Source organism: Rickettsia monacensis (genome assembly GCF_000499665.2).
Taxonomy (GTDB): Bacteria; Pseudomonadota; Alphaproteobacteria; order Rickettsiales; family Rickettsiaceae; genus Rickettsia; species Rickettsia tamurae.
The window spans coordinates 346,029-576,714 of record NZ_LN794217.1 but is presented as its reverse complement, the minus strand read 5'-3'; the positions used below and the strand labels follow the sequence as shown (position 1 = coordinate 576,714).

Genomic DNA, 230,686 nt, shown 5'->3' with positions numbered 1-230,686 from the left:
CCTTATCATTTAAGTGGTCTGCAGCTGTAATAGCCGTCTTTTCGGTATAGAGTTTACAAATAGCTACTCCTCAATAGGTATCGACAAAAGTTTGCTGATAAATACGGCCTATGCCTTTAATATTACCAACATAGTAAGTATCTTGTGAACCAAGGTAGCCAGGGTGCATAGTTTCTATTTCACCACTAGCTTCACGTTGGTTTTTAACTTTTTCAAGAACAGCAAGTTGATTATCACTTAAAACAATACCATCATTTGCTACTTTAGTCTCTAGAGCTTTTAGACGTTTTTTGAAACTTTCTAAATCATGACGTAACCACACAGATCTAACTCCGCCACCAGAAATGATTATCCCACTCTTGCGTAATTCATTAGCAGCACGTTCCTGACCAAATGCTGGAAATTCAACAGCTATATTAACTACAGCATCCTCTATATTTGCGGGCACACGATTCTTAATGCAAGCTTTACGTCTAGTCATCTCATATAGAGCTTCCCCCCTCCCCACCTTGATCATGGAGCTCTTTGTAACGATAAAATGTATCCCTGCTATAACCCATTACTTTGCAAGCTTGTGATACATTCCCTAATTGTTCAGCGAGTTTTAATAAACCGATTCTTGGCTTTATGATTTTTTCTTGATATGTTGTCATCTGACAGTCTCCTTTTTAGTAGGTTGTTAAAACTTGCCAGGTACTATCTTATCTTTTTTCTTCGTACCCAACAATCCTTAACTGTCAGATCAATTCTTTACTTTTACAATTAAACCTTGCTTATAAAGTTTTGTAAACATTTTTTCTGAAATAAACTCCTTATCATCATAACACTTACCTTTTAGACCTTTTTTGATAACCATTGCTTCAAATGCAATTCTGTCATCAACATTACCTTTGGTAATTTTAACAGCAATAATTTCTCCCTTATCATTGATTATCATATGAAGCTTGAATCCAAAAAACCAATCGACAGAACTACGTCCCATTTTTGCAAGATTATTAAAAGTTCTGTTAGAATTAATTCTGATATTTTTACATACTGCAAAATGTGTGGAATCTGCATAATAAATTCCCGTTCTTTTCCCACTTAAGTAATGTAACATCACAATCAATGGCAGAAATAATGAAGGAATAAGCTGAACAAATCTCTCATAACAAGGTGGATTCCTGAACAAATTACCATTAATAATAAAGTTTTGGTAATAAGCTTTTAAATGTTTATATGCACTAAAATGGTAAAAATCATTATTGAGAGTTCTTCACTTAAGGAAAGCTTACCTTCTCTAAATCTTTGCTTATTACTTTTCAGCAATTGATGTTTTACCCATTTCTCATAAATTTTACAAAATTTATCTACTATACAAAATATTGTAGTATATTTACACATGTTATTAAACCTTTATTTTACTCCTTCAGTGCCCTATTTATATAAGGTTTAATAACTCTTGCAACCTTCCTTCCTCTCTATTCCTTATCCATAATCGGGGTTATATTATAAATGTAGCTCATTATGAAAATTATGATGATGCGATGAATTGTATTATCAAAAATTTAAATAATCCTGAAGAATTAATACAAGCTGCGGCACTTCAAGCTTTAGGAATCTTAGCTTATAGGTTTAGCAATATTAAAAAAATTAATATTACCTATTTTGTTTAACAACTTAAATAGTAAAAGTGAGAGAATATTATATGAAACTAAAGATACCTTAGAGCAAATTACTTACCATGTAATAAGATTAAGAAGAAAGATTTATTTGGAATATTTTAAAAATGGAATTGATTTTTTTTACTGGAAAAACTTTAAAAAGATATACAGATAAAACACTAATGTTCTCCTTAAATAATGAAGAAGAAAAAGTAGAGTTTATTTTAAGTTTCTGTCAAAATTCTTTAAATTACAAAGAAGCATTAGAGGTCTGCCTGTATTTTCTTGAAAAAAAAAGAAAATGAACAAATATATAAAACTGCTTTTCAAGGACTTAGTTATATAGTAATCAGATTTAAAAAAATAGATTTTGATATTATATTACCGTTTATTAAAAAATTTATAAATCTAGATAAAAGTTGTGTTCATATTTATACAGACTCTTTTTTAGTTAATATAGCAATTATGATACCTGAACTAAGAGAAAAAGTAATACCTTTTTTGAAAAAAACAAAATCACCTTACTTAAAAGAGATACAAGCCTTAAATCATTGAACATGGCTATATTGCATGGTATCGGTTAAAGGTTTGATATTACTAAAGAATATGGTCATAAGACTGGTCATCACCCAGATGCTCACATTGATTTAGAGGAATGGACAAAATGGGAAGAATTTTTTAAATCTAAAAAATAAAAAAATATTATGAAACATAGAATGATGTGGCTTTTATCTCCTGCACTTAGATGGGAGATATTTGCTACTTTTAAAGAGTTAGCCAATAAAGAATTACAGTTAACAAAATGGGTAGATTCTAAATATAAGCATTCTTTTTGGGATGAATTATGCTTTTGTATTGATAGGCTTTTTAATGATGTTAGACAAAACATCACAAATTAAAATTGGTCTTACTATGTATAATCAAGAAGAAGTAGAAAAAGTAAATAAATTCAGTCATTTCTTTTATGATTTAACAGAAGAAATAGAAGGCGAAAAGCCAGATATAGAATATTACGGTCACCCACAGTGGCAAAAGATTATCGATGACGCAACAGAACTAGTAGAGATAATGAAGCAAAATAACAAAGCTAATGAGTTCAGTGAATGTTTAGCTCAATTCAATCAATTTAATATAGATGAATATGAGGATTATGACGATTTTGCTATAGCAGAAAATACTAAAAATGGTTATAAACTAAGATAAGTAATTCAAGTTAGTGAAAATATATCCCTGTTCTAAATTCTTATAACTGTATACTCTTAAGCAGTTACAGCCGTTTAGAGCAGGAATTGTTATTAAAAGCGATGCAGCAAACATGCTTTAATATCACCAAAACCTCGAAGCATACTAGGGTACTTAACGAACTATCTAGCGGAGTATTTTGTGCAGCATGTAGTCATTAACCCTATTGGTACAGCACTTTACAGTGTGCAGCGAGCAGTTACAACTATTGATGCGATCTCGAAGATAGACCCAATCATTAGTGATATTAAAGAGCAGGCAATTAATATTATCACCAAGCTAGCTGAGCGAGCTAATGTTAGGCTGAACGGCAAAACAATAACCAGCCAACATGCAGCAACTCGTAATTCTTTAAGCCATAATATCGGCAAGATTGCGGCAACTACTTTGATGAACTGTATTAACTGTAAGGTCACCTTTAGTATTTTAAACTGGATCCCAATACAAATGAGCTAGGATGACAGGGTGGAATTGATCCATGCAACAACACCAATGCTACACGGGAATGACAATAAGGTCTTTTTAAGAGTGGTGTAAAACAAAACTACCTTTTTTAGGCAATTCCATTATACTTTGTAAAGAATTATAAGTTTTTGCTAAAAAATAATACATACTTAGCTTTATATAAAAAGTGAAAGCAAATTTTCACCTTTTATATTCAACATTCTTAAGCCGAATAGCAGATTATGTAATAATTCGCTATTCGTGTTAATTAACTATTATCTTTTTTCTTGGAGGAATATAGATTGTTTCATCTTCAACATGCGAAATCTTTTCTAAAAGTCCGATAAAACGGTCTTTATTAGGTACTAGCTTTACTATTGCCCACCCCTCTTCTATTGATTTCTTTATACGTTCTATATCAGATTTATGCTCTGAAAAAGATATAATTTTTTGTGCTGGGTTTTGCATATTAATAAATTAATTATAGTAAATATTTTTTAATAAATCAATTACATATTTATTATTTGCTAAACTAAATATAAATAAAATGATTACCATATATTATGTCTTGTCTACAGTTTAATTAAAAATTAAAAGTTGTACAACAATTTTTTATTTTAAACATATATTTTTATGTCACTTATTAACTTTATTTAATTTAAACTGTATAATGTATAATTTATTATGTCAAATGATAATTTGCAACCGCCTGCTCTTTCTAAAAAGCAATTATTTGCTTTTTTTGGTATGGTTGTCGGAATGTTTATGTCGGTACTTGATATTCAGATTGTCGCTAGCTCATTATCCGTAATAGCTGCCGGTCTTGCTGCATCAAGCGATGAGCTTTCTTGGGTTCAAACATCGTACTTAATAGCTGAAGTTATCATTATTCCTATTACCGGCTTTTTAGCAAGGTTGTTTTCTACTAGAATTTCTTATTTTATTGCAGCTTACGGTTATGAGCGTATTATGTTCGCTTGCAACTAATATTGAATCCATGATTATCTTTAGAGCATTACAAGGATTTTTTGGCGGTGCTATGATACCAACGGTCTTTAGTACCGTTTTTATAATTTTTCCTGCATCGCAACGTCCTACCGTTACTATCTTAATTGGACTTGTCGTAACTGTTGCCCCTACTTTAGGACCTACACTCGGTGGATATATTACGGAGATTTTATCATGGCATTTTATGTTTTTATTAAACGTCATACCCGGTATTTTCGTATGCACGGTAGTTTTTTTATATGGGGATTTTGATAAACCAAATTATAAATTACTGAAAAATTTTGATTTTCTTGGTATATTATTAATTGCTTTAACGCTCGGCTTATTACAGTATGTTTTAGAAGAAGGAAACAAAAAAGGTTGGCTTGAGGATAATTTAATATTATTCTTAAGTATTGCAGTAGCTTTATGTTTTATTTTATTAATCATTAGAGAACTAACCTTTATTAATCCAATTTTAGACTTAAAAACATTTCTTTATAAAGACTTTATTTTTGGTTGCCTTTATTCGTTCGTTATGGGTATCGGATTATACGGGGCAATATATATATTACCGCTATTTCTCTTTACTATTGCCGGATATGATACATTACAAATCGGGGCTACTATGATGGTGACGGGCGGAGCACAATTTTTATCTGCACCACTCGCCGGTAGAATGTTAGGGCTAGGAGTAGATTTACACCTGATGCTTATTATAGGGCTTGGAGGGTTTGCTCTTGGATGTCATTTGAATAGTTTTCTAACGCCTGACTCTAAATTTGCTGCATTTGTGCTTCCTCAATTTGTTAGAGGGCTTTCATTAATGTTTTGTTTTATACCGACTAATAATATAGCTCTTGGCAATATGCCAAAAGAAAGAGTAGGAACGCTAGCGGGCTTTATAAGCTTACTCGTAATTTAGGAGGAGCGGTAGGGCTTGCAATAATCAGTACTATACTTACTAATGATACTAAAACCTTTATGCAATATTTATCGAAAAATATCTCGTCTACTTCTATAATGGCATTAGAACAACTAGATTCTTACACTGAATTATTAAGCGGAAAAGTTTTGAATCCCGAAAAAGCATCATATTTGTTATTAGCAAACAAATTAAATAATGATGCTTTTGTAATTGCAATAAATAATATATTTAATATGATAGGGCTGTTATTTGTATTTATAATGCTACTAATACCTTTTACTTCAAATATCAAATTAACCGAAAATGTTAATGCTCACTAAAATTAAATTTATATTATATTTTCCTTGGTTATTATTAGAAATATGGAAATCAGCTTTCTCGGTTATTAAAATAATTTGGCAAAGAAAGATAGGGATAGAACCGATTTTTGAATGGGTTGACGCAGAAGGGCTAGAAGAAATAGGCGAAATAATGTATGGTAATTCGATTACTCTAACTCCAGGTACAGTAACACTTGATATAAATAATAATATGTTATTAGTGCATGCACTTAATAAATCATCGATTACCGACCTACAAAGAGGTATAATGATTAAAAAAATTAAGCAGATATTAAAAACAACTTGAAGTAGAAAATGATATCAGATATAAACGCTCTAAAGTATAAAAAAGTTTTACTTAAAGTTTCAGGGGAAGCTTTAATGGGAGACAAGCAATTTGGGCATGAATATGACGTAATAAAAAAGATTGCCGGCGATATTAAAGAAGTTATCGATTTAGGAGTAGAAGTCGCTATTGTAGTCGGCGGTGGAAATATTTACCGCGGGATTAATGCAGCACTCGTCGGTATGGATCGAGCTTCAGCGGATTATATAGGTATGCTCGCAACGGTAATTAATGCTTTAACACTGCAAAACGTTATGGAAAGCCTCAATATCTATACAAGGGTTCTATCGGCTATTCCTATGATGAGCGTGTGCGAGCCTTATATTCGCCGCAAAGCTAAAAGACATATGGAAAAAAAGCGTGTAGTAATTTTTGCCGGCGGCACGGGTAACCCATTTTGTACAACCGATAGTGCTGCAGTACTTCGTGCAATCGAAATGAATTGCGATATTTTATTAAAAGCAACTCAGGTTGACGGTGTATATGATTCCGACCCTAAAAAAAATCCGGATGCTAAAAAATATTTCACTATCAGCTATAAAGATGTTATAACTAACAACCTGCAAGTCATGGATACGGCAGCTATTGCAGTTGCAAGAGAAAATAAATTACCTATAAGGGTATTTTCGATAAAAGAACAGGGAAATTTTGCTAGAGTAATACAAGATAAAGGGGAATATACGACAATTGAGGAAATGTAGTATAGTGTCATACCGTGGCTTGACCGCGGTATCCATAAAAAAGTAAAAAACTGGATGCCGTGATCAAGGAACTAGCATGACATAGAACTACACCGGTAATGCTTATACCAAATAAAAATATAATTATTAGTATGGAAAGATGGGTAAAGAGAATTTAAAGAAAAACTTACAAGAAAAGATGGAGAAAGCTCTCAAAGTTTTAGATCATGAGCTTAAAGGGCTACGTACGGGTAGAGCTTCGGTTAATTTGCTTGATAGTGTAACCGTAGAAGCTTACGGAAGTAAAATGCCGCTTTCACAAGTTGCTTCTCTATCCACCCCTGATGCACGAACAATTAACGTACAGGTTTGGGATAAATCTATGGTATCATCGGTAGAGAAAGGAATTACGATAGCAAATCTTGGCTTAACTCCAGCAACAGACGGTCAATTAATCAGACTACCTATACCGGCTTTAACCGAAGAAAGGCGTAAAGAATTGGTAAAGCTTGCTCATAAATACGGTGAAGATACTAAAATTTCATTACGTAATATTAGAAGAGACGGCAATGAAGAACTTAAAAAGCTAGAAAAGGATAACGTTATCGCAAAAGATGAGCATCATAGCTTATCTGAACAAGTACAAAAGTTAACCGATGATTATAGTAGTAAAGTTGACTCGGTAATAAAACAAAAAGAACAAGAAATAATGACTGTTTGACTTTCTATGTCATTCCTGCTTTAGATTTGTTGCGTGGATACTGAATCGTCATTGCGAGGAGCGAAGCGACGTGGCAATCCAGAAAAATAATTAAAAAATTCTGATTTACAGAATTTTTTACTGGATTGCTTCGTCGGAACTTACAGTTTCTTCTCGCAATGACGGAAAAATCGATCCACGCAAGCAAGCTTTCACTGGAATAACATCATACTATTACCACTCAAAATAATAAAACTATGATAACAAAAGAAGAAACACAAAAAATAGCAAAATTAGCTAGATTAAAATTTGAAGAAGATACTGTAGAAAAATTTTCTGCTCAGCTTAGTACTATTATGAATATGATTGATATTTTAAATGAAATAGATTGCAAAGATATAGAGCCTTTAACTTCAGTTTCTAATATGAATACTAAAATGCGAGAGGATGAAGTTACGAGTTCTGATTTATCAAACAAATTATTTGATAATGTAAGCGGAAATAGTGCTCAGCTTGCTAAAGAAGTAAAATATTTTATCACTCCAAAGGTTGTTGAATAATTATGACGGAACTAAACAAATTAACAGTAGCAGAAAATGTAAAAGGTCTAAAAAATAAAGATTTTACAAGTAAGGAATTAGTTAATGCACATATTAAACAAATAGAAAAGCATAAAAACCTAAATGCTTATGTTACCGAAACTTTTGATTTAGCTTTAAAACAGGCTGAAGCCGCCGATCAAAATTATGCTCAAAATAAAGCAAGAACACTTGAAGGTATCCCGTTTGCCGCTAAAGATCTTTTCTGCACGAAAGGAATTAGAACTACGGCATGTTCTAATATACTGAAAAATTTTATACCTAATTATGAATCAAGTGTTACACAAAATATTTTTGATAAGGGCGGTGTGATGCTCGGCAAAACCAATATGGATGAGTTTGCTATGGGTTCAGCAAATATCACTAGTTGTTTTGGAAATGTAATTAGCCCTTGGAAAGCAAATGATGATAATGCTGATTTAGTTCCAGGCGGTTCTTCAGGCGGTTCAGTTGCGGCAGTTAGCGGATTTATGGCATCTGCTGCTCTTGGTAGCGATACGGGCGGTTCGGTACGTCAACCTGCAAGTTTTACGGGTTTAGTCGGGTTTAAACCGACATATGGTCGTTGCTCAAGATACGGAATGGTATCGTTTGCTAGCTCACTTGATCAAGCAGGGATATTTACTAGAAGCGTTTTAGATAGTAGCATCATGCTTGAAGCGATGATGGGGTTTGACGAAAAAGATTCTACTTCGATTAAAGCAGAAATTCCAGAGCTACAATCCGCTATCGGAAGTTCTATGAAAAATATGAAGATAGGCGTACCTCTTAGCCTTGGTGAAGGTGGTATTATTGAACCTGATATTATGAAAATGTGGCAGGATACCATAGAGCTACTTAAAAATGCCGGTGCTGAAATAGTTGATATTACTTTGCCGCATGCTAAATATGGTGTTGCCGTTTATTACGTAATAGCACCGGCTGAAGCTTCTTCAAATTTATCTAGATATGACGGTGTTAGATACGGTCTTCGGGTAGAACATGAAAATATGACGCTTGACGAAATGTATGAAATGACTAGATCAGCCGGATTTGGGGAGGAAGTAAAACGCCGTATTATGATTGGAACATATGTGCTTTCATCTAGTTGTATGGATGCATATTATCTAAAAGCTCAAAAAGTACGTCGTTTAGTTGCAAACGATTTTAATAATGCTTTTGCAAAAGTTGACGCCATTTTGTTACCTGCAGCACCGACCGAAGCTTTTAAGATCGGTGAAAAACAAAATGATCCGACTATTATGTATTTAAACGATTTATTTACTATTCCTGCAAGTTTAGCTGGTTTACCTTGTGCATCGGTTCCTGCCGGATTATCGGCACGAGGTTTACCTCTTGGGATGCAGATTATAGGTAAACAATTAGACGAATATAATGTTTTGAAAGTAGCATCGACAATTGAGTCAGGTGTAAAACATATTAAATTTGAGCCAAAGGGTTTTTAATTATGGCATATATTGAAGGTAATACGGGGAAATGGGAATATGTAATAGGGCTTGAAATCCATGCTCAAATTTCCTCAAAATCTAAGCTTTTTTCAGGAAGTAGTACTATTTTTGCAGCAAGTCCAAATTCGCAGGTTTCCTATGTTGATGCAGCAATGCCCGGGATGTTACCGGTATTAAATAAGCATTGTGTACACCAAGCAATTAAAACAGGGCTTGGGCTTAAAGCTAAAATAAATAAATATTCGGTATTTGATCGTAAAAATTATTTTTATGCCGATCTGCCGCAAGGTTACCAAATTTCGCAATTTTACTATCCTATAGTACAAAACGGCACTATGGAAATAGCGACTAGTACCGGCGATCTTAAAACTATTCGTATTAACCGTTTGCATTTAGAGCAAGATGCGGGTAAATCTATGCATGATCAATCACCACATTACAGCTTTATCGATTTAAATCGTGCCGGTATTGGGCTTATGGAAATTGTGACAGAACCTGATATATCATCACCGGAAGAAGCGGCTGAATTTGTAAAAAAGCTGAGAAATTTGTTACGTTATATCGGCAGCTGTGACGGTGATATGGAAAAAGGCTCGATGCGTTGCGATGCTAATATTTCAGTAAGACGTAGCGGCGAACCACTAGGCACAAGATGCGAAATTAAAAATATTAATTCAATTCGTAATATCATTAAAGCAATAGAATTTGAAGCTAAAAGACAAGTAGACTTGCTTGAAAGCGGTGAAGCAATAATGCAAGAAACACGTTTATTTAATGCCGATAGCGGCGAAACAAGAACTATGCGTTTAAAAGAAGAAGCACTTGATTATAGATATTTTCCTGATCCCGATTTATTACCGCTTGTTATTTCTGATGAGTTAATAAACAAGCTAAAAGCAAATTTACCTGAGCTACCTGATCAAAAGATTGAAAAATATACGAAGGAATTTGGCTTAAGTAAATATGATGCCGAAGTAATAGTAGCCGATGAATCGGTTGCTGAGTATTTTGAGAAAGCAGCAAATGAATGTAACCCTAAAATGCTTACTAATTGGCTAACTAGTGAGTTGTTCGGCCAATTAAATAAAGCATCGATAGGAATAAATGAATGCAAAATTACTCCTAGTAACTTTGCAAAACTGGTAAAATTAATAGAAAATGATACTATTTCCGGTAAAATTGCAAAAACCGTTTTTGAAATTATGTTTGAAACCGGTAAAGCACCTGATAAAATAGTAGAGGAAAAAGGACTTGTACAAGTTTCGGATAATAACGTGCTAAACACGGTAATTGACGAGGTAATAGCTGAAAATCCTGAATCAGTAGAGGGTTATAGAAGTGGTAAGGATAAATTATTCGGTTTCTTTGTAGGGCAGGTAATGAAAAAAACCGGCGGTAAGGCTAATCCGACGCTTGTGAATCAGCTTTTAAAGGAGAAATTGAGTTCTTGATGCTATTCCTTTGAAGGTATTGCCCGCGTGGGGATAGATTCTCCCGTCATTGCGAGCAGCCGTAGGTTTTGTTGCATGGTTCACTTCCCTCTCTGTCATCCCGCGACTCGATCGCGGGATCCAGTTAAAAATACTAATAATATTAGTATTTTCAGTTGTTTTCTGGATACCGTGGCCAAGCCACGGTATGACACCGAACGGGTTTTTCAAGCCATATAACAAGCTCAATGCCTTGCGGGATGACACAGGACATACTCAAACTTAAAACATTATTTTTATGAAATTTCTGAAAATATTTTTACTATCTTTCTTACTAGTTTCTTGTGAACAAAAAGAAACGGAAAAAACTTTAATAGTTGGTACTGCCGCAGATAATCCTCCTTATGAATTCATCCAAGACGGAGAGATTGTTGGGATTGATATTGATATTATCAAAGCAATAAGTGAACGTCTAAATAAAAAAGTTATCATAAAAAACTTCGACTTTAACGGTTTACTTGCAGCTTTGGTTAGTGAAAATATTGATGTTGCGGTGGCGGAGCTTTCCGTAACACCGGAGCGTTCCGAATATATCAGCTTTTCCGATAATTACGCTACTGCAAGATTTGCTATAATATATAGAACAGGCGACAATATACAAAATAGCAAAGATCTAGAGAATAAAATAGTAGGAGTACAGCTCGGTAGTGTTTTAGAAAAAAAAGCACAAGATCTATCACAGACGATGAATATTAAAGTTCATTCTTTAGCAAATCATTTAATGTTAGTTGAAGAATTAAAAGCCAGAGTCATAGATGCTATTATTTCTGAGGAATTTCAAGGCAAAAAATTAAAAGAAAATAATTCAAATTTAGAAAGCAGTACTTTAGAAGAATTTTCATCCGATTTTGCTATAGGTATGTCTAAAAACTCAGGACTAATTAATGAAATTAATGAGGCAATCGATTCATTAAAAAAAGACGGGACCATTAACAAAATTATGAAAAAATGGCTGGGACAATAACAGAAAGTCAATTTAAAGATGCTATGAGCCGATTCCCTCAGGGAGTGACTATTATAACAACAAATTGCAATAACGAGCTTTTTGGCTTTACTGCTAGTTCTCTTACTTCCATATCTTTAAAACCGCCGTTAATATTATTTTGCCTTAATAAAAACTCTTTTAGTATAAACAGTTTTCGAAAAAGTGATAAGTTTGCAATTAGTATTTTAGCAGAGAATCAAATTGATATTTCAAAACATTTTGCTAAATCACAACCTAATAAATTTACAAAAATTGATTATGTGCTTGGTAATAAAACTGACTGCCCTTTAATAAACGGTGCAACTTGTCATATAGAATGTAATAAATATGTTTCTTACGATGCCGGTGATCATGTTATATTTATCGGTGAAGTAATAAATACCGCTATTAAAAATGATTTAAAGCCTCTATTATATTTTCATAAATCTTATACTAGGCTCTGTGAATATTTCTAAAAAGATTTAATTTTGGTTATTTTTTGCTGCAAATTATAAGATTTTTTGAAATATAAGTAACTATTCCAGTAAAAATCTTATTAATTTTCGCTAAAAAATACCTCAAAATAGCAAATCAATTAGAAATATTCACAGAGCCTAGTATAATTTGAAAATTTGGCGTCGTCGTCTAATAAGATCTGCGGTTCGAACTATATTTAACGCTGTGATCCGAGGGCTTTAGACTCTTTGCTCTTTTCCAAATTAAACTTCGTCTACTTACTGTTCATTTATTAGGAGTACATTGCCAATATGTTAAATATCGGTCTTAGCGGTTCTACCGGTAAAATGGGAAAGGTTATTGCTGAAAGAATAGATAAATTTAAAGATTGCAAAATTTCAGCAAAATTTAATTATACTAATAATTTAGATGATTTAGATAATTTTTGTAAAAATTCTGATGTAATCATCGATTTTTCTACTCCTGAAATATTAGAAAAATTAATTAATTATGCATTAAAACATAATACAAAATTAGTAATCGGAACCACAGGCCTCCAACCTCAACATTTTAAGCTTTTAGAAAAAGCAGCTCAAACTTTACCTGTTTTATATTCTGCAAATATGAGTATAGGAGCTAGTTTGCTTAGCTATCTAGCTAAAGAAGTAACAAAAATACTAGATGATTACGATGTTGAAATTCTAGAAACACATCACCGTAATAAAAAAGATTCACCCTCAGGAACTGCTATTATGCTTGCTGAAACAATTGCAAGCGAAAAAGGATTAAATATAACATTTAATCGTGGTAGTAGACTAAGAAGCGAAAAAGAAATAGGTATTTCCTCGCTTCGTGGTGGGAATGTTCACGGTATACATGAAATATCTTTCCTAGGTGACGATGAAATAATCACTTTAAAACACGAAGCTCTGAATAAAAATTCTTTTGCTATTGGTGCAATTAAAGCCGCTATTTGGCTACAAGATAAACCTTCTGCTTTATATTCAATGCAAGATATTTATAAAATATAATTAATATAGCTTGAAAAAATACCTTTAAGAGGCTATTATAAAGATATTATAACTGATAATTAAAGACTTGTATAGCGAAAATTAATAAGATTTTTGAAGAAATAGCTACTCCTATTTTAAAAAAATCTTATAATTTGCAGCAAAAAAGAATTTAATTAGCTTTAAAATATCTTTACAAATAGCCTTTAAACGACTATATTTTATTATGTAAATAACATAATCCTAAGGTTACTTATGATCGATTATACAAAAACTTTAACTGCCACCTCAAAAAATAAAACTTTTGATGAAGGCTTAAGAAAATACATGCTTAAAGTATATAATTATATGGCTTTAGCACTTTTACTAACCGGTATAGCAGCCGTAACGACTATATCAGTTGAGCCTATTTATAATTTAATGTTTCAAACAGGTTTCGGCACTATTATAATGTTTGCTCCGCTCGGTATTGCTTTATATTTCTTTATGGGCTTCGGACGCATGAACCTGCAAACGGCACAAATATTATTTTGGGTTTATGCCGGTTTAACCGGTATGTCGCTTGCATATTTAGCTCTTATTTATACCGGGGCATCAATAGCTCGTACTTTCTTTATTTGCTCTTCCGTTTTTGGAGCAATGAGTTTATACGGTTATAGTACAAGTAGAGATTTAACATCTATGGGTTCATTTTTTGCAATGGGTCTTATAGGTCTTATCATTGCTTCATTAGTCAACTTGTTTCTAAAAAGCTCGGCTCTTTCTTTTGCTACTTCTCTTATTGGAATAGTAGTATTTATGGGATTAATTGCTTGGGATACTCAAAAGATTAAGTCTATGTATTACATGGCAGGAAACGATGAAGTAGGACAAAAGCTTTCTATTATGGCAGCCTTTACTTTATATTTAGATTTTATAAATCTTTTCCTATATTTAATGAGATTTTTAGGCAATAGAAGGGATTAATTAGTATCATTCCTGCAAAGTCATGATTTTATTTCATGACTTTGGTTTTTTCATTGTCATATCACGATCAAATCTATAGGGAAGTCATTCCGGTTTTAGAATTTTGAACATTAGGATTAACACCTAACTTAAGCAAAAGTTTTATTAAATCAGGATTATTTCTTTCTGCGGCTAGCATCATTCCGGTAATACCGCCTTCATACCTTAAATTAGGACTCATTCCCTGATTAATTAAAAAATCGGCAATTTTTATATTATTATTCGATATAGCATAATCTAGAGGAGTTCAGCCCAAGCATGGTTGATTTACTCCATATCCCTCGTCTAATATTTTTTTACTTCATCAATATTATCTGTCTTAATAGCATCCGCTATAGGTGTAAGTGTAATTGGATTTCCGACTTTTTGATCATATTCAACACCATCCACATATACTTTTTCAGTCTTAAACTCAAGTTTACATTCCATCGCATGAATAGAAGGAATAATAAAAATAATTATAAACTTTAAAATTACTTGAATAATTTTCATATAATCAATCTAGGTACTATGTAACTATGCAGCATCAAACCTTTATCGGTAAGATAGATATTTTTATCTAACTTAATTAAGTCTTGACTTTGATAATGCTTAAGATTATTCATGTCCAAAATATTCTCTAATTTCGTGTTCAATTTCTGCTCTAATGTAGAAATATTTATACCCTTGCTAAGACGTAACCCCATCATTAGCATTTCTTCAATAATCTCTTGATGTGTTAACTTAGTATTAGTTTGAATACCGACATTTTTTGTGTTAACCGAATCTAACCATTTTTCAGGTTTATGCCACATCATAATTGCCGATACCGAACTTGAAACATCAATTATTCTACTATGAGCTCCGGGACCTATACCTAAATAATTATTATAATTCCAGTAAGCTAAGTTATGCAAACATTCATGCTCTACTTGAGCATAATTAGATATCTCATATCTAAAATATTTTTTAGATTCTAGATAATGGTTTGTCCACTCATACATCTCAGCCGCTTCATCCGAATGCGGCAAAATCAGATTACCCTCCTTAAATAATTTATAAAAAGGCGTACCTTTTTCGATAGTCAATTGATAAAGAGAAATATGGCCATTTGCGAGCTGCATAGCTTGCTTTAATTCTTCTTGCCAGTCTTTTAATTTCTGACCGCTACGTGCATATATTAAATCAAATGATACTCGTGGAAAAATCGTATTTGCCGCCTCAACTGTTTTGATTGCTTGCAAAGCATCATGAGTTCTACCTAATTTTTTTAAATCGTCTTCTTTTAAGGATTGCACTCCAATTGAAACACGATTAATTCCAGCGGATTTGAATGCTTTAAATTTTTCAGTTTCAAAGGATGTGGGATTAGTTTCTATAGTTATCTCGGTTTGATTATCAATAATTGCTAGATTACTGATTTTATTTATTATCCCTTCAACTATTACAGGATTCATTAAAGAGGGAGTACCACCACCAAAAAAAATAGATTTTATATATTTATTTTGAATAATAGCCTTAAAATACTCAATTTCTGTTTCATAGGATTTAAGCCACTGATTATGATCTATATTGCCCGCCACATGAGAATTAAAATCACAATATGGACATTTTGACAAACAAAACGGCCAATGAATATAAATACTTAAATCATTAGCCATAACTCTCATATTTTGTATTTTTGCTAGTGCTAGCTTAGGTTTTGTGGACATTTCTAAAAAGATTTAATTTTGGTTATTTTTTGCTGCCAATTATAAGATTTTTTTGAAATATGAATACTATTCCTACAAAAATCTTATTAATTTTTGCTAAATAAAGACCTCAAAATAGCAAATCAATTAGAAATGTCCACAAAACCTAGCATTTTCTTTGATTTTATTCAAGGTGTATGATAAAACACTATTCTAATTCAAAGAAAACTTTAAATAAAGCTTTTAATTTAAGAGATATTATTAAAATAATGAAAAAAAATTACCCACTATTTTATAATTGTTTTATTAACTTTTTGTGTTCAAGCTATGGGAAATAATAATGAACAAATATATAACCCAAAAGACACTAAATTTCTAGAAGAAGCTGAAGGAGCTGAAGCTCTAAAATGGGCAAAAGAGCGTACTGATAAAACAGAAAAGGCTTTCCAATCTATGCCTGCTTATAAGGTAGTTAAGAAAGAAATAGAATCTATATTTTATGATCAAAGAAAAACTCTATATGGTATTATCCGTAAAGGGTATGTATATAATTTTTGGATGGATGATAAAAATCCGCAAGGATTATGGCGTAGGACGTTAATTAAAAACTACTCTAAAGATAAGCCAAATTGGGAAGTTCTAATCGATTTTGATAAATTATCCAAAAAATTCGGTAAAAAAGTAATGTATCGAGATGGGACTGATTGTTTTCAAAACCCTAATCGTTTCTTAATTACCATGTCATTTGGCGGTAAAGATGAAACCTTTTTTGCAGAATGGGATTTAGAGAAAAAAGATTTTGTAAAAAATGGTTTTGAGCCAAAAACAAGTAGCGGAAAATTACTAGAAGGTAAATTTACTTATCCTACTTGGATCGACCAAGATACTATTATATTTAATCCAGTTTTGCATAAAGAAGAAGTTACTGACTCTTTATATCCTAGCTCGCTCTACATATGGAAGCGAGGAGAACCTATAGAGAAAGCCAAAAAACTATTTGAAATACCAAAGAATTATATACGTGTATCAGCCGGTAAGCTTTTATCCGATAATATTTCTTCATCTTTAATATTTATATCTGCAGATAAGGATTTTTATAATTACGATAATTATATTTTAAATACTAAAGATGAGAGCTTAAAATTACAAAAAATAAATATGCCATCAGATGCAACACCTCAAGGTTCTTTTAAAGAATATGTATTTTGGCTGCTGCGTTCCGATTGGCAATTTAAAGGTAGTAATATAAAAGCAGGTTCACTTGTTGCCATACACTACGCTGATCTTCTAAAAGAAGATAGCGATAAAGCTAGCTTAAAAATATTATTTACCCCAACAGAGAGGGAAGTATTTTATTTTGTAGGAATGACTAAAGATACAGCATTTTTAACTAGCTATGAGAATGTTATTTCAAAAGTAGTAACATTTACATTAGAAAATAATGAATGGACAAAACCGATAAACTTAAAGCTGCCTTATGAAAATGCAATTTTTGGTATGTCTTCTGATGATGATGAGGAAGATGCATTAATTACTATAGAAAATTCTATAGTTCCTCCAACTATCTATTTATGGGATAAAACTCATGAATTAAAAGTTATTAGAAAGCCTTTATATCCGTTTGATAGCAAAAATTATGTTGTAGATCAAAAGGAAGCAACAAACTCGGATGGAGTTAAAATACCATATTTTATTGTCTATAAAAAAGGTACAAAATTTGATGGTAAGAATCCAACATTACTTGAAGCATATGGTGGTTTTCAAGTAATCAACTCTCCATATTTCTCTCGCATGGAAAATGAAGTATGGGTTAAACATGGCGGGGTTAGTGTTCTTGCTAATATCAGAGGCGGCGGAGAGTTTGGTCCTGAGTGGCATAAAGCAGCTCAAGGGATAAAGCGTCAAACCGGCTTTAATGATTTTATTGCAGTAGCAGAGGATTTAATAAAGCAAAACATTACTAGCCCTGAGTATTTAGGAATCAAAGGAGGAAGTAACGGCGGATTGCTAGTAAGTGTTGCAATGACGCAGCGTCCCGATTTATTTGGAGCTATAGCATGCGAAGTACCGATACTTGATATGATACGCTATAAAGAATTCGGAGCAGGACATTCATGGGTAACTGAATATGGCGATCCGGAAAATCCAAATGATTTAGTACATATTAAAAAATATGCACCTTTAGAAAATTCATCTTTAACTCAAAAATATCCTATTATTTTAATTACCGGTTCAGTACTTGATCAGCGTGTACATCCATGGCATGCACGCATTTTTGAGTATGTACTTGAGCAAAATCCAAACACTACAACTTATTTCCTAGAAAGTAGTGATAGCGGACACGGTAGCGGTAGTGACTTAAAAGACAGTGCTAATTATTTTAGCAATATTTATACATTTTTTGCAAATGCTTTGAAATTAAAAATTAATTAAATTTAATACTACGCCAATAGGTGTTGCTTACTATAGTATCGGATGTTTTTTAAAAAACCCTCGAAGTCATCCCTACGAAGGCACATGGGTGTCAACTTAAGGAAACTGTCATCCCGTGGCTTGACCACGGGATGACAGAGGTGAAATTGATCCACGCAACAATGCCCGCTTGCAATGACGATAAAACCATTCATGCAATAATGCCGTTTTACGAAAACAATTTTCCAATTCCGCTACGTAATAGATTCTTAGGATTCATTTTACTGGCTTTTTTCATCATCTCGCTTATTTGCTTATATTGCTTTAGCAAAATATTTACCTTTTGTACCGTAGTCCCTGCTCCAGCAGCTATACGTTTTCTACGAGAAGCATTAATTATATCGGGATTCTTACGTTCTTTCAGCGTCATGGATAAAATAATTGCTTCTTGATGTTCAATTATTTTACTATTTAATTTTGATTGATCTATTTGATCCATAATTTTACCGCTACCCGGTAACATGCTAAGTATACTTCCAAAACCTCCCATTTTTTTTATACTTCTCATTTGCTGAAGATAATCATTTAAATCAAACTTACCTTTTTTTAATTTAGCTGCCGTTTTTTCGGCTTCTTCTCTATTAACAATACTAGCTGCTTTTTCAACAAAAGAGATAATATCACCCATATCAAGTATTCGAGAAGCTAAACGTTCAGCATCGAATTCTTCTAAATCGGTTAGTTTTTCACTGCTACTTAAAAATTTAATCGGCTTTTTAGTAATATATTTTACGCTAAGTGCTGCACCGCCTTTAGAATCGCCGTCAATTCTAGATAAAATTAATCCTGAAATCTCTAACTTTTCATTAAAGCTACTTGCCGTGACTACTGCATCCTGCCCTGTCATACTATCGATTACTAACAAAGTTTCCGTAGGCTTTACTATCTTTTTTATTGCAAGAGCCTCCTCCATCATCTCTTTATCAATTTGTGTACGACCTGCCGTATCATAAATTACGACATCATAAGCAGAAATTTTAGCCTCAGCAATAGCTCTTTTGACAATATCGAGGGGTTTCTCACCTTGCACAATAGGTAATGAATTAATCTGTACTGAGTTTGCAAGTATAGCAAGTTGCTCTTGTGCTGCCGGTCTGTAAGTATCCAGAGAAACAAGTAAAACTTTTTTATTTTGATTTTTAAGTCGTAAAGCAAGCTTACTACTTGCCGTAGTTTTACCGCTCCCTTGCAACCCTACCATTAGGAAATTTACGGGCGGCTTTGAATTTAAATTTAGCTTTGTCTCACTTCCACTTGAAGCTAAGAGATTTATCATCTCTTCATGGATAATTTTAATTATCATCTGCCCAGGTGAAACAGACTTAATAACCTTCTGCCCTAAAGCTTTTTGTTTAACTTCCGCTATAAAATCTTTTATCACCGGTAATGCAACATCCGACTCTAAAAGAGCCACTCTTATATCCCGCATAGCAGCATCTATTTGGGCTTCCGTCAAAATTCCTGAGCTAACTAGCTTATCAAAAATCTTCGTTAAATTTTGTGTTAAAGTTTTAAACATGTAAGTAATTTAATTTATAAAGTTCCTAGAACCTAATATATACTACGAGTAAATGAATAATAGTCAAAATAAAACATAAATTAAATTTATATTCGAGAGGGAAGCTGCTTCCCATCTTGAATATTTATTAACTATTTTTAAAAAAAAAGGAGTGTATTTCTCCAATATATTTTGTTGTTTTATGGATAACGTAGAAAGGAACGGAGGGATATCGTGTTAATTACTAGAAAACTCATTCACCACTAATATATAACTTGTTTTTAAGTCCAAATCATAATCAATGGTATTATATATTAGCTTTTTTATGTCGGTAAATTTTTGTAGTAAATAGGAAGGATGCTTATTTGGCAGTTTATTAAAAATCTTGTTTTCTAAATCTAGAAGTTCAATATTAATGTTAGCAGATTTTTTAAGAATTCTATTCATTAATAATAATAAATTATTAATAAAATCTAGCCATAATTCTCGGTCTTTAGTAGTAAAACGATTAATAAAATCTAACGTTTCGTTATCTGCTATCGGCTGAATAAACTGAAGATATAAATCATTTCGAGCATTAGGTAGAGGAGATCTAACATTAACTTTAAAACATCTTGATCTAATTGTAGATATAATACTTGCAGCTCTTGAGGTAATTAAAAAAATGTAACTATTCTTTGGTGCATCTTCAAGAATTTTTAAGCATGAATTTGCCGCATTCAAATTCATAAGATCCGCCGAATAAATTACTGCAACTTTATAACCTGAGATTGCAGAAGTTTTACTTAAGAAGTCTTGTAATTTTCTTATTTGTTCAATAGAAATATTTTTAGCATTAGATGTAGCTGAAGTTTCCCTAGCGATGAAATGATAATCAGGATTGTTTTCAAGAGGAATGCTATTCTTAAAAAGCTTAATATATATAAAATCTTCTAAATCTTTTAAAACCTGCTCTATATTTTCGGCTTCAATAAGCCAACTATTGTATAGCTTATTATGTTTTAAGTTAAACTCTAGGCGTTCGATTATCAATGGTTATAATATCGTTATGAATTGTACTTAAGAAGTGTTCTATATCATTCCGGCTTTTGCAGAGCATTGTTGCATGAGCCGGTTTTTCTAGTATCACCCCGCAAGCTTGTAACGGGGTTCGGAAATTATCAGTACTATAAGTTACTTCTTTTAATTACAAGCTTCTTTCATTTTTCTTCCGGCTCTAAAAGTAGGTTGATTGTAAGCATCTATTTTCATTTTTGCTCCGGTTTTTGGGTTACGACCCTCACGTGCTTTTCTATGATGTATTTCAAATGAACCGAAACCTGTTATATTAATATTATGGTGGCTCTTTATAGCACTAATCACACTATCAAGAACTAAATTAAGTGCTTTCTCGGCATTAGCTTTTGTTAATGTTTTATGTGAAGCATGTTTATGATTATGACCATGGTCGGTCATAAATGCTATAAATTCGGTTTTATTCATTTTTTTTGGTTCTTTTTTGTTATGTGTACTCATAATAAAATCAACTCTCCTTTAATGGGTTAATATGTATTGATGTTTTTTTATAAAACAAGATATACAACTGGCAATAATATACATCAATATATTTTTATGTGAGTTAATTATAACAAACTACCTACATACTGCAAATGCCAGTTATTTACAAAGTTTAAAATATATACGTTATTATATTAATTTATAGAAAAATGTAGCCATTTTACATCAGTAATACTGTTAAAACTATCTTAATCAAGTAATTAAAGTGAAAATTTATCATTAAAACCCTAATTTATTGTCAATAGTAAATTACAAAAACTAATTTTCTACCCTGTAAAAAATTATAAGTTTTTTAATAAAAAACAATATATACTTAATTTATATAAAAAGTGAAACCGTCTTTCACCTTTTATATAGAATATTTCTAACCGAATAGCAGATTATGTAATAATTCGCTATTCATATTAATTTAGACTAAAATTTTTAAAGAAAAATATATTAAATCCAATTTTATTGTCTGAAATTTGTATTAAGCGTCCTGTCTTTGCTACGGTTTTGAGTTTGGTTATCGTAGCTCTTGGAGCAATCTTTTTACCAAACTACAAATTAGAGGAACTCCAGATATTTCAGTTCCCATTATAAATGTCGAAGCTCATTATGCAGGTGCCGATGCTTTATATATGGAAAAAGAAATAACGACGCGTATAGAAAAAGCTTTAAAGACGGTTAAAAATTTAGACTATATAACTTCTCAAAGTTCCACCGAAATATCGGATATCACTTATATGTTCCCGCAAGATATGAAAGCCCCGTCAGTTGCAAAACTTGATGCCGATAGTTTCCCAAGCCTCTTCATAAGTGTTGAAAGTGATCAATATAGCGATTTAGAATTAACAAAGATCGTCGAAGATAATCTACAAACACCGTTAGATAAACTTGAAAGCGTAGGACAGTCATAAATTTACGGCGGTCGGGAATATATAATGAGAATAGAACCCTACTCCAAAAAATTATATCAACATAAAATTTCTTTATTGGAGATTGAATCCGCAATAAAAGAGCAAAATAAAGATTATCCGGCAGGAACGATTAAAACAAAAAGTAATAATTTTATAGTAACTCTTGAAGGTTCTTTATCTACACCGGAAGAATTCAGCAATATTATTCTAAAAGTACAAAACAGAGTTATAGCTAGACCATAGTAAGTAGGTACATACTATGCTAATATATATGTTATAAATAATAAAATAAATTATGGCAAGCAGTTACAGTTACGATTTAAGAATGAAACTATTCAAAGCTCTAGATGATGGGCTCTCAATTGTTAAAGCATGTAAAATATTCAATATAGGTCGTAACACTATATATAGATGGAAAACTCTTAAATGGGAAACAGGAAAAAGCAAAACCTTATGGTCCAGCAAAGGGTTATAATGCAAAAATAAATCTCAAAGAATTTGAAGAATTAATTATCTAATAATCATGATAAAACAGCTAAAGAATTAAGTATTATACTAGGTAATAGATTACAAAGAACTAGAATAAATTACTATAGAAAACTACTAGGCTACACTTATAAAAAAAAGTCATCTTCATCCCAAAAGGGATATTGGTTTAAGGAATGAATTTATAGAAAAGATACAGCAAATTTCTAAAGAAACTCTAGTATTCATTGATGAGTCAGGAATAGAAGATAATGTTTGTAGAGAATATGGATGGAGTATAAAAGGTACTAGATGTTATGGAAACAAAGTGTATCAACATAAATCCAGGATCAGTATGATAGCGGGGCTTCGTAATAATCAAATTATAGCGCCAGTAATATTTGAAGGAAATTGTAATAAAGAAATATTTACAACCTATGTAGAGACTATATTAACTAAAGAATTACATCCTGGACAAACAGTAATTATGGATAATATCAACTTCCATAAGAATAATATAATAAGAGAATTAATCGAGTCGGTTGGGTGCAGAATTTTATTCTTACCTACATATAGCCCAGACTTAAATCCTATAGAACATTATTGGTTTAAGATTAAGAACGAAATAAGAAAAGTTACGGGGCAATTCAAAGATATCAGTATGGCTGTAGAACACGTACTAAAGTTTATTTAACTATACCTATTTCCTATGGTCTAGCTATATCATAAAATTACGAGATATAGCGGAAATATCTTTAACTTCTCCCGATGAGGACATAATTTTTAGATATAACGGCAAAAGCTCCATTGCTCTTGGTCTTATAAAAGAATCAAAAGCTAACATCATAGATTTATCAAATGAAGTAACTAAAGAACTAGAAAGAATTAAAGAATCCATGCCTAAAGGAATAAGTATGGGTATCGCATATGATGGAGCAACGCCTGTAAAAGCATCAATTTATGCAGTATTTCAAACAATTTTTGAAGCTTTAATATGTACAAGTTACGACTTAATCTGACAGAGTTGAGTAATCAGGCAGCTTGATGGGCAATCATCAAATTGTCTGATATTCTCTCTATATTACCAATATTTTTATCTATATTACCAATATTACCAATATTTTTATCTTTAGCAATATAAAGTGAATCTGTAAAAGATTGCATTGGTGTTTTACCAAAGCAATGTTTACCGGAATGAGGTCTTGCATTATTGTAACTCACAAGCCAGTTATCTATATCTGTTTGCAATTCATCAAGTGAATTATAAAATTTTTTGCGGAATAGAATGTGATAGCACTCTTCCTGCATAGTTTTATGGAAACGCTCACAGATACCGTTGGTTTGAGGACTATATGCTTTAGTTTTGGAATGATCGATATTCTCAATGCCAAGATATAGTTGGTAAGCATGGTTTTCTGGTTTTCCACAATATTCCGTACCTCTATCAGTTAATATTCTAAGCAGAGGGATATCATGGTTTGCAAAGAATGGAATAACCTTATCATTTAAGTGGTCTGCAGCTGTAATAGCCGTCTTTTCGGTATAGAGTTTACAAATAGCTACTCCTCAATAGGTATCGACAAAAGTTTGCTGATAAATACGGCCTATGCCTTTAATATTACCAACATAGTAAGTATCTTGTGAACCAAGGTAGCCAGGGTGCATAGTTTCTATTTCACCACTAGCTTCACGTTGGTTTTTAACTTTTTCAAGAACAGCAAGTTGATTATCACTTAAAACAATACCATCATTTGCTACTTTAGTCTCTAGAGCTTTTAGACGTTTTTTGAAACTTTCTAAATCATGACGTAACCACACAGATCTAACTCCGCCACCAGAAGTGATTATCCCACTCTTGCGTAATTCATTAGCAGCACGTTCCTGACCAAATGCTGGAAATTCAACAGCTATATTAACTACAGCATCCTCTATATTTGCGGGCACACGATTCTTAATGCAAGCTTTACAGTCATCTCATATAGAGCTTCCCCCCTCCCCACCTTGATCATGGAGCTCTTTGTAACGATAAAATGTATCCCTGCTATAACCCATTGCTTTGCAAGCTTGTGATACATTCCCTAATTGTTCAGCGAGTTTTAATAAACCGATTCTTGGCTTTATGATTTTTTCTTGATATGTTGTCATCTGACAGTCTCCTTTTTAGTAGGTTGTTAAAACTTGCCAGGTACTATCTTATCTTTTTTCTTCGTACCCAACAATCCTTAACTGTCAGATCAATTCTTTACTTTTACACCGTTCAATAAACTACAAGAATTGGCTCACTGTCCAGATTGGCGGAGAGAGAGGGATTCGAACCCTCGATACGGTATGACCCGTATAACGGTTTAGCAAACCGCCGCCTTCGGCCACTCGGCCATCTCTCCGGTTATGGCTTAACTTTATATCATCTAAATTATAAAATTTCTAGAATTATTTTAGAATCTTTATTATTGATTTAAATATTATTCATAATCATGGCTAGGTAGTTTTGAAGAAATTTCGCCTATAGGAAGCATATCATTATAACACCAAAAAATAGGTAATCCTTTCCAAGGTTCTAAATAATCAATAAAATATTTTATAACTTCAGGCTTTGTCGTATTTTTACAAATATTAAAAAGTTGGGTGGTTACAAATAAAATCCGTGTTATCTTCAAATTTATCTGTCACATATTTTAAAATTTCAATTCGTTTTTCTAAATCGAGAGAGATAGAATTTAAGATTAATAATTTTACTATTTTAAGCTTTGTTGCATTATTGCAAATATTAAAAAGCCGAGTTATATGACAAGAATCAGTATCGCCTTTATATTTATCCATCACATAGGTTATGGTTTTAGTTTGCTTTTCTAAATCAAGAGAGATGGAGTCTGAAAGCAATGATTTTACAAAATCCTCATTATCGCTACAAATGCTAAATAGTATTTCTGAATGTTCTTCGCTAAGATTATCAAATAATTTCTGATATTTAACTAAAAATCTATTCCAAGTTATTGCTTCAATATTGACAAAACTCTTATAGTCTTTTGGTTGGCATTTTGGATTATATTTTTGTAATGGTATTATAAAGTTGATTTTATCTAAATTCTGATGAAAATTTTGTAGATCTTCAAAGTGTGTAGCCATAAAAATAATTGTACACTGAGTAATAAAAGAATCTATAAAATAAAATTGATGAATAAATTTGTAATCTTTGATAGTTCTGCTACTAGCTCACTATCTAGTTTTCTAATATCATTTACTATATCACCTATATATTTTAACTCTTCATTCGTGTGTTCTTCATATTTAATATTTAAATCCTCAAATGTAATAATTTTACCTTTAGCTATTTTATCTGTTATTGTATAGTTTTTAATTATAGGTTCTTCATAATTAGCAATAATATAAATTTCCGGATTATATATATCTTTGAAGTTATTTTGCAGCATATTTTTTACTGCTTTTACCGTATTTTGATTTAGATAATCAAGCTCTAATATATGAATATTGGTAAGTAGTAAACTTGTATGATCTATTTTATTAAAAGGAGCAACATACCATGGATATTCACCTCCTTTAATGCATCTTTCAATAAGAGCATTTTTCTATAACATTCTTCTCTTAAAATGTATTATTACCGTCTAATAAAGCTAAATTTTCAGCTCTGTTATTCTGTCATTTAAATAGCTTCGCCAATCACGAGTTAATAATTCTAGCAATTGCTTAAAAAAACTAAAACTAATTTTCATATAATAATATTAGGTTAATTTAAAAACTTTATAAGTCAGAAGCTATTAGAGACAGTTATTTGCTAACGTTATCTAAAAAATTCTGTAGTTCTTCTAAATTACTTATATTACTTAACTTATATGGATAATTAATTTTTCGGAGCATATTTGTTAGTACGCTTCCAGCACCTATTTCTACTATATGAGTTATATCTAAGGTATTAAATAGTTCTAAAGTTTCACGCCATCTAACTCGCCCGCATATCTGAAGAATTAAATTTTGTTTGATTTTTGTAGGATCTAGAGTAGGTTTTGCGGTATAATTTTGGATTACCGGTATCAGAGGCTTATTAATTACAGTTTTATCAAGAGCTACTCGCATTTTTTCTTCTGCCGGCTTCATTAAGCTACAATGAAATGGAGCACTGACTTTCAGCTTTATCGCTTTATAACCTAAATCTTTAATTATACTAATAGCATGATCTATAGCTTTAGTCTTGCCGCTAATAACTATTTGTCCTTCGATGTTATCGTTGGCAATTTGGCATAAATTTATTTTGTTGATGTCTTCTAATATTTCTTCAAGTTTTTGAAGCGGAATATTGATACAAGCTGCCATGCTTCCCTCACCTTCAGGACATGCTTCCTGCGTAGATGTACTACGTATATGAAGTAGTTTTGCTGCTGTCTCAATACTAATACTTTCGGTGCTACATAAAGCACTATATTCGCCTAGAGAATGACCGGCAGCATAATCGCAAAGACTATCCAAACTTTTATCGGTTTCAGTTTTGATAATATTTATTATTGCCATAGATACCGCCATTAATGCCGGTTGTGCGTTAGTGGTTAAGGTAAGTTCTTCAGAAGGTCCATTAAAAATTATATCAGTGAGTTTCCGGTTTAGTACTTCATCAACGATTTGAAAGGTTTCTTTGGCGGGTTTAAAATTATCGTAAAAATCCTTTCCCATGCCGGTCAATTGCGCCCCCTGACCGGGGAAGATAAAAGCTGTTTTCATATTTTGTATTATCGATTGAGTTTATTAATAGATTTTATTAAAATTTTCTAAAATAGTCAAATTATTTTAAGTATTTTAAAACTGTTTTTCAATTATTACGCTACATATAATTTTTACAAAAGTATTAATTTTTCTTAGCTTTATAACTTGATTACTTTCAACTAGTACTATAAATTAAACTAAGAAAATATAAACAAGGAAATTAGTTATGAAGTTAAAAGAATATTTTAAAAAGTTAGAAAGTACAATTTTTGATCCATGGCTTGCTGCATTTAAAAAATTATTTACAGAAAAGGAATTAGAAGAGGAAATACTGAATATAAAACTAAAGGAGTCTGAAAAGCAAGAGGTTAATAAAAAAGATTTAGTTATTTTATCTAATAATGTTATTGAAATTGAACAAAAAGATACAATAGAGCATGAAATTTCAAGATTTAACCAATATAAAGAAAATATAGGTTTGGTATTTACTCTAATTACCAATATTCAATTAGAAAAATTTGCAGAATTTATCTCTAATTTACCGAAAAAACATAGTGAATTTAAGGATTACTTTCATAGTGAAGAACAAAAAGACGGGTTTTTTAAAGAAGATGCTTATAAAAAAGTTGTTAATAAAGGTAAATTAGTTAAAAAATTCCAAAACTCATATAAATATAATTATGAAAAAATAGAACAAAATGTTCATGGATTACAAGCTTATTTAGGTTCATATGAATATAATTGTGGTATTCCTAAATCTGATTTATTAGGGCATGATTATTATCATAATCATAATGCATAAATTATTATGCTATCTATTTTAGAAGTAGCGGTTTCAATAAAAATCTTATTAATTTTCTTATGACAATATCTAAATATTAATGATTTAAATTTAAGATATAGGAGTTAAATTGAAATAAAAAATATTTAAGTTGAAATTTAAATAAATGTTACTACTATTATGTAGTATCAACTAAATTCTGTGAAATTAATAATGTTTGATCAGTTAAATATCTTATATCCTCTGTTAATAAGTATTTTTATTTTTCTTGTTGTAGTCGTTATTTCTAAAATAACAAGGTATAAAAAAACCTAGAACTGAGAATTATGCTAATTCTTTTTTAGAAAATATCAAATCTTATTTTAAATTAGATGATATAAGAGTAATTTCGCAGGAAGAGCTAGAAAGTGATCAAGAGTTAAGTAGTTTATTTAAAGACAAGTTAGAAGAAGTTGCTACATCTTTTTTAGATGAAACAAAAAAAGATATAACAGCTTTGTATGAGATGCTGCATGCTAATAAGGAGTCTCAGGATCCAGAAGAACATAGATTATATATATTTACCGCCTGACCAAATAAAGAAGCAAGACGCCAAAAAACTTATTTATGTAAAATCCCCTTATAAATTTACTAAGGAGGAAATTGAAACACTGGATATTTATATACATTTAGTGCAGTTATTTAATACTAGTTCGGAGTAAGCGGTTTTGTTGCATGGAACAAAAAAACTACTCGATATCATTCCCGCGAGGCATTGTTGCGTGGATTGGAAAACGCATTCGGTGTCATACCGTGGCTTGACCACGGTATCCAAAAAACAATCTAAAGTATTAATAATTTTAGTATTTTAAACTGGATCCCGCGATCAAGTCGCGGGATGACAGCGTTAAAATTGATCCATGCAGCCGTCCTCTGACAATAGTTAATTGACTTTTTTAAAAAATTTATTAAAATCTTCCGTAAGAATAGCGATAACGTTATTCCGGGGTGTGTAGAAGTCCTTTATCACAGATGGTTAGCATTATCCATTTAAAAATGCTCCTCAACTTTGTCATGGTTGGAGTGATTTTAGCTATGTTCAGGGTTAAGTGCAAACTTTAAACCTAAAAGCTATTATAACTGTTCTGTGACGGTTCTTCTAACGCCCTAACCACCCGAGGTTAAAATCTTCGGTGGTTGAAACTTGAACAATTTAAGTTTAATCAATCGGGAGCAACTACATGTTCAACAAAAATAATAAATTATTATCTAAAATATTACCGATTTCTAAGAAAAATAAAGATTTAGAAAAACTAAGATCTAAGTTTAAACAAAGGCTAGAAGCACAAGTAACGGTAGATGAGATAAAAAGAATAGAGCAGAGTTCATTATATTTAGAAAGTATAAAATAATTCTAGGTTTTGTGAAGGAAAATTAATAAGTTTTTTTGAAAAAGGATTAACTATCCTTTCAAAAATCTTATTAATTTTTGCTAAAAATTTATTTTTCTTCTCCTTTTTTAACAATTTTAGATAAATTGGTTATTTGTTAAGCTACTCTTAATTCTATGACTTCTCCGAGCTTATCTAACCCCGATTATGGATAAGGAATAGAGAGGAAGGAAGGTTGCAAGAGTTATTAAACCTTATATAAATAGGGCACTGAAGGAGTAAAATAAAGGTTTAATAACATGTGTAAATATACTACAATATTTTGTATAGTAGATAAATTTTGTAAAATTTATGAGAAATGGGTAAAACATCAATTGCTGAAAAGTAATAAGCAAAGATTTAGAGAAGGTAAGCTTTCCTTAAGTGAAGAACTCTCAATAATGATTTTTACCATTTTAGTGCATATAAACATTTAAAAGCTTATTACCAAAACTTTATTATTAATGGTAATTTGTTCAGGAATCCACCTTGTTATGAGAGATTTGTTCAGCTTATTCCTTCATTATTTCTGCCATTGATTGTGATGTTACATTACTTAAGTGGGAAAAGAACGGGAATTTATTATGCAGATTCCACACATTTTGCAGTATGTAAAAATATCAGAATTAATTCTAACAGAACTTTTAATAATCTTGCAAAAATGGGACGTAGTTCTGTCGATTGGTTTTTTGGATTCAAGCTTCATATGATAATCAATGATAAGGGAGAAATTATTGCTGTTAAAATTACCAAAGGTAATGTTGATGACAGAATTGCATTTGAAGCAATGGTTATCAAAAAAGGTCTAAAAGGTAAGTGTTATGATGATAAGGGGTTTATTTCAGAAAAAATGTTTACAAAACTTTATAAGCAAGGTTTAATAAAAATTACCGGAATAAGAAAGGATATGAAAAACTATTTATTACCTCTTTTGGATAAAATCCTTTTAAGGAAGAGATTCATTATCGAAACCATTTTTGGCTACATAAAAGAGAATTTTAATATTACTCCTTCCAGACATCGATCACCTATTAATTTCTTTACTTCTCTATTCTCTGCTCTTATTGCTTACCAACTTAAACCTAATAAACCATGTATTTCTTATCCATAATCGGGGTTATCTACTTTATTTTCAAATTCAGCACTATAATCTGCAGGGATATAATTTTTATTATCTTGAATATTCTTATCAATGCCATGAGATTGAAGCAGTATTTGTATTACTTCCTTATTAACTTTTTCATAAGTATGATGCAGAGGGGTTTTACCGTTAATATCTTGCTTGTTTACGTCACATTTTCTATGTAAATATATTCTTACATCAGAAATATTACCTTCTGCAGTAGCTGCATGTAAAGGCGGTAATTGCTTAAATCTTTCTATTTTAATTCTTGCTTTATTTTCAAAAAAATTTTCTAAAATCTTCAACATAAGACGCTATTTTAAATTATAAGTGCGTCTTAATAGCATATTATATTTAATTAAGCAATTATTAATTGAAAGTTTTCTTGGTTATTTCATACCAACAATTTTCAGGAATAGCAGCTTTATTACTAAAACCGCATATAATTAGCTGGTCTTTAGCTCTAGTCATTGCAACATAGAGTAGTCTTATATATTCTTGCAAATCTTTTAATTTTTCAGCTTCTTTCAGCTCTTGTAAAAACCTAGGAGTGTCAGCAGCATTAGCAGAAAAAAACATTTCACCTTTATCGTCCCAAATAAATTTATTGCTACTTACCGGCAAAGTAGTAGAATCGCATAATATAACGATAGGAGCTTCAAGTCCTTTAGAGCCGTGTACGGTCATTACTCTTATTTTGTCTGAATGCTCCATATCATGTTTGATATAGATATCGTTATTCTCAAACCAAGCAACAAATCCTTGCAAAGAATTATCTATATCATTCACATAGTTTTTGCTTAACGTTAATAGCTCATTTATTATATTATTGCTATCATCACCGTTATAAGCATTAAGATTCTCTCGTAAATTTAAATTATTCACCGCTAAATCAAAGAAATTCTCAACAGTCGATATTTTATAAATTTCAATTAGGGAATTTAACTTAGCATATATTTCTTCATAAGCAGATAGATTATCCCATAAACTATTATCGTTTTTATTTACAAGAAGTTCGTATAATTGTTGCTCGTTCATGTCGATAATCGGCGATTTTAGTAAACCGGCAAGGTTTAAATCATCGTCAGGTAATAAAACAAATTTAGCCACGGACATTAAATCCATTATAGTTAGATTTTCTTTAAGATTAATTCTATCGCTTATTTCAACTTTAAGCTTAGCTTTGCTAAGTTCTTTAATCAGATTATTACTAAACTCATCTCTCTTTCTTACTAATATCATAAAATCTTTTTCAGATATTCTGTTTGCGGTAGACGGTAAAATTTCTTCGCTTTCTATTTGTTCTTTTATAAAATTTACGATTTTTTCTATGAGTAAATCGGCAGCAGATTTAGAATTTTCATAATCTTCGGGTAATACCCAAAAAAGCTCTTCTTGTTTTTCACTTGTTACTAAGGGCCAAACCGTTACGATGCCTTGATGTGTACGGAATGAGGATATTAAAGGATTATCCGAAGGGAATAAATTAGGGTAATCGGATTTTATATTTTTTAAAACATTATGAGTAAACTGTAAAATTTCTGCACATGATCTATATGAATATTCAAGGGTGATATTTTTGAATTTCTTATTAGCATTTGTGAGATTTGCTTTTAATTTTTCATTTACTAAGCTGAAATTATGAAGATCAGCTCCTTGAAAGCTAAAGATCGATTGCTTATCATCGCCTACTATGAAAATTGTCATACCGCGAGCTTGTAGCGGGATCCAGTCTTTTTTTATTTTTTCCTGGATACCGTGGTCAAGCCACGGTATGACATTTTGTGGTTTATATGCTGCATTAAATTCTGTTATTAAAGTAGTAATAATATTCCATTGCAGGGGGCTTGTATCTTGTGCTTCATCGACAAGAATATGATTTATCTCGCTTTCAAGCTTATGCAGTAACCACTCATGAGTAGTTTTATTATTTAGTAATTTCTCGGTGTAGTAAATTAAATCGTCGTAATCGAGTAAATTATTTTCTTCCTTATATGAATCGTATTTTGTTAAAATAATATGAGCAAGTTTAGTAAGTAAGTTCGTATGATATTCTAGCTCTTCTATGCGACGCAGCTCATCTAATTGGTAAATTTCAGAGGTAATTTTTTCTAGCTCTAGTAATAATTTAGGATATTTCCTTATTAATTCTTTCGATAAAAGGCTTTTTCGTTTTTTCCCGTCTTTGGTAAAAAAAATTTCTTTCGGTTCTATCTCCAAATCATATTCTGCAAATAAGTTTTTTACCTTGTCGTAAATATTATTTAATTCCTCTAACGCTAATCTTTTATTATAAATCTCTTTTGGAATTTGAGTATTTATAAATAACTTTTTGAATTTAATTTTCTGCTCAATTATTTCAGTAAAAATATCTTGTAGTGTTATTTCATGGAAGCGGTTAAGTAAAATTTTAATTAAGTCATTATGCTCGTCGCTTAAGTAAATTTCATTTCTGATATTTAGGAAGATATCTTGTAATTTAGTTTCTTCAAGAATCTTAAACTCCGGTGTTATGTCTGCTTCTACAGGAAAAGTTTTAAGAATTTTTTGACAAAAAGCATGAATTGTATAGATATTTAAAGGCTCATTACTATTTAGTATTTTATCATATAAAGTTTTTGCGTTTTCTGTTTCTTGCGGCGACGGCTTATTGCCGCTCATTAAGAAAAGTTCTTCTTCTAGTTTCTCGGCGTTGCAAAGAGAAAGATATTTAAGTCTGCTATTAATCCTTGCTTGCATCTCTATAGCTGCAGCATTAGTAAAAGTAAGGCATAAAATATTTGAAGGTTCTACGCCCGTTATTAACAGACGTAAAAATCGATCGGTTAGGATTTTGGTTTTACCGGTACCGGCAGATGCCGATACCCAAACAGAGTAATTAGGATCAGATGCTTGTTGTTGTAGATCGCTCATTTATGTATCGATTTTCTACTGTCACCCCGCGACTTGATCGCGGGGGCCAGTCTTTTTAATTATTTTTCTGGATCCCGCGATCAAGTCGCGGGATGACATCCACAGCCATATAACGACGCCGATAAATCACATATATTACGATTAAGGAAATAGCAAGTCCAAACCAAGTTAGGGCGTATTCTAAATGGTCATTTCTGATTGTTGCTAAATGATTTATTGAAAGCAGTAATAAAATATCTAGATTGCTAATATCTTTTCCTTCCGCAATAATATAAAAATTCTCAAGATCTAAGCCTAACACTTTGGATGCTTCTTTTAAATCTAGCGTTAGCCACACATTATTTTTTATATCGTTAGCAGGTAAGTAGCTACGAGTTTTTTCTGATGGCATGGTAACACCGATAATCTCGTGCTGCTGGTCGTTTGTAGCTTGCGTGATAATATTTTTATTGCGATTACTGAACCAACCTCGTACTACTAAAATAACTTTATCTTCTATGGTTTTAAAAGGAGTAACTAAATAATATCCATCTTTTTTACTCGACCTTGACCTTCTACCATATAAATGTATGTCTTTATTAGGCAAAAATTGACCGGTAATTTTTACTTTGTGATAAGGTAAACCGTCTTGAATTTCTGCTAAATTAATTGCAGATGAGGTTAGGTTAGCTTGCATTGAAGCTAAAAATAATTTCTTTTCTTTTAAACGACTAAGCTGCCAAAAGCCTAAAGAGATAAGTATTGTAAAGGTTATAAGTACAAGAAAATTTGTTTTCATAGATAAGTTTTAAGGGGATTGTTAAAAAAGCCTGTGGTGTCATGCCGTGGTCAAGCCACGGGATGACACCAGTATCATAATTAAGCCGGTATTAAAATCTTATTTATGAACTCTTTATGTTTTTGCAGCTCTTCTTTTGTAGGTTTAATAACAATAGTAGCTTGCTCTGTTTTGTTATTTACTTGATTAGTTGCTAAATTATTTATTCCGGCAGATTTATCAACCATTTTAAAAGCGGATTGTCTACCGCCCATTAGCTCTACATATACTTCTGCAAGTAATGCTGCATCTTTCAAAGCTCCGTGAAGCTGCCTACTTGAATTATCAACTTTAAATCTTTTACATAATGCATCAAGATTATATTTTGAGCCTGGAAACATACTTCTAGCCATTACTAAAGTATCAATAGTATTTGCTAGTTCCAAGAGTTTAATTTCGGCTCTCTTTAATAATGATAATTCGTGATTTAGAAATTTAATATCGAAAGGAGCATTATGAATAATAAGTTTGCTATCTACAATAAACTCTAAAAAATCATCGGCTATTGTATGAAATAGAGGCTTATCCTTTAAAAACTCACCGGATATGCCATGAATTCTATAAGCTTCAAACGGCATATCTCGCTCAGGATTAATATAAAAATGAAAAGTCCTTCCTGTTAATACCTTATTTACCATCTCAATAGCACCGATCTCAACGATTCGATGACCTTGTCGTGGGTCAAGCCCCGTAGTTTCGGTATCTAAAATTATTTCTCTTAAACTCGACATTCCAAATCCTTTATTAGTCTTTAAAATCGTCATTGCGAGCGGGTGTTGTTGCGTAGACCGATTTCACTGCTGTCACCCCGTGTTGTCTTGACCACGGGGTCCAGTTACTAATAATAAAATTATTAAGTATTATAAAGTTATTTTTCTGGATACCGTGGTCAAGCCACGGGGTGACATCGGATGCGTTTTTCGTTTCATGCAACAAGGCCACATTTCCTCGCAATGACGAGAATTATCTTACTTCCAAATCCTTTATTAGCTTCGCTATTTGTTTTTCCAAGTCTAACATATCAACGCCGCTATTTATAGCAAAATCTGCTTTTGCTATTTTACTTTCTTGTGATAGCTGAATTTCTTTGATTTTATTATAAATTTCTATATCAAACGAAGATCTCGTTATTGCTCTTTGCATTCTTATTTCTTCAGAGCAGTATATTGTTACGACAAAATCAAAATATTTATCAAATTTAGCTTCATAAAGCAGCGGTATTCCGGCAAAGCCAAATTTGGAATTAGCGTTTTCTTTTTTAAATAAAATGAGTTTATCTATTAGTAAGGGGTAAATAAAATTTTGTATTTTTTCTCTAGCTAGGTCGTTATTATAAATTAAATTACTGATTTTCCCAATATTGAAATACTCAAGTTCAGGTAATAACTTTAGAATCCGAGTTTGCACGTTCAAATCTTGATATAATTCTTTTATGCATCTATCGGCACAAAAAGTTTTATATCATTTTTCTGCTAAATAATCCAAAATAAAAGTTTTGCCCGATGCATAGCTACCGGTAATACCTATTGCTAACATTTTGTTATAAAAATTTTATGTTTATTAGCGAGTTTTATAGTTAATTCTTCTTCGACTATAATTACGTTATTTTTCTGAATCGCTACTCCTTTGTAATTATATTTAGCAAGATTCTTTATAGTATTAGGACCGATCGTCGGCATATCTAGTCTATTATCTTGACCTAATTTCGGTATTTTTACTAATACTCCTCCATAAGGATTTTTACGTAAATCTGCACATCTCGCTATTAAATTATCCGTACCTTCGGCAGCCTCTATACCAAGTATGTAGCTACTTTCAACTATAACCGATTGTGCGATGTCGAATGAACTTAGATGATTCAATAATTTTATTCCAAGCTCAATATTATTTTTATCTGAACTTGTAGGGTTAGTATCGGTTATAATATTGGAGTTACCTTGTTGATTTTTATATATTTCATTACTTGAGATTACCTTGAAACCGTAACTTTCAAAAAAATCCGCTACTGTTTTTAGCAAACAATCATCTCCTCGAATTTTTTGCCCAACTATTTTGAAAAGCAATAAACCGCCTATTTTATCTACGGCTAAATTTTTAAAATTCGGTCTATTAACTCCGCCGATAAAAATAATATTTTTTACCTCATGCTCCTTAAAATATTTTATAGCTTCCCCGACCATACCGATTTTTAAAATCTTATATTCAAAATCTTTAATTTGATCTATATCAGCTTCGTCTTTAATTGCCGCTATATAGCAATTACCGCCTTGCTTTGTATAATTACCTGCTATTAAGTAAGGTAATGAACCTCTGCCGGCGATAATTCCAAGATTTGGTAGCATAATTAAGTTTTTAATTTAGAATTCTAAACATTTATTATAAGTCCATTTTTAATATAAATCTAGAATTCTTATTTGACCTTTACATTTTAATCAAATTAAGGCATAATATTTGGTGCTAATATAGCTATAGTAATAAACGTAATTTAGAATAGAGGTTGCGGACTCGGGGGCAGTACCCGACGCCTCCACCAATACATAAGAATGTTATTCCCGCATAGGGCGGATTATTGTTGCATGGCTTGCTTATGTCATTCCCGCGTAGGCGGGGATCCATAAAAATAACTTAAATATGGATACAGAAGTTACATATTTGATAAAATAAACATATAAAAAACAAGTTTTTTATATGTTTTACTGGATCCCCGCCTACACGCGGGAATGACATAAGCAAGCCATGCAGCAACGCTCCCATATAAGAATAACATCAAAATCTTGGGGGCGAAATAGGATCGACGTGCCTAATAAAAAGATTGCTTTTACTCGGGATGATTCCGCCGATGGCTTTTGCCATATGGGTCAAAACAAAGAAACGCAAACGATAATAATCGTTCTGGAGGTCGTTTAGCTTTAGCAGCTTAACCCTTAGCGGCTGGAGGGTTTGCCGGGCAACAGAAAAACCCTCACGTATATACTCAAATGATTTCAAGAATTGAATTTTATTTTGAGAGGTGAGCACCCCGCAGCCTATAACTTAATAAGTGAGGATGCGAATCCTTGATAAAATGAAAGAGCAATTCTTGAAATCATTTGAGTATATACGTTTAATTTGAAAAATTGGTATTGCCTAAAAACGGTTGATATTGTCATTGCGAGCGAACGTAGAGAGCGTGGCAATCTCATAAAGTAGGACTCCTGAGATTGCTTCGTCAAAACCGACAGTTTTTCCTCGCAATGACGTAAACTGTTCAAATTAAACTTCGTCGACCTATTTTTATTTATTTTTCTCGTATGAATATTGAATATAAAAAATGTGTGAATGAATATATGCTAGAATTTGTGAAAAAAATTCTAACAAAAATTCAGCATGAAAATTTATATTGGGATCAGTTAATATACATATCGTACAGAACCGATAACCCTGCGGTAATTTTACCTTCAAAAGTTAAACAGGCATATCCAAAACAGATAACAATAGTACTGCAATATCAGTTTGAAAATTTAATAGTAAATGATACGGGCTTTTCTTTAACGGTAAGTTTTGACGGTGTTAAAGAAATAATTTACGTACCTTTTGATGCACTTATTAGCTTTGTTGATTCCAATAATAATTACAGTCTAATTTTTAATCAGTCGTTAAATATACAAGAAAATCCTCAACATGAAGAGGAAATAAGTAATAATAAAAGTTATCAGACTTCATCATCTTCAAATCCAAATGTTATAATGTTAGATAAGTTTCGTAATTCTTCTAAATCTAAACCTAGTTAATGCATATTATGGATTCAAAAGTAGTGATATATACTGATGGTGCATGTGCGGGTAATCCAGGCCCCGGAGGATGGGGAGCTTTGCTTCAATTTAATGATATTAGCAAAGAAATATTTGGGCATGAGTTAGATACGACTAATAATCGTATGGAAATTACGGCAGCACTTGAAGCATTAAGGATTTTGAAAAAATCTTGTAATGTTGAGATTTATACTGATAGTAAATATTTGCAACAAGGAATTACCGCTTGGATTCATAATTGGATAAAAAATAATTGGTGTAAAAGCAACAATGAACCCGTTAAAAATGCCGATTTATGGCAAAAATTATACGCAGAATTGAGTAAACATACTATTATTTGGAAATGGGTAAAAGGTCATGCAAATAATAGCGGTAATATTGCTGCCGATAAACTTGCAGTGCAAGGAAGAGAAACTGCTATAGAAATTTTAAAATGTCGTGGATAGATAAGTTTTTTATTACTTTTTTTCACAAAAAAGTAGGAGAAGATGAGTTTTTGAATCAATATTATGAAAGCCGTAATATTGATTATTTAGGGCGTCCAAGGAGGTTTGTTATTTATAAAAATGTAAATGAACCTACAAAAATTCCGCCGAGTTGGCACGCTTGGTTACATCATTTAGTAAATGAGATACCGAAAAATATCCAGCTTTTTCCATTGCAAAAGAATAATATAATAACTAAAAAATCATCTAAGATATCAAATCTTAAATATAATAGATGGCAGCCGTAATTAACTAGTATACTCGATCAACTTCAAAAAGAGCAAGGAGTTTATAAGTCAAGGAACGGAGCGTATACTAATACGTGAGTACCGCAGATCTTATAAAACGACGACGCCAATTTTTGAAGTTGATCGAGTATACCAATTCTTCATTTATCAGGAGTATAATATAAAAAACAATGAAACAGAATATTATTGAAACAATTATCGGCTTTGTAGTATTAATTATTGCTTTGCTGTTTTTGATTTTTGCCTACAAAACAGGTAGTTCTATAACTAGCTCAAAAGGTTATCAGGTAACTGCTAATTTTCAGAGTGCAGAGGGTATAGCAGTCGGAAGCGACGTAATGATCTCAGGTATAAAAATCGGTAGTGTAAAGAAAATTACTTTAGATCCAAATAGCTTTTATGCAAGTGTATATCTAAATATTAATGATGATGTTAAAATACCTAAAGATTCTAAAGCCCAAGTAGTCACCAGCGGGTTACTTGGAGGTAAATATATTTCAATTGTACCGGGTAATGACGATGAAAATTTAGCGGCTAATGAAGAGATAAGATATACTCAATCAGCAATTAATATTGAATCATTAATTAATAAAATTGTTTCTTCATTCGGTAGTAAGTAAAAACTCTCTAAAATTCAACCGAATCTATTCTGGATTCGGTTTTCTTTATTTTAAAATCTCTAATATATGAATTATTAAAAAGTAGCATTAAGCAAGAAGAGAAATCTTATGGCAAACCATTTGTCTATTTTTTAATATTCTAGGTTTAGTTTTAATAATTATTGCTAATTATTGTTATTGTTCGGATAGTACGGAATTTTATTTTCTTATGCAAAGCGGAATAATTTCTATTATATCTTCTATGGTTATTGAAGCTGTTAGATGTTATTTAAAATACAAAAATAGATATCGTACTTTAGATTGTTTAAGATCAAAAAGTAGAGAGTTAGTAGAGAGCATAAGTACGCCGTTTACTGACTTAACTCCGATTATGGATAAGAAATACATGGTTTATTAGGTTTAAGTTGGTAAGCAATAAGAGCAGAGAATAGAGAAGTAAAGAAATTAATAGGTGATCGATGTCTGGAAGGAGTAATATTAAAATTCTCTTTTATGTAGCCAAAAATGGTTTCGATAATGAATCTCTTCCTTAAAAGGATTTTATCCAAAAGAGGTAATAAATAGTTTTTCATATCCTTTCTTATTCCGGTAATTTTTATTAAACCTTGCTTATAAAGTTTTGTAAACATTTTTTCTGAAATAAACTCCTTATCATCATAACACTTACCTTTTAGACCTTTTTGATAACCATTGCTTCAAATGCAATTCTGTCATCAACATTACCTTTGGTAATTTTAACAGCAATAATTTCTCCCTTATCATTGATTATCATATGAAGCTTGAATCCAAAAAACCAATCGACAGAACTACGTCCCATTTTTGCAAGATTATTAAAAGTTCTGTTAGAATTAATTCTGATATTTTTACATACTGCAAAATGTGTGGAATCTGCATAATAAATTCCCGTTCTTTTCCCACTTAAGTAATGTAACATCACAATCAATGGCAGAAATAATGAAGGAATAAGCTGAACAAATCTCTCATAACAAGGTGGATTCCTGAACAAATTACCATTAATAATAAAGTTTTGGTAATAAGCTTTTAAATGTTTATATGCACTAAAATGGTAAAAATCATTATTGAGAGTTCTTCACTTAAGGAAAGCTTACCTTCTCTAAATCTTTGCTTATTACTTTTCAGCAATTGATGTTTTACCCATTTCTCATAAATTTTACAAAATTTATCTACTATACAAAATATTGTAGTATATTTACACATGTTATTAAACCTTTATTTTACTCCTTCAGTGCCCTATTTATATAAGGTTTAATAACTCTTGCAACCTTCCTTCCTCTCTATTCCTTATCCATAATCGGGGTTATGTAGCATTGAGAGTATCTAATCTTATATTAGTAATTCTTGACAAAAGGCTAAATATATTGTATAAGTTCAGCACCTTCAGAATGTAATAACAGTATATAGGCTCTAAAGTTTTAGGGGAAATATCTTTTCATAAAATCTTGAAGTGCTTAAGTTTTTTTTTTTGTCCTTAGGGATTTATAATGCTAAGTACCTCATCACGATCGTTTAAAAACAAATTCAGAGTGGCATTTTGGCCTGTGCATAATTACGAACTCGGAAAGTTTATTCCGACGAGTGCCTTAATGTTTTGTATTTTATTTAATCAAAATGTTTTACGAATCTTAAAAGATAGTATTTTAATCTCCGAGATTAGTGCAGAAATAGCAGGTTTTGCTAAAGTTTATTGTGTTACGCCTACCGCTGCTTTATTCGTGATTATTTATGCTAAAATGATTAATCATCTTACCTTTGAAAAGATCTTTTATTATTTAAGTGCATTTTTCATCAGCTTTTTTGTTTTATTTGCCTTTGTAATCTATCCTAATATTCATATTTTTCATGTACATCCTGATAATCTAGCTGACTGGATGGAACGCTATCCTCATTTTAAGTGGTATATCTCATTAGTAGGTAATTGGGGTTATATAGTATATTATAGTCTTGCCGAGCTTTGGCCTAATATTTTTTACGTATTATTATTTTGGCAGTTTGCTAATGAACTTACTACTACCGAAGAAGCAAAAAGATTTTATACTCTCTTTTCGCTATTCGGCAACTCTTCTTTAATATTAGTCGGCTTTTTAATGATGAATCTATCATCGGAAGATACTATTATTAAGAAGTTTATGAGTATTTCGGATAGTAAAATCACTTTAGTTCAAGTATCCACGACAATTGTGGCGATTATTGCTATTGTTTGTTGTTTGTTAGTTAGGTTTATTAGTAAGAACGTTTTCACTAACCCGTTATTTTACGCTAAAGCAAAAAGCGGCAGATCAACTTCAGAACGGATGGGACTGATTAAAAGCTTTAAATATATTGCAAAATCAAAATATTTATGGTTACTTTTAATTTGTTCGGCAACTTTCGGATTTGCTATTAACTTAGTCGAAGCCGTATGGAAAGCAAAAATTAAGGAATTATATCCGACTGTAAATACCTATGCTGAATTTAACAGTCTGTATATACTTTGGACAGGCGTTGCAATAATGGTTATGACCATCATCGGTAATAACGTTATGCGTATGCATAATTGGTTTGTTGCTGCGGTAATTTCACCGGTTATAATAATGGTGACCGGCATTTTGTTTTTTGTACTTATCGTATTTGATCAACAAATTTTATCATTATTTGATGGAGCGATTTTAATGTCACCTCTTGCTCTTGCCGTTTCGATCGGCGGTATTCAAAATATTTTAGCTAAAGGTACTAAATATTCTATATGGGATACTTCAAGAGAAATGTTATATATCCCTCTTGATGAGGAGCTTAAAACCAAAGGCAAAGCTGCAGTTGACGTGATAAGTACGAAAGTTGGCAAATCCTCTAGCGGTCTTGTGCAATCTATTATTTTTACTTTAGTTCCAACTGCTACTTTTACCTCAATCTCACCGATTCTAATGGTGGTATTTACTTTTGTATGCTTAGCGTGGATTTATGCAGTAAGAAAAATATATTTTGAATATCAAAAAATAGCATAATGATATCGACATTGCCCACGTAGTTCAGTTTTCTTGTCATTGCGAGCGACTGTAGGCATTGTTGGATGGATCGATTTTCTATTGTCATCCCGCGACTTGATCGCGGGATCCAGTTTAAAATACTAAACTTATTAGTGCTTTAAGTTGTATTTATGGATACCGTGGTCAAGCCACGGTATGACACCGAATGCGTTTTTTGATCCACGCGGGCAATGCCCTTTTTAGCTAGGAATATTGTAGCATCAACCTATTGATCTACTATGAATCAACTCTCCTAAAGCTTTAGTCTCTATATTATCTAACCCCGATTATGGATAAGAAATACATGGTTTATTAGGTTTAAGTTGGTAAGCAATAAGAGCAGAGAATAGAGAAGTAAAAAAATTAATAGGTGATCGATGTCTGGAAGGAGTAATATTAAAATTCTCTTTTATGTAGCCAAAAATGGTTTCGATAATGAATCTCTTCCTTAAAAGGATTTTATCCAAAAGAGGTAATAAATAGTTTTTCATATCCTTTCTTATTCCGGTAATTTTTATTAAACCTTGCTTATAAAGTTTTGTAAACATTTTTTCTGAAATAAACTCCTTATCATCATAACACTTACCTTTTAGACCTTTTTTGATAACCATTGCTTCAAATGCAATTCTGTCATCAACATTACCTTTGGTAATTTTAACAGCAATAATTTCTCCCTTATCATTGATTATCATATGAAGCTTGAATCCAAAAAACCAATCGACAGAACTACGTCCCATTTTTGCAAGATTATTAAAAGTTCTGTTAGAATTAATTCTGATATTTTTACATACTGCAAAATGTGTGGAATCTGCATAATAAATTCCCGTTCTTTTCCCACTTAAGTAATGTAACATCACAATCAATGGCAGAAATAATGAAGGAATAAGCTGAACAAATCTCTCATAACAAGGTGGATTCCTGAACAAATTACCATTAATAATAAAGTTTTGGTAATAAGCTTTTAAATGTTTATATGCACTAAAATGGTAAAAATCATTATTGAGAGTTCTTCACTTAAGGAAAGCTTACCTTCTCTAAATCTTTGCTTATTACTTTTCAGCAATTGATGTTTTACCCATTTCTCATAAATTTTACAAAATTTATCTACTATACAAAATATTGTAGTATATTTACACATGTTATTAAACCTTTATTTTATTCCTTCAGTGCCCTATTTATATAAGGTTTAATAACTCTTGCAACCTTCCTTCCTCTCTATTCCTTATCCATAATCGGGGTTATATAAGAAAATCTCAAAATCCTTTAAGATATTTTCAACATCTTTTAAGATAGGATCAAATTCGTCTTTACTTTGAGAAGAAGGCGAGTTAAATGAAGTTAGGGTAACTTTTTCACTCTTTATAAAATTATGAGGCTGATCCTTAAGTTTAATAGTAACAACTTCGCCTGCTAGAGAGTTCGTATGTCTGTTCTCATTAATTGGGTTTGGATGCGTAATTTCTAGGTTTTTTGGAGTATTATCTTCCTTGTTCTTACTACGGAATGAAAAAATTCTAGATAATGGCATTTGATTTACATTTTATTTAAAAAACGCCATTATAGGGAAATAATTTATATTTAACAAGCAGGATGGTTAATTTTTATAAACTTTTCTATCATTCTAGTAACGGAACATTCTAGCTCAATATCTAATTTTGAATAATCAGAAAAGTTAAACCATTTAAGTTCATTCGATTCGTTATTTTTTATAAAATAATCATTATTTACTGTTTTTAGTAAAAATCGTACATCATAGTGATAATGAGCAGGCTCCTTATGAGTTTGCGGAATATAATGGGTGTCTATATCAAAAATCTCCTTATTTATCGGTTTGATCTCATTAATTCCAGATTCTTCCATAGCTTCTTTAACTGCTACATTTAATATATTACTATCTCCATCACAATGACCGCCTGGTTGAAGGCACTTATCAAGCTTTTTATGGTGCATCAATAAAAATTTAGTTTTATCATTATTAAGTAAAAAAGCCGAAGCTGTGAAATGTCCTATTTGTAAATCTCGGCTAAAAGGGTTTTCATACTCATTTAAAAATTCAAGCATTTTTGTTTTTGTAACAATTTCTTCAGGATATGTGCTACTGTAATTTTGTAGTTTAATATGTAATTCATTCATAATGATAATTTTTTATGTATCGAGCTTCGATATTTAACTCAAATTTCTCTGCTAAGTCAAATGAAAATAATGTCATAAAATTATATTTTCCATGTTTTATGGTAATTATTATTGACAATTAGTTAATACTTAGTTATATATCATACTTCTAAAATTTAATATTAACTAATTAGGTTTATTTTTATTCTTAACAAAATAGTCGATTTATTTAGAAGTGATGATACAAACCCTTGGTATGGGTAAGCTTGCGGTAGTAGGAGCATGTGCTGTTGGAATTTATGTAGTAGTAATTGATCCACCTTTAAAAATTGCTATGGCATGTGCTGCCGGCATAATGGGAACATTGGCTGCAATTAAAGTAGGAGAAGCCTGTTATAATTATTGTATAGAAACAAATACCCAAGAAGGACTTGAATTAGTAGGAGATGGCATACACCTCCATCAAGACTAAACATTTTTAACGAATTTAGAGGACAAACAGACTCTAAATTCGTATTCATTTACCATTCAAACCGTTTTTTAGTCTAATTTTGACTTGTTTTAAAGAACGAAGAGTTGCGTCCGTAACTTCAATTTCAATATTTTCTGAAATATCTATTCTAGTACCGATAGCCGGGACACTACCGACTCTAGTCAATACTAATCCACCTATCGTATCAAACTCATCATCATCACTTTTTAGCTTTTCTCCTATTATTTCTTCAAGCACTTCTACTTCAACACGTGCATTTGAAATAATTGTTGAGTTATTAATAACCTTGAAATTATCGCTATCTAATTGCTGATCATGCTCGTCATCAATTCGTCCTACTATTTCTTCTATAAGATCTTCAATAGTAACTAAACCGTCAGTACCGCCATACTCATCAACAACTATTGCAATATGTGTTCTCTCACGACGCATTTTTGCTAGCAAATCTAATAATTTCATAGAAGGGGCTGCAATTATATGCTTACGTATAAGCTTTTTTAAACGACCGTTTTGCTTTGTAGCCAATGCTTTAAATAAATCCTTGATATGAATGAACCCTACTACATTGTCCAAAGTACCGTCATATATAAGAGTTCGTGTATGTGGGACTTCTAACTTAATAGACTCACTTAATTCTTCTAGATTCGTAGTTAATTTTATTGCCGCAATATCGGAACGCGGTACCATTATATCTTCAATAGTTTTATCTTCTAGCTTCAATAAATTAGCTAAAATATTACGCTCGTCTAAAGTCATTTTTTGGCTATTAATTTTAAGGCGTTTTATGACACCAAAAAAATTATCAGGCGTTTTTGTTTTTCTAAAAAAATTTTTTATCGGAGAGAATAATTTTCGTACAGTAAAAATTAACTTATTATTTTGATTTTTTTTACTAGAATCTTCTTTTTTTGAAGATTTTAACATAAATTTTTTTATTTAGTTAATAAGGGGAAGAAATACCGAAATATGATAATATTTCAATTTCTAGATTTTCCATAATATTTGCTTCTGTGTCATTTTGATGATCAAACCCAATTAAGTGTAAAATACTATGTATTAAAAGATGAATAAAATGATTCTCAAAAGTTTTTTGTTGCTCACACGATTCATTATATATTACCTCATAACAAAATGCTATATCACCTAAATGCATATAATCAGAGTCACCTAAAAATTCAAGTTTAGAATATAAATCCTGCCAATTTAATTCGTTGCTTGGAAAAGAAAGAACGTTAGTAGCTTTTTCTAAATTACGAAATTGTTTGTTTAAGGTCAATATTTCTGCAGTATTTGTTAGTAAAATTGATAATTCAAATTGTTTTATTTTACTAAAATTATCAAATCGCAATAAAACATTTTGAGTTATTTTTTTGATTAAACTCTTATTTATCTGCTTATGCTCACACCATTTATTGTAGTTTCTTACAATTTCTACGTTTATCATTTTTTATTTTTTAAGCTTTGTTTCATGACTTGTTTTTTCGTCATTGCGAGCGACTAAAGGCATTATTGCGTGGACCGATAAAATCCGCTGTGTCAAGCCACGGGATGACAGAGGTGAAATTGATCCACGCAACAAAGCCTCCTCGCAATGACGCTGCTGATAATTCTCTTTTAATTTTTGAAAATCCTCATCGGCATGGTATGAAGAACGGGTTAGCGGGCTTGCCGAAACCATCAAGAATCCTTTTGTTTTTGCTACTCGCTCTAGATATTTAAACTCTTCCGGAGTAACATATTTTGCGACCTCAGCATGATTTTTGGTAGGCTGCAGATACTGCCCGATAGTTAGGAAATCAACCTTTGCTTCCCTTAAATCATCCATAACCTGTACTACTTCATTTATTTCTTCCCCAAACCCTACCATCATACCGGATTTTGTAAAAATTTCAGGAGATAATTTTTTGATATTATGAAGTAAGCTTAAAGAATTATAATATCTAGCCCCCGGTCTAATCGTTTTATATAAAGACGGGACTGTTTCGACATTATGGTTAAAGACGTCAGGTTTTGCGTTTGCTATTATTTCAGCTGCTCCTTCTTTTCTTAAAAAATCGGGTGTTAGAATCTCGATAGTAGTATTTGGCGATGATTTTCGTATTTCGCTAATACACTCCGCAAAATGTGAAGCTCCGCCGTCCTCAAGATCATCACGATCGACGGAAGTAATTACTACATGCTTAAGATTTAACTTTTGTACCGCCTCCGCTAACCTTTGCGGTTCGTGCGGGTCAAGTAAATCCGGTCTACCCGTTTTGACATTACAAAACCTACAAGCTCTAGTACAAACCGAACCTAAAATCATCACGGTTGCATGTCTTTTTGACCAGCATTCACCGATATTAGGACAAGTAGCTTCCTCGCACACAGTATTTAATCTCAGATTTTTTATTAAATCTTTTGTATTATAGTACTCTGTAGAATTAGGAGCTTTTACTTTTATCCAATCAGGTCGTTTATTTAAATTAGCCATAAAACGGAAATAATTTAATTAATTTTGTCACTTCATTTAATACTTTCTGCTCAAGCTCACTATTATCTTCATTATTTTTTAAGCCGTCTAAAATATCTACTACCATATGACCGACTAATACAAAATCCTTTTCTTTAAAGCCTCTAGTAGTACATGCGGGAGTACCAAGGCGAATACCTGAAGTGATAAAAGGCGAAGCTTCATCAAACGGAATAGCATTCTTATTACACGTAATCCCTGCTCTATCCAAAGAATTTGCGGCAAGCTTACCCGTGATTCCGTCTTTACGTAAATCCACTAAAACAATATGATTATCGGTACCACCTGTTAATATATCATATCCCCTTTCTTGCAAGCTACTTGCTAAAGCTTTAGCGTTACTTATTACCTGCTGAATATAACTTTTATATTCAGGCTGCAAATTTTCTAAAAAAGCTACGGCTTTTGCAGCGATTATATGCATTAACGGACCACCTTGTAGTCCTGGAAATAATGCAAAATTTATCTTTTTGCCTATTTCTTCATCGTTAGATAAAATTAAACCACCTCGCGGTCCTCTAAGTGTTTTGTGAGTGGTAGAGGTAACAATATGAGCGTAAGGAATAGGGCTTTGATGCTCGCCTGTGGCAACAAGTCCTGCAATATGAGCAATATCTGCCATACAATATGCTCCAACTTTATCCGCTATTTCTCTAAATCTTGCAAAATCAATATTACGAGGATAGGCAGAGAAACCAGCTATAAGTAATTTTGGTTTATGTAAATCCACTAAACGTTCAATCTCATCATAATCGATTAAATAAGTCTCTTTATTTACGCTATAAGAAACGGCGTTAAACCATTTACTGGACATATTAGGGGCTGCACCGTGTGTTAGATGTCCGCCGCTATCTAAGGACATACCAAGAATTGTATCGCCCGGCTGTAATAAAGCAAGATATACAGCCTGATTTGCTTGTGAGCCTGAATGAGGTTGCACATTTGCATATTTACAGTTAAAGAGTTTTTTTACTCGCTCTATAGCTAAATTTTCAGCTTTATCTACTTCCTCGCAACCGTTATAGAAACGCTTACCTGAATACCCTTCCGCATATTTATTAGTCAGAATAGACCCCTGAGCTTCAAGCACAGCAGGACTTACAAAATTTTCTGATGCAATAAGCTCGATTACGCTACTTTGACGTAGCTTTTCATGCCTTATTATTTCATCAATCTCTTTATCCGTTTCATGTAAATTATTATTAAAAATATTCATTCATCCTCATATGGTTTGGTTTTGTTGCATGCCTCAACGCTCTCATTGTCATACCGTGGTCAAGCCACGGTATGACATGTGTTTATAAAATAAATCGCAATCTCAAGCCCCCGTCCATCTATTGAATGAGCAAGAGACGTTAATTTATGTCCGCTATGCTCTATATGAAGCTTAGATAAATAGTTTGAAGCATTATACATCTCACTAACACCGACCACTTCATCTAATTCCCCATGAATCAAGCATATAGGAGTAAGCTTATTATTAACTTCCATAGGCGGAATTAATGCTCCCGAAAAACCTATAGTACAAAAAAACGGTTCTCGCTGAATCAGAGTTAAATATAGACCAATCATAGTACCTTGAGAAAAACCGATAATGATAGTATCTTTGTTAGTTAGATTTAGCTCTTCTTGTTTTTGTTTTATTATATCCTCAAGTTTAGAAACATTATTTGCAATTAGCTTTGCTATAATATGCGGGCTACGATCTTGTAAACTAAACCATTGTCTACCGTAAGGCATCATATCATAAGCCTCGATGCCGTGCGGGGAAATAAAATGACAGTCAGGTAAATCGTTTTTAATATAAGGCACAAGTCCTATAAGATCGTGTCCATCCGAACCGACACCGTGCAGTAATACTACTAGCTTCTTTGCCGGCTGCTCTTTACTTTCTACTTCTGGATATTCTAAATATTTGTTCATGGTTTTTTATAAAGCTTGTCATCCCGTGGCTTGTCCACGGGATGATATCTCAACCTTTCAACATCTTCTCAAGTTCGCCGCTTTGATATAACTCTCTAGCAATATCACACCCACCGACTAATTCTCCGTTAATGTATAATTGGGGGAATGTCGGCCAGTCGCTAAATTTTTTTAAATCTTCACGTAATTCAGCATCAAAAAGTACATTAATATCACGAAATTCTACACCTAATTTATTCAAAATAGCTACTACGGTTTCTGAAAATCCGCATGCAGGCGACTCTTTAGTACCTTTCATGAACAATACTACTTTATTGTTTTTTATTTCATTTTTTATAAATTCAAAATTTTTATTTTCTAGCATTTTAAGACTCAATAATTTATCTTCTAGGTTCTGTAAGCATTTCTAAAAAGATTTAATTTTAGTTATTTTTTGCTGCAAATTATAAGATTTTTTGGAAATAGGTATACTATACCTACAAAAATCTTATTAATTTTCGCTAAAAAATATCTTAAAATAGTAAATTAATTAGAAATGCTTACAGAACCTAGAATACACTTTCTATAGCAATATATGCAAGCACAAATAGTTAATAAAATTTTTGAGATTTTTAGCAAGAATAATCCAAATCCGAAAACCGAATTAATATATAAGAATGATTTTACCTTATTAGTAGCGGTAATATTATCTGCTCAAGCCACCGATATATCGGTAAATTTAGCGACTAAAACTTTATTTGAAACTTACGATACACCGGAAAAAATTCTAGAACTCGGTGAAGAAGGGCTTAAAAAATATATAAAATCTATCGGACTATTTAACAGCAAAGCAAAAAATATTATCGCATTATGTAAAATATTGATAAGCAATTATCAAGCTTCAGTACCAAATGATTTTAAGGAATTAGTTAAACTACCGGGCGTTGGCAGAAAAACTGCTAATGTTGTACTAAACTGCTTATTCGGTATGCCGACAATGGCAGTTGATACGCATGTGTTTAGAGTAGCCAAAAGGATTGGGCTTGCTAAAGGTAATAGTCCTGAAATATTAGAAAAAGAGCTACTGCAGATTATCGATGAGAAATGGCTAACGCATGCCCATCACTGGTTAATTCTGCACGGCAGATATATTTGTAAAGCCCGAAAACCCGATTGCGATATCTGCCCTATTAAAGAGTATTGTGAGTATTATATTAATGCATTTTCAAGTTGACAATTTCTTGCTTACTTCATAATATCTAAGCTCAATTTGATAAAGGTAAAATTTATGCGTTCAGCACTTATACTTATAACTTCTATATTAGTAGCTGTAGCTTTCTTAACAAGTGCTTGTAATACAATGCAAGGTGCAGGTCAAGATATGCATGCATCCGGTAAAAAACTTGAAGATTCGGTAGAAAAAAATAAGCCTAAAAAAGGTTGCGGCTGTCATTAGTACGCTTGCTGTGTGTTGTTAATTGTCACCCCGTGGCTTGACCACGGGGTCTAGCTTAAAATACTAACTAATAATTATTAGTATTTTAATATTGTCTTTCTGGATACCGTGGTTAAGCCACAGGGTGACAGTGGTGGAATTGATTCACACAATAACGTAAGCAAGTTACTCTACTTACTTTCATTCACCAATCTATATATTTCTTTTTTACTATAAACATCTTTGAATTTGTCATAAGCAAGTTCGGTAGTGGTTTTGCTACTTAAGTTTTTACTTAAGCAAAGTTCTATAAATTTTTCTAAATTTTTTTGTTGGTTTTGTTCTTGTATATTTCCTGAAATCAATAATACTATTTCACCTTTTAAAATATTATTTTGATAGAACTCTATTATTTCATCTATATTTCCTGTTTTTGTTTCTTGATATAGCTTAGTTAACTCACGAACTACACATATTTCTCGATTCCCCAGTATTTCTTTAGCTACCGATAAGGTATTTATCAAGCGAGGGGCTATTTCAAAAAAAATCAAAGTAGCCTTAAGATTTACTAGTTCAGAAAAAATCTTTTTTTTACTTTCTATAGTTTTAGGTAAAAACCCGTGAAATAAAAATCGATCAGTAGGAAGAGCTGATAAAGTTAGAGCAGTAACCGGTGCAGATACCCCTGGTACTACGTCTACATGACAATTAAGATTGCGTATATCTCTAACTAACTTATAGCCAGGATCGGAAATTAAAGGAGTCCCTGCATCAGAAATTAAACTTACTATATTACCCGATTTTATTAAACTTATAATATTTTCTCTATCTTTCTCGTCACTATGATCATTATAAATTTGTAATTTTGTATGAATGTCATGTTTTGCTAGCAATTTTTGTGATATTCTAGTATCTTCACATAAAATAATATCTGAGTTTTTTAGAGTCGATATAGCACGAAGCGTTATATCTTCAAAATTACCGATTGGTGTTGAAACAATATATAATCCCGGTTTTAAAGACATCTTTCCAAACTTCACTTTTAGAGGTAATTTAAACGTCGATCCGGTACTCGCATCCTCACGTATGTCTTCCGTGTCTCCTTTAAATTCCTCTCTATAAGCTGGTCTAGAAAGATGTCTAATCATAATTTTAAAATTTTAAGTAATATTATGGCTAGTATAAAACATAAACTACGAATCGTTCTATCATTTTTTTGTTTGATATATTTAACATCCTGTCAAACTCCTAAAGAAGAACCTATAATTTTTCCTAAAAAAGAACAAAAAGAAATTGAGATTGCAATTTTAATGCCAAATCAGGGTCCTGATAGTATTGTCGGGAAACAATATAAAGATTTAATTAAAATGGGACTTAACGACGGAATCAAATCTTACATACATGTTACTTCTTACGACGGTTCAGACGAAAAAAACGTTTTAGCCGCTATGGATAAAATAGTAGCACGTAAAACTAAGATTATTTTAGGTCCTCTATATTCTAACTTTACCTCTCTAATAGCCGAAAAAGCAAAGGCAAATGATATTATTATAATAACTATGTCAAATAATCCGGCTCTTGCAGAAGATAAATTATTTGTATTCGGTCATGCACCTTTAAAACAACTGATACGCATCATCAATTATTACGCAAGTAACGAACATAAAGATTTTATGGCATTATTACCTAAAGGGAAGCATTCGCAAACTATTAGTCAAGTAATGCAAAATATATTGATTCAGAAAAATGCATCATTATCACGCACTGAATTTTATGAGGATAATCCTGAATCTATAGCAAAAGCCGCAAGAAATATTTCAGACAATACCGATATTATAAATGAACGTATCGACACGACAAAACCGGTTATTTATCTATCAGATGATCCAAAAAATTTAAACCTACTCGCTGATAGTATTCGTAAATATAATTTAGATAAAAAAGCTATTTTAATCGGTGATAATCGTATTGATATCGATTACCCTGAAAATATCGATATTAGCTTTACCGGCTCTTTAAATTTACTCAATAGCAACGTTCCAGATAGGGCAAAAGACTTAGGTATTAACCATATGGGTTTCATGCATCTCCTTTCTTATGATTTAGGACGTATGACTGCAAACTATATAGGCAATGAATTTGCATCCGAAAGGTTTCTAAATAGAATAAACAGTAGACAACCTTATATAGGTTTATCCAGTAATATTCATTTCATCGATGGAGTAGCTCAGAGACGATATGATATTATTAGGAAAGAGAATGGTGTATATTCTACTGTTTCAGGGGATTAGGGCGTTGCCTGCGTAGATACCTGAGTCGTCATTGCGAGCAGCCGTAGGCTGCGTGGCAATCTCATAAAATAATAACACACTCCTGAGATTGCTTCGTCAATTGCTATGCAATTTCCTCGCAATGACGGATTTGGTATCCACGCAGGCGATGACATCGAGTTAATTATTTGTTTTTATCATTATCACTACCGTCGCCTTTCATGCCGTCTTTAAAAGCTTTAAGACCTTTGGCAAGATCGGACATGACTTGCGGTAATTTGCCGGCACCGAATAATACAAAAATAATTAATAAAACTATTAATAAATGGCTAAAGCTCATTCCCATGATATTTTTGCTGTATAAGTTAAAATTTTATTATATAAGATATTATAGCTCTAATCTAGGATAAAATAATTAAAGAAATGTTTACTAAAAAACAATTTTCAGAATTTTTTGCTACTTTTTTTTATATCGGAAAAATAAAATACTGCCCAGGCACTTTTGGGTCGATTGCTGCTTTTCCTTTAAGTTACTTCTTAATATATTTTATTGTTAATAACAAAATAATAATTCCTTTCTCAAGTCTTACTCTCGGTGAAGCTCAACTTATCAGTATATTTATTATAAGCTTTAGCATATGTTTGATACTCTTAATACTCGGCACTTATTTTATTAAAATATATTTAAATTATACAAATTCAGAAGACCCTAAAGAAGTGGTAATTGATGAAGTAGTAGGGCAAATGCTAACTATCGTTTTAGTATTTTTTTCCGCTTTATTTGCTAATGAATCACATTTAATTAAATATTTTAGTCCGCTAACAATAAATATTATATTACTTTTCATATTACCTTTTTGTCTATTCCGATTTTTTGATATAGTAAAGCCCTGGCCTATTAATTGGTTTGACAAAAATATTAAGGGCAGTATCGGCATTATGCTTGATGATTTGTTAGCCGCAATATTTGCTGCGGTAACTCAATACGCAATTATATTTGTGTTAATAGATATTCGACAATAGATTTGCTATTAAAAAAGATCATTGACTAATTTCTAATATAATAATATGATACGATAAATATTTATAAATTTTTAAAGAGATAGTTTTCATGTTCGCAGTTATAAAAGCAGGTGGAAAACAATATAAAGTAGACAGAAATAGTATTATTAAAGTCGAAAAAATTGATGGAGAACTTGGCTCTAAAATTCAGTTTGATCAAATTTTAATGATTGGCGAATACTCAAAGCCTTCTTTTATTGGTACTCCAATAGTTAAAGGGGCTGTCGTTACGGCTGAAATTACTAACCAACTTAAAGATAATAAAATTATAGTCTTTAAGAAAAAGCGTAGAAAAAATTATCGTCGTAAAGCCGGTCATCGTCAAGAATTGACGGAATTAAAAATATTAGATATTACCAAACAATAATAATAACTTAAAAGGAATTATAAAATGGCAACCAAAAAAGCCGGTGGTAGTTCTAGGAACGGAAGAGACTCGGCCGGTCGAAGGCTGGGAGTTAAAAAAGCCGATGGACAATATGTAATACCCGGTAATATTATAGTTAGACAACGCGGTACAAAAATTCATCCTGGAACGAATGTAGGGCTTGGCAAAGATCATACAATATTTGCTTTGATAGAAGGTAAAGTAGAATTTTTAACTAAGCGAAATCATAAAATCGTGAATGTTAAAGAAATTGCAAGTGCTTAAGTATTGCGGTTTGATCTACTAGTGTTACGTGGAACGAAAAATGCTTTTTATGGCATTGTTGCGTGGATTGGTAAAATCCACTGTGTCACTCCGTGGCTTGACCACGGGGTCCATAAAAACAATTTAAAATACTAATATTATTAGTGTTTTAAATTGAATACCATGGTCAAGCCACGGTATGACACCGAGTGTGTTTTTCAATCCACGCAACAATGCCAAGCGAGACGACAGGCGGAAATTAATTATATAACATAATATTCAGGCTTCCTTTACTTATGGCCTTAATAATTCAAAAGTTCGGTGGCACTTCCGTTGCAAATATTGATAGAATAAAAAAAATCGTTCCTATCATAAAAGCCGAAATAGCTAAAAATAACCAAGTAATTGTAGTAGTTTCGGCTATGGCAGGTGTTACTAATCAACTTGTCACATTGTGTAATGAAGTATCAAGCCTTAACAACATTTCTCAACTTGCAGAATATGATGTAGCACTTTCTAGCGGCGAAATAGTCACTGCTTCATTACTTGCATTAGCTCTTCAAGAAGAAGACATAAAGGCACGATCATTTCTAGCTTGGCAATTACCGATTCTCACCGATAATAATCATAGTAAAGCTTTAGTAGAATCAATTACTACAGATTTACTAGAAAAATATTTACAGTTAAATACCGTCCCTATAATAGCCGGTTTTCAAGGAACTAACAAATCCAATAGGTTAACCACTTTGGGCAGAGGAGGATCCGATACTACTGCCGCCTTAATCGCTGCAGCTATGAAAGCCGATAGATGTGATATTTATACCGATGTAGAGGGAATATTTACTGCTGATCCAAGAATTATCCCAAATGCCAAGAAGATAAAAGAAATAGATTTTTTAGAAATGTTAGAACTAGCATCAAGTGGAGCAAAAGTACTACACTCTAGAGCCGTAGAGTTAGTAATGCGGTATAAAATAGATATGCTTGTTCTTTCAACATTTTCACCGAATACAGAAGGTACGTTAATTACTTCAAAGGATAAAAATATGGAGAATGGAATTATTAACAGCATTACTTCTAATAAAAATTTATTAAAAATATCTGTAAAGAGCATTTCTTTAAGTTTTTTGCAAGTTGCAAATATGATTACACAAAATAATAATCATATTGAGTTTATGCAAGAGATAAAAAATAATGAAGAATATAGTTTTATTACAAATTTAACCGATAAAAATAATTTACAAGCTTTACTTACTAATTTAAAAGATGATAAGCAGATACAAGATTTTACTTTTGATACCGAAATTGCTACAATCTCTCTTATTGGTTATGGGATTAAAAATGATTGTAAATTACTTGAAACGATATTATCAAAGTTAACGAAAGATAATATAAATGTTAACATGATACAATTATCAGAAGTTAAAATTACCTTATTAATAAATGATCAAGATGCAGAAAAAACAATTTTTAATTTATATAATCTTTTTAAAATATCTTAGATTCTGCATCTGAAATTTAATTTATAGTAAAAGAAGTTGAATTATGTTCAATTTATAGGAAATATTTTATATTAAAATTATAAGATTTTAAAAAGACATGGCTCCTATTACAGAAAAATTTTATAATTTGTGACAAAAAAAGTTAAAATAGATTAATTTAAATTTCATATATAAAACCTAAATACTTAATTAACTAACCCCGATTATGGATAAGGAATAGAGAGGAAGGAAGGTTGCAAGAGTTATTAAACCTTATATAAATAGGGCACTGAAGGAATAAAATAAAGGTTTAATAACATGTGTAAATATACTACAATATTTTGTATAGTAGATAAATTTTGTAAAATTTATGAGAAATGGGTAAAACATCAATTGCTGAAAAGTAATAAGCAAAGATTTAGAGAAGGTAAGCTTTCCTTAAGTGAAGAACTCTCAATAATGATTTTTACCATTTTAGTGCATATAAACATTTAAAAGCTTATTACCAAAACTTTATTATTAATGGTAATTTGTTCAGGAATCCACCTTGTTATGAGAGATTTGTTCAGCTTATTCCTTCATTATTTCTGCCATTGATTGTGATGTTACATTACTTAAGTGGGAAAAGAACGGGAATTTATTATGCAGATTCCACACATTTTGCAGTATGTAAAAATATCAGAATTAATTCTAACAGAACTTTTAATAATCTTGCAAAAATGGGACGTAGTTCTGTCGATTGGTTTTTTGGATTCAAGCTTCATATGATAATCAATGATAAGGGAGAAATTATTGCTGTTAAAATTACCAAAGGTAATGTTGATGACAGAATTGCATTTGAAGCAATGGTTATCAAAAAGGTCTAAAAGGTAAGTGTTATGATGATAAGGGGTTTATTTCAGAAAAAATGTTTACAAAACTTTATAAGCAAGGTTTAATAAAAATTACCGGAATAAGAAAGGATATGAAAAACTATTTATTACCTCTTTTGGATAAAATCCTTTTAAGGAAGAGATTCATTATCGAAACCATTTTTGGCTACATAAAAGAGAATTTTAATATTACTCCTTCCAGACATCGATCACCTATTAATTTCTTTACTTCTCTATTCTCTGCTCTTATTGCTTACCAACTTAAACCTAATAAACCATGTATTTCTTATCCATAATCGGGGTTAGATAGTAATAAACTGCAGGAATATTTTGACCTTTATAATAATTATACAAAAACACATAATTTAGGTAATAAATATTTAAAATCCGGTAAAATAGTAATGCAAACAGAGTATTATAGGGTGTTGTATTACTCGGCGTCATCCCGTGGACAAGCCACGGGATGACACGCATATTTTCCTAATCATCCCTTCTATCTTCAACTCACCGGAAATATTTTTTTTAGCTCGTGACAAAAGTTTTATTGAAAATTTGAGAAGTTACGGTGAAGTTTATTTAATAGATTGGCTAGAGATTGAGGAACCTAAATATTTACTAGACGACTATGTGTATAAAATAATCGAAGTAATAGATAGTTTGAAAATTAAAGACATTAATTTAATAGGTCATTGTATCGGCGGTAACCTTGCGATAGCTACAAACGTACTTATGCCTAAATTTATAAAAACTCTAACTTTACTTACCTGCCCGTGGGATTTTTCTCATTTTTTCTATATAAGAATGTTGCATCGATATTTAAAACTAGATAGTGGCATAGAAAATTTACCGATAATTCCTAAAGTTCATATTCAAATTTTATTTTTTCTTTTATTCCCTGATTATTTTAATGCTAAATTAAAAAAATTTTTCTCTATAACTTCCGATAAGGAGCAAGAATTAGCATTTAGAATAGAGAATTGGCTTATGTCAGGGAATAATATATCTAAAGGTGTTTATAATCAAATCATACAAAATATATTAGATGAAAATATGTTTATAAATCTTAAATGGAAAATCGATAATTTTATTATTGATCCGAGTTTAATTCATTGTCCTGTATATATAGTAGCAGCAGAAGATGATCAAATAGTACCTAAATCTTCCATTTTACCTTTGCAAAAATTATTAAAAAACTCTAAGCTTATAAATGTAACAGGCGGACATATTAGTTATTTAATAAATGATAAACTAGATAAATTATTTAAGGAGTACACATTATGACAAAACCGGTTTATATAACTTATGCGAAAAGGACTGCTTTCGGCTCGTTTATGGGTAGCCTTAGTACAACAGCTGCACCTATGCTTGCTGCTCATTTAATAAAGGATATAATGCAAAACAGCAAAATCGATCCAGCTTTAGTAGGTGAGGTAATCCTTGGACAGGTAATAACAGGCGGTAGTGGACAGAATCCGGCAAGGCAAACTCTGATTCATGCGGGAATACCGAAAGAAGTGCCAGGCTATACGATTAATAAAGTATGCGGCTCAGGTCTTAAAAGCGTAGCACTTGCATCAAATTCAATTATGACGGGTGATAATGAAATAGTTATAGCAGGTGGGCAGGAGAATATGTCGCTCGGTATGCACGGTAGCTATATCAGAGCAGGAGCTAAATTCGGCGATATTAAAATGGTTGATCTAATGCAGTATGACGGATTAACCGATGTATTTTCAGGAGTATTTATGGGTATTACTGCCGAAAATATCTCGAAACAGTTTAATATTAGCAGACAAGAGCAGGACGAGTTTGCCTTAAGCTCTCACAAGAAAGTGGCTAAAGCACAGCTAGTAGGAATTTTTAAAGATGAAATCTTACCTATCGAAGTAACGATTAAAAAAACTACTAGTTTGTTTGATCATGATGAAACAGTAAGACCTGATACCAGCCTTGAAATTCTGAGTAAATTACGTCCTGCTTTTGATAAAAACGGTGTAGTTACGGCGGGTAATGCTTCCTCTATTAGTGACGGTGCGGCATGTCTTATGGTAGTTTCCGAAGAAGCTTTGAAAAAGCATAATTTAACGCCGCTAGCTCGTATTGTTTCTTATGCTTCAGCCGGTGTTGACCCAAGCATTATGGGTACTGCCCCTGTTCCTGCATCCAAAAAAGCTTTAAGTAAAGCAGGTTGGAGCGTTAATGATCTGGAAGTTATCGAGGTTAATGAGGCGTTTGCTGCCCAAAGTATTTATGTAAACCGTGAAATGAAATGGGATATGGATAAGGTTAATGTTAACGGCGGAGCAATAGCAATCGGTCATCCGATCGGTGCAAGCGGTGGGCGTGTACTTATTACTTTAATACACAGTTTACGAAGAGCTAAAGCTAAAAAAGGCTTAGTTACTTTATGTATCGGTGGCGGTATGGGTATGGCTATGTGTGTTGAAGCGGTTTAAATGTGCATTTGATTATATAGGCATTAATTGCTTTATTTGCTAAAGAAGAAGGTTGTATTTATCTGAATTAACTACAGTTCATTGTAATATATATCTGATCTAATATCTCTACAACCTAATAATGCATCATTACAATGTGTTATTGTATTTATAAACTCATGAAAGGTAGAAAAATTAGAGAATGCCTCCGGTTCATAACACTCCCAATAATTTTCTGCTTCTTATATTATTACAAACACGCTTTAGCGTTTGACCAAAATATTTAGGAATATTCCCTAAATTTTTTGCCCAACTCCATACCATAACCGATTGTTTTATAGCCTGCAGGGCAGTAATAGGAAGTTAGACGTAAACCCTCAAATTGTTTAACTAAATCAGTCATAATTTAATCCTTTAAATAATATCTCAACTTACAATAATTATTATCTAACCCCGATTATGGATAAGGAATAGAGAGGAAGGAAGGTTGCAAGAGTTATTAAACCTTATATAAATAGGGCACTGAAGGAGTAAAATAAAGGTTTAATAACATGTGTAAATATACTACAATATTTTGTATAGTAGATAAATTTTGTAAAATTTATGAGAAATGGGTAAAACATCAATTGCTGAAAAGTAATAAGCAAAGATTTAGAGAAGGTAAGCTTTCCTTAAGTGAAGAACTCTCAATAATGATTTTTACCATTTTAGTGCATATAAACATTTAAAAGCTTATTACCAAAACTTTATTATTAATGGTAATTTGTTCAGGAATCCACCTTGTTATGAGAGATTTGTTCAGCTTATTCCTTCATTATTTCTGCCATTGATTGTGATGTTACATTACTTAAGTGGGAAAAGAACGGGAATTTATTATGCAGATTCCACACATTTTGCAGTATGTAAAAATATCAGAATTAATTCTAACAGAACTTTTAATAATCTTGCAAAAATGGGACGTAGTTCTGTCGATTGGTTTTTTGGATTCAAGCTTCATATGATAATCAATGATAAGGGAGAAATTATTGCTGTTAAAATTACCAAAGGTAATGTTGATGACAGAATTGCATTTGAAGCAATGGTTATCAAAAAGGTCTAAAAGGTAAGTGTTATGATGATAAGGGGTTTATTTCAGAAAAAATGTTTACAAAACTTTATAAGCAAGGTTTAATAAAAATTACCGGAATAAGAAAGGATATGAAAAACTATTTATTACCTCTTTTGGATAAAATCCTTTTAAGGAAGAGATTCATTATCGAAACCATTTTTGGCTACATAAAAGAGAATTTTAATTGTACAAGTTACGACTTAATCTGACAGAGTTGAGTAATCAGGCAGCTTGATGGGCAATCATCAAATTGTCTGATATTCTCTCTATATTACCAATATTTTTATCTATATTACCAATATTACCAATATTTTTATCTTTAGCAATATAAAGTGAATCTGTAAAAGATTGCATTGGTGTTTTACCAAAGCAATGTTTACCGGAATGAGGTCTTGCATTATTGTAACTCACAAGCCAGTTATCTATATCTGTTTGCAATTCATCAAGTGAATTATAAAATTTTTTGCGGAATAGAATGTGATAGCACTCTTCCTGCATAGTTTTATGGAAACGCTCACAGATACCGTTGGTTTGAGGACTATATGCTTTAGTTTTGGAATGATCGATATTCTCAATGCCAAGATATAGTTGGTAAGCATGGTTTTCTGGTTTTCCACAATATTCCGTACCTCTATCAGTTAATATTCTAAGCAGAGGGATATCATGGTTTGCAAAGAATGGAATAACCTTATCATTTAAGTGGTCTGCAGCTGTAATAGCCGTCTTTTCGGTATAGAGTTTACAAATAGCTACTCCTCAATAGGTATCGACAAAAGTTTGCTGATAAATACGGCCTATGCCTTTAATATTACCAACATAGTAAGTATCTTGTGAACCAAGGTAGCCAGGGTGCATAGTTTCTATTTCACCACTAGCTTCACGTTGGTTTTTAACTTTTTCAAGAACAGCAAGTTGATTATCACTTAAAACAATACCATCATTTGCTACTTTAGTCTCTAGAGCTTTTAGACGTTTTTTGAAACTTTCTAAATCATGACGTAACCACACAGATCTAACTCCGCCACCAGAAATGATTATCCCACTCTTGCGTAATTCATTAGCAGCACGTTCCTGACCAAATGCTGGAAATTCAACAGCTATATTAACTACAGCATCCTCTATATTTGCGGGCACACGATTCTTAATGCAAGCTTTACGTCTAGTCATCTCATATAGAGCTTCCCCCCTCCCCACCTTGATCATGGAGCTCTTTGTAACGATAAAATGTATCCCTGCTATAACCCATTACTTTGCAAGCTTGTGATACATTCCCTAATTGTTCAGCGAGTTTTAATAAACCGATTCTTGGCTTTATGATTTTTTCTTGATATGTTGTCATCTGACAGTCTCCTTTTTAGTAGGTTGTTAAAACTTGCCAGGTACTATCTTATCTTTTTTCTTCGTACCCAACAATCCTTAACTGTCAGATCAATTCTTTACTTTTACAAATAATAACATACAACAACTATAAATCCTTACCACCTTCCGCATTTTTTCTAGCTGACGGTGAGAGCATAATGCTTAGCTCTTTTAGAGCTTTATCCTCTACATAGCTTGGGGCGTTCATTAGTAAATCTTCAGCCTGTTGGTTTAAAGGAAACGCAATTATTTCCCTTATATTTGTTGCTTCCGCAAGCAGCATAACGATTCGGTCAATACCGGGGGCTATTCCACCATGTGGTGGAGCTCCAAACTTAAACGCTCTAATCATCCCTCCAAATCTCTTATCAACTTCCTCTTCACTATAACCTGCTATAGAAAATGCTTTATACATAATTTCCGGCTTATGATTTCTAATAGCACCGCTGGAAAGTTCAATACCGTTACAAACAATATCATATTGGTATGCGGTAAGTTCTAATAACTCTTCAGTGGTCTTAGCTTGCTCTAAAGCATCTATTCCGCCCTGCGGCATAGAAAACGGATTATGGCTAAAATCAATTTTTCCTGTTTCTTTATTTAGCTCATAGAATGGAAAATCGGTAATCCAGCAGAATTTAAAACAATCTTTTTCAAGTAAATCAAGCTCTTCACCAAGTCTTATTCTAACCTTACCGACAAGTTTAGCAGCTTTCTCTTTCTTATCGCTAGCGAAAAATACAGCATCACCGTTACTAATGCTAGCTGTAGCTTTTAGACTCTCTAATTGCTGCGGGCTTAAGAATTTTGCTACCGGTCCTTTTGCTTCACCGGTTTCACTAAACTGAATATAGCCGAGTCCACCTGCTCCTTCTGATATCGCAAACTCTATCATTTTATCGAAGAAACTACGAGGTAATGAAGCAGCTTTAGGGGCAGGAATTGCACGAACTATGCTACCTTTTTTAATATTCTCTCTAAAGATTGTAAAATCGGAATCTCTAAATATCTCAGTTACATCGGCAATTATAATAGGATTACGCAAATCAGGCTTATCAGAGCCGTATTTTAGCATAGATTCATTATATGGAATACGAACGAAAGGAGTCTCTGATACTTTCTTATCTGTAAATTTAGTAAATAAATCATACATCACAGGCTCAATAGTACTAAATATGTCTTCCTGTGTAACAAACGACATTTCTACATCTAGCTGATAAAACTCGCCGGGTGATCTATCGGCTCTTGCATCTTCATCCCGAAAACAAGGAGCAATTTGGAAATAACGATCAAAGCCTGAAACCATTAATAACTGCTTGAATTGCTGAGGTGCTTGCGGTAATGCATAGAACTTACCCGGATGCATTCTACTCGGCACTAAGAAATCCCTAGCACCTTCAGGAGAGCTAGCAGTTAAAATCGGTGTCTGAAATTCGGTAAATCCTCTTGCCGTCATCAAATGACGAATATGAGAAATAATTTGTGAGCGGAGTATTATATTATTATGTAATTTCTCACGTCTAAGATCTAAAAAGCGATGTTTAAGCCTCAACTCTTCGGGAGCGTCTTTTTCGTTATTAATAACAAAAGGTAGAGTGTCCGCAGCTGATTCAATAATAAATTCCACAGCTAGCACTTCAACATGACCTGTCGGAAGCGTATTATTAATCGTGTCCTCTGATCTTGCTACAACTGTACCCCTTACCGTAATTACCGACTCATAACGCAAACGACTTGCATCCTCCATAAGCTGAGGGTTTTGATCGGTAAACACGATTTGAGTTATACCGTAATGATCACGTAAATCTATAAAAACTAGATTCCCATGATCTCTTCTTCTATGTACCCAACCGGATAACTTAACTTCTTTTTCTACATCGGATATTTGTAATTCGTTACAATTATGAGTTCTGTATTTATGCATTTTTATTTTTTTATTATACGATTTTCCCTATATTATATAAATAAAATCGCAAATTTTCGCAAATAAAAACTAAAAATTTATCTTGCCAAAGTTTTATCTTGATATTGCAGCAGCTTTTGGCTTTGATGGGAGTTGCTGATAATTTTGTTGTTGAGGTTTTACTTGATTTAACTCACCTTTAATCCATTCATATATTGCTTTCTTAGGATTTTTAATTATCTCTGCAATATTTTCTACTAGATTTATTATTCCTTTAACTAACGATAATACATCTTTTGCTATTTCACCTATAGAATTATTACATGCTTGTAGTTTTTCTTGGTCTTTATTGGACAAATTACTACGTATGTTATTCATTCTTGATTTAAGCTCATCTTGTTCTAGCTCTTCTTTTGTAAAATGTGACTTAAGTTTTCTATCAACAATTTTTTGTTCTTCCGAGGTTAAATTTTTATATTGATCAACAAACTTATTAACTTTTTCTTGTTCTTCCGGTAGTTTTGAAATATTTTCAGCAATATTTGGCATTTGTTTCTCTTATAAAGTTAAAACATTATATATATTTTTTAACTTTATACAAGAAAAACTTTAATAGAAATTAACCTTTGAACGCAACCTTAATACCTAGAAAGTCTAAAAAATTTCGTAATTCTTGACGTGCAAGTACGTGTGAGCTATTAAATGCTCTATCATATTTTGCAGTTTTTAGATCAAGTAATGTTAGACCTTGCAAAAATAATTCCCTATATATTACACGTTCGCTAAATCCTTCTACGAGTTTAAAGTTAATTCTTTTAGTAAGTTTAGCTAATACATTTCCTACGCGTCTTTTATTTAATGCATCAAGATTACTTAAACGATTACGAAGTATTACCCAATCTATACTAATTCTATCACGACTAGCACGCTCCATTTTCTGCTCCCAAATCATTTGACTATATATTGATGGGCTAATAATTTCATCCTTGCTATCGACTTTTGCTATTACGTCTAAATCTAGAAAGCTATCATTAATCGGTGTAATAATTGTATCGGCGTAAGAATGAGCAACTCTTGATAAAGGAGTATGACTGCCTGGGGTATCAATCACTATATAATCGGCATCCTGATTATTTTTGAGTACCTGCTCAAAACTCTTTGCTTGCTCTTCTACTTCGCTTTCCGATATATGAAAATGTTTCGGTACTAATACAGTTTTATCAGGATTTTGTTTATTATATAAATCTCGATTTTTTAAATAATTCGTTAACGAACTTTGACGTGAATCGGTATCTATACTTACTACCGAATAATTTTGATAAAGCAGAGCGATTATTAGATGCATAGAACAGGTAGTTTTACCTGCTCCGCCTTTTTCATTACCTATAACAAATATATAAGGTTTATTTATTGTGTTCATAATTATATTCAGAATAAACAAATAGTAGGTATACTACGAGTAATATGTAATATACGAAGATCAACTTCAAAAAGAGTAATCGGTTCACAAGACGAGGAAGGAGCGTATACTTAATACGTACTGCAGTACTTGTAAAACGACTTAGCCAATTTTTGAAGTTCATCGAGTATATTTTTTGATAAATTTTTCAAGTAATCTAACACCATACCCAACTGCCCCTTTCGGACCAAGTGCTGAAGCTTCATTACTATTTGCAACGCCTGCTATATCTAAATGAGCCCAATCTACTCCATCTTTAATGAAACGTTTAATAAAATGTGCAGCCGTGCAGCTTCCGGCAACTCCCGGTACGTTCCCGATATTTGCCATATCGGCTATGTCGGAGTTAATCATTGCATCGTACTCATCATGAAGCGGCATTCTCCAAAGTTTTTCATTAACTTCTTCCCCTACTTTTATTAACTTATCAGCTAACTCATCATTATTGGAAAAACAACCGGCATATGTATTACCAAGTGCTACGGTTATTGCTCCTGTTAAAGTTGCAATGTCAATCACGCATTTAGGCTTAAATTTTTCTTGTGCATACCAAACAGCATCAGCAAGTACTAAACGCCCTTCTGCATCGGTATTTAAAACTTCGGCAGTTTGCCCTGACATAGTAGTTACTACATCCCCTGGACGCTGTGCATTACCGGACGGCATATTTTCGACAAGCCCTACAACACCGACTATATTTACAGGTAATTTTTGACCGGCAACCGCAATCATGGCACCCACAACTGCTGCAGAACCTCCCATATCGTATCTCATTAAATGCATATTACTTGACGGTTTTAATGAAATACCGCCTGTATCAAAAATCACTCCTTTACCAACCAAAGCAATAGTCGGAGCATCTTTACTGCCACCTTTATATTCCATAACTACTAACTTTGACTCGTTTTGTGAACCTTGCCCCACACCAAGCAATGCTCCCATACCAAGATTTTTCATCTCACGTTCACCGATAACATCAACATCTACTCCTAGCGGTTCAAGTATATCAACTATTCTTTCGGCATAGACTTGCGGAGTTTTAATATTTGACGGTTCATTACTTATATCCCTTGTAAAAAATACTGCCTCAGCAATTAATTTTTTGACTTCAAATAATTTTGCCGCTTCAGTGCTATTATCGGTAAAAATTTCAATTGACTCTACTACGAACTTCTCTGCTTCTTTTAAGGTAGTTCTATATTTATTAAATCTGTAAGAAGCAAGAAACGCACCACTAGCAACTAAAGATGCAAATGTTTGAGATGTAAACCTGCTAATTCTATTTGTAAGTTTTAAGCCGATAGTAGAAATTTTACAACCGGTTGCATGCTGTAAAATTTTGCCGCCTAACTCTTCAATTTTTGCTTCAGTTAATTTTTCTTCATTCCCAAGACTTGTTATTATCAAATATCTAACCTCGCCTGATTTAATGACAGACGGAATAACCTTGATCTGTCCATATTTACCGGTAAATTGCAGTTTATTCTGAATAGTTTTAGAAATTAATCCGTGATGTTGTTGATCAAGTCCTATTAAATTACTATCAAGCTTTAACCGCTCATCAATAAAAACTACTAGACCTTGATTAGTAGATGATTCTTCATTCACAAAGTTTATGTTAAGCATACTTATTCCTTATATTACTTTTGACTTTGGATAATTCTATTTATCTTGATAAAACTTTGCAAGTATTATAATTGATTTAAAACAAAATCTCATTAAATAGCATTTGACAAATGTTAACGTTTTTTATATTTTGTTGACGAATTAGTTAAATTTAAGTAATAATATGCCAGTACATGACATCACTTCTCATTTAATTAAGCAGAAGTATACAATGATTAAAACAGCATGTGAGTTAAACCAAGATATGGGTGAGATTTATAGTCTTACGCCTCATCCAATACGATATACTTGCCTTAACTATTTAAAGTTATTATCTCTACCTATATCGCTAGCATTTTATGTAACAAAGCTTTGTTTTATGGCTAATCCAGTATGGACATGGATCGAGTTTAATATTTTGTGTAAGAAGATGGATCAAGCAATAGCCAAAAAAATATTACACGGCTTACCTGACGAAATAGAAACAGATCAAAATATACCTAAAATTGTCGAGTATGTATTAAAAAAATATGAAAAAAATCCTACATTAACCCCTCTTACTGAACCTACATTTACACAAAAATTTTTAGCAAAGATCGGTAAATATATTCCTGCTTTTTCTAAAATAGTAAAGTTTTGGAATGAAGGAGGAATTAACTATTCTGATGAAATACAAACAAAACGAGAATTAATTGACGTTATTTATAAACAAATTGTTTCTAAAGCTTATGAAGTAGGTAAAAAAGGAGGGAAACTTGAAATAACGGATGTGAAAGCACTTTTCCCAGAGATAAATTTTGAAGAAAAAATCAATGCTGAATCAGAAAATCTTGAAATAGAGAAAGTAGAAGTAAGTAATGAAGAGCCTTTAATTTGTAAATTATCTATTGATCAAAAACACGAAGAAGCTACGATTACTACTAATGCAAATAATGGTATTAACCCATTAGTAAACTTACTCATGTTAAAAGCTTTATATGATGGACTTCATCAAGAAGCACTAAAAACTTATGTTGAACATTGTTTAGCAGAAATTCAGATATCTAAAAATCAAGAAATACTTAAAAACTTCCAATATGAAGATTCTTTAGCAAGATTACAATTATACGGTAATTATAATTATGATAACAATGATACGTATATCTCTGAACAACCAGTATCTTATTTAGGTCAAAACTACGAGCATTTAACAGCACCGATCGCTTGTTATTAAAGCGTCATTCCTGCAAGCGGGAAGTAAGAAAAAGCCTATAAAAAACTTGGTTTTTATAGGCTTTTTTTGTCAATAATGCATAGTAAGGTTATTTTTTGGATTCCTGCTTTCGCAGGAATGACATCGGTATCCACACAACAATACCTTACAAAGATCAAGTTCTATCTAACCCCGATTATAGATAAGAAATACATGGTTTATTAGGTTTAAGTTGGTAAGCAATAAGAGCAGAGAATAGAGAAGTAAAGAAATTAATAGGTGATCGATGTATGAAAGGAGTAATATTAAAATGTACAAGTTACGACTTAATCTGACAGAGTTGAGTAATCAGGCAGCTTGATGGGCAATCATCAAATTGTCTGATATTCTCTCTATATTACCAATATTTTTATCTATATTACCAATATTACCAATATTTTTATCTTTAGCAATATAAAGTGAATCTGTAAAAGATTGCATTGGTGTTTTACCAAAGCAATGTTTACCGGAATGAGGTCTTGCATTATTGTAACTCACAAGCCAGTTATCTATATCTGTTTGCAATTCATCAAGTGAATTATAAAATTTTTTGCGGAATAGAATGTGATAGCACTCTTCCTGCATAGTTTTATGGAAACGCTCACAGATACCGTTGGTTTGAGGACTATATGCTTTAGTTTTGGAATGATCGATATTCTCAATGCCAAGATATAGTTGGTAAGCATGGTTTTCTGGTTTTCCACAATATTCCGTACCTCTATCAGTTAATATTCTAAGCAGAGGGATATCATGGTTTGCAAAGAATGGAATAACCTTATCATTTAAGTGGTCTGCAGCTGTAATAGCCGTCTTTTCGGTATAGAGTTTACAAATAGCTACTCCTCAATAGGTATCGACAAAAGTTTGCTGATAAATACGGCCTATGCCTTTAATATTACCAACATAGTAAGTATCTTGTGAACCAAGGTAGCCAGGGTGCATAGTTTCTATTTCACCACTAGCTTCACGTTGGTTTTTAACTTTTTCAAGAACAGCAAGTTGATTATCACTTAAAACAATACCATCATTTGCTACTTTAGTCTCTAGAGCTTTTAGACGTTTTTTGAAACTTTCTAAATCATGACGTAACCACACAGATCTAACTCCGCCACCAGAAATGATTATCCCACTCTTGCGTAATTCATTAGCAGCACGTTCCTGACCAAATGCTGGAAATTCAACAGCTATATTAACTACAGCATCCTCTATATTTGCGGGCACACGATTCTTAATGCAAGCTTTACGTCTAGTCATCTCATATAGAGCTTCCCCCCTCCCCACCTTGATCATGGAGCTCTTTGTAACGATAAAATGTATCCCTGCTATAACCCATTACTTTGCAAGCTTGTGATACATTCCCTAATTGTTCAGCGAGTTTTAATAAACCGATTCTTGGCTTTATGATTTTTTCTTGATATGTTGTCATCTGACAGTCTCCTTTTTAGTAGGTTGTTAAAACTTGCCAGGTACTATCTTATCTTTTTTCTTCGTACCCAACAATCCTTAACTGTCAGATCAATTCTTTACTTTTACAATTAAACCTTGCTTATAAAGTTTTGTAAACATTTTTTCTGAAATAAACTCCTTATCATCATAACACTTACCTTTTAGACCTTTTTTGATAACCATTGCTTCAAATGCAATTCTGTCATCAACATTACCTTTGGTAATTTTAACAGCAATAATTTCTCCCTTATCATTGATTATCATATGAAGCTTGAATCCAAAAAACCAATCGACAGAACTACGTCCCATTTTTGCAAGATTATTAAAAGTTCTGTTAGAATTAATTCTGATATTTTTACATACTGCAAAATGTGTGGAATCTGCATAATAAATTCCCGTTCTTTTCCCACTTAAGTAATGTAACATCACAATCAATGGCAGAAATAATGAAGGAATAAGCTGAACAAATCTCTCATAACAAGGTGGATTCCTGAACAAATTACCATTAATAATAAAGTTTTGGTAATAAGCTTTTAAATGTTTATATGCACTAAAATGGTAAAAATCATTATTGAGAGTTCTTCACTTAAGGAAAGCTTACCTTCTCTAAATCTTTGCTTATTACTTTTCAGCAATTGATGTTTTACCCATTTCTCATAAATTTTACAAAATTTATCTACTATACAAAATATTGTAGTATATTTACACATGTTATTAAACCTTTATTTTACTCCTTCAGTGCCCTATTTATATAAGGTTTAATAACTCTTGCAACCTTCCTTCCTCTCTATTCCTTATCCATAATCGGGGTTAGATAAGTTATTTATGCATTCTCTTCGTCAAGCTTTACAGCTGCTTTACGCATTTTATCCATAAAGTAACCGGTTCCGGCAGGTACTAATCGTCCAACTATCACGTTTTCTTTTAATCCTCGTAACTTATCTACTTTACCGGCAATAGCTGCTTCAGTTAAAACTCTAGTAGTCTCTTGGAATGATGCCGCAGAGATAAACGATCTAGTTTGCAGAGAAGCTTTAGTAATACCTTGTAATATTAATTGTGCTTCAGCAGGTTTTAAACCGTTTTTAATAGCTTTTTCATTTATCTCATCGAATTCATGTCTATCTATTTTTTCACCTGCTAATAACGTAGTTCCGCCTGAATCCGTAACCTCTACTTTTTGTAACATCTGACGGATAATAACTTCTATGTGCTTATCATCAATCTTTACACCTTGTAGACGATAAACGGCTTGAACCTCCTTAACAATATAATTTGCAAGAACCTCTACGCCCATTACTTTTAAAATATCTTGAAGTACTGGATTACCGTCAATCAATAAATCGCCTTTTTTAACAAAGTCACCTTCGTTAACTACAACATGCTTGCCTTTTGGTACCATATACTCAATAGACATTGTTTCATCAATCGGATGTATAATAATACGTCTCTTAGATTTATAGTCTTTACCGAATTCTACTCTACCGTCAACCTCGGCAATAACTGCGTGATCTTTAGGACGTCTTGCTTCTACAAGCTCGGCAACTCTCGGTAAACCACCGGTAATATCTTTAGTAGTGGTTGATTCTTTCGGTATACGTGCAATGATATCACCTACCGATATTTGTACTCCGTCTTCTACGCTTAAAACTGCTCCAACCGGCAAGTAATATCTAGCTTCTAAACCGTTTGATAAGGTTATAACTTCACCTTTAGCATCTAAAAGCTGTATACGCGGACGTAATTCTGCACCGCGTGAATATTGCTTTGATTCAATAATAACTTTACTCGGTATTCCGGTAGCTTCGTCAGTTACGTCACGAATAGAAATACCCTCAACCATATCTTTGAATAAAACTTTACCTGACTTCTCTGTGATAATCGGTATAGTATAAGGATCCCACTCCGCTAGTTTTTGCGTTTTAATAACCATATCACCGTCATCAACAAGTAATCTAGCACCGTATGAAATTTTATGACGAGCCTTTTCATTACCGTTATTATCAAGCAATAATAATTCACAATTTCGGCTCATAACAATTTTGCGTTCTTCGGAATTAATAACAACGTTACGGCTTATAATTTTCACTTTTGCGTCATAGGAAGCTTCTACGGAAGAAACCTCAGCACCTTTTGTTGCCGCTCCTCCGATATGGAAAGTTCTCATTGTAAGCTGCGTACCCGGTTCACCGATAGACTGAGCAGCAATAACCCCGATTGCTTCACCCTCCGATACTAATGTACCGGTAGCAAGGTCCCTACCGTAACATATGCTACATATACCGGTAGTACTTTCACAGGTTAATACGGATTTTATCATAATTCTGTCGAGTCCAGCCGACTCAATCTGCTCTAACTTTACTTCATTAATAAGCTCGCCTTTATTGAGAATTAGATCATTAGTTACCGGATGAAATATATCGATAGCAGCAGTACGACCTAAAATCTTTTCAGCTAAAGGTACTATAACTTCCCCGCCTTCAATAACACTCTTAACTTCAATTCCTTTATCAGTTCCACAATCTTTTTCAGTAATAATACAATCTTGTGCAACATCTACTAATTTTCTTGTTAAGTAACCTGAGCTTGCCGTTTTTAAAGCCGTATCTATTTGCCCTTTACGCATTCCGTTAGCAGAATTAAAACACTCAAATTCAGTTAATCCTTCCTTAAAGTTAGAGATAATAGGAGTTTGTATAATTTGACCGTTTGATTTGGTCATTAAACCTCGCATACCGCCTAGCTGCTTAATTTGCTGGAAAGAACCTCTTGCTCCGGAAATAGCCATCATATATATAGCATTTATTTTCTGATGATTTGGATCATCATTAATCGGCGGCGTAGCAATATCTTTCATCATGTCGTTTGCTACTCTATCGGTACATCTTGACCACGCATCAACTACTTTGTTATATTTCTCTCCGTAAGTAATTAAACCGTTTGAATATTGTTGTTCAAATTCTTTTATTTCAAGCTGAGTTTCATTGATATGAGTACTCTTAGATTCCGGTACTACCATATCGTCCATTCCAAAAGAAATACCTGAAGAACAAGCATATTTAAAACCTAGTTTCATTAGCTGATCGGCAAAAATTACCGTAGCTTTTTGACCACAGTGACGATAAACTAAATCTATAACTAATGATATGTCTTTTTTAGTTAGTTGTTTATTAATAAACTTGAATTCTATATTAGGATTAGAAGGCAATAACTCACCGACCATTAACCTACCGTAAGTAGTATCAATGATAACATGGACCATTTTACCTTCGGCATTTAACTGATTTCTGCGATATTTTATCTTTGTATGAATAGTTATAAATTTATTATATAAAGCATGTTCCATCTCAGCTAAATCTGAGAACATCATCCCTTCGCCTACTTCATTATCAAATGCAAGGGTTAGATAATATAAACCAAGCACTATATCTTTATCCGGTACAATAATAGGACGACCGTTTGCAGGGCTTAAGATATTATTTGTAGACATCATAAATACCCTAGCTTCAAGCTGTGCTTCAATCGATAATGGGATATGTACCGCCATCTGATCACCGTCAAAATCTGCATTGAACGCAGCACAAACAAGCGGATGAAGCTGGATCGCTTTACCTTCAATTAATAGCGGTTCAAATGCTTGAATACCAAGCCTATGTAACGTCGGAGCCCTATTAAGTAAAACCGGATGCTCTCTAATTACCTCTTCAAGCACGTCCCAAACTTCAGGTTTTTCAGCTTCCACCATTCTTTTAGCAGCTTTAATAGTTGTAGCGATGCCGTACAACTCAAGCTTAGAATAAATAAACGGCTTAAATAACTCCAGAGCCATTTTTTTAGGTAAACCGCACTGGTGAAGTTTAAGCTCAGGTCCTACCACGATAACCGAACGTCCTGAATAGTCAACCCTCTTACCGAGCAAGTTCTGACGGAAACGCCCCTGCTTACCTTTAAGCATATCACTTAATGACTTAAATGGACGCTTATTAGCATTTTTCGCTGCTCTACCGCGACGACCGTTATCAAATAACGCATCCACCGCTTCTTGTAACATTCTTTTTTCGTTTCTGACTATTATATCAGGAGCTTTTGACTTTATTAATTTCTTTAAACGATTATTTCTATTAATTACTCTTCTATAAAGTTCATTTAAGTCTGAAGTAGCAAATCTTCCGCCGTCAAGCATAACAAGCGGTCTAATTTCAGGAGGAATAACCGGCAAAACATCCATAATCATCCATTCCGGCTTGTTTTCCGACTCTAAAAAATCCTCTACTAATTTTAAACGCTTTACTAATTTTTTCTTTTTGATTTCTGAGAAAGTGGTTTGTAATTCCTCGTATAATTCTTGCTTTAACTTTGAAAAATCAAGCTCTTTAAGCATTTGTTGTATTACTTCTGCACCTATAGAGGCAGTAAATGCATCTTCACCGTACTTATCTTTTGCTTTCTGTAATTCTTCCTCTGTTAAGAGTTCGCCTTTTTGTAAAATCGATAACCCTGGATCAACTACTATATAATTTTCAAAATAAAGAATCTTCTCTACATCTCGCATTGTCATATCAAGAAGCGTACTAATTCTTGAAGGCAATGACTTTAAAAACCAAATATGAGCAACGGGAGCCGCAAGCTCTATATGTCCCATTCTTTCACGTCTTACTCTAGAAACCGTAACTTCAACGCCGCATTTCTCACATGTAATACCACGGTTTTTCATCCGCTTATATTTACCGCAGAGACATTCGTAATCTTTTACCGGACCAAAAATTCTTGCACAAAATAAACCGTCTTTCTCAGGTTTAAAAGTTCGATAGTTAATTGTTTCAGGCTTTGTTACTTCACCGAAAGACCACGAACGTACTTGATCGGGACTTGCTATATTAATCCTTATCTGATCAAATTGTTGAGTATTACTTAATTGTCCGTAAAAATTTACTACGCTCATAAATACTTTTCCTTAAAAATTACTCATATACTTCTTTATTAAAGTTCTTATTGCATGGCTCATATTTTTCGTCATTGCCATACTCCTCTTAGTCGCAGCGTTGTTGCATGGATTGTTTAATGTCATTCCCACGAAAGCAAGAATTCAGTAAAACCTATAAAAAACTTGTTTTTACAGGCTTATTTTTTAAATAAATAACTTCTATACCAATATTTGAAGTTATTTTTCTGGATCCCCGCTTTCGCGGGGATGACATCGAATAGGTTTTTTGATCCATGCAACAAAGCTAATACTATGCAAGACAATATAACTCGAGCAAATGAAGAGTAGGTATACGAAGGTCAATTTCAAAAAGAGCAAGGAGTCTGCAAGGCTAGGAGCGGAGCGTATACTTAATACGTTGCTACCTGCGAACTTGCTAGACGACGTAGCCAATTTTTGAAATTGACCGAGTATACACTTAACTCTAAGTTACTTCAAGCTTTACGTTAAGACATAAAGATCTAAATTCTTTTATCATAACATTAAATGATTCAGGAATGCCTGATTCAAAATTATTTTCACCGCGTACTATAGAATCATAAGTTTTGATCCTACCGTTTACGTCATCCGACTTAACCGTTAACATTTCCTGTAACGTATAAGCTGCACCGTAAGCTTGTAATGCCCAACATTCCATTTCCCCGAAACGCTGTCCACCGAAATGAGACTTACCTCCAAGCGGTTGCTGCGTTACTAAGCTATAAGGTCCTATAGAACGGGAGTGAATTTTATTATCGACTAAATGATGCAATTTCAGCAAATATTTCTGTCCGACGGTTACTAGACGGTCAAAATATTCACCGGTTCTACCGTCAATTAATTTCACTTGTCCTGAAGGATCTTGACCGGCAAGTTTTAGCATATCTTTAACGTCCTGAACTTTTGCTCCGTCAAATACAGGAGTTGCAAAATGTACGCCTTTACTTACTTTATTACAGAAAGAGATAATCTCTTCTTCCGATCTTTCAAGTATATAATTAATATTCTCTCCGTATAGCTCAAGTAAGAATTTCTTAATCTGCTCAATACCTATATGCTTATTTTTATATTCCTTGACTAATTCGGATATTTTTTTTGCTAAATTTATTGATGCCCACCCAAGATGCGTTTCTAAAATCTGTCCTATATTCATACGTGACGGAAGACCTAGAGGGTTAAGAACGATATCTATTACAGTTCCATTTTCTAAAAATGGCATATCTTCTTCAGGTACGATACGTGAAATAACACCTTTATTTCCGTGTCTTCCTGCCATCTTATCCCCGGGCTGTAATTTATGCTTAGTTGCAATAAATACTTTTACTACTTTTAAAGCTCCCTGAGGTAAATCATCACCGCTTTGCAATTTCTCTACTTTAGTAGCGAGTCTTTTATCGAGGGCATCTTTTTTCTCATCATAATGAGTCTTTATCTGCTCTATTTCATTCATTACATTTGCATCTTCCACGGTAAGCTGCCAAAATTGCCCTTTAGATAAACCTTTTAGCATTTCACTAGTAATTGTTTGTCCTGCTTTTACTTGCTTAGGACCATTAATAATCACCTGCCCTACTAAAAGCTTTTCAAGCCAACTAAACACAAAATGCTCAATAATTTCTAATTCGTCGTCTCTGTCTTTTGCTAATTTTTCAATTTGTTGTTTTTCAATAGCAATAGCTCGCTGGTCTTTTTCTACACCTCTACGAGAAAATACCCTTACTTCTACTACAGTTCCGCTAACTCCGGAAGGTACATACAGCGATGAATCTTTTACGTCAAAAGCTTTTTCCCCAAAAATAGCACGTAGTAGCTTCTCTTCAGGAGTAATAGGCGATTCACTTTTCGGTGTTACTTTTCCGACTAAAATATCACCGGCTTTTACTTCTGCACCTACATAAATTATTCCGACCTCATCAAGATGACGTAATGCTTCTTCACTTACATTCGGTATATCACGGGTAATTTCTTCAGGACCAAGGCGTGTATCTCTAGCTATTACTTCAAACTCTTCAATATGAATTGATGTAAATACATCCTCTTTTACTATACGTTCGGATATTAAAATTGAATCTTCAAAATTATAACCGTTCCAAGGTAAGAAAGCCACAAGCACGTTTCTACCTAAAGCAATTTCACCGTTATCCGTACTAGGACCGTCAGCTATAATATCGTTTTTCTTAACGTAATGACCGACCTTAACTAAAGGCTTTTGATTTATACAAGTATTATGATTGGATTTTTGGAATTTTAATAAATTATAAATATCAACCGAAGGAGAACCGTCAACTTTTTGTTCTAGAGTTCTAATCACGATTCTATTTGAATCTACCTGCTCAACAATACCGTCATGTAATGCAAGCACTGACGCTCCGGAATCTTTAGCTACTACCCCTTCAACTCCGGTACCTACAAAAGGTGCATCCGTTTTAATTAAAGGAACGGCTTGTCTTTGCATGTTTGAACCCATCAAAGCACGGTTAGCATCATCGTTTTCTAAGAAAGGTATAAGAGAAGCCGCAACCGATACTACCTGCATAGGAGTCACATCAATGAAATCTACCTCATGCGGTTCTACCATTACAAAATTACCGCCTTCAACTCGGCAATTAATAAACTCTCCTTGCAGCTTTCCGTCTTTATCAACTTTAGAATTTGCTTGTCCGATTTTGTATTTACCTTCTTCAATAGCAGAAAGATATACCACTTCATCGGTTACATGCCCATTTTTAACTCTTCTATACGGACTCTCTATAAAACCGTGTTTATTTATTCTAGCATAAGTAGCCATAGAGTTAATTAACCCGATATTCTGACCTTCAGGTGTTTCAATAGGACAAATACGACCGTAATGAGTTGGATGTACGTCACGCACCTCAAAACCTGCTCGATCTCGACTAAGACCTCCAGGTCCGAGTGCCGACAGCCTTCTTTTATGAGTTATTTCCGATAATGGATTTGTTTGATCCATAAATTGGGATAATTGGGAGGTACTAAAAAATTCTTTTACTACTGAAACTAAAATTTTAGAATTTACTAAATCATGAGGCATTACGGTATCAACATCACCTGCCGACATCCTTTCAATTACAGATTTTTCCATTCGGACTAAACCTATTCTAAATTGATTTTCTATCAATTCACCTACCGATCTAACCCTTCTATTACCTAAATGATCAATATCGTCTATGATACCTTTACCGTCTTTAAGCTCTACTAAAACTCTTACGATATTTTTAATATCATCAATTGTTAAAACCGTAACTTCTTCAGAAATATTCAGCTCTAACCTAGAATTCATTTTTATTCGCCCGACTTCTGAAAGATCATATCTTTCCGCATCAAAGAATAAATTATAAAACAGGCTTTCAGCCGCTTCGATATTAGCAGGTTCGCCCGGTCTTAAAACTCTGAAAATGTCACATAATGCTGCCTCGCGATCCTGATTTTTATCAGCAAATAAGGTGTTCCTTATATATGGACCGGATTGAGGATTGATTACTAATACGTTAACATTTTTAATTTTAAGATCATTAATAACATTTAACATATCAGCAGTAATCATTTCACCGATTTTTGCTAATACTTCATCGCTTGCAGGATCTCTTAAATCTTCGGATAGATATTTGCCGATTAAAGTTTCATGAGCTACTAAAATATTATTAAGCCCTTCCCCAAAATATTTTTTAGCCAAACGTGGGGTAATTTTTTGTCCTGCTTTCAGTAGAACATTTCCGGTATCTGCATCTACTAAATCACTTGTTAAACGATGAGTAGTAATATGCTGAGGTATAAATTTAACCGCCCAACCTTTATTTTTAACAAGCTTATAAGTTACTGAATTATAATAAAATTTTATAATTTCTTCAGTACTCATACCTATAGCTCTAAGCAAAGTAGTAGCATAAAGCTTTCTTTTTCTATCAATCCTGAAATAAATAACATCCTTAGCGTCAAATTCTAAATCAAGCCAAGACCCTCTATATGGAATAACACGAGCAGAATATAAAAGCTTGCCGGAAGAGTGAACTTTTCCTTCATCATGATAAAAGAACACGCCAGGTGAGCGATGCATTTGTGATACAACTACTCTTTCCGTACCGTTGATAATAAAAGTACCGTTTTTAGTCATTAATGGGATATCACCCATATATACTTCTTGCTCTTTAATCCCTTTAATTTCTCTAGCACCGGTATCCTCATCTATATCCCAAATACTTAATCTTAAAGTAACTTTAAGAGGAGCAGCATAACTTAAACTTCTTTGACTACACTCTTCTACATCATATTTTGGAGTATCGAATTCATATTTTACAAATTCTAAATTAGCAATATTGGAGGAATCTGAAATAGGAAAAATTGAGTTTAATATAGATTGTAAACCTTTGTTTTTTCTTTCAGAATCTTTAATATTTAACTGTAGAAAGTTTTTTTCATATGAATTTTTTTGAATTTCAATCAAATTCGGTATATCTGCTACTAAATTTATGTGACCGAAATTTTTTCTTATTCTTCTATTATGTGACAAGGGTTGTGCTTCTATATTATCCCTTAATGAAACCATATAATCTCCTGACTGATAAAATTACTGCCCGTATTGAAGTGATTGTTCTATGCATTTTATAATAAAATAATCATAATTATAGCTCTTTGTAGCTATAAATTATAAGATTTCTTTGAAAGAGAAACAACTATACTCCCAAAAATCTTATTAATTTTCACTAAAAATCAATTATAAATGTTCACAGAACCTAGAAAATTTCAATAATTTAAATTTCTAGACGTATGGTACGTTAACAAAATTATTTTAATTAATAAGATTTTTAATGTAATAGCTTTATCCTATTTCAAAAAAATAACTTAAATTAGCTTTAAAATAATTTTTAAACAAAAAAGCCTTATTCAAATTTAATTACTAAAATAAGGCTTTTTAGATTTTAAGAATTAAATTTAAAGCTATAAAATATTTCATCTGTAATGCAAAAAACATTAGGTCCTGTAAAGAAAAATTAATCTATATTTAGTTGTTTTTTATTAAAAATTATAAGATTTTTTTGGAATAGAAATAACTGTTCCAGCAAGAATCTTATTAATTTTTACTTAAAAATATCTAAAAATACGAATAATTTTTCTTTACAGGACCTAGTGCAGAAATAATTATTTTAATTCAACTTTTGCTCCAGCAGCTTCTAACTTACCTTTGATTTCTTCAGCTTCTGCTTTTTTCACATTGCTTTTAATCGGCTTTGGAGCTTCATCAACTAATTTCTTAGCTTCAATTAAACCAAGACCCGTGATATCTTTCACAACTTTAATTACTTCAACTTTCTTGTCACCGGCAGCTGTTAAAACTACTTCAAACTCAGTTTTTTCAGCAACTGCTTCAGCCGCAGGAGCTGCAGTGCCAGCAGCTGCTACAGCTACAGGTGCTGCTGCAGATACACCCCATTTTTCTTCTAGCATTTTCACAAGCTCAGCTGCTTGCATTAATGTTAATGATGATAATTGTTCTTCAATTTTAGCTAAATCTGCCATAATTTTTTCCTTTTTACTTTTTTTTTTATATTGAGAGATTACTGCATCAGATATTTTAAAGTTAATTAAATTCTTTTTTGCTACAAATTATAAGATTTTTTTAAAATAAGAACAATTATTTCGACAAAAATCTTATTAATTTTCACTATAAAAGCTCTTTAATTATCAATTAAAATATCTGATGCAGTAACCTTTAAGTTAATTTTTACTAGCATGTGCTTGTATTACTCTCGCCATACTCGAAGACGGAGCTTGTAAAACACCTACAAACTTAGTAGCCGGTGCTTGTAATAACCCAACAATTTTACCTCTAAGCTCATTAAGTGAAGATAGCTTAGAAAGTTCTTTTATTGAATTTTCATCTAACACGTGATTATCGACTATTCCACCAATAATCTTAAGATTATCATTAGCCTTAGCAAAATTAACTACTAATTTTGCCATCTCAACCGGTTCTTTAGAATAAACAATAGCAGTAGGACCCGCAAATAAATTAGCAATACTATCGAGCGCTGTTTGATTTGCAGCTATTTTTGCTAAAGTATTTTTAACTACTTTAAAACCTGCTTCTTTAGATTTAAGTGATTCTCTAAGCGAACTCACTTGACTAACGGTTAACCCGTGATAATGAGTAATAATTACAGAGGACGATTCTTTATAAATATTTACAATATCCTCTACTGCTACCGGTTTTTCTGATCTTAACACCTTTTAATTCTCCTTTTATAATACTTATAATTACAGTTTAATATATTTAAACTGATACAAATGCTTAAAAAAAATTTTTTTATTATTACTATACTACCTAAACGGCTAAAAAATTATGCTATACTAGTTAAATCTATTTGTACCGATGCTCCCATAGTAGAAGATAAATACATTGCTTTTAAATAACTTCCTTTTAATCCGGCAGGTTTTGCTTTAATTACTGCCTCAATAAACGCATTTAAATTTTTTAATAAATCTTGGTCTGAGAAAGATAATTTTCCAAGCCCTGCATGAATTATACCTGCTTTCTCTGCTCTATATTCTACCTGACCGCTTTTAGCATTTTTAATAGCATTTTTAATATCTAAAGTTACGGTACCAAGTTTAGGGTTAGGCATTAAACCTTTTGGTCCTAAAATTCTTGCAACTGAACCTATAGCTGCCATCATATCGGGAGTAGCTATACATACATCGAAATTAATTTTCCCTGATTTAATTTCATCAATGATATTTGTTGAACCTACTAAATCTGCTCCAGCACTTTTAGCTTCTTCTTCTCTTTCTTCTTTACAAATAACGGCAACGCTTACAGTTTTGCCTGTACCGGCAGGTAAATTAACTACACCGCGTACCATTTGATCGGAATGCCTAGGATCAATTCCAAGCTTCATAACTATTTCTAAGGTTGGGTCAAATTTAACATATGATGCTGATTTTAATCGTTCAACTGCATTTGTTAAATTATATAAAGTATCTGATTTTACTTTTTCTCTAGCTTCTCTTATTTTTTTACCGCCGCTAATTTTTACGGCAACATCTTGCTTATTTGACATAATAATTAATTCCCTACCACTTCAAGTCCCATAGATGCAGCACTACCACAAATAATTTTTGTTGCTGCTTCAATATTTTTTGTATTTAAATCAGGTATTTTTAACTTTGCAATTTCACGACAATCATCCATAGTAACTTTACCTACTACGGCTTCTTTCTTAGTAGCACTAGAACCTTTAGTAATTTTAGCATACTTCTTTAAAAAGTAAGAAGCAGGAGGAGTTTTTATTTTAAAAGAAAAACTACTATCTTCATAAACAGTAATTACAGTCGGCAAAGGCACTCCTTTTTCCATACCTTGCGTAGCATCATTAAAATCTTTACAAAATGCTGCAATATTAACTTTTCTTTGTCCTAAGGCCGGTCCTATAGGAGGAGCAGGGGTGGCTCCGGCAACCGGAATTATCAAGTTAATATAACCTTTTATTGCTTTCTGAGACATTTATAAATATCCTTATTTTTCTCTTAAATTAATATTACTTTGTAACATTGCATGGATCGTTTTTCCCATCATTGCGAGGAAAAGCTGTAAGTTTTGACAAAGCAAGGAAGAAAAAAATTCTGTAAATCAGAATTTTTTTATTATTTCTTCTAGATTGCCACGCAGCCTACGTCTGCTTGCAATGACGACTCATTATCCCGCAACAATGACATCCTGAACATTCGTACAATACAGCTTAAGTAATTTATAAACCGTATTTAGTCCAACTTTTAATCATTTTTCTTTACTTGATTAAAATTTAGTTCTATTGGAGTTGCTTTACCAAATATTGAAACTGAAACTTTTAACCTATTTTTTTCTTGATCTATTTCTTCTACTGTACCCATGAAAGTTTCAAAAGGACCATCTGTCACAGCTACTATTTCACCAACTTCATACAATTTAGAATTCTTTGCTTCTTTAGCTTCTGCTTCCAAATTATTAAAAATATTTTGTATTTCACTTTCTGTAAGAGCTTTTGGCTTGGTTTTGCTTCCTAAAAAGCCGGTTACTCCAGATATATTTTTCACTAAATGCCAAGATTTATCAGTCATATTCATCTTTATCAAGATATAACTCGGCATTAGTTTTTTTTCTACCTTGACATTTTTACCACGTTTAACTTCAGAAACTCCAAAAACAGGTATTAATATATCTTCAAAAAAATCTGTCATTTTCTGTTTAGCGATTTTTCTAAGCATATCTTCTTTAATGCGTTTCTCTGCTCCTGATGCCGTATGTACCACATACCACTGCTTTACATTTTTTTCAGAAGAAGGCAATATATTATCTATACTCTGTTCTATCACAAATTTATTCCTTATACTACTATTTGCCAATATTAAGCAAAAGCTGCATTATGTTATGTATACTATAATCAAGTACCAAACAAATTAGGCTAAAAATAAAAACTGCTACTACCACTACTAATGTTGAAGCAACAAGCTCTTTTCTAGTTGGCCAAACTACCTTATAAGTTTCTTGTTTAACTTGTTCAAAAAACTTATAAATTTTATATTCTTTAAACATATTTTTGTTAGGTAATTTATTAGACTTCTTATAGAATTCTACTTCTAGATAGAGGCAATTGAGACGATGATCCAGCACTGGAATTCTCACGTACTAGTATGTACGCTGCGATTTGAGGTGAAGTATATCTTTCAAATTTCTCTCTATAAGCGAATTTTGTAAAAATTCTATATTTTATAGCAAAAAAGCTCTAAATCTATAATGGCAGGAGCGACAGGCATCGAACCCGCAACCTCCGGTTTTGGAGACCGGCGCTCTACCAATTGAGCTACACTCCTATCATATTTTTAATAAAAAATCAATAAATTTATTTAAAATATTTGTTATTATTAAAAAATTACTATAATAATCGGTACTTCTAATTTATAAGCTGTCACAGTAAAACAACATCTACTTTTGCAAGACATGACATTAATTATATCTAATTAGATCCATCAATTATTTTTTAGCTTTAATAATATCAGCTACCTGACTCGGCACTTGATCATAATGAGAAAATATCATACTAAACTGAGCTCTACCTTGAGATAAAGACCTAAGCGTATTAACATACCCAAACATTTCCGCTAAAGGAACATTCGCAGTAACTACTTGAGCATTCCCTCTTGGATCCATGCTTTGAATTTGCCCTCTACGACTATTTAAATCGCCTATAATATCACCCATATATTCATCAGGAGTGATAACTTCAACTTTCATAATCGGCTCAAGTAATTTAGGATTACCTTTCGGCATTCCTTCTCTAAAGGCTGCCTTTGCAGCAATTTCAAACGCAAGTACACTAGAATCTACATCATGAAACGCACCGTCAACTAAAGTCGCTTTAAAATCAATCATAGGATAACCGGCAATAACACCGGTTTCTCTAATATTATTTAAACCTTTTTCAACACCTGGTATATATTCTTTAGGCACGGCACCGCCGACGATTTTACTTTCAAAGACAAAAGTTTTATTTTTATCTTCATCTTTTAGATCTTTTACCTCTTTTAGAGGCTCAAAAATAATTTTTACACGAGCAAATTGTCCTGCACCGCCGGATTGTTTCTTATGGGTATAATCAATTTCGCAAGCTTTTGTTATAGTTTCACGATATGCTACTTGAGGAGCTCCGATATTTGCTTCAACCTTAAACTCTCTTCTCATACGATCAATGATAATTTCTAAATGGAGTTCTCCCATTCCTTTTATCACTGTTTGTCCTGTTTCATGATCAGTTGAAACTCTAAATGATGGATCTTCTGCTGCTAAACGAGAAAGTGCTAAGCCCATTTTTTCTTGATCGGCTGTTGATTTAGGTTCTACCGCAAGCTCAATTACCGGCTCCGGAAATTCCATTCTTTCTAAGATTACTTGCTTATCAATATCGGATAATGTATCACCGGTGGTAGTATCTTTAAGACCTGCTAAAGCTACTATATCACCTGCTGATGCTTCTTTTACGTCTTCACGATTATTAGCATGCATTAATAGCATTCTACCGATTTTTTCTCTTTTATTCTTTACGGTATTAATAACAGTTGTTCCTGAAGTAATTTTACCTGAATATATTCTAATAAAAGTTAATGAACCAACAAACGGATCATTCATAATTTTAAATGCTAAAGCTGCAAAAGGCTCAGTTACCGAAATAGGGTAATCTTTTTCTTCACCGGTACTTACTTCCATACCTTTTACTATACCTATATCAATAGGCGAAGGTAGGAAATCTACTACGGCATCAAGTAAAGGCTGTACTCCCTTATTTTTAAAAGCACTACCGCATAAAACCGGATAAAATGCTGCTGAAATAGTACCTTTTCTGATTAATCTTTTAATCTCTTCTTCTGTTACTTCTTCACCTGATAAATATTTTTCCATAACATGGTCATCTAACTCAACAACCATATCAAGTAATTTAGCACGATATTCTTCAGCTTTATCTTTCATATCGGCAGGTATATCTTCTTCAAAATACTCAGCTCCAAGTGATTCATCTTTCCAAATCACTGCTTTCATTTTAACAAGATCAATTATACCTTTAAAATTTTCTTCAATCCCTACAGGCGACTGAATAACAAGCGGTTTTGCTCCTAAACGATCTTTGATCATTTCAACGCATCTATAAAAATCTGCTCCCATTCTGTCCATTTTATTGACAAAACACATTCTAGGAACATTATATTTATCTGCTTGCCTCCAAACCGTTTCTGACTGCGGTTCAACACCTGCTACACCGTCAAATACTGCAACCGCACCGTCAAGAACACGAAGCGAACGCTCTACTTCGATAGTAAAGTCAACGTGCCCAGGAGTATCAATAATATTAATTATTTTATCTTGCCATCTACAAGTAGTAGCAGCTGAGGTAATGGTTATACCGCGTTCTTGCTCTTGTTCCATCCAGTCCATGGTAGCACCGCCCTCATGAACTTCACCTATTTTATGCGATTTACCAGTATAATATAAAATACGTTCGGTAGTTGTGGTTTTACCGGCATCAATGTGAGCACATATACCGATATTACGAATATGCTCAAGTTTATTTATTTTACTCATTATACCCTACCTTATTTCATTTTTTTAGGGCTAAAATGAGAGAAAGCTTTATTAGCTTCAGCCATTTTATGAGTATCTTCTTTCTTCTTAATGGCGACGCCTCTATTATTAGAAGCTTCAAACAGCTCTTCGGCAAGTTTATCAATCATCATTTTTTCAGAACGTTTTGACGCAGCATTAATAATCCAACGGCTAGCAAGAGCATATCCTCTTCTTTCATCAACATGCGTCGGAACTTGATAATTAGCTCCTCCAACCCTAACCGAAGTTACTTCTAAATGCGGCTTCACGTTATGCATAGCATTATTAAAGGTTTGATACGGATCAACTCTATGCTTCTTTTCAATTTTATTAAAGGCTGAATAAACAATTTTCTCTGCAAGGGCTTTCTTCCCTTCTTTCATAATATTATTGATAAATCTTGACAGTAAAATACTGTTATATTTCATATCAGGTAAAATTACTCGCTTTTCCGCGGCGTGACGACGTGACATTTTATTTTTTCTCTCTAACTAATAATTTATTTTTTTGTAACTGCAACTTGTTTACGAGGAGCACCGTAACGTGAACGACCTTGCTTACGTCCTTTAACTCCGGCAATATCATAAGCACCGAGTACGATATGATATTTCACCCCCGGAAGATCAGGAACCTGACCGCCTCTTACTAATACCTTATCATGCTCCTTTACACTATGCTTTTCACCAGGAATATATGCATTTACGGTTCTTTTATTACTTAAACGTACCGTTGCGATCTTACGAAGTGCAGAGTTAGGCTTTTTAGGGGTAACGGTTTTTACAACTAGGCAAACACCGCTTTTAAAAGGATTAGATTCTAAGGCAGGAGATTTGGTCTTACGAGTTTTTGACTTTCTCCCAAAACGTACTAATTGATTATATGTCGGCATTAAAAAAAAATACTCCAAAAAAAACTTATATATACGATAATTAAAGGGTGGAAAAATACTTCCACCCTTTATTTTAAATCATTTCTAAATACAAATTATAAGAATTTGTAAATTACACTAAATTTAAATTATAATTACTTTTTCCATAAAAGCAAGTATGTTTTAATTAATAATCATTTTTTTCTCAATTATTTTTGCTATAAAGCTGATTAACATCACTAAAATATAATAACAACACGCAGCAATAAGCATTGGAAAAAAATAATTATATGTTTCAATTGATACAATTTGTGCTCTACGCATTAAATCCATTTCTCCAAGCATAGAAATAATGGCTGATTCTTTAATCAAATTTACAAGCTCATTTACTAATGACGGAAAAATATTTTTAACTGCTTGCGGCAGGATTATATCTTTCATTATTAAAAACTTTGGAATAGCAAGAGCTTCAGCCGCTTCAAACTGCCCTTTATCAACCGCATTAATCCCCGCCCTGATTACTTCGGAAACATACGCTCCCGAATTAAGAGAAAAAGAAATAGCACCTGCCGTAAACACACTAAATTTAACCACTATTACATACGGCGATGCAAAATAAATAATACTTAATTGAATTAATAAAGGAGTACCTCTGAAAATAGAAGTATAGAAATTTGCAAAAAACCTTAAAGCACGATTTTTATTTACCTTACAAATAGCGAGCAGCATCCCTATTACTAAACCGAATATAACGGCAATAACGCTATATTTTAAAGTTACCAAAGTTCCCTCTACAATAAAAAGGATTTTTGGATAGAATTTTGTTAAATACTCAAACATTTTTAATATATATTTTTTTCTTGTCATACCGCGGCTTGACCGCGGTATCTAGAAAAATAAGGATTTTTGGATCCCGCGATTAAATCGCGGGATGACATTAAAGGTTTCTAGATTCCTGCTTTCGCAGGAATGAATAAGAAAATTAATTAATACACTCTTTTTGCCGGTGGAATTGCACTGATTTCATCGGTTAAAGTGTTTAATGTTACAGGTTTATAATCAAGAACTACTTTACCCGCTTCATCGATAGAGCTAAGAGTATGTTTCATCCAATCTCCATCATTACGATCAGGATAATCTTCACGTGCATGAGCTCCTCTGCTTTCTTTTCTTGCAGCAGCTGAATATACCGTAACCAAAGCTTGATCAAGTAGATTATCTAGTTCTAATGCTTCGACTAAATCACTATTCCAAATCAAAGATTTATCGTTAATTTTTATATCTTTATAGCCGCTTCTTATTTCGCTAATCATTCCTGCTCCTTCATCTAGTACCTCTTGAGTTCTAAATACCGAAGCATGGCTTTGCATAGTTCTTTGCATTTTAAGCCTTAAATCTGCAACTAAAATATTACCGTTAGCGTGACGTATTTTATCGAATCTATTAATAACCTTTTCAAGGCTTTCTTCTTTTAAAGGCCTATGAGGACTCGCAGGCTTAATAAGCTCTACCGCTTTTAATGCAGAGCTTCTACCGAACACTACTAAATCAAGCAAAGAATTTGACCCTAACCTATTAGCACCGTGTACCGATACGCAAGCCGCTTCACCGATTGCCATGAGTCCCTTTACTACGCTATTATGATTCGTACCGTCTTTGATTATGACTTGACCGTGGTAATTAGTCGGTATCCCGCCCATATTATAATGTACCGTAGGAAGTACCGGTATCGGCTCCTTAGTGACATCCACACCGGCAAAAATTTTAGCCGTCTCAGAGATACCGGGCAAACGGCTATGTAAAATTTCAGGCGATAAATGATTTAAATGCAAAAATACATGATCTTTATGCTCGCCGACTCCTCGCCCTTCACGAATCTCGATGGTCATTGCTCTTGAAACTACGTCTCTTGAAGCTAAATCCTTTGCAGCAGGAGCGTAACGCTCCATAAAACGCTCTCCGTTTGCATTAACGAGATATCCCCCTTCACCTCTTGCTCCCTCGGTAATAAGGCAGCCCGCCGAATATATACCGGTCGGATGGAACTGTACAAACTCCATATCTTGCAGTGGAAGACCGGCTCTAATCGCCATACCGCCCCCGTCACCCGTACAAGTGTGAGCAGACGTCGCCGAAAAATAAGCACGCCCGTATCCGCCCGTTGCAAGCACTACATTATGAGCTCTAAAACAATGCAGACTACCATCATCTAAATTCCACGCAACTACACCTCTACATTCACCATCTTCCATAAATAAATCAATAGCAAAATACTCAACAAAAAACTGCACTTTATGTTTTAGTGACTGTTGATATAAAGTATGAAGTATGGCATGCCCCGTACGATCTGCCGCAGCACATGTACGCTGAGCTGCTTTTCCTTTACCATACTCCGTAGTCATACCGCCAAAAGGACGCTGATAAATTTTTCCTTCTTCGGTTCTTGAAAAAGGTACACCGCAATGCTCAAGCTCTAAAATCGCATCGGGAGCGTTTTTGCACATATACTCGATGGCATCCTGATCGCCTAACCAATCAGAACCTTTTACCGTATCATACATATGCCAACGCCAATCATCTTCGCCCATATTCCCAAGAGCCGCACTAATTCCGCCCTGAGCAGCCACAGTATGACTACGGGTTGGAAATAACTTAGTTATACAGGCGGTATTTAGCCCTTCTTTAGCCATACCGAATGCAGAACGAAGACCTGCTCCGCCCGCACCTACAACTACTACGTCAAATTTATGATGAATGATATTATATGCTTTGGTCATTAAATTAATTTTTTACTATTTTGATACGTGAATTGTCTACCCCTGTCACCCCGTGGCTTGACCACGGAGTCCAGTAATTCAATACACAATAATGCTATAAATTGTTTTCTGGATACCGCGGTCAAGCCGCGGTATGACAATTTTTATCCCCTATAAAACATCGCTACTACAAAAGCTGCAATAGTCACAATGCAAAATAATTGCACTATTATAATCAATGTATTACGTAATTTGTGACAACTTACATAATCCTCAATCACTACACGCATACCAAGCATTGCATGATATAACGAAATAGCCACCGTAATTAACAATGCTATTACGTTAAAAGGCTTTTTAAGCTCCCACATAATAATATTTATATCATTATTTTTGTTGGTTAACGTAAAATATATTAACCATATAGAACATAAAGCTAATATAATCCCCGTTGCTCTTTGCAATAACCAATGATGAGAACCAATTTTAGCAGAACCGCTATTTTTTGCTTTTACAATTTCTGCTTTAAAAGCATATACCATTAATTTTCTCTAAACATATTTTTTTCGTTAAGTTGTCATACCGCGACTTGATCGCGGTATCCAAAAAAACTTATTACTACTAAAGTATAATTTATTTTAAAAAATCTTCATATAAATCATGCCAACTTGGATTACTAGAGTTAATTAAATCTAGCTTCCATTTCCTCTTGTATTCCTTTAGACGTTTTTCACGTCCAATTGCAAGATTAACATCATTAAATTGTTCAAAATAAACTACTTTATCTATATCGTATTTTGTAGTAAAACCTTTTCTTATCTTCTGCTTATGTTGCCAAATACGTTTTATAATATCTGAAGTAACGCCTATATAGAGTACCGTTACATTTATTAGAAAGTATATAATATTCTTTCATTTTATTAAGTTATTTTTTGGATACCGCGATCAAGTCGCGGTATGACACCGAAGACTATTTATATTTTTATACCCATAGCAACATAGTTAATAATATAGAACATACAACTACACACCAACCGGTGATATTAACTGCTTTTATAGAAAAACCGTAACCAATATCCCAAAATAAATGCCTAATGCCGTTACATAAATGATAAAACCAAGCGTAACTAGTAGCTACTAAGCATATTTTTATAATGCAGCAATTAGCAAGTTGTAAATAATTATTGTCATATTTACTAAGGATCAACCACCATGCCAAAATCGATACTGCAAAAAATAGAGCTACACCGGTCATACGATGCAAAATCGACAAAGTAGAACTTATTTGCGGCTTATATATAGTTAAATACGGCGAAGTTGGACGCTTATTATAAATTTCTTGTTTGGTTTTAGTCATAGCTATTTAATATAATAAAAAATTAAACTTCGTCTGCAACCAATGTCTGCGGGTGATAAATCATCTGCTACTGCTCTCCTATCATCAAAGACGAAACATTCACCTTGCCATAAATTATTCTTGTTTTGTGTATCTTCTAAATACTGCAATATACCGCCTTTTAGATGATATACTTCATCATAACCTATGCTTTTAAGTAAGCTGGTGGATTTTTCACACCTAATACCACCTGTACAAACCATAGCAATTTTCTTACCTTTGAGCAATTCTTGATTCTGCTGAACCCAAGCAGGAAATTGTTTAAATGTTTTGGTATTAGGATTAATTGCTGATTTAAATGTACCGACCTCTACTTCATAATCATTACGAGTATCTATTACTATAACATCTTGTTTTGTGATAAATTCATCCCAATCTTTCGGCTCTATATATTCGCCTTTAAACAAATCAACATTCAAATCTTCAACATTCATCGCTACAATCTCTTTCTTAAGCCTTACTTTCAGCTTCTGAAAAGGATGAACATCACTATAATTTATTTTAACGTTAACATCTTTGGGGCCGGTTAGCTTTATTAGTTCTTCAAGTACAAGATTTACATTTTCATATGAACCTGAAAAAGAACCGTTAAAACCTTCATTAGCTAATAAAATAGTACCTCTAACATATTTTTTACCGATAAGCAAAAGCTTTGGTATTAAATTCGCCGGCTCTTCTATATTAACAAAACTATATGCACTTAAAATTGCTATTTTTTCATTCATAATTATTTAGGTGTCATACCGTGGTCAAGCCATGGTATGACATTTAATCACAGCACCGATAACGGCACGAACACACTTGTATCGCCCCTTTCAATCAAGAGCAAAATATTTTGCTTATCTGATTTTTAGCATTTTCATATAATTCTTCTAGCTTACTTATATCGTCTATGCTTTCCTGATTAATATTGGTTATAACTATTCCCATTTTATCTTGAGGAATAGTATATTTTTGTCTTAGTTCTTCAGTCAAATTACTAAAAGTAATATTATTTTCTTCTTTGTTTGTTATTTCTTCCTTATTGGTCTCCTCTTTTGGTAACCTCTTCATTATCCGAAGTAATTTTAATAGGTAATTCAAGCTCTTTTTTATCGCGAAGTATTTTTACTTTTACTTCCTGATCAATAGGAGCATCTGCAATAATTACACGTAATTTTTTAGTATTTTTAACCGGTATATCTGCAAAGTCTATTATTATATCACCTGTTTTAATTCCTGCTTTATCACCTGGACCGTCTTCTTGTACTTTAGCTACTAACACTCCCCTAGTATCTTTAAGTCCTAGCCATTCAGAAATTTCCTCGGTTAAATCTTGTATTGTTACTCCAAGGCGTCCTCTACTTACTTTTCCATCTTTCTTAAGACGTTCGATTATAGGCTTTGCAGTATTTGACGGTATTGCAAAACCGATACCTATATTAGTACCGAGCGGTGAAAAAATTGCCGTATTTACGCCAATTACTTTCTGATCCAAATTAAACATAGGACCACCGGAATTACCGTTATTAATTGCAGCATCCGTTTGAATAAAATTATCGACTATATTGTCCGTATCTATATCGATATCCCGCCCTTTAGAGGATATAATACCGCTTGTCACCGTACCTCCTAGATTACCGAATGGATTACCGATTGCAATAACCCAATCTCCTACTCTTGCATCATTTGAATCTCCAAACTCAACAAAAGGTAGAGGTTCCTCGCTATCTATTTTTAAGAGAGCTAAATCGGTTTTAGTATCGCTACCTATTAATTTAGCCGATAATTCGGTATTATCTGCAAGTTTTATATTAATTTTCTCAACATTTGCAATTACATGATAGTTTGTCACTATTAAGCCGTTAGGTTCAATAATAAATCCTGAACCAAGCGGAACGCTTTTAGGAGTTTGATCAACCTCTTCTAAATTCAGCGGTATATTAAGCTTTTCTAAAAAATCATTAATAAAATCTAAAGGTTTTTTTTCTTGCAGAGGATCTTTCTCGGCATTTTCCGATTTACTATTAACATATTCTATTGTTGAAATATTAACGACTGCAGGAATTAACGGTTCAACTATATCGGCAAAGCTATAACGGGCGGCTTCACTTACTTTTAAAGGAGCAGAATTTATTTCCGTAAACTCATTCTCTTCTTGATCTGCTACTTTTAAATACTTATTATTTTCTTTTGCTAGAACAACGTTACTTGATATTAAAACTATTATAACAAGAACTATTTTCAGATTAACCATATACTCCAAGTAAATAAAAAGTAGTATACTCGTTTAATTTGGAAAAGAGCAAGGCGTTTTATACTTTTTGACCGCAGCGTAGTTAATCCTACGTAAGGATCAAAAAATATAAAACAACGTAGCCAATTTTTCAAATTAAACGAGTATACTACTTAGTTAGATTTAGATATTTTAAAACTTCAGCATCCGGTGAAATTACAAAATTAGTATCCTCTTTCTTTAAAGAATTTTTATATACTAAAAGTGATCTATAAAATTTATAAAATTCCGGGTCGACTGAATAAGCAGAATTATATATTTTTGCCGCTTTCTCATCGCCGTCACCTTTAATAATTTGTGCATCTCGATAAGCTTTAGCAAGTATTATTTTACTTTCTTTATCTGCTTTTGAACGAATACGCACGCTTTCTTCTTGCCCTTCCGCTCTAATTTGGGTTGCTTCCTTTTCACGTGCCGTTTGCATACGACGATAAATAGCCGCACTATTTTCTTTCGGTAAGTCTGCTCTTAAAATTCTAACATCTACAACGTCAATACCAAAGCTTTTAGCTTCTCCGTCCACTTGATTTAAGATATTTAACATTACGTTACTACGTTCCTGACTTAAAAGGCTACTTAGCGAGATTTTACCTATCACCTTACGCATTGACGATTCAAGATTACGAGTTAACCTAATTTTCACGCCTTGATAATCATGTACCGTTTTATAAAACATTACGGGATTATTAATTTGAAATTTGGCGTAAGCATCAACAATAACTCGCTTACCGTCAGCAGCCGTTAATTCTTTTGCCTCAACCTCAACATCTAAAAGACGCTTATCAAAAAATTCAACATTTTGAATAAACGGGATTTTAATATTTAGCCCTGGATTTTCTATAGTTCTAACTGCCTCACCAAACTGGAATACTACAGCAGATTGGCGTTGGTCAACTGAAAATAAGGAGCTAGAAATCAGTATCAGCCCAAAAACAATTGTAAAAATTATATAATAAATCTTTTGTTGCATTTAATATTCCTTGTTGTTTTTTTTGTATTCTATGCTGTTATAATGTCATCCCACGACTTGATCGCGGGATCCAGCCTTTTTTAATTTTTTCTGGATACCGTGGTCAAGCCACGGTATGACAAAGTGGATTCCCGCTTTCGCGGGAATGACATAGTACCCTACGGTTTTATGGCCATGTGCGGCAGTAGTGCATTATTAATAATCGTTTTATTTGAACCGCCTAATATCTCTTCGACTACTTCTAAATATAATCTATCTCTAGTTACTTGCCTACCTGTAGCATATTGTTTATAAATAGCATTAAATCTTTGGCTATAACCTTCTGCTTTTGATATAACTTCTTCTCTATAACCTTCTGCTTCTTGTATAATCTTTGCAGCTGCTCCTCTAGCTTCCGGTAAAATCTTATTATTATAGGCTTGAGCTTGATTTATTTCTTTCTCTTTATCTGCTTTTGAAGTTTGCACGTCTCTATAAGCGTCTATTACTTCGGCAGGCGGCTCGGCTTTTAATAATTGTACTTTCTCAATCATCACACCAGCATTGTAACTATCCAGTATCTTCTGGGCTAATTTTTCTATTTTATAAGTAATTTCTTGCTTTCGATCGGATAATACCCAAGAAATAGGAGTATTGCCTATTACTTCCCTAACGGCACTTTCTACTGTTGCTTTTACTGTTTCTTCAGGTCTTTGTACATTAAAAATAAAATCTTCAAGATTATTAATATGCCACATTACGTCACAATTTAAAGCAACGATATTTTCATCACCGGTAAGCATTATACTTTCACCGGCAATATTTTTAGTATTATCGCCACCGCTACGCAGAGAGCTATTTGTACGATAACCAATCTCAATCCGGCGTGATTTCTTCACTTTCTCAACTATTATCTTTTCAAAAGGAGTCGGTAAATGATAATTAAGCCCGGGGTAACCCTTACGCACAAAACGCCCAAACCTTATTACTGCTGCTTCTTCACCTTCTTTTATTTCATAAATACCCGAAGCAAACCATAAAGCAACCATCGCAACAACAGCTAAAATTATTGTTTTAGCATTGAAATTAAACTGGAATTGAAATTTATCAAAATTAAATTGATTTTTACGCGGTCTTGTGAATATGTTATCTTCTTTATTAGAATCAAAATCTTTCCATGGGGATTTTTTTAAAATCGAGATATATTTTTTATTAAGCATTTGCTTTGTTGTTTTATATTATTTTAAAATACTTCTTGTAAAATTCGCTTATAGAGAGGAATTTGAAGGAAACACGAAACGCAGCACCGCAGCGTACAAAAGTACGTGAGGATGTGAGTACCGGATTGACGTACAAATTACCTCTAGAAGTAGAATTTTACAAAAAGTATGAGGATATTTAAGTGATTATATATATTATAGTATATAACGTCAAGTTACGAACTTAAACAGCTTTAAAAAGGAAATTTAATTATGGCGAATTTACACCAACGACAAATTATAGATAAAATTCAGAATATTACCTTTAAAGACGGTACTTTTTTAAATGAAGTTATATCGGATATTATAATTAAGGGGAATAATATCGGTTTCTCCATAGATATATCAGGTAAAAACAAGTTAGAAGCCGAGGAAATTAGACTTAAGGCAATTAATAAACTTAACGAGATTTCGGAAGTAAATAAAATAACAATTGTTTTCACCGAAAGTAAACCGATGGAGAAAAAAGTTCAAAAACCAAAACATTTTATAGAAAACGTAAAAAAAATTATCTTAGTAGCGTCAGGCAAAGGCGGAGTCGGAAAATCTACAATATCAGCTCTTATTGCTCAGCAGTTAAGTCTAGAAAATTACCGAGTCGGAATAGTAGATGCGGATATTTACGGTCCGTCAATTCCGCATATATTCGGCATTAACGAAGTACCGAAAACGAAAGATGGACGAATAATACCGGTACTTGCTCAAAGCATCGAAATTATGTCTATAGGCTTCTTCGTTAAAGACCACTCGGCAATTATTTGGCGTGGTCCTATGGCGAGCAAAACTATCTATCAATTATTATCGGTAACAAAATGGGATAATTTAGATTATCTAATTATCGATATGCCGCCGGGGATAGGTGATATTCATTTAAGTATGCTAGAAAATTATCATTTAGACGGCGTAATAATCGTAACTACGCCGCAAAAAATATCAGAAATAGACGTAATACGTTCTATAGATTTATATCAAAAACTAAATTTACCTATTTTGGGAATAATTGAGAATATGAGCTATATGCTTAAAAATAATAGCGGCGGGTATTTATCGCAAAAATATAATATACCACTAATCGCTCAAATCCCGATCACACCGCAAATAGCCGATGCTTGCGATAAATCACTGCCTCTAACAAACTTATTAACATTACCTTTAGAGAAGTATTTACGATGAAAATACACGTATTGGCAGATGATAGAACAGGCAACATCCATCAGGCTATTGCACTTGCTGAAAAATTAACAGAAGAATATACCACAATTAAGCTTGAATATAATTGCTTAACTAAGCTACCGAACTTTTTACTAAAATATTATCCTATTCATATAAAAAGTGAGCTATTGCAAGATATTATGGCAAAGCCTTTACCTGATATGATAATTACCGCCGGAAGAAGAACGGCAGTACTAGCATTTTATTTAAAAAAGAAATTTAAAGATATCAAGTTAATACAAATAATGCAGCCCTCTTTACCTTATGATGCATTTGATGCCGTTATTCTGCCTTATCATGATTTAAGTAATAGCCAAAATGGCATACCGTGGCTTGACCACGGTATCCAAAAAAAAATTAAAGAAGACTGGATTCCGCGATCAAGTCGCGAAATGACAATCATCCCCATCAATGGAGCCATCAACAACATAACCGATAAGTTTACTGCTGCGAATCTAGAACTGCAAAAACATTATCCTAATCTTAAACAGTTTATTACAGTGATAATCGGCGGGAATAATAAAAAATTTAATTTCAATGAAGATGAAGCAGTTTTATTTTCTTCATTATTAAATAAAATATATACTAATCAACAAATACCTTTTCTCATTAGTTTTAGTAGACGTACACCACAAACTGTAAAATCAATTATTAAAAATAATATGCCGTCTTCCACAATTATTTATGACCCGAACGAAGACGCAGGCTATAATCCTTATATAGCTATGCTCGCCAAAGCAAAATATATAATCTCTACGGCCGACTCAATCTCAATGTGCAGTGAAGCAGCTTCAAGCGGTAAACCTCTTTATATATTCTGCCCACCAAACTTTAATTCTTCAAAGCATAAGATTTTTATAAAGCAGTTAGTAGAACAGAAGATAGCAAGAATTTTTGATAAGTCGGTTATTGCTCTAGAAGAATATAGCTACAAACCCTTAAATGAAGCAGAAAGAGTAGCTGAAATTATTAAATCTTTAGGTTTAACGATTTTATGATACCTTGCAGCGTTTGGACTTCAGGGGAAGAGAGACTATTTATACGTGTAAATATATTAGTGATATTTTGTTGCATAGCAGGTTTTTTGTCGGGAGCCTTGAAGAATCCGGCTTTATCGAGTTTGCCGAATAAATTTACTAAAAAATGCTCTATTTCTTCTTTAGTAGCTAATTTTTGAATGTTATGTACATCCTCTCTGGGCGTAGAATTACGAAATAACTCATAGCATATTATAATCACCGCTTGAGCAATATTTAATGAGCTAAATTCAGTTGTGTTAATAGTGATAATCTTATTGGCAAGTGAAATCTCTTCATTGCTAAGCCCATTATTTTCCCGCCCGAACATTATCCCGACTTTTGCAGAATTTGGATAATCTAAAGGCAAATTTTGTGAAAATACATAATCTTTATTCATAGCCCTTTTAATGCAAGTAGTAGCATATAAATATTCGAGGTCTTTAATGCTATCCTCAAGGCTATCATAAACTTTTGCATTATCTATAATATTAACCGCTCCGACTGCATTACTACGTGCTTGCTCATTAGGCCAGCCGTCTCTTGGAGCTACGATTCTAAGCTCATTTAAACCAAAATTCTTTATTGCTCTTGCAGTAGCACCGATATTCTCACCCATTTGCGGGGCAACTAATATTATTATTGGATTCATTTTAATAATTTTTTGTAACTAAACAGGTATAGGCAATCGCTACGGCGTCAGCTTCATCGGAATTGGTAATTAAGGAAGTGCCAGGCAGCAAAAGCTTTATCATATGCAAAATTTGGTCTTTCTCTGCATGCCCATATCCTGTTACGGTTTTTTTTACCGTATTCGGCTTAAATTCTCGTAAGCCCAAATTATATCTACCGATCAGCGACATCATCGCCCCTCTAGCATATCCAAGTTTTAAAGAAGTCACGCTATTAGTATTAACAAATGTTTCTTCAATCGCTGCCATATTTGGTTGATATTCTAATATTACTTTTTCTAATGTACTATTAATAAAAGCAAGTCTATGATGAATTTCATCCTTACTATTTGTTTTAATAATACCGCTAGCTAAATATTTCAACTTTGCGGTCTCTTTTGCAACTACTGCCCATCCAAGACTACCAAGTGCCGGATCAATCCCAAGTACTATCACGATTACATATACCGTGTCACCCTGTGGCTTGACCACGGGGGCCATAAAATAATTTTAAAAATACTGGACCCCGTGGTCAAGCCACGGGGTGACAGCTTTATATCTTCATATATTGATAAAATTCTTGATTATTTTCCCACAGCTCACGCACCTTAACGAACAAAAATAAATGAACAGGAGATCCAAAAAACCTCTCCATTTGCATTCGGGATTTTGCTCCTATCTCTTTAATTTTAGAACCGTTTTTACCGAGTATTATAGTTTTGTAACTCTCTCTTGAGACTACTATAACTTGATTAATCTTTACGGATTTGTCTTTAAGCTCTTCCCACTTTTCGGTTTGTACGGTTAATTTATAAGGGAGTTCTTGCTGCAAATTTAAAAATAACTGCTCTCTTGTAATTTCTGCTGCAATAAAACGCATAGGTAAATCCGTTATGTCGTCTTCCGCATAAAGCCAAGGAGAAATTTTTGCCTTACTTGTTATATATTCAAGTAATCCATCAATATTTTTGCCCGATAAAGCAGATATAGGAAAAAGCAAGCTATCAGGATGATTTCCCGTTAAAAAAGCTTTAATGTCATTTAGATATTTTGATTCGATGTCTATTTTGTTCAATAAAAATATCGGAACAATATTAAGTGAGCAAAGCTTATCTAAAATATTATGCGTTACATCATCAAACGGTTTTAAACTATCAATAATTAACAAAACTAAATCCGCACTATGCAAACTAGACCACGCACATCTGACCATCGCCTTCTCAAGCGTTCCTTTCGGCTCAAATATACCGGGCGTATCGTATAAAATTACCTGCGTATCTTTTAAGGTAATAATACCGGTAATAATTGACCTAGTCGTTTGAACTTTTGGGGTAACGATTGAAAGCTTCTCACCGATTATTCTGTTTAACAAAGTCGACTTCCCGCTATTTGGTCGTCCGATTATACAAACCGATACCGTTTTCTGATTAGACATCTTCCCAAACTTCGCTTCTAGAGGTAATTTAGACGTCGATCCAGTACTCGCATCCTCACGTACTAGTGTGTACGCTGCGGTGCTGCATTCCGTGTCTCCTTTAAATTCCTCTCTATAAGCTGGTTTGGGAAGATGTCTATTAGTCATTTTAAGTCTATGCAATAAGCTTCGTGCTGCGTTTTTCTCTGCTTCTTTTATCGAGTGACCAGTGCCTGTTTGTTCATAATCTTTTACTTTTACAAGAACCGTAAAAGTCGATGAATGGGCGGCTCCTTCTCTTTTTATCAGACGGTATATAGGTAGGTGATGATCACTAGCTTGAGCCCATTCTTGTAAAGCAGTTTTTGGGTCATAATCCGTTAAATTCTGAACTTTTATAAATTCTTCCCATAATTTCCCGATAATATTATGGGTTGTTTCAATATTACTATCAAGATATATAGCTGCAATCAAAGCTTCCGTAGCATTTTCTATATTATTAGGATTATCACGCCCGCCTACTACTTCTTCCCCATGAGTCATAATTATATAATCTTTTAAAGCAAGCTTAGCCCCAACCATACATATTGTTTCTTTGCAAACTAAATATGATCTAATTTTAGCTAAATTTCCCTCATTATAATTTGCAAAATTCTTAAATAAAATTTCCGTGATTACTAAATTTAATACGGCATCACCTAGAAACTCTAATCGTTCATAATCTTTATCATCCTTGTACTCGTGATGCTGCCTTAAAGACGGGTGACTCAACGCCTCTATTAAAAGCTCTTTATTTTTGAAACTATAGCTAAGTAGCTTTTCTAACTTCTCAAATGATTCCATTACTCATCCGTGTTATAAAGATTTCTGAAAATTTGATTTAACCTAACAGATTCAATCCATGGCTTTAACTTTAGTACTAGATTAATAACTCCTATATCATTATCCCACCAAGTTATTTTTGTTGAGAACCAAATAAATTGTGCTTTAGCAATAAAATTTTCAAACGGTACAAATCCAAGATTTACTCTACTATCATTTGACTGATCTCTATTATCCCCTAAAAAGAAATATTTCCCTTCAGGTACATAAAAAACATCCGTATTACCGTATCTATCATTATATATAACACCAAAAATAGGAGCAAGCTTATAAGAAAAATATGTTCTACCGTTTGGCAGTGTTTCTTTAAACTTCAAATATTTTATTCCCTCTTCGCTTATATAAGTTCCAACTTCCGTGCGTTCTATTTTTTTATCGTTAATATATATTACATCATCAATCAATTGAATTTTATCGCCGGGTAGCCCTATTAAACGCTTTATATATCTAACACTCATATCGTTAGGTGGACGAAAAACTACAATATCGCCACGCTCCGGTTCACGAGCAAATATTCGCCCTTTAAAAAGAGGAATAAAATCAAAAAAAGATAAAGAATAATTACTATAACCATAACTATATTTCGTAGAAAATATATAGTCATTCTCAAGTATGGTTGCCTTCATAGAACCGGTCGGAACGGTAAACGGCTCCATAATAAGTATTCTAATAAGTAAAGCGATGCATATTACAAAAGCAAAAGACCCCCACTCTTGCTTAGCTGTTTTATTAGTGTTTGATTTTGTATTATCTGTTTGCATAATCTCTTAATTATTTATAAATAATATTTGTTACATGGCTCTTACCTATGTCGTTCTCGTGGAAGACTATTACTGCAAAGTTGCCGATGTCATTCCTGCGTGGATCGAAAAACGCATTCAGTGTCATGCCGTGGCTTGACCACGGTATCCAGAAAAACAATAAAAAATACTAATAATTTTAGTATTTTTAACTGGATCCCGCGATCAAGTCGCGGGATGACAGAGGTGAAATTGATCCACGCAACAAAGCCTACGCGGGAATGACATCGGCAACTCTGCAACAACGCCTACGCTACGGGCTGCGTAGCTCATGACGGTTTGGGTATCCTATCCACGCAACAAGACCCACTCGCAATGACGATAAAGTCAAGCCACGCTAACTCTTAGCCTCTCCTCAATCTCGCTTCTAAAATGGCGTATCAGCCCTTGAATCGGCCAAGCTGCCGCATCACCTAAAGCACAGATAGTATGCCCCTCTATTTCTTTCGTAACGTTAAGGAGTTCGTCTATCTCAGATTTTTTGGCATTACCTTTAACTAGCCGCATCATAACTCGCCACATCCAGCCCGTACCCTCACGGCAAGGAGTACATTGCCCGCATGATTCATGCATGTAAAATTTACTAAGCCTTGCTATTGCATAAATAATATCGGTAGATTTATCCATAACTATAATACCGCCTGTACCAAGTCCGGAACCTGCGGTTCTTAAACTATCAAAATCCATATCTACTTCACATAATGACTTAGGAAGTAAAGGCACAGAAGAACCACCCGGGATTATGGCTTTAAGGTTATCCCAACCGCCTCGAACACCGCCGGCATATTTCTCAATCAATTCTTTTAACGAGATTCCCATTGCTTCTTCAACATTACAAGGCTTGTTAACATGCCCTGATATGCAGAAAATCTTAGTTCCCGTATTGTTAGGTTTACCTATACCGGCAAACCAGCTAGCTCCTCGTCTTAAAATGGTTGGCACTACTGCAATAGACTCAACATTATTTATAGTAGTCGGGCAGCCATATAACCCAAAGCCGGCAGGAAAAGGCGGCTTAAGCCGTGGCATGCCTTTTTTGCCTTCTAAACTTTCAAGTAATGCAGTTTCTTCACCACAAATATAAGCCCCTGCCCCACGATGTAAATAAATATTACAATCGAAGCCCGAACCGCAAGCATTCTTTCCTATTAACCCTTCTTTATAAGCTTCATCTAAGGCACGCTGAATATTAGAGGCTTCATTATAAAACTCACCTCTAATATAGATATAACAATCGTTCGCTCCTATAGCAAAGCTTGCAAGCAAACAACCTTCTATTAATTTATGCGGCTCAAACCTTAATATATCACGGTCCTTACACGTACCAGGCTCAGACTCGTCAGCATTTACTACTAAATAGCAAGGCTTCTCTGAATTTTTGGGCATAAACGACCATTTTATACCGGTAGAAAATCCGGCACCGCCTCGCCCTCTAAGTCCTGATTTCTTAACCTCTTCAATGATGAAATCTCTACCTTTATCAAGCAAAGCTTTAGTATTCTCCCAATCGCCTCGCTTCTTGCTAGATTTCAAATCATGGCTTTGCTGCCCATGTAGGTTAGTAAAAATTTTGTCTTCTTCTTTTAGCATAAACTATTCTCGTTATGGCTTAAAAACATCATTGCGAGGAAAAATTGAAAATTTTGACGAAGCAATCTCGTGCCAAAATCCTGAGATTGCCATGCAGCCTACGGCTGCTCGCAATGATGATTCATTACCTTTCTATTACTTTTTTATTAAACTTCCTATTAACAAACATTGTAAGTATCGGAGCAGAGATAAAAATCGAGGAATAAGTACCGGCTATTATCCCAAAAAATACAAGTACGCTAAAACTACGGATTGCCTCACCGCCAAAAAGAATAAGAGCTAAATTGGCAAGTAACGTGGTAATTACCGTTAAAATAGTTCTTGATAAAGTCTCATTAATACTTAAATTTATAATTTCCGTGATATTTTTTTTATGATATTTACGTAAATTTTCTCTAATCCTATCATATATTACTACCGAATCATTAACGGAATAACCTATAATAGTTAACACTGCAGCAATAGTACTTAAGTTAAAATCAAGCTTTATCATACTCATAAACCCAAGAGCAAGTATTACGTCATGCACTAAGGCGATAAGTATACCAAGACCGAAATACCACTCAAAACGCACCCAAATATAAACCATAATCGCTAAGAAAGAGAACAGCATCGCCATAGCCCCTGCTTCTATTAGCTGTCTACCCACCTGCGGACCAACAAAATCTACCTTACGATATTCAAACTTATACGGAAAATTACTTTGCAAAGATGCTTTAATTAACTCAATATTTTTCATGAGATTTTCTTCGCTACTACTACCGAATCTAATCGATAAATCACGCTCACTACCGAAATTCTGTAAGACCACCTCACCTATTCCAAGCTCGCCTAGAACCCCACGCATTTTTGGCAAATCAGGAGCTTGATCAAGCCTTACTTCAATAAGTATACCGCCGGCAAAATCAATACCGAAATTAAATTTATATATACCGATCCAAATAAAGCTAATGAGTGATAAAATAATTGAGAAAGTGTAGCTGACTTTTTTAAAATTCATAAAATCAAAATCGATTTTATTAGGTAAAAGTCTTAAAGGATAAATTTGCATTATTATATATTTTATTGAATAAAAGTTATATTTGTATTATATAGTAAATTCAAAAAGGTTAAATGATTTTTTATGTCAGAAGTAGTAGTAAAAGAACAATTAGAACAATATATAAGCAAAATAGAAAGATTAGAACAAGAAAAAGCTGATTTATCTCAAGAAGTAAAAGATATTTTCCAAGATGCTTCTTCACATGGATTTGATGTTAAAGCTATGAAATCTATATTGAAACTAAAGAAATTGGATAAAGATAAACTTGCCGAGCAGGATGCTATGCTTGAACTTTATAGAGATACTTTAGGGATTTGAGTTGTATACTCTATGAACTTCAAAAATTGGCTACGCATCCTACAAGAGCTGCAGTTCTCACGTATTAAGTGTACAAGTTACGACTTAATCTGACAGAGTTGAGTAATCAGGCAGCTTGATGGGCAATCATCAAATTGTCTGATATTCTCTCTATATTACCAATATTTTTATCTTTAGCAATATAAAGTGAATCTGTAAAAGATTGCATTGGTGTTTTACCAAAGCAATGTTTACCGGAATGAGGTCTTGCATTATTGTAACTCACAAGCCAGTTATCTATATCTACCCCGATTATGGATAAGAAATACATGGTTTATTAGGTTTAAGTTGGTAAGCAATAAGAGCAGAGAATAGAGAAGTAAAGAAATTAATAGGTGATCGATGTCTGGAAGGAGTAATATTAAAATTCTCTTTTATGTAGCCAAAAATGGTTTCGATAATGAATCTCTTCCTTAAAAGGATTTTATCCAAAAGAGGTAATAAATAGTTTTTCATATCCTTTCTTATTCCGGTAATTTTTATTAAACCTTGCTTATAAAGTTTTGTAAACATTTTTTCTGAAATAAACCCCTTATCATCATAACACTTACCTTTTAGACCTTTTTGATAACCATTGCTTCAAATGCAATTCTGTCATCAACATTACCTTTGGTAATTTTAACAGCAATAATTTCTCCCTTATCATTGATTATCATATGAAGCTTGAATCCAAAAAACCAATCGACAGAACTACGTCCCCTTTTTGCAAGATTATTAAAAGTTCTGTTAGAATTAATTCTGATATTTTTACATACTGCAAAATGTGTGGAATCTGCATAATAAATTCCCGTTCTTTTCCCACTTAAGTAATGTAACATCACAATCAATGGCAGAAATAATGAAGGAATAAGCTGAACAAATCTCTCATAACAAGGTGGATTCCTGAACAAATTACCATTAATAATAAAGTTTTGGTAATAAGCTTTTAAATGTTTATATGCACTAAAATGGTAAAAATCATTATTGAGAGTTCTTCACTTAAGGAAAGCTTACCTTCTCTAAATCTTTGCTTATTACTTTTCAGCAATTGATGTTTTACCCATTTCTCATAAATTTTACAAAATTTATCTACTATACAAAATATTGTAGTATATTTACACATGTTATTAAACCTTTATTTTATTCCTTCAGTGCCCTATTTATATAAGGTTTAATAACTCTTGCAACCTTCCTTCCTCTCTATTCCTTATCCATAATCGGGGTTATGTTAACTATATTTTTATTGCCCAAACTACAAGCTATACGTAGAGGAGTATAGCCTATATCATCCATACAATTAGGATTAGCTCTTACCTTAAGTAGCATTTTAACTATATTTTCCTTACCTAGAATAGAAGCCATATGCAGAGGTGTATCATCGTGTTCATTTAGTGGTATTGCTGCAAACTCATTAGAAACAGCCATCTTATTATTGACAAGTTCTTTGACTTTCTTAATGTCTTCATTGTAAATAGCATTAAACAAATTGATTTTGAAATCGTTTTCGTCATATTTAGATTTATACATAAACCCCTTTTATTTAAAAAAGGCATGTTAGCACTTTTTGATATAAAGGTCAAGAAATAGTTAATAATTTAACTATTTCTTAATAAAGAGAAATTTGTAAAAAATAGACATCTTCCCAAAGCAGTTTATAGAGAGGAATTTAAAGGATACACGGAAGCACTTGCCGCCATAGACATACGTGATGGATGAGGGATTAGGATCGACGTACAAATTGCCCTTAGAAGCAAGTTATGCAGGAAGTCTAATAATTCAAGATCAATAAATCCTTATCAATCCTGAAACCTTTGAAACGCTCAAGTAACGACATACCAAGCAGTGAAATATCAAGGTCACCAAGACCTACATGTCCTTTGATGTTCTTAAATTCCGTACCGATTACTACACTATTTAAGGTTATAGGGGCAGCTTTATTTTCGCCGTTAGCTGTTAGATAAGTTCTAGTATATTTTAATTTAGTTAAGTCAAAGCCTAATTTTTGGGCATCTTCTTTAGTCAAAGCTATATCACTTGCACCGGTATCTACCATAAATTTTATTTTAACGTTATTTACAAAAGCATTGATATAAAAATGTCCGTCTCCGCTACGGGCTATAATAATTTCTCCGACTTCAGTAGACCATTTATATGATGGAATTAAAGCAGACATTACTCTATGATAAGCGTAGCTCAGCTCAAACCTAAAAGCATAACCGGTTATTATAACCAAGAAAATTGCTGCCCACATTGCTAATTGCAAACAAAATCTGCGTATTTCATTTTGGCTAATAGTACTGTAAATTATACTAAATAATATTAATAACGACGCACAAAAACTCCCTATATTTTGCGGTTCTTTAAAAAATTTTGGATAATGTTGATTGATATATTTGTATAATAAACCGCTTACAATTACGGTACTGCAAATTATAAAAATAAGTTTTATAAGTTTTTTATTCATATAATATACTACAAGTAAATAAAGAATAGGTATACGAAGTTCTATCTGAGTATATAATTTAATCTATATAATCAAACCAAAATCCCAGCCCATTTTTAAGTGGAAAACTACCTTCTTGGTTCACTAGAATAATAATTCCAAGTTCTTCTGACGTTATAAAACCAATAAAAGAATTAATACCGTTAATATAGCCTGAGTGAAAAATTAAATCCTTATTTGAGCGTCCTTTTACTTTAAGAATACGCCATCCAAGAGCATAATATGACTCGATCATTTTTGATCAATAGGCCAAACCAGTTGCCATTTAAATCCAAAAACATCTTTGTTTGATTTTACTGTTTTATACATACGATCTAAAGTACTTTTAGAAATAAGATTCGGTTTATAACCAAAACTAAGTTTCAATAATTCCATCTATTGATGCAAAAATACCGGCAGATGCAGGTACCGTCTTTGGATAGTAAGGCGGAAACGGCGGCAGCAATCTTGTCCGTCTATTATGCTTTAGAATGCGGATAAGCAAGTTGTACATTCGGCTCTAGCGGTAATATTTGTATATCTTACGTTTTAAGTGTTGTACACAAATTATCTATGCAGCATTTAAACTTGATTTTTTACAATTTAAAGCTTCTTCAAGCAAACTGAAAACAGTGTTACTATATTTATAACATTGTCCGGGTTTACAACTAGCTTGTTGTTTTTTAGCAGCGTTAAAAGCTTTGAGCGACTCATTCCTTGCTCAATTTCAATGTTTCCTGAGAATTGATAACCTGTTGTATGGCTTAAAATATTATTAAGACTAATAGCATTTTTTAAGTATGGTAATTTGAATTTTTCGTCAAAATCTAAACTTCCTTGATCTACCATTAATGCAATTGCCGTTGCTGAAACAGCTTTTGAAACCGATGCTAACGGAAATAAAGTTTTATCCGTAATAACTCCGCTATTACCTTTCTGATTTCCAAACGTTGTTTTATAAATAATCTCACCTTTGTATAAAATTGCAATTGCTCCTCCTTGTAATTCGTCTTTTTGCAATTCAAGCTTTTTAATAAAACTTTTTAGTTTTTGCGTTAATTCTACTCGTGTCTGTGCCAAAACTGTACGATGTGATAATAGTAACATTATACTAAAAAATAGGATAAGTTTTTTATTCATATGGTGATATTATTTTCATTTACAAGTATGATACTAAGAAGTTAAATACGAGAGAATAATTTGCTATATACTTCATTCCGATTTCTTTTTCCAATAGCAAGTACAAGTACTATTATACGCTTATCATCTACTTCATATACTAGTCGATAACCGACTGATCTCAACTTTATTTTATATAAGTTATTTCCACCGTTTATTGCATCTTTGGATACATGAGGTGTTTTAAGTTTCTCTAATAACTTTTTTTAAACTGTTCTTTTATTGTAGAGCCTAATTTATCCCATTCTTTTTTAGCAACCGGAATAAATTCTAACTTATAAATCATTTAAATTAACCGCTATTGCTTTTTCTTTATCTTTTAATCTAATAGTAACAAGCTCTAATAAATATTTGTCATCTAAAGCTTCAATAATTTGCTCATATAATTCAGCCGGAATTAGATAAGCAGTCGGTTTATTATGATTTAATAAGGCAACAGGCTCACCGCTTGCCTTATCCAATAATGCAGTAGGGCTTTTTTTAAATTCTGATATACTAACTGTTAGATTTGCATAAATATGTTCCATTATTAGACTCCAAGTAAACGAAGAAAGTTATACGAAAGATCAACTTGGAAAAGAGTAATCGGTCTGTAAGCCGAGGAGCGGAGCATATACTTAATACGTAAGCACTGCAGAACTTATTAGACGACATAGCCAATTTTTCAAGTTCATCGAGTATAACTATAATTAATACTAAATTAAATACTAATTATAGGCTATAATTTTATATCAAGAAAATCACATTAAATCGCCTATATTCTCTAAAAACAACCTAGCTCGATGCGATGCCGGTTTACTAAAAAAATCCTCGGCAGGCTGGTTTGCTAAAATCTGCCCTTGATCCATAAAAATAACACGATCCGCTATTAATTTTGCAAACTTCAAATGGTGCGTGACTACTACCATACTCATTTGATCTTTTAATAAATTTATATTCTCTATAACATCTTTAATATTTTCAGGATCGAGTGCCGAAGTCGGTTCGTCGAATAACAAAATTTCCGGCTTCATCATTAAAGCCCTTGCTATTGCTATACGTTGTTTTTGCCCTCCTGATAGGCTTGCCGGATATGAGTCAAATTTTTGCGTTAGCTTAAATTTTGCAAGTAATTCCTTTGCCATAGAAATTGCTTGTTCTTTTGGCAAATTTAAAACATTTACCGGCGTATAGATTAGGTTTTCTCCTACCGTTAAATGCGGAAAGAGATTAAAATTTTGAAAAACCATACCGACTTTTAAGCGAAGCTTTCTCCTATCTTTAGGTAATAGCTTCTTCCCGTCTACCAAAAAAGTACCGCTACTTGGTTCTTCTAAATTATTTAAAATTCTAAGCAGAGTAGTTTTACCGCTTCCCGAAGGACCGATTATTACAGTAGTTTCCTTAGTAGTAAAACTTAAATCAATATTCTTAATTGCGTAATTCTTGCCGTAACGCTTACAGACTTTTTCTAAAATAATCATAAACTAGACCGTAAATTTATAACCGTCATAAAGCGGCTTAACGTTATTTGGAAGCATTTTCGTAATCTCATGATAATCTATCGTGTGTCTCATATTGGTTAATAATATCTGCTCAGGTTTATATTTTTCACGCCATTCTAGAACTTTATCAAGCCCTGCATGATTCGGATTTGATTTATAATCCATACAATCTAATATCCATATTTTTATATCTTTTAAAAATTTTTCTGATTCAGGCAGAAAATCGATTACATCGGACGAATAAACAAAATCACCTATACGTAAGCCCAAGCTATCTATAGGGCCGTGATTCTGTCTAAAAAATTGTATTTCGATAGTATTAATCTTAATTTTATCAAAAAAACTGACAGATTGAGTTGTGAATAGTCGCCCAAGCTTAAATAATTTATTATTAAATAGATAATCAAATTTTGTATGGAGCTTTGCCGCACTATCGTGATCTGTATAGATTTCGAATGGCTTATCTTGCATAAAAGTAAATACCCGTAAATCATCGATGCCGTTAACGTGATCGGAATGATAATGTGTTAATATAGCACAATCGAGCTTATTTATCTTTTCTCGTAATAGTTGATTTCTAATATCAAAACCGAAATCAACTAATATTTGACTATTTTCATCTTTAATATATATTGCTGATCTAGTCCTTTTATTGTACTTTGAAGAAGATGTGCATATACTGCAATCGCACCCGATCACCGGTACGCCTATAGATGCTCCACACCCAAGTATTGTTACTTGTAACATAAATATTCAAAATGATGTTTGAAGTTTTTTATAATTTTTGTGGCTTAAATCAAGGAATATTCTTATTTTTGAATAACATTACTAACATTGGTCTAATACCTTATTTTTTAAAAATAATTTCGTTTTGTTTTAATATCGCTAATTTCGCCTTAATATATATTTTATACTGTATATATTTTTATATTCAATTAAAGAAAATTAAAAATGATAATGAACGGCAAAATAAATTTTGGCACGGTTATAATAAATTAGTTGAAATCGGTATAATATACGGGGTATTCGGTTTAATTTTTACCGCTCTTAAATTTTCAGTTAATTTCCCTCGCCCTTATTGCAGTCTTCCTGTGGATAGTTTCATGACCGTAATAAATACTGCAAACGAAAGATGCTTTTCAAGCTTTCCAAGCAGCCACGCAGCTCTTAGCGTTTTAGTAACGTATTTTATTTGGGATTATATTAAATTACCATTAAAAATCTTAATGATTTGTGTTATTATACTCGTGTCATTATCTCGCATAAGCCTTGCCATGCATTACCCAAGTGATATAATCTACGGCATTATTATTGCATTTATAACAATATTGATAGGTAAATTAATTTATCGAGTCTTTGCAAATAATATAATAAGAAAGATCGGGGATTTTCATTAATGAGGCAGTAATTAAGAAAAAATATATAAAAAACTTGGTTTTTAATCTTGAAAGTTTTTAATATGCGTGCTACAATGTAGCCACATTATTGAAAGAAGATTTTTATGTCTGCTGATTCTATTGTGCGAGCCCGTATTAATGAAGACGTGAAAGAAGAAGCAGCTTTAGTGCTTGCTGCTATGGGACTTACTTTATCTGATGCTGTTCGTATGCTGTTATTTCGTGTTGCTCGTGAAAAAGCATTGCCGTTTGAGCCGCTTATCCCAAATGATAAAACAATTAAAGCTATGAAAGCTGCAAGAAGCGACAAATTAGTTCATGTTGGTAATATCAATAATTTGTTATCTGATTTAAATGAGAACGATTAAACGTACTGCAAAGTTTAAACGTGACTATAAACGTGAAAAACGTAGAAAACATGGAATAAATTTGGATGATATTTTACTGAAAGCAGTTAGGTAACTTGGTTACTGATATAACATTACCTATACACATGAGAGATCATGCCCTTATAGGTAATTGAAAAGATTGTAGAGATTGTCATATTAAACCGGATTTAGTATTAATTTATAGAAAACCCAATGCTGACACATTGGAGTTAATACGATTAGGTTCACACAGTGAACTTGGTTTTTAATTATTTTGAAATGAACCGGGAACGAGTTCCCACAAAACCCATCTAACCATCCATAGTACTGAACAGTTTTTGAAAAGCGTTTGATGTCGCTCCTAGCTAAAAACGAGAAGGCATTGTTGCGTGGATCAATTTCACCTCTGTGTCATCCCGTGGCTTGACCACGGGATCCAGTTAAAAATACTAAAATTATTAGTATTTTTTATTGTTTTTATGGACCCCGTGGTCAAGCGAACTAGGTGACACAGTGGATTTTACCGGTCTACGCAACAATGCCAAACGAGAATGACATCAAAAAATCAAATAAACATTATGCTACTATACCGAAAATACTTTATAAAAAATATCTTACCGCTGCTTATAGTCGTTACTTTTTCAGTGACTAGTATAGTATGGATAACGCAAATATTAAAACTTTTATATTTATTTGATAAAGGTATAAAAGTTATGGACTTCTTCAGTTTAATAGTTTTAGTACTTCCTACTTTATTATTTATTCTGTTACCGGTAATAACGGTTATTGCCGTGATCTATATCTATAATAATTTAAAAGTCGAGCGACAATTAATTATATTACAAGCTTCAGGAGTTAATAATGTACAGCTAGCATTGCCTGCTTTATATGTCGCATTAATAGTTATGCTACTTGCTTATTATATATCTTCTATCATCCTGCCGTTATCTCATATAAACTTAAAATCACGTTTAAGCTTTATAAAGAATAATTATATATCAAGTATGATTGAAGAGAAAACTTTTAATAAAGTAACGAAAGATATCACTGTTTTTATAGATAAAAAATCAGCAGGGAATATTATGAACGGCGTAATAATATTTGATAATCGCAACGCTGATAACCCATCAGTAGTATTTGCGGGTTCAGGTACTCTTAATATATATGATAATAGCCCGATTTTTGAACTTAATAAAGGCATAAGACAAGAATATGACGTAAACGGTAATTTAACTCAGTTAACTTTCGATTCTTTAATGATAAAACTACAAAATGATAATCCTTTAGTATCACAAAGAACTAAACATAATAAAGAAGCAAACGAATATTATATAAGCGAATTACTTGCCCCTCCTCATGATTTAGCTATTACTAAAAAAATTAAATTAATTGCTGAAGCACATCAAAGAATAATTTGGCCTTTATATAATTTTGTATTACCTTTTTTAGCTCTTGCAGTTTTTTTGAGATATCCTTATAGCAAAAAGACAACTTTTATGCCGGTATTATTTTCTGCCTTAACAGTATTGCTAGTTACTTCAATTCATTTTATATTGCAAAATTTTGCCTCAAAAAATCTAGATTTTATTTTTGCTTGTTATTCCAATTTGGTTATTGCCTTAATGATCGGATTATATTTATATGTACGTAAAAGAATATAAATTTATTAGACTACTTTATTCCAAGTTCCACGAGGATTTTGAGTAAAACAATCAATTTTGTTTTCCTGTCCGGTAAATTTATTTATTTTAACTGTTAATTCTTTTAAATCTTCCGGTAAATCGGTTATTATAATTATCCTTTTGAAAACTCTTATATACTCTTTTGCTTGTAAAATTTTTCCTACATCCGTAGGCGAAATAATAACAAGCACACTAGCATTATTAGGATTTTGTAACTCATCGGTAATATAAATCGGCTGTTTTTCAGGCTGTGGATCAAGCTTACTACCGTGAGGTATAAATTGCTTACGTGAATAAGTCCAAAGATTTTTATTGAGCATTTCTTGGTGATCTGCATCTGCAGTTAATATCACGCTTTTAAGATCAGAGTGATAGCATTTTTCTATCAGAAGCAATATCGATTTTAGAAGTAATTCATCGCTTGTTTGATAAATACTAAATTGCTGCATAAAAATTTTATGTTATTTTTTATGAGAAAATTTAAGTGGTACGGATGAAGGGACTTGAACCCCCACGCCTCGCGGCACAAGAACCTAAATCTTGCATGTCTACCAGTTTCATCACATCCGCATATAGTAATGTCGTTACCGTAAGGCATTGTTGCATGGATTCGATGTCATTCCTGCCTCTGCGGGAATGACATCAAAGTATTTCCATCAAAAAATTATAATACACATCATATAATTTTTGTAAATCGCTAATTTTTGTGTATTCGTTTATTTTATGCGCCGTTTCGGATAATAAACCGAACTCTACTAACGGACAATAATTTTTGACGAATCTTGCATCCGACGTACCGCCGCTTGTAGAGAATTCAGGCTTTATTTTAAGCGTATGCTCTACTACTTTAGCAAATTCTTTTATTTTATCTCTAGGATTCTGAATAAAACTTTCAGCAGAACTACTATATTCTAACTTATAATCTACTTTATATTCTTTACAATTCTGTTTAATAATTTCTTCTATCTGTTTTGCTAAAGTTTCTGCACTATGTAAATTATTAAAACGTATATTGAAAAATGCTTCTGTACTTGCCGGAATTACATTTAAAGTATTATTACCGACATCGATATTCGTTACTTCAAGGTTAGAGCTTTGAAAAAATTCATTAGACCTCTTGGGAAACTCTACTTCTAGGGGTAATTTGTACGTCGATTCGGTACTCGCATCCTCACGTACGCTTGTGTACGCTGCGGTTCTGCGTTCCGTGTCTCCTTCAAATTCCTCCCTATAAGCGAGTTTCCCAAGAGGTCTAGTCCCTTGATCAAGTTTTATATTTGTTAACTCGTTCAATATTCTTATTAAGCAATGCAACGGATTATTTGCTTTATGAGGATAAGCTACATGCCCTGCTAAACCTTCTATATTTAATTTAAAGTTAACACTTCCTCTTCTGCCGATCTTAATTGTATCGCCTATTTCTTTTTCACAAGTGGGTTCACCGACAACGGCAAAATCAATTTTATGCCCTTGATTACGAATATATTGCAGCATTTCTTTAGTACCATGTTTTGCTTTTCCCTCTTCATCACTAGTAAGTAAGAAACTAACGGAACCTTTAAAATCGGTATTATTTTTTATAAAATCTAAACCGGCAGCTAGAAAGCACGCTATAGCCCCTTTCATATCCACCGCACCTCTGCCGTATATCTTTCCATCTTGCTCATGAGACTTAAATGGACTCGCATTATGCCAAAGCTTATGATTGCCTGCCGGCACTACATCTACATGCCCAACAAAGCAAATATTAGGCTCATTGCTACCGAAAACAGCATAAAGGTTAGTGACTTGCTCGCTTTTAGAATCGCCGAATATTTTTATTTCGGTCTTAAAGCCGTGTTTTTTAAGCAAATCATCAACATACTCAATAGCCCCATCGCTCTCAGGAGTTACAGACTTAAAACCAATCAAATCTTTTAAGTAGTTAATGTACATCAATTATTGCCAAAGAGAATTTAATTTGGTTTTTAGTTTGTTTTCAAAAAGCTTTATGGTTTCTTTATTTGCTTCAATTATATTTCTTTCATGTTCTAACTCTGCAATAATCTCTTCTTGAATTAAAAGAGAAGGAAGAGGGATTTTTTGTGCTAAAAGTATCTGAGCATTTATGTTTGCTTGATTATTAGATTGTTTAGCATAATTTTTAAGATTTTTTTGAAATAAATCAGTATTCATATATAAATTTAAAAATTTAGACAGTATTTTTTCTTGGTTGACAACTATTCTTATCAAATAAGAGGCAAAGCAATATTCTGACTCTGCTTCAAATATAGAATTCAAAACTATTGGTTCTGTTGAATAAAATATCCCCTTTATTAGGTTTAAATTGTCTAAAAGTTTCTTTATCAATTTTAACATATTTTATATCTGTAAACTCTAATAATCCCTTTTGTAAGTTTCCCATTCTAAGTATTTTTACCCTTCACCCTCTATATTCATGTCTTGTGAAAGACCATACTGCACTTTGTTATTACAAATGTCACCAATTTTATTTTCCATTGTTTATTTATTTCAAAACTGGGTTTCCAATTATCTATTATCTGTTTTGCCCCATCTATTATTTTTTGATAACTATCCAACTCCTCAACAATTTTTTGCTGTTCTTCAATAGGTGGAAGAAAAATTGCAATTTCGTCTAATTTAGTAATGGATATATATTTAGTTGTTTGGGTTGTACAAATATCTAATAACTTTTGTTCTAATGACTTACAGGTGTAAAATAAGAATTTTGGTAAAATTTGATCTGCATATTCCTCTTTAATAACTAACCAATTTATTTGTTGATTAGTAGTAAGCGGTATTTTAGAAAAAGCAACTTTGCCTATTGTTGCTGTACAAGATAGTAATATAGTGTTAGTAGGTAATAATTTTACACTAGTTTCTTCTAAGGCTTTTTCTGTAATTAAATTGTTTAGTTTTAAACGTTTTCCCCATTTTCCAAATCTTCTAAGGTAAACCAAGGTATATTATACCAATATTTTTGTTCTTTTCTTGAAGGGGTTGAACCATTATATATATGACATATTTTCGATAACTTTACCAAAGTAAACTTTTCCTTTTTTATCGCTTCTCTATAATGATTACCTACTAAGTTATACCCATTATTCTTTATTTTCTTTAAATCTATAATTTCAAATCCAAGTTCAAACATATTAGTTTTTAAATCAGGATTTTTATCTACCTTACTAATGTCTGAGGAATCAATTTTATTTAAATCATTTATACCAACCATTTTTCTTTTTTTATTGTCTAGAGTAACGTCAATATTCTTTTTGATTATTTGGCTTATGTGCATCGGTAAAATAAAGTATTGACGTTTTTACTCCCGTATAAGGTAAAAAAGTACCTTGCGGTAAAGAGATAACGAGTTGCAACTTTGCTTTTGATAGTAAAAATTGACGAACAGCAGCGGTGTTTTTCTGAATAAGAACCCTTCAGGTACTACCAATGCCATTCTACCACCCTCTTTTAAATTTTGCAGGCAATGCAAAACACAAGCAGCATCACCGTTATTTTTTGCAATGCCGTTATAATATGTATTAAATCTTAATTTTTCTAAATCTTCATCGGTATTAATTATATTATTTTCTTTGATATAATTAAAAGCTTCAGTTAAGAACCCACCGGTACTGCAAAAAGGATCATAAATTGTTTCTTTAAATTTAGGATCAACCAAATTAATAATGGTTTTAACGATAAAATATTCACCTAAATCATTTTCTGTTGATGTGGTTTTTTCTAGGAAATACTCAAATGCATCACCTTTTATATCCGTATCGATTGTAGATAAAATGAGAGGATCGATTGCATCAATAATATGACGAAGAGTATTGGAATTACTTAGAGAAATAGGCGTAAAAACATCACCACCGTATTTATTCTTAATTTGTTCTATAACATAGCTATTAATGTAACCAATAATATCATCGTTTGATTGTGCTTTGATATTATTCCACCAAGATTTTTCGTTGTTTTTGCTTAATAATTTTAAGAATAATATATTTGCAAACTCACTAAATCTTTCTATTCCTGCTCGGAGCCCTTCACTTCTTAAAAGATTATTCAAGTTTTTAAATATTGATATTAATTCTTCACGGGATACTTTAACTTCTTTCGGTATAGTCCAAGCTTCATTACTGTTTGCTTCTAAAAAAGCTAATAATTCTTTTTCACGCAGTAATTCCCTTACTTCATCATCGTTTAATATAAGCTCTTTATTATTTGAAACAAAACGAGCTTCGCAGTAAGCTCCGTTCATTGCGAACACTATAGGTACATCAAGCAATTTTGCATATTCCGCAGCTTGATCCAAAGCTTGCCTTAAATCCACTCCTGTTTTTTTTGCTTCTATTATTGCAATAGGTTTATCAATATTACTTTCCATATAAGATATAATCCGGTCTTTTTCCGTTTAATCTTGTCTGTTCTATTTTTGATTTTGGTTTTTGGAAATAAACATTCTTTTTAGTATCATTATCTATATACCATCCCTTATTTACAAGGTTATTGCTGATAATCCATTCGGTTTGCTGTTCTACTAACATAAGAATTGCTTAGATATTTTTATTTTGTAATTAATAATTATATCTTCTTACACTTATTATACAAGCTTATAAAAGTACAAAAAACAACTTTTTATCTCACTAAAAAATAAATTATTGCTGTGGATTTATATAGATTTTTGACTTTCTTAATGAATTTAAATAACTTATTATTATGAGCCTAATATTAAAATCATGAGTATAAATAACCAGTTAAGAGAATTAATTAAATCAGGCACTTTTGCCGGTATATTATTAATTATTGCTTTTACTTTAGCAATAATTGTCAGCAATAATATTTTCCTAGCAAAATATTATTCTTCTTTTATTTACAGTAAATTTTCTTTAACAATAGGAAATGTAAGTTTACAAACAACTTTTATAGAGTTAGTTAATGACGGTCTCATGACTTTCTTCTTTTTATTAATAGGTTTAGAGATGAAATTTCACCTAGTAGAAGGTGAATATAAAAATAAAAAAACTAATATTACCTGCGGCGGCAGCCCTTGGTTGGAGGTGTGGTAGTTCCTGCCCTAATGTATATGTTTTTTAATTATGATAAACTGGGATTAATAAAAGGATGGGCTATTCCTATAGCAACTGATACTGCTTTTGTCCTTGGTATTTTATCCTTTTTCAGCCGACATATATCTTTAGAATTACGAGCTTTTATTATAGGTTTCTCATTAATTGACGATGCTATACTAGCCTTGTTTTATATTAAAACAATCAATACTCCGGCATTACTAATTTCCTCTGTAATTATATTCATCTTGTTTATATTGAATTATCGACAAGTTAAACAATTATTTTATTATATAATTGTAGGTTTATTATTATGGATTAGTATGGTGGAGTCAGGTATTCACGGTACTTTATGCGGAACCATTATAGCACTTTTTATACCTGTTAATGGATAATATTTGGTTTATTTGTAGGTAAGCAATTAGGTATTATGCTATTTTCATATCCATTTGTAAAATTTAAACTCTGTAATTTGCCAAGTGATACTTCATGGTTAAAATTTTATTCTATAGCTATACTTGGAGGAATTGGATTTACCCTAAGTTTATTTATAGGTAGTATTACGTTTGAGAGTAGTTGTCCTTCAAACTCTATGAGAGCTGCAGTAATAATAGGCTCTTTAATCTCTGCATTATTTGGCGTAGCCGTTCTAAAATATTGTACTAGAAAAGAGTAAAGCGTCTTGAAGATGATAACCGCAGCGTACATACTAGTACGTGAGGATTATCAGCAAGAAACAACGTAGCTAATTTTCAAATTAAACGAGTATACTCATTAAATAACGATGATAGGATTTTAATATATTTTTGTTTGGAAAAACAGGATATGGTACTATATAGATAGTATTAGAAGAAGGAATCGCTTTTTCAAGCTTATTTAGCATAAAAGGCATATTATAATTATGCTCTACTAAAATTATTGAAGTAAGATTGTAAGTTACAATAAAATCAACCGCTTTCTTAATATTATCTTCTTCAGACATTATTTTATTCGGAGCAAGTATTACTTGCTGTTCTATTACGCTATGTTCTTTTAGCAAATTTTTTAATTGCCCTGTAGATTCTATACCGGTAATAAATAATATAGGGGCATAGCCTGCCTTAAGCATTGCAATACCGGTTTCAATTTTATGTCCCCCTCCTGCAAATACTATTATTGCATTAGTGGTATTACTATTAAACTTATAAGAATTTATTAAATATAAATAATAACCAAAACCAACAATCCAAAGAGCAAAAATTGCTAAAATTGTGAGTAAAAATTTTCTGATCATTTAAATATTTTATTAAATTCAGTTTGAATAATTTTATCAAATTCAGACATTTCAATATGAATTCCTAACTGATTTAAAGATGTTACTAAAGAATTTTCAAGTCCACAAGGAATAATCCCACTAAACTTACTTAAATCTGTTGAAATATTTATAGCTACACCGTGATATGTAACCCATTTTCTTACTCTAACACCTATTGCAGCAATTTTAGCAAATTCATCTTTCCTTACTTTTACCCAAATTCCTACTTTATCTTTAATAATATATGCTTTAATTCCAAAATAATTTAAGCTATTTATAATCCATTTTTCAAGCATTTTTATATATAGCTTTAAATCTTTGTGGCGATTTGGTAAGGCTAAATTAAGAATTGGATAAATAACACGCTGACCCGGTCCATGAAAAGTAAATTTACCGCCACGTCCTGTGTAAATTACCGGAATGTCACCAAAATCTAATACTTCTTCTGAGTTGTAATTAGTACCGGCTGTATATACTTCCGAATGCTCAACTAAATAAACAATTTCCGGCTCATTAGTATCAATTACCTTATTAACATGGTCTTCCATTAACTTCAAAGTAACCGAGTAATCAGTGAGACACGGTATTATTATGAATTGTACCATATTAATTGCCTAACTCGGATTTATATTTCAATATTAATGCATCTAAAATTGCTATTGTTTCAACATCTAAATCACCGGAAAAGTTACTAGGACGAAAATGCATTTGAAACGAAATTATAACATCTTTCATTTTAGAATCTAAAATTCTGGTAGCTTCAAGTTTATAACCGTATGTAATAAATTTTTGCTGAATTGCTTTAATATCGGTTATATCAACTTGTGACAATAGATCGTTAAACACCTGTTCATCATACCAAGCTCCAATATCGTTATCATATAATAGTTTCCAAGGAAATAGTGGACCTGGGTCCTGTTTTCTACCTGAAGCAATATCAGAATGCCCAACTACTCTAGTAGGTTTAATATCATATCTAGCAATAATCTGTTTACACAAACTTATAACACTATTAATTTGTTGCTTTGAATAAGGCAGCCAGGTTATATTATTGTTTTTTGCATTTACTTCAAAAGCAGGATTTACGATTTCAATACCGATTGATGTATCATTAATACGCTCATGACCTTGCCAGTAACTTACTCCGGCATGCCATGCTCTATCATGCTCTTCTACTAATTGAAATATATATTCAGGGTTTTCATTGTTTATTAAATAATGGCTACTTAACCTTTCACCAGTTAAAAAATCTAAAGATTGCTTAAAATCACACTGTGTATAATGTAGCACTAGGAATTTAATACGTTTATCAAATCCCACAGCTCTATAAGATGTTTTATCGATTACTATCATAGATAAAAATTTTAAAGGATGTCACTATTGTATGTTTTTTTCTATGTCATTCTTGTAAAAGCTTGCTCGCAATGATGATTTGGTATCTATACAAAGATAGCGTCAAGTATAACAAGAAAAATTTTGATGGTGCCGGATATCGGATTTGAACTGATGACCTACCGCTTACAAGGCGGTTGCTCTACCACTGAGCTAATCCGGCATATTAATATGATTATAGAGAAAAGATATGGTCTGGACCACGGTATCTAGAAAAATAGCTTGTAATAGTCAAATTTACTAGATCCCGTGATCAAGCCGCGGGATGACACAGGTGTGAAATTGATCCACACAGTCATGCCTGCTCGCAATGACGAAAACACACTATAAACTAAGCTTCGTTAGATTCCTTTTTACTTGGTCTAGCTTTGCGGTTTTTTGCTTTAACTTCCATTTCCTTTTTAACTTTCTCAGGAAGAGTAACACCCGCTTGTTCAATAAATTTTGCGACTCGCTCAGTTGGTTTAGCACCGGTGCCAAGCCAATATTCTATACGATCTTTTTTTAAAACCACACGCTCACTATTATCTGAAGCAAGCATTGGATTATAAGTTCCGACTTTTTCTAAAAAGTCACCGTCACGAGGTGCTGTTGCATTAGCTACTACTACACGGTAAAAAGGACGCTTTTTAGCACCGCCTCTAGCTAAACGAATTTTTACTGCCATATATTACTTACAATTATTTTATTTTTTCTTCTTTAAAAAGAACATGTTTTCTAACTACTTTATCATACTTACGAAAAGAAAGTTTCTCGGTTTGGGTCTTCGGATTACGTTTTTTTACCCAAAAAACACCTGTGCCGGCAGTACTTACTAGCCTTACCAAAACATTTTTATTTTTCTTTGCCATTAGCTGACACCTTAAATCAAGATATTATTTTATTATTCTAAGAAAAGCAGAATAAAACGAAATTGAAAAATAGTCAAGTAAAATACTCTACATACTTAATTATATGGATCGATTTTACTTATGGCATCCCGCGACTTGATCGCGGGATCCAATAATAAATACTAAATAATTTTAGTATTTATTATTGTTTTTCTAGATACCGTGGTCAAGCCACGGTATGACACCAAATGCTTAAACGAGTTACCGTCCAAATAAGCGTTCGATATCCTTAAGCTTCAACTCAATATACGTAGGTCTACCGTGATTACATTGACCTGAAAACGGCGTATTTTCCATTTGACGCAGTAAAGCATTCATCTCGTCCGCTGATAATTTTCGTCCTGCTCTAATAGAGTAATGACAGGCATAAGTTTCCGTCACATGCTCTATTAACTCCGTCAAAGCTATATTCTCACCAAAATCCGATAAATGATCAGCGAGATCCTGAATTAACTTTTGTACGTTTACGTCTCCAAGGATATTTGGAATTTCAGTTACTATAATAGATTTTTCGCCGAATTTTTCTAGAGTTAAACCGAGTTTATATAGTTTTTCTCTATGTTCATATAAACAATCTGCTTTTTTTTCATTTGGCAGTTCTACTATCTCAGGGATAAGCAAACGCTGTTTGATTAACTCTTCCGTTTTAAGGTAATCTTTTATTTTTTCATACCCTAAACGTTCATGTGCTGCATGCTGGTCGGTAATCACTATACTATCTTCGGTTTGTGAAATAATATAAGTCGTATGAAGTTGTGTTTTAGCTGCCCCAAGTTTATATTGTTTACGGGTTTGCTGTTCATGTTCTATACGGTTTTCTATTTCTTGTTCTATTTTAGCATGTGGTAATGTATCGATTAATTTTTGACAAACATGATTTTGAGGAACTTTATTAAGTGTAGAATGATTAGTAGGTCTATAATCTGCCGATTTACTATTAACATTTATAGCTTTGCTTATCTGTGGTTGTTTGTTGACTAAAGGATTTTTAAATAGTTCAAGAGTATCAGTTGCAATAGTAGTAGAAGTAACATGGCTTTTATTTGTTAAAGCATTTTTAATTGCTTCTATTAATAAGTTTCGCACATAATTCGGGTCATGAAATCTTACCTCTACTTTTGCCGGATGTACGTTAACGTCAACAAGTTGCGGATCAACTTGTAAGAATATAGCACATAGCGGATAACGATCACGAGCTAAATAATCTTGATATGCTACCCTTAAAGCTACCTGTAATAATTTATCTTTTACCGGTCTATTATTAATAAATAAAAACTGATCTTCACTTGAAGCTCTATTATATGTCGGGATACTAGTATAGCCGCAAATAGAGAAATCAGGTGTTTTGAAATCTATATAAGCGGCATTTTTTATAAAATCATCGCCTATAACATCAATTATACGCTGTTTTAGGTTAGTTTCTGCATCTTTATTTTGTCCCTTTAGTTTTAATAAATTCTTGCCGTCATGTGTTAAACTAAAAGAAATTTCAGGATGTGCTAGAGTGATTTTCTTAACCACATCTACAGTTGCTGCAAGCTCTGTTTTATCAGCTCTAAGAAATTTTAAACGTGCAGGTGTTGCGAAAAATAAATCACGTATCTCTATTTTAGTACCTTCATTATGAACAGAAATAGTAACTTGTTTTTCATTGCCACCGATTAATTTAATCTGAAATGCTTTGTCAGCCCCTTGTTTCTTGGAAGTAATTAGCATTTTGCTAATGGCAGCAATAGACGGCAGTGCTTCGCCCCTAAAACCGAAAGTATGAATATTTAGAAAATCACTTTCATCAAGCTTAGAAGTTGTATGACGTTCAACGGCAATTTCTAACTCCTTATCAGTCATACCGATACCGTCATCGGAAATAATGATTAGATTTTTACCGGCACGTTCTAAGATAATATCTATTTTAGTACTACCTGCATCAACAGCATTTTCAACTAATTCCTTTACTACCGATGCGGGTCTTTCTATAACCTCACCGGCAGCAATTCGGTTAATAGTACTTTCCGAAAGAAACTTGATAGTCATTTTGTTACTAATTTAAATTTCTTACTACAATATGGGCAGATAACTTCCTTTTTTTCTTTATCTATCTCTAAATAAACTTTTGGATGGTCATATGGAGGTTCTTTGCCCTGGCAAGATACAGATGCATCAACGCTATTAACAATTTCCATAGATTTATACATTATTTCTTTAAGTGAAATCTAATATAAGTTACTTTTAAATAAAAGACAAATATTACTTGATTAACTTATGGAATCCATCTCTGTCATACCGTGGTCAAGCCACGGTATGACACCGAATGCGTTTTTCGATCTATACAACAACACTGGTATATTTATAAGGAGGTAAAAATGAAAGACAAAGTAGCAGTTATTACCGGTTCTACTAGCGGTATTGGGTTTGAGATAGCAAAACATTTTGCAAAACTTGAGTCTAAAATAGTTATTAACGGTTTTGCAAAAGAAGATGAAATAGCCAAAATTTCAGCAGAATTGAAAGAACTTGGTGCAAGTAGTTTATTTTATCAAGGAATAAATTTGGCAGAACCTGATGAAATTCGTTCTATGTTTGAGAGAATAATAAAAGAATTCGGTAAAATAGACATATTAGTAAATAATGCAGGTATTCAGCATGTTGCTCCTATCGATGAACTTCCTGAAGATAAATGGGAGCAAATTTTGTGTATAGATTTAATAGCCTCTATACTATAAAATATGCAATACCGATTATGAAAAAAACGGCTTCGGGCGAATTGTTAACATCGCTTCCGCTCATGCATATGTCGCATCACCTTTTAAGTCGGCATATGTAGCAGCAAAGTACAGTATCCTTGGGCTTACCAAAACCGTTGCTTTAGAAGTAGCTGAGAATAATATTACAGTTAATGCTATCTGTCCCGGTTACGTCAACACACCATTAGTAAGGAATCAAATAGCAGATACTGCTAAAGCTAGACATATCAGTGAAGAATCAGCGTTAAGGGATGTAATCCTTAAATCTCAAGCTACGAAAAAATTTGTAGAAGCTGATGAAATAGCAAACTTAGTAATATTCTTATGTGACGAAAAAGCATCATCAATAACAGGTAGTGGACTCTTGATAGATGGCGGCTGGACGGCACAGTAGTTTTTAATTCTTAATATTTGTTAGTTATTGAGAAATAACTAACAATAAAAACTTCTTGCAAAAATTTAATTTACTCCTTTACACTTGAAATAAACCAAAAATTTTATTCAAGGAGGAATTTATGCCAGAAAAAAAAACATCTACATTTTCAAACTGAAGAAACTGAATTAAATAGAGTAAAAAATGCCAAATTAATTCATTTTAAAGATGAACTGGGCAGACCCATAGATGGGCAATTAGTTATAGGAGAAGTTGAGGTAAAGCGTAATTTGGGTAAGTTTAAAAAAGCTCTAGCCTATCTTGGAATTATTAAAAATACCAAAAAAGTTATTAAAGAAGAAAAATATACGGAAAAAGTAGTAAGCAAAGAAGAGAAAATTATAGGCACCTATGAATTAGGCAATTTTACTAATAATAAGAATTCCATAGAGAACTTTTTAAACAACTTAGATTTCCATGAAGAAAAACTTTACGCATATGATCTTAGTGGTACAAAAGTTGGAGAAGTAGGTGATTTTGGAAAAGTAGTATTAGATGAGAATATTAAGCTTGATGAAACTATTCTTCAAAAAAATGGAAAATTCTTAGATTTAGAAGGTAAAGCTTTACAAAATCAAAATCAGTTTATACAAAACAAGTAGTGGAGTTTATCATTTAAACACTTCTACAGACATAAAATATTTTGATGAATATATTAAGACTTCAAAAGGTGTTACGAATCTTAACACAAAGCCCGTAAAAAGTGCTCTTAAAGGTAGCAGAGACGCTGCAAAAATAGGAGAAAAACTACGAAAACAACAAGAAGAACAGAAATTTGCAGGAATTAAAAAGCCAAAAGGTGCTAAACTTACAAAAGTAGGAATTCCGGTAGTTCCCACTAGATAGATAACTAGGTTATAAGTACTTGACCATTATAACGTGTATATTATAATAGTTATGACCAAATTAATATGTACGTTATAATAGTCATAATAAATATATGAAAAGGATTTAAAAATCACTTGCAAGAAAATAGGCAAATGATTTTTATAGAAGGAGCCCGTCAAGTCGGTAAAACTACTTTAGCTAAAAAAGTAATAGATAAAAACTACTACTTAAATTGGGATGAAGAAAAAGCACGTTTGCTAATTTTAAAAGGAACAACAGCAATAGCAGATTTTATAGGTCTACATATTCCGGATCAAAATAATCCTATTGTGATTTTTGATGAGTTACATAAATTCTCAAACTGGCAAACTTTTTTAAAAGGATTTTATGATGTTGGAGAACAAGCTCACATTATAGTTACCGGCAGCTCAAAGCTTGGAGTATATAAAAAAGGCGGTGATAGTATGATGGGAAGATATTTCCCATATCGTATGCACCCTTTGACACTTGCTGAAGTAATAGAAAATTTTAGTAGTCTAACCAAAGAAATAAATCTACCAAAAAAAATATCTGAAGAACAATTTGAATCCTTATTTAAATTTGGTGGTTTTCCTGATCCTTATCTTAAGAATTCTTCCACATTTTGGCATAGATGGAAAAAAACTAAAAATACTCAGCTTTTTAAAGAAGATATTAGAGAGTTAACACAAATCCAAGAGTTATCTCAAATGGAAGTCTTAGGAAGCTTTTTGACTTCCTCTATAGGAAGACAAGCATCTTATAGCTCTATTGCAAATAAAATTAAAGTATCAATTCCAACCATTACAAGATGGCTTGAGTCATTTGAGTCGTTTTTTTATAGTTATCGTATTTATCCATGGTCAAATAATATTCCTAGAAGTTTAATAAAAGAGCCGAAAATATATCTATGGGACTGGTCGCTCATAGAAGATATGGGAGCAAGATATGAAAATTTTATTGCAAATCATTTATTCAAATTCTGTCATTTTTGGAGTGATTTAGGATTTGGTGAATATAAATTATATTTTATTAGAGATAAACAAAAGAAAGAAGTAGATTTTTTAGTAACAAAAAATAACAAACCATGGATGTTAGTTGAAGCTAAAACTTCTTCAAATCAAGAATTAAACTCAAATTTAAAATATTTTCAAGAACTTTTAAATTGCCCTTTTGCCTTTCAAGTAGTATTTAATATGGAATATAAAGAGATTGATTGCTTCAGTTATAATTATCCTGTAATTGTTCCTGCTAAGACTTTCTTATCTCAATTAGTTTAAAGATCACTCATATAAATCATATTTAACACTTTATAAATGATGTAACTTGTCTATAATAACTAATTAGTAATTAAGTTATTTAAAGCTCGATGAATAGGTCTAAGTTCATTTTTTTATCTGCTATTTCAGGTAATATACTCGAATATTATGATTTTACGGTATATTCAGTTTTTTCGCTGATTATTGGACAAGTTTTTTTTCCAGACGAATCAGAATTCATTAGAATTCTTCTAAGCCTTGGAGTATTTGCGGTTGGCTTTTTGACAAGACCTATAGGGGGCATATTATTTGGTTATATCGGTGATAGATACGGTAGACGTATCGCTTTAATAATCTCGATGCTAGGTATGACTATTCCGACCTTTGTTATGGGTCTCATACCCTCATATGCAAGTATTGGGATTTATGCCCCTATAACTCTAGTTATAATGCGGCTTATTCAAGGTTTATGTATTAGCGGTGAAGGAACGGGAGCGGCTATTTTTATCCTTGAACATCGTCAAAATTTAAGACCGGGTTTTACAGCAGGTTTAGTACATGGTTCAAATATTGCCGGTACGTTAATCGCAACATTTATCGGTATTATAATCGAACGTTATTTCTCTCATATAGATTTTGCTTGGCGTTTTGCTTTTCTGCTTGGCGGATTTATGGGTCTTGCCGGATTTTACTTGCGGTTGCGTGTATCGGAAACACCGATTTTTAAAATGCTTGAGAAAAAGAAACAAGTTCTTAAAGCACCTTTTTCCAATGTAATTAGAACTGCTTGGAGATCGATGTTTTTAACTATGTGTATAGGTACTATCGCTAGCAGCGTTATGTATTTAGTAAAAACATATATAAATGTTTTCTATTATAATGTAATGCATCTTAGTAATACTATTGCTTTATCATATTTAGCGTACAGTTCGTTTATTGCGATGATAGCGATGCCGCTTGCCGGCGGTACTGCCGATATTATCGGAAAATTTAAAATGGCAATGCTTGTTGGTGTTGCTATCTTGATATTGATTTTACCGACCATGTTACTTATGTCAGCAGAAGAGATGTGGCAACAAATTATAGCTCTTACAATGCTTGGTATGCTCGCAGGAAGTATAGCAGGTACGGCTTATATATTAGTTATATCCTTGTTTACGGCAGAACAAAGATTTACCGGTGTGGCTTTCAGCTACAATTTTGCAATAGCGATATTCGGTGGAACTTCACCTATTATTTCTCGTTGGCTTGTAGAGCATACAGGCTTATTTTATGCTCCGGCTTTTTATATCATGATCATTGCTGCTGTATTTTTAGTGATTATGTATAGGATGAGAAAAGTAATTAAACGAATTATTAATTAAATATGAATATGGAAAATATAGTAAACTCAGCTCCATTTTGTGACAGGCGTGAGGAGCGAAGCCTATATACTAATAGGCGAGCCGACGAACAACGAAGCACAAAGTGGGGATCAGTTTACTATAGAGAAATAACAAGTAGTTGGTTTACTGATTTACGTGATTTATTGTGCAAAGAATTTGAAAAAATCGAAGAAGAATATGCACAGACAAAAGGTTTAAAACCGGCTAAGTTTGTACGCACAAGCTGGCAACGTAACGGCGGCGGTGGCGGTGTTATGTCTCTTATGAAAGGAGAAGTATTTGAAAAAGTCGGGGTTAATATATCTACCGTATTCGGTGAATTTTCTCCCGAATTCCGTAGCGAAATTCCAGGAGCAGAGCTAGACGGGAAATTCTTTGCAACAGGCATTTCATTAGTCGCACATCTTAAATCGCCGTTAATCCCTGCTATGCATTTCAATACTCGTTATATAGAAACTTCTAAAAGTTGGTTTGGCGGCGGTGGCGATTTAACACCTTTTTATCCGGAAGAAAACGAAACTGCAAAGTTTCATGCAGCTTTTAAAGAAGCGTGCGATAAGTATGATTCTAGCTATTATCCTAAATTCAAAAAGCAATGTGACGAATATTTTTATCTAAAGAATCGAAAAGAGCCGAGAGGAGTAGGCGGAATATTCTATGATTACTTAAATAGCGGTAATTTTGAACAGGATTTTGCCTTTACACAGGATGTAGGTAAGGCTTTGTTGTCGGTATATCCCGAAATCGTTAGAAGTAAGTTATTTTTACCTTGGACAACTGAGCAGAAAGAATACCAACTTATAAGGCGAGGTAGATATGTAGAATTTAATTTGCTATATGACCGCGGTACTAAATTCGGCTTAATGACCGATGGAAATGTCGAAGCAATATTAATGTCATTGCCACCTGAAGTAAAGTTTAATTGACTTTGTGGAAGTTCTATATAGAATCATAACCGAAATAGCGTTTTGCTATTTCGGTGTGTCGAAACCTCTGTCAAAAGTGAGAGTATTTTTCACAAAACCAATGCAATCCTTGGCTTCACGGTCTATATAGTGAATGCATTGAATTAGGTGACATTTCTATTTCATCTTTTAATTTTTAAATAACATATCTCATATCGTAAATGGGTTGGCATTAGCGATATTCGCTATATCCTTAAAAAAATAAAATATTTCTTAGTTGAGATTACTTTTTTATCGGTTTTATTTTCCAAGGCCGTTTTAGCGTTTTTACCTCCTATTTTACCTGCAACATTATTTTCTTCCATGCCTGTTGCATTATTAGTTTCCGCTACCTGACGAGTAGATAATTCAGCAAGAGCAGTAAAAATTAATTCTGCTTAGTTCATGTGATCACGTAAATTTTGATTTGTTAAGCCCTTTATATTTTTGTGTTCTTTAACAGTTATACCAGCCTATTCTTGATGAATAATATTAGTTAATATAGCAAATTCATTCTCTTTTGTTACTTCATGATTTTTCCAGTAATCAGTTAATTTATTTCGTGTTTCCTGCCCCATCATACGTTGTTGAATCCATTTCTCGCTACGACCGTGCCGTTTGCAATTATCCCTTGCTCTATCAATTGACTTTTCCGGATCAGAAATTTCTTGAATCCTCTCATAACCGACTTTAGCAAGCCATTGTTAAACGGTTCTGCTTTTGGAGACGGAATAGATTGTATAATACGAAGTAATGACTCTGTATTTGCACAATCTGTTAATCTCATTTTGCCGTCAGGAACTTTCAATTTCAAACCGTGACAATTTGTCACGACTTCACTTTCTTCCTGATTTAATCTTTGCTTAAGTTTACGCCAATAAGCACTAGAATCGGCACTATCAATCAATGCTCCTACTACATCAACTACTGAAAACCACCATTCGTTATTATGCAAAACTCCTCTAATGGTTTTATCTTTAAAAATTACTAACATAACCCCGATTATGGATAAGGAATAGAGAGGAAGGAAGGTTGCAAGAGTTATTAAACCTTATATAAATAGGGCACTGAAGGAGCAAAATAAAGGTTTAATAACATGTGTAAATATACTACAATATTTTGTATAGTAGATAAATTTTGTAAAATTTATGAGAAATGGGTAAAACATCAATTGCTGAAAAGTAATAAGCAAAGATTTAGAGAAGGTAAGCTTTCCTTAAGTGAAGAACTCTCAATAATGATTTTTACCATTTTAGTGCATATAAACATTTAAAAGCTTATTACCAAAACTTTATTATTAATGGTAATTTGTTCAGGAATCCACCTTGTTATGAGAGATTTGTTCAGCTTATTCCTTCATTATTTCTGCCATTGATTGTGATGTTACATTACTTAAGTGGGAAAAGAACGGGAATTTATTATGCAGATTCCACACATTTTGCAGTATGTAAAAATATCAGAATTAATTCTAACAGAACTTTTAATAATCTTGCAAAAATGGGACGTAGTTCTGTCGATTGGTTTTTTGGATTCAAGCTTCATATGATAATCAATGATAAGGGAGAAATTATTGCTGTTAAAATTACCAAAGGTAATGTTGATGACAGAATTGCATTTGAAGCAATGGTTATCAAAAAGGTCTAAAAGGTAAGTGTTATGATGATAAGGGGTTTATTTCAGAAAAAATGTTTACAAAACTTTATAAGCAAGGTTTAATAAAAATTACCGGAATAAGAAAGGATATGAAAAACTATTTATTACCTCTTTTGGATAAAATCCTTTTAAGGAAGAGATTCATTATCGAAACCATTTTTGGCTACATAAAAGAGAATTTTAATATTACTCCTTCCAGACATCGATCACCTATTAATTTCTTTACTTCTCTATTCTCTGCTCTTATTGCTTACCAACTTAAACCTAATAAACCATGTATTTCTTATCCATAATCAGGGTTAAATAATTAAAACTTAAGTTTTGTACCTATAAGACCAACAGTACCTCGTGTTGTTTTACTAGGTGCTTCAGGGTAATATACAGGTTTACCTTTAGCTTGGAAATGAGAAATTTCAGCATATGGTAATAAACCAGGCATAATCTTATATTCAGTAGCGAGGCTTACAGCATCAACGGTGTTTTTATATCTTGAAGTTTTAAGATATTCAAGACTTGTTTTTATAGGTCCTTGTCCATAAGCAACTGCTCCATTGTAATAATAGGTATCACGACCGATTTTATAATATTCCTTAGCGGTTAAGCTTTTACCTAAATTACCGTAAGAAGCCCCAAAAGAGAAATTACCGTAAGTAAATACAGTTCCAAGATTATATGCTTTTAAATTAGAAAGCTTATAAGTATTAAGCACTTGGATTGTAGTTCCTTCTCTTTTAGCATGAATAAGACGACGAGCAGGTTTACCGTATTCTCCGGTAACGGATAATTTTAAGTTTGCATCTTCACTAATTTCATGTTCATAAGTTAAGCCGGCAGAAAAAGCATCTCGAATATTCTGATTTATAGTCATAGTTTCGCCGTTTCCTAAGGTAACCGTTTTTATTCCGGTTTTAGAAACACTAATCCCGTTTCTTCCTGAACTTTCAAGTGTTAAATTATTTATATCTTTATTACCGCCTGTATTAGCAGTGTCCGGAGTATAAGAGATACCAGCTTGGAAGCCTTTCATTTTAGGCGTGAAAAAGTTGAGTCTTCTAGCTTTTTCAGTTTTTTCATTGATTTGATCAAAAGAGTTCGAGTATGATTCAAGATAAAAGCTAGCACTAGTATCAAAATCCGGTTTTAAACCGTTATATCTCATATACTGACCATCAAGTAGAGCATATCTATAACATCCTCCGGTACCTGCGGTTACTTGAGAGCCGGTAACACGCAACTTAGCACTTGCATCGACAGGAGAGCCTAATTCTACTTTACCGTAACTAGTTTCAATAAAGATATGTGATCCGTTATAACTTGCAGAGGTTTTTGCTCTTGTAGTAGGCTGAAGCACTATTTTAGCACCTACTATTACATCATTGATAGTTTTAGCAATAGTTGCTGCAAACGCTGCTTCCGTGTAAAACCCTAACTTTTTCCTGTTATCAGTTACATTTTTATCAAATAAAATTAAATGATCCTGTTTAATATAACCGCTTTCAAATAAATAGAATCCTTCTAATTTTATTTCAGTATCAGAATTAGAAATAACAGGTGTTGGATTTTCTTCGGCAAGACCAGCCGATGCAAGGCAAATAATACTTGCAGCTAATAATAATTTTTTCATTTTAATAAAGTCCCTATAAACTTAAATAATAAAAATTTACTATACAATTATTAATACTAAATAAATTTTTAGTATTAATAAATATAAATCAACTATGTTAAAATATAATAATTCTTTTCAGAATTGACAATAAAAAACTTTGTAATAATTTAATTTAAAGTACATAATGTTGCATTATTATCATTATCATTATTCAAGTAGTCTCAGACTTATAGTTTTAAAGAAAAATTTTGTATTGTAAATAATTATGAGTTATAATCATTAGTTTATTAATTAAATTAAGTTTTGACTATGGCTATAATGTCAGATAAGTGGATAAAAGAAGCTGTTATAAATCAAAGTATGATAAGGCCCTTTACGGAAAAGCAGGTAAGAGTTCATAATAAAGAAAAGATTATTTCTTACGGCTTATCTTCTTACGGCTATGATGCTAGAGTATCTAATGAATTTAAAATATTCACCAATATAAATTCTACTACGGTTGATCCAAAAAATTTCAGTGAATATAATTTAGTTGATAGAGAAGTAGATGTGTGTATTATTCCACCTAATAGTTTTGCCCTTGGCAGAACTATAGAATATTTTAAAATACCGCGTGATGTATTAGTTATTTGTGTCGGCAAGTCCACTTATGCAAGATGCGGTATAATAGTAAATGTGACTCCGTTAGAACCGGAGTGGGAAGGACATGTAACTTTAGAGTTTTCTAATACTACTCCATTACCTGCTAAAATATATGCAAATGAAGGAGCTTGTCAGTTTTTATTTTTAAAAAGTGATCAAATTTGTGATACTTCATATGCCGATCGACAAGGAAAATATATGAAACAAGTAGGCGTAACTTTACCGTTAACATAACTTTTTTATGTAAGAGCCTGTTCGCGATCTTAATTTTAAAGCTAATTAAAATCTTTTTAGCTGCAAATTATAAGATTTTTTGAAATAAGAATACTATTCCTACAAAAACCTTATTAATTTTCGCTTAAAAACCTGTTTGATTATCAATCAAAATAAAATCGTGAACAGGCTCTAAAAAATTATATTAAATTTTTAATAAGGACTTTTATGAGTACAATAAACACCAATACTAATGAGGCAATGCCGCATATTTCCGTTAATGCACAATATATAAAAGATTTATCTCTTGAGAATCCTTCTGCCCCGTCTTCTCTTGCGGCTTTGGATCAACGTCCTCAAATTGATTTATCTCTAGATATAAATATTACTAATTTATCGGAAGAAAATTTCTATGAAGTAGAGTTAAATATCGAAGCAATTGCAAGAAATGAGAAATATAAATTATTTCAGATAGAATTAAAATATGCCGGAGTATTTAATTTAATTAATATTGATTCTGAACAACATCCGATTTTATTATCCGTTCATTGTCCGGCAATGATATTTCCATTTGCTAGAAAAATTATAGCTAGCTGTACTCAAGATGCAGGATTCCAACCTTTAATGATTGATCCTATAGATTTTGGTGCCTTATATCATAAGAAAATGTCGGAGCATCAAAATTAAGAAAATCTTTAATTATTTAACCACGATTATGGATAAGAAATACATGGTTTATTAGGTTTAAGTTGGTAAGCAATAAGAGCAGAGAATAGAGAAGTAAAGAAATTAATAGGTGATCGATGTCTGGAAGGAGTAATATTAAAATTCTCTTTTATGTAGCCAAAAATGGTTTCGATAATGAATCTCTTCCTTAAAAGGATTTTATCCAAAAGAGGTAATAAATAGTTTTTCATATCCTTTCTTATTCCGGTAATTTTTATTAAACCTTGCTTATAAAGTTTTGTAAACATTTTTTCTGAAATAAACCCCTTATCATCATAACACTTACCTTTTAGACCTTTTTGATAACCATTGCTTCAAATGCAATTCTGTCATCAACATTACCTTTGGTAATTTTAACAGCAATAATTTCTCCCTTATCATTGATTATCATATGAAGCTTGAATCCAAAAAACCAATCGACAGAACTACGTCCCATTTTTGCAAGATTATTAAAAGTTCTGTTAGAATTAATTCTGATATTTTTACATACTGCAAAATGTGTGGAATCTGCATAATAAATTCCCGTTCTTTTCCCACTTAAGTAATGTAACATCACAATCAATGGCAGAAATAATGAAGGAATAAGCTGAACAAATCTCTCATAACAAGGTGGATTCCTGAACAAATTACCATTAATAATAAAGTTTTGGTAATAAGCTTTTAAATGTTTATATGCACTAAAATGGTAAAAATCATTATTGAGAGTTCTTCACTTAAGGAAAGCTTACCTTCTCTAAATCTTTGCTTATTACTTTTCAGCAATTGATGTTTTACCCATTTCTCATAAATTTTACAAAATTTATCTACTATACAAAATATTGTAGTATATTTACACATGTTATTAAACCTTTATTTTATTCCTTCAGTGCCCTATTTATATAAGGTTTAATAACTCTTGCAACCTTCCTTCCTCTCTATTCCTTATCCATAATCGGGGTTAGTTACATAATATTCCTTGGAAATGAATTTTATCTTTTATATCTTCTGCCTTATAAAATTTTCTTATAGTTTCTAAAAATGAACAAACCATATTTAGGTGATCATTTGGATTTTTTAGCTGATCATTAGAATATTTAATATATGTATCTTCAAGCTCTTCTATTTCTTTTAAAGCAGAAAAAAAGTTTCTTTGGTTTTTTGTACCGGTGATTTATTTAATATTTTTTTGGCAAATAAGGTTGAATTAACGAATAATTTTTTGAGAACGTGTCTGAATCTAACGGTTGGCGTAAATCAAGAGAAATAAACGGGCTTATTATGTTATGCTTATTGACTTGAAGAAAATTTATAATAATTTTTAGTTAAAATATTTTCATTTACTTGATTAGATAACACTTGCTGTAAAATTATCTTATTTGCATCTGATTTTTGAGGTTTTATATATACTTCTTTTATTGTAGCCCATTTACCTTGACTTAAGTCCTTAATATTAAGTGTATCCGAAAAGGGTCTTACACATAGGTTTATCAGTTTCTTTACATGTTCGATGATCAATGGCTCATATGAGGTTTTTTTACTCAAAATATCCTGTAACTCTAATTTCAACGCAATACTTATAAGATTTTTTTGTTCCTCAGTTATAAGAGGATTTGCATCGGAACCGGAATTAAGTAGAACATCTCCTTTACCTTTGGTGGAAGAAGCAAATGCATCCAAGTTAGTGTGTTTCTGTTCATCTATTATAGTAATATTAGTGTTTTTTTGCTTCTTCATTTTTACTCTGAGAAATAGCCTCGATATAAGAAAAGATTCTTCCCGTTCTACTTGTATTTCATTATTTGCGATCGTTCTAATTAATAACGAAATAGCAGATATAACAATAAAAAAATCTTTGGTCTCAAGTGTTTCTAAAAAAGATTTAGTATCACCGCTAGGTTTTTTAAATAAATTTACAGATTTTCCTAGCTCTGTAATTATAAATTTTTGTCCTTAATCTAAGTTTTTACTCTTCAAAAGCTTACTGAGTTTACTTTTTTCTTCCTTAATCTTAGTATTTTTCTCTCTTTCATTTTTATAATCAGCAACAGAAATTATATAAGATACAGCATCTTCTAATTGTTCTTTAATTTCCAGAGTTAACTGACCGTTACCGTCTCTAAAATTACACTATTATCGCTAATTACGACTGAAAATTTAACTTTTTCGGCTAATTCTAATATTTGCCATTAAATATATGAATTAAGAATTGTTTGAATAGGATCTATGGGTTTATTATGAATCCCTGGACATTCTATAATATTAATTCCACCTTCATCATCAGATATAAAGAAATTATTAACACGCTTATATCCATTGTCTGATTCATGATGTATTTTTTCATCATATTCCGGTTCTTTCGCATATAAAGAGCGGTCTTCATCTTCTTCTAATTTTTGTCCGCTTAAAAAACAACTAAGAGTAGTGGTACCTACTCCGTTCATCCCTATCATCGCAATTAGTTTATTTATACTATTTCCTGTTTTAGTAATTTCATTATGACTTTCTGCAATCAATTTTAAAAGCTTATTACCGTTCTTTATGACCGCTCTTCCCAGTTCATAAAAATTTGTAAGAGGTTGCAAATTTTTATTTTCGATTTCATCTTCGATGTTTTGAACTTTTGTTTTCTTTAAATATGCATTTACAGAATTTTCATTTAAAATATCTACTTCGGGAATGAGCTGAAATTCTGAATTATCATTAAAATTAGGAGAGATTTTTAATTCTGCTAGCTTATGTTGATTATTATGTTTTATCTCTAATAAAGTTTTTATTCCGATATTAGTTATTGCTTTATTACTTACTAAAGAAAGTTTAGTTATTGTTTTGTTAAGTCTAAACATTTCGGCAAAAATTTTTATTTGCTTATCATTTATACCGCAATTGTCCAAAAATACTCGCTCGATAGTCTTATTATTCCTTAAATAATTTGCTATATATTGTGGGGTAGACTAAAATCCAAAGCAGCCACGTGGATAAACTCTGCAAGCCCGCTATTTGGTTTTACTAATGTTTCATTAAATATAGAACGAGTGTTATTAGAGAGCCAAGCTATAATAGCTTTATATTCATACTTAGATATGAAGCTTGTGTTTGGAGTTAATATAGCCTTAATATTATAATTTCATTAATATATTACATTCTTCAAGAACAGTTAAGTTTGGAGTGTTTTTTTGTTCCAAAATATTATTAAAATACTCCGTCAAAAAATCATTTATATTTTTTAAACCTCGTTCCTGTTTGGGACTTCCCACCAATTAAACATATATATTTACCTAAAATAATTTATATTACTCCAAATAAAAACATTTTTGCTTCGTAAGTTGAATAAATAAATATTAACACTACTTAAAAAGTTTTTTTGAATAAGTAAATTTACAACAAGGATTTAGAATTGTTGGAATTCTGAGGATAAGAAAGTTCTATTTCTTAGTTGTAAAAAATTATCACTTCTATTTTAAAATTGAATTAATAGGGGATATTTATATATATTTTGAAAGGTAAAATTTGAGGTTATTTTTCTTTTGTAATTTTATCATATTTTTTTAGTTTGATAAGAACGGATTCTAGATTATCCAACTTAATCATACATGGACCATCGCTTGGAGCGTTATCGGGGTCTTGATGTACTTCCATATACATACCAGCGATACCTACAGAAGTTGCTGCCTTTGCAAGTAACTCTACATATTTTCTTTCTCCGCCGGTACTACCTCCTAGCCCTCCCGGTTGCTGAACGGAATGTGTGGCATCAAAAACTACAGGTACATTTAACTCTGCCATTATTGCAAGACTACGCATATCAGATACCAAGTTATTATAGCCAAAACACGCTCCTCGCTCTGTAAATAATATATCCTTTACTCCAAAAGCTTCTAGTTTTGTTTGTACATTTTTCATATCCCACGGAGCTAGAAACTGTCCTTTTTTTACTTTTACTATTTTACCTGTTTTTGCTGCAGCTTGAAGCAAGTCGGTTTGTCTACATAAAAATGCCGGAATTTGTAAAATATCTGCTACTTCGGCTGTTTCGGTACATTGACTCTCTGAATGAACATCAGTAACAATAGGGCAATCGAATTCAGATTTTACTTTTGATAAAATTTCTAAACCTTTCTCAATACCAAGTCCTCTAATCCCATTTACGGAAGTTCTATTAGCTTTATCAAAAGAAGATTTATAAATAAACGGAATCTCAAGCTTGCTAGTTAATTTAACAAGTTTTTCTGCCATAAACAACGCATGATCTTTTCCTTCAATCTGACAAGGCCCTGCAATTAGAACAAACGGTAAATCATTTCCTATTTTAATATTGTTAAGTTTTACTACTTTTTGCATAATTCTTAGATTTAATTAATTGAGGCACGGATTAGTGTTTCTCTGTTATATCAGGTGCTGATTCATTTTCTATTAAGTCATTGTTAATTATTAGCGTATAATATTTTTCTTTTATTGTCGTTAAATCATAATTACCATGATAATAACCTTCTAGGTTAATAATTTTTTTTAAATAAAAATTTACCTGCTCTGTTTCTAACGGTTCATCTATATTTTTTATAATAGACGACTTAATATTAATTAAATACGCTTTTATTTTTTTAAATTCTTTAATAATTATAAAAATATCATATGGTTTTGTTACCAATATTCCTACAAACAAAATTAATAATATTTGTGTTAAAGACATATCTATATTAATTTCTTATGTTTATATTTTGGATTTAAAATACTTTCCCCGTTAGTACTTAGCATATATTCATGATAATCTTGATAATTTCCTTCAAACCATGTAGCATTATTTTCTTTATCATACGATATAATATGAGTGGCTATTCTATCTAAAAACCACCTATCATGACTAATTACTAATACACAACCTGCAAAGTCTAAAATAGCATCTTCAAGTGCTCTTAACGTATTAATATCTAAATCATTAGACGGCTCATCTAATAATATAACATTTGCTCCTTCTTTTAGTAATTTTGCCAAATGTACTCTGTTACGTTCTCCACCTGAAAGTTGTCCAACTTTTTTTTGTTGATCACCGCCTCTAAAATTAAAAGCTGCACAATAAGCTCTACTTTTAATTATTCTATTACCAAGTTGTAATTCATCTAGACCTTCTGAAATTTCTTCCCATATAGTCTTATTATCATCTAAATGATCCCGTGATTGATCAACATAACCTAATTTTACCGTTTGACCAATTTTAATAGAACCACTATCTGGCATTATTTTACCTGTAATAATATTAAACAAAGTAGACTTACCTGCTCCATTCGGTCCAATAATTCCTACAATAGCTCCACGTGGAACTTTAAAACTAAAATCTGATAATAATATTTTATTATTAAATTTTTTAGCTATATGTTCTGCTTCAATAATAAGATCCCCTAAACGAGGTCCGTTAGGTATAATTATTTGAGTAGGATCAGTTTTTTGTTCTTGTTGTTTATTTAATAACTCTTGATATGCTGTAATACGTGCTTTATTTTTTGATTGTCTAGCTTTTGGAGTTTGACGAATCCATTCAAGTTCACGATTCAATTGTTTTTTTCTATCATCGTCTTCTTTACTTTCTAAAGCTAATTTTTTTTGCTTCTGCTCAAGCCAAGAACTATAATTTGATTCCCACGGTATACAATTTCCACGATCTATTTCTAATATCCATTCTGTAACATTATCTAAAAAATAACGATCATGGGTAATTACTATTACAGTACCCTCATAATGCTTTAAATAATCTTCAAGCCAAGAAACTGATTCTGCATCCAAATGATTTGTAGGTTCATCAAGTAACAACATATCAGGTTTCTCTAAAAGCAATTTACATAAAGCCACTCTTCTTTTTTCTCCACCGGAAATTTTTGTAATATCTGCTTTTTTTGGTGGGCAATGTAAAGCAAGCATTGCGATCTCTATTTCACGTTCTAGATTCCATCCATCACAATTGTCTATTTTTTCTTGCAATTCTGCTTGTTTATCAAAAAGCTTTTGCATTTCTTCATCAGTGATTTCAGCAAATTTGTTACTTATATAATTAAATTCATCAATAAGTTTTTTCTTTTCATGAAGACCTTCTATGATATTATCAAAAACATTTTTACTAGCATCAAGATACGGTTCTTGAGGTAAATATCCTACTTTTATACCAATTTTAGCTGTTGCTTTACCTTCAAACTCTTTATCAATACCTGCCATTATTTTTAATAAAGTCGATTTGCCTGCTCCATTTGGACCTATTATACCGATTTTAGCTTTTGGTAAAAATGATAAATTTGTTTCTTTTAAAATTCGTTTACCATTTATAATTTTGCTTAAACCAACCATTTCATAAACATATTGATATGACATAAATTACTTATTTCCTTATATTATTATATTACACCGATATATATTTATTTACTACTGTATTGTATGAATTTATTGCTCTATGCTCATATAATTCAAAATCAGACATTGTAATTTCTATCATTGCTTTTCTCGTTTAGATATTTATCTTAAGAAATAAAATGCTGTATATATACTTTAATTTTAACAGTTTTTTTAATTTAATTTTAATAATATCAAGTCTAATTCTTCCAAATCTTTATAATGAAATATTAATTTTCCGCCTAATGGATAATTTTCTATTGTTATTTTTATACCAAATTTTTCTGATAAAGCTTTTACTAATAATTCTAGATCATTATCCGTAGCGTTGTCCTTTAAAAAACGCTTTCCTACTTTGTTATTATTGTTAGGGGATTTTGTATACTCATTTTTATACCATTGTCTTACTAGTTCTTCTGTTTGACGTACATTTAAATCATTATTTATAATATGATCGGCTATTACTTCTGCATGTTCGTGATTTATTAAACATCGAGCTTGCCCCATGCTTAGTATATTTTCATTTACTTTATCTTGAATAGACTGCGGCAAATTATTAAGCCTTAATAAATTAGCTATATGACTACGACTTTTACCAAGCCTTTCAGCTAATTTTTCTGCCGTATAATTAAAATTTTCTACTAAATATTTAAAGCCACGAGCTTCTTCCATAACTGTTAAATCAGCTCTTTGTATGTTCTCAATTAATGCTATTTCCATACTCTCTCTAGCATCTAAATTTTTTATAATTACTGGTATCTCTAAAACTTTTGCTAATTTACATGCACGCCAGCGTCGCTCTCCTGCTATAATTTGGAAATTATTATCAATAATAATAGGCTGTAATAAACCATTATTCAATATAGAATCTGCTAATTCTTTTATTTTATCATATTCAAAGTTTTTTCTAGGCTGATTCTCATTTGGTCTTATTTTATCAATATTTATTATTTGTATTATTTCTGATTCTATAGAAATAACTTCTTCTCCAAGTAATGAAGATAATCCTCTTCCTAGTCCTTTATTTTTCGCCATATCTTTCTAAGATTTCTTTTGTAAGTTCTATATATGCAACTGCTCCCGAACATTTATAATCATATATAATAGCCGGTTTTCCATATGAAGGAGCTTCAGATAGTTTAATATTTCTTGGAATAACGGTTTTAAATACTAATTCTCCTAAGCATTTTCTAACATCATCTTCTACTTGCTCAGTTAAACGATTACGCTTATCATACATTGTAAATAATATACCTGCAATCTTTATCTTAGGATTTAATTTTTTCTCTACAATTTCAATTGTTTTTAGCAAGTGACTTAATCCTTCTAAAGAATAAAAATCACATTGCATTGGAATCAGCACTTCATCGCTTGCAACTAAAGCGTTTACCGTTAATAAATTTAATGAAGGAGGGCAATCAATAATTATATAATCATATAATATTTTTATTTCTTCCAATAGCTTCATTAAAATATATTCTCGGTCCTTTAATTTTGTTAAATCTAATTCAGCCGCAGATAGATTAGTGTTTGAAGTAATTATTTCTAAATTTGGTATATCTGTAGAAATTATTGCATCTTTCAATTCTATTAAATTTGTTAATACTTGGTATATAGTATTTTTGCGTTGTTGCTGACTAATTCCAAAACCGGTACTACTATTCCCTTGAGGATCAAGATCTATAACTAAAATTTTTTTATTTACAGCAGCAAAAGCTGTAGCTAAATTTACAGTAGTTGTAGTTTTAGCTACCCCTCCTTTTTGATTAACAATAGTAATTACTTTCATATAATTTTTGTTAAATTATTAACTTCTAGAATTTTCCCTTCTTCACAAGTAATACTTTGATGTATTAAATAATCAAATAACCATCTTTCTTTAGCTTCTACTATTTCAGTTAAATAATTTTTTCCTTTTAATAACAAAAATTTTTCTCGTACTGAAATATTTTTTATGCAATTAAATATTGTATTTAAGTTAGAGAAAGCTCTACAAGTTAATATACTGCAATCTATTTCTACTTTTTCTATTCTTTGATTGATTATTTGTATGTTATTATTTGATATCTTTGATGCTTTTTCTAAAAATATACATTTACGTAAATCAGCTTCTATTAAACTTACTTTCGCTACCCCTGCTATAGATAATACTATACCAGGAAAACCAGAACCGCTTCCTATATCAACTAAATGTATTTCTTTATTATCAATATATTGTATTAATTGTAATGAGTCTAATATATGACGTTGCCAAAAATTATGTATACTATTCGATACAAGATTGATTGATTTATTCCATTTTTTAACTAACTTTTGAAAAATTTCTAACTTTTCAATTATTTCACGTGGAATTTCCATCACTATATTTAGTTTTTAAATAAATTATAATAGCCGTAATTGCTGCAGGTGTAATCCCTGGAATTCGGCGTGCTACACCAATAGTAGCAGGTTTATGGGAAGAAAGTTTTTCCTGTATCTCTAATGATATACTTGGTATTTTTAAATAGTCAATATTTTTAGGTATTAACTGTGCCTCTTCACTTTGAAATAAATTAATATCTGCGTGTTGTCTAGTTAAATATGAAGCATATTTTGCTTCAATATAGAGTAATTGCAAAATGTTATTATTTTGCGTTTCTTTAAGCATAGGAAAAATTTTAATAGCTTGTTCAACATTAAAATTAGGTATTTTAAATAAGTCTAATACTGTTTTATATGTACCATCCTGTGCAACCTGTATACCCATTTTAGCAAGTTTACTAGTAGTTAAAGACAAGGTATTTAATAATGATTTTGTTTTTTCTATATCTTCACATTTTTTTGTGAATATTTTTTTACGTTTTTCTGATACAACTCCAATGTTCATCCCTAATTCTGTTAAACGTAAATCAGCGTTATCTGCTCTTAAAGATAATCTATATTCTGAGCGAGAAGTAAACATACGATAAGGTTCTATAGTACCAAATGTTGTTAAATCGTCAATCATTACTCCAATATAACTGTTTGCTCTTGTTAACATAAACGGTGCTTGATCTTTTACTGCTAAAGCAGCATTTATACCGGCTATTATACCTTGCCCTGCGGCTTCCTCATATCCTGTAGTACCGTTAATTTGCCCGGCAAAATACAATCCAGCTATTTTTTTTGTCTCTAGCGTAACACTTATTTCACGTGGATCAACATAATCATATTCTATAGCATAACCTGGACGTAAAACCTTTGCATTTTCTAATCCTGGTATTGTTTTGATTAATTTATATTGCACATCTTCAGGCAAAGAAGTAGAAATACCGTTTGGATAAATCGTATAATCATCTAACCCTTCAGGTTCTAAAAATATACGATGTTCTGATTTTGTACTAAATCTGACTATTTTATCTTCAATAGAAGGACAATATCGCGGTCCTATTCCTTCTATTTGCCCTGAATACATTGCGGATTTATCAAGATTCTCACGTATAATATCATGAGTTTCTGAGGTTGTTTTTGTGATAAAACAATTTATCTGAGGAACATTAACAACATTTGTTAATTCAGAAAAAGGACGAGGAATTTTATCGCCGGGTTGTAAAATTGTTTTACTATAATCAATAGTACGTCCGTCAATTCGAGGCGGTGTACCTGTTTTTAAACGAGCCAGTTTAAAACCTATTTGTTTTAATGTATTTGATAATCCATACGAAGGCTCTTCATCTACTCTACCGGCAGGAATTTTTTTTTGTCCAATATGAATAAGACCTGATAGGAAAGTACCTGTAGTTAATATAATTTTTTGACAAAGAATTTTGCTACCGTTATTTAAAATAACCGCTTCAATTTTAGAAGATTTAATTTCTATATCCTCCACTTTTCCATATAATATATCTAGATTAGGGTAATTTGTTAATATTTGATACATAGCTTTTTTATAAAGCTTTCGATCAACTTGAGCTCTAGGCCCCCAAACTGCCGGTCCTCTAGTCTCATTCAGCATTTTATAATGTATACCGGCTTTGTCTATAACATAACCCATTAACCCATCAAGTGCATCGATTTCTTTAACTAATGTGCCTTTTGCAATTCCACCGATTGCTGGATTACAAGACATTTCACCTAAATTTTCCGGTTTTAACGTAATTAAGAGAGTAGGAACTCCAAGACGTGCAGAAGTGGCGGCTGCTTCTACGCCTGCATGTCCACCGCCTATAACTATTACGTCATATTTTAGCATTAATTATTCTATAATTTCAGATTTGTTAAAGAAAAATTCGATTTCTCTTTTCGCACTATTTTCACTATCTGAACCATGAATACTATTAGCCTCAATTGATTCGCCTAAATCTTTTCTAATAGTTCCTGCTTCAGCTTCAGCAGGATTAGTTGCACCCATAACGGTGCGGTTTAAAGTTATAGCATCTTCCCCCTTAAGAACTTGAAGTACTACCGCTCCTGAAGTAATATATTCAACTAAGCTATTAAAAAACGGTCTTGCTCTATGTTCATCGTAGAAACACTCAGCTTCATATTTAGTTAAAAATTTCATTTTCTGAGCTACTATCTTTAAGCCTGCATTTTCCAAATAAGTATTAACTTGTCCTATTTTATTCCTCTTGATAGCATCAGGCTTAATCATTGAAAAAGTATATTGTATTGTCATTTTGCAACCTTTATATAATTATTAAATTTATTTTTTAGCTGAACGATTCCATGTTAAAGCAAATAATACTCCTCCTAAAAGAGCAGAAATACTGAAAAATATAAATACCCCATTCCAACCGTAATTATCGCTAATCCATCCTACGCCGACTCCCGCAATAGCCGCTCCTAAATAACCAAATAACCCTGATAATCCATTAGCTGTACCGACAGCTTGACGGGTACTGAAATCAGCAGCTGCTATACCTACAAGGAGCTGAGGTCCTGAAACAAAAAAGCCTATTAAAGAAAGAATTACTATACTTAATAATTCACTTTGAATAGGAATTTTCCAAAACAAGACTAACAATAAGCTAAGCAATACCATACATATGGATGCAACAGGACCTCGACGACCTTGAAATAGTTTATCAGATAAAACACCTGCTATTAATGCCCCTGGGATACCTATCATTTCATATAAACCGATTTGTAAGCCTGCATTTGCAAGACTTATATTACGTAAATCTTTTAAAAATGTTGGAGCCCAATAAATTACTCCGGAACGTATTATATAAACAAACATGTTTGCTAAACAAACATACCATATTAGCTTATTACAAAAGACCATTTTAAGTAATTGGGGAGTTAATAGCTTCTCATAATCCCCTATAGCTTCAGGCGGATATTCTTTATATTCCTCTACGGTAGATAAACCCACTTCTTTTGGAGAATTACGAAGCCTATTATATAAAAAAAGCGATACTATACAAGCAACTACACCGGGAACGAAAAAAGCAGCTCTCCAATCAAATTTATCGATTAAATAACCGCAACTTATCATAGCAAGGGCACCACCTATTTGATTAGAAGTTGCACCCATAGCCCATTTAGTTCCAAGTTCTTTTGAAGCAAACCAGTGAGTAAGCATTTTTGTTGCAGGAGGCCAACCCATAGATTGAAACCAGTTACTGGCTATCCATAAAATTCCTATAAGCCATAAAGAATCTGAAAAACCTATTAGAATAGTAATGATCCCGACAAATAGAAGACCCAAAACCATAAATATTCGAGCATTAACTTTATCGCTAATAAACCCGTTACAAGCTTTACTGACTCCATACATAATAGATGAAGCAGTTAATATCCAACCAATTTGTGTTTTAGTAACCCCAAAATATTCTCTTATAGCAGGAGTTGCTATATTAAAATTCTGACGACAAAAATAGAAAGTCGCATAACCTATAATAATAGAATACAAAATCCTTATTCGCCAACTATTATATTTTTTTACATATGGCGATCTTGGAGTTTTAATTTTGGGTTTTGTATTTGTCATATTATAAACTCTCCAACTATAAAAAAGCAAGCTTCTAAGAAACTTGCTTTTTTATAATATTAAATTTTAACAAATTCTATTTTTCAGTTTTATTTACCAAAACTTGATACTCTTTATTTAAACCTTTAACAGCATATATCCATAATATTACTATTACAAAGAATATAGAAGCAAAATAAGGAGTTGCCTCTACAAAACCAAATGCAGGAAATAAAATAAAGAATGTAGATTGAATAATAGCACCGCCTGATTTACCGAATCTTCCTCCGATAACTTCAACAGCAGCTTGTCCTTTTACTCGTAAATCCTTATCAAGCGGAATATATGCCATGTTTTTAGTGGCATCAAATAAAGAATATTTTACACCTTTACTTAAAACATTTTGAATCATACCAATCATAACAGCAAGTGCTAAAGGACCCGAAGCAAGAATGCCTGTTAAATGCATAGCAATAACGCTATCAAAAAAGATAAATGCAAAAAATGCTGCACCGGTAATTAACATCATTAATGGAGTTATAATAGCTGCAGTTAGCCATGATACTTTTCTTAAAATATTACTACCTATAAGCATGAAAGCAATTGCAACCCAACCCTGATAAAATTGGAACTTACCCATATATATAGTATAAGCCTCTTTCGTCGGATATAATTCTTTTACTTTGGATTTCCAAACCCCTTCAACTAAATTTACTGAAACACCGTAAGCAATAAGTAACAATGCAATATAACCTACATACTTAGAAGTAAAGATCATTTTAAAACTGTCTATTAATGACATTTTAGCTTTAGCTTTCTTTTCTTTTACTAATGCCGGATCATAAAGTCTAGGATCGGTTAGAACGTTTTTATTCATCCATCTATATGTTAATATTACCAAAAAGCTACTTGTTATCATTATAACAAATAAAGGCACAAATTTTAGATGTTCTGCAACTATTTGAGTTTTTTCATGCAAGAAATATCCAATAATTACGGATGTTACAGGCAATGCTAAATTAGCAAGTAAACCAAACATTGAGTAAAAACGTTTAGCTTCATCGGTTTTAGTAATTTGGTTAGCAAATTGCCAAAACAATAAACTAAGCATCATTGTTCCCCAAAGCTCTGCCATAGTATAAAAAGATGCAAAACTCCATTTCCCAACTATTCTTATAAACCATTTGAAATTAGGGTAAGCTAAACTTAAAGATTCTATGGTTTCAGGATCAGGATGAACTAAATCAGGGTAGGGGTAAAGAACAAATGCAAATAATGCAAAATACCCTAAGAAAAATGAAGTAATAACATAAAACACGTTTTCTTGCTTTAAAATATCGCAGAGCTTAACATAAATTACCATAGCGATTACGGCAGAAGGTAGTACTATATATGTTTTTAAGAAACTTATTGCTTCTGCCCCTATATCCGTTACTACAAACCCGTCTTTAATTGAACGAAGCGTTGAGTAGTTTAATAAAATACAGAACATCATAAACGCCATAGGAAGAAACTTCTTATTTTCATATCTTTCTATAGGCCAAATTACCTTTCTTAGTTCCGAGAGATAATTGTCACTTTTGGGAGTACTCATAAATTAAATTTTTCTATTTATTTTCAAGATAAATATTATACTAGAATATGTTAGAAAAGTCAAACCTATTGATTTTTTCTCAAAAGAAATTAAATAAAATTATTAACTATAGGATGCGTAAAAGAAATATGACAATTTATTTACTTGATTTTAATTTCTATCTATATTTTCTGCTATAATTTTTATAACAGGTTGTAAAAGTAATATGAAAAATGAAAACAATATTTCATTACCGCAATATGTAACTTTGAACATTCAAACCTTAAATAGTTCAGAGGATAAAACTATTAGAATAAAGGTAAAAACTTTAAACTTTCCGTTATCTTCAGAAGATTTACGTGATATATCTATTTTAGAAAAGAAATATGATCAAGAAGAAAATTGTGCAGGGCTTGCTGCACCGCAAATAGGTATATCAAAATGTATAATAATATTTGCAATACATGAAAATGAAGAGTAAAAAAAATAGCATCCTGACCTTAAGGATACAATGCCTAAAACTATTTGGATTAACCCCTCATATAAACCGATAGGTATTGATAAACATGAAGATTACGAGGGGTGCTTTTCTGTTGAAAATGCTACAGGACCGGTAGCAAGATTCAAGAAAATTCATTATCACGCATATGATATAAATGGAAATCAAATTCAAGGTATCGCAGAAGGATTTTTAGCAAGAGTTATCCAACATGAAACCGATCATCTAAATGGAAAAGTATTTTTAGATTATGTAGCTCCCAAAAAAATAATGACTAAAGAAGAATATTTAACCCCGATTATGGATAAGAAATACATGGTTTATTAGGTTTAAGTTGGTAAGCAATAAGAGCAGAGAATAAAGAAGTAAAAAAATTAATAGGTGATCGATGTCTGGAAGGAGTAATATTAAAATTCTCTTTTATGTAGCCAAAAATGGTTTCGATAATGAATCTCTTCCTTAAAAGGATTTTATCCAAAAGAGGTAATAAATAGTTTTTCATATCCTTTCTTATTCCGGTAATTTTTATTAAACCTTGCTTATAAAGTTTTGTAAACATTTTTTCTGAAATAAACTCCTTATCATCATAACACTTACCTTTTAGACCTTTTTTGATAACCATTGCTTCAAATGCAATTCTGTCATCAACATTACCTTTGGTAATTTTAACAGCAATAATTTCTCCCTTATCATTGATTATCATATGAAGCTTGAATCCAAAAAACCAATCGACAGAACTACGTCCCATTTTTGCAAGATTATTAAAAGTTCTGTTAGAATTAATTCTGATATTTTTACATACTGCAAAATGTGTGGAATCTGCATAATAAATTCCCGTTCTTTTCCCACTTAAGTAATGTAACATCACAATCAATGGCAGAAATAATGAAGGAATAAGCTGAACAAATCTCTCATAACAAGGTGGATTCCTGAACAAATTACCATTAATAATAAAGTTTTGGTAATAAGCTTTTAAATGTTTATATGCACTAAAATGGTAAAAATCATTATTGAGAGTTCTTCACTTAAGGAAAGCTTACCTTCTCTAAATCTTTGCTTATTACTTTTCAGCAATTGATGTTTTACCCATTTCTCATAAATTTTACAAAATTTATCTACTATACAAAATATTGTAGTATATTTACACATGTTATTAAACCTTTATTTTATTCCTTCAGTGCCCTATTTATATAAGGTTTAATAACTCTTGCAACCTTCCTTCCTCTCTATTCCTTATCCATAATCGGGGTTAAGTTAGTCTCTAGAGCTTTTAGACGTTTTTTGAAACTTTCTAAATCATGACGTAACCACACAGATCTAACTCCGCCACCAGAAATGATTATCCCACTCTTGCGTAATTCATTAGCAGCACGTTCCTGACCAAATGCTGGAAATTCAACAGCTATATTAACTACAGCATCCTCTATATTTGCGGGCACACGATTCTTAATGCAAGCTTTACGTCTAGTCATCTCATATAGAGCTTCCCCCCTCCCCACCTTGATCATGGAGCTCTTTGTAACGATAAAATGTATCCCTGCTATAACCCATTACTTTGCAAGCTTGTGATACATTCCCTAATTGTTCAGCGAGTTTTAATAAACCGATTCTTGGCTTTATGATTTTTTCTTGATATGTTGTCATCTGACAGTCTCCTTTTTAGTAGGTTGTTAAAACTTGCCAGGTACTATCTTATCTTTTTTCTTCGTACCCAACAATCCTTAACTGTCAGATCAATTCTTTACTTTTACACCTGCCTTCGCAGGAATGACATCGTTCCATGCTAAGGCAGCGTAAATTTATTCTATATTATTTGGTATAATAACTATTGCATCAGATACAGGGCGTATTGTATGTTCGCCTAAAACTTCATCTTCATCACCTGTAACATTATTTATAATTTTTTCGTCCATAAATAGCGTGGAAGAGCCGCCGCCATCTAAATTGATTGCTGATTCACATCCAAGGCTTAACATATAATCTGCAAGTTCTGTTTTAGTTAGCCCTATCACAGTATCAAATTTTTAACGTTTCGGGAATTGTTAATTTTTCAAAAGTTATACCTTTTTCTTTTCGTAGAATTGATCTAGCTTGTTCAAGCTTAATGTATTTTATATGCTGCTTATATATCTGTTCTACTACAACTATCACTAGTACCGTCATTACGCACCCCTAGAGCGATACGAGCATGAGCCGAATCATTTTGCTTTGGATTATCTATAACATTTTTACCGTTTTGAACCAACAACGGAATACCGGTTACTACTGAAGCGGTTTTGCTTAAATTTATAGGCTTACCGTCTTTATCGATAAATTCTAAATTTAGCTTTACGGAATCATTTATATTTACTACCGGTAAACTTATTTCTTGTGGAAAGGATAATATAAAGCCTTTTTGCGGGATTTGATTATCACCATGCTTGCTTATTTCCGTAACAATAAAATTCCGGTCAATCAAAATTTCTTTGTTAGTATACGACGTTAATGTGGAGGACGCCCAAACATCATTATAGAAAGTTAATATCTTTTGGATTTGAAAAATAATTCACTTGATTTGGAATAATCGATTTATCACCTATTTCTACTGAAATTTTTACTGATGCTTTGGTAATTTGGATATTATTTTGATCTATGATTAACAAGCTTTGTAGTTGTTCTAAGACTAAATAGCTTGCCGTCAATCATTAAAGTAAGGCTTGGTCTGCCGTCATCGCTACCGGCGATTTCAAAAAATCCGCCATTAATAGCAGCAACTGCATTAGTGCGGCGTGCTATAGCATCTACTGTTTCTCTGCCTATAACCTGATTATGTGCTTCAACTAGTTTTAGCCCAAAATTCTTAGGATCAATAGTTAACACATGAATAACATGCTTATCTTTTTCATAACGATTATAGGTTAAGCCTTTATATTCCTTAGCGTATATTTTAAAACTGATTATTAAAGTGAGAAATAAATAAACTAATCTGATCATATTGTTTTACTTTTTTTTACAATAAAATTTAACCATAATGCTTCTTTACTTGGAGAGAATCTCTTACTCTTTTTCGTCCATATTTTAACTACCTCAAAAAGCCCGTTAAAATAAGGTTTTATTGTATCTTAATTCATATTGTCATCACGGTTGTATAATATCTGAACCGTATCCGTAAGAAGCATAAAAAATCCCTTCCGGCTTTAATGCAGCATGAACTTTTTTATAAACATTGATTGTTTCATTATAAGGTACATGAAGGAGAGTTGCTTGAGCCCAAACTCCATCAAACGACTTCTTAAAATTGATATCTTGAAAAGTTGAGTGCAGTACATCTATTCCGGTTTCTTTTGTGGCTAATTTGACCATTTCGGTTAAGCCGTCAAAAGCGGTAACTTGATATCCTTGACTTAAAAAATATTTTGTATCACGGCCAACTCCGCAACCTGCATCTAAAATATGCGCTTTTTCAGGTAAATAGCTAGTAAATGCTTTATAGTTATCAGATAAATCCGCATTGATTGTTCTGTTATAAAACTCTTGAGCATTATTATTATAATATTGTATATTATTCATAATTTTATATTTATTCCCAACTACTAGGTTCTGTGAAGGAAAATTAAATTATTTATATTTTCAGATATTTTTTAGCGAAAATTAATAAGATTTTTGCAGTAATAGTTGTTCCTATTTTAAAAAAATCTTATGATTTACAGCAAAAAATAGCAAAAATAGATTAATTTAATTTTCCTTCACAGAACCTAGTATATTTATACTCACCAAACAATAAAATACAAATAGAAAATACATATAATTTCTATTATATATTAGACTTCTTTTCGAACTCGCTTATAGGGAGGAATTTGGAGGGAACACTTCACCTCGCACCGCAGCGTACAAAAAAGTACGTGAGGATGAGAGTACCGGATTGACGTACAAATTACCCCTAGAAGTAGAGTTCGAAAAAAAGTCTATTGACTATTAGACTTAAAAATGGTCTACTTATCAAGAATAAGGCTTAAGGTTTATATGATAAAAAAAATAATATTTGGAATAGCTATTTTACTTAGTACAAGCTGCTTTGCCAATAGTACAACTTCTGACGGCTCCAAAAAAGACGGTGCAAAAACTAATGATGTTACAACACAAAAAATTATAGATGATTTTTCTGCTTACGCCGGTACTATAAAACCGGAAGTACGGAAGGAAATACAAAAATATAGAGTAGAAATAGTCGATATTAATAAGAAGAAACGTGAACTATATAACAGCCTTTCCAAAGAGGCTCAAAATTTTTTAGCAGAGCAACAAAAATATAAACAAAAACTATCTATCTCTAAACTATCGGCAGAAAACGACCAAAAGAATAATACTGCTGATTCTAATGATAATAAGAACAAAGATACAAAATAAATTATTTTTCTCAGCGTTGTTGCGTGACTCCAAAATTGTCATTGCGAGCAACTGCAGGTGTTGTTGCATGGATCGAAAAATCTACTTGATGTCATTCCTGCGAAAGCAGGAATGACATCAGAGCCATGCAACAAAGCTGCTTTTAGCTAGGAATTACATCTTCATAAATCTGCTCTACTACACCATCAAGACCCATTAAAAAAGTATAAACTTTTAATTGGGGAAATTTTTCTTTTATTATATCACGGGCTTTGTTTAAAATTTCTGCATGAGCTGCCGTTTCTTTTTCCTTGGTATTTAGCTGTTCCTGACCTATAAGTATTTTATAAGCTCCACATTCTCTATGATCAAGAAAAACAATTTGTTTGATGTTATGTAATTCTTGTAAAATCTCGATAGTATCTTCTATTGTTTTTCCCCAATAAGTATATTTGTCGTTAACAAGGGCAAGCGATGCACCCGGTAGCGATACTTTATCAAAATTATCTTCTAATCGTAATTGCTTCATTAATTTATCTGTTTCGTCTATTAATCTAAAATCTACACAACTAATTAAAAGAGTAGAAGCTTCATTTAATGTTTTTAAATGTTCATTACTTACTTCTACCTTTACAACTTTCTTATCGGCAATTATATCATTGTTAGCAGCGTAAAGATTTAAACTAGACACCATAATAAACCCTAAAATTATATATTTTATATATATCATAAAATTCTCCTATTTAAAAATATTTCTTACATGCTTTAAAATAAGAATAGCCTGTAATGATTGTTAAAAAAGTGGCAATCCATAAAATTATTTCCCCTACTATATCTAAATAAATAATTCCTGAACCTTTTGAGCCTAGTATCAATATCGATAAAGCAAACATTTGTAAAAACGTTTTTACCTTAGCAAGTCTCGATATAGGCACACTAACCTTTACTAGAGCCAAAAATTCCCGAAGACCGCTAACTAAAAATTCTCGTGCTAAAATTAATAAGCAAGGTATCTCATCTACGTTATCCTTTTTTAGTAGCATTATAATAACGCAACCTACTAGTAACTTATCTGCTATAGGATCAAACATCTTGCCAAAACTTGTAACTAAATTATATTTTCTTGCAATATAACCGTCAAAAAAATCCGTCATACTAGCTAAAACAAATAATAATGCTCCAAGTTTACGTGCAAGTAAATTATTTATATAAAATGCCAGTATAATAACCGGAATTACCATTATTCGAGCAATAGTTAGATAATTAGGTAAATTTTTATCTATTCTCATTAATTAATTAAATTTATTAATATAATATTGTTGAATTATGGATAGAATATTATTCCAAGACCAATATATTAAAAGTCCCACAGGAAAACTACTAAACATAAATAAAAAAATTAGCGGCATAAATTTCATTACTTGAGCTTGCATCGGATCCGCAGGTTCAGGACTCATTTTTTGTTGTAAGAACATAGTAATAGCCATTAAAATAGGCCATGCTCCAATCATTAAAAATGACGGCGGCAAGAACGGTAATAAGCCAAATAAATTAAAAATAGTAGTAGGGTCAGGTGCAGATAAGTCTTTAATCCAGCCGTAAAACGGTGCTTGCCGCATTTCAATAGTTACATACAATACTTTATAGATGGAGAAAAATACCGGAATTTGAACAAGTATAGGTAAACAACCCGCTACCGGATTTACTTTTTCTTTTTTATATAAAGCCATAATTTCTTGATTTAAACGTGCCTTATCATCACTGTATAAATTTTTTATCCTATCGATTTCCGGCTGTAAATTTTTCATTTTTTTCATCGAACGATAAGACTTATTGGCTAAAGTAAACATTAATAGCTTAATTATAACCGTAACAATTAATATACTAACACCGAAATTACCGACATAGCCATAGAAAAAATTCATGGCGTAGAAAACCGGTTTGGTAATTATATAAAACCAACCGAAATCAATAGCTCTATCAAATAATTTGATATCATATTGCTTTTCATATTTATCAAGCAAATCTACTTTTTTTGCTCCAGCAAAAATTCTGCTTTTAATGGAAAAATTTTCACCGGGCTTTATTATTTGTACCGGTGAAATAAAATCTACCTGATATCTTTCAGCCCCTTGCTTAAGAGCATAATTAAAATTCGAGCTGTAATTACTTGATTTATCCGGAATCAAGGAAGATAACCAATATTTATCAGTAATTCCTATCCAATCGACCTTACCTGCAGCAAATTTTTCGCTTTTTTTATCTTTAATATCATCATATGAATATTCTTTAAGATTCTCGTCTATACACCCGATAGGTCCTTGATGTAATATGTTTACCGCTTTCTCTACGGCAATATATTTACGGTTTATTAAACCGTAAGATTGGACAGGAAGTTCTTTATCACTATTATTAACTATGGTTTGCTCTATAGTAAATAAATAGTTTTCATCGACAGTAATAGTAACTAAAAATTTAACTCCGTCTTCATTAACCCAAAATAAATTAACGGGTTTTTCAGGGCTTAATATTTCACTATCACTATTCCATATAGTATCGTTGTTAGGGAGTTTTACACTAGATAAATTACTAACTAAACCAATTTCAGCAAAATATGCATTTTCTGTATTAGCCGGTGAAAATAATCTCACTTCAGGACTATTTTTAGATAAATCTTGTTTATATTTCTTTAATATTAAATCGTCAAATCTAAGTCCTTTTAATGAAATAGAACCGGTGAGTGATTCAGATTCTATTTTAATACGCTGTACTTGACTTTCTTCTTGAACAACAATATCAGTTGCAGGTTCTACTAAAGCTTTTAACTGTTGTTTCTTTAAATTTTCTGCTTTCTGCACTGCTATTTGCTTTTGCTGTTTTTTTTGTTCAGGTTTTATAACAAAATACTGCCAACCGAAGATTATACTTAAAGACAGTATAATAGCGACTATTAAATTAATTATATTATTATTCATTCCTAGGTCTTAAATTTTCATATTTTTAAAGCTTTAAGTTTTAAAGCATTTAGAGAAAATAATCAAGTAGTATATATACTTCTTTTCTTTCAAAAGTAGTGAATATCCAAGATGAAGGACTACTTCCATCTTGGATACAAATTTAATTTATTTTTACTACTTTTCATTTTACTTCGGATATATTATACCACTCCCATATTCTGAAATATTTTTAATTTAAATTCAGGAAGTATAGAAATTAAATGTTCAGAAATATTATCCTGTATATTTTCATAACCTACTAAATTCACTTCTTTAACGAAGAGATATATTTCTATAGGCAACCCATGAATCGTAGGTTCAAGCTGTCTTACTAGAAAAGTAAACCCTTCGGTATAAACTGCCGGATTATTTTTTAGATATTCCTGAATATATAATTTGAATAGTTTAATATTAGTTAAATCTTTCTCTTCTTTATCAAGAGTGATTTTATCTATTACATCCTTTGATATATAAGGAGATTTTTTTAGTTCTTTTAAAATAGTAGCATCACAGAAGTTAATAGTTGCCATATTAATATTAAATACTCTCTTTACCCTTCTTGCTCCTGATTCACTAATTCCTCTATAATTAGTTACGTTAGAATTTAAAATGCTGTAAGTAGGAACTGTAGAAATAGATTGGTCAAAATTCCTAATTGTTACTACAGAAATAGTAATTTTTTCAACTGTTCCTTCAATTTCGCCTATACGTACCCAGTCTCCAATATTAATAATTTCTTGAGTAGTTAGTTGCAAGCTTGCAAGTAATCCTAAAACGGTATCTTTGAAAACAAATGTTAAAAGAGCTGCGGCTGCACCTAAGCTTGTTAAGAATGTACTAAGTGAAATATTTAATATATATGAAATAGTTACCATTACTGCAATAACTATGACAATAATTTTTAATATTTGAAAATATAAGCTAAGCGGTGCATTTTTTGTAACGGCTTTGATCCTATTGTGATACAGATCTGCAAAAGCATCTATAAGCATTAATAATAACATCGTCACGGATATACTAGTATATAAGATTACTATAGTATCTTTGATTCCTAGTAATACATGTGCTTTAAAAGAAGTAGGATGGAAAATATTTCCCCAACATACAAAGTAAATTGCTAATAAAGTGTGTAATAAATAACGAAATATAGGATATTTGTTTAGTATCCTTTCATAATCATCATAATGATGTCTAGTTAAATAATTTGTTACAGGAATAAAAATTAATCTTTTAATTAGAAATATCACCGGTATAAGAGTTACTAACATAACAAACAATAATACTAACTCAGTACTTGAGGTATGATATAGATCCATTAAATATTGCATATTTTACCTATCATTATTATTATAAAATATAAATCTTTTTTATTATTACTAAAAATTTTATTTTTATCAATAATTTTAACTCAAAAGAATTTGGTATTGCTAACCAAATATAGATACTGTCATTGCGAAGCCACGAAGCAGCTGCGGCAACCCATAAAAATAATAAAAAACTGGATTGCCTCGTCAATTATTTACGTAATTTTCCGTAACTCAGACATTAAATGAATTAAATAACTTATTTATCTATGACATTTCCTAATATCAATCCAATTATTTTCTCTATAGGTCCACTTGCTGTCTCTTGGTATTCTCTTTCATATGTAGTAGGAATTTTGCTAGGCTGGTTCTATGCAAACAAAATTATAGAAAAATTTAAGCCTCAAATTACCAAAAAAAATCTAGAAGATTTCATTACTTATGCCGTTATAGGCATAATAGTCGGAGGCAGACTAGGGTTTGTTTTATTATATAACCCTTCTAGATATTTTTCAAATCCAATAGATATCTTAAAAACTTATGAAGGCGGTATGTCTTTCCATGGCGGAGCTTTAGGGGTGATTATTGCTGCTTATTTGTTTTGCCGAAAATATAAAATTAATTTTTTAAGTCTCACGGATATAATAGCCCCTGTAGTACCTATCGGATTATTTTTAGGTAGAATCGCTAATTTTATTAACAGCGAACTATACGGACGTATTACGAATTCTTCTTTTGGTATGATTTTTCCGAATAGTGATTTGATGCCAAGACATCCTAGTCAGTTATATGAAGCTTTTTTTGAAGGTTTAGTATTATTTTTTATCCTAGCATATGCAACATTTAAGCACAAAACTCTTAAAAAGTGCGGTTTAAACTCAGGACTATTTTTAACATTTTACGCTCTTTTCCGAATCGCTGTTGAAATATTTAGAGAACCAGACATACAAATCGGGTTTATTTTAGTTAGCTTAACTATGGGACAAATCTTATCTGTACCTATGTTCCTTTTAGGAAGTTATTTAATATGTCAATCGAATCCAAAATAAGACAATTAATTGATCAAAACGGTTATATTACTTGCGATGTTCTCATGCAGCAAGTATTACAATCAAATCCTAATTCCTATTATAAGCAAGTAAAATCTTTGGCTAGCAAAGGTGATTTTGTTACGGCTCCTGAAATTTCGCAGCTATTCGGTGAAATTATCGGCTTATGGTGTATCAAAGAGTGGCAAAGAATCGGTTGCCCAAAAAGTCTTAGTTTGGTTGAGCTTGGTCCAGGTCGAGGTCTATTAATGCGTGATTTACTACGTACTGCAAAATTAGTACCGGAATTTTATAAAGCTTTATCAATTGAACTAATAGAAATTAATCAAAATTTTATTGTTCATCAAAAGGCTAATTTACAAGATATTGATTTACCGATTAAACACCTATCATTTATAGAAGATATACCCAAAAAACCTACTATAATAATAGCTAATGAATTCTTTGATGCTATGACGATAAAGCAATATGTTAAAGTCAAGGAATTATGGTATGAAAGAATATTTGTGGTGCAACCGGTAGACGGGAGAATTAAATACGACAAAATAAGCATTAATAAACCATTACAAGAATATTTACTAAGAACTCATATTGAAGCAAAAGACGGAGCAGTGCTTGAAGAATCTTATAAATCTATAGAAATTATAAAATTTATAGTTGAACATCTAAAAACACAGAGCGGCAGTTGCTTAACAATAGATTACGGTTATGATATAGCTCCGAATGCTAGAACTAGATATCAATATAATCCAACATTACAAGCGGTCAAAAATCATAAATATTGTCCCATCCTTGAGAATCTTGGAGAGGCCGACTTATCGGCACATGTGGATTTTTATACATTAAAAACAGTAGCTAAAAATAGTAAAATAAACGTAATAGATACAATATCGCAACGAGATTTTTTAATAGAAAACGGAATCTTATTACGCAAACAAACATTGCAAGACAAGCTTAATGATAGACATCTTTCCAAACTCGCTTATAGAGAGGAATTTAAAGGAGACACGAAACGCAGCACCGCAGCGTACACTTTAGTACGTGAGGATGCGAGTATCGGATCGACGTATAAATTACCTCTAGAAGTAGAGTTTGGAAAGATGTCTGAGCAAGCACAAATAATAGAAAGACAGGTAGAAAGACTAATATCACCGAAACAAATGGGAACATTATTTAAAGTATTACAAATTATGAATTAATCTAGGTTCTGAGTCTTGATTATAAATGGACAACTTAAATTGTACAAGTTACGACTTAATCTGACAGAGTTGAGTAATCAGGCAGCTTGATGGGCAATCATCAAATTGTCTGATATTCTCTCTATATTACCAATATTTTTATCTATATTACCAATATTACCAATATTTTTATCTTTAGCAATATAAAGTGAATCTGTAAAAGATTGCATTGGTGTTTTACCAAAGCAATGTTTACCGGAATGAGGTCTTGCATTATTGTAACTCACAAGCCAGTTATCTATATCTGTTTGCAATTCATCAAGTGAATTATAAAATTTTTTGCGGAATAGAATGTGATAGCACTCTTCCTGCATAGTTTTATGGAAACGCTCACAGATACCGTTGGTTTGAGGACTATATGCTTTAGTTTTGGAATGATCGATATTCTCAATGCCAAGATATAGTTGGTAAGCATGGTTTTCTGGTTTTCCACAATATTCCGTACCTCTATCAGTTAATATTCTAAGCAGAGGGATATCATGGTTTGCAAAGAATGGAATAACCTTATCATTTAAGTGGTCTGCAGCTGTAATAGCCGTCTTTTCGGTATAGAGTTTACAAATAGCTACTCCTCAATAGGTATCGACAAAAGTTTGCTGATAAATACGGCCTATGCCTTTAATATTACCAACATAGTAAGTATCTTGTGAACCAAGGTAGCCAGGGTGCATAGTTTCTATTTCACCACTAGCTTCACGTTGGTTTTTAACTTTTTCAAGAACAGCAAGTTGATTATCACTTAAAACAATACCATCATTTGCTACTTTAGTCTCTAGAGCTTTTAGACGTTTTTTGAAACTTTCTAAATCATGACGTAACCACACAGATCTAACTCCGCCACCAGAAATGATTATCCCACTCTTGCGTAATTCATTAGCAGCACGTTCCTGACCAAATGCTGGAAATTCAACAGCTATATTAATATATTAACTAACCCCGATTATGGATAAGGATATAGAGAGGAAGGAAGGTTACAAGAGTTATTAAACCTTATATAAATAGGGCACTGAAGGAATAAAATAAAGGTTTAATAACATGTGTAAATATACTACAATATTTTGTATAGTAGATAAATTTTGTAAAATTTATGAGAAATGGGTAAAACATCAATTGCTGAAAAGTAATAAGCAAAGATTTAGAGAAGGTAAGCTTTCCTTAAGTGAAGAACTCTCAATAATGATTTTTACCATTTTAGTGCATATAAACATTTAAAAGCTTATTACCAAAACTTTATTATTAATGGTAATTTGTTCAGGAATCCACCTTGTTATGAGAGATTTGTTCAGCTTATTCCTTCATTATTTCTGCCATTGATTGTGATGTTACATTACTTAAGTGGGAAAAGAACGGGAATTTATTATGCAGATTCCACACATTTTGCAGTATGTAAAAATATCAGAATTAATTCTAACAGAACTTTTAATAATCTTGCAAAAATGGGACGTAGTTCTGTCGATTGGTTTTTTGGATTCAAGCTTCATATGATAATCAATGATAAGGGAGAAATTATTGCTGTTAAAATTACCAAAGGTAATGTTGATGACAGAATTGCATTTGAAGCAATGGTTATCAAAAAGGTCTAAAAGGTAAGTGTTATGATGATAAGGGGTTTATTTCAGAAAAAATGTTTACAAAACTTTATAAGCAAGGTTTAATAAAAATTACCGGAATAAGAAAGGATATGAAAAACTATTTATTACCTCTTTTGGATAAAATCCTTTTAAGGAAGAGATTCATTATCGAAACCATTTTTGGCTACATAAAAGAGAATTTTAATATTACTCCTTCCAGACATCGATCACCTATTAATTTCTTTACTTCTCTATTCTCTGCTCTTATTGCTTACCAACTTAAACCTAATAAACCATGTATTTCTTATCCATAATCGGGGTTTATTTAATAAATCTCGTTTTAAACGCCATAGTTTTTAAGTCACAGATAGAGCTTTAATAGTAAAAATTTTATCAAGATTAAATATTCTTTACTTATGTTATTAATGAATGTATAAAGCACTAGATAAAAAATTATAATTTAGTTAACAATAATTAACTGTAATTAAATTATAGCACAATATAAAAATTAAATTTTATGGAGAAAAATAATGAGAGTTTTGTTAATTGAAGACGAGCCGGAAATGGCTAACTTAATTGAGTTAACTTTAGCTTCAGAAGGGATAGTTTGTGATAAAGCTTCAGTTGGTGTGGAAGGTTTAAGACTTGTTAAAGTCGGTGGTTATGATCTAGTGATTTTAGACCTTATGTTACCGGATATTAATGGTTTTGAGATATTACTAAGATTGCGTGCTGCCAAAATAAAAACTCCAATCTTAATTTTATCTAGCTTAACGGATACCGATCAAAAAATTACCGGTTTCTCTTCCGGAGCCGATGATTATCTAACCAAACCGTTTGTAAGAGAGGAATTAATTGCTAGAATTAAAGCTATAGTTAGACGTTCTAAAGGGCATGCAGCATCAGTATTTAGGTTTGATAAGGTTAGCGTAAACCTAGATACTAGAAGTGTAGAAGTTGACGGCAAAAAAGTACATTTGACGAACAAAGAATATGCTATTTTAGAGCTATTAATACTCCGAAGAGGAACTATATTAACTAAAGAAATGTTCTTAAATCACTTATATAGTAGTGTTGACGAACCGGAAATGAAAATTATTGACGTATTTATTTGTAAACTTCGTAAAAAGTTAAGTGATGCTGCCGGCGGTAGAGATTATATCGACACAGTATGGGGACGCGGTTATATGCTAAAAGAATATGATGAATTACAACAAAAAGAAATTTTAGCACAAGGAGCATAATTAATGCCTTTATCGACTTCTTTACTTGGTAAAAAAAGTACTTATAAAGATAGTTATGATGCGACTTTATTATTTAAAATTCCACGTATAAATAATCGAAACGAACTTGGAATAAATAGTAATAATCTTCCGTTTTACGGGGTAGATGTTTGGAATACATATGAACTATCTTGCCTTAATAAGAACGGTAAGCCATGGGTTGGAATAGGCACTTTTTATATACCGACGGATTCCGAAAATATAGTAGAATCAAAATCATTTAAATTATATCTAAATTCTTTTAATAACTTTGTTGTTGAATCAGTAGAAGAACTAGAAAGAATTATCTTGCAGGATCTAAGTAATGTTACACACGCTAAAGTAACAGGACGTATATTTCCTATAAATACAAAAATAGAATTTGGTGTTCCAAGCGGTAAAAATATCGATGATTTAGATATAGTATGCAATAATTACGGTCCACCCGATAATAGTTTAATTGAGTATGAAGATGTTTTAGTAGAAGAAGAGATTAATTCTAATTTACTAAAATCAAATTGCTTAGTAACCGGTCAACCGGATTGGGGTACAATCGTTATAAAATATAAAGGAAAAAAGTTAAAACATGATTCTTTCCTGAAATATCTAATATCTTTTAGAAATTGTAATGAGTTTGCAGAGCAGTGTGCCGAGCGTATTTTTACAGACATTAAAAACGCTATAAATCCTGATTTTCTTTCTATTTATATAGTATATACTAGGCGTGGAGGAATTGATATTTGTCCCTATCGTTCTTCTACCGATAAAAGTTATACTTTACCTAGCGATAAACGACTTATTAGGCAATAATCACTTTTCTAATCCATAAAAAAATCCGTTTGCGAGAAAGGCATTGTCCGTGTGGATTGAAAAACGCATCTGTTGTCATTCCGTGGCTTGACACAGTGGATTTTACCGGTCCATCCAGCAATGTTCCGACTATACAGGAATGACATAAACGAGCTACGCAATAACGCTGATTAAGGCGGATAACAATCAAAAAATAATTCACGTAACAAGCTTTTCGCAGGATAGAAGTTAGTATAATTTTATGATTCTTTTGTAGGATTTTGTGGAAGCTTTAGGCTTTCTACTATTTTATTCAGGTCTATTTGACTACAGATCCCCAGTAATACGGGATCACGAGGACGAATAGAATTCATATTCCAATGGATACGGGTTCTAATAGCATCTATAGTAGTTTTAGTAGTACCTATTAATTTAATTATTTGATGGTCTTGGATGTTCGGATAATTAGACAATAACCAATATATAGCATCCGGTTTATCTTGACGTCTTGCTATAGGAGTGTATTTAGCACGCTGTTTTTTCTGATTTTTCATCAATTCATCAGCAGGGCTATATGAAATATGTAAATTAGCATTAGGATCTTTACTGCAACGCTCAATTTCCTCTAAAGTTAACTGACCGTTTGCAATTGGATTTAAACCTTTTATAGATTGTGCTACTTCATCGTCAGCCATACCTTTTATTTCAAATTCATGAATACCACAAAAATCGGCAATTTGTTTAAAAGTTAAAGAAGTATTTTCAATTAACCACATAGCCGTGGCTTTTGGCAGAAGCGGTAATGTTTTTTGCGAATTCATGATAATTGTTTTTTGGCTTAATTTAAGAAGTTATAACAAATAGAGTTATTTAAGTCAATCTTCATTTAGAAACTTAACTATCTCCTCAACTACTTTCTTAGCATCGCCGAATAACATAAAAGTATTATCGTGATAAAATAGCTCATTTTCTATACCTGCATATCCTGATGCCATAGAGCGTTTAATAAACAAAATCGTACGTGCTTTTTCGACATCGAGTACCGGCATACCGTAAATTGGACTATTCGGATCATTTTTAGCAGCAGGATTAGTTACGTCATTTGCCCCAATCACAAGCACTACATCAGTGGTAGCGAAATCTCTATTAATTTCTTCAAGCTCAAGTACTTTCTCATAATCTATATTAGCTTCTGCAAGTAAAACATTCATATGTCCAGGCATTCTACCGGCTACCGGATGTACGGCAAAACGTACATTAATATCTGAACGTTCTAATATATCAACCATCTCTTTTATTATATGCTGAGACTGGGCTACTGCCATACCGTAACCAGGGACAATTATCACCGACGATGTATTAAGTAGTAAATGTGCCGCATCTTCAGGGCAGCTTGTTTTTGCTATTTTATCGTCGTCTATATCCTTGTTAATTCCAGTAGGTGCAGGCAAAAACGCCCCAAAAATAACCTTAATTAATGAGCGATTCATCGCTTTGCACATTATATAGCTAAGTATAGCTCCGCTACTGCCGACCAATGCCCCGGTAATAATAAGTAGGCTATTACTAAGCGTAAAGCCGATACCTGCTGCTGCAAAGCCTGAATATGAGTTTAGCATCGATACTATAACCGGCATATCTGCACCGCCTACCGGTATTATTAGTAATACCCCGATTAACAGCGATAAAAAAACTATTAGATTAAATAAAAATATATTTTCTGAACTAATAAATAATATTATCAGAAGAAGTAATATTATTGCTGTTAATAGGCATATATATTGCTGACCGTAGAATTTTAGTGGGCTACTTTTCATTAAGCCTTGTAGTTTTAGGAAAGCTATTACCGAGCCGCTAAAAGTTAATGCCCCTATAGAAACTCCAAACGATATTTCTATTAGCGAATTAATAGGTAAACTTCCTGCTATTCCTATAGAAAAATTTTCAGGAGCAAGTATCGTAGCGTAAGCTACAAATACCGCAGCAAGACCAACGAAAGAGTGAAATCCAGCAACTAATTGAGGCATTGCCGTCATGGAGATTTTAAGTGCAATAATCCCTCCGATTATACCGCCTAATAATATAGTTGCTATAATGGGTAATTTATGAGTAAAATCCGGGAGGAAAAAAGTAACGCCGACTGCTATCGCCATCCCCAAAATACCTATGGTACTGCCTAAACGTGCTTGCTTTTGTGAGGATAAGAATTTGAGTGATAGAATAAAGCAAACAGCTGCAACTAAGTATAATAACTGGATAATTTGTAGGGACATAGGTGAATTTATTTAATAATTTGGAAACGTCATTGCGAGGAGGTTAGCCTGCGTGGCAATCTCATGAAATAATAACAAACTCCTGAGATTGCTTCGTCAATTACTTCGTAATTTCCTCGCAATGACGGCTCAGTTATCCATATAACAATGTCTCTTCGCAATGACGAGAGATTTTTAAAAAGTAAATCCTATACCTACGGAAACTATTAAAGGGTTAAGTTTAACTTTAGAGGTCACGGTTTTATTACCTACTAAATTCGGTTTATACTCAAGTTTAGGATTTAAGAAAAATTGTCTTACGTCAATATTGATTAAAGTATCATCTTTAGCATAAAAATCTACACCTATTTGTCCTACGGCACCGTGTCCGTTTCTAATTTTAAGACCGGTAGCTTGCGTAAGCATATAAGAACCGTGATAACCTATACCTATATACGGTCTTATTCCACCGTAAGGAGCTATATGAAATTGTCCGGTAACTGTTGCAGGAATCATATAAATAGGTTTGTTTTTTCCTAGTTTGACATTATCAACGCCATAATTATGAGCAACGGCTGCAAGGGATGTATATTTAGTGCGTAAAACATTAAAGCCAAGCGATAATTCAGTAGATAAATAATTATTAAAGAATATAGTAGTGGACGCATCACCTCCATAACCGTTTTTTGCAACTTCTCCTACTGAAACAGGTTGAGGAGAGGTAGGAGTAGGTAATCCTTTTTGCTTAGTACTTGAAAAAACACCACCTAGACGCATCTTGAAAACTAAACTTCCTTCATTTTCGTAATACGGTGTATCATAGTCAGGAGCAGAATCTACATCATCATACATGCTTTTAGCAAAACTATTAATACTTATGCTGGACACAAACAAAATTATCCCTAATTTTTTCACTATTCTTAACATATAATTATAACCTTTACTTGCTTAAAATTGATTACCGTATTATTATATAAAGTTTTTGTTTATATATTTATACCTATTGTCATAAAAGATAGAATTCTTTTATGCTAAAAGTCAAGACATTTAAGTAAAATTATAGAAATTATTGGAGCATATTAATGAATGATGCATTAAAAACATATTTAACCGGTATAGGTTGGTTTTTACTTAGTTTAGTAAGTAGTAGTGCCAATGATGTAATGTCTAAATATCTTGGGACTCGTTTACATAGCTTTGAAGTAGCTTTTTCCCGCTTCTTTTTCAGTAGCATAGTTTTACTACCTTTTGTTGTTTATTACGGTAAAAATACCTTAAAAACAAGTCGTCCTTTTGTACATATATTAAGAGGGTTATTATTATTTTTCGGCATGACTTCTTGGACTTACGGTCTGACTATAGCTCCCATTACTACTGCAACCGTTGTAAGTTTTTCTATTCCTTTATTTACTTTAATATTTGCCGTATTTTTTCTGAACGAAAATATTATTTGGCAAAGATGGGTAGTTACCGTAGTAGGATTTATAGGACTTGTTGTTACGCTTAAACCGCATGCCGAGGATTTTAACCCCGAAATTTTGTATTTTGTATTAGCGGCTATTTCATTTGCTATGCTTGACATTATTAATAAAAAATTCGTAATAAAAGAATCGATAATTAGCATGCTGTTTTATTCGGCAATAGTAACTGCTATAGTGTCGCTACCTGTAGCATCGCAGTATTGGCTAACTCCTAGTAGTTTTGAATTAGCTTTATTGTTTGTACTCGGTAGTAGCGGAAGCTTAATATTATTCTTCCTACTTAAAGCTTTTTCCATGGTAGATGCAACCGCTACCGCTCCTTATAGATATTTAGAGCTGGTGATTTCGGCAATAGCAGCATATTTCATATTTAACGAGTTTCCCGATAAAAGCACACTTCATGGAGCAGTAATAATAATTCCTGCCACCTTATTTATAATATACTCCGAAAAAAAAACTATGAGTAGAAAACATGAATCGCAGTAAGCTAGTATTTTCAAGCGGTATCGCTAACACTTTTGAATGGTATGATTATGTATTATTCGGTTATTTTGCACCCATAATAGGAGCAAAATTTTCCCCGAATGATGATGCTAATACTTCTTTACTGCAAGTTTTTTTAGTCTTTGCTATAGGTTATTTGGCAAGACCGTTGGGTGGCATATTTTTTGGTGTTATCGGTGATAGATTTGGACGCAAAGTAGCCTTAACTAGTGCGTTATTTTGCATGTCTGCCCCAACCGTATTAATAGGAATATTACCAACTTACCATACTATCGGTATAACTGCGACTATATTAATGATTTGTGTACGAATTCTACAAGGATTATCAGTGGGAGGAGCTTTGACCGGCTCTATTTCCTTTGTTATTGAGCATACTAGCCATAAACACCGAGGCTTCACCGGTAGTATTTCAATGTCTAGTATATGCTCCGGTTTATTGCTTGGTTCTTTTGTTTCTTATATAGTCAAGAATATTCTAACAGCTTCACAATTTGATAGTTTTGGCTGGAGAATACCTTTTTTACTTGGTTTTTTTATTCTTTTTGCAGCATTTTATATTAAAAAAAATACACACGAAACACCGAATTTTAAAAATCTAAGAGAGCAGAAAAAGATTTTACAATCACCGTTAAAAAAAATCATTACCAATCATTGGTTTGATATATTAATCTCGATTCTTATCAATGCTCCCGGTTCGATAATATTCTATCTAACTACAATTTACTTGGTATCGTTTTTAAAAATCAGCCGCAACTTTACTGAAAATGAGGTAAATAGCCTCGCTAGCGTGTGTTACGTGATTATGATAGCCGTAACTTTATTAAGCGGTTATCTATCCGATATTATAGGTCGCAGGAAAATTTTTGTAATTAATCTGATAATAATTATTGTAACAACGCCGTTTTTACTTAATAATTTTGAGAACGGGGACTTCACAAGCGTAATTATCTCACAATTTATACTCGCTATACTTGCCGCTAGCTATATCGGTCCTGAACCGGCATTACAAGCAGAATTTTATCCTACAAATATACGTAACACTGCTCTCTCTATTTCATATAATACTGCTACAAGTATTTTTGGCGGTACTACGCCTCTTGTCTTTGAATATTTAGTACAAAAAACAGGGCATGTAACCTCGGCAGTTTATTATGTCATATTAAGCTGTATTTTTGCATTGATTGCCTTATCTTTTTACAAAAATAGAAGTTTAGATAAAATATGAAAAAAATTAAACCTGCAAACCTAGTTGAATTTAATGATAGTCTTGACACCTAAGAGTTTTTACTATGGCAATGCTTACGAACACAAAATAACTAAAAAAGGATTAGTTTTTGCTAGTATCTTACAGGATAGCATAAATCACTCCAAAACTGTTGAAAAATAACTAGTAATGAGGCAATTTCAAGGATAGATATAGACTTATTCGGTACGTGCCATAGAGTTACTACAACTGTAACGACTGACCGACTACAGCAAGAAGAAAGCGGATCTTTAGAAATGAGACCTGTTTCTGCAAAAGAGATAGCCCAATTACAAAAGTTAGTACAAGATAATAAAATGATATTAGCATGCCAAACCAAAGAAAAAACACTAAAGATTTTAAGTGATTATTTACAGAAAGAATTTGGGATGCATGCTAATGAAACTACAGTAGCATCTTATGATGAGGTACATATAAGTGGAGCGAATGAAGAGCTAGAATAAGAGCTTTTTTGTAAATAGTAAACGAATTTCCAAAATTCTTCTTGATTTAATAACAAATATATGGCAAAAAGAGTTTGAAATAATCTTGCTGCTATAGCTTAGGGGTAGAGCACTTCATTGGTAATGAAGAGGCCGGGGGTTCAATTCCCCCTAGTAGCACCACCACACATCCTAAGCTTTGTGAGTTTTTAACCTTTCTTGAAAAGCTCATATGCTGATTTTAGTCTAGTTTCTGTCAGATACTATTATAGTATTACGTTTATTTTATAAAGCTAAGTTGCAAATAATATAAAACTAATGTATGATTTACATTTAAAATACGGTAACGATTATTTTATTATATGATAGACATCCTTCTTTTTGTACATATTACTATTGCAATATTGCTAATTATAGTTATTCTGATGCAGCGTAGCGGATCGGATGGAATTAGTAGTATAAGCGGCGGTAATAATATGGGAGTAGTCAGTGCTAAAACAGTCGGTAATTTTCTTAGTAAAAGCACTATAATACTTACAACATTATTTTTAATAAACGCAATAGTACTTGCTAACCTTTCCTCAAAAAAGAAATCTGATTTAGTTTCTAAGATTAATGAAATTGAAGAAAATCAAGCAGAAAATAGTTTACCTATAGCTAAATAGTTACAGCTTTATCTTAGTAATATCTCTCATACTTGTCATTGTCTACCTTTGTTGGCATTGTTGCGTGGATCGGTAAAATACACTGTGTCACCCCGTGGTCAAGCCACGGGGTGACAGATAAAAGTACTGGATTCCCGCTTCTGCGGGAATGACATAACAGGATTCATGCAACAACACCTATGGATCAACGGAATGACATCAGAGAATTTAGTATAGTTTTCAGAACTCCCAATATATATTATTAGAGTACAGCAATATTTTTGCACCTAAAATAATTTTAGAAATGTCTATAGAATTTAATATAAAAGAAAAAATTTATATCATTTTATGTACGTTTTTACAGTCCTTATTATAGTAGGAAACTTAATATATCAAAAATTTGTTTACCTTAATATTTTTAATTTTTATATTCTTGAATTATCTATAGGAGCAATTTTTTACCCGTTAACTTTTTTATTAACGGATTTAATAGCTGAGTTTTACGGTAAAGAAAGAGCCAATTTTTGTGTAAAGCTTGCTATTATTTTTAATATAATAGTAGTTTAATAATAAGTCTTATGGATAAATTGGAAGCTACTAATTAGTCTAATGTTGATAACATAACTTTTCATAAAGTCTTTGGTTCATACCATATATCTTTTTAGCATCAACTTTTGCCTGTTATATAGCTCAACTTGTTGATATTAATATCTATTTATGGATACGTAAAATTACTAAAGATAAATATTTATGGGTAAGAAACAATTTTAGTACGGCAATTTCTTTATTTATCGATACTTTTATTGTAATTGGGATTATGAGCTTATTTAATATTTTTCCTTTTGACCAATTAGGTCATCTTGTACTTAATAGCTATTCATTTAAACTATTTTTTACCGTATTTAGTACACCGATATTCTATTTGGCAGTTTGGTTAATACGCTTATCTATCAAGAGATTTGATAAATAAGGATAAGATTCTCAAAAAACCCTATCCTCTATTTATTTTTACAAATTGACTTTTAGTTTAACAAGTCCTTGATGGCTTTGATATTTTCTATGAGTATAATAATTATACTCAAGTAGAACATTTATATTCTTTCTGCTCATAAGTATATTACTACCGATATTATATCCAAGCTTAGGTTGTTTTGGTATAATAATTGTTTCTTGTAATGTTTGTACTTTAAAAGTCGCTTTTGCATTAACTTTTGTATTTTTATTGAAGTGACGCTCAATATTACCGTACAAACTTGGTGTTAATACTATATTACTTGTGGTCGTTATAGGCTTAAAAACTATTTTACCGCCAAGGCTACTTTCAAATGATTGATTTGATTTCTTTGGAATCATCAGATTTTCTATATCTACATTATATTCTTTATAGTTGCTAGCTCTTGAATAATCATATTTAAAACCGATATTAGGAATAAAATGTAAATCGTATTTTGTACGATATTTATAATTTAATAAAGTTTGAAAACTTAAATTATTGTTTTGATATTTTCCAATTATATTATTAATACTTTTAGATTTATTCTTAATATAATTAAGACCGTAAGATGTTATAGCCTGCAACGAGAAACCTTTAATTAGTTCTTTTAGACCGTAAATGCTTAAAAGATGACCGTTAACTGCTGTTTTTCCTAGTTTTTTATTATATTTAATTTGGGATTCCAAACGGCTATAAGCTATTCCTATAACATCATGACTATTGATGAATTCAGCATCGGCCCCGATAGTTACGCCGGTTATACGACTTTGATATTTTGGAATATTCTTCCAAGTTCCTTGTTTGTTGATGCCGTATAAGCCGCTAATCCATACTCCTCTGTTTATACTAGCTTCTTCATCACCGGCCCCTATTGTAACAATCTTTAATCTATCACTTAAAATATTATAATGAACAGGTTTGTGAAGAGTTGAAGTCGCCTTAACTAATATTGCTACTTTCCTACTGGTGTCATCAGATACCTGTTGTCTCTGTGTTGCCTCATCTTGTTCTGCAATTACTTCAGTTTTGAATATTGCTACTTCCCTACTGGTGTCATCAGATACCTGTTGTCTCTGTGTTGCCTCATCTTGTTCTGCAATTGCTTCAGTTTTGAATATTGCTACTTCCCTACTGGTGTCATCAGATACCTGTTGTCTCTGTGTTGCCTCATCTTGTTCTGCAATTGCTTCAGTTTTGAATGACACATCGATAGCTTCATCTTCGCTTTCTAAAGCTATATCTTTTTTTAATTCTTCGTCAGTGGTGCTATTGCTTTCTTCTAATTCTTCTTCATCAGTTTCATATCCTTTATCGTCTTCATCTCTAGATCTTAATGTTAGAAGTGATTTTTTGTCATCTGATGATTTATCATTTTTGCTATCGTTAGAACTCAATAACCTCGGTGATAAAGCAGTTTTTGAATCAGATTTCTCTGACTTTTTATTGCTATCTTCAGGTTGTGTATCATCCTTTGTTGAGGATTCGTCATTTGCAGCTTTGTTTTCTTGTTGGAATAATTGTAATTGTTTCGGATCTAAACGTCCTAGTTTCTTTTCCTGGTTATTATTTTCTGATTGAACATCACTACCATATTTTTGTTCTAGTTCAGCAGACTCTGCTAGTAATTGTTCAACAAATAGAAACAATTCTTTACCTTTTAAAAGTTTGGATTTATAAATATTATGTATTTCTTGCCCTATTTCAGTTCTAGGACCTATAAAATTAGAGTTAGCAGTATTAAATGCCTCTTTTACATCTTCTTCTGGATATTTTGTCAATTGCTGTGTATAAATATTATGTACTTCTTGCCTTATTTCAGTTCTAAGACCTGTAAAATCAGAGTCAGCGGAAGTAAACGCCTCCGTTAATTTTTTGTTAAGTGTAATATCATATTTTTTAACATAATTAATAAATTCTTTATCTTTTGTTAATTCCAAAAGTTTAGAAGTATAAATATTATGTATTTCTTGCCCTATTTCAGTTCTAGGACCTATAAAGCTAGAGTGCATAGTATCGACTGCTTCTTGAATTTTTGCAAAATACTTATTATTTTGATGAACTTTAGATAAATTTTTTGAATGCTCAAGTACTACTGATTCCGCTATAGCTTTTTTAAACAAATCGGCATCAGAGTATTTTGCTTTATGTCCTACTACTTCTTTTCCTGATAAAGCAAAATCTTTATATCTTACAGCTATATCGGAGCTAAAGTTATAATTTTTTGTAGTTGTTTTAAAAGTATATGTATTTGCATTTAATTTAGTAATTCTACTTATCAAATCTTTAGTAATCCCTAATCTTGTTAGATAAGATAATTCCGAATCTTTTGAATCAGGCATTGGCGGTGGCGGTGGCGGCATGTTCCCGATATGGATGTGTTTTTTAACTTTTTTTTGCGAGTGCTCTTTAAGAGCTCTTAATATTGTAGGCATATGTAATTTATTAGTAAGAATTCTTACTTGTTCATTGCTCATGCCTGTAAATGAAGGCAAAGCTAATCTTAATTGATCTAAATTATTATTACCTTCTAGTTTGATAGTAGTAGCTTTTAAAAACTCTTTTAATAATTCGGGTTCTTTTTCCTTTACTATAGCAATAAACTCATTTTTAGATAAATTTGCTGTAATTAATTCTTCAAATTTTATTGTGCTTAAAATAGCTGTTCTTAAATCATCAAGTTTAGCCTGTGCTTGATCAGCATTAATTGTTTTTCTTAAGTTTGTATATTCTGTTATTAAAAAATTAGCTTGTTGTGCTATAGTTAATATATTAGGGTTGTTAATTAACTCTTCGACTCTATTGCCAAATATATCTTGATCGAAGTTTTCTGCATTAGTATAGGCAAATTTTAATTGTTCAAACGGAGTTTGTTTGCTCTTTAACTCTCTAATCAATTTTGATTTATTTAATTCAAGTTCAATAGGTCTCTTTAATTCTTCAGATATTTTACATGACGATAATAAAATACGTTTTACTGCATCATCAGTGTCTTCATTGAAAAGATTTTTAATTATCTCTTCGCTTGTTGTTGCTTTCTTACCAGCGGTTATATCTTGTATATACGGGTCTTGAATAAGTTTGTTAAAAGCTTCTTTAGCTTTTTCTTCGATTTTAGGGGTTGAAATGCTAAATAAATTTACAAGAGTTTTCTCGTCAGCTCCTTGGTTGGCGTATGATTCTGTTAATATTTGACGTATAACATTTGTAAGATCAGGTTGTCTTTTTATAAGCTGATCCTGTAAATCATCAGCTTTTTTACCTCCTGTCTCAGCTCTATATTCTGCATATAGTTTTGCATAAGCTGTCTCTGGCTTGCTTCTTTCTGTGCTGGTTGCACTGGAAGTTGTAGGTTGAAGTAACACTTTTGGTTGAACAGTAGTATTACGAATAAACTGAGTATATAATGAATGTATTTGAGGATATTCTGCTTGTAACTTATTTAAATCAAAATTGTTAGAGTTGCTACTAAAGCCTTGAGAATTTAAGGAAGGAGGTGGTGGTGGGGGTAGTATACTCCCATTTAGCGGTAGAGGTGGCGGATTCGGAATGCCGCTTTGTGTTTGTTCTAAATTATTTGCGTTATTACCTACTGCTAACCCTAAAATTTTATTGGTTTCATTGCTTAGTACGTTACTATCGGATAATAGTACTTTAATTATTGAATTTAATGTGTGTTTATTTACTTCTTTGGCTAGTTTAATCATATAGTCTTTAGCTAAAGTAGTTGTAGTTGTTATTAGCCCTTTATTTATTAGTTCTATATTTATTTCTCCTACTATTTCTGGCGTTAAAACATAGACACTATTTACAATATATGGTTGCATTTTGTTTTTTAACTCTAATTGCAGAGCTAAAAAGTTTTCTACTGCACTCTTATCTTTACTTGCTGCTAGTTTGATAAGATCTAATCGTACCTTTTCTTCAATTTTAAGTTCACTATTAGATATATTTCGTGTCGCATAGTCTTTAATTCTTTCAGCAAATTTAGTTTTTTCTTCAGAAGAACTATTTTCTAATAATTCTTTTAGAATAGGTCTATTTTTAACGTCAATATTGGTATTGAAATCTAATTGTCCCTCATCGTTGCTAAATAATACCTTTTGAATAGTAGTATCATTAAAATTACTTAAAATAGTAGTTACTGCTTGTTTTTTATAACTACTATCTACTTCAAGATTTAATGCTGCTATAGGATCTTTTTTAATAAGATTTGTAAATTCTTCAATATTTTCTTCTTGTTGTATTATTCTATTTATATAGTGTTGAGACTGCGTTAATTCATACTCTTTTTCATTATTCTTTTTTTTATTATTAAAGTGAGTTTTAAAAGTACTTATAGGATTAAAAGAATATGGTTGTTTCTCTTTTATAACCGTAGGAACCCACGAAGGTGTTTCTGTATTATTTGTACCTTGATTTGATATATACCAATTATCACTTTTGGTCCCGCTCTTTTTTTGAGAGTGTCCGGCAGACGGTTTAGTAGTATCATTGTTGTTTAGAATCTGGTTTGCATTTATTCTGGCTGTTATTTGCTGTATATAATAATTTGCTTTTACTTTCTCTATCTTAAATTCTTCCTTTAATTCTTCAACTGTAGGGATAATATTATTATCTATATAATATGCTTTTTTATTAAGCATCATCTGAGTTGCTATTGATTCGATATAGTTTTTTGCCTCACCTTTATCAGCACCGAATTTCTGCTCTAGCTCTTTTTCTGTAGGAATACTATTGTCAGCTATATATTGTGGCTTTTCTTTGTCCATAACTTTAAGTCTTATTGACTTAATATAGCCGTCTCTATTATCAGCACGAGATATACCAAACCTATTTTTTAACTCTTTTTCTGTAGGAATATGGCTATCCGCTATATATTGTCCCTTTGCGTTTTCCATAATTTCAGTTCTTATTAACATAACAAAAGATTCTGCATCATCTTTATTCATGTTAAGAGCAGTCCTTACTTCTTGCATTTCAGGGATAATATCATTATCAACATAATGTTTGTATTTAATATCTCTTTTTATTGAGCTGATATATAGATCGATTACCGCTTTTTTGTCTTTTTCTGCACGACGTACCTTTTGATCTTTTTCTACATTATTGTCTATTTTGCTAGGGTCATAACTTATTCCAAGATTTGTTGCTGCTTCTATATCTGTAGGAACTACACCTTGATTAATATATTCTTGTTTTTTTGTATCAAAATCCTGTTGTTTTACTCTTTCGACGTATAATAAAATTTCAGCTCTTGCTTGTCTTGCTTTATATCTAGTATTATCTAAAAAGCTTGATAAATCTTTTTCCTTATACTTTATTCCTAGATCACCTTGTGCTTGAGTAAAACTAGGAACTAAATCTGCTTCTTGCCATTTTTTGATTTTTTCATTTATAGTAAAATCTTTCCAAATATTTTGTTGCTGTTTTGAATTTTGCTTTTCCAATGCCGGTGTTTTACTAACTAAATCTTTGAAGCTTGCAGCTCTAGCACTTGTACCTAAAAAGCTACTAGTCAACAAACATGTTGACATGAAAAAAGTTAAAACATATTTTTTTGAGTGGGAATTTTGTAACTTCATTCAAACCTCGATTAGTTATTATTTTTTTTAAATATAAACGAGGCGAATCATACAATATTTATTAATTTATGTAAACTATTAATCATTAATTTTTAAGATATTTAGCCAAAATATGTTTAATATATCACATACTAATGTATACTCCGAATTTTAAACTTTTTTCAAAAGGAGTATGTAATACTATTTTTGAAAGGAATGTATTTCAGTTTTTGATAAATAATCAGTTTTTGGTAAATAAAATATGCAAATTCAATTTCACTTATATAACACTCTTAGCCGTACTAAAGAGGTTTTTAATCCTCAAGATCAGGCTAACGTAAAAATGTATGTATGTGGACCGACTGTTTATGATAATCCTCATATAGGTAATAGTAGGTCGGTAGTAGTATATGATTTACTTTATCGTATAGTTATAAAAATATTCGGCAGTAGAGCAGTAAAATATGTACGCAATATTACCGATGTTGACGATAAAATTATTGATAGAGCTGAACTACTTGGCATTACTATTAATGAGTTGACTGATAAAGTTACTCAAGAGTTTCATACAAATATGGCATATTTAGGTTGCATGCTACCGAGTATTGAGCCGAAAGCTACAGAGCATATTGATGTAATGATCGAAATAATAGAACGCTTAATAACAAAAGATCACGCATATATTGCTGATAATCATGTTTATTTTGATGTTTTATCAGCTCCAAATTATACGGAATTATCTAACCGAAATTTAGAAGAAATGTTTGAGGGAGTACGTGTAGAAAATAGTAAAACCAAAAAAAATCCACAGGATTTTGTATTATGGAAACCGGCAAAGCAAAATGAATCGGCAAATATGAATTTTAAAAGCCCTTGGGGACTTGGTCGCCCGGGATGGCATATTGAATGTTCAGCCATGAGCTACAAATATTTAGGTGAGAATTTTGATATTCACGGAGGCGGAGCAGATTTAATCTTTCCGCATCATACCAATGAGATTGCTCAAAGTAGATGTGCTTTTCCAAGTTCTACCTATGCTAAATACTGGATACATAACGGTTTTTTAACGGTTAATGGTGAGAAAATGAGTAAATCTCTTGGCAATTTTATTACCGTAAGGGATTTAATGGATAAACAAATTCAAGGAGAAGTAGTAAGGTTATTTTTATTAAGTAGTCATTATAGACGTCCCCTTGATTATAATGATAAAGCTATAGAAGATGCTAAGAAAACTTTAGATTATTGGTATAGAGCTATAGAAAATATTAATGTGCAGAAAATAGATTTACCTCATAATTTCATGCAAAGCTTACTTGATGATATGAGTACGCCGCTTGCCGTAAAAATAATTAATGACTACGCTAAAGGGGTATTTACTTCTACAACTGAAGAAGGAAGGCAGCTTAATGCCTCTGCTCTTATTACTTGTGCTAATTTTATTGGTTTAATGAATAAGACTTCACACGAGTGGTTTAATAGCGGTGTGGATGAACTCTATATAAATGAACTTGTAAATAAACGTTTAGAAGCAAAAAAACAAAAAAATTGGTTATTAGCCGATCAAATTCGAAGCCGTCTATTAGAACAACAGATAATTCTAGAAGATAAACCTGATGGTACTACTATTTGGCGAAAAGAATAAAAGCTTGTAAATTACGCAATATGCGTATATAATTTGTAGGCTTGTAAGTCGTCATTGCGAGAAGGCGTTGCTACGTGGATCGTTTTTCCGTTGTCATCCCCGCGACTTGATCGCCGGGACCCAGTTAAAAATACTAACATTGTTAGTATTTTTAGTTGTTTTTTGGATCCCGTGGTCCAAGCCACGGGATGATACCGAATGGGTTTTCCAGTCCACGCAACAACACCGCTACGGTATGACACTTTGTAAGCAAAAAATTCACACGTAAGATATATGTTAGTTCATGTATGTCATACCGTGGCTTGTACACGGCATGACAGTCTTACGGAGGTATAAACTAACAATTAAGAGAATTTAAAAATGTCAAAAATACCATCTGTTAACATTAAAGAATTATTAGATGCGGGCGTGCATTTCGGTCACAAGACCTCACGCTGGAATCCTAAAATGGCATCTTATATATATGGTGAACGTGATGATGTTCATATAATCGATTTAAGACAAAGTGCCGCTTTAATGAGCGTTGCTTTGAATGCAATATATGAAACCGTAAAAAAAGACGGTAAAATATTATTTGTAAGTACTAAAATACAGGCAAGTGATATTATAGCGGAATATGCCGAGAAATGCGGGCAGTATTACGTAAATCATAGATGGCTTGGCGGTATGCTAACTAACTGGAAAACTATTGCGGGTTCAATAGAAAAACTAAATAAGTTAGAAAAAACCTTAGAAAGCGAAGAAGCACTTATGGGTTATACTAAGAAAGAGATACTCGATATGAGCCGTAAGAAAGATAAGTTACTTCTATCTCTTGCCGGTATTAGAAATCTTAATTCTAAACCTGATCTTCTAGTAGTTATTGACACTAATAAAGAGCATATCGCAATTAATGAAGCGGTAAAGCTTAATGTTCCTATAGTTGCAGTAGTCGATACTAATTCTAATCCTGATAATGTGGATTATCCGATTCCGGGTAATGATGATTCTATAAGGTCAATAAGACTTTATTGTAGTTTATTTGCAGATGCGGCATTACAAGGACTTGAAGAATCAATGAAAGCTTCAGGAGTTGATATGGGGGCTATGCAGGAGCATACAGATAAGGCTTTAACTTCTAAAAATGTTTCTAAATTAAAACAAGCTAAAAAATTCTCTAAAACGAAAAATATTGATGGAGAGACAAATACAGAATTTGAGCAAGCATTAAATGATGCCGATGAAAATAAAAATTCTGATAATGCATAAATGTTGTTGCGTGGATACCAGAGTCGTCATTGCAAGCAGCCGTAAGGCTGTGCGGCAATCTCATGAAATAATAACAAACTCCTGAGATTGCTTCGTCAATTATTTCATAATTCCCTCGCAATGACGATTAGGTGTCTACACAACCCAAGCCAAATATAATAATTAAGGAGAAAGTAAGGATGAGTGAAATAAATATAAGTGCTGCAGCGGTTAAAGAATTAAGAGAAAAAACCGGTGCAGGTATGATGGACTGCAAAAAAGCATTAATAGAAACCAGCGGTAATTTTGAAGAAGCTATTGATTTTCTGCGTAAGAAAGGTTTGGCTGCTGCTGCAAAGAAAGCCGGACGCATTGCTTCTGAAGGTTTAACGGTTGCAAAAGTTGATGGGCTTACCGGAGTGATAGTTGAAGTAAATTCCGAAACGGATTTTGTTGCTAGAAATGAGCAGTTTCAGGATCTAGTTAAGGATATTGCAAATCTTGCAGTAATTGCAAAAACTATAGATACGCTAAAAACATCTAAAATGCAAAGCGGTAAATCAGTTGAAGAAGAGATTATAGAAAATATCGCTACAATCGGTGAAAATTTAACATTACGTCGTATGGATATATTAGAGATATCCGAAGGAGCAATCGGTTCGTACGTGCATAATGAAGTTGTACCGAATCTAGGAAAAATTTCCGTATTAGTAGGTCTTGCGTCTAACGCAAAAGATAAAGCAAAACTAGAAGTTTTAGCTAAACAAATTGCTGTTCATGTAGCAGGAAATAACCCGCAAAGTATAGATGATTCAAGCTTGGATCAAACACTCGTAGAGCGTGAGAGAAAAGTATTTTTTGAGAAATCTAAAGAAGAAGGAAAGCCTGATAATATTATAGAAAAAATGGTAGAAGGTAGAATACGTAAATTCTTCTCTGAAGTTGTATTGCTTCAACAAAATTTCTTATTTGAGCCTAAACTTACCGTTGCGGAAGTAATTAAAAATGCTGAAAAAGAACTCGGTGCAGAAATTAAAATCGCCAAATTTATTAGATACGAACTTGGTGAAGGTATAGAAACAAAGAAAAAAACTTTGCCGATGAAGTAGCTGCTATTACGCAGGGTTAACGGTCTTGTTTTTTTCGTCATTGCGGGGAAAATTATGAAGTAATTGACAAAGCAATTTAGTTAAAAATGCTAATTTATTACATTTTTTGGATTGCCACGTTCCTTATAATCGCGGTGTTGTTGCATAGCTCGTTTTATGTCATTCCCGCGGATGCGGGAATCCAGCAAAACCTATAAAAACTTGTTTTTATAGGTTTATTTTGTCAACATTAAGAAATTATTTTCTGGATTCCTGCTTCCGCGGGAATGACATCGAGTAGGTTTTTCGAGCCATGCAACAACGCTTATAGTCGCTCGCAATGACGATTTTGGATTCATGCAATAAAGCTCTACTTTTGTGGGGATGATATCAAGTACTTTTTGAATAACACCAACTCAGTTCTTCTTTACTCTCCTAAAAGTTCTATAGTAAATTCGCAATCGAGGTGATCTATATTTATTTACACTACCTTTAACCCCGATTATGGATAAGGAATAGAGAGGAAGGAAGGTTGCAAGAGTTATTAAACCTTATATAAATAGGGCACTGAAGGAGTAAAATAAAGGTTTAATAACATGTGTAAATATACTACAATATTTTGTATAGTAGATAAATTTTGTAAAATTTATGAGAAATGGGTAAAACATCAATTGCTGAAAAGTAATAAGCAAAGATTTAGAGAAGGTAAGCTTTCCTTAAGTGAAGAACTCTCAATAATGATTTTTACCATTTTAGTGCATATAAACATTTAAAAGCTTATTACCAAAACTTTATTATTAATGGTAATTTGTTCAGGAATCCACCTTGTTATGAGAGATTTGTTCAGCTTATTCCTTCATTATTTCTGCCATTGATTGTGATGTTACATTACTTAAGTGGGAAAAGAACGGGAATTTATTATGCAGATTCCACACATTTTGCAGTATGTAAAAATATCAGAATTAATTCTAACAGAACTTTTAATAATCTTGCAAAAATGGGACGTAGTTCTGTCGATTGGTTTTTTGGATTCAAGCTTCATATGATAATCAATGATAAGGGAGAAATTATTGCTGTTAAAATTACCAAAGGTAATGTTGATGACAGAATTGCATTTGAAGCAATGGTTATCAAAAAGGTCTAAAAGGTAAGTGTTATGATGATAAGGGGTTTATTTCAGAAAAAATGTTTACAAAACTTTATAAGCAAGGTTTAATAAAAATTACCGGAATAAGAAAGGATATGAAAAACTATTTATTACCTCTTTTGGATAAAATCCTTTTAAGGAAGAGATTCATTATCGAAACCATTTTTGGCTACATAAAAGAGAATTTTAATTGTACAAGTTACGACTTAATCTGACAGAGTTGAGTAATCAGGCAGCTTGATGGGCAATCATCAAATTGTCTGATATTCTCTCTATATTACCAATATTTTTATCTATATTACCAATATTACCAATATTTTTATCTTTAGCAATATAAAGTGAATCTGTAAAAGATTGCATTGGTGTTTTACCAAAGCAATGTTTACCGGAATGAGGTCTTGCATTATTGTAACTCACAAGCCAGTTATCTATATCTGTTTGCAATTCATCAAGTGAATTATAAAATTTTTTGCGGAATAGAATGTGATAGCACTCTTCCTGCATAGTTTTATGGAAACGCTCACAGATACCGTTGGTTTGAGGACTATATGCTTTAGTTTTGGAATGATCGATATTCTCAATGCCAAGATATAGTTGGTAAGCATGGTTTTCTGGTTTTCCACAATATTCCGTACCTCTATCAGTTAATATTCTAAGCAGAGGGATATCATGGTTTGCAAAGAATGGAATAACCTTATCATTTAAGTGGTCTGCAGCTGTAATAGCCGTCTTTTCGGTATAGAGTTTACAAATAGCTACTCCTCAATAGGTATCGACAAAAGTTTGCTGATAAATACGGCCTATGCCTTTAATATTACCAACATAGTAAGTATCTTGTGAACCAAGGTAGCCAGGGTGCATAGTTTCTATTTCACCACTAGCTTCACGTTGGTTTTTAACTTTTTCAAGAACAGCAAGTTGATTATCACTTAAAACAATACCATCATTTGCTACTTTAGTCTCTAGAGCTTTTAGACGTTTTTTGAAACTTTCTAAATCATGACGTAACCACACAGATCTAACTCCGCCACCAGAAATGATTATCCCACTCTTGCGTAATTCATTAGCAGCACGTTCCTGACCAAATGCTGGAAATTCAACAGCTATATTAACTACAGCATCCTCTATATTTGCGGGCACACGATTCTTAATGCAAGCTTTACGTCTAGTCATCTCATATAGAGCTTCCCCCCTCCCCACCTTGATCATGGAGCTCTTTGTAACGATAAAATGTATCCCTGCTATAACCCATTACTTTGCAAGCTTGTGATACATTCCCTAATTGTTCAGCGAGTTTTAATAAACCGATTCTTGGCTTTATGATTTTTTCTTGATATGTTGTCATCTGACAGTCTCCTTTTTAGTAGGTTGTTAAAACTTGCCAGGTACTATCTTATCTTTTTTCTTCGTACCCAACAATCCTTAACTGTCAGATCAATTCTTTACTTTTACATTTTAATATTACTCCTTCCAGACATCGATCACCTATTAATTTCTTTACTTCTCTATTCTCTGCTCTTATTGCTTACCAACTTAAACCTAATAAACCATGTATTTCTTATCCATAATCGGGGTTACGTTACTCTTCTGCCTCTAGATATTTCTCTAGCTCTTCCTTAGTATATTTCTTTTCTTTAAGCTTTATTTCGTTATTAAATATATATTGTACAACTTTATCTTCTAAGGCAGGACCTTTAAGTCCTTCAATTGCTCTAGGATTTTTTTTATAAAAATCAAATATCATATTTTCCTGCCCAGGAAAATTACGTGCTTGTTGCATAATAACTTTTCTTAAATCATCAGGCTCTAATTGCAAATTTTTAGATTTTGCATATTCAGCAAGTAATAAGCCTATTCGCACACGGCGTAGGGCTAATTTATTATAATATTCTGTTATTTCTTTAGAGGATTTATCTTTTAATAATGATTCATCTTGGTCATTTTTATCGGTTTCGGACTTTAGAATATTTTTTTCTTGCTCTAATAAAGATTCCGGTACATCAAAATCTAACAATTTTTCTAACTTATCAAATAAGTTCATTTTCATTATAGTATTAATAGCTTCTTCCGACTCATTTTCTATTTGTTTAGTAAAATGTGTACGCAATTCTTCAAGGCTATTACTTTGGAATTTTTTAGCAAACTCCTCATCAATAACGGTAGGTTCTGCAGTATGTACTGCTTTAATTTGTACTGCAAAACGAGCATCTTTACCTGCTAAATCTTTAGCATGGTAATTTTCAGGAAAAGTAACATTAACATCTACTTCACTACCTGTTTTAGAACCTATTAATTGTTTCTCAAAACCTGGAATAAGTGTATTACTACCTATTACTACCTTAAAATCATTTAATTTACCGCCTTCAAAAGCTTCATCCTTGATGTATCCGATTGCATCAATAGTAACCTGATCTCCATCTTTTATTTTTGCTTTACTTTCTTTGGTATAGCTTTTTGTTAATGCAGCAAGTTTTTCTAGTTGTTCTTCAACATCTTTAGAGTTTACTTCTAATTTTGGACGATCTAGTGAGATTTTCTTTAAATCCGGAATAGTAATTTTAGGTAATAGCTCTATTTTTACGGTAAATTCTAAAGCTTTATCGGGTTCGTTTTGTAATTCTTCAATTTTGGGTCTACCGATTATATTTAGATTATGCTCTTTAATAACGTGATTTACCGAATGGTTAATTCTTCTTTCTATTATATCATTCCTGACGGAAGTACTGTATTTTTTCTTAACAATTGAAACCGGTACTTTACCGGCTCTAAAACCCGCTATTTTAACTTTTTTGGTTAAATCAAGTAATTCTTTTTGAATATCGTCATCTATCTCACTTAAAGGAGTAGAGATTCTTGCATGAAAATCCAATCCTTCGTTTTTTAATACGGTAATTCCCATTTTAATAATCCATTAATTCTGTACATAGTTTGCTAATCAAAATAAACTAAAGAGCTGAAATATGCAATAGTTTTTGTAAAATCCCATTAGGATTAGGTATTGTTGACTGTGAGTTTCGCAGGACTCACCTTTGTCGGCATATATAGTAAATCACCTTAAATTAAGTGCAATTTTTTAATTTTTAAAAAATTGCACTTAATTTAAGGTGATTTACTATAGTCGTATATTTTTGCAATCACTAACTATTTAGAGTTAGCACTTAACAGCAATTGAGCAATTTCCATAGCAGTAAGCTCCTGCTTCTTATAATTTTCAAGAGCTTTAATAATTTTGGATTTATCAAATGTCTTATCTATTAATATAACAATATTGAGCCCGATTTCCCTTTTTTATTATCGTAACCCCGATTATGGATAAGAAATACATGGTTTATTAGGTTTAAGTTGGTAAGCAATAAGAGCAGAGAGCAGAGAAGTAAAGAAATTAATAGGTGATCGATGTCTGGAAGGAGTAATATTAAAATTCTCTTTTATGTGGCCAAAAATGGTTTCGATAATGAATCTCTTCATAGCTAAACGAGATGCGAGTAACTTATTACTACTGCCTGCTAAGATTTTCATGTGAGTGATTTATGTTGTTTATCGTCATTGCGAGGAAATTTTGGCGTTGTTGCATGGCTCGCTTCACCTCTGTTATGCCGTGGCTTGGCCACGAGATCCAGTTAAAAATACTAATATTATTAGTATTTTAGTTGTTTTTCTGGATCTCGTGGCCAAGCCACGGCATAACAGAGGTGAAGCGAGCCATGCAACAACGCCAAAATTTCCTCGCAATGACGATTTAGGATGACAGTGAAATAAGCTTAAGAACTACTTTCTAATTTTTGTATTAGTGCCTCAAAACCTTGATTTTTTAAAGTATCAGTAAACTCGTCTTGTTGAGCTCCAATAAGACTTACACCTTCCGTAATTATATCAGAAACTTTAAAAACGTCTTTTCCGTTTCCTTTCATTTCACGTACAAGATATTCTACTTTAATAGGGTCTTGCTCTTTATTACTAATGAGATTCATAGCAACCATAAAATCGGTCGAGCTTAAAGGACGAACTCCTACTATTTTAGGCTGTTCACCTTTATAATCTTTTATTAAATCAGTATAAGATTTAGTAACATATTTAGAGTAAACTTTGATGAATTCCTGAACCTGCCCACCTGATAAAGTTTTTATCCCATTTCTGCCTAATGTATATTTAGCCATCCAATCAAAATCTAGGTTCTGAGACACTAACTCACGTGCTTTAGCAATTTTTACTCGCTCAGATAGCTTACTATCGTTTAATATACTAGAAGCTTCATTTACTAAATTAGTAACGTAACTGTTCAAACCGGCAGGCACTTTTTCATTAGAATAAACGGGAAACGTTATAACTAATAGAAATAAACCTGTAATAATTTTTTGCATATAATCCTCTTTAATTTAATTAATTCTTGGGTTTAGGACATTTAAAATTTTCAGGATATTGAACAGATGCTTCACGAGCACGATGTAATGCTGATCTAATAGCCACATAAGGATCGGTAGAATTCTTCATCACATAATCACTAAACGGTAACACAACATATCGATCGTTTATTTTACTAACTGCTAGTACTCCTAAGTCAAAATCATTATGAGTGTAGTACATTAATGGATTAAGAGCATAATTAGTAATTACCGAATCCGTCATGTCTCTTGCGTTAGTACTACCGATTATCGGCAATACTAAATAAGGACCTGGGGCAACCCCATAATGTGCGAGGGTACTACCGAAAGTTTGACGATCAGACGGCAAACCTACTTTACCTGCTACGTCAAATAAACCGCCTATGCCAAGCGTCGTGTTAATGAGAAACCGCCAAACGCTTTTCATAGTTTTATCGTAATTTAACTGAAGCCCATAATTTACCACCGTAAGCGGTGTATCGACATTACTGACGAAACTATTAACACGTGCTTTTACGTAATCATTCGTGATGTTCTTATAACCTAACGCTAAAGGACGCAATATTATATAATCTAACACAGAATTAAATGCAAACACTTTACGGTTAAATTTTTCGTATGGATCATAAACTTCCAAGCAACCGCTTTCATTTCTTCCACCATTATAGTTATATATGTCATTATCAACATATTCAAGATCAGCTCTTATCAATAATGAACATAAAATAATGGATAATATAATTAATATTCTCATTGATTTATGCTGTTTTCTTACAAACAATAATACAATATTTATTGTTTTCCGCTAGTATTATTTCTTCCGAAGTTAATATAGTAAAATTATTTTTTTGCAAAATATTATTTATTTCATTCAAGTTAAAAATAAATTCTTTGCGTTTTACTGAAAATTGTGTCTTCGCCGCATTCGGTAAACAAAGAGTAAAATACCCTTGTTTACTAAGAGATGAGTATATTAAATTAAAATATTCTATTAAATTGTTAGTAAACAATAATCCACAAAAACTAAAAATAATATCAAATTTATTAGTGTTTTGTTTTAAAAATTCATCTATAGCAATATTATATATTTGATCGTAAATTTTAGTGTTCGGATAATATGTTTCTTGTAAATCATTCATTAAAGTAGAAATTTCTACACCGGTTAAAGTAAAACTTTCCGGAAAACGTTTTTGTATTTCATAACCTACAAGCCCTATATTACTTCCAAGTTCCAAAATAGAGTAATTATCCGGTAAATCAGATATCTGCTTAAGTGCTTCATTAACAAACCTATACGGAAGATGGATATTTTTATCGTTATTAAAAATAGTAGGATAATATTGTGCTGTTAAATCACGATATTTTCCCCAAATTTCTTGAGGTATTTCAGTAATATCCTTATAATTTTTCAAAAAATTTATAAATATAGCTTTATATTTTTCATTAGATTTTTCTAAATATTCTATAGCTTGTCTGTAATTTTTTTTTAAAAAATAAACCCATCCGAGTTGATAATATACTTTAGAATCATTAGGATTAAAAAATTTATCGACTAGTTTAAACCTAAGCAATGCATCATTTAAATTACCTCTATATAAATGATCAAGTCCAAGCTGATAATTAGTTTCGGCTAAATGAGAGAATTTATATTTACAATCACTTATATAATTCTTAAATTTCTTAAATTCTAAAATTTTATTCTTAATAAAATTCGATATATTTATTATAGTTAAGCAATAACGTTTGATTTTGTCTTTTATTTTACCGAACATAGTTTAATTACTAAATTAATATTACTTACTATAATAAAGCATATCTTGATAAATTTTTAAATAAAATAATTTTATTGTGATTAAAATTGCTGTATTATCGCTTTTATAAATAAAGCTTGTTGTGCGGATCAAAAGGGTAAACGTCATTGCGAGGAAATTGCATAGCAATTGACGAAGCAATCTCAGGATATTTGATGAGATTGCCACGCAGCCTACGGCTGCTCGCAATGACGACTCTAGTATCTATGCAACAACACCTAATGCATTAATACGGACTCAAATTATGTCAATTATTTCTACGAGGCTAAGTTCTATAAAGCCATCGCCGACCCTTGCAGTCGTAAAAAAAACTCTTGAACTTAAAAAAGCGGGAGTTGATATTATCGCACTCGGTGCCGGTGAGCCTGATTTTGATACGCCTGACAATATTAAGGAAGCGGCGATTAAAGCGATTAAAGATGGCTTTACTAAATATACTAACGTTGAGGGTATGCCTCTTTTAAAGCAAGCAATAAAAGACAAATTCAAACGTGAAAATAATATAGATTACGAACTTGATGAAATAATAGTAAGCACCGGCGGTAAGCAAGTTATATATAATTTGTTTATGGCATCTTTAGACAAAGGGGATGAGGTAATTATTCCGGCACCCTATTGGGTTTCGTACCCTGATATGGTTGCACTTAGCACAGGAACACCTGTTTTTGTAAATTGCGGAATTGAAAATAACTTTAAATTAAGTGCAGAAGCTTTAGAATGTTCAATTACAGATAAAACTAAGTGGCTTATTATTAACTCTCCTAGTAACCCGACAGGTGCAAGCTATAATTTTGAAGAACTAGAAAATATTGCTAAAGTTTTAAGAAAATATCCCCATGTAAACGTAATGTCCGATGATATTTACGAGCATATTACTTTTGATGATTTTAAATTTTATACATTAGCCCAAATAGCACCTGATTTAAAAGAGAGAATATTTACCGTAAACGGAATATCTAAAGCTTATTCTATGACGGGTTGGCGTATAGGCTACGGTACAGGCTCTAAAGCTTTGATTAAAGCAATGACTATTATTCAGTCGCAAAGTACTTCAAACTCTTGTTCAATAAGTCAAATGGCTGCTATTGAAGCATTAAACGGTCCTCAAGATTATATAAAGCCTAATGCTTTAAATTTTCAAAAAAAGCGTGATCTTACTTTATCAATTTTGAAAAGAATAGAATATTTTGAGTGCTATAAGCCGGAAGGGGCATTTTACTTATTTGTTAAATGCGATAAAATATTTGGGCATAAAACTAAATCAGGAAAAATTATTGCAAATAGTAATGATTTTGCCGAATATTTACTTGAAGAAGCAAAAGTTGCCGTAGTACCCGGTATTGCTTTCGGCTTAGAGGGATATTTTAGAATCTCTTATGCTACTTCTATGGAAGAGCTAGAAGAGGCTTGTATTAGAATTGAGAGGGCTTGTAGTTCTATAGGTTGATTATGTTGTATGGCTTCAGTTTTCCCATTGTCATACCGTGGACAAGCCACGATATGACAAATTAAGGTAATCAATGCGGAAAGTTTTTAAAAAATTTTTAAAAAATAATAAATACGTACTTAGTATAATTACTATTTTACTATATTGGTATTTGCGTTTTGTTTACTTTACTTCAAGGCAGAAATTTATATTTTACGATAACGGCAATAAGGAAAAATTCCTAAACGAACAAGGTGTAATCTTTGCATTTTGGCATAATATGCTCGCCTTAAGTCCGGCTATGTTTATAGGACATAGAAATATCTATGCTTTAATATCCCCGCATTTAGACGGAAAAATTTTAAACGATTTAGTAGGAAAATTCGGTTGCAGAGTTATAGTAGGTTCTACTAATAAAAATCCAATTGGAGCTTTACGTAATATTATAGGTAAGCTATCTCAAGGTGCAAATATAATAGTCACGCCGGATGGTCCTAAAGGACCGGTATATAAAGTAAATAGCGGCATTACTGAAATTGCCTATAGATATAACAAAAAACTTATTCCGATAGTAAGTAGTACCTCTAAATGTTTTAGACTAAAAAGTTGGGATAAATTAATAATACCCCTACCGTTTGGTACTATTAAAATCATAGTTGGCTCACCTTTAGAACTCACAAATGATAAAATACAAAACCATATAAGCCTTGAAAAACAATTAGCAAGCTTAAAGAGCTTAAAGAAATGATGCTATTATATTATGCTTTAAGCTTTATATTATTACCTATTTATTTCATTATAATTCTTATCCGCTTATTAATAGGTAAAGAAGATATAAGACGCATCCAAGAACGTTTTGCTATCGGGAAAAGCAGACAAGACTATTCATTAGACTTCTTGCATAACGAAGCTAATAAAGAGGAATTTAAAGGAGACACGGAACGCAGAACCGCAGCGTACACAAGCGTACGTGAGGATTCGAGTACCGGATCGACGTATAAATTACCTTTAGAAGCAAGTTATGCAAGAAGTCTAATATGGATTCATGCAGCAAGCATCGGCGAATCTATGGCAGCTTTAACATTAATATATAATATAAGTAAACGCTATCCTGACGTTTGTTTTTTAGTAACTTCTTGGACTAACAGCTCCGCTAAAATATTAACTGCCAAATTACCTAAAATAGCAGTTCACCAATTTTTACCGATAGATAATATTATTTTTACTCGAAAATTTTTAAGAAATTGGCAACCTAATTTAGGTATTTTTATAGAATCGGAATTATGGCCGTGTACTATTAATGAGGGAGCGAGGCAGTGTAAATTACTGCTAGTAAATGCTCGTATTTCCGATAAATCGTTTAAAGCTTGGCTAAAAAGAAAAAGCTTTTTTCAGCTTATTCTCAAAAATTTCAGTAAAATTATCGTACAAAGCGAGCGTGACTTACAAAAATTCAATGAACTTGGAATATCGAATGCAGTTAATTTAGGCAATATTAAATTTGCTAATGAAAAACTTCCGGTCAATCAAGAAGAGTTATCAAAATTAAGCTTACATTTAGAAAATAGGCGAGTCGTGGTATTTGCTAGCACTCATCCCGAAGATGAAGAAGTGATTTTGCCTATAATCAAAAACCTAAAAGAGCAGTTTTTAGATTGCTATATTATCTTAATTCCAAGACATCCTGAGCGAGTTAAATCAATTATCGATAATTGTAAGTCACATAATTTATCCGCTACCACTAAATCACAAAATGATTTACCTGTTTTAAGCGATGACCTTTATATAGTTGATAGATTCGGTGAAATGGGGTTGTTTTTTTCCGTAGCTACAATTTCTCTTATCGGCGGTTCTTTTAAACAAGGCGGGCATAATATTTTAGAAGCGGCATATTTCTCTAATTGTATTATATTCGGTCCCGATATGAGTAAAAACACCGATATCGCTAAAGGCATACTGCAAAATGAAGCAGCTATCCAAATCAAAAACGGTGAAGATTTACTAACCAAACTAACATATCTACTTAGGTCTAATAATTCTCTAGAACTTAAAGCCTATCGTGAAAATGCTTTAAAATTTGTTGAGGACAACCAAAAAATCCTAGATGAATATTTAAAAGTAATTACAAAGTTTCTTTGATAGCTGAATTCGGTTAATAAAAATAGAACTTCTAAAATAATATTTGACTTCTAATTGTAATATGATTAAATAAGCCTTATTTAATCATGGAGGAGGTATTATGTTTACACAAGATCCGGAGACCATACGCAGAATTGCAAATAAACAGGCAACAGATGACCTTGAGGCAAGAAAAAGAGCTAAAAAATACGGAAAGTCATCTGATAGCGGAGATGGAGAATTTTTAGGAGCCGTAATAATAATTACCGGTTATGTATGCTATAAAGCAGTGGAAGGGGCGGTAAAAGTTACAACTACTGGAAGTAAAATTTTGGTAAATGCTTATAAGATAAATACAGGGAAAATAGAAGTTTTAGGTACCGATCCCGAAAGTAAAACAACCTATATAACCCCGATTATGGATAAGGAATAGAGAGGAAGGAAGGTTGCAAGAGTTATTAAACCTTATATAAATAGGGCACTGAAGGAGCAAAATAAAGGTTTAATAACATGTGTAAATATACTACAATATTTTGTATAGTAGATAAATTTTGTAAAATTTATGAGAAATGGGTAAAACATCAATTGCTGAAAAGTAATAAGCAAAGATTTAGAGAAGGTAAGCTTTCCTTAAGTGAAGAACTCTCAATAATGATTTTTACCATTTTAGTGCATATAAACATTTAAAAGCTTATTACCAAAACTTTATTATTAATGGTAATTTGTTCAGGAATCCACCTTGTTATGAGAGATTTGTTCAGCTTATTCCTTCATTATTTCTGCCATTGATTGTGATGTTACATTACTTAAGTGGGAAAAGAACGGGAATTTATTATGCAGATTCCACACATTTTGCAGTATGTAAAAATATCAGAATTAATTCTAACAGAACTTTTAATAATCTTGCAAAAATGGGACGTAGTTCTGTCGATTGGTTTTTTGGATTCAAGCTTCATATGATAATCAATGATAAGGGAGAAATTATTGCTGTTAAAATTACCAAAGGTAATGTTGATGACAGAATTGCATTTGAAGCAATGGTTATCAAAAAGGTCTAAAAGGTAAGTGTTATGATGATAAGGGGTTTATTTCAGAAAAAATGTTTACAAAACTTTATAAGCAAGGTTTAATAAAAATTACCGGAATAAGAAAGGATATGAAAAACTATTTATTACCTCTTTTGGATAAAATCCTTTTAAGGAAGAGATTCATTATCGAAACCATTTTTGGCTACATAAAAGAGAATTTTAATATTACTCCTTCCAGACATCGATCACCTATTAATTTCTTTACTTCTCTATTCTCTGCTCTTATTGCTTACCAACTTAAACCTAATAAACCATGTATTTCTTATCCATAATCGGGGTTATAGTAGCAAATGATGGTATTGTTTTAAGTGATAATCAACTTGCTGTTCTTGAAAAAGTTAAAAACCAACGTGAAGCTAGTGGTGAAATAGAAACTATGCACCCTGGCTACCTTGGTTCACAAGATACTTACTATGTTGGTAATATTAAAGGCATAGGCCGTATTTATCAGCAAACTTTTGTCGATACCTATTGAGGAGTAGCTATTTGTAAACTCTATACCGAAAAGACGGCTATTACAGCTGCAGACCACTTAAATGATAAGGTTATTCCATTCTTTGCAAACCATGATATCCCTCTGCTTAGAATATTAACTGATAGAGGTACGGAATATTGTGGAAAACCAGAAAACCATGCTTACCAACTATATCTTGGCATTGAGAATATCGATCATTCCAAAACTAAAGCATATAGTCCTCAAACCAACGGTATCTGTGAGCGTTTCCATAAAACTATGCAGGAAGAGTGCTATCACATTCTATTCCGCAAAAAATTTTATAATTCACTTGATGAATTGCAAACAGATATAGATAACTGGCTTGTGAGTTACAATAATGCAAGACCTCATTCCGGTAAACATTGCTTTGGTAAAACACCAATGCAATCTTTTACAGATTCACTTTATATTGCTAAAGATAAAAATATTGGTAATATAGAGAGAATATCAGACAATTTGATGATTGCCCATCAAGCTGCTTGATTACTCAACTCCCCAAAATGATTTTGAGCTTCTTTACTACTAATACTTTTCATATTGTTACTTTATTTAGTTTGTATAATTATTATATTATAATAGCTATTATCAATATGATAACTACTAATTATTAATATCTAACTAATCAATTGTCATGTAATAAAAATGCCTTTTCAATAGGAAGTAATTTTAATTCCGGTAACATCGGCATAATTAAATTTATTCCGGCTTTTTCGTTACTATTACCGTGTACCAATATAAAAGAACCATTTTGAACTTTTTTGCCTTTAGCAAGCCATGCCTTACTGCCAAGCGGGATAAATCCCAAATCTTTTAGTTTTTCTATTAATGTTTGATCAGAAACTAATCCAGGGAAACGAAAGAAAGGCGACGGAGCAATATTATAACTTACTAATATTTTCCCTGCTTCTAATACTTCATTTTCAAAATCATCTTTATTGGAAAGAAGGAAATTATCTTCAAGAGGTTTATCTTTAAAATAAGGATGACTAAACGAATGATTAACCCATGTTATTTGTAAATAACCGTTTTCTTGTTGCTTTATTAGCCACAAAAACTCCTCTTGATGTTTATTAATCCATAATCCTGAAATACATATAGCAATCGGAATAGGTTTATTTAGTTTGATCTATAATTCTACGAGCTTTTTAAAAAAATCTTCTTCAAAACTTTTGGAAGAAGGACACATATCAATCGTAAGAAATTGACCTTTTACTTTATACATGCTACTCGTAGCACCGTAATTTTGTTGTACAGCGTCATTCACAAAGCTTGACACAGGATGAATTTAAAGTAAGTCTGCGGAGCAATAGTACGTGAGCAAAGACTTAACTCGAAAAATTTGCCTGTGTCAAGCTTTGTGAATGACGCTGTATAGAGCTATATTTATTTAAAACTTTAATATACGGAGTTTTATTTAATTTTTTTAGAAGATTTTCTTTTTCTATTTTATCGTAGGTAAAATTACCAGCTCTTGTAGGGCTATTTCAGTTTTAAAAGAATTCGGATCTACTAAAACGAAATATGATTTTTCATTATTTAAATAAGAACGAATAGCGATTTTTATTTTTTCAGCAATTACAGGCAAAAATACCGGTTTATAATCAGTTATAATCGCTGCTTTTTCATCCGCATAACTTAAATTAAAAAACAATATTATAAAAATAAAACTTAAAATATTTCTCATTACTACTCATTCAAGCATTGTTACGTGGATCAAAAAATGCGTTCTAGGTAATACCTTGGCTTGACCACGGTATCCAGAAAAATAACTTAAAATACTAATAATAGTAGTATTTTAAACTAGATCCCGCAATCAAGTCGCGGGATGACAGAGGTGGAATTGATACATGCAACAACGCTTACTCTTTCATAACATAATTATAAAATTCCGCAATTTTCTCTTTTACCGCTGCGGGATCGTTCATCAAATTAACGGCACCTCTAAACTCTGCCGAATTCGGTAAACCGCTACTATACCAACCAATATGCTTACGTGCAATAGGTACGCCCACGGATTCACCGTAATAATCAAGTATTGCATCATAATGCTCTGTTACAATATCTAGCTGCTCTGCTATAGAGGGAGCAGATTTTTCTTCACCCGTTTTAAGGTAATGATCAATTTGTGAAATAAGCCAAGGTTTGCCGTATGCTCCTCTACCGACCATAATACCGTCCGCACCGGATTTTTGCAGGGCTTCTTTTGCTTTGGCAAAATTAGTAATATCACCGTTAGCAATAACCGGAATTTTTACCGCTTCTTTAACTGATCGTATAAAATCCCAATCGGCATTACCGGAATAAAACTGACATCTAGTTCTACCGTGAACGGTAACCATCTGAACACCTGAGCTTTCAGCAATTTTGGCTAAAGTCGGAGCATTTTTCGTATTATCATCCCAGCCCATACGCATTTTAACGGTTACCGGCAGCTTAACCGCTTTAACGGTAGCTTCAAAAATCTTAGATGCCAGCTGCTCATTCCTCATTAGAGCTGAGCCTGAATAACCGCCTACTACTTTTTTTGCCGGACAGCCAAAATTAAGATCGATAATTTTTGCCCCCATATCCTCGTTCATTTTAGCAGCTTCAGCTATTACATTCGGCTCACAGCCCGCTAGCTGTATACAAGCACTTGTTGCATCATCACGCATAATAGCACTTTTTTGTAGTGACTGCCTAGATTCCACAATCATTGCTCTACTTGCTACCATTTCAGAAACTACAAGCCCTGCATCGAATCTTTTCACCAATCTTCTAAATTCCAAATCCGTAACACCCGACATTGGAGCTAGTATAATATTTGAAGAAAGCTCAATATTGCCGATTTTGATCATAAAAACCGTTATAAAAATAAACGCTCATAATATCATAATTAAGTATTTTTGTCTAATATTACTAATTAAGAATAGACAAAAGCCGATTAATCTATTATAAACTTATTGTTGTATTTGGTTTTCCAGTCATTGCGAGGAGAAACTGCAGGTTTCGACGAAGCAATCCAGTTAAAAAATTCTAATTTATAGAATTTTTTTTATTATCTTTTCTGGATTGCCACGCTCCTTTCAGTCGCTCGCAATGACGATTTAGGCATACTCTGAATAAATGAGGAGTAAGTAGACAAAGTTTAATTTGGAAAAGAGCAAGGAGTTCACAAGACGAGGAACGCAGCGCTTATACGTGAGTACCGCAGTACTTGTAGAACGACATAGCCAATTTTTCAAATTAAACAAGTATATACGGCCATGTAGCTCAGTCGGTAGAGCAAAGGACTGAAAATCCTTGTGTCGTTGGTTCAATTCCAACCGTGGCCACCATTCTTTATTTCTATTCCAATTTATATACACCTCAAACAGCGAACACATTATAAATTAAGGACTTTTTGCTGTCCAAAAAAAGTTAGATAATGTTGAATCTTTCTAGTGATTCTTCTTTAAATCAATCTCAATTCATTTATTTATACTTCTAATTAAATTTCTATTGGATTTTTAAAACTACTTATTACAGTTTATCCATATTTTAGTTATTTTTTTAACAAAATATTAAAACTTATAAGATTTAATAAGGATATAGATATGAAAGAATTAATAGAATTTCTAGAAAAAAGAGGATTTAAAAACCAAGCTAAAGCTAACGGCTTAAGAGATGGTACTATTAAATTTAAAATTTCTTGGTGCAACATAGGTGATGAAGGAGCAAAGTTTATTGCTAAAGCCCTTAAATTAAATATAATATTTTATATTTTACATAGAAGGGTAACAATTTGTCCCAACCCTTTAAATTTTTATGCTATCTGTAAATTTTGTTACACAAAAAAGTATTACTTAATATACTGTCGCTTAGTGGAGCAAATAGTCTACTTGCCTCCACTATTTCAATTCTTCTTCTTTCTGCTTATTTAATTACTCTAAGTTAATCAGTTTTTTAAAGTAATTAATTTTATATAACAAAAAGTAATTTTTGTTACTTTTTAAAGCTCGTATATTCAATACAAAATCATTCTTGTCATAGATAAAAATTTTAACTAAGTTTAGATATAATAAAGTGCCGAGAATAATTGAACGAAATAAACCAAGCGATGCTTTTAAAAGTTGTTTATCGATTATAAGTATAATTTTTCGGTATGGCAATTTGAATAAATTTCTGATTAATTTGTAGTAAGAATATGATGTATAAGGTTTTTCAGCTAAAATAAGCTCTATTCTTAATTCCCTATTTATGCCATTTGGATAAATTTCAAGTAATAAGTCTTTGTCTTTAATAATAAAATCTAGATACGGCTCAATAATGGCTATTTTTCTTCTACTGTTTTAGTGTTCATAACGGCTTAGTTCTCCTGATTAAACTTAAATGATTCAAGTTTGATCACCAAGAAGCTAAGTTAAAGCCCGATTGGTGATCAGGGAGTTAGAAACACCGTCAACAAGAACAGCTGAGTAGTTTTTAGGCTTAAAGTTATACTCTAAGCCCTGAACAATGACTACTACCTCCCCGACCGTAAAATATCGAGGAATAAACCAATTTAACGGTGGTTTTACCGCCTGTTGATGGAGGTTTCTATACTCCAGAACAACCTTAGCTGTTCCAAGATGATTCTAAGCAAAACTCTAAACAAGTCAATATGATTATTGATTTCAGAAATTTTTTCATTATTGCATGACTGGTTTGTCATTCTAGCTCAGCATTGTTGCGTAGATCGAAAAATGCGTTCTAGGTAATACCTTGGCTTGACCACGGTATCCAGAAAACAACTAAAAATACTAATATTATTAGTATTTTTAACTGGATCCCGTGATCAAGTCGCGGGATGACAATGATAGAATTGATCCACACAGTAATGCCTGCTCGCAATGACGATATCATTCTTTACTTAGCAATACCTTTTATGCTACTTGTAAATTTTGTTGCATAATAAAACTATCACTTATATACTTTCGCTAATGATTAATTTGCTTAAAGTTTCATATGGTAAGTAGTAATTTTTATAAAAATTTAGGACCACGAAAACTAACGGCAATTATAGATTTTTTACACAATATTATAGAACCTCCTAAGATTCATGAAGATATAGCTATTCATGATATTAAAATTCTGCAGGAAGCATCACCAAATGATATTAGCTTTTTAAGCAATCCTAAATACTCCGAATTTTTAAAAACTACCAAAGCTGCTGCTTGTATAGTGCCGAAAAATTTTACGGGAGAAGCAAATCCAAATACTCTTTTAATACATGCCGAGAATTCATATTTTGCTTACGGCAAATTGATTGATTTTTTTTATGCTCCTATTAAATCATACCCTGCTAAAATAATGAAATCCGCTATTGTTGCAGATTCGGCGACTATCGGAAAGAATTGTTATATAGGTCACAATGTAGTTATTGAAGACGAGGTTATTATAGGTGATAATAGTATTATAGAAGCCGGAAGTTTTATAGGTAGAGGCGTAAATATTGGCAGAAACGCTAGAATAGAACAACATGTTTCAATAAATTATGCAATTATAGGTGACGACATCGTAATACTTGCAGGAGCAAAAATAGGACAAGACGGATTTGGCTTTTCTACCGAAAAAGGCGTACATCATAAAATATTTCATATAGGAATAGTTAAAATCGGCAATAATGTTGAAATTGGTAGCAACACTACTATTGATAGAGGTTCGCTTCAAGATACTATTATAGAAGATTTATGCCGCATAGATAATTTAGTACAAATAGGACATGGAGTAAAAATAGGTAAAGGTTCTATTATCGTAGCACAAGCAGGTATAGCAGGAAGTAGCACGATCGGTAAATATTGTGCTCTTGGAGGGCAAGTAGGAATCGCCGGACATCTAAATATAGGCGACGGGACACAGGTAGCAGCACAAGGCGGTGTAACACAAAATATAGAGGCAGGTAAAATCGTCGGCGGTAGCCCTGCAGTTCCTATCATGGACTGGCATAGACAATCTATTATTATGAAACAATTACTAAAGACCTATAATAGCAAATTAAAAAAGTAGTTTGCTATTGAAAAGGGCTTTGTTGTGTGGATCACAATGTCATTCCTGCATGGATACTGAGTCGTCATTGCGAGCAGGCATTGTTGCGTGGCAATCCAGAAAAATTAGCAGAAAGTGCCGATTTTAGCACTTTTTACTAGATTGCTTCGTCAATTATTTCATAATTTCCTCGCAATGACGGAAAATTTACATTAAAGAAGAGACCTAAATAAATGATCATAGATATTACCGAAATCATGGATTTGATACCTCATCGCTATCCATTTTTATTAGTAGATAGAGTACTTAAAATCGATCCTAACAAATCAATAACAGGTATTAAAAACGTTACCGTTAACGAGCCGCAATTTACAGGACATTTTCCGGCAAGACCCGTTATGCCCGGCGTTCTAATGGTTGAGGCTATGGCACAATTAGCTGCTATATTAGTTGCTAAATCTTTAGGTTCTACTAAGAATAAAGAAGTGTTTTTAATGGCTATCGAAAATGCAAAATTTCGTAGAATTGTTCAGCCAGGGGATATTATGCATATCCACGCTGTTATTGATCAGCAAAGAGCTAACGTATGGAAATTTTCAAGTACGGTTACGGTCGAAGGCGAAATAGCCGCAGAAAGTAAATTTACCGCAATGATTAAAGATAAATAGGGACATAGTGTCAAATTCTAATATCCATACTACAGCTATAATTGCCGAAGGTGCAAAGCTCGGTAAAAACATAAAAATCGGTCCATACTGTATTATAGGTGCTGAAGTAGTGCTTCATGACAATGTCGATCTAAAATCCCACGTAGTTATTGAGGGGATTACCGAGATCGGCGAAAATACAGTAATCTATCCTTTTGCATCAATCGGTCAACCTCCGCAAATATTAAAATATGCTAATGAGAGATCAAGCACGATAATCGGCTCTAACAATACTATAAGAGAATATGTTACAGTGCAAGCAGGAAGCCAAGGCGGCGGAATGGTGACAAGAGTAGGAAATAATAATTTATTTATGGTCGGCGTTCATATCGGTCATGACTGTAAAATCGGCAATAATGTAGTATTTGCTAATTATGTAAGCCTAGCAGGTCATATCGAGGTAGGTGATTACGCAATAATCGGCGGACTGTCTGCCGTACATCAATATGCTAGAATCGGTGAATATTCAATGATCGGCGGGCTATCACCGGTCGGAGCAGACGTAATACCGTTCGGACTTGTAAGTAGTAAACGTGCGGTGCTTGAGGGCTTAAACCTAATCGGTATGAATAGAAAAGGGTTCGATAAAGCAGAGTCTTTAAGTGCTTTAAAAGCTATCGAAGAAATCTTCTCAGGCAAAGGTAATTTTGCTGAGCGTATAAAACAAGTTGCCGAGAAATATAACAATAATTCTATAGTAATACAAATTATCGATTTTCTTAATCAAGATAGTAGTAGAGCATTTTGTCATTTTGAGAAGTGATGTGATAGGTTCTTACTTGTCATTCCTGCGAAAGCATTGTTGCGTGGATTGGGGTTTCCGTCACTGCGAGAAAATTACTTAAGTAATTGACGAAGCAAGGAAGAAAAAAATTCTGTAAATCAGAATTTTTCTATTACTTTTTCTAGATTGCCACACTCCTTACATTCACGGTCTTGTTGCATGGATCGTTTTATGTCATCCCTGCGTAGGCGGGAATCCAGTAAAACATATAAAAAAACAAGTTTTTTTATATGTTTATTTTATCAAATATGTAACTTCTATATCAATACTGAAGTTATTTTGCTGGATCCCCGCCTACGCAGGGATGACATCGAACTCGTTTTTCTATCCATGCAACAACACCTACAGTCACTCGCAATGACGGAGTATTTTTTCTTGTAAAGAATTTTGGCGTAAACGAGTTTTCAAGCTCTTAAAATCAACTATTTCTGCATTTTGATTTTGCTGGCTACATGCAAAAATATATTTTTTCTTTCCTTTAACTTTTTGGATACATTGTCCACAAATCCCCTTCATCATACACTGCATCGATGAATTAACACTAACTATTAGCTCCGTATTTTCACCGAATATTTCATTTTTTAGACTTTGCAATTCTTCTATTATTTCAGGAGAAGCATTAATTATTACTCTATCCACATAAGTTAATTTACGGTTTTTTATATCAGGATAGGTAACAAATATAACTTCATTATTATTTTCTTTTAGAACTTTTAATAAGCCTACATTACCGGCTTCGGAATCAACAATAACTATTTTTTTATTTTTAGGTATTTCCATCGGCAAGCCTGTCGGTCCCATTAAAACCACTTTCTCATTTTCGGATAATGTTTTACATAAGCTAGTAGATTTACCGACTTCAAAAACTATGAAGCTAATTAAACCTTTTTCTACATCGATATTTGTAGGACTTAAGGCTACCGGCTCTATTAACTTAGCAGCATATTCAGAATAATTTTGTAAGCGAAAGAACTGTCCGAACTTAAAATTTTTAGCAGCAAGCGGCGAATGAATTACCAATTCAAAAGCTTTATCATCTAAGATATTTATTTTATGAATTCTGCTGACTAATAAATAATCAAGCTGCGTACAAAAATCTTTATAAATACCTTTAAAGCCAGGGTCATTATTTATAAGTCTTTTGTTAATAGCCTCGTACCCTTCTTTGGTACTAGCAAGAGCTTTCACTACACTTCCTGAATATTTAGGATTACAATCACCGAAATAACTATATTTATCCTCATCAAATTGAGTGTTATTTTCTATACCGATTGCCATAATTACGGTTTTGGCTTTGATTACTATAGTGTCATCCCGTGGCTTGACCACAGGATCTATAACATTATTCTGATATTTTTTCTGGATCCCGTGGTCAAGCCACGAGATGACACTGAATTCCACAGATTCTACATGACCGTACCTATCGGTGTTAATCCTTAAAGGCTGCATATTTTCTTTAAAATCAACACCAAATGCTAATGCATATATTAGCTCCTCGTGATTTAATTTATACGCCGGCGAATCTTGCAATCTTCCACGATAGTAGACAGTAGCACCCCCAAGCTTATTAAAAACCTTTCTTAATTCTTCATTATTTTTAGCTTCTTTAAACAATTTTGCATGAGTAATAAATTCTTCAGCTATTTCTTTATCTTCCTCCGTTAAATCTTTTTCTATATAATCTTCGGCAAATTTCTCTACTTGCTTTTTATAGTAATATAGACTTTCCGTTGCTGCATCTAAAGAAGTAAGACCGCCGCCTATTACCGCAATCGGCATTCTAATTACCATATTAGTATTAGAATTTTTTAAAAATGCCCCTCCGCTTTGTAAAGTCATTAAGAAATCGGAAGCCGTTTTTACGCCTTTAACTTCAAAATTTTCTATATCCAAAACTTTCGGCTGACCTGCTCCAATGCAAAAAGCCATATGGTCAAAACCCAAATCGAAAGCCTGTTCTTTCGTTATATTAAAATCTAAAGCTACCCCGTCATAATATTTAAAATTATTATTTCTCTCTAATATTAGCCGTAATATATCAAGATTGTTTTTATTCCAGCGAACAGTTATACCGTATTCTGCTACCCCTCCAAATCCTCTTGGCATTCTTTCCGATAACAAATTTTTATATTCATGCCAAAATTTTATAGGCTTATGAACGTCAAAAGGCAAAGGAGTAATTTTTAAACCGTCAATAGCCGTAACATTGTGACCTGACCGTAATAAATAATAGCTAAGACTAAAACCTGCAGGACCAAGACCGGTAACTAAAATATTATAATTAGTAGGTTCTTTTGGTAGAGGTGCATAAATATTAAGCGGATTCCAACGAGTAAGAAGTAGATATATCTCTAAACCGTAAGGTAATTTAAGAGTTTCTTCTAAAATATTTGATTCTATTAACGGGATATTTACGGGATCTTGCTTTTGGTAAATACAAGCTTTTGAGCAATCATTACAAATCCTATGACCCGTTGCCGCAACCATCGGATTATCAATAACAATAATAGCAAGAGCACTTAGGTTAAAACCTTGTGCCTTAACATAGTTCATCTCGGAAATCTTCTGCTTTAAGGGGCAGCCGTTTTGAGTGTCATCCCGTGGCTTGATCGCGGGATCCATTTGTTTTTTGTGGATCCCGCGATCAAGCCACGGGATGACACTCACCCCCCTAGAACAGGAATCCTTATCCTGCTTATGGCAATAAATACAATAATGAGAGTGGTTTAGAGCTTCATCTAGATTTAAAAAAGAATCTGTATAGTCAAAATCTACTCTCTCATTTTTTTGATACTTTAATATTTTTTTATCGTCTATTAGGTTTTCTTTATCTAGTTTTTGGGGGATTGTAAACAAGATTTCATCTCGTGGCTTGACCACGGGATCCAAAAAACGACTTTTAACATCAACATTTGTCGATTTACTGGATCCCGTGGTCAAGCCACGAGATGACAATGAATGGCAATAACCATAAACTCTACACGCTACATATTGTGCTGCTATGTCTAATTCTGTGGCAAAACTTTCTTCTGCCTGTTGCCATATAATTATTTGTTTGGCAAATTCTCTAGAGGTAAAATTCGTACCTATTAAATTAGTTAGCTTTAAATACACCTCTTCAAAATCAATATCTTTTATTTTTTCCGGTGGATATTTTTTTACGGCAACACGCTGAACAAATTTTCTTTTACATTCATAAATAATATCAAAATCTTTATGCTTTAATCTTGATATAGTTACTTCTTTTGAAATACAAAATAACTCTGCTAAAAAATCGTCTAAATGAGGGGAGATTTTTAATAAAAATTCGGAATAATCTTGTGGAATAATAGAGAAAGGAGTTGATCTAAATAATATTAAACCTTTATGCAGAAATTTATCGGCTTTAAAGAGATAATTTAAAAATATTTGATCTAATTTTTTAAGTCCGGTTAAATCTAATTCATTAAAATCTAGATTAAAACCAAGTTTCATAAGTAATAAATAACTCTTTTAGAAAATTGTCTGTAAATTAAATAACTGATACAAACAGTAATAAATGCAACTATAATAGACTTAACTATCAGCATCATATCCGGTAATGTTCCGTCAATCACCAACACTTGTACGGGTCTTATAACTAAAAAGAACGGATTAAATTCAAAATATATCTTTTTAGACTCTGGAATTAGCGAATATGGATAAACTATCGGTATACTCCAATAAATAACTCCGAGAATAACATTTAATATTTGTGGAATATCTCGAATATACGGCGTTAAAAATGCTACTGCGATAGAACCGCTAATCACACATATTATTAAGGGCAAAATTAATATCGGCATAAATATTATTTGCCAAGAAAATTTTTCTGGAAATAATAAAATAAAAGCAAAATACATTGCCGAAAATGAGCAAATTAAAGTATATAATTGCCCTAAACTGTCCGCAACAGGAAAAAAAGTCTTAGAAATTCTAACTTTTTTTATTATTTGATCACGTGTTACCAAAGAACTCGAACAAATCGTTAGACTGCTTACTATAAAACTCCATAAAGGAATACCGCCGACTAAGTTCATTACCATAAATTCTCTTGGCTGTCTTAATAAAAAACCGAAAAAATATGAAATTACCATTATGTGAATAAAAGGCTGAATTAAACTCCATAAAGAACCAAAAAAAGAATCTTTATTTTGCCTAATTATAGAAGCTTTAACTAGTAATGCTATTGCCCGCCAGTATTTTTTAGAAAAAAAATACTTTATCATTTATGAATTTCCTTGTTGTTGGTTATAGATTTTAAACATTTCTGATGGAATCCCATCACCTATAATATTGCCGTCTTTTAATAAAACACATCTATCGCAATTATCTTTTATAATTTCTTCTTGATGACTTACTATTATCGAAATAGGAGTATTCTTAAATTTATTTTTCATTAAATTAAGAGATTTTTCTATAAAATAGCTATCGCCTGCCGCAAAAACTTCATCAAGTAATAGAATCTGTGGATTTTGAAATATTGATACGGAAAAAGCAAGGCGTGATAACATTCCTGAACTATAATTTTTTATCGGTAAGTCGATTTTACTACCTAATTCTGAAAAATCTATGATTTCTTGCTCAATTTTTTTGCTATATTTATCTAACATATTGTTATATAGCATTAACATTTTTATATTTTCACGACCTGTCTGCTCCTGTTCAAAACCGACTCCCATATCTATAATTGCCGCAATATCTCCATGAATTTTGACGGTACCGGATTTTAACGGATATATTCCGGCAATTAGCTTTAGAAGCGAACTTTTTCCCGAACCGTTACTTCCTATAAAAGCTATTTTTTCTCCCTCATAACAAGAAAAATTAATATTATTTAATATAGGTATATTTGGAGAAAGAGAGACTCCTTTTTTCAAGAAGAAATGCTTTAAATCTTGAGCTCTTTTATGAGTATCTATGCCTTCTACATAACCATCGGTTATCTCTATAAATACTTTTGAATGGTTAAGTGACATAAAATAAATATTAAATAGATTTATTAATCCAATCTAAAAGAGAATTTTTTTGTTGCAAACCTATTTTAGTATCTTTTTGTTCACCGTTTTTAAATAACATTATCGTTGGAATACTACGAATACCGTATTCTGAAGGAGTGTTAGGATTTTCATCAATATTCATTTTAAGTACTTTTACTTTGCCTTTTAATTCTTTACTGATTTCATCTATTATCGGTGTTAACATTTTGCATGGTCCACACCATTCTGCCCAAAAATCAACCAGTACCGGTAAATCCGATTCTAATACTTCCTTTTTAAAAAAGCTATCCGTTACATTACTTGCCATAATTTCTCCTTGTTATTACTATCGGTAAATGAAGAGTGGTTATACGAAGGTCAATTTTAAAAAGAGTAATCGGTCTGCAAGGCGAGGAACGGAGCGTATACTTAATAAGTGAGTACCGCAGAACTTGCTAGACGACAACGCCAATTTTTGAAATTCACTGAGTATAAAATAAAATTATAAAGTACAGGCTTCTACTTGTAAATAATGAAAATCTTTTTATTTATTATATTTATTTTTTCTATTATAATATATCCGCATTATTAAAGCTGCTGTTTCCTCTATTGATCTAGTCGACACGTCAATTACCGGCCAATTTCTTTGATCACAAATTTTTCTAACCTCTAAGCATTCTTTTTGTACTATATTAAAATCTGTATAGCTTTTATTTTCGTTAATTTGCAATAAATTTAACCTAGCTTCCCTTATCTCAATTAATCTATTTGGATTAATGACGAGTCCTACTACTAATTGATCTATATCTTTTTCTATAAAATCAGGAAAGGGACAATTATAAACATAAGGAATATTGGCAGCTTTTAGACCGTTATACGCTAAAAATACGGAAGTTGGTGTCTTAGAAGTTCTAGAAGGACCTATTAATATTATATCAGCCCCCGACAACTCATTAAGCATTTGTCCGTCATCATGTCTTATGGCATAATCTATGGCATTAAGTGTATCAAAATAAGTTTTATCGAATTTATAATTGTAATTCTGTTCTTTTTCTATTTCAATACCTGAAAAAACAGACATTTCTTTAATAATTTTACCTATTACAGAAATACATGGAATTTTTAATTCATAACAAAATTTCGTTAAAGCTTTTCGGAGTTCTTGATCGGCAATCGTGTATAATACTATCCCGTGTCTAGATTCTATTTTACTTAATACTTCATTTAGCAATTCCAAATTTCTAATCATTGGCCAATGATATAATTTTGGTTTTACGGAAGTAAATTGTGCAAGAGCAGAATTTGCTGCATATTTTGCAGTTTGCACGGAAGAGTCTGAAACCAAGTGAATAATTAGCTTTGTCATACTTTACACATGTAATTGTGGATAATTTTTTAATAACTTGTTATTTTTCCTATTAAAATCTATTAAAAATTTCCTCAAATCCTTATTAAATCAAGTAAATCTAGTGTATTTTCTTTTAAATAAATAGTTTGTGGATAAAATTGTGAATAAATATCATTTTTCTTTGAAAAAATAGTCTTTTCTAAGCTATAAATGAATTTTACGCTTAATTATCCACTTGTATAAATTCATTACAAACTTATGTGAAGTATAATTAAAAATACCGATATTTTTAAGAATATTTTAATGAAAATTTTGTTGATAACTCTGTTTAAAACATTTAATCTACATAATTCTGTTTACATAAACAATAAATAATAAATAATATCTATTAATTTAATATTTTTAGTAATAGCATGAAGCAAATTTTAAATCCGTTAAAAGGAAATAGTAATAAAATACCTATTTGGTTTATGCGTCAAGCAGGTAGATATTTGCCGGAATATAAAAAAGTAAGAGAAACAACAAAAAATTTTCTAGATTTTTGTTATGATGTTAACAAAGCAACGGAAGTAACCTTACAACCGATAAAACGTTATGGATTTGATGCAGCTATTATTTTTTCTGACATATTAGTTTTACCTCATGCTCTTGGATGGGAAGTAGATTTTAAAGAAAATGTAGGACCTATATTAAAGCAATTCAAATCACAAGAAGATTTTAAATATCTGCAAAGCAATCCGAATAATAAATTAGAAAAGATTTATGAAATAATAAAAAAAGTAAAAAAAGAATTGCCCTCCACCACTTCTTTAATAGGGTTTGCAGGTAGCCCTTGGACAGTGATGAGTTACATGCTAGAGGGAAAAGGGAAACAAGATTTTAAAACGAGCAAAAAATTTATATATGAAAATAAAATACTTGCTAAAGAATTATTAAATTTTATTACGGAAAAAACAGCTGATCATCTTATGAATCAAGCAAGATCGGGAGCAGATGTTTTAAAGCTTTTTGATTCATGGTCAGGAGTACTTGCAGAAGAGGAGTTTACTGAATTTGTAATAGAGCCGACAAAAAAGATTATACTAAAAGTAAAAGAAGTTTTTCCAAAAACTCCTGTAATTGCTTTTCCTAAAGGAGCGGGATTATTGTACAAAAAATTTATAAAAGAAGTACCGATAGATATTTTAGCCGTAGATCAAATGATTCCTCTTGAAAAAATGAAAGAGTGGAGTGATAAAGTAATAGTACAAGGTAATTTAGATCCAGTTATATTATTAACTAATAAAGAAATTATTAAAGAAAAAGCTTATAAAATTCTTCAGGTAATGAAAGGAAAGAATTTTATCTTTAATTTAGGACATGGTATTTTGCCTGAGACACCTCCGGAAAATATAGAATTTTTGACAGAATATGTTAGGTTATATGAAGAAAAGAATAGCAATAGTACTTTTTAATTTAGGAGGTCCAAAAGATCTTGAATCCGTAAAACCTTTTTTATTTAATCTATTCTATGACAAAGCTATAATTAATCTGCCAAATCCTTTGCGTTATATTATCGCTAAAATAATTTCTATTACTAGAGAGAGAAAATCTCAAAAAATTTATTCTTTAATTGGTGGTAAATCTTCTTTACTTCAGGAAACAGAGGAGCAGAAATTAGCACTAACCGAAAAGCTAAAGCAACTCATAAAAGAAGATTTCGCTATTTTTATAAATATGAGATATTCAGCACCTTTTGCTAAAGAAGTAATAGGTCAAATAAAAAAATATAACCCAAGCGAAATAATATTATTGCCTCTATATCCTCAATTTTCAAGTACTACGACAGGATCTTCGGTTAAAAATTTTTTACAAAACCTTGATGTTGATATTCCAATTAAAACAATTTGCTGTTATCCTCTAGAAGAAGATTTTATAAAAACCCATGTTTCATTGATTAAGGAAAAACTATACGATAAAAATTTTCGTATATTATTTTCTGCTCACGGGTTACCTGAAAAAATAATAAAAGCAGGTGATCCTTATAGTTTTCAAATAAAAGAAACAGTAAAAGCAATAGTTAAAGAATTAAATATAAAAGATCTAGATTATAAGATAACTTATCAAAGTAGAGTAGGACCTATGGAGTGGTTAAAACCGAATACGGAAGACGAAATAGAGCTAGCAGGAAAGTTAAAAAAAGACATAATTATCGTACCTATATCCTTTGTATCCGAGCATGTTGAAACACTAGTAGAACTTAATATTGAATATAAATTAATCGCAGATAAATATAAAATTCAATATACCCGAATTCCGACACTTGGAACAAATAAAATTTTTATTAATAGTTTGACAAATATATTGCTACGATTTATTAGTAAGGTTGATACTAATTTAGTTACGAGTAGCTCTAGTACAAGAATATGTCCAAATGAATTTACTAAATGTTTATGTAAATTAACAAATTAATAAGGAAAAGAATGGCAAGTTACTATCTATGGTTTAAGTCAGTCCATCTGATATCTGCTATATGTTGGATGGCAGTACTTCTTTACTTACCTAGAATATATGTTTACCATACCAAAGCTAAAATAGGTAGTGAGCTAGATAGTACTTTACAAGTAATGGAGCTAAAATTACTCAGATTCATTATGAATCCGGCAATGATTAGCACATTTATTTTTGGTTTAATAAATGCTCATATTTACGGGTTTGTTGCTCTTGATACTTGGTTTTACGTTAAAATGTTTGCAGTATTAATTTTAGTGATATTTCACGGTTTACTTGCAAGATGGCGAAAAGATTTTGCAAATGGTAAGAATGTCCATTCAGAAAAATTTTACCGCATAGTTAATGAGATTCCGGCTATCTGCATGATTGTTGCAGTGATTATGGTTATAGTGAAACCATTTGACTAGTATATTCGTTTTATTTGAAAAGGGATTGTTAAAGATATATAGTCATTGCGAGCAGCGGTAAGCTGCGTGGCAATCTCATGAAATAATAACAAACTCCTAAGATTGCTTCGTCAATTACTTACGTAAATTCCTCGCAATGACGTTAAAACCGATCCATGTGGGCAATGTTTTTCCGTGAAAGGAAAGCAGGAATGACATAAATGAAAGCAATGCCTGTTCATCTATACTTTAGCAATACCAAATATTGCTTCTAGTTCTGCTAAGCGTTTCTCTATTGCGTTGATATCTCTCTTTTTCAAAGGTCTTTCTGTAACTCTGTTATCTCTCCGACCATAAGGTTGAGGATTACATCAGTTATGTGAGAGATGTTCTCACTTTTGGTAGAGGTTGCTACACCCCGAAATAGTGTTTTACTATTTCAGTTAAAGTTTATACCTAACTTCCTTTAAAAGTCAATCTATAACTTATTTTATTTTAAACCAATAGTTTATTTATCTAAAAGATTTTTTATTTCTAATGAAAATTTATTTAGAATAACCCCGATTATAGATAAGAAATACATGGTTTATTAGGTTTAAGTTGGTAAGCAATAAGAGCAGAGAATAGAGAAGTAAAGAAATTAATAGGTGATCGATGTCTGGAAGGAGTAATATTAAAATTCTCTTTTATGTAGCCAAAAATGGTTTCGATAATGAATCTCTTCCTTAAAAGGATTTTATCCAAAAGAGGTAATAAATAGTTTTTCATATCCTTTCTTATTCCGGTAATTTTTATTAAACCTTGCTTATAAAGTTTTGTAAACATTTTTTCTGAAATAAACTCCTTATCATCATAACACTTACCTTTTAGACCTTTTTTGATAACCATTGCTTCAAATGCAATTCTGTCATCAACATTACCTTTGGTAATTTTAACAGCAATAATTTCTCCCTTATCATTGATTATCATATGAAGCTTGAATCCAAAAAACCAATCGACAGAACTACGTCCCATTTTTGCAAGATTATTAAAAGTTCTGTTAGAATTAATTCTGATATTTTTACATACTGCAAAATGTGTGGAATCTGCATAATAAATTCCCGTTCTTTTCCCACTTAAGTAATGTAACATCACAATCAATGGCAGAAATAATGAAGGAATAAGCTGAACAAATCTCTCATAACAAGGTGGATTCCTGAACAAATTACCATTAATAATAAAGTTTTGGTAATAAGCTTTTAAATGTTTATATGCACTAAAATGGTAAAAATCATTATTGAGAGTTCTTCACTTAAGGAAAGCTTACCTTCTCTAAATCTTTGCTTATTACTTTTCAGCAATTGATGTTTTACCCATTTCTCATAAATTTTACAAAATTTATCTACTATACAAAATATTGTAGTATATTTACACATGTTATTAAACCTTTATTTTGCTCCTTCAGTGCCCTATTTATATAAGGTTTAATAACTCTTGCAACCTTCCTTCCTCTCTATTCCTTATCCATAATCGGGGTTACGATAGATTCTTTAGGATGATTTTTTTCATATTCTGCATCTATCTTTTTATCCATCTTTTTTTTGTCTTCAATTTTATTAATTTTAGCAGTTAATTCCATTATAGCAGCAAGTGCTTCTTTTCTACTTTTTGGAATGGCTCTTTTATTTTCTTTTTTAGTGCCGTAACAACCTATTGTTGCACCGCCTGCATAAATACTACCTGCTTGCTAAGCAATATGACCGTTTTTAAGTAATTGTTTATCGATGTCTGTTATTTTTATACCGGTATATTTTGAGACTGCTTGAGATATTTTATTATGTTCATTAAGCCCTTCTCTATCTTTACCGCTATCACATATTGTTAATATTTCTTCCTGAGGTAAATTTATTAAACTAGTGCCTTTATTTTCTTGTTTATTTTGTCTTATTTTTTCTGTTAAATTACTTAAGACATCTGATATATTTAGATTAATATTTTCTTTATCAAAAGATATAAAAGGAAGTTTTGTCTCGAAAGATACTCTAAAAGGAACATCTGCTTGCTCAATATTTTTTCTTAATGTGACGGCTTTTTTTAATATTTCTTTTTCCTTATCCGTTAAATTTGCATTGTTAATTATTTCTGCTGCATTTCCTTTAGGTTTATTTATTCTAAAAAAACGTTCAAATTTGCTTCTAGGTTTAATATGTGCTTTTAATTCATCAATTCCTTTTTCAGTCGGTAAATTTTCTGCTATTTTGTTTAAAGTATCACTCACTCCTGAAAAGTTATTTGTTACTCCTATAAGCCTAAATAAATTAAGAGGAGTATTAGTATTTTTCCCACCGACATTTTCCATAGATTTTTTTGTCTGCTCAACAATTGTGGGATCATTGTCGACTCCTATAGGACCTGAGTTTAATGTATTGGTATGAAGAGTAACACCGTCTTCAGTCCATTCTTGGGCTTGGCGTGCATTTAAGTCGGTAATTTTTTGTCTAGAATCTATATCATCCGAAATCGAGGCTAATGTACCTGCATGTTTAGATGTAAGCAATGTTTCAAAATTTTTACCGTCTTTGTCAGTTATTGCACCAATTTTCTCAAAGGCATTTTTCATGCCAACAATTTGTCGTAACTGGGTTGGATAACATGCCTACCGTTTTGAATTGTATCAGCGTACTGATCAACAAGCTTTTTCTCCCATTCAGGCATTACATTATACCAGTTTTTACCGTCTCTATTTTGATATTCTTGCTTTTGTTCTTCTGTCAAGCCTTTAAAAGCTACTTCCGCTTCAACTACAATATGCTCTTTTCCTTCATCATTGATGACTTTTGACAAAGTTACTATATTACAATGCTCATCATTGAAATTTTGAAAATCTTTAGCAACATTTGATTTTTATGAGCATTTTTAATACCATTTTTTCCTAGCAATTCAGTAACATTGTCAATCTCAGCTTGTATATTTTTTGAGATATTTTCTTGTGATTTTTCCATATTCAAAGCATTAAAACTATTAATAAATTTTACTGCTTCTTTATTTAATTTCAGCACAAGCTCAGGTTTATTTTCGCCCTTTGCTATGTCTAGCGCTCCTCTGATAGCATTTAAATATTGCATTTCAAAAGCTTCAGTGCCTAAAACAATTTTTTCATTAGGATTGTTACGACCGTCACGTATTAATATTGGAGTTTCATCATTTTTTCCTTCAATTTTATTAAGCTTTATACCGGTTTTCTCATGACGTAAAATTTCTAAACCCTGTAATGCCTCGGTAAAGCTGCCTTTTTCAACAGCTTCTTCAATTTTAGCTCTATTTGTTTCTAAAGGAACGCCTACTCCTGGTGTAATTAAAAATTCTTTTGTATGATTTAATAAAAACTCCTTATCGTTATCAAATTGTTTTTTTAATGATGAAAGCATTATAAAATTCTATATGTAGTTGTTCATCTCTTGTTATTTTAATTAAAAATTATTATATTAAAATATAACTTTATTAATTAAAATGTGTTATTTATATCAATATCGATAAATTTACTGCACATGCTAAATCAGTGATAGCTAGTAGTCAATCGCTTGTTGCTAAAAACGATCATCAGCAAATATTACCTTTGCATTTATTATCTAGTCTTTTAAGTGAAGAAACAGATATAATTCAAACCCTTATAATAATACCGGCGGTAATATAAACTTATTAAAAGATCAAGTTCAGCTAGAACTAAATAAAATCCCAAAAGTTCAGGTTGAGGGAGGGGGACAAGTTTATTCTTCTGCTGAAGCTCTTAAAGTTTTAGAAAAAGCGAGTAGCATTGCTAAAGACAGCGGGGATAGTTTTGTAACCATAGAGCGTATATTTGAAGCATTAACTTATGATAATACTATAGCCGGTAAAATTTTAACGAATAATGGAATTAATAGTAAAAAATTAGCAGCAGCTATTTTACAGCTTCGTAAAGGCAAAAAAGCAGATACCGAATCGGCAGAAAATAGTTACTATGCTCTAAAGAAATACGGCAGAGACGTAACAGAGCTTGCCGAAAGCGGTAAGCTTGACCCGATAATCGGGCGTGATGAAGAAATAAGAAGAACCGTGCAGGTACTATCATGCCGTATGAAAAACAATCCTGTATTGATCGGCGAACCCGGAGTCGGTAAAACTGCTATAATAGAGGGACTTGCACAACGCATATTTAGTAAGGATGTACCTGAGTTGCTTATGAACTGCCGTATTATTGAGCTTGATATGGGAGCATTAATAGCGGGGGCTAAATATCGAGGTGAATTTGAGGAGCGTCTTAAAGCAGTGCTTAGCGAAATCAAAGAATCAAGCGGTGAAATTATTTTATTTATCGATGAATTGCATCTATTAGTCGGTACGGGAAAAACCGACAGTGCTATGGATGCCTCGAATTTGCTAAAGCCGATGCTTGCTCGTGGTGAGCTGCACTGTATCGGTGCTACTACTCTAGATGAATATCGTAAATACGAGCAATGCAACAAAACCACAACTAAAAGGAGTATGGCAATCTAGAAAAAGTAATAAAAAAATTCTATAAATTAGTATTAATAACATTCAATTTCAGCTAATGTTATACTTTCAGTACCTAATAATTTATAACAATCATTACTAGTAGAGTTAGGAATTTGTAAGTCAAATAATAGTGTTTTTTCTTCTTTATACGGATCAATTAAGTAAGAATTTATAATATCTGTAACTATTGGCGATAAGTAGGTTGTTGTTTCAGTAAGCTTATCAATAGCATTCTGTCCGTCTTTTAATATTTTATCGACTAGTTTTGTATCTTTATAAAAAGTATTTACGGCACCTATTAAGGTTGTTGATATTTCATATATAATAACACCGTTTTTAACTATATTGGTTATATTAGAGTCTAATTTTGCTGTTTTAGAAAAAATTAAAGAAATAACAGTAGGATATTTATTAAATACATTAGGTAGTTCTAAAAAATTACTTACGGCTGAATAGGCAGAATTTGTTGCTTCTGAAAAACAATTAAATGCTTTGTAGATGTTTTTATAATTGTTATTGCTCATAAACTTACCTCTTTTTTATATAGATATACCATGTTTTATGGTAATTGCATATTATACTACTAAATTAAGAAGTGTCAATATTAAAAAATTATATTTCTTCCTAGAGGATATCAGTAAATAAATTTTAACCAATAAATTAATTCTTTTTTGCTGCAAATTATAAGATTTTTGAAGGAATAGAGTCCCTTTTCAAAAATCTTATAATTTGCAGCAAAAAAGAATTAATTTATTGGTTAAAATTTATTTACTGATATCCTCTAGACTCCATCTAGCTTTTGGACAAAAATTCAAAGGAGTAAATAACTTATTATTGTAACGCTCAAGTCCTGCATATGCAATCATTGCAGCATTATCGGTGCATAAGTGGATAGGTGGATAAATAAGACGATAATCATATGTTTTAGCACAACTACTTAATATTTCTTGTAAATATTTATTAGCAGCGACACCACCAGCAATTACTATATTTTTCTTATCGCAATTATTTATTACTTGCTCATATGCTCTAATAGCATACTGTACCTTACTACCTAGAATTTCTCCTATGGTAAATTGAAAACTTGCCGCTATATCATTAATTACGTCATCATTTAGAAAGCTTGATACAAGCGAATTTTGCGGCTTTCGCCTGTGCTCACATACTTTTGTACGCTGCGCAGGCTCTTCCTTAAATTCATCTTGTCTGAAGCTTTCTAAATGATGACGGTCTTTATAATCAATTCCCTTTAAATTCATTATTAAAGTACGTACGGCAGTTTTAAGTCCTGAAAATGACATATTACAATTACCGCTGTTAATTATAGGTTTTGGAAATTTATATTTATGAGGATCGCCAAGTTTTGCTCTTTTCTCAATTTCAGGTCCTCCGGGAAAAGCTAAGTTTAGCATTTTTGCTATTTTGTCAAAGGCTTCGCCTACGGCATCATCTATAGTAGATCCTAGGATTTTATATTTTCCGAGTCCTAAAACTGCTACAAATTGGCAATGTCCACCCGAAGCTAACAAGAGTAAATAAGGATAAGGAATATTATCGGTTAGTCTTGCGGTTAAGGCATGACCTTCTAGATGATTAATTGCAATAAATGGTTTTTTTAAAGCACTGCTTAGCAACCTTGCAAACATTGAGCCAACTATAACACCGCCGATTAAACCTGGACCGGAAGTTGCTGCAATTGCACTAATTTCCGTTAATTTAGTATTGCTTTCTTTTAAAACGATTTTTAATGCTTTATCTAGATTCGACAAATGAGAACGTGCAGCAATTTCAGGTACTACCCCTCCAAAAACTGCATGTTCTGTATTTTGTGAAATGATTATATTAGATAAGATTTCTCGGTTTTCGGTGATTATAGAAACAGCTGTATCATCACAGCTTGATTCTATACCTAAAATTTTTATCATTCAAATTGAAACTAATTAGAGGCGTTATTAAGTAAAAAATGATAGTTTGCGTCATTGCAAGAAAGTGTTGCCCACTTGGATACCGATGCCATTTCCGCCTACGCGGGAATGACATAACATCCATACGACAACACCAACACCCGCTTGCAATGACGATATCTATCTTTATTTAATAATGCCTAATTAGATACCTTTAAGGTATTTAATTGATTATACAGCTTATAAATAGATTGTTCGGCATCAATAATTTTTTTATTAACTATTTTTAATAGTTTTTCCGAAGGTTTTTCTGTTATTTGCGTTGCAGAACTTATTTGCTCCGCTAAATTTTTAAGAGATTCCTGTATTTCTACAAAAGATTTTTTAAATTGTTCTTTAATAGTAATAGATGATTCTTCAAGCTCTTTAATCTTTAAGCATAGATTTTCTAATAAATGATCTATTTTAGTTTGCATTAAGGTCAATTTTTGCTTTTGTTTTTCACTAAGATAGCTTAAAGTTTCTTGCATTTTTGCCTGTATACGTACTTTTGTAGTACGTTCAAGTTCTGAAGCTAAACCGATTTTACTCATTAAAAATATTATCCATTTGTGAACGTCAAAATGATACCATTTTGCACCGTTACGATAATCTGAAGGAAAAGCATGATGGTAATTATGCCAATTTTCACCGAGTAAGAATAATGCCATCCACCAAATATCTCCAGCAGTGCCTTTATAATATTTTTTACTACCGGCAAAGTGGCATAAAGAATTAACACAGAATGTTGCTTGCTGCTGTAGGAATCTACCGAGTCCCATAAATAAAAATCCTGCATATGCCGATTGTATAGTACCGCCGACTAAGTAACCGATAAATAAAGGTACGACAATATTCATAAAAGCTGCTATTTGCCAATAATATTTTAGCTGCCATTTTAATAAATTATTTTTCCCGTGCTTAGCCCAAGTAATGCGATCAATAGACTTATGGCTACCGCTTCCGACTAGCATCCATCCTATATGAGACCACATAAAGCCTAAAAATTTATTGTCAAATTTTAATGGAGTATGCGGATCTTGATCTTCATCCGTATATCTATGATGCTTATAATGATTCGATGCCCAAGATAAAGCTGGTCCTTGTAATGTTCCTGCAGACAGCATAATTAAGACAAACTCGGCATATTTATTTATTTTATAGGCATTATGAGACCACAACCTATGTAAACCAATCCCAACGGTAATAGTATTAATATAATAGCTAGCAATTATAAAAATAACTTCAGTTAGTCCTATCCCATAATCAAACGAATATTTAACTACAAGAGATATAATAAAAATAGGATAAAATATTAAAGTAAATAAAGCAGGCTTATTTAGTTTACTTAACATAAATTTTACAGTTTTTAGTTATAAAATATATAAATCGACAACGAATAAAATCTTATTATATTATTAGTTAGTATACATAAATATAATTAATAGATAATAACATACTTAATGTATAAATACAAAGAAAATTTTGACAACAAAATTCTAGGTTCTGTGAAGGAGAATTAAATTATTTATATTTTTAGATATTTTTTAGCGAAAATTAATAAGATTTTTGCAGTAATAGTTGTTCCTATTTTAAAAAAATCTTATGATTTACAGCAAAAAATAGCAAAAATAGATTAATTTCTCCTTCACAGAACCTAATCATTATCCTTATTTAAACAATAACCGATAAAACGAACGGTTTTAATAATTAAATTGTCTTTCCCTAAGGCCTCTCTAAATCCTATTTATATGAACATCTATGAGACGTTCATTAAAGGTCTCTTCACTTTCCCATAAATATTTTATTATTTTTTGACGCGAAAATACTTCATTTGGAAACTGAAAAAAAGTCGTAAAATTTTAAACTCAGTAGGACCTTAGACGAATATTCAGTCCGTCTTTGTATACTTTTTCAGTATTTAAATCAATATTTATATTCTTAAATTTAATAATATTATCTTGTAAAACTGACTTGGAACGTCTCAATAAGCTCTTAAAGTACCTACTATTTGCTCAGATAAGAAGGGTTTATAAAAAAAATAGCACGTTATCGTCTATTTCTGTTAAATTTAATTATTTGTTTGATAATAAATATTATAGATTATAGGCGTTTTAGAAAATTTATTAATTTTTCTAACGTTATTTATTGTTATTAAAGGATTTTCTTGTAATTCTGCACTAATAATCATGATAGCAAGCGGCTGACTAAAAAAATAAGTTAATACTTTTTCTAGAAATTAAAACTTCAGGTAATAGCTTATCAAACACTGAATTAATTCCCATTAATATTTAGTAAATAATTAAAAACTTTGTAATAATTTTCTAATTTATTAGGGTTTATAGCAAACTTTTTATAATAAAGAAACAAAGAAATAATAATTTTTAAAGATAATACTTGAATTTAATAGTTTTAGTTGCTATAAATAGCTTTTTTTAAAGTTTGTTTGTTGGAGATTCTTATATATTATGAGCTTTTATGAATCAGTTTTTATTATACGCCAAGACGTATCATTAAACGATATAGATAAAATCGTTAATGATTTTGCTAAAATTATTAAAGATAATAATGGCACTATCATAAAAAAAGAATATTGGGGGTTAAGAACTTTAGCTTACAAAATCGGTAATAACAAAAAAGGACATTATTATTTTTTAGGTCTAGATATTACTGGTAATGTAAAAGAAGAACTAGAAAGAAAAATGAAGCTTAACGAAAATATCATTAGATTTCTTACAATTAAAGCAGATTCAATTAGTAGTGAACCTTCACCGATATTAAAAAATCAGAGTACAGAGAATACTCCGGTAATTGACGTAACGATTAATAATTAAATTTGTAAGAATTAAGGTTAAAGAATGTTAAAAAGTAATAATGCTAGTGAAACAGCTACTCGCAAGCTAGGAGATAAAACTGCTAAAAAAGTATTTTTTAGAAGACGTGAAGGATGCCCTCTTTCTGTGCCTAATGCACCTGTTATTGATTATAAAAATCCTGAGCTTTTAATAAAATTTGTCTCTGAAGGCGGTAGAATGCTACCAAGCAGGATCACAAATGTTTGTGCAAAGAAACAAAGAAAGCTAAATAATGCTATTAAAATTGCAAGAATTTTAGCGTTATTACCTTTTGTATTTCAAGCTAAATAAAGGCATAATACATGGAAATTATATTAATAAAACCCGTAAGAAAATTAGGTAAAATTGGCGACATACTCAAAGTAGCAGACGGGTTTGGTCGTAATTATCTTTTACCGCAAAAATTAGCTATTAGAGCTACTGAGCCTAATAAAGAGCTAATAGTTAAACAAAAACACGAATTTGAAGCAAAAGATAAGCAAATAAGAGAAGAAGTAGAAAAAATCAATGCTCTTATTAAAGATCAAAAATTAGTTTTTATCCGTCAAACATCAGATGACGGTAAACTTTTTGGTTCGGTTACTAATAAAGAGATAGCCGATAAATTATCTGAAAATGTATCTTATAATATCTCTCATTCAAATATTATTCTTGATAAACAAATTAAATCTACCGGAATTTATACAGTTGAAATAAGACTCCATGCGGAGCTTAATGCTATAGTTACGGTTATTGTTGCAAGATCAGAATCAGAAGCACAAGATTATTTACGCGAACAAAAGACTGAAACTTCAGAAGATTTAGCTGAGTCAGCATAAATTTTTCTTTATCATCTAATTGTGTGGTTTTTTGTCATTTCTGCAAGGCATTGACCAGTTCTTCCGTCATTGCGAGGGAATTGCATAGCAATTGACGAAGCAATCTCAGGAAGAATTCCTGAGATTGCCACGCTCACTAACGTTCGCTCGCAATGACGACTCGGTATCCACGCAACAATGCCTTAATGAGCGACTGAAAGGAGCGAGGCAATAAAAAAAATGCTATAAATTAGCATTTTAAACTGAATTGCTTCGTCGAAACTTGCAGTTTCTTCTCGCAATGATGAAAAAATATGAGACATATAACAAAGCATTTCTGCAGAAATGACATTGTCAAACTTACAATACTAACATTTTTCAACCATGCTATATGAAAAATTTGAGTATAATATCAATAATCTAATAGGTAATTTTGGCTTATCTAAAATATCGATTGCAGTATCCGGTGGGAGCGATTCGGTAGCACTTCTTTATCTTGCTAATATTTGGGCAGAAAAAAATAATATAGAATTATTTGTTATATCGGTTGATCATAACTTACGGGAACAGTCGAAGCAAGAGACCCATTATATCCACAATATCAGTAATAGTCTAAATCGCAAGCATTATAGTTTATCTTTTGACCATCAAAATAATTTTTCCAATTTACAAGAAAGAACAAGAGAAGGACGCTATGATTTGATTACAAATCTATGTCTAGAACTCGATATATTAGTACTTTTAACTGCTCACCATGAGGATGATTACGTAGAAAATTTTTGTTTAAGATTAGAGCGTAATAGCGGTATATTTGGACTTAGTAGCAGTAATATCAATTGGTATAATAATATACAAATAATTAGACCGCTATATAATATTCCAAAAAGTGAATTAGTAGAATATTTAGTCAGTCATAATATAAAATGGTTTGAAGATGAGTCAAATTCATCCGATAAATATAGACGAAATGTTATTAGGCAAAAATTAGCTAAAGGCGAATATTATATTAGACATCTTTCCAAACCAGCTTATAGAGAGGAATTTAAAGGAGACACGGAACGCAGCACCGCAGCGTACACAAGCGTACGTGGGGAGGTATTGTTGCGTGGACCGGTAAAACCCACTGTGTCACCCCGTGGCTTGACACAGTGGGTTTTACCGGTCCACGCAACAATGCCACGTGAGGATTCGAGTCTAGGCTCGACGTATAAATTACCTCTAGAAGTAGAGTTTGGAAAGATGTCTAAAGCCGAGATAATCTTACAACAACTCAAAACCAACAAGCTTATAGAAGATAAGTTTAAGCCGGAGTTAATATTAGCAGTAGCTGAAGCGGTCAAGATTTTTAAATATGGCTTTGCTTTTCTTGATTTAGTAAAATTTGATAAATTTTTAAATGAGGTGAAAGTACAAATAATTAATTTTTTACTGATAATGATTAGTGGACAATCTAGAGCAGCTCGTTTTTATTCGGTAGAACCTATTTTAAAATTAATTACTCAAGAGGTAAACTTTAAGAATACCCTTCATGGCTGTGTAATTAAGCGTATACAAAACGAGTTACTTATATATAGAGAATTCGGCAAAAAATTACCTGAGAGTAAAATATTACTAGATAAATCCGTTATTTGGGATAATAGATTTTGCATCACAAGAAATCAAGAAACTCCAAATTGTTTTGTAACTCATCTATCGTTAGAAGATTATAAAATAATAAAGAAACAATTAGATTTAGAACCTTTGAAAAATCTATCCTGCAAAAACCACAATGCAATTTTATTTACCTTACCTATCATTAAAATACTTGAAAAAGTTATAGCAATACCACATATATCATATTATGATAACGACATGTGGAATTTTGAAGTATCTTTTGCTCCAAATTTTGTATCTCGTTTCACCCATTTTTGCTAACACCGGTATTTAAGAGGTTATCTGTAAATAAATTTTAATTAGTAGTTAAAATTTATTTACAGATAACCTCTTATACCGATAAAAATTTTTATTAGGTTTTATATCGATGAATAATCAAGGTAGAAGTATTTTAGCTTGGGCAGCACTTTTTGTTTTTGTAATATTACTTTTTAATATTTTCCAATCTGACGGTTTACTTGGCGGAAGAAATAATATAACTTTCTCGGATTTTTTAACACGAGTTGATGAAAATACCGTTAATTCGGTAAAAATTCAAGGTAGAGTAATTGAAGGCACTTCAAATGACGGCTCTACTTTTAACACTTATGCTCCTGATTATCCTGATTTAGTAAATCGTCTTACTAGCAATGACGTTAATATTGAAGTAGTGCCTCTTGAAACAAAAATGAATACCTTTTTAGGCTTTTTAATTTCTTGGTTTCCTATGCTTTTATTGATAGGTGTTTGGGTTTTTTTCATGCGTCAAATGCATGGAGGCGGGAAAGCCATGGGGTTTGGAAAATCTAAAGCTAGGTTGCTATCAGATAAAGGACCAAAAATTACCTTTAAAGATGTAGCAGGTATCGATGAAGCAAAAGAAGAATTAACTGAAATAGTAGATTTTTTAAGAGATCCAAGCAAGTTCCAAAAACTTGGCGGTAAAATACCGAAAGGCTGCTTACTTATAGGTCCTCCTGGAACCGGTAAGACACTTCTTGCTAAAGCAATTGCAGGTGAGGCTAATGTTCCGTTTTTTAACATATCCGGCTCTGATTTTGTTGAAATGTTTGTAGGTGTCGGTGCAAGCCGTGTGCGTAACATGTTTGAACAGGGTAAACGTAATGCTCCTTGTATTATCTTTATCGATGAAATTGATGCGGTAGGTCGCCATAGAGGTATCGGTATGGGCGGCGGCAATGATGAACGTGAGCAAACCTTAAACCAAATGTTAGTCGAAATGGACGGATTTGAAGCAAACGAGGGAGTTGTGATCATTGCAGCTACAAACCGTCCTGATGTTCTTGATCGTGCATTACTACGTCCCGGTAGGTTTGATCGTCAAATTGCCGTTGCAAACCCCGATATAAACGGTCGTGAGCAAATTCTAAAAGTACATTTAAAGAAAATTAAATATAATAGTACGGTACTAGCACGAATTATTGCTAGAGGTACTCCGGGCTTTTCCGGTGCCGAACTTGCTAATTTAGTTAATGAAGCTGCTCTTATTGCTGCAAGGCTTGGTAAGAAAGAAGTAGATATGCATGATATGGAAGAGGCAAAAGATAAGGTGCTGATGGGAGTTGCACGTCGCTCTATTGCAATATCGGAGAAAGAAAAAAGTCTGACTGCATATCATGAAGGAGGACATGCATTGGTTGGGCTTTATTGTCCTGCAGCATCGCCTATTCATAAGGCTACGATTATACCGCGTGGTAATGCTCTTGGGATGGTGCAAAGACTTCCTGAAACTGATGAATATTCTCAGAATCGTGAACAGATGGAATCATCTATAGCAGTTTATATGGCAGGAAGAGTAGCGGAGGAAATTATTTTCGGTAGAAATAAAGTTACCTCAGGCGCTTCGTCGGATATAAAAGGTGCAACTAATATTGCAAGAGCGATGGTTACAAAAGCAGGTTTAAGCGATTTAATAGGACCGATATTTCACGGTTCAAGTGGTGACGATATGTATGGTAGACAACCTAATAATGAAACCTCGGAAGCTACTGCAGAGTTAATCGATGCCGAAGTTAAAAGAATTATTACACAAGGATATGAATTTGCAAAAGATATTTTAACAAAACATATAGATCAACTTCATACCTTAGCAAATGCTTTAATTGAATATGAGACATTGTCCGGTCAGCAAATTAAAAATTTACTTAGCGGTAGAGCTTTAGATTCAGAAGAGGAAAATAAATTTCCTTTTAATGATTCATCTACTATAAAAATAGATAAAGAAAAATCACCTGAGAAAACAAAAACAACTAAAGCTAAAAAAGAGAGTACTTAAATGGCAGAATTAAGATTACCGCCAAATTCAGTAGTAAAAAAAGGTAGAGAGCATAAAGAAAACGAGGAAATGCTAAAACCTCGTAAGATAAAGATTTATAGATATGATCCTGACCTCGACGAGAATCCTACTATCGATAGTTTTGAGATAGATTTAAGTAAAACCGGACCAATGGTTTTAGATGCTTTAATTAAAATCAAAAATGAAATCGATTCGACTCTAACATTTAGACGTTCTTGTCGAGAAGGAATTTGCGGTAGCTGTGCAATGAATATTGACGGTACAAATACTTTAGCATGCATAAAACCAATAGAAGATATATCAGGCGATATCAAAATCTATCCGCTTCCTCATATGAAAGTAGTGAAAGATTTAGTACCTGATATGTCGCATTTTTATGCACAATACGAATCTATAGAACCTTGGCTCAAAACCGATAGTCCTACTCCTTCAAACTCTGAAAGGTTACAGTCGATTAAAGACCGAGAAAAGCTTGATGGTTTATATGAGTGTATATTATGTGCTTGCTGCTCTACTTCCTGTCCTAGCTATTGGTGGAACGGTGATAAATATTTAGGTCCTACGATTTTACTACAAGCATATAGATGGATTGCCGATTCAAGGGATGATCATAACGGTGAACGTCTTGAAGCTTTAGAAGACCCGTTTAAGCTTTACCGTTGTCATACGATTATGAACTGTACTAAAACCTGTCCTAAAGGCTTAAATCCTGCTAAGGCTATAGGTAAAATAAAAAGTTTAATTGCAGAACGTCATGGCGTGTGATTCTTGGCGTTGTTGCATGGATCTAAAAATGCGTTCGGTGTACCGTGGCTTGACCACGGTATCAAGAAAAACAACTTAAAATGCTAAAATTTTAGTATTTTTAACTGGATCCCGCGATCGAGTCGCGGGATGATACCGGAAAAACTGATCCACGCAACAAAGCTGTGATTCTTAATTAATTATTTTTAAAAATGATAAAATAATGAAAAAAGCAATTATTTTCTGTTGGCTATTTCTTAGTTCGATATCTTGTACTTTTGCCGTTGATTGTAATAATGCCCTGACACAAGGTGATATGCATTATTGTGCCGATGAAGAATATAAGAAAGTTGATAAGGAACTAAATTAAATATACCAAGAAATATTAAAACATATTTCAGACAAACAAGAACAAGTTAATTTACTTAAAAAATCTCAAAACTTATGGATTAAGTACCGAGAAGCTGAGTGCGAATTTCAAAGCTTTGGGGTTTATGGCGGTTCTGTATATCCAATGATACTGCTTATGTGTTTTACAAAAAAAACGAAGAGCGTATCAAAGAATTTGAAGTCATGCTTAAATGTGAAGAAGGCGACTTAAGTTGTAAAAGTAAAGAATTGATCTGACAGTTAAGGATTGTTGGGTACGAAGAAAAAAGATAAGATAGTACCTGGCAAGTTTTAACAACCTACTAAAAAGGAGACTGTCAGATGACAACATATCAAGAAAAAATCATAAAGCCAAGAATCGGTTTATTAAAACTCGCTGAACAATTAGGGAATGTATCACAAGCTTGCAAAGTAATGGGTTATAGCAGGGATACATTTTATCGTTACAAAGAGCTCCATGATCAAGGTGGGGAGGGGGGAAGCTCTATATGAGATGACTAGACGTAAAGCTTGCATTAAGAATCGTGTGCCCGCAAATATAGAGGATGCTGTAGTTAATATAGCTGTTGAATTTCCAGCATTTGGTCAGGAACGTGCTGCTAATGAATTACGCAAGAGTGGGATAATCATTTCTGGTGGCGGAGTTAGATCTGTGTGGTTACGTCATGATTTAGAAAGTTTCAAAAAACGTCTAAAAGCTCTAGAGACTAAAGTAGCAAATGATGGTATTGTTTTAAGTGATAATCAACTTGCTGTTCTTGAAAAAGTTAAAAACCAACGTGAAGCTAGTGGTGAAATAGAAACTATGCACCCTGGCTACCTTGGTTCACAAGATACTTACTATGTTGGTAATATTAAAGGCATAGGCCGTATTTATCAGCAAACTTTTGTCGATACCTATTGAGGAGTAGCTATTTGTAAACTCTATACCGAAAAGACGGCTATTACAGCTGCAGACCACTTAAATGATAAGGTTATTCCATTCTTTGCAAACCATGATATCCCTCTGCTTAGAATATTAACTGATAGAGGTACGGAATATTGTGGAAAACCAGAAAACCATGCTTACCAACTATATCTTGGCATTGAGAATATCGATCATTCCAAAACTAAAGCATATAGTCCTCAAACCAACGGTATCTGTGAGCGTTTCCATAAAACTATGCAGGAAGAGTGCTATCACATTCTATTCCGCAAAAAATTTTATAATTCACTTGATGAATTGCAAACAGATATAGATAACTGGCTTGTGAGTTACAATAATGCAAGACCTCATTCCGGTAAACATTGCTTTGGTAAAACACCAATGCAATCTTTTACAGATTCACTTTATATTGCTAAAGATAAAAATATTGGTAATATTGGTAATATAGATAAAAATATTGGTAATATAGAGAGAATATCAGACAATTTGATGATTGCCCATCAAGCTGCCTGATTACTCAACTCTGTCAGATTAAGTCGTAACTTGTACATTTTAATATTACTCCTTTCATACATCGATCACCTATTAATTTCTTTACTTCTCTATTCTCTACTCTTATTGCTTACCAACTTAAACCTAATAAACCATGTATTTCTTATCCATAATCGGGGTTAAATAGGTAATTAAAAGCCTATAAAAACTTTTAATAATAGAACGGTACAAGCGAATTTATAAATAATTCGCTTGTATCAAACCATATAAAATATGCTATTTTTTTGTATACATTCAATCTTTATTATAATTATGATGAAAATCTATTATTTTTTGGGAAGCCCATAGGAGGTAATTTACCGGTACTACCTCTTTTTCCTAAAAATGCAACAATATTTTTCTCAAGTTTGACTTTTCCATTGTTATTCCAACCTAAGCCGTCTTCTTTATTGAATATTTTAATATCTAGAAGCTTTGCATTCTTAAATTTTTGCAGCGTTACACCTTGTCCTTTTTTCATTTCAGGTATTTCATCTATATTAAATACCAGTAATTTACGACTTTCACCGATACAAGCAATACTATCCCCGTTTACAGGTAAACAAGTTATACATGCATGACCATCCGGTACATTCATAATTTGCTTTCCTGTTTTTGTTTGAGCCATTACTTCGTTTGAATTAACTAAAAATCCCTTACCTACACTACTTGCGAGTAATAAAAGCTGATCAGGTTTATAGACTAAAATATTTGTAATATCGTTATTGCCTATATCCACAAGTAGCTTTATAGATTCTCCTGTTCCTTTACCTTTGGAAATATTATCGGCAAGCAAAGTAAAAAACCTGCCTTCTGAACTAACTATTAATATTTTATCAGTCGTGTAAGCTTCTAAAATAAATTTTTCTGCATCACCTTCTTTATATTTGATAGTCGATAAATCGGTGTTATGACCTTTTAACGAACGCACCCACCCCATTTTTGAACAAATAATAGTAATCGGTTCTTTAGTAATAAACGCCGTTATATCAACTACTTGATTCGTAAGCGTTACTTCTTCAAAACTTGTACGTCTAGCTCCTATTACCGTATTTAATCCGAATTTTGTTTGTACTGCTTTTATTTCCTTTTTTACTACTTTCCATAATTCTTTTGGATTATTTAAAATCTCTTCTAATATAGCTTGCTGCTTCTGCAAATTACCATGCTCATTAATAATTTCCTGCTCTTCAAGTTTACGAAGTGAGCGAAGACGGGTATTTAATATCGCTTCTACCTGTATTTCGGTTAGCTTGAACCGCTCCATCATTATCGCTTTCGGTTCATCTTCTTCACGAATAATTTTAATTATCTCATCAAGATTTAGATAAGCTATTCTCAGACCTTCTAGAATTTCTAAACGATGTTTGATTTTGTTTAAAAGATAAGTTGACCTCCGAGTAACAATATTTTGTCTGTGAGCTAAAAACTCTTGTAAAACCTCTAAAATATTCATTACTCTCGGCACGTTATTACTGCCGATCACATTCATATTTAACTGAATGCGGCTTTCTAAATTCGTTAGCTTGAATAGAGATTCCATAACTATTTGTGGATCACAACTACGATCTCTAGGCTCGATAATTAATCTAATAATATCGGTTGATTCATCTCTAATATTGCTAACAAGCGGGATTTTTTTATCCTTTAGTAATATCGCTATTTGTTCTATAAGTTTTGATTTCTGAACCTGATAAGGTATCTCGGTTACGACTATCTGATATGTACCGTAACTTAGCTCCTCTTTTTCCCATCTGCTTCTTACTCTAAGACTACCGCGTCCAGTAGTATATGCAGCATTAATAACTTCAGCTTTATCAATAATTATGCCGCCGGTTGGAAAATCAGGACCTTTAATGAAATTCATTATATCGTTAATTTCAGCTTTCGGGTGGCCGATTAAATGCACCAAAGCATCGCATAACTCATGTAAATTATGCGGCGGTATATTGGTTGCCATACCGACTGCTATCCCTTCAGAACCATTAGCTAGTAAATTCGGAAAACTTGCCGGCATTATTACCGGTTCTAAATCGGAATCATCATAAGTAGGGCGGAAATCTACCGTATCTTTATCGATGTCTATCATTAATAAAGTACATATTTCCGTCATACGTGATTCGGTATAACGCATAGCCGCTGCATTATCACCGTCGATAGAGCCGAAATTGCCCTGCCCGTCAATTAAAGGATAACGTAATGAAAAGTGCTGAGCAAGGCGTACCAAAGTATCATACACTGCTACATCACCGTGCGGGTGATATTTACCGATCACGTCACCAACCACCCTTGCACATTTCTTATAACCGGAATTCGGCTCAAGCCTTAGCTGTAGCATTGCGTATAATAACCTACGATGTACAGGCTTGAGTCCGTCACGTACGTCAGGAAGCGAACGTGACATAATCGTTGACAACGCATAAGCAAGATAACGCTCCGATAATGCATTACCAAAGTCAATATTTTCTATTTTAGCTTCTTTCATAAGTTATTTAATATTTGTTGATGTTGAAGGGCTTTTTATTTATTGTCATCGTCATTGCAAGCAATCGTTGTTGCATGGATCAGTTTCACCACTGTCATCCCGCGACTTGATCGCGGGATCCAGTAAAAATACTAATATCATTAGTATTTTTTATTGTTTTTCTGGATACCGTGGAAGCCACGGTATGACACTAAAATATCACTTTAACACACAACTCTGTTTGTTATAAGCTAGTTTCTTACAAACCCCTTTGGCTTGAATAAGACTACCATAATCACCAGCTAAGATTAAATAGAAAAATTTGCCGTCCTCATATTTAACTTTTTTGGTTGTGATAACAACATTTTTAAGAATTTTTGGGAATTTCTTTTTTATTCTTTCCCCTTCTTGCATTGCTTCTGCTTCAGATTTTACCGAACCTAGTTGTACTTTATAACTTTCATTATTTTTACAATTTTTAGCATTACTAACCTTATCCTTACTTCCTTTTTCAAGCTTTATAATATTTAAATCAGTTTCATTTTTGGCGTTATTACTTGGCTCTATTAATGCAATAAGGTTGGATATTTCATCAAAAGATTCATCGCTTTGACTTTGGTTACGAAAATCTATATTCATAGGTTTCTCAGGATCAGGAAGCAATTTTACGGTTTTAATATTTGTATCTTTAGCAATAAGATTTTCATATATCGTACTATGTACTGCTGCTATTTGGTTATTTTCTATTATAGACGGTTTTATTTTTGTAGGCAACTCATCAGGATAAATAGTAATTACCGGCTTGCTATTCTGATAATATTGATAACCAAAATAAATAGCGGATACACATATTAAAAATACTAGAAATATTTTAATAAAAATATTATTGATCATGATATATAAAATATTTGAGATGTCACCCCCGTGGCTTGACCACGAGGTCCAGTAATAAAAAATCTAAATACAGATAAAATTTTAAAACTAAAAGCTCGATTTATCTCGCTTTATGTTGGCCCCCGTGGTCAAGCCACGGGGTGACACAATGGGTTTTACCGATCTACGCGAGCAATACCTCCTCGCAATAACGATGAAAACCTAACTACATTTTGTTCATTGGTTCTACACCTATCACTTCGAGACCGCTAGCTATAACTTTCTGTATGGCACTTGCAAGAGCAAGACGTGCTAGAGTTAATTCTTTATTGCTCTCAATTACAAATCTATAATCGCTATTTTCTTTACCGAAATTCCACATAGAATGAAATTTTGAAGCTAAATTTATTAAATAAAATGCGATGCGATGTGGTTCAAAATATTTTGCAGATGCTTCTAATGTTTTTGTCCACGCAGCTAAAAGTTTTATAATCTCAATTTCTTCTTCTGACGATAATAAAGATAAATCATACTTACTTGCTTCAAAGCTATTATAAGATTCTGGCATTAATTCTCTAGCTTTTGATAAAATAGATATCGTTCTCACATGAGCATATTGTACGTAAAAGATAGGATTTTCCCTTGATTGTTCTTTCACTTTTACTAAATCAAAATCAAGCGGCTTATCATTTTGCCTTGTTAACATCATAAATCTTATAATATCTTTCCCCACCTCATGATTTACATCTTGCACACTAGCAAAGCTCCCAAGGCGTTTTGACATCTTAACCGGTACACCGTTTTCAACGAAATTGACCAATTGACAGATTTTAACGTCCACTTTAACATGCTCTTTGCCTAGAGCCTTAACTATTGCCTCAATTCTTTTAACATATCCACTATGATCGGCACCAAGTACATAAATTAAGTGATTCGCTCCCCGCTCTATTTTATCCTTAGCATATGCAAGATCGGAAGCAAAATAAGACCAACTTCTATCAGCTTTTTCTATAGGACGATCTTGACTATCACCGTACTTAGTAGATTTAAATAATTTTTGAACTCTATTATCCCATTCCTCATGAACTTTACCTTTAGGGGTAGGTAACGTACCTTCATAAATTAGCCCCATACGCTCCAGTAGTTTAACTGTTTTCTCTATCTCACCTTTATCATGCAATGATTGCTCAGAGAAAAATATATCA

Annotated in this window: 229 protein-coding genes, 6 tRNA genes, 1 other RNA gene and 33 pseudogenes (2 of these 269 only partly in view); 112 read left to right on the top strand and 157 right to left on the bottom strand. The window is 32.2% G+C overall.

All coding sequences use genetic code 11. The features are described 5' to 3' along the window. A pseudogene (locus RMONA_RS02995) lies at positions 1–653 on the bottom strand (IS481 family transposase); it reaches 464 nt to the left of the window's first position. An 89-nt stretch (positions 654–742) separates the two neighbouring features. Beyond that, entirely contained in the window at positions 743–1,099 is a 357-nt protein-coding gene (locus RMONA_RS02990) for a transposase (protein WP_052701310.1), read from the bottom strand. A 427-nt stretch (positions 1,100–1,526) separates the two neighbouring features. Here RMONA_RS02990 and RMONA_RS10875 point away from each other — a divergent pair, with 427 nt between their 5' ends. The 5 genes from RMONA_RS10875 (at position 1,527) to RMONA_RS02970 (ending at position 3,341) form a co-directional block, all read left to right on the top strand. After that, the gene (locus tag RMONA_RS10875) at positions 1,527–1,655 is read left to right on the top strand and encodes a hypothetical protein (protein WP_023507582.1); all 129 of its coding nucleotides are present in this window, start codon (positions 1,527–1,529) and stop codon (positions 1,653–1,655) included. A gap of 273 nt (positions 1,656–1,928) precedes the next feature. Then, the gene (locus RMONA_RS07315) at positions 1,929–2,198 is read left to right on the top strand and encodes a hypothetical protein (protein ID WP_023507580.1); all 270 of its coding nucleotides are present in this window, start codon (positions 1,929–1,931) and stop codon (positions 2,196–2,198) included. Positions 2,199–2,347: 149 nt separating this feature from the next. Next, the gene (locus RMONA_RS02980) at positions 2,348–2,542 is read left to right on the top strand and encodes a hypothetical protein (protein ID WP_023507579.1); all 195 of its coding nucleotides are present in this window, start codon (positions 2,348–2,350) and stop codon (positions 2,540–2,542) included. 13 nt (positions 2,543–2,555) lie between these two features. Then, the gene (locus RMONA_RS02975; RefSeq protein ID WP_157699820.1) at positions 2,556–2,846 is read left to right on the top strand and encodes a hypothetical protein; all 291 of its coding nucleotides are present in this window, start codon (positions 2,556–2,558) and stop codon (positions 2,844–2,846) included. 180 nt (positions 2,847–3,026) lie between these two features. After that, the gene (locus tag RMONA_RS02970; protein WP_023507577.1) at positions 3,027–3,341 is read left to right on the top strand and encodes a hypothetical protein; all 315 of its coding nucleotides are present in this window, start codon (positions 3,027–3,029) and stop codon (positions 3,339–3,341) included. Positions 3,342–3,593: 252 nt separating this feature from the next. Here RMONA_RS02970 and RMONA_RS02965 read toward each other — a convergent pair whose 3' ends face one another. Beyond that, entirely contained in the window at positions 3,594–3,797 is a 204-nt protein-coding gene (locus tag RMONA_RS02965; protein WP_023507576.1) for a DUF2674 domain-containing protein, read from the bottom strand. Between the two features lie 216 nt (positions 3,798–4,013). On the opposite strand from RMONA_RS02965, the pseudogene RMONA_RS02955 reads away from it, so the two are divergent. From RMONA_RS02955 to RMONA_RS02900, 12 genes and pseudogenes are all read left to right on the top strand, one after another. Next, positions 4,014–5,564: pseudogene (locus RMONA_RS02955) on the top strand (DHA2 family efflux MFS transporter permease subunit). Beyond that, positions 5,548–5,871: a monovalent cation/H+ antiporter subunit E gene (locus RMONA_RS02950; protein WP_037231214.1), complete on the top strand. Its 324-nt coding sequence runs from the start codon at positions 5,548–5,550 to the stop codon at positions 5,869–5,871. Before RMONA_RS02955 ends, RMONA_RS02950 begins: the two are co-directional and overlap by 17 nt. An 8-nt stretch (positions 5,872–5,879) precedes the next feature. Continuing rightward, the gene (gene pyrH / locus RMONA_RS02945) at positions 5,880–6,611 is read left to right on the top strand and encodes a UMP kinase (RefSeq protein ID WP_023507575.1); all 732 of its coding nucleotides are present in this window, start codon (positions 5,880–5,882) and stop codon (positions 6,609–6,611) included. Positions 6,612–6,750: 139 nt separating this feature from the next. Then, positions 6,751–7,311 (top strand): ribosome recycling factor, encoded by a 561-nt coding sequence (gene frr, locus RMONA_RS02940; protein ID WP_023507574.1) that lies wholly within the window; start codon positions 6,751–6,753, stop codon positions 7,309–7,311. A 236-nt stretch (positions 7,312–7,547) separates the two neighbouring features. Further along, positions 7,548–7,850 carry an Asp-tRNA(Asn)/Glu-tRNA(Gln) amidotransferase subunit GatC gene (gene gatC / locus RMONA_RS02935; RefSeq protein WP_023507573.1) on the top strand — a complete coding sequence of 101 codons (303 nt, stop codon included), beginning with the start codon at positions 7,548–7,550 and terminating at the stop codon, positions 7,848–7,850. 2 nt (positions 7,851–7,852) lie between these two features. Continuing rightward, on the top strand, positions 7,853–9,334 hold the full coding sequence (gatA, locus tag RMONA_RS02930) for an Asp-tRNA(Asn)/Glu-tRNA(Gln) amidotransferase subunit GatA (RefSeq protein ID WP_023507572.1): 1,482 nt from the start codon (positions 7,853–7,855) through the stop codon (positions 9,332–9,334). Positions 9,335–9,336: 2 nt separating this feature from the next. Further along, positions 9,337–10,788 (top strand): Asp-tRNA(Asn)/Glu-tRNA(Gln) amidotransferase subunit GatB, encoded by a 1,452-nt coding sequence (gene gatB / locus RMONA_RS02925; RefSeq protein WP_023507571.1) that lies wholly within the window; start codon positions 9,337–9,339, stop codon positions 10,786–10,788. 49 nt (positions 10,789–10,837) lie between these two features. Then, positions 10,838–11,053, top strand: coding sequence for a hypothetical protein (locus RMONA_RS08085; RefSeq protein WP_410526365.1), 216 nt, complete (start codon positions 10,838–10,840; stop codon positions 11,051–11,053). 12 nt (positions 11,054–11,065) lie between these two features. Beyond that, entirely contained in the window at positions 11,066–11,791 is a 726-nt protein-coding gene (locus RMONA_RS02915) for an ABC transporter substrate-binding protein (RefSeq protein WP_023507570.1), read from the top strand. Beyond that, positions 11,776–12,267: a flavin reductase family protein gene (locus tag RMONA_RS02910; protein WP_023507569.1), complete on the top strand. Its 492-nt coding sequence runs from the start codon at positions 11,776–11,778 to the stop codon at positions 12,265–12,267. Before RMONA_RS02915 ends, RMONA_RS02910 begins: the two co-directional genes overlap by 16 nt. Positions 12,268–12,558: 291 nt before the next feature. Beyond that, complete coding sequence (gene dapB / locus RMONA_RS02905) at positions 12,559–13,278, top strand: 4-hydroxy-tetrahydrodipicolinate reductase (RefSeq protein WP_023507568.1); 720 nt, start codon at positions 12,559–12,561, stop codon at positions 13,276–13,278. Between the two features lie 234 nt (positions 13,279–13,512). Next, complete coding sequence (locus RMONA_RS02900) at positions 13,513–14,223, top strand: Bax inhibitor-1/YccA family protein (RefSeq protein WP_023507567.1); 711 nt, start codon at positions 13,513–13,515, stop codon at positions 14,221–14,223. Positions 14,224–14,296: 73 nt separating this feature from the next. On the opposite strand, the gene RMONA_RS02895 is transcribed toward RMONA_RS02900, so the two are convergent. Genes RMONA_RS02895 through hemW form a run of 3 tightly spaced genes read right to left on the bottom strand, consistent with a single transcriptional unit; the run spans position 14,297 to position 15,953 of the window. Further along, entirely contained in the window at positions 14,297–14,491 is a 195-nt protein-coding gene (locus RMONA_RS02895) for an ankyrin repeat domain-containing protein (RefSeq protein WP_242402849.1), read from the bottom strand. 56 nt (positions 14,492–14,547) lie between these two features. Further along, positions 14,548–14,754: a hypothetical protein gene (locus RMONA_RS02890; protein WP_008580730.1), complete on the bottom strand. Its 207-nt coding sequence runs from the start codon at positions 14,752–14,754 to the stop codon at positions 14,548–14,550. Continuing rightward, complete coding sequence (gene hemW, locus RMONA_RS02885) at positions 14,751–15,953, bottom strand: radical SAM family heme chaperone HemW (protein WP_023507565.1); 1,203 nt, start codon at positions 15,951–15,953, stop codon at positions 14,751–14,753. Before hemW ends, RMONA_RS02890 begins: the two co-directional genes overlap by 4 nt. 306 nt (positions 15,954–16,259) lie before the next feature. On the opposite strand from hemW, the gene RMONA_RS02880 reads away from it, so the two are divergent. After that, positions 16,260–18,365, top strand: a complete 2,106-nt coding sequence (locus tag RMONA_RS02880; protein ID WP_023507564.1) for a prolyl oligopeptidase family serine peptidase — start codon at positions 16,260–16,262, stop codon at positions 18,363–18,365. A 208-nt stretch (positions 18,366–18,573) separates the two neighbouring features. Here RMONA_RS02880 and ffh read toward each other — a convergent pair whose 3' ends face one another. From ffh to RMONA_RS02865, 3 genes are all read right to left on the bottom strand, one after another. Beyond that, complete coding sequence (gene ffh / locus RMONA_RS02875) at positions 18,574–19,923, bottom strand: signal recognition particle protein (protein ID WP_023507563.1); 1,350 nt, start codon at positions 19,921–19,923, stop codon at positions 18,574–18,576. Positions 19,924–20,139: 216 nt separating this feature from the next. Further along, a complete protein-coding gene (locus RMONA_RS02870; protein ID WP_023507562.1) occupies positions 20,140–20,934 on the bottom strand; it encodes a DNA polymerase III subunit delta' in 795 nt (264 codons plus the stop codon). 150 nt (positions 20,935–21,084) lie between these two features. Continuing rightward, positions 21,085–21,417, bottom strand: coding sequence for an HU family DNA-binding protein (locus tag RMONA_RS02865; RefSeq protein ID WP_023507561.1), 333 nt, complete (start codon positions 21,415–21,417; stop codon positions 21,085–21,087). Between the two features lie 489 nt (positions 21,418–21,906). Between RMONA_RS02865 and RMONA_RS08080 the strand changes: the two are divergent. The 3 pseudogenes from RMONA_RS08080 to RMONA_RS08070 all read left to right on the top strand — a co-directional run. After that, positions 21,907–22,580, top strand: a pseudogene (locus RMONA_RS08080) (efflux RND transporter permease subunit); the annotation flags it as partial. A gap of 73 nt (positions 22,581–22,653) precedes the next feature. After that, positions 22,654–23,517, top strand: a pseudogene (locus tag RMONA_RS08075) (IS630 family transposase). A gap of 28 nt (positions 23,518–23,545) precedes the next feature. Next, positions 23,546–23,818 (top strand): annotated as a pseudogene (locus tag RMONA_RS08070) (efflux RND transporter permease subunit); the annotation flags it as partial. Between the two features lie 37 nt (positions 23,819–23,855). On the opposite strand, the pseudogene RMONA_RS02840 reads toward RMONA_RS08070, so the two are convergent. The 5 genes and pseudogenes from RMONA_RS02840 to fabD all read right to left on the bottom strand — a co-directional run bounded on the left by RMONA_RS02840 (position 23,856) and on the right by fabD (position 27,554). Then, positions 23,856–24,968, bottom strand: a pseudogene (locus tag RMONA_RS02840) (IS481 family transposase). 147 nt (positions 24,969–25,115) lie between these two features. Next, positions 25,116–25,207: transfer RNA gene (locus tag RMONA_RS02835), tRNA-Ser, on the bottom strand. A gap of 229 nt (positions 25,208–25,436) precedes the next feature. Next, a complete protein-coding gene (locus RMONA_RS10210; protein ID WP_023507555.1) occupies positions 25,437–25,949 on the bottom strand; it encodes a hypothetical protein in 513 nt (170 codons plus the stop codon). Between the two features lie 32 nt (positions 25,950–25,981). Beyond that, complete coding sequence (locus RMONA_RS02825) at positions 25,982–26,254, bottom strand: hypothetical protein (RefSeq protein WP_023507554.1); 273 nt, start codon at positions 26,252–26,254, stop codon at positions 25,982–25,984. A 355-nt stretch (positions 26,255–26,609) separates the two neighbouring features. Continuing rightward, the gene (fabD, locus tag RMONA_RS02815; protein WP_023507553.1) at positions 26,610–27,554 is read right to left on the bottom strand and encodes an ACP S-malonyltransferase; all 945 of its coding nucleotides are present in this window, start codon (positions 27,552–27,554) and stop codon (positions 26,610–26,612) included. Positions 27,555–27,762: 208 nt separating this feature from the next. Here fabD and RMONA_RS02810 point away from each other — a divergent pair, with 208 nt between their 5' ends. The 3 genes from RMONA_RS02810 to RMONA_RS02805 all read left to right on the top strand — a co-directional run bounded on the left by RMONA_RS02810 (position 27,763) and on the right by RMONA_RS02805 (position 30,837). Next, complete coding sequence (locus RMONA_RS02810) at positions 27,763–28,338, top strand: hypothetical protein (protein WP_023507552.1); 576 nt, start codon at positions 27,763–27,765, stop codon at positions 28,336–28,338. Between the two features lie 1,199 nt (positions 28,339–29,537). Beyond that, entirely contained in the window at positions 29,538–29,708 is a 171-nt protein-coding gene (locus RMONA_RS09580; RefSeq protein ID WP_023507127.1) for a hypothetical protein, read from the top strand. A gap of 475 nt (positions 29,709–30,183) precedes the next feature. Next, positions 30,184–30,837 (top strand): IS982 family transposase, encoded by a 654-nt coding sequence (locus RMONA_RS02805; protein ID WP_339325422.1) that lies wholly within the window; start codon positions 30,184–30,186, stop codon positions 30,835–30,837. Here the strand turns inward: RMONA_RS02805 and RMONA_RS02800 are convergent. From RMONA_RS02800 to RMONA_RS02775, 7 genes and pseudogenes are all read right to left on the bottom strand, one after another. Beyond that, complete coding sequence (locus RMONA_RS02800; protein ID WP_023507550.1) at positions 30,828–31,157, bottom strand: ankyrin repeat domain-containing protein; 330 nt, start codon at positions 31,155–31,157, stop codon at positions 30,828–30,830. The two genes, RMONA_RS02805 and RMONA_RS02800, sit on opposite strands and share 10 nt — an antisense overlap. Before the next feature lie 61 nt (positions 31,158–31,218). Further along, on the bottom strand, positions 31,219–33,762 hold the full coding sequence (locus tag RMONA_RS02795) for a UvrD-helicase domain-containing protein (protein ID WP_023507549.1): 2,544 nt from the start codon (positions 33,760–33,762) through the stop codon (positions 31,219–31,221). Positions 33,763–33,817: 55 nt separating this feature from the next. Beyond that, positions 33,818–34,540: an SURF1 family protein gene (locus tag RMONA_RS02790; protein WP_023507548.1), complete on the bottom strand. Its 723-nt coding sequence runs from the start codon at positions 34,538–34,540 to the stop codon at positions 33,818–33,820. A gap of 80 nt (positions 34,541–34,620) precedes the next feature. Continuing rightward, positions 34,621–35,310 (bottom strand): DNA polymerase III subunit epsilon, encoded by a 690-nt coding sequence (dnaQ, locus tag RMONA_RS02785; RefSeq protein WP_023507547.1) that lies wholly within the window; start codon positions 35,308–35,310, stop codon positions 34,621–34,623. A 13-nt stretch (positions 35,311–35,323) separates the two neighbouring features. Further along, on the bottom strand, positions 35,324–35,533 hold the full coding sequence (locus RMONA_RS09165) for a hypothetical protein (RefSeq protein ID WP_157699818.1): 210 nt from the start codon (positions 35,531–35,533) through the stop codon (positions 35,324–35,326). Positions 35,534–35,542: 9 nt separating this feature from the next. Then, positions 35,543–36,115: pseudogene (coaE, locus tag RMONA_RS02780) on the bottom strand (dephospho-CoA kinase). Further along, positions 36,109–36,921 carry an LpxI family protein gene (locus tag RMONA_RS02775; RefSeq protein WP_023507544.1) on the bottom strand — a complete coding sequence of 271 codons (813 nt, stop codon included), beginning with the start codon at positions 36,919–36,921 and terminating at the stop codon, positions 36,109–36,111. Before RMONA_RS02775 ends, coaE begins: the two are co-directional and overlap by 7 nt. A gap of 74 nt (positions 36,922–36,995) precedes the next feature. On the opposite strand from RMONA_RS02775, the gene ssrA reads away from it, so the two are divergent. The 6 genes and pseudogenes from ssrA to RMONA_RS10205 all read left to right on the top strand — a co-directional run. Further along, positions 36,996–37,546, top strand: a transfer-messenger RNA (tmRNA) gene (ssrA, locus tag RMONA_RS08045). Between the two features lie 323 nt (positions 37,547–37,869). Next, on the top strand, positions 37,870–38,349 hold the full coding sequence (locus RMONA_RS02770) for an SspB family protein (RefSeq protein WP_023507543.1): 480 nt from the start codon (positions 37,870–37,872) through the stop codon (positions 38,347–38,349). Continuing rightward, the gene (rnhA, locus tag RMONA_RS02765; protein ID WP_023507542.1) at positions 38,349–38,816 is read left to right on the top strand and encodes a ribonuclease HI; all 468 of its coding nucleotides are present in this window, start codon (positions 38,349–38,351) and stop codon (positions 38,814–38,816) included. The genes RMONA_RS02770 and rnhA overlap by 1 nt, the downstream gene beginning before the upstream one ends. After that, positions 38,804–39,103: an NADH-ubiquinone oxidoreductase subunit NDUFA12 family protein gene (locus tag RMONA_RS02760; RefSeq protein WP_023507541.1), complete on the top strand. Its 300-nt coding sequence runs from the start codon at positions 38,804–38,806 to the stop codon at positions 39,101–39,103. Before rnhA ends, RMONA_RS02760 begins: the two co-directional genes overlap by 13 nt. 170 nt (positions 39,104–39,273) lie before the next feature. Further along, complete coding sequence (mlaD, locus tag RMONA_RS02755) at positions 39,274–39,723, top strand: outer membrane lipid asymmetry maintenance protein MlaD (RefSeq protein WP_023507540.1); 450 nt, start codon at positions 39,274–39,276, stop codon at positions 39,721–39,723. A 47-nt stretch (positions 39,724–39,770) separates the two neighbouring features. Next, a pseudogene (locus RMONA_RS10205) lies at positions 39,771–40,084 on the top strand (hypothetical protein); the annotation flags it as partial. Positions 40,085–40,091: 7 nt separating this feature from the next. Here RMONA_RS10205 and RMONA_RS07310 read toward each other — a convergent pair. Further along, positions 40,092–40,352 carry a transposase gene (locus RMONA_RS07310; protein WP_023507102.1) on the bottom strand — a complete coding sequence of 87 codons (261 nt, stop codon included), beginning with the start codon at positions 40,350–40,352 and terminating at the stop codon, positions 40,092–40,094. Positions 40,353–40,393: 41 nt separating this feature from the next. Beyond that, positions 40,394–40,657, bottom strand: coding sequence for a transposase (locus tag RMONA_RS07305; RefSeq protein WP_023507103.1), 264 nt, complete (start codon positions 40,655–40,657; stop codon positions 40,394–40,396). Between the two features lie 568 nt (positions 40,658–41,225). On the opposite strand from RMONA_RS07305, the gene tlc5 reads away from it, so the two are divergent. Then, positions 41,226–42,725: a GTP/GDP exchange transporter Tlc5 gene (gene tlc5 / locus RMONA_RS02740; protein WP_023507537.1), complete on the top strand. Its 1,500-nt coding sequence runs from the start codon at positions 41,226–41,228 to the stop codon at positions 42,723–42,725. A 308-nt stretch (positions 42,726–43,033) separates the two neighbouring features. Here the strand turns inward: tlc5 and RMONA_RS02735 are convergent, their stop codons facing one another. The 3 genes from RMONA_RS02735 to RMONA_RS02725 all read right to left on the bottom strand — a co-directional run bounded on the left by RMONA_RS02735 (position 43,034) and on the right by RMONA_RS02725 (position 44,696). Further along, positions 43,034–43,684: an IS982 family transposase gene (locus RMONA_RS02735; protein ID WP_242402841.1), complete on the bottom strand. Its 651-nt coding sequence runs from the start codon at positions 43,682–43,684 to the stop codon at positions 43,034–43,036. Between the two features lie 284 nt (positions 43,685–43,968). Beyond that, positions 43,969–44,274, bottom strand: a complete 306-nt coding sequence (locus tag RMONA_RS02730) for a hypothetical protein (RefSeq protein ID WP_023507536.1) — start codon at positions 44,272–44,274, stop codon at positions 43,969–43,971. Between the two features lie 50 nt (positions 44,275–44,324). Next, complete coding sequence (locus tag RMONA_RS02725; RefSeq protein WP_242402847.1) at positions 44,325–44,696, bottom strand: NUDIX hydrolase; 372 nt, start codon at positions 44,694–44,696, stop codon at positions 44,325–44,327. Between the two features lie 400 nt (positions 44,697–45,096). Between RMONA_RS02725 and RMONA_RS02720 the strand changes: the two genes are divergently transcribed. After that, the gene (locus RMONA_RS02720) at positions 45,097–45,330 is read left to right on the top strand and encodes a hypothetical protein (protein ID WP_023507534.1); all 234 of its coding nucleotides are present in this window, start codon (positions 45,097–45,099) and stop codon (positions 45,328–45,330) included. Positions 45,331–45,375: 45 nt separating this feature from the next. Here the strand turns inward: RMONA_RS02720 and tlyC are convergent, their stop codons facing one another. The 6 genes and pseudogenes from tlyC to grxD form a co-directional block, all read right to left on the bottom strand. Then, positions 45,376–46,275, bottom strand: a complete 900-nt coding sequence (tlyC, locus tag RMONA_RS02715; protein WP_023507533.1) for a hemolysin C — start codon at positions 46,273–46,275, stop codon at positions 45,376–45,378. A 16-nt stretch (positions 46,276–46,291) separates the two neighbouring features. Then, positions 46,292–46,795, bottom strand: a complete 504-nt coding sequence (ybeY, locus tag RMONA_RS02710; RefSeq protein WP_023507532.1) for an rRNA maturation RNase YbeY — start codon at positions 46,793–46,795, stop codon at positions 46,292–46,294. A 147-nt stretch (positions 46,796–46,942) separates the two neighbouring features. After that, a pseudogene (lipA, locus tag RMONA_RS02705) lies at positions 46,943–47,824 on the bottom strand (lipoyl synthase); the annotation flags it as partial. After that, positions 47,817–49,079 (bottom strand): serine hydroxymethyltransferase, encoded by a 1,263-nt coding sequence (glyA, locus tag RMONA_RS02700; RefSeq protein ID WP_023507530.1) that lies wholly within the window; start codon positions 49,077–49,079, stop codon positions 47,817–47,819. The gene glyA and the pseudogene lipA, both read right to left, overlap by 8 nt. A 59-nt stretch (positions 49,080–49,138) precedes the next feature. Next, a complete protein-coding gene (locus tag RMONA_RS02695; protein WP_023507529.1) occupies positions 49,139–49,786 on the bottom strand; it encodes an alpha/beta hydrolase family protein in 648 nt (215 codons plus the stop codon). A 49-nt stretch (positions 49,787–49,835) separates the two neighbouring features. Next, positions 49,836–50,150, bottom strand: coding sequence for a Grx4 family monothiol glutaredoxin (gene grxD / locus RMONA_RS02690; RefSeq protein WP_023507528.1), 315 nt, complete (start codon positions 50,148–50,150; stop codon positions 49,836–49,838). Between the two features lie 210 nt (positions 50,151–50,360). On the opposite strand from grxD, the gene nth reads away from it, so the two are divergent. Beyond that, positions 50,361–50,999, top strand: a complete 639-nt coding sequence (nth, locus tag RMONA_RS02685) for an endonuclease III (protein WP_023507527.1) — start codon at positions 50,361–50,363, stop codon at positions 50,997–50,999. Between the two features lie 54 nt (positions 51,000–51,053). After that, positions 51,054–51,221, top strand: coding sequence for an entericidin A/B family lipoprotein (locus RMONA_RS02680; protein WP_023507526.1), 168 nt, complete (start codon positions 51,054–51,056; stop codon positions 51,219–51,221). A gap of 170 nt (positions 51,222–51,391) precedes the next feature. Here RMONA_RS02680 and rsmI read toward each other — a convergent pair whose 3' ends face one another. Both rsmI and RMONA_RS11390 read right to left on the bottom strand, forming a co-directional pair. Next, positions 51,392–52,225, bottom strand: coding sequence for a 16S rRNA (cytidine(1402)-2'-O)-methyltransferase (rsmI, locus tag RMONA_RS02675; protein ID WP_037231177.1), 834 nt, complete (start codon positions 52,223–52,225; stop codon positions 51,392–51,394). Next, positions 52,217–52,354: pseudogene (locus RMONA_RS11390) on the bottom strand (palindromic element RPE1 domain-containing protein); the annotation flags it as partial. The gene rsmI and the pseudogene RMONA_RS11390, both read right to left, overlap by 9 nt. Before the next feature lie 18 nt (positions 52,355–52,372). Here RMONA_RS11390 and RMONA_RS02670 point away from each other — a divergent pair. Continuing rightward, positions 52,373–53,491 carry a penicillin-binding protein activator gene (locus tag RMONA_RS02670; protein WP_023507524.1) on the top strand — a complete coding sequence of 373 codons (1,119 nt, stop codon included), beginning with the start codon at positions 52,373–52,375 and terminating at the stop codon, positions 53,489–53,491. A gap of 163 nt (positions 53,492–53,654) precedes the next feature. On the opposite strand, the gene tatA is transcribed toward RMONA_RS02670, so the two are convergent. Further along, positions 53,655–53,816 (bottom strand): twin-arginine translocase TatA, encoded by a 162-nt coding sequence (tatA, locus tag RMONA_RS02665; RefSeq protein ID WP_008579594.1) that lies wholly within the window; start codon positions 53,814–53,816, stop codon positions 53,655–53,657. Positions 53,817–53,893: 77 nt separating this feature from the next. Between tatA and RMONA_RS02660 the strand changes: the two genes are divergently transcribed. The 8 genes from RMONA_RS02660 to RMONA_RS02625 all read left to right on the top strand — a co-directional run bounded on the left by RMONA_RS02660 (position 53,894) and on the right by RMONA_RS02625 (position 59,972). Continuing rightward, the gene (locus RMONA_RS02660; protein WP_023507523.1) at positions 53,894–54,493 is read left to right on the top strand and encodes a phosphatidylglycerophosphatase A family protein; all 600 of its coding nucleotides are present in this window, start codon (positions 53,894–53,896) and stop codon (positions 54,491–54,493) included. 88 nt (positions 54,494–54,581) lie between these two features. Further along, positions 54,582–54,899: a 50S ribosomal protein L21 gene (gene rplU, locus RMONA_RS02655; protein ID WP_004997480.1), complete on the top strand. Its 318-nt coding sequence runs from the start codon at positions 54,582–54,584 to the stop codon at positions 54,897–54,899. A 24-nt stretch (positions 54,900–54,923) separates the two neighbouring features. Next, a complete protein-coding gene (gene rpmA / locus RMONA_RS02650; protein ID WP_008579587.1) occupies positions 54,924–55,184 on the top strand; it encodes a 50S ribosomal protein L27 in 261 nt (86 codons plus the stop codon). 275 nt (positions 55,185–55,459) lie between these two features. Beyond that, positions 55,460–56,665 carry an aspartate kinase gene (locus RMONA_RS02645; protein WP_023507522.1) on the top strand — a complete coding sequence of 402 codons (1,206 nt, stop codon included), beginning with the start codon at positions 55,460–55,462 and terminating at the stop codon, positions 56,663–56,665. 581 nt (positions 56,666–57,246) lie between these two features. Next, entirely contained in the window at positions 57,247–57,510 is a 264-nt protein-coding gene (locus RMONA_RS10870; RefSeq protein WP_023507103.1) for a transposase, read from the top strand. A gap of 41 nt (positions 57,511–57,551) precedes the next feature. Further along, positions 57,552–57,812 carry a transposase gene (locus RMONA_RS10865; RefSeq protein WP_023507102.1) on the top strand — a complete coding sequence of 87 codons (261 nt, stop codon included), beginning with the start codon at positions 57,552–57,554 and terminating at the stop codon, positions 57,810–57,812. 256 nt (positions 57,813–58,068) lie between these two features. After that, entirely contained in the window at positions 58,069–58,797 is a 729-nt protein-coding gene (locus RMONA_RS02630; RefSeq protein ID WP_037231163.1) for an alpha/beta fold hydrolase, read from the top strand. Beyond that, positions 58,794–59,972 carry an acetyl-CoA C-acetyltransferase gene (locus RMONA_RS02625; protein WP_023507520.1) on the top strand — a complete coding sequence of 393 codons (1,179 nt, stop codon included), beginning with the start codon at positions 58,794–58,796 and terminating at the stop codon, positions 59,970–59,972. Before RMONA_RS02630 ends, RMONA_RS02625 begins: the two co-directional genes overlap by 4 nt. Before the next feature lie 262 nt (positions 59,973–60,234). On the opposite strand, the gene RMONA_RS11385 is transcribed toward RMONA_RS02625, so the two are convergent. Then, positions 60,235–60,354 (bottom strand): glycoside hydrolase family protein, encoded by a 120-nt coding sequence (locus tag RMONA_RS11385; protein ID WP_023507519.1) that lies wholly within the window; start codon positions 60,352–60,354, stop codon positions 60,235–60,237. 432 nt (positions 60,355–60,786) lie between these two features. Here RMONA_RS11385 and RMONA_RS02620 point away from each other — a divergent pair, with 432 nt between their 5' ends. Both RMONA_RS02620 and RMONA_RS08015 read left to right on the top strand, forming a co-directional pair. Further along, positions 60,787–61,050, top strand: coding sequence for a transposase (locus RMONA_RS02620; protein WP_023507103.1), 264 nt, complete (start codon positions 60,787–60,789; stop codon positions 61,048–61,050). 41 nt (positions 61,051–61,091) lie between these two features. After that, on the top strand, positions 61,092–61,268 hold the full coding sequence (locus tag RMONA_RS08015) for a transposase (protein ID WP_242402797.1): 177 nt from the start codon (positions 61,092–61,094) through the stop codon (positions 61,266–61,268). Positions 61,269–61,281: 13 nt separating this feature from the next. Here RMONA_RS08015 and RMONA_RS02615 read toward each other — a convergent pair. The 5 genes and pseudogenes from RMONA_RS02615 to RMONA_RS02595 form a co-directional block, all read right to left on the bottom strand. Further along, positions 61,282–62,398: pseudogene (locus RMONA_RS02615) on the bottom strand (IS481 family transposase). A gap of 126 nt (positions 62,399–62,524) precedes the next feature. After that, positions 62,525–64,342 carry an aspartate--tRNA ligase gene (gene aspS, locus RMONA_RS02610; protein ID WP_023507518.1) on the bottom strand — a complete coding sequence of 606 codons (1,818 nt, stop codon included), beginning with the start codon at positions 64,340–64,342 and terminating at the stop codon, positions 62,525–62,527. A 93-nt stretch (positions 64,343–64,435) separates the two neighbouring features. Further along, positions 64,436–64,870, bottom strand: coding sequence for a hypothetical protein (locus tag RMONA_RS02605; protein WP_023507517.1), 435 nt, complete (start codon positions 64,868–64,870; stop codon positions 64,436–64,438). A gap of 70 nt (positions 64,871–64,940) precedes the next feature. Further along, complete coding sequence (locus RMONA_RS02600) at positions 64,941–65,741, bottom strand: division plane positioning ATPase MipZ (RefSeq protein WP_023507516.1); 801 nt, start codon at positions 65,739–65,741, stop codon at positions 64,941–64,943. A 159-nt stretch (positions 65,742–65,900) separates the two neighbouring features. After that, positions 65,901–67,406, bottom strand: coding sequence for a leucyl aminopeptidase (locus RMONA_RS02595; protein ID WP_023507515.1), 1,506 nt, complete (start codon positions 67,404–67,406; stop codon positions 65,901–65,903). 163 nt (positions 67,407–67,569) lie between these two features. Here RMONA_RS02595 and RMONA_RS02590 point away from each other — a divergent pair, with 163 nt between their 5' ends. After that, entirely contained in the window at positions 67,570–68,598 is a 1,029-nt protein-coding gene (locus RMONA_RS02590; RefSeq protein WP_023507514.1) for a hypothetical protein, read from the top strand. A 327-nt stretch (positions 68,599–68,925) separates the two neighbouring features. Here RMONA_RS02590 and RMONA_RS02585 read toward each other — a convergent pair. From RMONA_RS02585 to hflK, 23 genes and pseudogenes are all read right to left on the bottom strand, one after another. Then, positions 68,926–70,042 (bottom strand): annotated as a pseudogene (locus RMONA_RS02585) (IS481 family transposase). 89 nt (positions 70,043–70,131) lie between these two features. Continuing rightward, complete coding sequence (locus tag RMONA_RS02580) at positions 70,132–70,488, bottom strand: transposase (RefSeq protein ID WP_052701310.1); 357 nt, start codon at positions 70,486–70,488, stop codon at positions 70,132–70,134. Between the two features lie 397 nt (positions 70,489–70,885). Beyond that, a complete protein-coding gene (rpoC, locus tag RMONA_RS02575) occupies positions 70,886–75,004 on the bottom strand; it encodes a DNA-directed RNA polymerase subunit beta' (protein WP_023507513.1) in 4,119 nt (1,372 codons plus the stop codon). A 466-nt stretch (positions 75,005–75,470) separates the two neighbouring features. Further along, the gene (gene rpoB, locus RMONA_RS02570) at positions 75,471–79,586 is read right to left on the bottom strand and encodes a DNA-directed RNA polymerase subunit beta (protein ID WP_023507512.1); all 4,116 of its coding nucleotides are present in this window, start codon (positions 79,584–79,586) and stop codon (positions 75,471–75,473) included. 593 nt (positions 79,587–80,179) lie between these two features. Then, positions 80,180–80,557 carry a 50S ribosomal protein L7/L12 gene (gene rplL / locus RMONA_RS02565; protein WP_023507511.1) on the bottom strand — a complete coding sequence of 126 codons (378 nt, stop codon included), beginning with the start codon at positions 80,555–80,557 and terminating at the stop codon, positions 80,180–80,182. 198 nt (positions 80,558–80,755) lie between these two features. Continuing rightward, complete coding sequence (rplJ, locus tag RMONA_RS02560) at positions 80,756–81,265, bottom strand: 50S ribosomal protein L10 (RefSeq protein ID WP_023507510.1); 510 nt, start codon at positions 81,263–81,265, stop codon at positions 80,756–80,758. Positions 81,266–81,378: 113 nt separating this feature from the next. After that, complete coding sequence (gene rplA, locus RMONA_RS02555; RefSeq protein ID WP_023507509.1) at positions 81,379–82,098, bottom strand: 50S ribosomal protein L1; 720 nt, start codon at positions 82,096–82,098, stop codon at positions 81,379–81,381. 5 nt (positions 82,099–82,103) lie between these two features. Next, complete coding sequence (gene rplK / locus RMONA_RS02550; RefSeq protein ID WP_023507508.1) at positions 82,104–82,541, bottom strand: 50S ribosomal protein L11; 438 nt, start codon at positions 82,539–82,541, stop codon at positions 82,104–82,106. Between the two features lie 269 nt (positions 82,542–82,810). Continuing rightward, positions 82,811–83,389 (bottom strand): transcription termination/antitermination protein NusG, encoded by a 579-nt coding sequence (nusG, locus tag RMONA_RS02545; RefSeq protein ID WP_023507507.1) that lies wholly within the window; start codon positions 83,387–83,389, stop codon positions 82,811–82,813. Positions 83,390–83,408: 19 nt separating this feature from the next. Further along, positions 83,409–83,609, bottom strand: a complete 201-nt coding sequence (secE, locus tag RMONA_RS02540) for a preprotein translocase subunit SecE (protein WP_004996644.1) — start codon at positions 83,607–83,609, stop codon at positions 83,409–83,411. A 202-nt stretch (positions 83,610–83,811) separates the two neighbouring features. Then, positions 83,812–83,887: transfer RNA gene (locus RMONA_RS02535), tRNA-Trp, on the bottom strand. Between the two features lie 160 nt (positions 83,888–84,047). After that, positions 84,048–86,147 (bottom strand): elongation factor G, encoded by a 2,100-nt coding sequence (gene fusA, locus RMONA_RS02530; RefSeq protein WP_023507506.1) that lies wholly within the window; start codon positions 86,145–86,147, stop codon positions 84,048–84,050. A gap of 11 nt (positions 86,148–86,158) precedes the next feature. After that, on the bottom strand, positions 86,159–86,641 hold the full coding sequence (gene rpsG, locus RMONA_RS02525; RefSeq protein ID WP_004996646.1) for a 30S ribosomal protein S7: 483 nt from the start codon (positions 86,639–86,641) through the stop codon (positions 86,159–86,161). A 26-nt stretch (positions 86,642–86,667) separates the two neighbouring features. Continuing rightward, positions 86,668–87,057: a 30S ribosomal protein S12 gene (gene rpsL / locus RMONA_RS02520; protein ID WP_023507505.1), complete on the bottom strand. Its 390-nt coding sequence runs from the start codon at positions 87,055–87,057 to the stop codon at positions 86,668–86,670. Positions 87,058–87,219: 162 nt separating this feature from the next. Further along, the gene (locus tag RMONA_RS02515; RefSeq protein WP_037231138.1) at positions 87,220–87,876 is read right to left on the bottom strand and encodes an amino acid ABC transporter permease; all 657 of its coding nucleotides are present in this window, start codon (positions 87,874–87,876) and stop codon (positions 87,220–87,222) included. Between the two features lie 146 nt (positions 87,877–88,022). Then, on the bottom strand, positions 88,023–89,813 hold the full coding sequence (sdhA, locus tag RMONA_RS02510; RefSeq protein WP_023507503.1) for a succinate dehydrogenase flavoprotein subunit: 1,791 nt from the start codon (positions 89,811–89,813) through the stop codon (positions 88,023–88,025). Positions 89,814–89,956: 143 nt separating this feature from the next. Next, positions 89,957–90,334, bottom strand: coding sequence for a succinate dehydrogenase, hydrophobic membrane anchor protein (gene sdhD / locus RMONA_RS02505; protein WP_023507502.1), 378 nt, complete (start codon positions 90,332–90,334; stop codon positions 89,957–89,959). Between the two features lie 91 nt (positions 90,335–90,425). Next, a complete protein-coding gene (locus RMONA_RS07995; protein WP_242402845.1) occupies positions 90,426–90,641 on the bottom strand; it encodes a GIY-YIG nuclease family protein in 216 nt (71 codons plus the stop codon). 133 nt (positions 90,642–90,774) lie between these two features. Continuing rightward, a complete protein-coding gene (gene sdhC / locus RMONA_RS02500; RefSeq protein WP_023507501.1) occupies positions 90,775–91,149 on the bottom strand; it encodes a succinate dehydrogenase, cytochrome b556 subunit in 375 nt (124 codons plus the stop codon). A gap of 2 nt (positions 91,150–91,151) precedes the next feature. Next, positions 91,152–91,913 (bottom strand): oxygen-dependent tRNA uridine(34) hydroxylase TrhO, encoded by a 762-nt coding sequence (gene trhO / locus RMONA_RS02495; RefSeq protein ID WP_023507500.1) that lies wholly within the window; start codon positions 91,911–91,913, stop codon positions 91,152–91,154. 47 nt (positions 91,914–91,960) lie between these two features. Next, a pseudogene (locus RMONA_RS02490) lies at positions 91,961–93,424 on the bottom strand (Do family serine endopeptidase). A gap of 148 nt (positions 93,425–93,572) precedes the next feature. Further along, complete coding sequence (gene hflC, locus RMONA_RS02485; RefSeq protein ID WP_017443458.1) at positions 93,573–94,433, bottom strand: protease modulator HflC; 861 nt, start codon at positions 94,431–94,433, stop codon at positions 93,573–93,575. Positions 94,434–94,591: 158 nt separating this feature from the next. Continuing rightward, positions 94,592–95,632 (bottom strand): FtsH protease activity modulator HflK, encoded by a 1,041-nt coding sequence (gene hflK, locus RMONA_RS02480; protein ID WP_023507497.1) that lies wholly within the window; start codon positions 95,630–95,632, stop codon positions 94,592–94,594. 28 nt (positions 95,633–95,660) lie between these two features. Here hflK and RMONA_RS10190 point away from each other — a divergent pair. The 3 genes and pseudogenes from RMONA_RS10190 to RMONA_RS02470 all read left to right on the top strand — a co-directional run. Further along, positions 95,661–95,799: pseudogene (locus RMONA_RS10190) on the top strand (palindromic element RPE1 domain-containing protein); the annotation flags it as partial. Between the two features lie 85 nt (positions 95,800–95,884). Continuing rightward, a complete protein-coding gene (locus tag RMONA_RS02475; protein ID WP_023507496.1) occupies positions 95,885–96,844 on the top strand; it encodes an Mrp/NBP35 family ATP-binding protein in 960 nt (319 codons plus the stop codon). Next, positions 96,841–97,881, top strand: coding sequence for a mitochondrial fission ELM1 family protein (locus tag RMONA_RS02470; protein WP_046058384.1), 1,041 nt, complete (start codon positions 96,841–96,843; stop codon positions 97,879–97,881). Before RMONA_RS02475 ends, RMONA_RS02470 begins: the two co-directional genes overlap by 4 nt. Here the strand turns inward: RMONA_RS02470 and RMONA_RS02465 are convergent. The 5 genes and pseudogenes from RMONA_RS02465 to lepB form a co-directional block, all read right to left on the bottom strand. Continuing rightward, the gene (locus RMONA_RS02465; RefSeq protein WP_023507494.1) at positions 97,853–98,551 is read right to left on the bottom strand and encodes an RNA methyltransferase; all 699 of its coding nucleotides are present in this window, start codon (positions 98,549–98,551) and stop codon (positions 97,853–97,855) included. The genes RMONA_RS02470 and RMONA_RS02465 overlap by 29 nt on opposite strands. Position 98,552: 1 nt before the next feature. Next, the gene (gene ruvC / locus RMONA_RS02460; RefSeq protein ID WP_037231136.1) at positions 98,553–99,026 is read right to left on the bottom strand and encodes a crossover junction endodeoxyribonuclease RuvC; all 474 of its coding nucleotides are present in this window, start codon (positions 99,024–99,026) and stop codon (positions 98,553–98,555) included. A gap of 97 nt (positions 99,027–99,123) precedes the next feature. After that, positions 99,124–100,152, bottom strand: coding sequence for a GTPase Era (gene era / locus RMONA_RS10185; protein WP_242402844.1), 1,029 nt, complete (start codon positions 100,150–100,152; stop codon positions 99,124–99,126). Continuing rightward, positions 100,153–100,827 (bottom strand): annotated as a pseudogene (rnc, locus tag RMONA_RS10180) (ribonuclease III); the annotation flags it as partial. After that, positions 100,827–101,627: a signal peptidase I gene (gene lepB, locus RMONA_RS02450; RefSeq protein ID WP_008581015.1), complete on the bottom strand. Its 801-nt coding sequence runs from the start codon at positions 101,625–101,627 to the stop codon at positions 100,827–100,829. The gene lepB and the pseudogene rnc, both read right to left, overlap by 1 nt. 86 nt (positions 101,628–101,713) lie before the next feature. On the opposite strand from lepB, the pseudogene RMONA_RS07980 reads away from it, so the two are divergent. Beyond that, a pseudogene (locus RMONA_RS07980) lies at positions 101,714–101,879 on the top strand (MFS transporter); the annotation flags it as partial. A gap of 114 nt (positions 101,880–101,993) precedes the next feature. Here RMONA_RS07980 and nuoF read toward each other — a convergent pair. Both nuoF and secF read right to left on the bottom strand, forming a co-directional pair. Continuing rightward, positions 101,994–103,256, bottom strand: coding sequence for an NADH-quinone oxidoreductase subunit NuoF (gene nuoF / locus RMONA_RS02445; RefSeq protein WP_023507491.1), 1,263 nt, complete (start codon positions 103,254–103,256; stop codon positions 101,994–101,996). A gap of 124 nt (positions 103,257–103,380) precedes the next feature. Beyond that, the gene (secF, locus tag RMONA_RS02440; RefSeq protein WP_023507490.1) at positions 103,381–104,307 is read right to left on the bottom strand and encodes a protein translocase subunit SecF; all 927 of its coding nucleotides are present in this window, start codon (positions 104,305–104,307) and stop codon (positions 103,381–103,383) included. 72 nt (positions 104,308–104,379) lie between these two features. On the opposite strand from secF, the gene RMONA_RS02435 reads away from it, so the two are divergent. Next, on the top strand, positions 104,380–104,616 hold the full coding sequence (locus tag RMONA_RS02435; protein ID WP_004996682.1) for a DUF2312 domain-containing protein: 237 nt from the start codon (positions 104,380–104,382) through the stop codon (positions 104,614–104,616). Between the two features lie 106 nt (positions 104,617–104,722). Here RMONA_RS02435 and RMONA_RS02430 read toward each other — a convergent pair. The 11 genes and pseudogenes from RMONA_RS02430 to RMONA_RS02375 all read right to left on the bottom strand — a co-directional run. Next, positions 104,723–104,899: pseudogene (locus RMONA_RS02430) on the bottom strand (IS481 family transposase); the annotation flags it as partial. An 8-nt stretch (positions 104,900–104,907) separates the two neighbouring features. After that, positions 104,908–105,180: a transposase gene (locus RMONA_RS02425; RefSeq protein ID WP_046058373.1), complete on the bottom strand. Its 273-nt coding sequence runs from the start codon at positions 105,178–105,180 to the stop codon at positions 104,908–104,910. A gap of 29 nt (positions 105,181–105,209) precedes the next feature. Beyond that, the gene (locus RMONA_RS02420) at positions 105,210–105,473 is read right to left on the bottom strand and encodes a transposase (RefSeq protein ID WP_046058374.1); all 264 of its coding nucleotides are present in this window, start codon (positions 105,471–105,473) and stop codon (positions 105,210–105,212) included. Between the two features lie 361 nt (positions 105,474–105,834). Then, positions 105,835–106,119: an ankyrin repeat domain-containing protein gene (locus RMONA_RS07970; RefSeq protein ID WP_242402829.1), complete on the bottom strand. Its 285-nt coding sequence runs from the start codon at positions 106,117–106,119 to the stop codon at positions 105,835–105,837. A 283-nt stretch (positions 106,120–106,402) separates the two neighbouring features. Then, positions 106,403–107,098, bottom strand: coding sequence for a TIGR02281 family clan AA aspartic protease (locus RMONA_RS02410; protein ID WP_008580673.1), 696 nt, complete (start codon positions 107,096–107,098; stop codon positions 106,403–106,405). A gap of 58 nt (positions 107,099–107,156) precedes the next feature. Further along, the gene (locus RMONA_RS02405; protein WP_023507487.1) at positions 107,157–107,372 is read right to left on the bottom strand and encodes a serine hydrolase; all 216 of its coding nucleotides are present in this window, start codon (positions 107,370–107,372) and stop codon (positions 107,157–107,159) included. A 347-nt stretch (positions 107,373–107,719) separates the two neighbouring features. Next, positions 107,720–108,256: a serine hydrolase gene (locus tag RMONA_RS07300; RefSeq protein WP_023507486.1), complete on the bottom strand. Its 537-nt coding sequence runs from the start codon at positions 108,254–108,256 to the stop codon at positions 107,720–107,722. A gap of 41 nt (positions 108,257–108,297) precedes the next feature. Then, positions 108,298–108,477, bottom strand: a pseudogene (locus tag RMONA_RS11625) (type II toxin-antitoxin system RelE family toxin); the annotation flags it as partial. A 93-nt stretch (positions 108,478–108,570) separates the two neighbouring features. Continuing rightward, positions 108,571–108,822: a type II toxin-antitoxin system Phd/YefM family antitoxin gene (locus RMONA_RS02385; protein WP_023507484.1), complete on the bottom strand. Its 252-nt coding sequence runs from the start codon at positions 108,820–108,822 to the stop codon at positions 108,571–108,573. A gap of 213 nt (positions 108,823–109,035) precedes the next feature. After that, a complete protein-coding gene (locus tag RMONA_RS02380; protein ID WP_023507483.1) occupies positions 109,036–109,758 on the bottom strand; it encodes an amino acid ABC transporter ATP-binding protein in 723 nt (240 codons plus the stop codon). Between the two features lie 3 nt (positions 109,759–109,761). Next, positions 109,762–110,526, bottom strand: coding sequence for an MBL fold metallo-hydrolase (locus RMONA_RS02375; protein ID WP_023507482.1), 765 nt, complete (start codon positions 110,524–110,526; stop codon positions 109,762–109,764). A 14-nt stretch (positions 110,527–110,540) separates the two neighbouring features. On the opposite strand from RMONA_RS02375, the pseudogene RMONA_RS02370 reads away from it, so the two are divergent. From RMONA_RS02370 to RMONA_RS11620, 3 genes and pseudogenes are all read left to right on the top strand, one after another. Then, positions 110,541–111,187: pseudogene (locus RMONA_RS02370) on the top strand (phosphatase PAP2 family protein). 93 nt (positions 111,188–111,280) lie between these two features. After that, positions 111,281–111,544: a type II toxin-antitoxin system RelB/DinJ family antitoxin gene (locus RMONA_RS02365; protein ID WP_023507480.1), complete on the top strand. Its 264-nt coding sequence runs from the start codon at positions 111,281–111,283 to the stop codon at positions 111,542–111,544. 176 nt (positions 111,545–111,720) lie between these two features. Next, positions 111,721–111,813: a type II toxin-antitoxin system RelE/ParE family toxin gene (locus tag RMONA_RS11620; protein ID WP_082068292.1), complete on the top strand. Its 93-nt coding sequence runs from the start codon at positions 111,721–111,723 to the stop codon at positions 111,811–111,813. 108 nt (positions 111,814–111,921) lie between these two features. Here the strand turns inward: RMONA_RS11620 and RMONA_RS11375 are convergent. Further along, positions 111,922–112,086 (bottom strand): annotated as a pseudogene (locus RMONA_RS11375) (tRNA lysidine(34) synthetase TilS); the annotation flags it as partial. A 36-nt stretch (positions 112,087–112,122) separates the two neighbouring features. Here RMONA_RS11375 and RMONA_RS02360 point away from each other — a divergent pair. Then, the gene (locus tag RMONA_RS02360) at positions 112,123–113,205 is read left to right on the top strand and encodes an LptF/LptG family permease (protein ID WP_023507478.1); all 1,083 of its coding nucleotides are present in this window, start codon (positions 112,123–112,125) and stop codon (positions 113,203–113,205) included. Between the two features lie 5 nt (positions 113,206–113,210). Here the strand turns inward: RMONA_RS02360 and RMONA_RS02355 are convergent, their stop codons facing one another. From RMONA_RS02355 to RMONA_RS10165, 8 genes are all read right to left on the bottom strand, one after another. Beyond that, complete coding sequence (locus RMONA_RS02355; protein ID WP_023507477.1) at positions 113,211–113,675, bottom strand: DNA polymerase III subunit chi; 465 nt, start codon at positions 113,673–113,675, stop codon at positions 113,211–113,213. 36 nt (positions 113,676–113,711) lie between these two features. Then, positions 113,712–113,796, bottom strand: a tRNA-Leu gene (locus tag RMONA_RS02350). A 72-nt stretch (positions 113,797–113,868) separates the two neighbouring features. Beyond that, positions 113,869–115,161, bottom strand: coding sequence for a succinyl-diaminopimelate desuccinylase (gene dapE, locus RMONA_RS07955; RefSeq protein WP_023507476.1), 1,293 nt, complete (start codon positions 115,159–115,161; stop codon positions 113,869–113,871). A 3-nt stretch (positions 115,162–115,164) separates the two neighbouring features. After that, complete coding sequence (locus tag RMONA_RS02335; RefSeq protein WP_157699815.1) at positions 115,165–115,575, bottom strand: restriction endonuclease subunit S; 411 nt, start codon at positions 115,573–115,575, stop codon at positions 115,165–115,167. An 86-nt stretch (positions 115,576–115,661) separates the two neighbouring features. Then, positions 115,662–116,186, bottom strand: a complete 525-nt coding sequence (locus tag RMONA_RS02330; RefSeq protein WP_023507474.1) for a restriction endonuclease subunit S — start codon at positions 116,184–116,186, stop codon at positions 115,662–115,664. Beyond that, complete coding sequence (locus RMONA_RS07950; RefSeq protein ID WP_023507473.1) at positions 116,144–116,521, bottom strand: restriction endonuclease subunit S domain-containing protein; 378 nt, start codon at positions 116,519–116,521, stop codon at positions 116,144–116,146. Before RMONA_RS07950 ends, RMONA_RS02330 begins: the two co-directional genes overlap by 43 nt. A gap of 24 nt (positions 116,522–116,545) precedes the next feature. Further along, entirely contained in the window at positions 116,546–117,610 is a 1,065-nt protein-coding gene (locus RMONA_RS07945; protein ID WP_023507472.1) for an N-6 DNA methylase, read from the bottom strand. Further along, positions 117,600–117,770: a hypothetical protein gene (locus RMONA_RS10165; RefSeq protein WP_023507471.1), complete on the bottom strand. Its 171-nt coding sequence runs from the start codon at positions 117,768–117,770 to the stop codon at positions 117,600–117,602. The genes RMONA_RS07945 and RMONA_RS10165 overlap by 11 nt, the downstream gene beginning before the upstream one ends. 192 nt (positions 117,771–117,962) lie before the next feature. Here RMONA_RS10165 and RMONA_RS10860 point away from each other — a divergent pair. Further along, a pseudogene (locus RMONA_RS10860) lies at positions 117,963–118,193 on the top strand (Na+/H+ antiporter NhaA); the annotation flags it as partial. A 40-nt stretch (positions 118,194–118,233) separates the two neighbouring features. Next, a pseudogene (locus RMONA_RS10855) lies at positions 118,234–118,968 on the top strand (Na+/H+ antiporter NhaA). An 81-nt stretch (positions 118,969–119,049) separates the two neighbouring features. Here RMONA_RS10855 and RMONA_RS02300 read toward each other — a convergent pair. From RMONA_RS02300 to RMONA_RS07930, 8 genes are all read right to left on the bottom strand, one after another. Further along, a complete protein-coding gene (locus RMONA_RS02300; protein WP_023507467.1) occupies positions 119,050–119,565 on the bottom strand; it encodes a YdcF family protein in 516 nt (171 codons plus the stop codon). After that, positions 119,562–120,191 (bottom strand): lipoyl(octanoyl) transferase LipB, encoded by a 630-nt coding sequence (gene lipB, locus RMONA_RS02295; RefSeq protein WP_023507466.1) that lies wholly within the window; start codon positions 120,189–120,191, stop codon positions 119,562–119,564. The genes RMONA_RS02300 and lipB overlap by 4 nt, the downstream gene beginning before the upstream one ends. Position 120,192: 1 nt before the next feature. Next, entirely contained in the window at positions 120,193–120,939 is a 747-nt protein-coding gene (locus RMONA_RS02290; protein WP_023507465.1) for an N-acetylmuramoyl-L-alanine amidase, read from the bottom strand. Between the two features lie 127 nt (positions 120,940–121,066). Next, positions 121,067–121,141, bottom strand: a tRNA-Thr gene (locus RMONA_RS02285). A 168-nt stretch (positions 121,142–121,309) separates the two neighbouring features. Next, on the bottom strand, positions 121,310–121,645 hold the full coding sequence (gene rpsP, locus RMONA_RS02280) for a 30S ribosomal protein S16 (protein WP_023507464.1): 336 nt from the start codon (positions 121,643–121,645) through the stop codon (positions 121,310–121,312). Positions 121,646–121,658: 13 nt separating this feature from the next. Further along, positions 121,659–121,829 carry a 50S ribosomal protein L33 gene (rpmG, locus tag RMONA_RS02275; RefSeq protein ID WP_004997072.1) on the bottom strand — a complete coding sequence of 57 codons (171 nt, stop codon included), beginning with the start codon at positions 121,827–121,829 and terminating at the stop codon, positions 121,659–121,661. Between the two features lie 240 nt (positions 121,830–122,069). Next, on the bottom strand, positions 122,070–123,902 hold the full coding sequence (gene mutL / locus RMONA_RS02270; protein WP_023507463.1) for a DNA mismatch repair endonuclease MutL: 1,833 nt from the start codon (positions 123,900–123,902) through the stop codon (positions 122,070–122,072). Beyond that, positions 123,899–124,063, bottom strand: a complete 165-nt coding sequence (locus RMONA_RS07930; RefSeq protein WP_008579257.1) for a zinc-finger domain-containing protein — start codon at positions 124,061–124,063, stop codon at positions 123,899–123,901. The genes mutL and RMONA_RS07930 overlap by 4 nt, the downstream gene beginning before the upstream one ends. Before the next feature lie 168 nt (positions 124,064–124,231). Between RMONA_RS07930 and RMONA_RS10850 the strand changes: the two genes are divergently transcribed. The 6 genes from RMONA_RS10850 to hemF all read left to right on the top strand — a co-directional run bounded on the left by RMONA_RS10850 (position 124,232) and on the right by hemF (position 129,461). Next, positions 124,232–124,591: an SDR family NAD(P)-dependent oxidoreductase gene (locus tag RMONA_RS10850; protein ID WP_023507462.1), complete on the top strand. Its 360-nt coding sequence runs from the start codon at positions 124,232–124,234 to the stop codon at positions 124,589–124,591. A gap of 1 nt (position 124,592) precedes the next feature. Then, positions 124,593–125,006: an SDR family oxidoreductase gene (locus RMONA_RS10845; protein WP_096001060.1), complete on the top strand. Its 414-nt coding sequence runs from the start codon at positions 124,593–124,595 to the stop codon at positions 125,004–125,006. Between the two features lie 269 nt (positions 125,007–125,275). Beyond that, positions 125,276–125,647 (top strand): hypothetical protein, encoded by a 372-nt coding sequence (locus RMONA_RS10145; RefSeq protein ID WP_023507461.1) that lies wholly within the window; start codon positions 125,276–125,278, stop codon positions 125,645–125,647. Between the two features lie 360 nt (positions 125,648–126,007). Next, complete coding sequence (locus RMONA_RS02255; RefSeq protein ID WP_023507459.1) at positions 126,008–127,171, top strand: ATP-binding protein; 1,164 nt, start codon at positions 126,008–126,010, stop codon at positions 127,169–127,171. A gap of 89 nt (positions 127,172–127,260) precedes the next feature. Continuing rightward, the gene (locus RMONA_RS02250; RefSeq protein ID WP_023507458.1) at positions 127,261–128,514 is read left to right on the top strand and encodes an MFS transporter; all 1,254 of its coding nucleotides are present in this window, start codon (positions 127,261–127,263) and stop codon (positions 128,512–128,514) included. Between the two features lie 2 nt (positions 128,515–128,516). Continuing rightward, complete coding sequence (gene hemF, locus RMONA_RS02245; RefSeq protein ID WP_023507457.1) at positions 128,517–129,461, top strand: oxygen-dependent coproporphyrinogen oxidase; 945 nt, start codon at positions 128,517–128,519, stop codon at positions 129,459–129,461. A 224-nt stretch (positions 129,462–129,685) separates the two neighbouring features. Here hemF and RMONA_RS09770 read toward each other — a convergent pair whose 3' ends face one another. Together RMONA_RS09770 and RMONA_RS02240 are read right to left on the bottom strand one after the other, a co-directional pair. Continuing rightward, entirely contained in the window at positions 129,686–129,805 is a 120-nt protein-coding gene (locus RMONA_RS09770; protein ID WP_197539764.1) for a phage antirepressor protein, read from the bottom strand. Between the two features lie 251 nt (positions 129,806–130,056). Further along, the gene (locus RMONA_RS02240) at positions 130,057–130,473 is read right to left on the bottom strand and encodes a BRO-N domain-containing protein (RefSeq protein ID WP_023507455.1); all 417 of its coding nucleotides are present in this window, start codon (positions 130,471–130,473) and stop codon (positions 130,057–130,059) included. 386 nt (positions 130,474–130,859) lie between these two features. On the opposite strand from RMONA_RS02240, the gene RMONA_RS10840 reads away from it, so the two are divergent. Further along, the gene (locus tag RMONA_RS10840; protein WP_023507103.1) at positions 130,860–131,123 is read left to right on the top strand and encodes a transposase; all 264 of its coding nucleotides are present in this window, start codon (positions 130,860–130,862) and stop codon (positions 131,121–131,123) included. Between the two features lie 41 nt (positions 131,124–131,164). Beyond that, entirely contained in the window at positions 131,165–131,425 is a 261-nt protein-coding gene (locus RMONA_RS10835) for a transposase (RefSeq protein ID WP_023507102.1), read from the top strand. 14 nt (positions 131,426–131,439) lie between these two features. On the opposite strand, the gene RMONA_RS02225 is transcribed toward RMONA_RS10835, so the two are convergent. Further along, positions 131,440–132,756 carry a porin gene (locus RMONA_RS02225; protein ID WP_023507454.1) on the bottom strand — a complete coding sequence of 439 codons (1,317 nt, stop codon included), beginning with the start codon at positions 132,754–132,756 and terminating at the stop codon, positions 131,440–131,442. Positions 132,757–133,047: 291 nt separating this feature from the next. Here RMONA_RS02225 and dcd point away from each other — a divergent pair, with 291 nt between their 5' ends. Both dcd and secB read left to right on the top strand, forming a co-directional pair. Continuing rightward, positions 133,048–133,614 carry a dCTP deaminase gene (dcd, locus tag RMONA_RS02220; RefSeq protein WP_008579544.1) on the top strand — a complete coding sequence of 189 codons (567 nt, stop codon included), beginning with the start codon at positions 133,048–133,050 and terminating at the stop codon, positions 133,612–133,614. Positions 133,615–133,821: 207 nt separating this feature from the next. Beyond that, entirely contained in the window at positions 133,822–134,280 is a 459-nt protein-coding gene (gene secB, locus RMONA_RS02215) for a protein-export chaperone SecB (protein WP_023507453.1), read from the top strand. Positions 134,281–134,306: 26 nt separating this feature from the next. On the opposite strand, the gene RMONA_RS07920 is transcribed toward secB, so the two are convergent. From RMONA_RS07920 to tlc1, 14 genes are all read right to left on the bottom strand, one after another. Continuing rightward, complete coding sequence (locus RMONA_RS07920) at positions 134,307–134,567, bottom strand: transposase (protein ID WP_023507102.1); 261 nt, start codon at positions 134,565–134,567, stop codon at positions 134,307–134,309. 41 nt (positions 134,568–134,608) lie between these two features. Then, positions 134,609–134,872: a transposase gene (locus RMONA_RS07915; protein WP_023507103.1), complete on the bottom strand. Its 264-nt coding sequence runs from the start codon at positions 134,870–134,872 to the stop codon at positions 134,609–134,611. A 713-nt stretch (positions 134,873–135,585) separates the two neighbouring features. Continuing rightward, on the bottom strand, positions 135,586–136,032 hold the full coding sequence (locus tag RMONA_RS10135) for a hypothetical protein (protein WP_023507452.1): 447 nt from the start codon (positions 136,030–136,032) through the stop codon (positions 135,586–135,588). 452 nt (positions 136,033–136,484) lie between these two features. Beyond that, a complete protein-coding gene (locus RMONA_RS02195) occupies positions 136,485–137,141 on the bottom strand; it encodes a hypothetical protein (protein WP_157699814.1) in 657 nt (218 codons plus the stop codon). A 670-nt stretch (positions 137,142–137,811) separates the two neighbouring features. After that, entirely contained in the window at positions 137,812–138,636 is an 825-nt protein-coding gene (gene kdsA / locus RMONA_RS02185; protein WP_023507450.1) for a 3-deoxy-8-phosphooctulonate synthase, read from the bottom strand. Positions 138,637–138,667: 31 nt separating this feature from the next. Continuing rightward, on the bottom strand, positions 138,668–138,985 hold the full coding sequence (locus RMONA_RS02180; protein WP_023507449.1) for a DUF2672 domain-containing protein: 318 nt from the start codon (positions 138,983–138,985) through the stop codon (positions 138,668–138,670). 2 nt (positions 138,986–138,987) lie between these two features. Further along, complete coding sequence (ettA, locus tag RMONA_RS02175) at positions 138,988–140,652, bottom strand: energy-dependent translational throttle protein EttA (protein ID WP_023507448.1); 1,665 nt, start codon at positions 140,650–140,652, stop codon at positions 138,988–138,990. A gap of 192 nt (positions 140,653–140,844) precedes the next feature. Continuing rightward, positions 140,845–141,705: a ParB/RepB/Spo0J family partition protein gene (locus RMONA_RS02170; RefSeq protein WP_023507446.1), complete on the bottom strand. Its 861-nt coding sequence runs from the start codon at positions 141,703–141,705 to the stop codon at positions 140,845–140,847. Beyond that, positions 141,692–142,459, bottom strand: a complete 768-nt coding sequence (locus RMONA_RS02165; protein WP_023507445.1) for a ParA family protein — start codon at positions 142,457–142,459, stop codon at positions 141,692–141,694. Before RMONA_RS02165 ends, RMONA_RS02170 begins: the two co-directional genes overlap by 14 nt. Continuing rightward, positions 142,456–143,028, bottom strand: a complete 573-nt coding sequence (rsmG, locus tag RMONA_RS02160) for a 16S rRNA (guanine(527)-N(7))-methyltransferase RsmG (protein ID WP_008579518.1) — start codon at positions 143,026–143,028, stop codon at positions 142,456–142,458. Before rsmG ends, RMONA_RS02165 begins: the two co-directional genes overlap by 4 nt. Then, complete coding sequence (gene mnmG / locus RMONA_RS02155) at positions 143,012–144,880, bottom strand: tRNA uridine-5-carboxymethylaminomethyl(34) synthesis enzyme MnmG (RefSeq protein WP_023507444.1); 1,869 nt, start codon at positions 144,878–144,880, stop codon at positions 143,012–143,014. Before mnmG ends, rsmG begins: the two co-directional genes overlap by 17 nt. A 3-nt stretch (positions 144,881–144,883) precedes the next feature. Continuing rightward, on the bottom strand, positions 144,884–145,306 hold the full coding sequence (gene ndk / locus RMONA_RS02150) for a nucleoside-diphosphate kinase (RefSeq protein ID WP_010420526.1): 423 nt from the start codon (positions 145,304–145,306) through the stop codon (positions 144,884–144,886). 27 nt (positions 145,307–145,333) lie between these two features. Further along, a complete protein-coding gene (locus RMONA_RS02145; RefSeq protein WP_023507443.1) occupies positions 145,334–146,623 on the bottom strand; it encodes an MFS transporter in 1,290 nt (429 codons plus the stop codon). 76 nt (positions 146,624–146,699) lie between these two features. Then, complete coding sequence (gene tlc1, locus RMONA_RS02140) at positions 146,700–148,196, bottom strand: ATP/ADP exchange transporter Tlc1 (protein WP_023507442.1); 1,497 nt, start codon at positions 148,194–148,196, stop codon at positions 146,700–146,702. A 163-nt stretch (positions 148,197–148,359) separates the two neighbouring features. Between tlc1 and RMONA_RS09125 the strand changes: the two are divergent. Beyond that, positions 148,360–149,001 (top strand): annotated as a pseudogene (locus RMONA_RS09125) (peptide deformylase). Here RMONA_RS09125 and RMONA_RS02125 read toward each other — a convergent pair. The 6 genes and pseudogenes from RMONA_RS02125 to RMONA_RS02100 form a co-directional block, all read right to left on the bottom strand. After that, positions 148,973–149,623, bottom strand: coding sequence for an IS982 family transposase (locus RMONA_RS02125; RefSeq protein WP_242402841.1), 651 nt, complete (start codon positions 149,621–149,623; stop codon positions 148,973–148,975). The pseudogene RMONA_RS09125 and the gene RMONA_RS02125 overlap by 29 nt on opposite strands. Positions 149,624–149,924: 301 nt before the next feature. Beyond that, a pseudogene (locus RMONA_RS09765) lies at positions 149,925–150,318 on the bottom strand (helix-turn-helix domain-containing protein); the annotation flags it as partial. Between the two features lie 155 nt (positions 150,319–150,473). After that, entirely contained in the window at positions 150,474–150,686 is a 213-nt protein-coding gene (locus tag RMONA_RS10130; RefSeq protein ID WP_023507439.1) for a phosphodiester glycosidase family protein, read from the bottom strand. 110 nt (positions 150,687–150,796) lie between these two features. Next, positions 150,797–151,132 (bottom strand): hypothetical protein, encoded by a 336-nt coding sequence (locus tag RMONA_RS10125; RefSeq protein ID WP_023507437.1) that lies wholly within the window; start codon positions 151,130–151,132, stop codon positions 150,797–150,799. A 161-nt stretch (positions 151,133–151,293) separates the two neighbouring features. Next, positions 151,294–151,647: a hypothetical protein gene (locus RMONA_RS10120; RefSeq protein WP_023507436.1), complete on the bottom strand. Its 354-nt coding sequence runs from the start codon at positions 151,645–151,647 to the stop codon at positions 151,294–151,296. Between the two features lie 144 nt (positions 151,648–151,791). Beyond that, positions 151,792–152,223: a class I SAM-dependent methyltransferase gene (locus RMONA_RS02100; RefSeq protein WP_023507435.1), complete on the bottom strand. Its 432-nt coding sequence runs from the start codon at positions 152,221–152,223 to the stop codon at positions 151,792–151,794. 253 nt (positions 152,224–152,476) lie between these two features. On the opposite strand from RMONA_RS02100, the pseudogene RMONA_RS07905 reads away from it, so the two are divergent. Beyond that, a pseudogene (locus RMONA_RS07905) lies at positions 152,477–152,626 on the top strand (palindromic element RPE1 domain-containing protein); the annotation flags it as partial. 50 nt (positions 152,627–152,676) lie between these two features. Then, positions 152,677–153,060: a hypothetical protein gene (locus RMONA_RS02095; RefSeq protein WP_023507434.1), complete on the top strand. Its 384-nt coding sequence runs from the start codon at positions 152,677–152,679 to the stop codon at positions 153,058–153,060. Positions 153,061–153,202: 142 nt separating this feature from the next. On the opposite strand, the gene RMONA_RS02090 is transcribed toward RMONA_RS02095, so the two are convergent. The 4 genes from RMONA_RS02090 to RMONA_RS02075 all read right to left on the bottom strand — a co-directional run bounded on the left by RMONA_RS02090 (position 153,203) and on the right by RMONA_RS02075 (position 157,363). After that, a complete protein-coding gene (locus RMONA_RS02090) occupies positions 153,203–153,769 on the bottom strand; it encodes a carbonic anhydrase (RefSeq protein WP_023507433.1) in 567 nt (188 codons plus the stop codon). A 13-nt stretch (positions 153,770–153,782) separates the two neighbouring features. Further along, a complete protein-coding gene (pgsA, locus tag RMONA_RS02085) occupies positions 153,783–154,328 on the bottom strand; it encodes a CDP-diacylglycerol--glycerol-3-phosphate 3-phosphatidyltransferase (protein WP_023507432.1) in 546 nt (181 codons plus the stop codon). 3 nt (positions 154,329–154,331) lie between these two features. After that, positions 154,332–156,014 carry a membrane protein insertase YidC gene (yidC, locus tag RMONA_RS02080; protein WP_023507431.1) on the bottom strand — a complete coding sequence of 561 codons (1,683 nt, stop codon included), beginning with the start codon at positions 156,012–156,014 and terminating at the stop codon, positions 154,332–154,334. A gap of 182 nt (positions 156,015–156,196) precedes the next feature. Then, complete coding sequence (locus RMONA_RS02075) at positions 156,197–157,363, bottom strand: mechanosensitive ion channel domain-containing protein (protein ID WP_023507430.1); 1,167 nt, start codon at positions 157,361–157,363, stop codon at positions 156,197–156,199. Positions 157,364–157,608: 245 nt separating this feature from the next. Here RMONA_RS02075 and lgt point away from each other — a divergent pair, with 245 nt between their 5' ends. Together lgt and RMONA_RS02065 are read left to right on the top strand one after the other, a co-directional pair. Continuing rightward, a complete protein-coding gene (lgt, locus tag RMONA_RS02070; protein ID WP_023507429.1) occupies positions 157,609–158,388 on the top strand; it encodes a prolipoprotein diacylglyceryl transferase in 780 nt (259 codons plus the stop codon). After that, positions 158,367–159,587: an SAM-dependent methyltransferase gene (locus RMONA_RS02065; RefSeq protein ID WP_023507428.1), complete on the top strand. Its 1,221-nt coding sequence runs from the start codon at positions 158,367–158,369 to the stop codon at positions 159,585–159,587. Before lgt ends, RMONA_RS02065 begins: the two co-directional genes overlap by 22 nt. A 77-nt stretch (positions 159,588–159,664) precedes the next feature. Here RMONA_RS02065 and RMONA_RS07895 read toward each other — a convergent pair. Further along, positions 159,665–160,549: pseudogene (locus RMONA_RS07895) on the bottom strand (integrase core domain-containing protein); the annotation flags it as partial. A gap of 396 nt (positions 160,550–160,945) precedes the next feature. Here RMONA_RS07895 and RMONA_RS10830 point away from each other — a divergent pair. The 4 genes from RMONA_RS10830 (at position 160,946) to queF (ending at position 163,269) form a co-directional block, all read left to right on the top strand. Beyond that, complete coding sequence (locus RMONA_RS10830) at positions 160,946–161,209, top strand: transposase (protein ID WP_023507103.1); 264 nt, start codon at positions 160,946–160,948, stop codon at positions 161,207–161,209. 41 nt (positions 161,210–161,250) lie between these two features. Then, positions 161,251–161,511 carry a transposase gene (locus RMONA_RS10825; RefSeq protein WP_023507102.1) on the top strand — a complete coding sequence of 87 codons (261 nt, stop codon included), beginning with the start codon at positions 161,251–161,253 and terminating at the stop codon, positions 161,509–161,511. A gap of 216 nt (positions 161,512–161,727) precedes the next feature. Next, positions 161,728–162,441: a response regulator transcription factor CtrA gene (ctrA, locus tag RMONA_RS02040; RefSeq protein WP_023507426.1), complete on the top strand. Its 714-nt coding sequence runs from the start codon at positions 161,728–161,730 to the stop codon at positions 162,439–162,441. Between the two features lie 3 nt (positions 162,442–162,444). Next, positions 162,445–163,269 (top strand): NADPH-dependent 7-cyano-7-deazaguanine reductase QueF, encoded by an 825-nt coding sequence (queF, locus tag RMONA_RS02035; protein WP_023507425.1) that lies wholly within the window; start codon positions 162,445–162,447, stop codon positions 163,267–163,269. Positions 163,270–163,508: 239 nt separating this feature from the next. Here queF and RMONA_RS02030 read toward each other — a convergent pair whose 3' ends face one another. The 3 genes from RMONA_RS02030 to RMONA_RS02020 all read right to left on the bottom strand — a co-directional run bounded on the left by RMONA_RS02030 (position 163,509) and on the right by RMONA_RS02020 (position 166,427). Beyond that, the gene (locus RMONA_RS02030) at positions 163,509–164,069 is read right to left on the bottom strand and encodes a cell cycle transcriptional regulator TrcR (protein WP_023507424.1); all 561 of its coding nucleotides are present in this window, start codon (positions 164,067–164,069) and stop codon (positions 163,509–163,511) included. A 54-nt stretch (positions 164,070–164,123) separates the two neighbouring features. After that, positions 164,124–165,521, bottom strand: coding sequence for an NAD(P)(+) transhydrogenase (Re/Si-specific) subunit beta (locus RMONA_RS02025; RefSeq protein ID WP_023507423.1), 1,398 nt, complete (start codon positions 165,519–165,521; stop codon positions 164,124–164,126). Positions 165,522–165,695: 174 nt separating this feature from the next. Then, a complete protein-coding gene (locus RMONA_RS02020) occupies positions 165,696–166,427 on the bottom strand; it encodes an OmpW family outer membrane protein (protein WP_023507422.1) in 732 nt (243 codons plus the stop codon). Between the two features lie 155 nt (positions 166,428–166,582). Here RMONA_RS02020 and RMONA_RS02015 point away from each other — a divergent pair, with 155 nt between their 5' ends. The 6 genes and pseudogenes from RMONA_RS02015 (at position 166,583) to RMONA_RS01990 (ending at position 170,785) form a co-directional block, all read left to right on the top strand. After that, positions 166,583–167,467, top strand: coding sequence for a DMT family transporter (locus RMONA_RS02015; protein ID WP_023507421.1), 885 nt, complete (start codon positions 166,583–166,585; stop codon positions 167,465–167,467). Continuing rightward, positions 167,454–168,710, top strand: coding sequence for an MFS transporter (locus RMONA_RS02010; RefSeq protein ID WP_023507420.1), 1,257 nt, complete (start codon positions 167,454–167,456; stop codon positions 168,708–168,710). The genes RMONA_RS02015 and RMONA_RS02010 overlap by 14 nt, the downstream gene beginning before the upstream one ends. 275 nt (positions 168,711–168,985) lie before the next feature. Next, positions 168,986–169,192 (top strand): hypothetical protein, encoded by a 207-nt coding sequence (locus RMONA_RS02005; protein ID WP_023507419.1) that lies wholly within the window; start codon positions 168,986–168,988, stop codon positions 169,190–169,192. Positions 169,193–169,279: 87 nt separating this feature from the next. Next, positions 169,280–169,354 (top strand) — tRNA-Thr (locus tag RMONA_RS02000). 179 nt (positions 169,355–169,533) lie between these two features. Further along, positions 169,534–169,836, top strand: coding sequence for a preprotein translocase subunit SecG (gene secG, locus RMONA_RS01995; protein ID WP_023507418.1), 303 nt, complete (start codon positions 169,534–169,536; stop codon positions 169,834–169,836). A 283-nt stretch (positions 169,837–170,119) separates the two neighbouring features. After that, a pseudogene (locus tag RMONA_RS01990) lies at positions 170,120–170,785 on the top strand (queuosine precursor transporter). A gap of 38 nt (positions 170,786–170,823) precedes the next feature. On the opposite strand, the gene RMONA_RS01985 reads toward RMONA_RS01990, so the two are convergent. Then, positions 170,824–176,391 (bottom strand): autotransporter outer membrane beta-barrel domain-containing protein, encoded by a 5,568-nt coding sequence (locus RMONA_RS01985; RefSeq protein ID WP_023507416.1) that lies wholly within the window; start codon positions 176,389–176,391, stop codon positions 170,824–170,826. 241 nt (positions 176,392–176,632) lie between these two features. Between RMONA_RS01985 and cysS the strand changes: the two genes are divergently transcribed. From cysS to RMONA_RS07875, 5 genes and pseudogenes are all read left to right on the top strand, one after another. Further along, on the top strand, positions 176,633–178,012 hold the full coding sequence (gene cysS, locus RMONA_RS01980; protein ID WP_023507415.1) for a cysteine--tRNA ligase: 1,380 nt from the start codon (positions 176,633–176,635) through the stop codon (positions 178,010–178,012). Between the two features lie 360 nt (positions 178,013–178,372). Then, positions 178,373–179,260: a 30S ribosomal protein S2 gene (gene rpsB / locus RMONA_RS01975; RefSeq protein ID WP_023507414.1), complete on the top strand. Its 888-nt coding sequence runs from the start codon at positions 178,373–178,375 to the stop codon at positions 179,258–179,260. Between the two features lie 179 nt (positions 179,261–179,439). After that, positions 179,440–180,368 (top strand): annotated as a pseudogene (gene tsf / locus RMONA_RS01970) (translation elongation factor Ts). 839 nt (positions 180,369–181,207) lie between these two features. After that, positions 181,208–181,471: a transposase gene (locus RMONA_RS01965; RefSeq protein ID WP_023507103.1), complete on the top strand. Its 264-nt coding sequence runs from the start codon at positions 181,208–181,210 to the stop codon at positions 181,469–181,471. Between the two features lie 41 nt (positions 181,472–181,512). Next, positions 181,513–181,689 carry a transposase gene (locus RMONA_RS07875; protein WP_242402797.1) on the top strand — a complete coding sequence of 59 codons (177 nt, stop codon included), beginning with the start codon at positions 181,513–181,515 and terminating at the stop codon, positions 181,687–181,689. Between the two features lie 13 nt (positions 181,690–181,702). Here the strand turns inward: RMONA_RS07875 and RMONA_RS01960 are convergent. The 6 genes and pseudogenes from RMONA_RS01960 to RMONA_RS01940 form a co-directional block, all read right to left on the bottom strand. After that, positions 181,703–182,819, bottom strand: a pseudogene (locus tag RMONA_RS01960) (IS481 family transposase). 234 nt (positions 182,820–183,053) lie between these two features. Beyond that, a complete protein-coding gene (tig, locus tag RMONA_RS01955; RefSeq protein ID WP_023507411.1) occupies positions 183,054–184,373 on the bottom strand; it encodes a trigger factor in 1,320 nt (439 codons plus the stop codon). A 407-nt stretch (positions 184,374–184,780) separates the two neighbouring features. Further along, positions 184,781–184,993 (bottom strand): hypothetical protein, encoded by a 213-nt coding sequence (locus RMONA_RS09115; RefSeq protein ID WP_023507410.1) that lies wholly within the window; start codon positions 184,991–184,993, stop codon positions 184,781–184,783. A 242-nt stretch (positions 184,994–185,235) separates the two neighbouring features. Further along, entirely contained in the window at positions 185,236–185,835 is a 600-nt protein-coding gene (locus RMONA_RS01950) for a Tgt2/MlaC family protein (RefSeq protein ID WP_023507409.1), read from the bottom strand. A gap of 19 nt (positions 185,836–185,854) precedes the next feature. After that, a complete protein-coding gene (locus RMONA_RS01945) occupies positions 185,855–186,610 on the bottom strand; it encodes an MlaA family lipoprotein (RefSeq protein ID WP_023507408.1) in 756 nt (251 codons plus the stop codon). A 4-nt stretch (positions 186,611–186,614) separates the two neighbouring features. Continuing rightward, a complete protein-coding gene (locus RMONA_RS01940; RefSeq protein WP_023507407.1) occupies positions 186,615–187,628 on the bottom strand; it encodes a methyltransferase domain-containing protein in 1,014 nt (337 codons plus the stop codon). A gap of 283 nt (positions 187,629–187,911) precedes the next feature. Here RMONA_RS01940 and RMONA_RS01935 point away from each other — a divergent pair, with 283 nt between their 5' ends. From RMONA_RS01935 to RMONA_RS07865, 7 genes and pseudogenes are all read left to right on the top strand, one after another. Further along, positions 187,912–189,114, top strand: coding sequence for a pyridoxal phosphate-dependent aminotransferase (locus RMONA_RS01935; RefSeq protein ID WP_023507406.1), 1,203 nt, complete (start codon positions 187,912–187,914; stop codon positions 189,112–189,114). A gap of 73 nt (positions 189,115–189,187) precedes the next feature. Further along, complete coding sequence (locus RMONA_RS01930) at positions 189,188–189,841, top strand: lysophospholipid acyltransferase family protein (protein WP_023507405.1); 654 nt, start codon at positions 189,188–189,190, stop codon at positions 189,839–189,841. Then, a complete protein-coding gene (waaA, locus tag RMONA_RS01925; protein ID WP_023507404.1) occupies positions 189,838–191,232 on the top strand; it encodes a lipid IV(A) 3-deoxy-D-manno-octulosonic acid transferase in 1,395 nt (464 codons plus the stop codon). Before RMONA_RS01930 ends, waaA begins: the two co-directional genes overlap by 4 nt. Positions 191,233–191,332: 100 nt before the next feature. Next, the gene (locus RMONA_RS01920; RefSeq protein ID WP_023507403.1) at positions 191,333–191,644 is read left to right on the top strand and encodes a hypothetical protein; all 312 of its coding nucleotides are present in this window, start codon (positions 191,333–191,335) and stop codon (positions 191,642–191,644) included. 361 nt (positions 191,645–192,005) lie between these two features. Further along, on the top strand, positions 192,006–192,269 hold the full coding sequence (locus RMONA_RS10820; RefSeq protein WP_023507103.1) for a transposase: 264 nt from the start codon (positions 192,006–192,008) through the stop codon (positions 192,267–192,269). A 41-nt stretch (positions 192,270–192,310) separates the two neighbouring features. Continuing rightward, on the top strand, positions 192,311–192,571 hold the full coding sequence (locus RMONA_RS10815) for a transposase (protein WP_023507102.1): 261 nt from the start codon (positions 192,311–192,313) through the stop codon (positions 192,569–192,571). 11 nt (positions 192,572–192,582) lie between these two features. Continuing rightward, a pseudogene (locus tag RMONA_RS07865) lies at positions 192,583–193,278 on the top strand (integrase core domain-containing protein); the annotation flags it as partial. Positions 193,279–193,417: 139 nt separating this feature from the next. Here RMONA_RS07865 and RMONA_RS01900 read toward each other — a convergent pair. After that, a pseudogene (locus RMONA_RS01900) lies at positions 193,418–194,479 on the bottom strand (polysaccharide deacetylase family protein). 175 nt (positions 194,480–194,654) lie between these two features. Further along, positions 194,655–195,632 (bottom strand): tRNA dihydrouridine synthase DusB, encoded by a 978-nt coding sequence (dusB, locus tag RMONA_RS01895; protein ID WP_023507399.1) that lies wholly within the window; start codon positions 195,630–195,632, stop codon positions 194,655–194,657. Positions 195,633–196,036: 404 nt separating this feature from the next. Between dusB and RMONA_RS01890 the strand changes: the two genes are divergently transcribed. Together RMONA_RS01890 and RMONA_RS01885 are read left to right on the top strand one after the other, a co-directional pair. After that, a tRNA-Phe gene (locus tag RMONA_RS01890) sits at positions 196,037–196,112 on the top strand. Positions 196,113–196,370: 258 nt separating this feature from the next. Continuing rightward, complete coding sequence (locus tag RMONA_RS01885; protein ID WP_023507398.1) at positions 196,371–196,697, top strand: hypothetical protein; 327 nt, start codon at positions 196,371–196,373, stop codon at positions 196,695–196,697. A gap of 808 nt (positions 196,698–197,505) precedes the next feature. On the opposite strand, the gene RMONA_RS10105 is transcribed toward RMONA_RS01885, so the two are convergent. Continuing rightward, positions 197,506–197,658: a hypothetical protein gene (locus RMONA_RS10105; protein WP_242402828.1), complete on the bottom strand. Its 153-nt coding sequence runs from the start codon at positions 197,656–197,658 to the stop codon at positions 197,506–197,508. A gap of 102 nt (positions 197,659–197,760) precedes the next feature. Between RMONA_RS10105 and lpxD the strand changes: the two genes are divergently transcribed. The 3 genes from lpxD (at position 197,761) to lpxA (ending at position 200,250) form a co-directional block, all read left to right on the top strand. Continuing rightward, on the top strand, positions 197,761–198,801 hold the full coding sequence (gene lpxD, locus RMONA_RS01880) for a UDP-3-O-(3-hydroxymyristoyl)glucosamine N-acyltransferase (RefSeq protein ID WP_023507397.1): 1,041 nt from the start codon (positions 197,761–197,763) through the stop codon (positions 198,799–198,801). A gap of 212 nt (positions 198,802–199,013) precedes the next feature. After that, positions 199,014–199,448 carry a 3-hydroxyacyl-ACP dehydratase FabZ gene (gene fabZ, locus RMONA_RS01875; protein WP_023507396.1) on the top strand — a complete coding sequence of 145 codons (435 nt, stop codon included), beginning with the start codon at positions 199,014–199,016 and terminating at the stop codon, positions 199,446–199,448. Positions 199,449–199,455: 7 nt separating this feature from the next. Next, on the top strand, positions 199,456–200,250 hold the full coding sequence (lpxA, locus tag RMONA_RS01870; RefSeq protein ID WP_023507395.1) for an acyl-ACP--UDP-N-acetylglucosamine O-acyltransferase: 795 nt from the start codon (positions 199,456–199,458) through the stop codon (positions 200,248–200,250). A gap of 369 nt (positions 200,251–200,619) precedes the next feature. Here the strand turns inward: lpxA and RMONA_RS01865 are convergent, their stop codons facing one another. The 5 genes from RMONA_RS01865 to RMONA_RS01845 all read right to left on the bottom strand — a co-directional run bounded on the left by RMONA_RS01865 (position 200,620) and on the right by RMONA_RS01845 (position 206,634). Continuing rightward, a complete protein-coding gene (locus RMONA_RS01865; RefSeq protein ID WP_023507394.1) occupies positions 200,620–203,745 on the bottom strand; it encodes a palindromic element RPE4 domain-containing protein in 3,126 nt (1,041 codons plus the stop codon). Beyond that, positions 203,742–204,518 (bottom strand): ABC transporter permease, encoded by a 777-nt coding sequence (locus RMONA_RS01860; RefSeq protein WP_023507393.1) that lies wholly within the window; start codon positions 204,516–204,518, stop codon positions 203,742–203,744. Before RMONA_RS01860 ends, RMONA_RS01865 begins: the two co-directional genes overlap by 4 nt. Then, on the bottom strand, positions 204,519–205,268 hold the full coding sequence (locus tag RMONA_RS01855) for an ABC transporter ATP-binding protein (RefSeq protein WP_023507392.1): 750 nt from the start codon (positions 205,266–205,268) through the stop codon (positions 204,519–204,521). 10 nt (positions 205,269–205,278) lie between these two features. After that, positions 205,279–205,596, bottom strand: a complete 318-nt coding sequence (gene trxA / locus RMONA_RS01850; RefSeq protein WP_023507391.1) for a thioredoxin — start codon at positions 205,594–205,596, stop codon at positions 205,279–205,281. A 216-nt stretch (positions 205,597–205,812) separates the two neighbouring features. Further along, positions 205,813–206,634 (bottom strand): pyruvate, water dikinase regulatory protein, encoded by an 822-nt coding sequence (locus RMONA_RS01845; protein WP_008579203.1) that lies wholly within the window; start codon positions 206,632–206,634, stop codon positions 205,813–205,815. A 395-nt stretch (positions 206,635–207,029) separates the two neighbouring features. Here RMONA_RS01845 and hemE point away from each other — a divergent pair, with 395 nt between their 5' ends. Genes hemE through hemJ form a run of 3 tightly spaced genes read left to right on the top strand, consistent with a single transcriptional unit; the run spans position 207,030 to position 209,516 of the window. After that, positions 207,030–208,070: a uroporphyrinogen decarboxylase gene (gene hemE, locus RMONA_RS01840; protein WP_023507390.1), complete on the top strand. Its 1,041-nt coding sequence runs from the start codon at positions 207,030–207,032 to the stop codon at positions 208,068–208,070. After that, on the top strand, positions 208,027–209,067 hold the full coding sequence (hemH, locus tag RMONA_RS01835) for a ferrochelatase (RefSeq protein ID WP_023507389.1): 1,041 nt from the start codon (positions 208,027–208,029) through the stop codon (positions 209,065–209,067). The genes hemE and hemH overlap by 44 nt, the downstream gene beginning before the upstream one ends. 11 nt (positions 209,068–209,078) lie before the next feature. Continuing rightward, positions 209,079–209,516 (top strand): protoporphyrinogen oxidase HemJ, encoded by a 438-nt coding sequence (gene hemJ, locus RMONA_RS01830; protein ID WP_023507388.1) that lies wholly within the window; start codon positions 209,079–209,081, stop codon positions 209,514–209,516. Between the two features lie 543 nt (positions 209,517–210,059). Here the strand turns inward: hemJ and RMONA_RS01825 are convergent. From RMONA_RS01825 to RMONA_RS01810, 5 genes are all read right to left on the bottom strand, one after another. After that, positions 210,060–210,710 (bottom strand): IS982 family transposase, encoded by a 651-nt coding sequence (locus tag RMONA_RS01825; RefSeq protein ID WP_242402843.1) that lies wholly within the window; start codon positions 210,708–210,710, stop codon positions 210,060–210,062. Between the two features lie 277 nt (positions 210,711–210,987). After that, on the bottom strand, positions 210,988–211,113 hold the full coding sequence (locus RMONA_RS10810; protein WP_277914372.1) for a hypothetical protein: 126 nt from the start codon (positions 211,111–211,113) through the stop codon (positions 210,988–210,990). Between the two features lie 108 nt (positions 211,114–211,221). Continuing rightward, the gene (locus RMONA_RS09560) at positions 211,222–212,094 is read right to left on the bottom strand and encodes a hypothetical protein (RefSeq protein WP_023507385.1); all 873 of its coding nucleotides are present in this window, start codon (positions 212,092–212,094) and stop codon (positions 211,222–211,224) included. Then, a complete protein-coding gene (locus tag RMONA_RS01815; RefSeq protein WP_023507384.1) occupies positions 212,091–212,318 on the bottom strand; it encodes a hypothetical protein in 228 nt (75 codons plus the stop codon). The genes RMONA_RS09560 and RMONA_RS01815 overlap by 4 nt, the downstream gene beginning before the upstream one ends. A 5-nt stretch (positions 212,319–212,323) precedes the next feature. Next, positions 212,324–212,902: a hypothetical protein gene (locus RMONA_RS01810; protein ID WP_023507383.1), complete on the bottom strand. Its 579-nt coding sequence runs from the start codon at positions 212,900–212,902 to the stop codon at positions 212,324–212,326. 95 nt (positions 212,903–212,997) lie between these two features. On the opposite strand from RMONA_RS01810, the pseudogene RMONA_RS01805 reads away from it, so the two are divergent. Beyond that, a pseudogene (locus RMONA_RS01805) lies at positions 212,998–213,995 on the top strand (Clp protease N-terminal domain-containing protein); the annotation flags it as partial. Positions 213,996–214,042: 47 nt separating this feature from the next. On the opposite strand, the gene RMONA_RS01800 reads toward RMONA_RS01805, so the two are convergent. The 4 genes from RMONA_RS01800 to RMONA_RS10100 form a co-directional block, all read right to left on the bottom strand. After that, positions 214,043–214,534: a DUF5424 family protein gene (locus RMONA_RS01800; protein ID WP_023507381.1), complete on the bottom strand. Its 492-nt coding sequence runs from the start codon at positions 214,532–214,534 to the stop codon at positions 214,043–214,045. Between the two features lie 240 nt (positions 214,535–214,774). Further along, positions 214,775–215,935, bottom strand: coding sequence for a tRNA (adenosine(37)-N6)-threonylcarbamoyltransferase complex transferase subunit TsaD (gene tsaD, locus RMONA_RS01795; protein WP_023507380.1), 1,161 nt, complete (start codon positions 215,933–215,935; stop codon positions 214,775–214,777). 179 nt (positions 215,936–216,114) lie between these two features. Further along, a complete protein-coding gene (locus RMONA_RS01790; protein WP_023507379.1) occupies positions 216,115–217,308 on the bottom strand; it encodes a fatty acid desaturase in 1,194 nt (397 codons plus the stop codon). Positions 217,309–217,689: 381 nt separating this feature from the next. Next, positions 217,690–217,761, bottom strand: a complete 72-nt coding sequence (locus RMONA_RS10100; RefSeq protein ID WP_231569347.1) for a hypothetical protein — start codon at positions 217,759–217,761, stop codon at positions 217,690–217,692. Between the two features lie 660 nt (positions 217,762–218,421). Between RMONA_RS10100 and rpsF the strand changes: the two genes are divergently transcribed. The 9 genes and pseudogenes from rpsF (at position 218,422) to RMONA_RS01745 (ending at position 226,126) form a co-directional block, all read left to right on the top strand. Next, positions 218,422–218,787 carry a 30S ribosomal protein S6 gene (rpsF, locus tag RMONA_RS01780; RefSeq protein ID WP_023507377.1) on the top strand — a complete coding sequence of 122 codons (366 nt, stop codon included), beginning with the start codon at positions 218,422–218,424 and terminating at the stop codon, positions 218,785–218,787. A gap of 24 nt (positions 218,788–218,811) precedes the next feature. Next, positions 218,812–219,099: a 30S ribosomal protein S18 gene (gene rpsR, locus RMONA_RS01775; RefSeq protein ID WP_023507376.1), complete on the top strand. Its 288-nt coding sequence runs from the start codon at positions 218,812–218,814 to the stop codon at positions 219,097–219,099. 11 nt (positions 219,100–219,110) lie between these two features. Then, entirely contained in the window at positions 219,111–219,626 is a 516-nt protein-coding gene (rplI, locus tag RMONA_RS01770; protein WP_023507375.1) for a 50S ribosomal protein L9, read from the top strand. A gap of 363 nt (positions 219,627–219,989) precedes the next feature. Further along, positions 219,990–221,519, top strand: a complete 1,530-nt coding sequence (gene tilS / locus RMONA_RS01765; RefSeq protein ID WP_023507374.1) for a tRNA lysidine(34) synthetase TilS — start codon at positions 219,990–219,992, stop codon at positions 221,517–221,519. Positions 221,520–221,625: 106 nt separating this feature from the next. Next, positions 221,626–223,533, top strand: coding sequence for an ATP-dependent zinc metalloprotease FtsH (gene ftsH / locus RMONA_RS01760; protein WP_023507373.1), 1,908 nt, complete (start codon positions 221,626–221,628; stop codon positions 223,531–223,533). Further along, positions 223,534–224,319, top strand: coding sequence for a succinate dehydrogenase iron-sulfur subunit (locus RMONA_RS01755; protein WP_023507372.1), 786 nt, complete (start codon positions 223,534–223,536; stop codon positions 224,317–224,319). A gap of 202 nt (positions 224,320–224,521) precedes the next feature. Continuing rightward, entirely contained in the window at positions 224,522–224,668 is a 147-nt protein-coding gene (locus tag RMONA_RS11370; protein WP_023507371.1) for a lysozyme inhibitor LprI family protein, read from the top strand. Continuing rightward, positions 224,669–224,899, top strand: coding sequence for a lysozyme inhibitor LprI family protein (locus tag RMONA_RS11155; RefSeq protein WP_410526356.1), 231 nt, complete (start codon positions 224,669–224,671; stop codon positions 224,897–224,899). A gap of 110 nt (positions 224,900–225,009) precedes the next feature. Next, positions 225,010–226,126 (top strand): annotated as a pseudogene (locus RMONA_RS01745) (IS481 family transposase). A 289-nt stretch (positions 226,127–226,415) separates the two neighbouring features. On the opposite strand, the gene parC reads toward RMONA_RS01745, so the two are convergent. The 3 genes from parC to argS form a co-directional block, all read right to left on the bottom strand. After that, positions 226,416–228,629: a DNA topoisomerase IV subunit A gene (gene parC / locus RMONA_RS01740; protein ID WP_023507367.1), complete on the bottom strand. Its 2,214-nt coding sequence runs from the start codon at positions 228,627–228,629 to the stop codon at positions 226,416–226,418. Between the two features lie 198 nt (positions 228,630–228,827). Beyond that, complete coding sequence (locus tag RMONA_RS01735; protein WP_023507366.1) at positions 228,828–229,502, bottom strand: SPOR domain-containing protein; 675 nt, start codon at positions 229,500–229,502, stop codon at positions 228,828–228,830. Between the two features lie 205 nt (positions 229,503–229,707). Continuing rightward, positions 229,708–230,686: the 3' portion of an arginine--tRNA ligase gene (gene argS / locus RMONA_RS01730; protein WP_023507365.1), read on the bottom strand. The gene runs 752 nt beyond the window's last position; 979 of the gene's 1,731 nt are visible here — the last part of the coding sequence; its start codon lies off the right edge, out of view; it ends in the stop codon at positions 229,708–229,710.

Excerpts from the sequence above, each read along its gene's own strand:
- RMONA_RS02975 (WP_157699820.1), top strand. The coding sequence starts at position 2,556 with ATGTATAATCAAGAAGAAGTAGAAAAAGTAAATAAATTCAGTCATTTC.
- RMONA_RS01935 (WP_023507406.1), top strand. The coding sequence starts at position 187,912 with ATGTCAATTATTTCTACGAGGCTAAGTTCTATAAAGCCATCGCCGACC.
- hemW (WP_023507565.1), bottom strand. The coding sequence starts at position 15,953 with ATGTCCACAAAACCTAAGCTAGCACTAGCAAAAATACAAAATATGAGA.
- RMONA_RS09770 (WP_197539764.1), bottom strand. The coding sequence starts at position 129,805 with ATGGAAGAAAATAATGTTGCAGGTAAAATAGGAGGTAAAAACGCTAAA.
- RMONA_RS02015 (WP_023507421.1), top strand. The coding sequence starts at position 166,583 with ATGAATGATGCATTAAAAACATATTTAACCGGTATAGGTTGGTTTTTA.
- secB (WP_023507453.1), top strand. The coding sequence starts at position 133,822 with ATGAGTACAATAAACACCAATACTAATGAGGCAATGCCGCATATTTCC.
- lipB (WP_023507466.1), bottom strand. The coding sequence starts at position 120,191 with ATGGTACAATTCATAATAATACCGTGTCTCACTGATTACTCGGTTACT.
- rpsR (WP_023507376.1), top strand. The coding sequence starts at position 218,812 with ATGTTAAAAAGTAATAATGCTAGTGAAACAGCTACTCGCAAGCTAGGA.
- RMONA_RS10850 (WP_023507462.1), top strand. The coding sequence starts at position 124,232 with ATGAAAGACAAAGTAGCAGTTATTACCGGTTCTACTAGCGGTATTGGG.
- RMONA_RS02910 (WP_023507569.1), top strand. The coding sequence starts at position 11,776 with ATGGCTGGGACAATAACAGAAAGTCAATTTAAAGATGCTATGAGCCGA.
- RMONA_RS02605 (WP_023507517.1), bottom strand. The coding sequence starts at position 64,870 with ATGCCAAATATTGCTGAAAATATTTCAAAACTACCGGAAGAACAAGAA.
- RMONA_RS02865 (WP_023507561.1), bottom strand. The coding sequence starts at position 21,417 with ATGAGTACACATAACAAAAAAGAACCAAAAAAAATGAATAAAACCGAA.
- RMONA_RS02790 (WP_023507548.1), bottom strand. The coding sequence starts at position 34,540 with ATGAAAACAAATTTTCTTGTACTTATAACCTTTACAATACTTATCTCT.
- RMONA_RS10840 (WP_023507103.1), top strand. The coding sequence starts at position 130,860 with ATGTTACATTACTTAAGTGGGAAAAGAACGGGAATTTATTATGCAGAT.
- RMONA_RS02880 (WP_023507564.1), top strand. The coding sequence starts at position 16,260 with ATGGGAAATAATAATGAACAAATATATAACCCAAAAGACACTAAATTT.
- RMONA_RS10135 (WP_023507452.1), bottom strand. The coding sequence starts at position 136,032 with ATGAAGAAGCAAAAAAACACTAATATTACTATAATAGATGAACAGAAA.
- RMONA_RS01950 (WP_023507409.1), bottom strand. The coding sequence starts at position 185,835 with ATGCAAAAAATTATTACAGGTTTATTTCTATTAGTTATAACGTTTCCC.
- dapB (WP_023507568.1), top strand. The coding sequence starts at position 12,559 with ATGTTAAATATCGGTCTTAGCGGTTCTACCGGTAAAATGGGAAAGGTT.
- dusB (WP_023507399.1), bottom strand. The coding sequence starts at position 195,632 with ATGATCAAAATCGGCAATATTGAGCTTTCTTCAAATATTATACTAGCT.
- RMONA_RS01800 (WP_023507381.1), bottom strand. The coding sequence starts at position 214,534 with ATGAGCAATAACAATTATAAAAACATCTACAAAGCATTTAATTGTTTT.
- RMONA_RS10810 (WP_277914372.1), bottom strand. The coding sequence starts at position 211,113 with ATGGAATTAACTGCTAAAATTAATAAAATTGAAGACAAAAAAAAGATG.
- fabZ (WP_023507396.1), top strand. The coding sequence starts at position 199,014 with ATGATCATAGATATTACCGAAATCATGGATTTGATACCTCATCGCTAT.
- rplA (WP_023507509.1), bottom strand. The coding sequence starts at position 82,098 with ATGTCAAATAAGCAAGATGTTGCCGTAAAAATTAGCGGCGGTAAAAAA.
- RMONA_RS11385 (WP_023507519.1), bottom strand. The coding sequence starts at position 60,354 with ATGACTGATTTAGTTAAACAATTTGAGGGTTTACGTCTAACTTCCTAT.
- rpoB (WP_023507512.1), bottom strand. The coding sequence starts at position 79,586 with ATGGTTTCATTAAGGGATAATATAGAAGCACAACCCTTGTCACATAAT.
- nth (WP_023507527.1), top strand. The coding sequence starts at position 50,361 with ATGCAAGCACAAATAGTTAATAAAATTTTTGAGATTTTTAGCAAGAAT.
- RMONA_RS02170 (WP_023507446.1), bottom strand. The coding sequence starts at position 141,705 with ATGGCGAAAAATAAAGGACTAGGAAGAGGATTATCTTCATTACTTGGA.
- RMONA_RS10875 (WP_023507582.1), top strand. The coding sequence starts at position 1,527 with ATGAATTGTATTATCAAAAATTTAAATAATCCTGAAGAATTAATACAA.
- RMONA_RS02100 (WP_023507435.1), bottom strand. The coding sequence starts at position 152,223 with ATGAATAATATACAATATTATAATAATAATGCTCAAGAGTTTTATAAC.
- RMONA_RS02810 (WP_023507552.1), top strand. The coding sequence starts at position 27,763 with ATGAAGTTAAAAGAATATTTTAAAAAGTTAGAAAGTACAATTTTTGAT.
- RMONA_RS02360 (WP_023507478.1), top strand. The coding sequence starts at position 112,123 with ATGCTACTATACCGAAAATACTTTATAAAAAATATCTTACCGCTGCTT.
- pyrH (WP_023507575.1), top strand. The coding sequence starts at position 5,880 with ATGATATCAGATATAAACGCTCTAAAGTATAAAAAAGTTTTACTTAAA.
- RMONA_RS10815 (WP_023507102.1), top strand. The coding sequence starts at position 192,311 with ATGTTTACAAAACTTTATAAGCAAGGTTTAATAAAAATTACCGGAATA.
- RMONA_RS02580 (WP_052701310.1), bottom strand. The coding sequence starts at position 70,488 with ATGTTACATTACTTAAGTGGGAAAAGAACGGGAATTTATTATGCAGAT.
- RMONA_RS11370 (WP_023507371.1), top strand. The coding sequence starts at position 224,522 with ATGAAAAAAGCAATTATTTTCTGTTGGCTATTTCTTAGTTCGATATCT.
- dcd (WP_008579544.1), top strand. The coding sequence starts at position 133,048 with ATGGCTATAATGTCAGATAAGTGGATAAAAGAAGCTGTTATAAATCAA.
- RMONA_RS01790 (WP_023507379.1), bottom strand. The coding sequence starts at position 217,308 with ATGTTAAGTAAACTAAATAAGCCTGCTTTATTTACTTTAATATTTTAT.
- rpmG (WP_004997072.1), bottom strand. The coding sequence starts at position 121,829 with ATGGCAAAGAAAAATAAAAATGTTTTGGTAAGGCTAGTAAGTACTGCC.
- RMONA_RS02010 (WP_023507420.1), top strand. The coding sequence starts at position 167,454 with ATGAATCGCAGTAAGCTAGTATTTTCAAGCGGTATCGCTAACACTTTT.
- RMONA_RS02990 (WP_052701310.1), bottom strand. The coding sequence starts at position 1,099 with ATGTTACATTACTTAAGTGGGAAAAGAACGGGAATTTATTATGCAGAT.
- lpxD (WP_023507397.1), top strand. The coding sequence starts at position 197,761 with ATGGTAAGTAGTAATTTTTATAAAAATTTAGGACCACGAAAACTAACG.
- RMONA_RS01965 (WP_023507103.1), top strand. The coding sequence starts at position 181,208 with ATGTTACATTACTTAAGTGGGAAAAGAACGGGAATTTATTATGCAGAT.
- RMONA_RS01755 (WP_023507372.1), top strand. The coding sequence starts at position 223,534 with ATGGCAGAATTAAGATTACCGCCAAATTCAGTAGTAAAAAAAGGTAGA.
- mnmG (WP_023507444.1), bottom strand. The coding sequence starts at position 144,880 with ATGCTAAAATATGACGTAATAGTTATAGGCGGTGGACATGCAGGCGTA.
- RMONA_RS01860 (WP_023507393.1), bottom strand. The coding sequence starts at position 204,518 with ATGATAAAGTATTTTTTTTCTAAAAAATACTGGCGGGCAATAGCATTA.
- RMONA_RS02890 (WP_008580730.1), bottom strand. The coding sequence starts at position 14,754 with ATGAAAATTATTCAAGTAATTTTAAAGTTTATAATTATTTTTATTATT.
- queF (WP_023507425.1), top strand. The coding sequence starts at position 162,445 with ATGCCTTTATCGACTTCTTTACTTGGTAAAAAAAGTACTTATAAAGAT.
- rpsP (WP_023507464.1), bottom strand. The coding sequence starts at position 121,645 with ATGGCAGTAAAAATTCGTTTAGCTAGAGGCGGTGCTAAAAAGCGTCCT.
- dapE (WP_023507476.1), bottom strand. The coding sequence starts at position 115,161 with ATGTACATTAACTACTTAAAAGATTTGATTGGTTTTAAGTCTGTAACT.
- RMONA_RS07945 (WP_023507472.1), bottom strand. The coding sequence starts at position 117,610 with ATGGAAAGTAATATTGATAAACCTATTGCAATAATAGAAGCAAAAAAA.
- ndk (WP_010420526.1), bottom strand. The coding sequence starts at position 145,306 with ATGACAATACAATATACTTTTTCAATGATTAAGCCTGATGCTATCAAG.
- RMONA_RS07875 (WP_242402797.1), top strand. The coding sequence starts at position 181,513 with ATGTTTACAAAACTTTATAAGCAAGGTTTAATAAAAATTACCGGAATA.
- RMONA_RS01845 (WP_008579203.1), bottom strand. The coding sequence starts at position 206,634 with ATGACAAAGCTAATTATTCACTTGGTTTCAGACTCTTCCGTGCAAACT.
- era (WP_242402844.1), bottom strand. The coding sequence starts at position 100,152 with ATGACTAATAGACATCTTCCCAAACCAGCTTATAGAGAGGAATTTAAA.
- RMONA_RS02725 (WP_242402847.1), bottom strand. The coding sequence starts at position 44,696 with ATGCACCATAAAAAGCTTGATAAGTGCCTTCAACCAGGCGGTCATTGT.
- RMONA_RS01930 (WP_023507405.1), top strand. The coding sequence starts at position 189,188 with ATGCGGAAAGTTTTTAAAAAATTTTTAAAAAATAATAAATACGTACTT.
- RMONA_RS02590 (WP_023507514.1), top strand. The coding sequence starts at position 67,570 with ATGCCAGTACATGACATCACTTCTCATTTAATTAAGCAGAAGTATACA.
- RMONA_RS02410 (WP_008580673.1), bottom strand. The coding sequence starts at position 107,098 with ATGAATAAAAAACTTATAAAACTTATTTTTATAATTTGCAGTACCGTA.
- RMONA_RS02600 (WP_023507516.1), bottom strand. The coding sequence starts at position 65,741 with ATGAACACAATAAATAAACCTTATATATTTGTTATAGGTAATGAAAAA.
- RMONA_RS02775 (WP_023507544.1), bottom strand. The coding sequence starts at position 36,921 with ATGCTACCAAATCTTGGAATTATCGCCGGCAGAGGTTCATTACCTTAC.
- hemH (WP_023507389.1), top strand. The coding sequence starts at position 208,027 with ATGTTAGGTTATATGAAGAAAAGAATAGCAATAGTACTTTTTAATTTA.
- RMONA_RS10835 (WP_023507102.1), top strand. The coding sequence starts at position 131,165 with ATGTTTACAAAACTTTATAAGCAAGGTTTAATAAAAATTACCGGAATA.
- rplK (WP_023507508.1), bottom strand. The coding sequence starts at position 82,541 with ATGTCTCAGAAAGCAATAAAAGGTTATATTAACTTGATAATTCCGGTT.
- hflK (WP_023507497.1), bottom strand. The coding sequence starts at position 95,632 with ATGCTTAATAAAAAATATATCTCGATTTTAAAAAAATCCCCATGGAAA.
- RMONA_RS07300 (WP_023507486.1), bottom strand. The coding sequence starts at position 108,256 with ATGAATAAAAAACTTATCCTATTTTTTAGTATAATGTTACTATTATCA.
- rnhA (WP_023507542.1), top strand. The coding sequence starts at position 38,349 with ATGCATATTATGGATTCAAAAGTAGTGATATATACTGATGGTGCATGT.
- RMONA_RS02695 (WP_023507529.1), bottom strand. The coding sequence starts at position 49,786 with ATGAACAAATATTTAGAATATCCAGAAGTAGAAAGTAAAGAGCAGCCG.
- secF (WP_023507490.1), bottom strand. The coding sequence starts at position 104,307 with ATGCAAATTTATCCTTTAAGACTTTTACCTAATAAAATCGATTTTGAT.
- fusA (WP_023507506.1), bottom strand. The coding sequence starts at position 86,147 with ATGAGTAAAATAAATAAACTTGAGCATATTCGTAATATCGGTATATGT.
- RMONA_RS02730 (WP_023507536.1), bottom strand. The coding sequence starts at position 44,274 with ATGCCATTATCTAGAATTTTTTCATTCCGTAGTAAGAACAAGGAAGAT.
- ctrA (WP_023507426.1), top strand. The coding sequence starts at position 161,728 with ATGAGAGTTTTGTTAATTGAAGACGAGCCGGAAATGGCTAACTTAATT.
- trhO (WP_023507500.1), bottom strand. The coding sequence starts at position 91,913 with ATGAATGAAAAAATAGCAATTTTAAGTGCATATAGTTTTGTTAATATA.
- tilS (WP_023507374.1), top strand. The coding sequence starts at position 219,990 with ATGCTATATGAAAAATTTGAGTATAATATCAATAATCTAATAGGTAAT.
- kdsA (WP_023507450.1), bottom strand. The coding sequence starts at position 138,636 with ATGCAAAAAGTAGTAAAACTTAACAATATTAAAATAGGAAATGATTTA.
- rpsL (WP_023507505.1), bottom strand. The coding sequence starts at position 87,057 with ATGCCGACATATAATCAATTAGTACGTTTTGGGAGAAAGTCAAAAACT.
- RMONA_RS02290 (WP_023507465.1), bottom strand. The coding sequence starts at position 120,939 with ATGATAGTAATCGATAAAACATCTTATAGAGCTGTGGGATTTGATAAA.
- RMONA_RS02915 (WP_023507570.1), top strand. The coding sequence starts at position 11,066 with ATGAAATTTCTGAAAATATTTTTACTATCTTTCTTACTAGTTTCTTGT.
- tlc1 (WP_023507442.1), bottom strand. The coding sequence starts at position 148,196 with ATGAGTACTCCCAAAAGTGACAATTATCTCTCGGAACTAAGAAAGGTA.
- rpsF (WP_023507377.1), top strand. The coding sequence starts at position 218,422 with ATGAGCTTTTATGAATCAGTTTTTATTATACGCCAAGACGTATCATTA.
- RMONA_RS02380 (WP_023507483.1), bottom strand. The coding sequence starts at position 109,758 with ATGATTATTTTAGAAAAAGTCTGTAAGCGTTACGGCAAGAATTACGCA.
- RMONA_RS02770 (WP_023507543.1), top strand. The coding sequence starts at position 37,870 with ATGAATATTGAATATAAAAAATGTGTGAATGAATATATGCTAGAATTT.
- RMONA_RS02795 (WP_023507549.1), bottom strand. The coding sequence starts at position 33,762 with ATGAGCGATCTACAACAACAAGCATCTGATCCTAATTACTCTGTTTGG.
- RMONA_RS02365 (WP_023507480.1), top strand. The coding sequence starts at position 111,281 with ATGTCTGCTGATTCTATTGTGCGAGCCCGTATTAATGAAGACGTGAAA.
- RMONA_RS02250 (WP_023507458.1), top strand. The coding sequence starts at position 127,261 with ATGAATAGGTCTAAGTTCATTTTTTTATCTGCTATTTCAGGTAATATA.
- mlaD (WP_023507540.1), top strand. The coding sequence starts at position 39,274 with ATGAAACAGAATATTATTGAAACAATTATCGGCTTTGTAGTATTAATT.
- rsmI (WP_037231177.1), bottom strand. The coding sequence starts at position 52,225 with ATGTCTTTAAAACCGGGATTATATATTGTTTCAACACCAATCGGTAAT.
- RMONA_RS02030 (WP_023507424.1), bottom strand. The coding sequence starts at position 164,069 with ATGAATTCGCAAAAAACATTACCGCTTCTGCCAAAAGCCACGGCTATG.
- RMONA_RS02355 (WP_023507477.1), bottom strand. The coding sequence starts at position 113,675 with ATGCAGCAATTTAGTATTTATCAAACAAGCGATGAATTACTTCTAAAA.
- RMONA_RS02180 (WP_023507449.1), bottom strand. The coding sequence starts at position 138,985 with ATGTCTTTAACACAAATATTATTAATTTTGTTTGTAGGAATATTGGTA.
- RMONA_RS02195 (WP_157699814.1), bottom strand. The coding sequence starts at position 137,141 with ATGTTTAGACTTAACAAAACAATAACTAAACTTTCTTTAGTAAGTAAT.
- rpsG (WP_004996646.1), bottom strand. The coding sequence starts at position 86,641 with ATGTCACGTCGTCACGCCGCGGAAAAGCGAGTAATTTTACCTGATATG.
- RMONA_RS02670 (WP_023507524.1), top strand. The coding sequence starts at position 52,373 with ATGGCTAGTATAAAACATAAACTACGAATCGTTCTATCATTTTTTTGT.
- RMONA_RS02375 (WP_023507482.1), bottom strand. The coding sequence starts at position 110,526 with ATGTTACAAGTAACAATACTTGGGTGTGGAGCATCTATAGGCGTACCG.
- RMONA_RS02300 (WP_023507467.1), bottom strand. The coding sequence starts at position 119,565 with ATGATCAGAAAATTTTTACTCACAATTTTAGCAATTTTTGCTCTTTGG.
- RMONA_RS02005 (WP_023507419.1), top strand. The coding sequence starts at position 168,986 with ATGAGACCTGTTTCTGCAAAAGAGATAGCCCAATTACAAAAGTTAGTA.
- RMONA_RS02420 (WP_046058374.1), bottom strand. The coding sequence starts at position 105,473 with ATGTTACATTACTTAAGTGGGAAAAGAACGGGAATTTATTATGCAGAT.
- hemF (WP_023507457.1), top strand. The coding sequence starts at position 128,517 with ATGAATATGGAAAATATAGTAAACTCAGCTCCATTTTGTGACAGGCGT.
- rpoC (WP_023507513.1), bottom strand. The coding sequence starts at position 75,004 with ATGAGCGTAGTAAATTTTTACGGACAATTAAGTAATACTCAACAATTT.
- RMONA_RS10120 (WP_023507436.1), bottom strand. The coding sequence starts at position 151,647 with ATGATCAGATTAGTTTATTTATTTCTCACTTTAATAATCAGTTTTAAA.
- hemJ (WP_023507388.1), top strand. The coding sequence starts at position 209,079 with ATGGCAAGTTACTATCTATGGTTTAAGTCAGTCCATCTGATATCTGCT.
- gatA (WP_023507572.1), top strand. The coding sequence starts at position 7,853 with ATGACGGAACTAAACAAATTAACAGTAGCAGAAAATGTAAAAGGTCTA.
- sdhA (WP_023507503.1), bottom strand. The coding sequence starts at position 89,813 with ATGACCAAAGCATATAATATCATTCATCATAAATTTGACGTAGTAGTT.
- glyA (WP_023507530.1), bottom strand. The coding sequence starts at position 49,079 with ATGAATATTTTTAATAATAATTTACATGAAACGGATAAAGAGATTGAT.
- RMONA_RS02800 (WP_023507550.1), bottom strand. The coding sequence starts at position 31,157 with ATGTTGAAGATTTTAGAAAATTTTTTTGAAAATAAAGCAAGAATTAAA.
- RMONA_RS10165 (WP_023507471.1), bottom strand. The coding sequence starts at position 117,770 with ATGTTAGTAGAACAGCAAACCGAATGGATTATCAGCAATAACCTTGTA.
- RMONA_RS01735 (WP_023507366.1), bottom strand. The coding sequence starts at position 229,502 with ATGATCAATAATATTTTTATTAAAATATTTCTAGTATTTTTAATATGT.
- RMONA_RS02225 (WP_023507454.1), bottom strand. The coding sequence starts at position 132,756 with ATGAAAAAATTATTATTAGCTGCAAGTATTATTTGCCTTGCATCGGCT.
- RMONA_RS10870 (WP_023507103.1), top strand. The coding sequence starts at position 57,247 with ATGTTACATTACTTAAGTGGGAAAAGAACGGGAATTTATTATGCAGAT.
- RMONA_RS02435 (WP_004996682.1), top strand. The coding sequence starts at position 104,380 with ATGTCAGAAGTAGTAGTAAAAGAACAATTAGAACAATATATAAGCAAA.
- ybeY (WP_023507532.1), bottom strand. The coding sequence starts at position 46,795 with ATGATAAACGTAGAAATTGTAAGAAACTACAATAAATGGTGTGAGCAT.
- RMONA_RS02020 (WP_023507422.1), bottom strand. The coding sequence starts at position 166,427 with ATGTTAAGAATAGTGAAAAAATTAGGGATAATTTTGTTTGTGTCCAGC.
- RMONA_RS07310 (WP_023507102.1), bottom strand. The coding sequence starts at position 40,352 with ATGTTTACAAAACTTTATAAGCAAGGTTTAATAAAAATTACCGGAATA.
- RMONA_RS02625 (WP_023507520.1), top strand. The coding sequence starts at position 58,794 with ATGACAAAACCGGTTTATATAACTTATGCGAAAAGGACTGCTTTCGGC.
- RMONA_RS02405 (WP_023507487.1), bottom strand. The coding sequence starts at position 107,372 with ATGATCGAGTCATATTATGCTCTTGGATGGCGTATTCTTAAAGTAAAA.
- hflC (WP_017443458.1), bottom strand. The coding sequence starts at position 94,433 with ATGCAACAAAAGATTTATTATATAATTTTTACAATTGTTTTTGGGCTG.
- parC (WP_023507367.1), bottom strand. The coding sequence starts at position 228,629 with ATGAAAGAAGCTAAAATAGAAAATATTGACTTTGGTAATGCATTATCG.
- RMONA_RS10825 (WP_023507102.1), top strand. The coding sequence starts at position 161,251 with ATGTTTACAAAACTTTATAAGCAAGGTTTAATAAAAATTACCGGAATA.
- RMONA_RS01810 (WP_023507383.1), bottom strand. The coding sequence starts at position 212,902 with ATGCTTTCATCATTAAAAAAACAATTTGATAACGATAAGGAGTTTTTA.
- RMONA_RS01985 (WP_023507416.1), bottom strand. The coding sequence starts at position 176,391 with ATGAAGTTACAAAATTCCCACTCAAAAAAATATGTTTTAACTTTTTTC.
- trxA (WP_023507391.1), bottom strand. The coding sequence starts at position 205,596 with ATGGCAAGTAATGTAACGGATAGCTTTTTTAAAAAGGAAGTATTAGAA.
- RMONA_RS08015 (WP_242402797.1), top strand. The coding sequence starts at position 61,092 with ATGTTTACAAAACTTTATAAGCAAGGTTTAATAAAAATTACCGGAATA.
- tatA (WP_008579594.1), bottom strand. The coding sequence starts at position 53,816 with ATGGGAATGAGCTTTAGCCATTTATTAATAGTTTTATTAATTATTTTT.
- secE (WP_004996644.1), bottom strand. The coding sequence starts at position 83,609 with ATGTTTAAAGAATATAAAATTTATAAGTTTTTTGAACAAGTTAAACAA.
- cysS (WP_023507415.1), top strand. The coding sequence starts at position 176,633 with ATGCAAATTCAATTTCACTTATATAACACTCTTAGCCGTACTAAAGAG.
- secG (WP_023507418.1), top strand. The coding sequence starts at position 169,534 with ATGATAGACATCCTTCTTTTTGTACATATTACTATTGCAATATTGCTA.
- RMONA_RS10820 (WP_023507103.1), top strand. The coding sequence starts at position 192,006 with ATGTTACATTACTTAAGTGGGAAAAGAACGGGAATTTATTATGCAGAT.
- RMONA_RS09580 (WP_023507127.1), top strand. The coding sequence starts at position 29,538 with ATGTTCAACAAAAATAATAAATTATTATCTAAAATATTACCGATTTCT.
- RMONA_RS02385 (WP_023507484.1), bottom strand. The coding sequence starts at position 108,822 with ATGGAACATATTTATGCAAATCTAACAGTTAGTATATCAGAATTTAAA.
- RMONA_RS02090 (WP_023507433.1), bottom strand. The coding sequence starts at position 153,769 with ATGATATATATAAAATATATAATTTTAGGGTTTATTATGGTGTCTAGT.
- RMONA_RS01940 (WP_023507407.1), bottom strand. The coding sequence starts at position 187,628 with ATGTTCGGTAAAATAAAAGACAAAATCAAACGTTATTGCTTAACTATA.
- waaA (WP_023507404.1), top strand. The coding sequence starts at position 189,838 with ATGATGCTATTATATTATGCTTTAAGCTTTATATTATTACCTATTTAT.
- ffh (WP_023507563.1), bottom strand. The coding sequence starts at position 19,923 with ATGTTTAAAACTTTAACACAAAATTTAACGAAGATTTTTGATAAGCTA.
- ettA (WP_023507448.1), bottom strand. The coding sequence starts at position 140,652 with ATGTCATATCAATATGTTTATGAAATGGTTGGTTTAAGCAAAATTATA.
- tsaD (WP_023507380.1), bottom strand. The coding sequence starts at position 215,935 with ATGATAAAAATTTTAGGTATAGAATCAAGCTGTGATGATACAGCTGTT.
- RMONA_RS02075 (WP_023507430.1), bottom strand. The coding sequence starts at position 157,363 with ATGCAATATTTAATGGATCTATATCATACCTCAAGTACTGAGTTAGTA.
- RMONA_RS09115 (WP_023507410.1), bottom strand. The coding sequence starts at position 184,993 with ATGAAAATCTTAGCAGGCAGTAGTAATAAGTTACTCGCATCTCGTTTA.
- RMONA_RS02025 (WP_023507423.1), bottom strand. The coding sequence starts at position 165,521 with ATGTCCCTACAAATTATCCAGTTATTATACTTAGTTGCAGCTGTTTGC.
- tlc5 (WP_023507537.1), top strand. The coding sequence starts at position 41,226 with ATGCTAAGTACCTCATCACGATCGTTTAAAAACAAATTCAGAGTGGCA.
- RMONA_RS02095 (WP_023507434.1), top strand. The coding sequence starts at position 152,677 with ATGATAAAAAAAATAATATTTGGAATAGCTATTTTACTTAGTACAAGC.
- yidC (WP_023507431.1), bottom strand. The coding sequence starts at position 156,014 with ATGAATAATAATATAATTAATTTAATAGTCGCTATTATACTGTCTTTA.
- RMONA_RS02620 (WP_023507103.1), top strand. The coding sequence starts at position 60,787 with ATGTTACATTACTTAAGTGGGAAAAGAACGGGAATTTATTATGCAGAT.
- RMONA_RS10865 (WP_023507102.1), top strand. The coding sequence starts at position 57,552 with ATGTTTACAAAACTTTATAAGCAAGGTTTAATAAAAATTACCGGAATA.
- RMONA_RS01945 (WP_023507408.1), bottom strand. The coding sequence starts at position 186,610 with ATGAGAATATTAATTATATTATCCATTATTTTATGTTCATTATTGATA.
- nuoF (WP_023507491.1), bottom strand. The coding sequence starts at position 103,256 with ATGCTAAAAGAAGAAGACAAAATTTTTACTAACCTACATGGGCAGCAA.
- RMONA_RS02720 (WP_023507534.1), top strand. The coding sequence starts at position 45,097 with ATGATACAAACCCTTGGTATGGGTAAGCTTGCGGTAGTAGGAGCATGT.
- fabD (WP_023507553.1), bottom strand. The coding sequence starts at position 27,554 with ATGAAAACAGCTTTTATCTTCCCCGGTCAGGGGGCGCAATTGACCGGC.
- RMONA_RS07305 (WP_023507103.1), bottom strand. The coding sequence starts at position 40,657 with ATGTTACATTACTTAAGTGGGAAAAGAACGGGAATTTATTATGCAGAT.
- RMONA_RS01855 (WP_023507392.1), bottom strand. The coding sequence starts at position 205,268 with ATGTCACTTAACCATTCAAAAGTATTTATAGAGATAACCGATGGTTAT.
- RMONA_RS07915 (WP_023507103.1), bottom strand. The coding sequence starts at position 134,872 with ATGTTACATTACTTAAGTGGGAAAAGAACGGGAATTTATTATGCAGAT.
- RMONA_RS02950 (WP_037231214.1), top strand. The coding sequence starts at position 5,548 with ATGTTAATGCTCACTAAAATTAAATTTATATTATATTTTCCTTGGTTA.
- RMONA_RS02145 (WP_023507443.1), bottom strand. The coding sequence starts at position 146,623 with ATGACAAATACAAAACCCAAAATTAAAACTCCAAGATCGCCATATGTA.
- RMONA_RS07930 (WP_008579257.1), bottom strand. The coding sequence starts at position 124,063 with ATGTATAAATCTATGGAAATTGTTAATAGCGTTGATGCATCTGTATCT.
- RMONA_RS02645 (WP_023507522.1), top strand. The coding sequence starts at position 55,460 with ATGGCCTTAATAATTCAAAAGTTCGGTGGCACTTCCGTTGCAAATATT.
- RMONA_RS09560 (WP_023507385.1), bottom strand. The coding sequence starts at position 212,094 with ATGAAAAATGCCTTTGAGAAAATTGGTGCAATAACTGACAAAGACGGT.
- RMONA_RS01865 (WP_023507394.1), bottom strand. The coding sequence starts at position 203,745 with ATGAAACTTGGTTTTAATCTAGATTTTAATGAATTAGATTTAACCGGA.
- RMONA_RS02965 (WP_023507576.1), bottom strand. The coding sequence starts at position 3,797 with ATGCAAAACCCAGCACAAAAAATTATATCTTTTTCAGAGCATAAATCT.
- dnaQ (WP_023507547.1), bottom strand. The coding sequence starts at position 35,310 with ATGTCGAGTTTAAGAGAAATAATTTTAGATACCGAAACTACGGGGCTT.
- RMONA_RS07920 (WP_023507102.1), bottom strand. The coding sequence starts at position 134,567 with ATGTTTACAAAACTTTATAAGCAAGGTTTAATAAAAATTACCGGAATA.
- RMONA_RS02465 (WP_023507494.1), bottom strand. The coding sequence starts at position 98,551 with ATGAATCCAATAATAATATTAGTTGCCCCGCAAATGGGTGAGAATATC.
- rsmG (WP_008579518.1), bottom strand. The coding sequence starts at position 143,028 with ATGGAAATTCCACGTGAAATAATTGAAAAGTTAGAAATTTTTCAAAAG.
- frr (WP_023507574.1), top strand. The coding sequence starts at position 6,751 with ATGGGTAAAGAGAATTTAAAGAAAAACTTACAAGAAAAGATGGAGAAA.
- rplI (WP_023507375.1), top strand. The coding sequence starts at position 219,111 with ATGGAAATTATATTAATAAAACCCGTAAGAAAATTAGGTAAAATTGGC.
- lepB (WP_008581015.1), bottom strand. The coding sequence starts at position 101,627 with ATGCAAACAGATAATACAAAATCAAACACTAATAAAACAGCTAAGCAA.
- RMONA_RS02680 (WP_023507526.1), top strand. The coding sequence starts at position 51,054 with ATGCGTTCAGCACTTATACTTATAACTTCTATATTAGTAGCTGTAGCT.
- ftsH (WP_023507373.1), top strand. The coding sequence starts at position 221,626 with ATGAATAATCAAGGTAGAAGTATTTTAGCTTGGGCAGCACTTTTTGTT.
- RMONA_RS02900 (WP_023507567.1), top strand. The coding sequence starts at position 13,513 with ATGATCGATTATACAAAAACTTTAACTGCCACCTCAAAAAATAAAACT.
- RMONA_RS01920 (WP_023507403.1), top strand. The coding sequence starts at position 191,333 with ATGTTTACACAAGATCCGGAGACCATACGCAGAATTGCAAATAAACAG.
- tlyC (WP_023507533.1), bottom strand. The coding sequence starts at position 46,275 with ATGTTAAAATCTTCAAAAAAAGAAGATTCTAGTAAAAAAAATCAAAAT.
- RMONA_RS10830 (WP_023507103.1), top strand. The coding sequence starts at position 160,946 with ATGTTACATTACTTAAGTGGGAAAAGAACGGGAATTTATTATGCAGAT.
- pgsA (WP_023507432.1), bottom strand. The coding sequence starts at position 154,328 with ATGAGAATAGATAAAAATTTACCTAATTATCTAACTATTGCTCGAATA.
- rpsB (WP_023507414.1), top strand. The coding sequence starts at position 178,373 with ATGTCAAAAATACCATCTGTTAACATTAAAGAATTATTAGATGCGGGC.
- sdhC (WP_023507501.1), bottom strand. The coding sequence starts at position 91,149 with ATGACTAAAACCAAACAAGAAATTTATAATAAGCGTCCAACTTCGCCG.
- RMONA_RS01885 (WP_023507398.1), top strand. The coding sequence starts at position 196,371 with ATGAAAGAATTAATAGAATTTCTAGAAAAAAGAGGATTTAAAAACCAA.
- RMONA_RS02065 (WP_023507428.1), top strand. The coding sequence starts at position 158,367 with ATGTCAATCGAATCCAAAATAAGACAATTAATTGATCAAAACGGTTAT.
- aspS (WP_023507518.1), bottom strand. The coding sequence starts at position 64,342 with ATGCATAAATACAGAACTCATAATTGTAACGAATTACAAATATCCGAT.
- hemE (WP_023507390.1), top strand. The coding sequence starts at position 207,030 with ATGAAGCAAATTTTAAATCCGTTAAAAGGAAATAGTAATAAAATACCT.
- RMONA_RS02515 (WP_037231138.1), bottom strand. The coding sequence starts at position 87,876 with ATGTTTGAGTATTTAACAAAATTCTATCCAAAAATCCTTTTTATTGTA.
- RMONA_RS10210 (WP_023507555.1), bottom strand. The coding sequence starts at position 25,949 with ATGGCTACACACTTTGAAGATCTACAAAATTTTCATCAGAATTTAGAT.
- RMONA_RS02660 (WP_023507523.1), top strand. The coding sequence starts at position 53,894 with ATGTTTACTAAAAAACAATTTTCAGAATTTTTTGCTACTTTTTTTTAT.
- RMONA_RS10105 (WP_242402828.1), bottom strand. The coding sequence starts at position 197,658 with ATGATATCGTCATTGCGAGCAGGCATTACTGTGTGGATCAATTCTATC.
- rplU (WP_004997480.1), top strand. The coding sequence starts at position 54,582 with ATGTTCGCAGTTATAAAAGCAGGTGGAAAACAATATAAAGTAGACAGA.
- mutL (WP_023507463.1), bottom strand. The coding sequence starts at position 123,902 with ATGACTATCAAGTTTCTTTCGGAAAGTACTATTAACCGAATTGCTGCC.
- gatC (WP_023507573.1), top strand. The coding sequence starts at position 7,548 with ATGATAACAAAAGAAGAAACACAAAAAATAGCAAAATTAGCTAGATTA.
- RMONA_RS02240 (WP_023507455.1), bottom strand. The coding sequence starts at position 130,473 with ATGTTAGTAATTTTTAAAGATAAAACCATTAGAGGAGTTTTGCATAAT.
- RMONA_RS02760 (WP_023507541.1), top strand. The coding sequence starts at position 38,804 with ATGTCGTGGATAGATAAGTTTTTTATTACTTTTTTTCACAAAAAAGTA.
- RMONA_RS02470 (WP_046058384.1), top strand. The coding sequence starts at position 96,841 with ATGAAAATACACGTATTGGCAGATGATAGAACAGGCAACATCCATCAG.
- gatB (WP_023507571.1), top strand. The coding sequence starts at position 9,337 with ATGGCATATATTGAAGGTAATACGGGGAAATGGGAATATGTAATAGGG.
- RMONA_RS02475 (WP_023507496.1), top strand. The coding sequence starts at position 95,885 with ATGGCGAATTTACACCAACGACAAATTATAGATAAAATTCAGAATATT.
- RMONA_RS02980 (WP_023507579.1), top strand. The coding sequence starts at position 2,348 with ATGAAACATAGAATGATGTGGCTTTTATCTCCTGCACTTAGATGGGAG.
- RMONA_RS02595 (WP_023507515.1), bottom strand. The coding sequence starts at position 67,406 with ATGCTTAACATAAACTTTGTGAATGAAGAATCATCTACTAATCAAGGT.
- RMONA_RS07950 (WP_023507473.1), bottom strand. The coding sequence starts at position 116,521 with ATGCACATAAGCCAAATAATCAAAAAGAATATTGACGTTACTCTAGAC.
- sdhD (WP_023507502.1), bottom strand. The coding sequence starts at position 90,334 with ATGGTATATGCTTTTAAAGCAGAAATTGTAAAAGCAAAAAATAGCGGT.
- rpmA (WP_008579587.1), top strand. The coding sequence starts at position 54,924 with ATGGCAACCAAAAAAGCCGGTGGTAGTTCTAGGAACGGAAGAGACTCG.
- grxD (WP_023507528.1), bottom strand. The coding sequence starts at position 50,150 with ATGCTAGAAAATAAAAATTTTGAATTTATAAAAAATGAAATAAAAAAC.
- RMONA_RS02165 (WP_023507445.1), bottom strand. The coding sequence starts at position 142,459 with ATGAAAGTAATTACTATTGTTAATCAAAAAGGAGGGGTAGCTAAAACT.
- RMONA_RS02825 (WP_023507554.1), bottom strand. The coding sequence starts at position 26,254 with ATGCTGCAAAATAACTTCAAAGATATATATAATCCGGAAATTTATATT.
- lgt (WP_023507429.1), top strand. The coding sequence starts at position 157,609 with ATGACATTTCCTAATATCAATCCAATTATTTTCTCTATAGGTCCACTT.
- tig (WP_023507411.1), bottom strand. The coding sequence starts at position 184,373 with ATGGGAATTACCGTATTAAAAAACGAAGGATTGGATTTTCATGCAAGA.
- rplL (WP_023507511.1), bottom strand. The coding sequence starts at position 80,557 with ATGGCAGATTTAGCTAAAATTGAAGAACAATTATCATCATTAACATTA.